Source organism: Actinoplanes sp. HUAS TT8, assembly GCF_051380535.1.
Lineage (GTDB): Bacteria > Actinomycetota > Actinomycetes > Mycobacteriales > Micromonosporaceae > Actinoplanes.
Window position 1 is genome coordinate 3,101,287 of the sequence record NZ_CP195646.1, and the last position, 224,855, is coordinate 3,326,141.

The 224,855-nt window shown below is 71.2% G+C and carries 219 protein-coding genes and 1 pseudogene (1 of these 220 running past the window's edge); 122 read left to right on the top strand and 98 right to left on the bottom strand.

All coding sequences use genetic code 11. The features are described 5' to 3' along the window. The first annotated feature begins 33 nt into the window (after positions 1-33). The 3 genes from ACSHV8_RS13760 (at position 34) to ACSHV8_RS13770 (ending at position 3,273) form a co-directional block, all read left to right on the top strand. Entirely contained in the window at positions 34-2,283 is a 2,250-nt protein-coding gene (locus ACSHV8_RS13760) for an FtsX-like permease family protein (protein WP_436532965.1), read from the top strand. Between the two features lie 118 nt (positions 2,284-2,401). Next, positions 2,402-2,959: a pyridoxamine 5'-phosphate oxidase family protein gene (locus ACSHV8_RS13765; protein WP_436532966.1), complete on the top strand. Its 558-nt coding sequence runs from the start codon at positions 2,402-2,404 to the stop codon at positions 2,957-2,959. 146 nt (positions 2,960-3,105) lie between these two features. Then, complete coding sequence (locus ACSHV8_RS13770) at positions 3,106-3,273, top strand: hypothetical protein (protein WP_436532968.1); 168 nt, start codon at positions 3,106-3,108, stop codon at positions 3,271-3,273. A 46-nt stretch (positions 3,274-3,319) separates the two neighbouring features. On the opposite strand, the gene ACSHV8_RS13775 is transcribed toward ACSHV8_RS13770, so the two are convergent. After that, entirely contained in the window at positions 3,320-3,922 is a 603-nt protein-coding gene (locus tag ACSHV8_RS13775; RefSeq protein ID WP_436532970.1) for a DUF998 domain-containing protein, read from the bottom strand. A gap of 117 nt (positions 3,923-4,039) precedes the next feature. On the opposite strand from ACSHV8_RS13775, the gene ACSHV8_RS13780 reads away from it, so the two are divergent. After that, positions 4,040-4,609: a DUF1349 domain-containing protein gene (locus ACSHV8_RS13780; protein ID WP_436532971.1), complete on the top strand. Its 570-nt coding sequence runs from the start codon at positions 4,040-4,042 to the stop codon at positions 4,607-4,609. A 24-nt stretch (positions 4,610-4,633) separates the two neighbouring features. Beyond that, complete coding sequence (locus tag ACSHV8_RS13785; protein ID WP_436532973.1) at positions 4,634-5,125, top strand: hypothetical protein; 492 nt, start codon at positions 4,634-4,636, stop codon at positions 5,123-5,125. Here the strand turns inward: ACSHV8_RS13785 and ACSHV8_RS13790 are convergent. After that, complete coding sequence (locus tag ACSHV8_RS13790; protein ID WP_436532975.1) at positions 5,097-6,446, bottom strand: sensor histidine kinase; 1,350 nt, start codon at positions 6,444-6,446, stop codon at positions 5,097-5,099. The genes ACSHV8_RS13785 and ACSHV8_RS13790 overlap by 29 nt on opposite strands. Before the next feature lie 135 nt (positions 6,447-6,581). Between ACSHV8_RS13790 and ACSHV8_RS13795 the strand changes: the two genes are divergently transcribed. Beyond that, positions 6,582-7,256, top strand: coding sequence for a response regulator transcription factor (locus ACSHV8_RS13795; protein WP_436536766.1), 675 nt, complete (start codon positions 6,582-6,584; stop codon positions 7,254-7,256). On the opposite strand, the gene ACSHV8_RS13800 is transcribed toward ACSHV8_RS13795, so the two are convergent. Further along, a complete protein-coding gene (locus ACSHV8_RS13800; protein WP_436532976.1) occupies positions 7,232-7,369 on the bottom strand; it encodes a hypothetical protein in 138 nt (45 codons plus the stop codon). The genes ACSHV8_RS13795 and ACSHV8_RS13800 overlap by 25 nt on opposite strands. Positions 7,370-7,511: 142 nt before the next feature. On the opposite strand from ACSHV8_RS13800, the gene ACSHV8_RS13805 reads away from it, so the two are divergent. Then, on the top strand, positions 7,512-8,096 hold the full coding sequence (locus ACSHV8_RS13805; protein WP_436532978.1) for a hypothetical protein: 585 nt from the start codon (positions 7,512-7,514) through the stop codon (positions 8,094-8,096). 49 nt (positions 8,097-8,145) lie between these two features. Here ACSHV8_RS13805 and ACSHV8_RS13810 read toward each other — a convergent pair whose 3' ends face one another. Both ACSHV8_RS13810 and ACSHV8_RS13815 read right to left on the bottom strand, forming a co-directional pair. After that, positions 8,146-9,240 (bottom strand): alpha/beta hydrolase, encoded by a 1,095-nt coding sequence (locus tag ACSHV8_RS13810; RefSeq protein ID WP_436532980.1) that lies wholly within the window; start codon positions 9,238-9,240, stop codon positions 8,146-8,148. Continuing rightward, complete coding sequence (locus ACSHV8_RS13815; protein WP_436532981.1) at positions 9,215-10,153, bottom strand: hypothetical protein; 939 nt, start codon at positions 10,151-10,153, stop codon at positions 9,215-9,217. The genes ACSHV8_RS13810 and ACSHV8_RS13815 overlap by 26 nt, the downstream gene beginning before the upstream one ends. 85 nt (positions 10,154-10,238) lie before the next feature. Here ACSHV8_RS13815 and ACSHV8_RS13820 point away from each other — a divergent pair, with 85 nt between their 5' ends. Genes ACSHV8_RS13820 through ACSHV8_RS13830 form a run of 3 tightly spaced genes read left to right on the top strand, consistent with a single transcriptional unit; the run spans position 10,239 to position 13,198 of the window. Further along, a complete protein-coding gene (locus tag ACSHV8_RS13820; RefSeq protein WP_436532983.1) occupies positions 10,239-11,945 on the top strand; it encodes a phosphatidylglycerol lysyltransferase domain-containing protein in 1,707 nt (568 codons plus the stop codon). Beyond that, positions 11,942-12,652, top strand: coding sequence for an SGNH/GDSL hydrolase family protein (locus tag ACSHV8_RS13825; RefSeq protein WP_436532985.1), 711 nt, complete (start codon positions 11,942-11,944; stop codon positions 12,650-12,652). Before ACSHV8_RS13820 ends, ACSHV8_RS13825 begins: the two co-directional genes overlap by 4 nt. 36 nt (positions 12,653-12,688) lie before the next feature. Next, entirely contained in the window at positions 12,689-13,198 is a 510-nt protein-coding gene (locus tag ACSHV8_RS13830; RefSeq protein ID WP_436532987.1) for a hypothetical protein, read from the top strand. A 7-nt stretch (positions 13,199-13,205) separates the two neighbouring features. On the opposite strand, the gene ACSHV8_RS13835 is transcribed toward ACSHV8_RS13830, so the two are convergent. Next, positions 13,206-14,516 carry an FUSC family protein gene (locus tag ACSHV8_RS13835; RefSeq protein ID WP_436532989.1) on the bottom strand — a complete coding sequence of 437 codons (1,311 nt, stop codon included), beginning with the start codon at positions 14,514-14,516 and terminating at the stop codon, positions 13,206-13,208. Between the two features lie 141 nt (positions 14,517-14,657). Then, the gene (locus tag ACSHV8_RS13840; protein ID WP_436532991.1) at positions 14,658-15,539 is read right to left on the bottom strand and encodes an SDR family oxidoreductase; all 882 of its coding nucleotides are present in this window, start codon (positions 15,537-15,539) and stop codon (positions 14,658-14,660) included. A gap of 85 nt (positions 15,540-15,624) precedes the next feature. On the opposite strand from ACSHV8_RS13840, the gene ACSHV8_RS13845 reads away from it, so the two are divergent. From ACSHV8_RS13845 to ACSHV8_RS13855, 3 genes are all read left to right on the top strand, one after another. Further along, positions 15,625-16,194, top strand: a complete 570-nt coding sequence (locus ACSHV8_RS13845; protein ID WP_436532993.1) for a TetR/AcrR family transcriptional regulator — start codon at positions 15,625-15,627, stop codon at positions 16,192-16,194. Positions 16,195-16,359: 165 nt separating this feature from the next. Next, positions 16,360-16,716 (top strand): GntR family transcriptional regulator, encoded by a 357-nt coding sequence (locus tag ACSHV8_RS13850; protein WP_436532995.1) that lies wholly within the window; start codon positions 16,360-16,362, stop codon positions 16,714-16,716. After that, positions 16,713-17,693, top strand: coding sequence for a hypothetical protein (locus ACSHV8_RS13855; protein WP_436532997.1), 981 nt, complete (start codon positions 16,713-16,715; stop codon positions 17,691-17,693). The genes ACSHV8_RS13850 and ACSHV8_RS13855 overlap by 4 nt, the downstream gene beginning before the upstream one ends. Before the next feature lie 211 nt (positions 17,694-17,904). On the opposite strand, the gene ACSHV8_RS13860 is transcribed toward ACSHV8_RS13855, so the two are convergent. Continuing rightward, positions 17,905-18,837 (bottom strand): hypothetical protein, encoded by a 933-nt coding sequence (locus tag ACSHV8_RS13860; protein WP_436532998.1) that lies wholly within the window; start codon positions 18,835-18,837, stop codon positions 17,905-17,907. A gap of 360 nt (positions 18,838-19,197) precedes the next feature. On the opposite strand from ACSHV8_RS13860, the gene ACSHV8_RS13865 reads away from it, so the two are divergent. From ACSHV8_RS13865 to ACSHV8_RS13880, 4 genes are all read left to right on the top strand, one after another. Beyond that, the gene (locus ACSHV8_RS13865) at positions 19,198-20,079 is read left to right on the top strand and encodes an META domain-containing protein (RefSeq protein ID WP_436533000.1); all 882 of its coding nucleotides are present in this window, start codon (positions 19,198-19,200) and stop codon (positions 20,077-20,079) included. 313 nt (positions 20,080-20,392) lie between these two features. Continuing rightward, on the top strand, positions 20,393-20,872 hold the full coding sequence (locus tag ACSHV8_RS13870) for a hypothetical protein (protein ID WP_436533002.1): 480 nt from the start codon (positions 20,393-20,395) through the stop codon (positions 20,870-20,872). Between the two features lie 38 nt (positions 20,873-20,910). Beyond that, positions 20,911-21,675 carry a hypothetical protein gene (locus tag ACSHV8_RS13875; protein WP_436533004.1) on the top strand — a complete coding sequence of 255 codons (765 nt, stop codon included), beginning with the start codon at positions 20,911-20,913 and terminating at the stop codon, positions 21,673-21,675. A 471-nt stretch (positions 21,676-22,146) separates the two neighbouring features. Further along, on the top strand, positions 22,147-22,701 hold the full coding sequence (locus tag ACSHV8_RS13880) for a hypothetical protein (protein WP_436533006.1): 555 nt from the start codon (positions 22,147-22,149) through the stop codon (positions 22,699-22,701). A 116-nt stretch (positions 22,702-22,817) separates the two neighbouring features. On the opposite strand, the gene ACSHV8_RS13885 is transcribed toward ACSHV8_RS13880, so the two are convergent. The 5 genes from ACSHV8_RS13885 to ACSHV8_RS13905 form a co-directional block, all read right to left on the bottom strand. Continuing rightward, complete coding sequence (locus tag ACSHV8_RS13885) at positions 22,818-23,792, bottom strand: hypothetical protein (protein ID WP_436533008.1); 975 nt, start codon at positions 23,790-23,792, stop codon at positions 22,818-22,820. 162 nt (positions 23,793-23,954) lie between these two features. Then, complete coding sequence (locus ACSHV8_RS13890) at positions 23,955-24,446, bottom strand: SRPBCC family protein (protein ID WP_436533010.1); 492 nt, start codon at positions 24,444-24,446, stop codon at positions 23,955-23,957. Beyond that, entirely contained in the window at positions 24,443-24,772 is a 330-nt protein-coding gene (locus tag ACSHV8_RS13895; RefSeq protein ID WP_436533012.1) for an ArsR/SmtB family transcription factor, read from the bottom strand. Before ACSHV8_RS13895 ends, ACSHV8_RS13890 begins: the two co-directional genes overlap by 4 nt. Positions 24,773-24,813: 41 nt before the next feature. After that, on the bottom strand, positions 24,814-26,475 hold the full coding sequence (locus ACSHV8_RS13900; RefSeq protein WP_436533014.1) for an aminotransferase class V-fold PLP-dependent enzyme: 1,662 nt from the start codon (positions 26,473-26,475) through the stop codon (positions 24,814-24,816). A 57-nt stretch (positions 26,476-26,532) separates the two neighbouring features. Next, entirely contained in the window at positions 26,533-29,829 is a 3,297-nt protein-coding gene (locus tag ACSHV8_RS13905; RefSeq protein ID WP_436533016.1) for an SCO7613 C-terminal domain-containing membrane protein, read from the bottom strand. A 107-nt stretch (positions 29,830-29,936) separates the two neighbouring features. Here ACSHV8_RS13905 and ACSHV8_RS13910 point away from each other — a divergent pair, with 107 nt between their 5' ends. Genes ACSHV8_RS13910 through ACSHV8_RS13930 form a run of 5 tightly spaced genes read left to right on the top strand, consistent with a single transcriptional unit; the run spans position 29,937 to position 34,963 of the window. Continuing rightward, positions 29,937-30,425 carry a DUF6069 family protein gene (locus ACSHV8_RS13910; RefSeq protein WP_436533018.1) on the top strand — a complete coding sequence of 163 codons (489 nt, stop codon included), beginning with the start codon at positions 29,937-29,939 and terminating at the stop codon, positions 30,423-30,425. Between the two features lie 8 nt (positions 30,426-30,433). Beyond that, the gene (locus tag ACSHV8_RS13915) at positions 30,434-33,067 is read left to right on the top strand and encodes a cation-translocating P-type ATPase (protein WP_436533019.1); all 2,634 of its coding nucleotides are present in this window, start codon (positions 30,434-30,436) and stop codon (positions 33,065-33,067) included. Further along, entirely contained in the window at positions 33,064-33,513 is a 450-nt protein-coding gene (locus ACSHV8_RS13920; RefSeq protein ID WP_436533021.1) for a hypothetical protein, read from the top strand. Before ACSHV8_RS13915 ends, ACSHV8_RS13920 begins: the two co-directional genes overlap by 4 nt. Continuing rightward, complete coding sequence (locus ACSHV8_RS13925) at positions 33,510-33,926, top strand: RDD family protein (protein ID WP_436533022.1); 417 nt, start codon at positions 33,510-33,512, stop codon at positions 33,924-33,926. Before ACSHV8_RS13920 ends, ACSHV8_RS13925 begins: the two co-directional genes overlap by 4 nt. A 5-nt stretch (positions 33,927-33,931) precedes the next feature. Continuing rightward, positions 33,932-34,963 carry a carboxylate-amine ligase gene (locus ACSHV8_RS13930; protein ID WP_436533024.1) on the top strand — a complete coding sequence of 344 codons (1,032 nt, stop codon included), beginning with the start codon at positions 33,932-33,934 and terminating at the stop codon, positions 34,961-34,963. 2 nt (positions 34,964-34,965) lie between these two features. Here the strand turns inward: ACSHV8_RS13930 and ACSHV8_RS13935 are convergent, their stop codons facing one another. The 12 genes from ACSHV8_RS13935 to ACSHV8_RS13990 all read right to left on the bottom strand — a co-directional run bounded on the left by ACSHV8_RS13935 (position 34,966) and on the right by ACSHV8_RS13990 (position 41,570). Next, a complete protein-coding gene (locus tag ACSHV8_RS13935; RefSeq protein ID WP_436533026.1) occupies positions 34,966-35,271 on the bottom strand; it encodes a hypothetical protein in 306 nt (101 codons plus the stop codon). Between the two features lie 48 nt (positions 35,272-35,319). Further along, a complete protein-coding gene (locus ACSHV8_RS13940) occupies positions 35,320-35,901 on the bottom strand; it encodes a dihydrofolate reductase family protein (protein ID WP_436533027.1) in 582 nt (193 codons plus the stop codon). A 72-nt stretch (positions 35,902-35,973) separates the two neighbouring features. Next, complete coding sequence (locus ACSHV8_RS13945; protein ID WP_436533029.1) at positions 35,974-36,816, bottom strand: helix-turn-helix domain-containing protein; 843 nt, start codon at positions 36,814-36,816, stop codon at positions 35,974-35,976. A gap of 34 nt (positions 36,817-36,850) precedes the next feature. Continuing rightward, a complete protein-coding gene (locus ACSHV8_RS13950; RefSeq protein ID WP_436533031.1) occupies positions 36,851-37,270 on the bottom strand; it encodes an ester cyclase in 420 nt (139 codons plus the stop codon). After that, positions 37,267-38,088, bottom strand: a complete 822-nt coding sequence (locus tag ACSHV8_RS13955) for a MerR family transcriptional regulator (protein ID WP_436533033.1) — start codon at positions 38,086-38,088, stop codon at positions 37,267-37,269. The genes ACSHV8_RS13950 and ACSHV8_RS13955 overlap by 4 nt, the downstream gene beginning before the upstream one ends. 98 nt (positions 38,089-38,186) lie before the next feature. Then, entirely contained in the window at positions 38,187-38,819 is a 633-nt protein-coding gene (locus ACSHV8_RS13960) for a hypothetical protein (protein ID WP_436533035.1), read from the bottom strand. An 81-nt stretch (positions 38,820-38,900) separates the two neighbouring features. Beyond that, on the bottom strand, positions 38,901-39,515 hold the full coding sequence (locus tag ACSHV8_RS13965) for an alpha/beta hydrolase (protein WP_436533037.1): 615 nt from the start codon (positions 39,513-39,515) through the stop codon (positions 38,901-38,903). Continuing rightward, a complete protein-coding gene (locus tag ACSHV8_RS13970) occupies positions 39,512-40,132 on the bottom strand; it encodes an SGNH/GDSL hydrolase family protein (protein ID WP_436533039.1) in 621 nt (206 codons plus the stop codon). Before ACSHV8_RS13970 ends, ACSHV8_RS13965 begins: the two co-directional genes overlap by 4 nt. A gap of 67 nt (positions 40,133-40,199) precedes the next feature. Continuing rightward, positions 40,200-40,484, bottom strand: a complete 285-nt coding sequence (locus ACSHV8_RS13975) for an SHOCT domain-containing protein (protein WP_436533041.1) — start codon at positions 40,482-40,484, stop codon at positions 40,200-40,202. 6 nt (positions 40,485-40,490) lie between these two features. Beyond that, the gene (locus tag ACSHV8_RS13980) at positions 40,491-40,934 is read right to left on the bottom strand and encodes a DUF6325 family protein (protein ID WP_436533043.1); all 444 of its coding nucleotides are present in this window, start codon (positions 40,932-40,934) and stop codon (positions 40,491-40,493) included. Next, positions 40,934-41,143 (bottom strand): hypothetical protein, encoded by a 210-nt coding sequence (locus ACSHV8_RS13985; protein ID WP_436533045.1) that lies wholly within the window; start codon positions 41,141-41,143, stop codon positions 40,934-40,936. The genes ACSHV8_RS13980 and ACSHV8_RS13985 overlap by 1 nt, the downstream gene beginning before the upstream one ends. A 10-nt stretch (positions 41,144-41,153) precedes the next feature. Beyond that, positions 41,154-41,570 carry a DUF6325 family protein gene (locus ACSHV8_RS13990; RefSeq protein WP_436533047.1) on the bottom strand — a complete coding sequence of 139 codons (417 nt, stop codon included), beginning with the start codon at positions 41,568-41,570 and terminating at the stop codon, positions 41,154-41,156. A gap of 126 nt (positions 41,571-41,696) precedes the next feature. On the opposite strand from ACSHV8_RS13990, the gene ACSHV8_RS13995 reads away from it, so the two are divergent. Beyond that, positions 41,697-43,034 (top strand): hypothetical protein, encoded by a 1,338-nt coding sequence (locus ACSHV8_RS13995; protein ID WP_436533049.1) that lies wholly within the window; start codon positions 41,697-41,699, stop codon positions 43,032-43,034. A 90-nt stretch (positions 43,035-43,124) separates the two neighbouring features. Here the strand turns inward: ACSHV8_RS13995 and ACSHV8_RS14000 are convergent, their stop codons facing one another. Continuing rightward, positions 43,125-43,754 (bottom strand): superoxide dismutase, encoded by a 630-nt coding sequence (locus tag ACSHV8_RS14000; protein WP_436533050.1) that lies wholly within the window; start codon positions 43,752-43,754, stop codon positions 43,125-43,127. Positions 43,755-44,095: 341 nt separating this feature from the next. Between ACSHV8_RS14000 and ACSHV8_RS14005 the strand changes: the two genes are divergently transcribed. The 3 genes from ACSHV8_RS14005 to ACSHV8_RS14015 are packed head-to-tail and all read left to right on the top strand — an operon-like array spanning position 44,096 to position 45,136. Further along, the gene (locus ACSHV8_RS14005) at positions 44,096-44,431 is read left to right on the top strand and encodes a hypothetical protein (RefSeq protein WP_436533052.1); all 336 of its coding nucleotides are present in this window, start codon (positions 44,096-44,098) and stop codon (positions 44,429-44,431) included. Further along, complete coding sequence (locus tag ACSHV8_RS14010; protein ID WP_436533053.1) at positions 44,428-44,886, top strand: MerR family transcriptional regulator; 459 nt, start codon at positions 44,428-44,430, stop codon at positions 44,884-44,886. The genes ACSHV8_RS14005 and ACSHV8_RS14010 overlap by 4 nt, the downstream gene beginning before the upstream one ends. Beyond that, positions 44,870-45,136, top strand: coding sequence for a hypothetical protein (locus tag ACSHV8_RS14015; RefSeq protein WP_436533055.1), 267 nt, complete (start codon positions 44,870-44,872; stop codon positions 45,134-45,136). Before ACSHV8_RS14010 ends, ACSHV8_RS14015 begins: the two co-directional genes overlap by 17 nt. A 124-nt stretch (positions 45,137-45,260) precedes the next feature. Here the strand turns inward: ACSHV8_RS14015 and ACSHV8_RS14020 are convergent, their stop codons facing one another. The 3 genes from ACSHV8_RS14020 to ACSHV8_RS14030 are packed head-to-tail and all read right to left on the bottom strand — an operon-like array spanning position 45,261 to position 47,093. Continuing rightward, a complete protein-coding gene (locus ACSHV8_RS14020) occupies positions 45,261-45,755 on the bottom strand; it encodes a DUF1269 domain-containing protein (RefSeq protein ID WP_436533057.1) in 495 nt (164 codons plus the stop codon). A 4-nt stretch (positions 45,756-45,759) separates the two neighbouring features. Further along, positions 45,760-46,875, bottom strand: coding sequence for an AI-2E family transporter (locus ACSHV8_RS14025; protein ID WP_436533059.1), 1,116 nt, complete (start codon positions 46,873-46,875; stop codon positions 45,760-45,762). After that, positions 46,872-47,093 carry a hypothetical protein gene (locus tag ACSHV8_RS14030; protein WP_436533061.1) on the bottom strand — a complete coding sequence of 74 codons (222 nt, stop codon included), beginning with the start codon at positions 47,091-47,093 and terminating at the stop codon, positions 46,872-46,874. The genes ACSHV8_RS14025 and ACSHV8_RS14030 overlap by 4 nt, the downstream gene beginning before the upstream one ends. Before the next feature lie 195 nt (positions 47,094-47,288). Between ACSHV8_RS14030 and ACSHV8_RS14035 the strand changes: the two genes are divergently transcribed. The 5 genes from ACSHV8_RS14035 to ACSHV8_RS14055 all read left to right on the top strand — a co-directional run bounded on the left by ACSHV8_RS14035 (position 47,289) and on the right by ACSHV8_RS14055 (position 55,884). Next, the gene (locus ACSHV8_RS14035; protein ID WP_436533063.1) at positions 47,289-47,783 is read left to right on the top strand and encodes a DUF1269 domain-containing protein; all 495 of its coding nucleotides are present in this window, start codon (positions 47,289-47,291) and stop codon (positions 47,781-47,783) included. 92 nt (positions 47,784-47,875) lie between these two features. Further along, positions 47,876-49,198, top strand: coding sequence for a SulP family inorganic anion transporter (locus ACSHV8_RS14040; protein ID WP_436533064.1), 1,323 nt, complete (start codon positions 47,876-47,878; stop codon positions 49,196-49,198). 24 nt (positions 49,199-49,222) lie between these two features. Further along, positions 49,223-51,814, top strand: coding sequence for an MGH1-like glycoside hydrolase domain-containing protein (locus tag ACSHV8_RS14045; protein ID WP_436533066.1), 2,592 nt, complete (start codon positions 49,223-49,225; stop codon positions 51,812-51,814). Beyond that, a complete protein-coding gene (locus ACSHV8_RS14050) occupies positions 51,811-53,157 on the top strand; it encodes an alpha-amylase (RefSeq protein WP_436533068.1) in 1,347 nt (448 codons plus the stop codon). Before ACSHV8_RS14045 ends, ACSHV8_RS14050 begins: the two co-directional genes overlap by 4 nt. A 114-nt stretch (positions 53,158-53,271) precedes the next feature. Next, entirely contained in the window at positions 53,272-55,884 is a 2,613-nt protein-coding gene (locus tag ACSHV8_RS14055; protein WP_436533070.1) for a LuxR C-terminal-related transcriptional regulator, read from the top strand. A 5-nt stretch (positions 55,885-55,889) separates the two neighbouring features. Here the strand turns inward: ACSHV8_RS14055 and ACSHV8_RS14060 are convergent, their stop codons facing one another. Next, positions 55,890-56,330 (bottom strand): DUF7144 family membrane protein, encoded by a 441-nt coding sequence (locus ACSHV8_RS14060; protein ID WP_436533072.1) that lies wholly within the window; start codon positions 56,328-56,330, stop codon positions 55,890-55,892. 253 nt (positions 56,331-56,583) lie between these two features. Between ACSHV8_RS14060 and ACSHV8_RS14065 the strand changes: the two genes are divergently transcribed. Next, on the top strand, positions 56,584-59,211 hold the full coding sequence (locus ACSHV8_RS14065; protein WP_436533074.1) for a LuxR C-terminal-related transcriptional regulator: 2,628 nt from the start codon (positions 56,584-56,586) through the stop codon (positions 59,209-59,211). Here the strand turns inward: ACSHV8_RS14065 and ACSHV8_RS14070 are convergent. Beyond that, complete coding sequence (locus ACSHV8_RS14070) at positions 59,183-60,013, bottom strand: YhjD/YihY/BrkB family envelope integrity protein (protein ID WP_436533076.1); 831 nt, start codon at positions 60,011-60,013, stop codon at positions 59,183-59,185. The two genes, ACSHV8_RS14065 and ACSHV8_RS14070, sit on opposite strands and share 29 nt — an antisense overlap. Positions 60,014-60,142: 129 nt before the next feature. Here ACSHV8_RS14070 and ACSHV8_RS14075 point away from each other — a divergent pair, with 129 nt between their 5' ends. The 9 genes from ACSHV8_RS14075 (at position 60,143) to ACSHV8_RS14115 (ending at position 69,920) form a co-directional block, all read left to right on the top strand. Next, positions 60,143-62,245: a hypothetical protein gene (locus ACSHV8_RS14075; RefSeq protein WP_436533078.1), complete on the top strand. Its 2,103-nt coding sequence runs from the start codon at positions 60,143-60,145 to the stop codon at positions 62,243-62,245. A 62-nt stretch (positions 62,246-62,307) separates the two neighbouring features. Continuing rightward, on the top strand, positions 62,308-63,222 hold the full coding sequence (locus ACSHV8_RS14080; RefSeq protein ID WP_436533080.1) for a hypothetical protein: 915 nt from the start codon (positions 62,308-62,310) through the stop codon (positions 63,220-63,222). 62 nt (positions 63,223-63,284) lie between these two features. Then, positions 63,285-63,617: a hypothetical protein gene (locus ACSHV8_RS14085; protein ID WP_436533082.1), complete on the top strand. Its 333-nt coding sequence runs from the start codon at positions 63,285-63,287 to the stop codon at positions 63,615-63,617. Positions 63,618-63,780: 163 nt separating this feature from the next. After that, entirely contained in the window at positions 63,781-64,617 is an 837-nt protein-coding gene (locus ACSHV8_RS14090; RefSeq protein WP_436533084.1) for a class II glutamine amidotransferase, read from the top strand. Beyond that, complete coding sequence (locus ACSHV8_RS14095) at positions 64,614-65,951, top strand: amino acid permease (RefSeq protein ID WP_436533086.1); 1,338 nt, start codon at positions 64,614-64,616, stop codon at positions 65,949-65,951. Before ACSHV8_RS14090 ends, ACSHV8_RS14095 begins: the two co-directional genes overlap by 4 nt. Before the next feature lie 12 nt (positions 65,952-65,963). Further along, positions 65,964-67,184, top strand: a complete 1,221-nt coding sequence (locus ACSHV8_RS14100) for an arginine deiminase (protein ID WP_436533088.1) — start codon at positions 65,964-65,966, stop codon at positions 67,182-67,184. Between the two features lie 43 nt (positions 67,185-67,227). Beyond that, positions 67,228-68,229 carry an ornithine carbamoyltransferase gene (argF, locus tag ACSHV8_RS14105; protein WP_436533090.1) on the top strand — a complete coding sequence of 334 codons (1,002 nt, stop codon included), beginning with the start codon at positions 67,228-67,230 and terminating at the stop codon, positions 68,227-68,229. Between the two features lie 3 nt (positions 68,230-68,232). Further along, positions 68,233-69,162 (top strand): carbamate kinase, encoded by a 930-nt coding sequence (arcC, locus tag ACSHV8_RS14110; RefSeq protein ID WP_436533092.1) that lies wholly within the window; start codon positions 68,233-68,235, stop codon positions 69,160-69,162. Further along, entirely contained in the window at positions 69,159-69,920 is a 762-nt protein-coding gene (locus tag ACSHV8_RS14115; RefSeq protein ID WP_436533094.1) for a metallophosphoesterase family protein, read from the top strand. The genes arcC and ACSHV8_RS14115 overlap by 4 nt, the downstream gene beginning before the upstream one ends. A 224-nt stretch (positions 69,921-70,144) precedes the next feature. Here ACSHV8_RS14115 and ACSHV8_RS14120 read toward each other — a convergent pair whose 3' ends face one another. From ACSHV8_RS14120 to ACSHV8_RS14135, 4 genes are all read right to left on the bottom strand, one after another. Continuing rightward, complete coding sequence (locus ACSHV8_RS14120) at positions 70,145-70,837, bottom strand: uridine kinase family protein (protein WP_436533096.1); 693 nt, start codon at positions 70,835-70,837, stop codon at positions 70,145-70,147. Between the two features lie 13 nt (positions 70,838-70,850). After that, on the bottom strand, positions 70,851-72,059 hold the full coding sequence (locus tag ACSHV8_RS14125) for an RNA polymerase sigma factor (RefSeq protein WP_436533098.1): 1,209 nt from the start codon (positions 72,057-72,059) through the stop codon (positions 70,851-70,853). Continuing rightward, entirely contained in the window at positions 72,059-72,430 is a 372-nt protein-coding gene (locus ACSHV8_RS14130) for a YciI family protein (protein WP_436533100.1), read from the bottom strand. The genes ACSHV8_RS14125 and ACSHV8_RS14130 overlap by 1 nt, the downstream gene beginning before the upstream one ends. 120 nt (positions 72,431-72,550) lie before the next feature. Next, positions 72,551-73,042, bottom strand: a complete 492-nt coding sequence (locus ACSHV8_RS14135) for a hypothetical protein (RefSeq protein ID WP_436533102.1) — start codon at positions 73,040-73,042, stop codon at positions 72,551-72,553. Positions 73,043-73,306: 264 nt separating this feature from the next. Here ACSHV8_RS14135 and ACSHV8_RS14140 point away from each other — a divergent pair, with 264 nt between their 5' ends. Together ACSHV8_RS14140 and ACSHV8_RS14145 are read left to right on the top strand one after the other, a co-directional pair. Further along, the gene (locus ACSHV8_RS14140; RefSeq protein ID WP_436533104.1) at positions 73,307-74,809 is read left to right on the top strand and encodes a hypothetical protein; all 1,503 of its coding nucleotides are present in this window, start codon (positions 73,307-73,309) and stop codon (positions 74,807-74,809) included. A gap of 84 nt (positions 74,810-74,893) precedes the next feature. After that, positions 74,894-75,430 carry an Rv1733c family protein gene (locus tag ACSHV8_RS14145; RefSeq protein ID WP_436533106.1) on the top strand — a complete coding sequence of 179 codons (537 nt, stop codon included), beginning with the start codon at positions 74,894-74,896 and terminating at the stop codon, positions 75,428-75,430. On the opposite strand, the gene ACSHV8_RS14150 is transcribed toward ACSHV8_RS14145, so the two are convergent. Genes ACSHV8_RS14150 through ACSHV8_RS14160 form a run of 3 tightly spaced genes read right to left on the bottom strand, consistent with a single transcriptional unit; the run spans position 75,424 to position 77,096 of the window. Next, positions 75,424-76,281, bottom strand: a complete 858-nt coding sequence (locus tag ACSHV8_RS14150) for a YihY/virulence factor BrkB family protein (RefSeq protein ID WP_436533108.1) — start codon at positions 76,279-76,281, stop codon at positions 75,424-75,426. The two genes, ACSHV8_RS14145 and ACSHV8_RS14150, sit on opposite strands and share 7 nt — an antisense overlap. Continuing rightward, on the bottom strand, positions 76,278-76,691 hold the full coding sequence (locus ACSHV8_RS14155; protein WP_436533110.1) for a DUF7144 family membrane protein: 414 nt from the start codon (positions 76,689-76,691) through the stop codon (positions 76,278-76,280). The genes ACSHV8_RS14150 and ACSHV8_RS14155 overlap by 4 nt, the downstream gene beginning before the upstream one ends. Positions 76,692-76,706: 15 nt before the next feature. Next, the gene (locus ACSHV8_RS14160) at positions 76,707-77,096 is read right to left on the bottom strand and encodes a hypothetical protein (protein WP_436533112.1); all 390 of its coding nucleotides are present in this window, start codon (positions 77,094-77,096) and stop codon (positions 76,707-76,709) included. Positions 77,097-77,201: 105 nt separating this feature from the next. Between ACSHV8_RS14160 and ACSHV8_RS14165 the strand changes: the two genes are divergently transcribed. After that, positions 77,202-77,744 carry a hypothetical protein gene (locus ACSHV8_RS14165; RefSeq protein ID WP_436533114.1) on the top strand — a complete coding sequence of 181 codons (543 nt, stop codon included), beginning with the start codon at positions 77,202-77,204 and terminating at the stop codon, positions 77,742-77,744. Positions 77,745-77,814: 70 nt separating this feature from the next. On the opposite strand, the gene ACSHV8_RS14170 is transcribed toward ACSHV8_RS14165, so the two are convergent. After that, positions 77,815-79,092, bottom strand: a complete 1,278-nt coding sequence (locus ACSHV8_RS14170; protein WP_436533115.1) for a diacylglycerol/lipid kinase family protein — start codon at positions 79,090-79,092, stop codon at positions 77,815-77,817. A 154-nt stretch (positions 79,093-79,246) separates the two neighbouring features. Between ACSHV8_RS14170 and ACSHV8_RS14175 the strand changes: the two genes are divergently transcribed. Genes ACSHV8_RS14175 through ACSHV8_RS14195 form a run of 5 tightly spaced genes read left to right on the top strand, consistent with a single transcriptional unit; the run spans position 79,247 to position 81,947 of the window. Next, positions 79,247-80,056 carry a M48 family metallopeptidase gene (locus ACSHV8_RS14175; protein WP_436533117.1) on the top strand — a complete coding sequence of 270 codons (810 nt, stop codon included), beginning with the start codon at positions 79,247-79,249 and terminating at the stop codon, positions 80,054-80,056. 10 nt (positions 80,057-80,066) lie between these two features. Then, on the top strand, positions 80,067-80,288 hold the full coding sequence (locus ACSHV8_RS14180; protein ID WP_436533119.1) for a hypothetical protein: 222 nt from the start codon (positions 80,067-80,069) through the stop codon (positions 80,286-80,288). Further along, a complete protein-coding gene (locus ACSHV8_RS14185) occupies positions 80,285-80,959 on the top strand; it encodes a potassium channel family protein (RefSeq protein WP_436533121.1) in 675 nt (224 codons plus the stop codon). The genes ACSHV8_RS14180 and ACSHV8_RS14185 overlap by 4 nt, the downstream gene beginning before the upstream one ends. Before the next feature lie 38 nt (positions 80,960-80,997). Beyond that, positions 80,998-81,429 carry a DUF7144 family membrane protein gene (locus ACSHV8_RS14190; protein ID WP_436533123.1) on the top strand — a complete coding sequence of 144 codons (432 nt, stop codon included), beginning with the start codon at positions 80,998-81,000 and terminating at the stop codon, positions 81,427-81,429. Further along, positions 81,426-81,947, top strand: a complete 522-nt coding sequence (locus tag ACSHV8_RS14195) for an HdeD family acid-resistance protein (protein WP_436533125.1) — start codon at positions 81,426-81,428, stop codon at positions 81,945-81,947. The genes ACSHV8_RS14190 and ACSHV8_RS14195 overlap by 4 nt, the downstream gene beginning before the upstream one ends. Positions 81,948-81,993: 46 nt before the next feature. On the opposite strand, the gene ACSHV8_RS14200 is transcribed toward ACSHV8_RS14195, so the two are convergent. The 8 genes from ACSHV8_RS14200 to ACSHV8_RS14235 form a co-directional block, all read right to left on the bottom strand. Then, positions 81,994-82,764, bottom strand: coding sequence for a DUF2927 domain-containing protein (locus ACSHV8_RS14200; protein WP_436533127.1), 771 nt, complete (start codon positions 82,762-82,764; stop codon positions 81,994-81,996). 133 nt (positions 82,765-82,897) lie between these two features. Then, the gene (locus ACSHV8_RS14205) at positions 82,898-83,257 is read right to left on the bottom strand and encodes a YybH family protein (protein ID WP_436533129.1); all 360 of its coding nucleotides are present in this window, start codon (positions 83,255-83,257) and stop codon (positions 82,898-82,900) included. Between the two features lie 52 nt (positions 83,258-83,309). Then, positions 83,310-84,647: a dipeptidase gene (locus ACSHV8_RS14210; RefSeq protein ID WP_436533130.1), complete on the bottom strand. Its 1,338-nt coding sequence runs from the start codon at positions 84,645-84,647 to the stop codon at positions 83,310-83,312. Position 84,648: 1 nt separating this feature from the next. Then, positions 84,649-85,047, bottom strand: a complete 399-nt coding sequence (locus tag ACSHV8_RS14215) for a hypothetical protein (protein WP_436533132.1) — start codon at positions 85,045-85,047, stop codon at positions 84,649-84,651. Continuing rightward, on the bottom strand, positions 85,044-86,474 hold the full coding sequence (locus ACSHV8_RS14220; protein ID WP_436533134.1) for an APC family permease: 1,431 nt from the start codon (positions 86,472-86,474) through the stop codon (positions 85,044-85,046). The genes ACSHV8_RS14215 and ACSHV8_RS14220 overlap by 4 nt, the downstream gene beginning before the upstream one ends. Beyond that, positions 86,471-86,911 carry a DUF2231 domain-containing protein gene (locus tag ACSHV8_RS14225; protein WP_436533136.1) on the bottom strand — a complete coding sequence of 147 codons (441 nt, stop codon included), beginning with the start codon at positions 86,909-86,911 and terminating at the stop codon, positions 86,471-86,473. Before ACSHV8_RS14225 ends, ACSHV8_RS14220 begins: the two co-directional genes overlap by 4 nt. 36 nt (positions 86,912-86,947) lie before the next feature. Next, a complete protein-coding gene (locus ACSHV8_RS14230) occupies positions 86,948-88,159 on the bottom strand; it encodes a threonine/serine ThrE exporter family protein (protein WP_436533138.1) in 1,212 nt (403 codons plus the stop codon). Next, positions 88,156-89,364 carry a threonine/serine ThrE exporter family protein gene (locus ACSHV8_RS14235; RefSeq protein WP_436533140.1) on the bottom strand — a complete coding sequence of 403 codons (1,209 nt, stop codon included), beginning with the start codon at positions 89,362-89,364 and terminating at the stop codon, positions 88,156-88,158. The genes ACSHV8_RS14230 and ACSHV8_RS14235 overlap by 4 nt, the downstream gene beginning before the upstream one ends. Before the next feature lie 133 nt (positions 89,365-89,497). Here ACSHV8_RS14235 and ACSHV8_RS14240 point away from each other — a divergent pair, with 133 nt between their 5' ends. The 5 genes from ACSHV8_RS14240 to ACSHV8_RS14260 all read left to right on the top strand — a co-directional run bounded on the left by ACSHV8_RS14240 (position 89,498) and on the right by ACSHV8_RS14260 (position 94,490). Next, a complete protein-coding gene (locus ACSHV8_RS14240; RefSeq protein ID WP_436533142.1) occupies positions 89,498-91,000 on the top strand; it encodes an MFS transporter in 1,503 nt (500 codons plus the stop codon). After that, positions 90,997-92,082: an aminopeptidase P family protein gene (locus ACSHV8_RS14245; protein WP_436533144.1), complete on the top strand. Its 1,086-nt coding sequence runs from the start codon at positions 90,997-90,999 to the stop codon at positions 92,080-92,082. The genes ACSHV8_RS14240 and ACSHV8_RS14245 overlap by 4 nt, the downstream gene beginning before the upstream one ends. Positions 92,083-92,218: 136 nt before the next feature. After that, complete coding sequence (locus ACSHV8_RS14250; RefSeq protein ID WP_436533146.1) at positions 92,219-93,157, top strand: hypothetical protein; 939 nt, start codon at positions 92,219-92,221, stop codon at positions 93,155-93,157. A gap of 49 nt (positions 93,158-93,206) precedes the next feature. Continuing rightward, positions 93,207-94,073: a hypothetical protein gene (locus tag ACSHV8_RS14255; protein WP_436533148.1), complete on the top strand. Its 867-nt coding sequence runs from the start codon at positions 93,207-93,209 to the stop codon at positions 94,071-94,073. 72 nt (positions 94,074-94,145) lie between these two features. After that, complete coding sequence (locus ACSHV8_RS14260; protein ID WP_436533150.1) at positions 94,146-94,490, top strand: STAS domain-containing protein; 345 nt, start codon at positions 94,146-94,148, stop codon at positions 94,488-94,490. 54 nt (positions 94,491-94,544) lie between these two features. Here the strand turns inward: ACSHV8_RS14260 and ACSHV8_RS14265 are convergent, their stop codons facing one another. From ACSHV8_RS14265 to ACSHV8_RS14280, 4 genes are all read right to left on the bottom strand, one after another. Next, complete coding sequence (locus tag ACSHV8_RS14265) at positions 94,545-96,224, bottom strand: metallophosphoesterase family protein (protein ID WP_436533152.1); 1,680 nt, start codon at positions 96,222-96,224, stop codon at positions 94,545-94,547. Between the two features lie 100 nt (positions 96,225-96,324). Beyond that, positions 96,325-97,785 (bottom strand): benzaldehyde dehydrogenase, encoded by a 1,461-nt coding sequence (locus tag ACSHV8_RS14270; protein ID WP_436533153.1) that lies wholly within the window; start codon positions 97,783-97,785, stop codon positions 96,325-96,327. 81 nt (positions 97,786-97,866) lie between these two features. Then, on the bottom strand, positions 97,867-101,070 hold the full coding sequence (locus ACSHV8_RS14275) for a tetratricopeptide repeat protein (RefSeq protein ID WP_436533155.1): 3,204 nt from the start codon (positions 101,068-101,070) through the stop codon (positions 97,867-97,869). Next, complete coding sequence (locus tag ACSHV8_RS14280) at positions 101,067-101,489, bottom strand: hypothetical protein (RefSeq protein ID WP_436533157.1); 423 nt, start codon at positions 101,487-101,489, stop codon at positions 101,067-101,069. The genes ACSHV8_RS14275 and ACSHV8_RS14280 overlap by 4 nt, the downstream gene beginning before the upstream one ends. A gap of 219 nt (positions 101,490-101,708) precedes the next feature. Here ACSHV8_RS14280 and ACSHV8_RS14285 point away from each other — a divergent pair, with 219 nt between their 5' ends. Genes ACSHV8_RS14285 through ACSHV8_RS14300 form a run of 4 tightly spaced genes read left to right on the top strand, consistent with a single transcriptional unit; the run spans position 101,709 to position 106,425 of the window. Next, positions 101,709-102,737: an autoinducer 2 ABC transporter substrate-binding protein gene (locus tag ACSHV8_RS14285; RefSeq protein WP_436533158.1), complete on the top strand. Its 1,029-nt coding sequence runs from the start codon at positions 101,709-101,711 to the stop codon at positions 102,735-102,737. A gap of 57 nt (positions 102,738-102,794) precedes the next feature. Continuing rightward, positions 102,795-104,333, top strand: a complete 1,539-nt coding sequence (locus ACSHV8_RS14290) for a sugar ABC transporter ATP-binding protein (protein ID WP_436533160.1) — start codon at positions 102,795-102,797, stop codon at positions 104,331-104,333. After that, entirely contained in the window at positions 104,330-105,349 is a 1,020-nt protein-coding gene (locus ACSHV8_RS14295; protein WP_436533162.1) for an ABC transporter permease, read from the top strand. The genes ACSHV8_RS14290 and ACSHV8_RS14295 overlap by 4 nt, the downstream gene beginning before the upstream one ends. Next, complete coding sequence (locus ACSHV8_RS14300; protein WP_436533164.1) at positions 105,346-106,425, top strand: ABC transporter permease; 1,080 nt, start codon at positions 105,346-105,348, stop codon at positions 106,423-106,425. Before ACSHV8_RS14295 ends, ACSHV8_RS14300 begins: the two co-directional genes overlap by 4 nt. A gap of 66 nt (positions 106,426-106,491) precedes the next feature. On the opposite strand, the gene ACSHV8_RS14305 is transcribed toward ACSHV8_RS14300, so the two are convergent. Beyond that, positions 106,492-107,235: a TetR/AcrR family transcriptional regulator gene (locus tag ACSHV8_RS14305; protein WP_436533166.1), complete on the bottom strand. Its 744-nt coding sequence runs from the start codon at positions 107,233-107,235 to the stop codon at positions 106,492-106,494. A gap of 125 nt (positions 107,236-107,360) precedes the next feature. Here ACSHV8_RS14305 and ACSHV8_RS14310 point away from each other — a divergent pair, with 125 nt between their 5' ends. Continuing rightward, positions 107,361-108,806, top strand: coding sequence for an MFS transporter (locus ACSHV8_RS14310; RefSeq protein WP_436533167.1), 1,446 nt, complete (start codon positions 107,361-107,363; stop codon positions 108,804-108,806). Here the strand turns inward: ACSHV8_RS14310 and ACSHV8_RS14315 are convergent. Beyond that, positions 108,779-109,333, bottom strand: coding sequence for an RNA polymerase sigma factor (locus tag ACSHV8_RS14315; protein WP_436533169.1), 555 nt, complete (start codon positions 109,331-109,333; stop codon positions 108,779-108,781). The two genes, ACSHV8_RS14310 and ACSHV8_RS14315, sit on opposite strands and share 28 nt — an antisense overlap. Before the next feature lie 38 nt (positions 109,334-109,371). Between ACSHV8_RS14315 and ACSHV8_RS14320 the strand changes: the two genes are divergently transcribed. After that, positions 109,372-110,736, top strand: coding sequence for a serine/threonine-protein kinase (locus tag ACSHV8_RS14320; RefSeq protein WP_436533170.1), 1,365 nt, complete (start codon positions 109,372-109,374; stop codon positions 110,734-110,736). Here ACSHV8_RS14320 and ACSHV8_RS14325 read toward each other — a convergent pair. Next, complete coding sequence (locus tag ACSHV8_RS14325) at positions 110,733-111,389, bottom strand: hypothetical protein (RefSeq protein ID WP_436533171.1); 657 nt, start codon at positions 111,387-111,389, stop codon at positions 110,733-110,735. The two genes, ACSHV8_RS14320 and ACSHV8_RS14325, sit on opposite strands and share 4 nt — an antisense overlap. Positions 111,390-111,650: 261 nt before the next feature. Here ACSHV8_RS14325 and ACSHV8_RS14330 point away from each other — a divergent pair, with 261 nt between their 5' ends. Together ACSHV8_RS14330 and ACSHV8_RS14335 are read left to right on the top strand one after the other, a co-directional pair. Beyond that, positions 111,651-111,854: a hypothetical protein gene (locus ACSHV8_RS14330; RefSeq protein WP_436533173.1), complete on the top strand. Its 204-nt coding sequence runs from the start codon at positions 111,651-111,653 to the stop codon at positions 111,852-111,854. Then, on the top strand, positions 111,821-114,565 hold the full coding sequence (locus ACSHV8_RS14335) for an ATP-binding protein (RefSeq protein ID WP_436533175.1): 2,745 nt from the start codon (positions 111,821-111,823) through the stop codon (positions 114,563-114,565). The genes ACSHV8_RS14330 and ACSHV8_RS14335 overlap by 34 nt, the downstream gene beginning before the upstream one ends. Before the next feature lie 33 nt (positions 114,566-114,598). Here ACSHV8_RS14335 and ACSHV8_RS14340 read toward each other — a convergent pair whose 3' ends face one another. Beyond that, on the bottom strand, positions 114,599-115,861 hold the full coding sequence (locus ACSHV8_RS14340) for a DUF1479 domain-containing protein (RefSeq protein WP_436533177.1): 1,263 nt from the start codon (positions 115,859-115,861) through the stop codon (positions 114,599-114,601). Between the two features lie 89 nt (positions 115,862-115,950). On the opposite strand from ACSHV8_RS14340, the gene ACSHV8_RS14345 reads away from it, so the two are divergent. Then, positions 115,951-117,027 (top strand): ROK family transcriptional regulator, encoded by a 1,077-nt coding sequence (locus ACSHV8_RS14345; RefSeq protein WP_436533178.1) that lies wholly within the window; start codon positions 115,951-115,953, stop codon positions 117,025-117,027. A 43-nt stretch (positions 117,028-117,070) separates the two neighbouring features. Beyond that, the gene (locus ACSHV8_RS14350) at positions 117,071-117,919 is read left to right on the top strand and encodes an NAD-dependent epimerase/dehydratase family protein (RefSeq protein WP_436533180.1); all 849 of its coding nucleotides are present in this window, start codon (positions 117,071-117,073) and stop codon (positions 117,917-117,919) included. 3 nt (positions 117,920-117,922) lie between these two features. On the opposite strand, the gene ACSHV8_RS14355 is transcribed toward ACSHV8_RS14350, so the two are convergent. After that, complete coding sequence (locus tag ACSHV8_RS14355; RefSeq protein WP_436533182.1) at positions 117,923-118,477, bottom strand: TetR/AcrR family transcriptional regulator; 555 nt, start codon at positions 118,475-118,477, stop codon at positions 117,923-117,925. A 73-nt stretch (positions 118,478-118,550) separates the two neighbouring features. Between ACSHV8_RS14355 and ACSHV8_RS14360 the strand changes: the two genes are divergently transcribed. Continuing rightward, entirely contained in the window at positions 118,551-119,468 is a 918-nt protein-coding gene (locus ACSHV8_RS14360; protein WP_436533184.1) for an alpha/beta hydrolase, read from the top strand. A gap of 7 nt (positions 119,469-119,475) precedes the next feature. Here ACSHV8_RS14360 and ACSHV8_RS14365 read toward each other — a convergent pair whose 3' ends face one another. Further along, positions 119,476-120,867, bottom strand: coding sequence for a hypothetical protein (locus ACSHV8_RS14365; RefSeq protein WP_436533185.1), 1,392 nt, complete (start codon positions 120,865-120,867; stop codon positions 119,476-119,478). Continuing rightward, entirely contained in the window at positions 120,846-121,883 is a 1,038-nt protein-coding gene (locus ACSHV8_RS14370; protein WP_436533187.1) for an NAD-dependent epimerase/dehydratase family protein, read from the bottom strand. The genes ACSHV8_RS14365 and ACSHV8_RS14370 overlap by 22 nt, the downstream gene beginning before the upstream one ends. Positions 121,884-122,015: 132 nt before the next feature. Here ACSHV8_RS14370 and ACSHV8_RS14375 point away from each other — a divergent pair, with 132 nt between their 5' ends. From ACSHV8_RS14375 to ACSHV8_RS14405, 7 genes are read left to right on the top strand one after another with little or no spacing between them, the layout of a single operon-like run. Further along, a complete protein-coding gene (locus ACSHV8_RS14375; RefSeq protein ID WP_436533189.1) occupies positions 122,016-122,675 on the top strand; it encodes a glycosyltransferase family 2 protein in 660 nt (219 codons plus the stop codon). Continuing rightward, positions 122,672-123,331, top strand: a complete 660-nt coding sequence (locus ACSHV8_RS14380; RefSeq protein WP_436533191.1) for a TIGR04282 family arsenosugar biosynthesis glycosyltransferase — start codon at positions 122,672-122,674, stop codon at positions 123,329-123,331. Before ACSHV8_RS14375 ends, ACSHV8_RS14380 begins: the two co-directional genes overlap by 4 nt. Next, entirely contained in the window at positions 123,328-124,008 is a 681-nt protein-coding gene (locus ACSHV8_RS14385) for a methyltransferase domain-containing protein (protein WP_436533193.1), read from the top strand. Before ACSHV8_RS14380 ends, ACSHV8_RS14385 begins: the two co-directional genes overlap by 4 nt. Then, entirely contained in the window at positions 123,981-125,237 is a 1,257-nt protein-coding gene (locus tag ACSHV8_RS14390; protein WP_436533195.1) for a molybdopterin-dependent oxidoreductase, read from the top strand. The genes ACSHV8_RS14385 and ACSHV8_RS14390 overlap by 28 nt, the downstream gene beginning before the upstream one ends. Next, complete coding sequence (locus ACSHV8_RS14395; RefSeq protein ID WP_436533197.1) at positions 125,234-125,641, top strand: hypothetical protein; 408 nt, start codon at positions 125,234-125,236, stop codon at positions 125,639-125,641. Before ACSHV8_RS14390 ends, ACSHV8_RS14395 begins: the two co-directional genes overlap by 4 nt. A gap of 9 nt (positions 125,642-125,650) precedes the next feature. Further along, positions 125,651-126,346, top strand: coding sequence for a response regulator transcription factor (locus ACSHV8_RS14400; RefSeq protein WP_436533199.1), 696 nt, complete (start codon positions 125,651-125,653; stop codon positions 126,344-126,346). Then, complete coding sequence (locus tag ACSHV8_RS14405) at positions 126,339-127,346, top strand: sensor histidine kinase (RefSeq protein WP_436533201.1); 1,008 nt, start codon at positions 126,339-126,341, stop codon at positions 127,344-127,346. Before ACSHV8_RS14400 ends, ACSHV8_RS14405 begins: the two co-directional genes overlap by 8 nt. Before the next feature lie 44 nt (positions 127,347-127,390). Here ACSHV8_RS14405 and ACSHV8_RS14410 read toward each other — a convergent pair whose 3' ends face one another. Further along, entirely contained in the window at positions 127,391-127,756 is a 366-nt protein-coding gene (locus tag ACSHV8_RS14410; protein WP_436533203.1) for a nuclear transport factor 2 family protein, read from the bottom strand. A gap of 236 nt (positions 127,757-127,992) precedes the next feature. Then, positions 127,993-128,694 (bottom strand): SDR family NAD(P)-dependent oxidoreductase, encoded by a 702-nt coding sequence (locus tag ACSHV8_RS14415; RefSeq protein WP_436533205.1) that lies wholly within the window; start codon positions 128,692-128,694, stop codon positions 127,993-127,995. Between the two features lie 125 nt (positions 128,695-128,819). Here ACSHV8_RS14415 and ACSHV8_RS14420 point away from each other — a divergent pair, with 125 nt between their 5' ends. Then, positions 128,820-129,734 carry a LysR family transcriptional regulator gene (locus ACSHV8_RS14420; RefSeq protein ID WP_436533206.1) on the top strand — a complete coding sequence of 305 codons (915 nt, stop codon included), beginning with the start codon at positions 128,820-128,822 and terminating at the stop codon, positions 129,732-129,734. Between the two features lie 4 nt (positions 129,735-129,738). Here the strand turns inward: ACSHV8_RS14420 and ACSHV8_RS14425 are convergent, their stop codons facing one another. Together ACSHV8_RS14425 and ACSHV8_RS14430 are read right to left on the bottom strand one after the other, a co-directional pair. Beyond that, complete coding sequence (locus ACSHV8_RS14425) at positions 129,739-130,485, bottom strand: hypothetical protein (RefSeq protein WP_436533208.1); 747 nt, start codon at positions 130,483-130,485, stop codon at positions 129,739-129,741. Then, complete coding sequence (locus tag ACSHV8_RS14430) at positions 130,482-131,039, bottom strand: RNA polymerase sigma factor (protein ID WP_436533210.1); 558 nt, start codon at positions 131,037-131,039, stop codon at positions 130,482-130,484. The genes ACSHV8_RS14425 and ACSHV8_RS14430 overlap by 4 nt, the downstream gene beginning before the upstream one ends. Positions 131,040-131,307: 268 nt before the next feature. Here ACSHV8_RS14430 and ACSHV8_RS14435 point away from each other — a divergent pair, with 268 nt between their 5' ends. Further along, positions 131,308-131,925 carry a hypothetical protein gene (locus tag ACSHV8_RS14435; RefSeq protein ID WP_436533212.1) on the top strand — a complete coding sequence of 206 codons (618 nt, stop codon included), beginning with the start codon at positions 131,308-131,310 and terminating at the stop codon, positions 131,923-131,925. 3 nt (positions 131,926-131,928) lie between these two features. Here the strand turns inward: ACSHV8_RS14435 and ACSHV8_RS14440 are convergent, their stop codons facing one another. Continuing rightward, positions 131,929-132,546, bottom strand: coding sequence for a pyridoxine/pyridoxamine 5'-phosphate oxidase (locus tag ACSHV8_RS14440; RefSeq protein WP_436533213.1), 618 nt, complete (start codon positions 132,544-132,546; stop codon positions 131,929-131,931). A gap of 119 nt (positions 132,547-132,665) precedes the next feature. Here ACSHV8_RS14440 and ACSHV8_RS14445 point away from each other — a divergent pair, with 119 nt between their 5' ends. The 4 genes from ACSHV8_RS14445 (at position 132,666) to ACSHV8_RS14460 (ending at position 140,604) form a co-directional block, all read left to right on the top strand. After that, positions 132,666-133,073, top strand: coding sequence for a YciI family protein (locus ACSHV8_RS14445; RefSeq protein WP_436533215.1), 408 nt, complete (start codon positions 132,666-132,668; stop codon positions 133,071-133,073). Beyond that, entirely contained in the window at positions 133,070-134,209 is a 1,140-nt protein-coding gene (locus tag ACSHV8_RS14450) for an RNA polymerase sigma factor (RefSeq protein WP_436533217.1), read from the top strand. The genes ACSHV8_RS14445 and ACSHV8_RS14450 overlap by 4 nt, the downstream gene beginning before the upstream one ends. Before the next feature lie 161 nt (positions 134,210-134,370). Next, the gene (locus ACSHV8_RS14455; RefSeq protein ID WP_436533219.1) at positions 134,371-135,579 is read left to right on the top strand and encodes an oxygenase MpaB family protein; all 1,209 of its coding nucleotides are present in this window, start codon (positions 134,371-134,373) and stop codon (positions 135,577-135,579) included. Between the two features lie 729 nt (positions 135,580-136,308). Further along, entirely contained in the window at positions 136,309-140,604 is a 4,296-nt protein-coding gene (locus tag ACSHV8_RS14460; RefSeq protein ID WP_436533221.1) for a PAS domain S-box protein, read from the top strand. A 323-nt stretch (positions 140,605-140,927) separates the two neighbouring features. Here the strand turns inward: ACSHV8_RS14460 and ACSHV8_RS14465 are convergent, their stop codons facing one another. Beyond that, positions 140,928-141,212, bottom strand: a complete 285-nt coding sequence (locus ACSHV8_RS14465; RefSeq protein ID WP_436533222.1) for a hypothetical protein — start codon at positions 141,210-141,212, stop codon at positions 140,928-140,930. A gap of 66 nt (positions 141,213-141,278) precedes the next feature. Further along, positions 141,279-142,262, bottom strand: a complete 984-nt coding sequence (locus ACSHV8_RS14470) for a hypothetical protein (protein ID WP_436533224.1) — start codon at positions 142,260-142,262, stop codon at positions 141,279-141,281. A 428-nt stretch (positions 142,263-142,690) separates the two neighbouring features. Here ACSHV8_RS14470 and ACSHV8_RS14475 point away from each other — a divergent pair, with 428 nt between their 5' ends. Further along, positions 142,691-143,209: an RICIN domain-containing protein gene (locus tag ACSHV8_RS14475; protein ID WP_436533226.1), complete on the top strand. Its 519-nt coding sequence runs from the start codon at positions 142,691-142,693 to the stop codon at positions 143,207-143,209. A gap of 2 nt (positions 143,210-143,211) precedes the next feature. On the opposite strand, the gene ACSHV8_RS14480 is transcribed toward ACSHV8_RS14475, so the two are convergent. The 3 genes from ACSHV8_RS14480 to ACSHV8_RS14490 form a co-directional block, all read right to left on the bottom strand. Further along, a complete protein-coding gene (locus ACSHV8_RS14480) occupies positions 143,212-144,375 on the bottom strand; it encodes a TetR/AcrR family transcriptional regulator (RefSeq protein ID WP_436533228.1) in 1,164 nt (387 codons plus the stop codon). Between the two features lie 100 nt (positions 144,376-144,475). Then, positions 144,476-144,673, bottom strand: a complete 198-nt coding sequence (locus tag ACSHV8_RS14485; protein ID WP_436536768.1) for a DUF397 domain-containing protein — start codon at positions 144,671-144,673, stop codon at positions 144,476-144,478. Between the two features lie 17 nt (positions 144,674-144,690). Further along, on the bottom strand, positions 144,691-145,575 hold the full coding sequence (locus ACSHV8_RS14490; RefSeq protein WP_436533229.1) for a helix-turn-helix domain-containing protein: 885 nt from the start codon (positions 145,573-145,575) through the stop codon (positions 144,691-144,693). Between the two features lie 451 nt (positions 145,576-146,026). On the opposite strand from ACSHV8_RS14490, the gene ACSHV8_RS14495 reads away from it, so the two are divergent. Next, positions 146,027-146,431, top strand: coding sequence for a hypothetical protein (locus ACSHV8_RS14495; protein ID WP_436533231.1), 405 nt, complete (start codon positions 146,027-146,029; stop codon positions 146,429-146,431). 9 nt (positions 146,432-146,440) lie between these two features. Next, complete coding sequence (locus ACSHV8_RS14500; protein ID WP_436533233.1) at positions 146,441-146,653, top strand: helix-turn-helix transcriptional regulator; 213 nt, start codon at positions 146,441-146,443, stop codon at positions 146,651-146,653. Between the two features lie 107 nt (positions 146,654-146,760). On the opposite strand, the gene ACSHV8_RS14505 is transcribed toward ACSHV8_RS14500, so the two are convergent. From ACSHV8_RS14505 to ACSHV8_RS14520, 4 genes are all read right to left on the bottom strand, one after another. Continuing rightward, on the bottom strand, positions 146,761-147,585 hold the full coding sequence (locus ACSHV8_RS14505) for an HNH endonuclease (RefSeq protein ID WP_436533235.1): 825 nt from the start codon (positions 147,583-147,585) through the stop codon (positions 146,761-146,763). Positions 147,586-147,812: 227 nt separating this feature from the next. After that, complete coding sequence (gene amaB, locus ACSHV8_RS14510; RefSeq protein WP_436533237.1) at positions 147,813-149,315, bottom strand: L-piperidine-6-carboxylate dehydrogenase; 1,503 nt, start codon at positions 149,313-149,315, stop codon at positions 147,813-147,815. Further along, the gene (hglS, locus tag ACSHV8_RS14515; protein WP_436533239.1) at positions 149,312-150,691 is read right to left on the bottom strand and encodes a 2-oxoadipate dioxygenase/decarboxylase; all 1,380 of its coding nucleotides are present in this window, start codon (positions 150,689-150,691) and stop codon (positions 149,312-149,314) included. Before hglS ends, amaB begins: the two co-directional genes overlap by 4 nt. Positions 150,692-150,705: 14 nt before the next feature. Then, a complete protein-coding gene (locus tag ACSHV8_RS14520; protein ID WP_436533240.1) occupies positions 150,706-151,842 on the bottom strand; it encodes an NAD(P)/FAD-dependent oxidoreductase in 1,137 nt (378 codons plus the stop codon). 83 nt (positions 151,843-151,925) lie between these two features. Between ACSHV8_RS14520 and ACSHV8_RS14525 the strand changes: the two genes are divergently transcribed. The 4 genes from ACSHV8_RS14525 to ACSHV8_RS14540 all read left to right on the top strand — a co-directional run bounded on the left by ACSHV8_RS14525 (position 151,926) and on the right by ACSHV8_RS14540 (position 155,721). Then, positions 151,926-152,834, top strand: a complete 909-nt coding sequence (locus ACSHV8_RS14525) for a LysR family transcriptional regulator (protein WP_436533242.1) — start codon at positions 151,926-151,928, stop codon at positions 152,832-152,834. Between the two features lie 65 nt (positions 152,835-152,899). After that, on the top strand, positions 152,900-154,774 hold the full coding sequence (locus ACSHV8_RS14530; protein WP_436533244.1) for a RiPP maturation radical SAM C-methyltransferase: 1,875 nt from the start codon (positions 152,900-152,902) through the stop codon (positions 154,772-154,774). A 4-nt stretch (positions 154,775-154,778) separates the two neighbouring features. Beyond that, the gene (locus ACSHV8_RS14535) at positions 154,779-155,522 is read left to right on the top strand and encodes a DUF5825 family protein (RefSeq protein ID WP_436533246.1); all 744 of its coding nucleotides are present in this window, start codon (positions 154,779-154,781) and stop codon (positions 155,520-155,522) included. A gap of 76 nt (positions 155,523-155,598) precedes the next feature. Further along, positions 155,599-155,721: a hypothetical protein gene (locus ACSHV8_RS14540; protein ID WP_436533248.1), complete on the top strand. Its 123-nt coding sequence runs from the start codon at positions 155,599-155,601 to the stop codon at positions 155,719-155,721. Positions 155,722-155,724: 3 nt separating this feature from the next. Here ACSHV8_RS14540 and ACSHV8_RS14545 read toward each other — a convergent pair whose 3' ends face one another. Together ACSHV8_RS14545 and ACSHV8_RS14550 are read right to left on the bottom strand one after the other, a co-directional pair. Beyond that, complete coding sequence (locus ACSHV8_RS14545) at positions 155,725-156,993, bottom strand: MFS transporter (protein ID WP_436533250.1); 1,269 nt, start codon at positions 156,991-156,993, stop codon at positions 155,725-155,727. Positions 156,994-157,050: 57 nt separating this feature from the next. Continuing rightward, on the bottom strand, positions 157,051-157,548 hold the full coding sequence (locus ACSHV8_RS14550) for a hypothetical protein (protein WP_436533252.1): 498 nt from the start codon (positions 157,546-157,548) through the stop codon (positions 157,051-157,053). Positions 157,549-157,583: 35 nt separating this feature from the next. On the opposite strand from ACSHV8_RS14550, the gene ACSHV8_RS14555 reads away from it, so the two are divergent. Further along, positions 157,584-158,348, top strand: coding sequence for a dienelactone hydrolase family protein (locus tag ACSHV8_RS14555; RefSeq protein ID WP_436533254.1), 765 nt, complete (start codon positions 157,584-157,586; stop codon positions 158,346-158,348). Positions 158,349-158,402: 54 nt separating this feature from the next. Here ACSHV8_RS14555 and ACSHV8_RS14560 read toward each other — a convergent pair whose 3' ends face one another. Then, entirely contained in the window at positions 158,403-158,975 is a 573-nt protein-coding gene (locus tag ACSHV8_RS14560; protein ID WP_436533256.1) for an NADPH-dependent FMN reductase, read from the bottom strand. A 60-nt stretch (positions 158,976-159,035) separates the two neighbouring features. Between ACSHV8_RS14560 and ACSHV8_RS14565 the strand changes: the two genes are divergently transcribed. Then, positions 159,036-159,320, top strand: coding sequence for an isocitrate/isopropylmalate family dehydrogenase (locus ACSHV8_RS14565; protein ID WP_436533258.1), 285 nt, complete (start codon positions 159,036-159,038; stop codon positions 159,318-159,320). Here the strand turns inward: ACSHV8_RS14565 and ACSHV8_RS14570 are convergent. After that, entirely contained in the window at positions 159,252-159,947 is a 696-nt protein-coding gene (locus ACSHV8_RS14570) for a VIT1/CCC1 transporter family protein (RefSeq protein WP_436533260.1), read from the bottom strand. The genes ACSHV8_RS14565 and ACSHV8_RS14570 overlap by 69 nt on opposite strands. A gap of 218 nt (positions 159,948-160,165) precedes the next feature. Between ACSHV8_RS14570 and ACSHV8_RS14575 the strand changes: the two genes are divergently transcribed. The 5 genes from ACSHV8_RS14575 to ACSHV8_RS14595 all read left to right on the top strand — a co-directional run bounded on the left by ACSHV8_RS14575 (position 160,166) and on the right by ACSHV8_RS14595 (position 165,529). Then, entirely contained in the window at positions 160,166-160,672 is a 507-nt protein-coding gene (locus ACSHV8_RS14575; RefSeq protein ID WP_436533262.1) for a hypothetical protein, read from the top strand. Between the two features lie 114 nt (positions 160,673-160,786). After that, positions 160,787-161,257: an RNA polymerase sigma factor gene (locus ACSHV8_RS14580; RefSeq protein WP_436533264.1), complete on the top strand. Its 471-nt coding sequence runs from the start codon at positions 160,787-160,789 to the stop codon at positions 161,255-161,257. Continuing rightward, a complete protein-coding gene (locus ACSHV8_RS14585) occupies positions 161,254-162,087 on the top strand; it encodes a hypothetical protein (protein ID WP_436533266.1) in 834 nt (277 codons plus the stop codon). The genes ACSHV8_RS14580 and ACSHV8_RS14585 overlap by 4 nt, the downstream gene beginning before the upstream one ends. Positions 162,088-162,096: 9 nt before the next feature. Continuing rightward, complete coding sequence (locus ACSHV8_RS14590) at positions 162,097-162,588, top strand: GNAT family N-acetyltransferase (RefSeq protein WP_436533268.1); 492 nt, start codon at positions 162,097-162,099, stop codon at positions 162,586-162,588. 94 nt (positions 162,589-162,682) lie between these two features. Continuing rightward, positions 162,683-165,529 carry a GH92 family glycosyl hydrolase gene (locus ACSHV8_RS14595; RefSeq protein ID WP_436533270.1) on the top strand — a complete coding sequence of 949 codons (2,847 nt, stop codon included), beginning with the start codon at positions 162,683-162,685 and terminating at the stop codon, positions 165,527-165,529. Between the two features lie 12 nt (positions 165,530-165,541). On the opposite strand, the gene ACSHV8_RS14600 is transcribed toward ACSHV8_RS14595, so the two are convergent. The 3 genes from ACSHV8_RS14600 to ACSHV8_RS14610 form a co-directional block, all read right to left on the bottom strand. Then, the gene (locus tag ACSHV8_RS14600) at positions 165,542-166,156 is read right to left on the bottom strand and encodes a TetR/AcrR family transcriptional regulator (RefSeq protein WP_436533272.1); all 615 of its coding nucleotides are present in this window, start codon (positions 166,154-166,156) and stop codon (positions 165,542-165,544) included. Beyond that, positions 166,149-166,979: an alpha/beta fold hydrolase gene (locus ACSHV8_RS14605; RefSeq protein ID WP_436533274.1), complete on the bottom strand. Its 831-nt coding sequence runs from the start codon at positions 166,977-166,979 to the stop codon at positions 166,149-166,151. The genes ACSHV8_RS14600 and ACSHV8_RS14605 overlap by 8 nt, the downstream gene beginning before the upstream one ends. A 151-nt stretch (positions 166,980-167,130) precedes the next feature. Continuing rightward, the gene (locus ACSHV8_RS14610) at positions 167,131-167,580 is read right to left on the bottom strand and encodes a MarR family winged helix-turn-helix transcriptional regulator (RefSeq protein ID WP_436533276.1); all 450 of its coding nucleotides are present in this window, start codon (positions 167,578-167,580) and stop codon (positions 167,131-167,133) included. 82 nt (positions 167,581-167,662) lie between these two features. On the opposite strand from ACSHV8_RS14610, the gene ACSHV8_RS14615 reads away from it, so the two are divergent. From ACSHV8_RS14615 to ACSHV8_RS14625, 3 genes are all read left to right on the top strand, one after another. Continuing rightward, the gene (locus ACSHV8_RS14615) at positions 167,663-168,760 is read left to right on the top strand and encodes an NAD(P)/FAD-dependent oxidoreductase (RefSeq protein ID WP_436533278.1); all 1,098 of its coding nucleotides are present in this window, start codon (positions 167,663-167,665) and stop codon (positions 168,758-168,760) included. Between the two features lie 59 nt (positions 168,761-168,819). After that, a complete protein-coding gene (locus ACSHV8_RS14620; RefSeq protein WP_436533280.1) occupies positions 168,820-169,698 on the top strand; it encodes a helix-turn-helix domain-containing protein in 879 nt (292 codons plus the stop codon). 66 nt (positions 169,699-169,764) lie between these two features. Continuing rightward, positions 169,765-170,655 (top strand): MBL fold metallo-hydrolase, encoded by an 891-nt coding sequence (locus ACSHV8_RS14625; RefSeq protein WP_436533281.1) that lies wholly within the window; start codon positions 169,765-169,767, stop codon positions 170,653-170,655. Positions 170,656-170,709: 54 nt separating this feature from the next. Here ACSHV8_RS14625 and ACSHV8_RS14630 read toward each other — a convergent pair whose 3' ends face one another. Both ACSHV8_RS14630 and ACSHV8_RS14635 read right to left on the bottom strand, forming a co-directional pair. Beyond that, positions 170,710-171,990 (bottom strand): ThuA domain-containing protein, encoded by a 1,281-nt coding sequence (locus tag ACSHV8_RS14630; protein WP_436533283.1) that lies wholly within the window; start codon positions 171,988-171,990, stop codon positions 170,710-170,712. A gap of 99 nt (positions 171,991-172,089) precedes the next feature. Then, entirely contained in the window at positions 172,090-173,373 is a 1,284-nt protein-coding gene (locus ACSHV8_RS14635; RefSeq protein ID WP_436533285.1) for an MFS transporter, read from the bottom strand. A gap of 96 nt (positions 173,374-173,469) precedes the next feature. Here ACSHV8_RS14635 and ACSHV8_RS14640 point away from each other — a divergent pair, with 96 nt between their 5' ends. Then, a complete protein-coding gene (locus tag ACSHV8_RS14640; protein ID WP_436533287.1) occupies positions 173,470-174,315 on the top strand; it encodes a LysR family transcriptional regulator in 846 nt (281 codons plus the stop codon). A gap of 72 nt (positions 174,316-174,387) precedes the next feature. Here the strand turns inward: ACSHV8_RS14640 and cspE are convergent, their stop codons facing one another. Continuing rightward, positions 174,388-174,591 (bottom strand): transcription antiterminator/RNA stability regulator CspE, encoded by a 204-nt coding sequence (gene cspE / locus ACSHV8_RS14645; RefSeq protein WP_436533289.1) that lies wholly within the window; start codon positions 174,589-174,591, stop codon positions 174,388-174,390. Between the two features lie 376 nt (positions 174,592-174,967). Here cspE and ACSHV8_RS14650 point away from each other — a divergent pair, with 376 nt between their 5' ends. After that, positions 174,968-175,288 (top strand): hypothetical protein, encoded by a 321-nt coding sequence (locus ACSHV8_RS14650; RefSeq protein WP_436533291.1) that lies wholly within the window; start codon positions 174,968-174,970, stop codon positions 175,286-175,288. Positions 175,289-175,325: 37 nt separating this feature from the next. Here the strand turns inward: ACSHV8_RS14650 and ACSHV8_RS14655 are convergent, their stop codons facing one another. Both ACSHV8_RS14655 and ACSHV8_RS14660 read right to left on the bottom strand, forming a co-directional pair. Beyond that, on the bottom strand, positions 175,326-176,597 hold the full coding sequence (locus tag ACSHV8_RS14655; RefSeq protein WP_436533292.1) for a class I SAM-dependent methyltransferase: 1,272 nt from the start codon (positions 176,595-176,597) through the stop codon (positions 175,326-175,328). A 125-nt stretch (positions 176,598-176,722) separates the two neighbouring features. Beyond that, a complete protein-coding gene (locus ACSHV8_RS14660) occupies positions 176,723-177,499 on the bottom strand; it encodes an inositol monophosphatase family protein (protein ID WP_436533294.1) in 777 nt (258 codons plus the stop codon). An 88-nt stretch (positions 177,500-177,587) separates the two neighbouring features. On the opposite strand from ACSHV8_RS14660, the gene ACSHV8_RS14665 reads away from it, so the two are divergent. From ACSHV8_RS14665 to ACSHV8_RS14675, 3 genes are all read left to right on the top strand, one after another. Further along, complete coding sequence (locus tag ACSHV8_RS14665; protein ID WP_436533296.1) at positions 177,588-178,643, top strand: DUF2855 family protein; 1,056 nt, start codon at positions 177,588-177,590, stop codon at positions 178,641-178,643. A 123-nt stretch (positions 178,644-178,766) separates the two neighbouring features. Further along, positions 178,767-180,413, top strand: a complete 1,647-nt coding sequence (locus ACSHV8_RS14670) for an MFS transporter (RefSeq protein WP_436533298.1) — start codon at positions 178,767-178,769, stop codon at positions 180,411-180,413. A 58-nt stretch (positions 180,414-180,471) separates the two neighbouring features. Then, positions 180,472-181,542 (top strand): lysylphosphatidylglycerol synthase transmembrane domain-containing protein, encoded by a 1,071-nt coding sequence (locus ACSHV8_RS14675; protein WP_436533300.1) that lies wholly within the window; start codon positions 180,472-180,474, stop codon positions 181,540-181,542. A gap of 606 nt (positions 181,543-182,148) precedes the next feature. On the opposite strand, the gene ACSHV8_RS14680 is transcribed toward ACSHV8_RS14675, so the two are convergent. Next, a complete protein-coding gene (locus ACSHV8_RS14680; protein ID WP_436533302.1) occupies positions 182,149-182,721 on the bottom strand; it encodes a YbhB/YbcL family Raf kinase inhibitor-like protein in 573 nt (190 codons plus the stop codon). Between the two features lie 49 nt (positions 182,722-182,770). Continuing rightward, complete coding sequence (locus ACSHV8_RS14685) at positions 182,771-183,196, bottom strand: MarR family winged helix-turn-helix transcriptional regulator (protein WP_436533304.1); 426 nt, start codon at positions 183,194-183,196, stop codon at positions 182,771-182,773. 45 nt (positions 183,197-183,241) lie between these two features. On the opposite strand from ACSHV8_RS14685, the gene ACSHV8_RS14690 reads away from it, so the two are divergent. After that, a complete protein-coding gene (locus ACSHV8_RS14690) occupies positions 183,242-184,072 on the top strand; it encodes a metallophosphoesterase (RefSeq protein ID WP_436533305.1) in 831 nt (276 codons plus the stop codon). A 2-nt stretch (positions 184,073-184,074) separates the two neighbouring features. Here ACSHV8_RS14690 and ACSHV8_RS14695 read toward each other — a convergent pair whose 3' ends face one another. Beyond that, entirely contained in the window at positions 184,075-185,448 is a 1,374-nt protein-coding gene (locus ACSHV8_RS14695; RefSeq protein WP_436533307.1) for a S1C family serine protease, read from the bottom strand. A gap of 190 nt (positions 185,449-185,638) precedes the next feature. On the opposite strand from ACSHV8_RS14695, the gene glnT reads away from it, so the two are divergent. The 7 genes and pseudogenes from glnT to ACSHV8_RS14730 form a co-directional block, all read left to right on the top strand. Next, the gene (gene glnT / locus ACSHV8_RS14700) at positions 185,639-186,955 is read left to right on the top strand and encodes a type III glutamate--ammonia ligase (protein ID WP_436533309.1); all 1,317 of its coding nucleotides are present in this window, start codon (positions 185,639-185,641) and stop codon (positions 186,953-186,955) included. 95 nt (positions 186,956-187,050) lie between these two features. After that, on the top strand, positions 187,051-187,815 hold the full coding sequence (locus tag ACSHV8_RS14705) for a hypothetical protein (RefSeq protein WP_436533311.1): 765 nt from the start codon (positions 187,051-187,053) through the stop codon (positions 187,813-187,815). After that, positions 187,803-188,471 carry a hypothetical protein gene (locus tag ACSHV8_RS14710; protein ID WP_436533313.1) on the top strand — a complete coding sequence of 223 codons (669 nt, stop codon included), beginning with the start codon at positions 187,803-187,805 and terminating at the stop codon, positions 188,469-188,471. Before ACSHV8_RS14705 ends, ACSHV8_RS14710 begins: the two co-directional genes overlap by 13 nt. Beyond that, positions 188,471-189,790, top strand: coding sequence for an FMN-binding glutamate synthase family protein (locus ACSHV8_RS14715; RefSeq protein ID WP_436533314.1), 1,320 nt, complete (start codon positions 188,471-188,473; stop codon positions 189,788-189,790). The genes ACSHV8_RS14710 and ACSHV8_RS14715 overlap by 1 nt, the downstream gene beginning before the upstream one ends. After that, positions 189,787-190,902, top strand: coding sequence for an FAD-dependent oxidoreductase (locus tag ACSHV8_RS14720; protein ID WP_436533316.1), 1,116 nt, complete (start codon positions 189,787-189,789; stop codon positions 190,900-190,902). Before ACSHV8_RS14715 ends, ACSHV8_RS14720 begins: the two co-directional genes overlap by 4 nt. Positions 190,903-190,936: 34 nt before the next feature. Beyond that, positions 190,937-191,593, top strand: coding sequence for a helix-turn-helix domain-containing protein (locus ACSHV8_RS14725; RefSeq protein ID WP_436533317.1), 657 nt, complete (start codon positions 190,937-190,939; stop codon positions 191,591-191,593). Between the two features lie 12 nt (positions 191,594-191,605). Further along, positions 191,606-191,824 (top strand): annotated as a pseudogene (locus tag ACSHV8_RS14730) (ammonium transporter); the annotation flags it as partial. Between the two features lie 242 nt (positions 191,825-192,066). On the opposite strand, the gene ACSHV8_RS14735 reads toward ACSHV8_RS14730, so the two are convergent. Together ACSHV8_RS14735 and ACSHV8_RS14740 are read right to left on the bottom strand one after the other, a co-directional pair. Then, complete coding sequence (locus ACSHV8_RS14735) at positions 192,067-193,257, bottom strand: hypothetical protein (RefSeq protein ID WP_436533319.1); 1,191 nt, start codon at positions 193,255-193,257, stop codon at positions 192,067-192,069. 93 nt (positions 193,258-193,350) lie between these two features. Next, complete coding sequence (locus tag ACSHV8_RS14740; protein ID WP_436533321.1) at positions 193,351-196,551, bottom strand: AAA family ATPase; 3,201 nt, start codon at positions 196,549-196,551, stop codon at positions 193,351-193,353. A 200-nt stretch (positions 196,552-196,751) separates the two neighbouring features. On the opposite strand from ACSHV8_RS14740, the gene ACSHV8_RS14745 reads away from it, so the two are divergent. The 10 genes from ACSHV8_RS14745 to ACSHV8_RS14790 all read left to right on the top strand — a co-directional run bounded on the left by ACSHV8_RS14745 (position 196,752) and on the right by ACSHV8_RS14790 (position 212,069). After that, positions 196,752-197,696: an ATP-binding cassette domain-containing protein gene (locus ACSHV8_RS14745; RefSeq protein ID WP_436536770.1), complete on the top strand. Its 945-nt coding sequence runs from the start codon at positions 196,752-196,754 to the stop codon at positions 197,694-197,696. Next, positions 197,693-198,466, top strand: coding sequence for an ABC transporter permease (locus tag ACSHV8_RS14750; RefSeq protein ID WP_436533323.1), 774 nt, complete (start codon positions 197,693-197,695; stop codon positions 198,464-198,466). The genes ACSHV8_RS14745 and ACSHV8_RS14750 overlap by 4 nt, the downstream gene beginning before the upstream one ends. A gap of 4 nt (positions 198,467-198,470) precedes the next feature. Next, the gene (locus tag ACSHV8_RS14755; protein WP_436533324.1) at positions 198,471-200,987 is read left to right on the top strand and encodes an AAA family ATPase; all 2,517 of its coding nucleotides are present in this window, start codon (positions 198,471-198,473) and stop codon (positions 200,985-200,987) included. Between the two features lie 118 nt (positions 200,988-201,105). Beyond that, on the top strand, positions 201,106-201,282 hold the full coding sequence (locus ACSHV8_RS14760) for a thiazolylpeptide-type bacteriocin (protein ID WP_436533326.1): 177 nt from the start codon (positions 201,106-201,108) through the stop codon (positions 201,280-201,282). A gap of 84 nt (positions 201,283-201,366) precedes the next feature. Next, a complete protein-coding gene (locus ACSHV8_RS14765) occupies positions 201,367-203,985 on the top strand; it encodes a lantibiotic dehydratase (RefSeq protein ID WP_436533328.1) in 2,619 nt (872 codons plus the stop codon). 7 nt (positions 203,986-203,992) lie between these two features. Continuing rightward, on the top strand, positions 203,993-205,084 hold the full coding sequence (locus ACSHV8_RS14770) for a hypothetical protein (RefSeq protein ID WP_436533330.1): 1,092 nt from the start codon (positions 203,993-203,995) through the stop codon (positions 205,082-205,084). Beyond that, complete coding sequence (locus tag ACSHV8_RS14775; protein ID WP_436533332.1) at positions 205,081-206,712, top strand: hypothetical protein; 1,632 nt, start codon at positions 205,081-205,083, stop codon at positions 206,710-206,712. The genes ACSHV8_RS14770 and ACSHV8_RS14775 overlap by 4 nt, the downstream gene beginning before the upstream one ends. After that, on the top strand, positions 206,705-208,606 hold the full coding sequence (locus ACSHV8_RS14780; RefSeq protein ID WP_436533334.1) for a YcaO-like family protein: 1,902 nt from the start codon (positions 206,705-206,707) through the stop codon (positions 208,604-208,606). The genes ACSHV8_RS14775 and ACSHV8_RS14780 overlap by 8 nt, the downstream gene beginning before the upstream one ends. Positions 208,607-208,642: 36 nt before the next feature. Next, positions 208,643-211,174 carry a nitroreductase family protein gene (locus tag ACSHV8_RS14785; protein WP_436533336.1) on the top strand — a complete coding sequence of 844 codons (2,532 nt, stop codon included), beginning with the start codon at positions 208,643-208,645 and terminating at the stop codon, positions 211,172-211,174. Further along, positions 211,140-212,069, top strand: a complete 930-nt coding sequence (locus tag ACSHV8_RS14790) for a thiopeptide-type bacteriocin biosynthesis protein (RefSeq protein WP_436533338.1) — start codon at positions 211,140-211,142, stop codon at positions 212,067-212,069. The genes ACSHV8_RS14785 and ACSHV8_RS14790 overlap by 35 nt, the downstream gene beginning before the upstream one ends. On the opposite strand, the gene ACSHV8_RS14795 is transcribed toward ACSHV8_RS14790, so the two are convergent. Both ACSHV8_RS14795 and ACSHV8_RS14800 read right to left on the bottom strand, forming a co-directional pair. Further along, the gene (locus ACSHV8_RS14795; protein WP_436533340.1) at positions 212,066-213,091 is read right to left on the bottom strand and encodes a hypothetical protein; all 1,026 of its coding nucleotides are present in this window, start codon (positions 213,089-213,091) and stop codon (positions 212,066-212,068) included. The two genes, ACSHV8_RS14790 and ACSHV8_RS14795, sit on opposite strands and share 4 nt — an antisense overlap. A gap of 30 nt (positions 213,092-213,121) precedes the next feature. After that, entirely contained in the window at positions 213,122-213,322 is a 201-nt protein-coding gene (locus ACSHV8_RS14800) for a DUF6150 family protein (RefSeq protein WP_436533341.1), read from the bottom strand. Between the two features lie 194 nt (positions 213,323-213,516). On the opposite strand from ACSHV8_RS14800, the gene ACSHV8_RS14805 reads away from it, so the two are divergent. After that, positions 213,517-214,518: a helix-turn-helix domain-containing protein gene (locus ACSHV8_RS14805; RefSeq protein WP_436533343.1), complete on the top strand. Its 1,002-nt coding sequence runs from the start codon at positions 213,517-213,519 to the stop codon at positions 214,516-214,518. Between the two features lie 53 nt (positions 214,519-214,571). On the opposite strand, the gene ACSHV8_RS14810 is transcribed toward ACSHV8_RS14805, so the two are convergent. After that, positions 214,572-215,207 (bottom strand): TetR/AcrR family transcriptional regulator, encoded by a 636-nt coding sequence (locus ACSHV8_RS14810; RefSeq protein WP_436533344.1) that lies wholly within the window; start codon positions 215,205-215,207, stop codon positions 214,572-214,574. A gap of 82 nt (positions 215,208-215,289) precedes the next feature. Between ACSHV8_RS14810 and ACSHV8_RS14815 the strand changes: the two genes are divergently transcribed. Further along, positions 215,290-216,372: an FAD-dependent oxidoreductase gene (locus ACSHV8_RS14815; protein ID WP_436533346.1), complete on the top strand. Its 1,083-nt coding sequence runs from the start codon at positions 215,290-215,292 to the stop codon at positions 216,370-216,372. A gap of 94 nt (positions 216,373-216,466) precedes the next feature. Next, on the top strand, positions 216,467-217,390 hold the full coding sequence (locus ACSHV8_RS14820) for a hypothetical protein (protein ID WP_436533348.1): 924 nt from the start codon (positions 216,467-216,469) through the stop codon (positions 217,388-217,390). Positions 217,391-217,684: 294 nt separating this feature from the next. Here ACSHV8_RS14820 and ACSHV8_RS14825 read toward each other — a convergent pair whose 3' ends face one another. The 3 genes from ACSHV8_RS14825 to ACSHV8_RS14835 all read right to left on the bottom strand — a co-directional run bounded on the left by ACSHV8_RS14825 (position 217,685) and on the right by ACSHV8_RS14835 (position 221,377). Next, positions 217,685-219,337 (bottom strand): MDR family MFS transporter, encoded by a 1,653-nt coding sequence (locus tag ACSHV8_RS14825; protein ID WP_436533350.1) that lies wholly within the window; start codon positions 219,335-219,337, stop codon positions 217,685-217,687. Then, positions 219,334-219,801, bottom strand: a complete 468-nt coding sequence (locus ACSHV8_RS14830) for a MarR family winged helix-turn-helix transcriptional regulator (RefSeq protein WP_436533352.1) — start codon at positions 219,799-219,801, stop codon at positions 219,334-219,336. Before ACSHV8_RS14830 ends, ACSHV8_RS14825 begins: the two co-directional genes overlap by 4 nt. A gap of 163 nt (positions 219,802-219,964) precedes the next feature. Continuing rightward, positions 219,965-221,377, bottom strand: a complete 1,413-nt coding sequence (locus ACSHV8_RS14835) for a diguanylate cyclase (RefSeq protein ID WP_436533354.1) — start codon at positions 221,375-221,377, stop codon at positions 219,965-219,967. Positions 221,378-221,502: 125 nt separating this feature from the next. Here ACSHV8_RS14835 and ACSHV8_RS14840 point away from each other — a divergent pair, with 125 nt between their 5' ends. Next, a complete protein-coding gene (locus ACSHV8_RS14840; RefSeq protein WP_436533356.1) occupies positions 221,503-222,063 on the top strand; it encodes a hypothetical protein in 561 nt (186 codons plus the stop codon). Here ACSHV8_RS14840 and ACSHV8_RS14845 read toward each other — a convergent pair whose 3' ends face one another. The 3 genes in view from ACSHV8_RS14845 to ACSHV8_RS14855 are tightly spaced (at most 35 nt apart) and all read right to left on the bottom strand, a layout consistent with a single transcriptional unit that may run on beyond the window. Continuing rightward, positions 222,064-223,242 (bottom strand): ABC transporter permease, encoded by a 1,179-nt coding sequence (locus ACSHV8_RS14845; RefSeq protein ID WP_436533358.1) that lies wholly within the window; start codon positions 223,240-223,242, stop codon positions 222,064-222,066. After that, a complete protein-coding gene (locus ACSHV8_RS14850) occupies positions 223,239-223,868 on the bottom strand; it encodes an ABC transporter ATP-binding protein (RefSeq protein ID WP_436536772.1) in 630 nt (209 codons plus the stop codon). The genes ACSHV8_RS14845 and ACSHV8_RS14850 overlap by 4 nt, the downstream gene beginning before the upstream one ends. A 35-nt stretch (positions 223,869-223,903) precedes the next feature. Beyond that, positions 223,904-224,855 carry the 3' portion of an HlyD family efflux transporter periplasmic adaptor subunit gene (locus ACSHV8_RS14855; protein ID WP_436533360.1) on the bottom strand. Its footprint extends 155 nt past the window's final position, so 952 of the gene's 1,107 nt are visible here — the last part of the coding sequence; the start codon falls outside the window, past its right edge — the gene reads right to left on this strand; the stop codon is at positions 223,904-223,906.

A 224,855-nucleotide genomic window follows, 5' to 3' on the forward strand; every position in this document is an offset into this window, starting at 1 on the left:
CGCCATGGTGAGGGACAAGCGGGTGAGGATCCGATGAGTCGCATCCTGGCCGAGCTCGGGCTGGGTGCCCGGCTGGCGTTCGCCGGTGGCCGGACGGGCCGGTGGCGCACGGCGATGGCGACCGCCGGGGTCGCGATCGGCGCGGCGGCGCTGCTGCTCGGCGCCTCGGTGCCGGTGATGCTCGACGCGCGGCACGTCCGGACGCAGGCCCGCGCGGACAGCAACGGCGGCACGGAGGTGGCGGCCGGGCGGACCCTGGTCATCGCGACGGTCGACTCGCAGTGGGGGCCCAACGCCGTGCGCGGACGGCTGATGTGGCCGGACACCCCGGACGCGCCGCTGCCACCCGGGGTGCCGGCCTTCCCGGCCGAGCATCACATGTACGTGTCACCGGCGCTGCGGGCGGCGCTGGCCGGGCCCGACGGGGACGTGCTGCGGCGGCAGATGCCGTACGAGATCGTCGGTGACATCTCGCCGCAGGGCTTGTCCGGCCCGCAGGAGTTCGCGTACTACGCCGGATATCAGCGGGTTCAGCACCTGTCCGGCGCGGGCGCGTGGCGGATCACCGGGTTCGGCCGCACGAGCGATGACGACACGCCGTCGACCAGCACCTATGCCATCATCGCGGCGCTGCTGGCGACCCTGCTGCTGCCGGTCGCGATCTTCATCGGGGCGGCGATGCGCTTCGGCGCCGACACCCGCGACCGGCGCCTGGCGGCGATCCGGCTGATCGGGGCCGACCGCCGGGCGGTGCTGCGCATCGCGCTCGGCGAGAGCCTGGTCCCGGCCGCTTCCGGGCTTGTCTCCGGTACGGGGTTGTACCTGCTTCTGCGCGCCCTGGCCGGGCAGTTCCGGCTGTTCGACGTCAGCGTCTACCCGGCCGACATCTACCCGGTGCCGGCGCTGGCCGCCCTGGTCGTGGTGACCGTCGTGGTGCTGGCGGCCGGGCTGACCCTGCTCGGTTTCCGCGGCGTCACCGTCGAGCCGCTGGGGGTGCTGCGCCAGGCGGCGGTCTGGCACGGGCGCCTCTGGTGGCGGCTGATTCCGCTGGTCCTGAGCCTGGCCCTGCTGTACCCGGCCATCCTGGGCGCGGCCGAACCGGGCCAGGAACGCACCGGCGCCGGGGTGGTCCTGCTGGTGATCGCGGTGATCCCGCTGCTGCCGTACCTGGTGCCCCTGGCCGCCCGGGTCCTGCCCGGCGGCCCGGCGTCGTGGCTGCTGGCCGCCCAGCAGTTGCGGCGCAACCCGGTGGCCTCGACCCGCGCGGTCACCGGCATCGTCGTCGCGGTCGCCGGGGCGGTCGCGCTGCACAGCCTCTTCGCCGCGGCGGCCGCACACCGGGCCACGCCGGACGATCCGGCTGATCCGGCCTTCGTCCTGCAGGCGCCCGGCGCCCGGACCGTCGAGCAGATGCGGCAGCGCACCGCCCTGTTCGAGCAGGTCAGCGACGTGCGGGCCGGCACCGTGGCCAAATACACGATCCACCCGTCGAAAATCGAGGCGCCGATCGGGTACGTGGTGGTCGGCGACTGCGTGGCGTTGCAGCAGATCGCCGCGGTCGACCGGTGCGCCGACGGCGACGTCTTCACCACCGGTGACGTCGGCCGGTCGGTGTCGCTGGACGGCGACGACCCGCTGACCGTGCCGGTGCGCCGGACGGCCCGGCCCGCCCGGCTGGTGGGCGTCGACGCGCAGGTCTCCGGGCCGAGCGTGCTGATGACACCCCGCGCCGCGCCGGCGGCGTTGTCCTCGGTCGAGCCGTGGTTCGTCGAGACGCGCATGTTCACCGCCGCGCGGCCGGCCGGCGTGGCGGGCCGGTTGCGGGGCCTGGCGGCCGAGGTCGATCCGCTGGCGCAGTTCACCGCGATCGCGCCGGAGGCCGACAAGTACGCGTCGTTGCGGACCGCGCTGGACGTCGGCTCGGCGCTGATCCTGCTGATGATGGGCATCGGCCTGCTGCTCGACGTCGCCGCCCGCCTGCACGAACGGCGCCGGCTGCTCGGCGTGCTCACCGCCGTCGGCGCCCGCCGCTCCACGGTGATCTGGTCGGTGCTGCTGCAGGCGGTCGTGCCGGTGCTGACCGGGCTGACCCTGGCCGCCGTGTTCGGGGCCGGGCTGGGGGTGCTGCTCATGCGCATGTCCGAGCTGCCGGTGGTCTTCGACCCGTCGGCGCTGCTCGGCCCGATCGGGGCCGGCGGGGCGCTGGTGCTGGTGGGCACGGCGGCCGTGCTGCTCCCGGCGGTCCGCCGCCTCACCCGGACCGAGGAACTGCGCTACGAATGAGGTCGCGCTCCGGCCCCCGGGCTCGCATTCGTGGTTCACAGGAGCATGTGATGGGCGGCGAACGCGACCAGGGCCGGGCGTACCCCAAACCGGTTGATCCTTCGGCGAGGATTGCCCTATGGGGAAAGTCTACGAAGGAATCGACGACCGCCTGCGCGAGTTCATCCTGGCCCAGCCGGTCTACTTCGTCGCCACCGCACCGAGCGGCGCCGGCGGGCACGTCAACGTCTCACCCAAGGGCGGCACCGGCACCCTGGCCGTGCTCGGCCCGCACTGGATCGCCTACCTCGACTACACCGGCAGCGGCGCCGAAACCATCGCCCACCTGCGCGACAACGGCCGCATCACGGTCATGATGTGCGCGTTTCAAGGACCACCGAAAATCCTTCGACTGTACGGGCGGGGCCGCGCCGTCCTGCCCGAGGACGCCCCCTTCGCCGAACTGGTGGCGGCGTTCCCCGTCGACCCGGCGCGCGGGCTGCGCTCGGTCATCGAGGTCGAGGTCGAGCGGGTCAGCGACGCCTGCGGCTATCAGGTCCCGCTGATGGACCACGTCGGCGACCGTGACCTGCTGGTGCGCTGGGCCGACCGCAAGAGCGACGACGAACTGGCGCAGTACCGCCGCACCCGCAACGCCCACAGCATCGACGACCTGCCGGCCCTCTCCGGTCCGTGACGCCTCTCCGGTCATTTCGATTCGAGGTGTCCCAGCGGGCCGACCGTCACCTCGTCCCACGCGCGGTCGTCCAGGCCGAGCACGCCGCGCAGATAGGCGGTGGTGACACCCTGCAGCAACACGACCCATACCCGTGCGAGAACACGATGATCGGCAGCGTCGTGCCGGTGATGGGCGCGGTCACCCGCACGGCCAGGTCGGTGCGCGCCGTCGGAAGTCTCTGCGCGGGCGGCGGAAAGCCCGGTTACGACGCCCGTCGGCTGGTCGCGCTGCTGATTTCCGGTCTTCTCATGACAAAGGCCCTCACCCGCTGACCGCGCGGTGGGGCCATTGTCATCTCTCGACCGGGCACGGGGATCGTTACCGTTCGAACCCGGGCGGCTTCGTAACAGAGACAGTTCCCCGTGCCCGCGGCGTCCAATCGCGAACGGCCAGACAAATCCACAAAAGATTTGTGGCGATCATGAGGCGTTCGGCCAGTCCCAGCCCGCCGACCGGAATCGACGGGCCGTCCATCACGTCCACCGTGTAGACCGCGAACACCACGGTCGTGACGACCGAGATCCACGCGATCGGGCGGGCCCGTGACAGCAGCACGGCGGCGGCCGGGAACGCGAGAACGGCGAACCAGGCGGCCACCCCGTGCACCGTCTCCGAGGTGGACGGGTGGGCCCACTGCCCGGGCGGATCGGCCGGGAACACGGCGGCGACCAGCAGTCCGGCCGTCCAGACGGCCAGCGCGGCCCGGCCGGTCCGGCTCGGCGCGGCCCGCAGCCGCCACAGCAGAATCGCCGAGGCGAGCCCCATGGCCAGGATCGCGAACGTGATGAGAAGACCGGCGTCGCCGTTCACGTAACGGCTGACCGGCTCGCCGATCGGGTCGTACTCCGGGGTCAGCAGATCGGCGAGAATGATGGCGAGCGCGGCGGCGCCCGACAGGACGGAAACAGCTTTCCGGGTCATCCGAGCTCCCTTTTCGCTGGGCACCCGAAATGCTAGGAGCGGCCGCCGCGCCCCGCGTCCTCCCGATGAAGACACCAAGACCTACATCATTGGATGTACGGCGATAGGCTCGGTCCCGTGCTGACCGACATGTCGTGGCTCAACGAGCCACAGGAATGGTCCCTGGACGAGGGTGTTCTCCACGCGGTCACCGAGTCCCGGACCGACTTCTGGCGACAGACCTTCTACGGCTGGACCACCGACAACGGCCATTTCTTCCACCGCTCGGTGACCGGTGACTTCACCGCCGAGGCCCTGGTGTCGGCCGAGCACACGACCCGGTTCGACCAGGCCGGCATGATGGTCCGCGCCGACGAGCGCAACTGGCTGAAGTCCGGCCTGGAGGTGACCTCCGGCATCGTGCAGGTCAGTACTGTCTGCACGCGCGACTTCTCCGACGTGTCGATGGTCCCGATCGCCGACTTCACCGGCGAACTCGCCATGCGGGTGACCCGCTTCGGCGAGGCGCTGACCGTCCACTGCCGCACCGGCGACCAGCCCTGGCAGCTGCTGCGCCTGGGCTACCTGGACCTGCCGGCCACCGTGGACGTCGGCGTCATGTGCTGCTCCCCGGAACGCGCCGGCCTCAAAGCCACCTTCCGCGATTTCCGACTCGTCCCTCCCATCTCCCGCGACGGCCTCGAATGACCTCGACGGTGCGATGATCGGCTGATGGTGCGCAAGCCGTCGGCGAACGTGCAGGGGGCGCTGGCCCTGCTGTCGCTGTTCTGGATGGTCGGGGCCGGTTTTCTGCTGGCGTCATGGCGCAGCGGGGTGGCCGAGCAGCGAGTTCGCGACGCGCCGGTCTGCTCCGGGGATCCGTTCACGAGCGCGCCCTGCCGGGTCACGCTCGATGCGACGATGGTGGCTCTGAGCAGCGGTTCGGCGCAGATGACGGTCGGCGGGCGCGACGTCACGGCGGTGGTCTCGCTGTCCGGGGAGATCGACGACGTGCGTGGGCGGCCGGTGCGGGTGACCCTCTACCGGGGCAAGGTCATCCATGTGGACGGTGATCGGCTGAACTTCGACACCGATGCCGCCCCGGCGACGCACCACACGAACTTCCGGAACTTCGGGCTGTTCTTCATCGTCGGGCCGGCCCTGATGATCGCCTTCACCCTGGTGTGGGAGAGCGTCAAGGAGCGGCGGGCAGCCGGACGGTGATCACGGCGCCGCCCAGCGGCGGGCCGTTGCGCAGCTCGACGGTGCCGTCGTGGCCGGTGACGATCGCTCGGACGATGGACAGGCCCAGTCCGGCGCCGCCGGTGGCCGAGCGGGCGGCGTCGCCGCGCACGAAGCGTTCGAACGCCGACTCCAGCAGGGCGGGCGGGAAGCCGGGGCCGTCGTCGGCCCACTGCAGCTGGACGTGGCCGCGGTCGGTGGTGACGGTGACGCGGGCCGTGGTGGCGCCGGCGCCCGCGCTGTTCGCGGCCAGGTTGCCCAGGACCTGCCGGAGGCGGTCGGTGTCGGCCTCGACGGGCGCCGGGTCGCCGTACGTCTCGATCGTGATGTTTTTGATCTTGGAAAGGATCGTGGCCTCGGACTGGGCCAATCCGGTCAGGTCGACCGGGCCGCGCAGCACGACGAGGGTGCCGGCGCGTTCGCGGGCGAGCAGCAGCAGGTCCTCGGCGAGCCGGCCCAGGCGGACCACCTGGCCCTGCGCGGCCAGCAGGGACTCGCGGACCTCGGCCGGGTCGTCGACCGCGGCCAGCGCCAGGTCGATCTCGCCGCGCAGGACCGCGATCGGGGTCCGCAGCTCGTGGCTGGCGTCGTCGACGAACGCGCGTTCCCGGTCGAAGGCCACCGACAGGCGCGACAGCATGCCGCTGAGCGTCGCCGCGAGCCGGGCGATCTCGTCGTCGCCGGGCACCGCGGGCAGCCGCCGGTCGGAGTCGAGGCTGGAGATCGCGGCGGCCTCGCGGGTCAGCACGTCGACCGGGCGCAGCGCCGCCCGCAGCAGCCGCCAGCCGAGCGCGGCCAAGGCGATGATCAGCACCGGGGTGGCCACCGCGAGCACCACGAACTGCCGGGTGCCGGCCCGATCGATGGCGGACAGCGGCAGCGCCACCGTGAGCACCTGGCCGGTGCCGCCGACCGGCCGCGACAGCAGCCGCACCGGCATCGGCGTGCCCGGTTCGCGCGGCGGCAGGCTGCCGTCGGTGAAGGTGCGCCCGTGCACGGTGCGGACCTGCTCGGGCGCCAGCAGCACCCGGTCGCGGATCGCCGCCGAGGTCGCCACCGGGGTGCCGTCGGCCGCATAAAGCTGGGCCATCGGATCGCCGTGGACCGCGCCCAGGTCGTGGGTGCGCACGCTGGCCACCAGGTCGTCGCTGCGCGCGGCCAGGTCCTGGTCGACCGCGGCGTCCAGCTGGTGATCCAGCGCGACGTAGAGCAGCGACAACGCCAGCAGCAGCACCGCCGACGTGCCGATCCCGAACAGCAGGGCCAGCCGGGCACGCAACGACGTCGGGATCAGCCTGCGCACGACACCTCCACGGTCCTCACGATGCTCTCATCATGCTCGGCCCACCATGACCGGATGACCGCTGACGACCGTGACCTGGCCCGCATCGGCGCCGCGGCACGGGCCGAGGGCTTCGCACGGCCCTATGCTGGCGCCGTGAGGGTGCTGGTGGTCGAGGACGATCCGGCCATGGCGGCCATGGTCGGGCGCGGGCTGCGCCGGGCCGGGTACGCGGTGGACACCGTCGGAACCGGCGCCGACGCGGTCTGGACGATCGTCGAGACCGATTTCGACGTGGTGATCCTGGACGCGATGATCCCCGCGCCGGACGGTTTCGAGGTGTGCCGCCAGATCCGGGAGAAGGGCCGCTGGGCGCCGGTGCTGATGCTCACCGCCCGCGACGGCCTGCACGACAAGGTCCGCGGTCTCGACGCCGGCGCCGACGACTACCTGACCAAGCCGTTCGCGTTCGAGGAACTGCTGGCCCGGGTCCGCGCGCTGACCCGCCGCGAGCCCGCGCAACGCCCGTCGGTGCTGCGCGTCGGTGACCTCACCCTGGACCCGGCGAGCCACACGGTGCGGCGCGGGAGCACGCCGATCCCGCTCTCGGCCAAGGAGTTCGCGCTGCTGCAGGAGCTGATGCGCCGAGCCGGTGAGACGCTGACGCGAACGTATCTGATCGAGCACGTCTGGGATTTCGCGTACGACGGCGGCTCCAACGTGGTCGACGTCTATGTCCGCTACCTGCGGGACAAGGTGGACCGCCCGTTCGAGCGCGACACCATCCGCACGATCCGCGGGGCCGGTTACCGGCTCGACCCGGACGCCTGAGGCTCGGGCACCCGGGCGGCCGGGAGCGCGCCGCGCACGGTCCGGCCCAGCGTCCGGTACAGGTGCCGGCCGTCGTCGGTGGCGGCCAGGATGCTGCAAAAGGCTGGCAACAAGCCCGGCATTGATCGCCGCGACCCCGGCGCCCGACATTCGACCCGATCGATTACTGTCTGCCCGGAAGATCGCCCGCCACCGTGGGTGAGTCATGTTCGGGGGCCCGCCGCAGACGGCGGAGCCGTGACTTTGCGAGGCATCGTGGGACTGCTCATCCGCCTGTTGATCCTGCCGTTCCGGTATCCGATCGCGGGGATCGTCATCGGGCTCGCCATCATCGGCGGGGTGCTCGCCACCGACTGGGACAGCGCGCCGACCTGCGGGGGCGACACCATGGCCCAGGGCGACATCTGTCACCGGCTCACCGACACCGACAACAGCCTGGACAAGACGTACGACGAGGCGAAGGCCGACAAGTCGCAGGCGCCCTACATCTGGGCCGGGCTGGGCGGGGTGCTGGTGCTCAGCGGCGCGGTGAGCTGGCCCATCCGGCGCCGCCGGGCCGCCGCTCGCGCCGCTGCCGCCCCCGGACCGACCGCCGGAACCCCGACCGCCGGAACCCCGACCGCCGGAACCCCGACCGCCGGAACCCCGACCGCCGGAACCCCGACCGCCGGAACCCCGACCGCCGGAACCCCGACCGCCGGAACCCCGACCGCCGGAACCCCGACCGCCGGAACCCCGACCGCCGGAACCCCGACCGCCGGAACCCCGACCGCCGGAACCCCGACCGCCGGAACCCCGACCGCCGAGACCCCGGCCACCGGGGCCACCGCCACGTCATGACCCGGGTGCCGCGCCGGCCCGGCCCCGGGAAGACGCAGCCGCATCCGCCTCACAGGTGCGGGGCGATGGCCAGCGGCGACACCGACCGGGACTGATCAGCCGCCGGCGGGGGAGCGGCCGGTCCCAGGGGCCGGCCCAGCTCGGTCGAGAGCCAGTCGAAGGCCGGCGCCTCCATCGCCTGCCAGGTCTGCGCGTTGTGACCCCCGCCGTCGATGTACGAGGTGGTCACCGACAGCGGAGCCCGCGCCGCCCGGGCCAGCGCATGGGTGTCGCGCAGCGGCAGGCCGTCGCTGCGGGCGCTGGCCAGGTAGAGCGCGACCGCCGGAACGGGCAGGTGCTTGAGCCGCCACAGGTCGTTGTACAGCGTGTTCTCGGTCCCGTTGCCGATCTTGATGCCGGGCGTGGCGTACCCGGACAGGCTGGCCGCGGCCGTGTACTGGCCCGGATGCCGCAGGGCCAGATCGGTCGCGCAATAGCCGCCGGCCGAGTAGCCGACCAGCCCCCACCCGGCGTCGGCGCGGAGGTGGAACCGGGTCCGGGCCCAGGCCGGAACGTCCTTGGTCAGGAACGTCTCGGCCTGGGCCCGGCCGGTCAGGTCGGTGCATTCGGTGTCGAGCAGCGGGTCCGGGGTCTGGTAGGGGAACAGCACGACGGTCGGCGCCATCCGCCCGGCCCCGATCTCGTGGTCGAGGATCTTGACCACGCTCAGCCGGTTGAACCAGGTCGTCGGCGAGCCCGGATAGCCGTGCAGCGCCTCGATGACCGGGTAACGGGTGTCGTCGCGGTAGCCCGGCGGCAGGTAGGCGTAGACGGTGAGCGTCAGATGGCTGGCCGCTCCGGCGACGCTCACCTTGAGCAGTTGCCCGCCGCCGGGGGTGGCCCGGGTCGCCGGGGCCGGGGCGCCGGCATCGGTGTCGTCGTCCTTACCGGCCAGGCTGGACCAGGTCGGATACACATCGGCCTGCCGGTTCGCCCACAGCAGCCCGGTCGCGGCGGTGCTGAGCAGGCACAGCATCGCGGTCACGACCCGCAGCACCACCCGCCGCCATCCGCGACCGCGATTCCAGAGCAGGCTCAGCGCGACGACGGCCAGCACCGCGACGATGATCGCCGTGATCTCAGTGCCGAGGCTGTCCAGAGACATTCTTTGCTCCCGTACGAGGTTCGGCCCGTTTCGGCCGGTGGTGGTGCTTGGCGGGTTGCGCCGGCAGCGAGGTGACCGCGGGCGCGGACGCGGCCAGCGGGGCCGGCGTCTGCTCGACGGCCCAGGTCAGTGCGGCCGGGCCGGTGCGGTCGTCGGCCGGCCCGGCGACGGCGATGCCGGCCGGCAGTGGCGGCCCGGCCGGGGGAGCGTGCCGCTGAGTCTTGATCGGGGCCGACGCGGTTCGCGGGGAGTTCCGCCCGATGGCGGGCAGGACGGCGATGGCCGGGTAGCGGCCGGGCGCGGCGACCACCACACGGCGGGCCAGGGTGGCGTCGGACGCGCCGGCGACCAACGCCCACCGCTTCCCGGTCACCCGCAGGTCGTGCGCCAGCGCCGCCGGAAGGTCCCGGGCCAGGGTGTTCACGCTGGTCGAGGCCGTGGTCCGGACGAACGCCACCACCGCTGAGTCCGGTGCCGCGGGTGTCCATCCGGCGCCGCGGTCCACGACCACCACGGCCGAGTACCGCCATTTCGGATGGTCGAGGTAGCCGGCCGGCACGACCACGACCGGCGGTTGCGCCAGGTGCCATCCGGTCCAGCCGGCCGGCTGCCACCGGAACGCCGGCCCGTTCGCCCGCAGCCACCCGTCCAGTTCCCCCGGTGTGACCGCGAACGTGGTCCCGCTGGTGTGCCCGGACTGCGACAGCGTCGCCCAGGTCGGGTAGAACCCCTCCGAGCGGTTCACCACGAGACCCACGCTGACCAGCACCAACACCTCGGTCAGCAGCAGGGCGCCGGAGCGCAGCACGACCCGGGCCCGTCCGCCCCGCCCCCACACGACGACGGTGGCGGCCGCGGCCAGCAGGGTGACCAGGACCGCCACGGCGATCAGCGGAATGCCGGTGAGGCTCATGGTGCCAGGGTGGCGGCCCGACCATGAGAGATCGGTGAGAGTCGCTCTCATCGTTCTCTCACCGACGGCGGCCTAGCCTGCGGCCATGACCGCAGCCTGGAAGTCCCGGCCGCCGCTGTCCCGGGCGGCGGTCGCCCGCCTGGTTCAGCTGGCCGGTGTGTTCGACGTGGTGACCGCCGTCTTCCCCGAGCAGCGGGAACGCATGGCGATGCTGGTGGAGTTCATGCCCGCCGCCGGCATCCTGTCGGCCCGGGCCGCCACCGCCGCGGCCGGCGTGACCCTGGTGTACCTGGGCAACGGGCTGCGCCGGGGCAAGCACCGGGCCTGGCAGCTCGCGGTCGCCCTGGCCGGCGCCGCGGTGCTGCTGCACGTGCTCAAGGGCCTCGACTTCGACGCCGCCGCGGTCTCGGCCGCCCTGCTGGCGATGCTGATCCTGGTCCGCGGCGGGTTCCGGGCGGTGCCCGACCCGCGCAGCCGCTGGCGGGCGTTCACCGCGTTCACCGGGTTCGCCGCCACCGGCTTCCTGCTCGGCCTGACCGAGATCGCGATCCGCGCCGATCACCTCATCGGCGCGCCCGGTGTCGTGCAGTGGGTCCTGCACGCGGCGCTCGGGCTGCTCGGCGTGACCGGGCCGGTGCGTTTCGCCCGGCCGTGGGCGGCCGACACGGTGAGCCTGACCACCGGCACGTTCGGGCTGCTGGCGGTGATCGTGGCCGCGGTGCTGCTGCTGCAGACCGCCGAGCGGCGCCCGGAACGTTCCCAGGCCGACGACGAACGGCTGCGTGAGCTGCTCGGACGTTACGGCGGCAACGACTCGCTGGGCTACTTCGCGCTGCGCGAGGACAAGGCACTGCTGTGGGCGCCCAACGGCAAGGCGGCGGTGGCCTACCGGGTGGTGCGCGGGGTGAGCCTGGCCGCCGGTGACCCGATCGGCGTGGAAGCGGCCTGGCCCGAGGCGATCGCGGTGTGGCTGGCCGACTGCGCGGTACACGGCTGGACCCCGGCGGTGCTGGGGTGCGGTCGCAGCGGCGGCACCGCGTACCGGCGGCACGGCCTGGACGTGATCGAACTGGGCGACGAGGCGGTCATCGACGTGGGCGCGTTCACGCTGCAGGGACGGCCGATGCGGGCGGTCCGGCAGGCCGTGAACCGGATGAGCCGGGCCGGTTATACCTGCACGGTCGTACGTCAGCGGGATTTATCGGCGGAGGAGATGGACGCGGTGCTGCGCGCGGCCGACGTGTTCCGCGACGGCCACGTCGAGCGCGGATTCTCCATGGCGCTGTCCCGGCTCGGCGACCCGCGCGACGGGGACTGCCTGCTGGTGCTGGCCCGCGACGACCAGCAGCGGTTGCGCGGGGTGCTGCAGTTCGTGCCGTGGGGCGCCGACGGGCTGTCGCTGGACCTGATGCGCGGCGACCGCAGCGCCGACAACGGGCTGACCGAACTGATGGTGGTCACCGCCATCGAGGCCGGCGCGTCGCTGGGGGTGCGCCGGGTGTCGCTGAACTTCGCGGTGCTGCGCTCGGTCTTCGCCCGCGCCGAGGAGCTGGGCGCCGGGCCGGTGCTGCGGCTCTGGCACCGGCTGCTGCGCCTGATGTCCGGGCTGTGGCAGATCGAGTCGCTCTACCGGGCCAACGCCAAGTATCTGCCCACCTGGCAGCCGCGCTACCTGTGCTTCCCGACCGCGCGGGACCTGCCGCGGATCGCGGTGGCGGCGCTGACCGCCGAGGCGTTCCTGCCGGCCGGACGGTCGGTACCGGCCGGCACCCCCACGACGGTGGCCGCTTGAGCGCGCGGGCCGTCCTGTTCCTCGCCGTGGTGTGCCTGACCGGGTTCGTGGCCTCGGCGCCGCCCTCGCCCGTGCGGGCCTCGGCGCCGCTGGTGGTCACCCTGGGCGATTCGGTTCCGGCGGGCACCGCTTGCGGTTGCACCCCATTTCCTGATCTGTACGGGCGGATGCTGGCGCCGCCGGCCCGATCGGTCGATCTGGCCGTGCCCGGTTACACCGCTGTGGACGTACAGAATCAGGTTTTTGATCCCGGGGTCCGGGCCTATCTCGACGCGGCGTCGGTGGTGATCGTGATGGCCGGGGCCAACGACATGGCCGAGGCGTTCAGCGACCGGGCCGACTACGCCGTGGCCGCCGCGAACGTGCGCACCACGGTGGCCGACATCGTCGCGGTGGTGCGGCAGGGACGCCGTACGCCGGTCCGGATCTTGATTCTCGGTTACTGGAACGTGGTCGAGGACGGCGCGGTCGGGCTCGCCGACTACGGGCCGGACGGGGTGCGGTCGGCCGACTCGGCCACCCGGTACGGCAACGCGGCCCTGCGCGCGGCGGCGGCCCAGAGCGGCGCCACCTACGTGAGCACGGTGCCGGCGTTCAAGGGCGCGGACCGGTCCCGGGACCCGACCGCACTGCTCGCGGCCGACGGCGACCACCCGAACGCGGCCGGGCACGAGGCGATCGCCGAGGCGGTCTACGCGGCCGGATGACGTGCTAACTTCTATTCTTCTGTAGAAGTTGGAGTCATGACCGCGACGCTCGGCGACATTCTGCTCGTCTTCCTGGCCGACGGTCCCGGAAGCGCGTACGAGCTGCGGCAACGCCACGCGCGGACGTTCGGGCCGGACCGCGCCGTCGACGTGCTCCGGGTGGTGGCGACCCTGACCCGCCAGGAACGGCTCGGGCACGTGCGCACCAGCGGGCGGCACGGGCCGCGGGCCTACACGCTGACCGAGGCCGGTGTGCTGCGCCAGCGCGCCTGGATCCGGGACGTGCCGGCCGACAGCGGCCCGCAGGACGTGCTCGACCGGGTGCTGCTGGCGATGGCCGCCACCGACCGCGCGACCTTCGACGCGGTGGTGGCCGCCGGCCTGGACGCGCTGGAGGCGCAGCGGGCCCGGCCCGGCTCGCGCAAGCGGGACGTGCTGTCGGCGCCGGACGCGCGGGCCGAGCTGGAGGCGATGATGGCGTCGTCGGCGATCCGGTGGGTGCGGCAGGTGTCCGGTCGCCGCCGCGAACGCGACATCGCCGCCTGACCCGCGTTCACCGTCCGGCTCGCGCCTTCTCCCACATCAGGCGGACCGCGGGCAGCACCTCGGAGACGGCCGGGATGCCCGGGCCGGGTTCGCGGACGCCGACGGTGAGCGCGGGCGCGGAGCGTTCCAGGGAGCCGGCCATCCGGTCGATGTCGGTGATGATCGAGCCGGTCAGCACCAGCACACCGGTGTCGTCGACCTCGGTGCGGACCGTGCGCAGTGTCCGGCGCCGGGCGTCGCGCAACGACTCCAGCAGCTCGTGCAGGGTGCCGGTCTCGGCCTCGGCCCGCGGGTCGGCCACCAGCGCGGCGTGCGCCGCGAAGGCCTCCGACGCGGTGCTCAGCACGTGACCGATCGGCTCGGGAACGGCGGCCGAGCGCGGCGTCGCGGTGGCGTCGAACATCGACCGCGCCACCGAGTTGACCTGCTGGGCGCCGTGATCCAGGGCACGCAGCGTCTGCTGCAGCGGCGTGACCCGGGTGACCGGGGTGCGCAGCGACCAGCGGGCCTGCCGCAGCAGCTCGTCGACCGCGGTCGAGGCGTCGTCCAGGTCGTCGGCCAGCTCGCGGGACCGGGCCAGCCACTCGGCGGCCTGCTCACGGCTGTAGCCGTCCCGCACCCCGGCGCCGAGCCGGTCGAGCAGCCGGGCGATCTCGGTCGAGAGCCGGGCCAGCTCCCAGCGGGCCCGCTGCACCGGAGTCATGCCGCCGACCAGCGGCGACAGGATCGCGCCGACGACGATACCCAGCGCGGTGGCGGCGATGCGCTGCCACACGAACGTCTCGGTGACCGCACTGCCGGCGACCAGGATGCCCAGCGAGGTGGCCGGGACCGAGACCGAGCTGTCGCCCAGGCGCAGCAGCCGCCCGGCGGCCAGCCCGCACGCCGTGATGACCGCGATCGACCACGGCGTGAGACCGAACGCGCCCCACACCACGACCGCCACCGCGAGCCCGGCCAAGGTGCCGAGCAGGCGCTGGGCGCCCTCCCGGACCGAGGCGTGCGAACTCATCTGCACCGACAGGGTGGCCGAGACCGCGGCGATCGCCGGGCCGGCCAGGTGCAGGGTGCCCGCCGCCGACCAGGCGATCCCGGCCGCGGCGGCGGTGACCAGCGCGGACCGGCCGACCGCGGGATCGATCCGGTTGCGGGCGGCCCGGGCCATCCGTCGTAGCCGGGCCGGGGTGTGCGGGCGCAGCCGGGCGAGGGCCGCCCGGCCGGCCGACTCCACGGCGGGCCGGACCGCGCGCGGCAGCAGGACGGCGACCAGGGCACAGGCGGAGAGACTGACGGCAACGACGGCGAGCGGGTGGGTCAAGGGAACTGCTTTCTGGGTCGTGGGCGGGCGCCTTACGACTAGAAAGCTAAAGCGAGGATTTGTCCGTATCCGGGATTTGGGCCGATTGTGATCGTCGTCGCGCCCGAACGGGTCAGCCCGCCCGGGCGCGACGGTCATCCGTCAGGGCTGGATGTTCTCCAGGTCGTCGAGCAGGCTCGGGTGCACCGGCTTCCAGCCCAGCGCCTCCCGGGTGTGCGCGCTGGACGCCGGCTGGTCGGCCGCGAAGATCGGCCCCAGCGGCCCGAACGTCTCCGGCGGCACCGACGACACCGGCAGGCCCAGGCGGCGGCCGATGACCGCGGCGATGTCGCGCACCGCGTCGCCCTCGTCGGCCACCGCGTGCCAGGCGGTCCCGGCCGGCGCCGACTCCAGGGCGAGCCGGAACAGCACGGCCGCGTCGAGCGCGTGCACGGCCGGCCAGCGCTGGGTGCCGTCGCCCGGATAGCCGGACACCCCGGTGCGCCGGGCGATCTGGGTCAGCAGCCCGGCGAATCCGCCGTCGCCGTTGTTGTGCACCGTGCGCGGCAGCCGGATCGAACTGCTGCGCACACCCTGGCCGGCCAGCGCGAGGATGGCGTTGACGGTGCGGCCGCGGCCACCGACCGGGCCGTCCACCGGCAGCGGGTCGGACTCGGTGGAGGCGCGGCCCGGCTCCCACGGCGTGCCGGAAACCGTCACGAGCGGGCGGTCGCTGCCGATGAGCTGCTCGCCCAGGGCGGTGAGCGCGGCGGTCTCCTCGGTGATCGCGCGGGTGAGCGCTTCCGGGCTGCTGAAGTCGTTGCTGAAGGCCAGGTGGATGACCCCGTCGGCCTGGGCCGCGCCGGCGCGGACGACCTCCAGGTCGGCCAGGCCGCCCCGGACGGTGGTGGCGCCGGCCGCCTCGGCGGATTTGGCGGAGGCGTCGGAACGGGCGAGCGCGAGAACGGTGTGACCGTTGGCGATCAGCTCGGCGACGGCGGCGGACCCGACCAGGCCGGTGCCGCCGGTGACGAAGACGTGCATGGCACTCTCCCCGAAGTGATGGGACTCTTGTCCCGTCACCGTACCAGAGCGATGGGACCATTGTCCCGTCACCTATGATGTGACCATGGCTCGATGGGAACCCGGCGCACGCGAACGACTCGTCCTGGCCGCCGTCGACCTGTTCACCGAGCAGGGCTACGACGCGACCACCGTGGCGCAGATCGCCGAGCGGGCCGGGGTCACCAAGAGCACGTTCTTCCGCCACTTCCCGGACAAGCGGGAGCTGCTGGTCGCCGGGCAGGAAACGCTGAGCGGCCTGCTGGCCGAGGGGATCGCCGAGGCGCCGGCCGACGCCGGTCCGCTGGAGGCGGTCGCGGCCGGCCTCGAACGGGCGTCGAGCGCGTTCGGCCCGATGAACCGCGATCTCGGCCCGCGCCTGAAGGCCGCCGTGGCCACCAGCACCGAGCTGCAGGAGCGCGACGCGCTCAAGAGTGTCAGCCTGGCCGCGGCCATGACCGCGGCACTGACCGCCCGTGGCGTCGCCGACTCGGTGGCGGCGCTGGCCGGGGAGCTGGGGGTGCTCGCGTTCAAGCGCGGCTACGCCGCCTGGTCCGAAAGTGATCGGGACGAGTTCGCTCCCTTCGCGCTGGCCGCACTGGCCGAGCTGCGAGCCGCGAGCGCATCGCTGGGATGAAATATTGACGACGATCGTCACTGACGGGTGTGGTGGCGACTCCATTGGGTTATCTTTTGGTCACCGGCGGCGCGGGCTGAGCTTGGCGGCCAGATGCCGTAGCCGCCGGTCCTAATTTTTTTCGCCTACTTGTTCTACTTCAACTAGAACAAGTAGAGTCGAAGCATGCTCTGGAGGATCGATCCGGCCGGCGACGAGCCGCTCTACGCGCAACTCGCCGCGCAGGTGCACCTGGCCGCCGCCCGCCACGAACTCGCCCCCGGCGACCGGCTGCCGGCCGCCCGCGAGCTGGCCGACTCGCTCGACCTCAACGTCCACACCGTCCTCAAGGCCTACCAGCAGCTGCGCGACGAAGGCCTGATCGAGCTGCGCCGCGGCCGGGGCGCCGTGGTCACCGGGCGCGCGGCCACCGACCTGTCCCCGGTCGAGCAGGCGCTGACCACCCTGGTCGGCGCCGCCCGCGCGGCCAACCTGTCCGTCGAGACCGTGACCGTGCTTCTCAAGGAGGCGATGAGCCGATGACCAACCACACCTGGCGACCGAAGGCCCGCACGGCGGCGCTGTGGTCCACCCTGGCCGCGCTCGCCCTGACCGCGGGGGCCTCCGCCGTCGTGCTGAGCTGGCGCGACGACCTGCCGGATCCACTCGCGACGCACTGGGGCGGGGCTTCCTCCGTACCCAATGAATTCATGTCCTTGACCTCGCTGTTGATCGTCGCCGCGCTGATGGTGATCGTCTGCTGCGGACTGTTCGGCGCGATCGCCTGGTTCTGGGGCGGCTCCGCGATGACACGGCGCCTGGTCGTTGCGTCGAACCTCTGGATCGGCAGCCTCGGCGCGGGCCTGCTGCTGCTCACGGCCGGCGCTCAGCGAGGCCTGTCCGATGCCACCCAGGCGACGGTACGGGGATGGGCCGTCGCCGCCGTGATCGTCGTCCCGCTGCTGCCCGCACTGCTGGCCGCCGTGCTCGTGCCCGCCGACCGGCCCGAACCGGTCACGACGCCGATCGCGGCGGACGCCCCACGCATCGGCCTGACCGACAATGAGCGCGCCGTGTGGATCCGCCACGCCGACGGCGGCCCCGGCCTGATCATCGGCGCCGTCGTCACCGTCGCGGTCGCGCTGCTCGCCGTCGGACTACGACAGTGGTGGCTGCTCGTCGTGCCGGTGCTGCTGGCCGCGCTGTTCGTGATGATGTTCGGCTTCTCGGTGCGGGTCGACGCGACCGGCCTGACCGTGCGCTCCCTGGTCGGCTGGCCCGGCACGCACGTGCCCGCCGACGAGGTCGAACGCGCCTCGGTCACCGAGGTCCACCCGGTCCGCCAGTTCGGCGGCTGGGGCTGGCGCGTCGGCCGCGGCGGCCGGATCGGCGTGGTCCTGCGCTCCGGCGCCGGCCTGCTCGTCGAACGCAGCGGCGGCCGCTCCTTCGTCGTCACCGTCGACGACGCCGCCACCGGCGCCGCCCTGCTCAACACCCTGGCCGACCGCGCCCGCCACTGATCACCAGCGCATGTCCTGAATCGGTGACGAGCGCTGGACTCGCCCGGGCGCTCGTCACCGCCCACTTATCGGGCGGGCCGGCTGCTCTCGCCCGAGTTGTTCACCGGGCGGCCGTAGCCTGCGCGCCATGGCCTTTTTGTCGACGCCGACTCGTTTCTGCGGTGATTCGCCGGGCTGGACGGTGTGTTCGAGATCATGACCAGTGCTGGCGCTATATTTCATACATGCCGGGCGGCAAAGTGACAGGCCCGGCGCCCGGCACTGCAGCCAGTACCGGGCTGCCATGGATGACGGCGTCATGAGGATGCTTCCATCCGACGTCGACGCTGACCGCGGCGGCAACATCGTTGGCCTCGTAGAAGTTCCACATTGCATCCGCGAACTCGTCGTCGTACGCGAGGACCCCGTGGTCGTTGTACCTGCAGTGTTCTTCCGGGCGGCCCGGAACCCCATGTGCAGCCATCCAGTCCCGTTCGATCGGCAGCGGGTCACCGGTCGTGTCCTGGGGATCGAATGTACTGTAGCGACGTACCGTGACGCCGTTCCTTGCGACCAGCCACGCGGTCCCGTTGTTGTACGCGCTGAAGGAGAACGCGTGCACCTCGCCGCAATCCGCGCTCAGCCGCTCGATGGTCGTTCGGGCTTCATCAGCACGATCGCCGAACGCGTCGCACCAGGGACCGACGACGGGTGTCCATCCGTTGATCTTCGGACCGACGTAGACAAGACCAGACTCGTCGTCCGAATCGATGATCTCCATGACGCTGTTGGCCATCTTGTAGGTCACAGGCCTTGGTGAGGTCAGCCCGAGCGAAGCCATAACCGCTGCCTGGTCGAAATCGCGAACGCACCACCAAGTCGTTTCGATCGACATGACAGGTGTGAGGAGATCGGTGTGCTGGCGAATCCGGATGAGGCGCTCGATCGTAGCCAGGTCCGTCGGATCCAGGCCCGATTCCCCTTCGAGATGCATGAGAGCATCAAGGGCGGCGGCCCGTAACCGGCCGGGGCCGTGTCGACGTATGTCCCGCAGCACCGTCGCAGCATTTGGCGCTTTCTCAATATTGCAGCGGATCTCCCAACGCCGGTGGAAATCATGTTCCATCGACAATAGGGCTAGCAACTCGTCCACTTCCGATGCCATCCGCGCACCTTACGGCACGAGAGAGCGCGCCCCGTTCGATCGTCCTCGTCTGCCGCACTGTGGGCGCCGCCGGACGGCGCTTTGCCGCGCACGGTGATCGGCCGCCTGTACGGTTCAGGCTTCCTGAACTGCAAAAGCTATTCGCGGCGCCGGCGGTACCGCGACGGTCAGCCCGCCTGAGACGACGCCAAGATCAACCGAACAGTGGAGCAGGAAGGGGCGATCGTCGTTCTAGGCTTCGAGCTTGTCTGCTTGCACGGCTGTGCTGTGGGTGCGGCAAGTTGATGAGGATCGCGACACCTGATCCGTCCAGGATTCGGCCTTGGGGGTCAGACATGTCGGAAGCGGGGTCGTCGCCCGATGAGCGTCGACATGCGTGACGTCCGGCGAACGGCGCTGGTGGCGGCCATGATCGCATCGGCAATCTTTGCTCTATCCGGGTCTGCGGAGTCAGCCTCGGTCGCGCCGTCGCCTTCCCTTTCTGGTCCGTTGGACCCGATCGCCTTGGTCGGCATGTGGACGCCAGTCGGTATTGGTGCAGAGCCCGCCTCGGTAGTGGATCTGACGTCGGAAGAACTCACGGTCTACCAAACCTGCGGCGAGTTGCAGGCTGCTTGGAAAGCCGATTCTCAGGGCCTGTTCATCGCCGATGTCATGAGCAGCACCGACGGATGCGACCTGGATACCCGCGTCGCCTGGCTGGACAGAGCCGCCGGCTACCGGGTCGACGGCCGTACCGTGGTGCTGGTCGACGTTGACGGTGCGACCGTCGCCTACCTGGTTGCCAGCGGAAAGCCGCCGCGACCCGACCGGGAATCCTTCGAGGTGACCGACGAGTTCCGCCGATCTTTCGCTCCACCTGCCGTGCTCCCCGCCGGTCTGACGCCGGTCGTCCGGCAGGATCTGCCGGGCCGATGGGTACCGGTCAGTGATGGACCGAGGCAGCCTGAGCAGCCACACCTGGAATTCGGCGGCGATGGCCGCTGGGCGGGCTCGGACGGGTGCAACGGATTCGGGGGTGGCTGGGTTTCGGGACCGGCGGGCACGCTGCTGGCCACGACCGGGTTTACGACCCTTGTGGGCTGTGACAACGTACCGGTTGACAGCTGGTTGTCGTCGACGCGGCGGGCCGGATTCGACGGCACGACCCTCGTACTACTCGATCAGAACGCCACGGAACTGGGGCGACTCCGTCGTGACGACAGCGGCCCGGACATCACCACCTCACCATCCGGTGACTGACCTGTCCACCCCACGCGGGCAAGGGCCAAGACGTAAACATATTCCGCCGCTGGCCCTGGCCGGTCAGATCCATGAGGCAGATTCACTCTCATGCCGATGAGAGTGCATCCCTTTTGCCGGTATGACCATTTTCTTAATGGGTACCGGTGTGCCGCAACCCATTGCTCGGCGGCCCGCCCGCTCCCGCCTAAGCGCGTAAAAATGGCGCGCCCTGCAATGGACTCGAAAAGCGCTCCTTCTTCACGACAAGCCATGCAGAGGAAGGCTTCTTAGCCGCCTGGATGATCGGACAACCACGCACTCCTTTCAGTCGATGGACATCCGCGCCATCGATCTTCATGATGACATTATGGGCAAGCGCCAGATTTTGATCCTGGCCGCGCTAGCTTCGGTTCTTCTGCTCGTGAGCTGCAACGATGAGGAGGTTCCGGGGGTAGGGGGCGCGCCGACGCCGAGAGCGGCCAGCGCCGGTGCGACCGAGATCCCAGGTGTGGTGGCGACTGCTACCCGCCCGCCCGACGAGATTCCTGGCGTCGAGGCGGCGCCAACCCAAGTGGGCACGACGTCCTCAAGCGCGTGCACGACACAGGCGAGATGCCTACTCAATAAGGCCATCGACACGGAGGCAGACGCCCTCGAAGCCGAAGGTGACATCAAGACAGAGGTCGAACTGCGGGAAGCCGCCAGGCAAGACATAGCCTCGGCCTTGGCTTTGCTGCGGAGCTATGAGTGGCGATCGTCGCGCGCCAGTGATCTTTACGCCCGTGCCCGAGAGGTGGAGGGCCTCGACTGACTACACCCGCGCCCGCACTAGCCAAGACCCTCGAGACAGTGGGTCTGGTCATCGCGCCGTTTGCGACGCTGACCGGGCTCTTATTCTACTTCGGCTGGGTACGCACGAATGCGATCTTCGGCTATTTCGGAATCGACTCAAACCTCCTTGCGTTCACGCCGCAGGACTACCTTCTGCGCAGCGTCGGTGTAGCCTTCCGGCCCTGCGCTGCGTTGCTGGGCCTGATCGCCGCAGGCTTGGTCGCCTTTGTCCTACTCCGCCGCATTGCGTCCCAACAGGCTGCTCTCATTGAGGTCGCGCTTGCTGGCGCGGTTTTCACGACGACTGGTGCCGCAGTGCTGTTCGGCTGGACCCAGGTTTCACAGCCAATCGCAGCAGCTATCTCTCTCATCGCCGGAGCCGTTCTTATTGAGTCCGCCGCCACCGTTTGGTCGGCCAAGACTTTCGCGGCGCTGCGTCGCGGGGCGGTCGCTGGCACCGTCACGATCAGCCTGTTCTGGTCCTTCGCTATCTATGCTCAGCAGACCGGCGAACGTGTGGCGCAATCCATCGCGAACACTCCGTCGAGCAGATCAACAGCCGTAGTCTTTAGTAAAGTAGACCTCGGACTAGCCGGCCCCGGTGTGACTATGACGAAAGCGGCGACGACGGCTGCATTTCCCTACCGGTATGACGGACTCCGGCTCTACATATATCGGGACAAGCGCTGGTTCTTGCTCCCCGTTGGATGGCGGCGAGACAATAGCGCTACCGCAATCATCCTCCCGGATAGTGGTGATATCCGGGTCGAACTGCGTCCTTGATAGAGCGCTGCCACAAAGCAACAAGGCGCGTGCGCTCTGTCACGGACTCTTGCGCCGAAGCCTAGTTCGGGCGAACATCCAGAATCCGATGACGTCCTCTTCTAGCCGCGAGTTATGTTAACCCGGCTGGGCGGGTTGTACGAGTGGTCTGGGCCTGCGGGTCGGGCGAGATGCGATCCATGAAGGGCTGCTCCGGCGCCAAAGTCAAGTAACGAACCAGTTAACTGTGTCGTCATGGCGTTATGTGTCGAGATCCACGTTCCGTATTCACCTGGCTGGCCGCGATTAATAGGTCCGCTCCGGGACTCCAGCTCCGGCGGGCGGAAACTACCTCATCTACCGCGATCCGGTCGTGTACTCCGCGTGACGGCGGGTCGAGTCAGCATGCCAACGGCTCTTCAGGTTCCACCTTCACGCCCCTGATGTACGGCCATCTGATGGATCGCAGTGCGTATCGCTACGCTGCGTGCTATGTCGGCACGAGATAACCAGGTGTTCGATGCGGTGGTTCGACGAATCGCTGCTGGCGACTATATCGACGAGGTGCCGAGCAATCGGCTAGCGCCGCTCCGGCCCGCACTGCCTGCTGCAGTCGCGGAGGCTGAGAAAATGGCTGGCCGGTCACTGCCATCGCTGCTGCGCCGGCTGTACTTAGAGGTCGGCAACGGCGGCTTTGGCCCCGGCTACGGGCTTCTCGGCCTCCGAGACGGGCACCGAATCGGCGGAATAAATGCGCTGACCGGGCTCAAGAGTGGCGTCCTCACGCTATGCGACTGGGGTTGTGGCATCAGCAGTGAGCTCGACCTTGCCGACGGCCAGATCTGGGGCTGCGATCCCAACCCGGCCCCGCACGGGGTCTCATCCGCTTTTCCCCAACACATGACGATCGTCGACTGGTTCGCTAAGTGGGTCGAGGGCACGCTCTACCAGCCGTGGCTCGTGCAGGATCTGACGACCGGCGAGTGGCGCGGTGCCACCGATACCGAGTACACAGAAATGGTGGAAGAGGCGTCCGGCCCCGGCTGACCGGATGACTGACGGTCAAACAGCGGACACGGCTCGACCACCCGACCGCACGCTCTCATGCCGCTGTCCGAGGCGTACGAGATATCCAGACCGCAAGATGGATCATGCCGTTTGTTCTAGCCGGTGCCGGCGAGGCGCTTGCTGCTGGCGTGCGCAGCGGCCAGGGTTGGTTCGGTTTGTAGTTGATCCAGTAGTACCCAGAGGCGTGAGGCGCGGTAGGGCGCCCCGTTGGGAACGGGGTCGGTGGGTGGGAGTTGCGGGCCGAGGTCGTAGACCGCGTGCGGGCGTGTTGTTTCCTGGGTGGCGAGTATGTCCGGCCAGCGGTTGAGCAGGCTCGGCAGAACTTCGGCCTTGATGACGCGATGGACTCGGCGTACTGCTCCTTGCCACCGGAACGCCATGAAGTTGGGCGGTTCTGTGGGCCAGCCGCCTGATCCGTAGGGGTGGAAGTACGCGTGGTCGTTGGTGACGAACTCGCGAAAAGTACGTTCGCCGCCGTCCCCGGGACGGTCGTCGCTGAGTACTACGCAGTATGTCCAGCTGTCAGCGATAGACCTCAACTGCATCACCTTCTGCAGGTAGGTAGTCAGTTCGTCGAGCCATGTCCGCTCCTGGCCGCGGCTGACAGGGCGGATGTCGCCTAGATCGGACAGCACATCACGCCAGCTCAGATGGGTCACGGGCACCCCATCCACCGTTGAGGGGGCCAGCACCTGGGCAAGCTCGATACTTGCTTGGGAGAGCGTGACGAGTGCGCCGGCGCCATGCGCGAGCACACGCGGCGCGTAGGTACGCAGTTGGCTTTCGGTAGGTAGGAGCCAGTCACGCTTCGCCTCGACGATCAGTAACGCTCGGGGCAGGGTGATCTCCAAGTCGGTGCGCCCGATCTCGCCACGCACTTCTAACGCGAGCGACGCCGCGCCAAGGTCTGCATCCGTAGCGGCAGGCCATACCCGGCGCACCACCGCCCCGAGCAGGGTCGGTGTTCTGGCGAGCGCGAAGCCGAGGGCTGCGGTCACGTCGTTCTCGTCAATGCCGAGAAGATCGAACACCGAGGAAACCGGTGTCCCGTGGCGTGTGAGGGCTGCCATCGGGTGAGCCTACGTGGAAATTGCCAAGTGAAGTCACCGCCGACGTCGTACGAAGGTAAGCGAGTCCTGCCCCCGGCCGGAGGCCGCCGCGATCGCCCTGCGCCGCGCCGGCGAGGCGGCCAAAGAGGTCGGCCGCGAGGCGTGGGCCCCGCGGGTGCGCGCCTACGTGAGCGCGCGGTAGGCCGGGGCCAGCTCCTGCCACCGCTCGCGCCACGGCGCGGGTGGCCGGCCGGCGACGTGGGCGGCGAGGTCCTCGACGTGCGCCTGCCACCCGGCGCCGTGGTGGAAGTAGGAGTCGGCGGGCAGCCCGCGCTCCTCCACGACCAGGCGCGTCTTGTCGCCCGCGGCGGTCAGCACCGCCTCGATGACGGTCTCGTCGGGGGTGCCGGGCTCCATCGTGGCCAGCAGCCGGTGCGGCGGCTCGCACACGTCGATGCGCCCCGGCCCGTCCCAGCCGCTGGTGAACCGGGCGTGGACGGTCCCGCCGAGGGTCAGGTCGCCGGTGACCTCGGCGAGCCAGCGGGCCAGCCGCACCGGGTCGGTGATGGCCGACCAGAGGTCGTCGATGCCGGTGTCGTAGAGATCTTCCATCCGGACGGCGCCGCGCCCGTCCGGCATCAGGTACAGGCTGCCGAGCAGATGAATCCCGGTCATCGGTCACCTTCGGGTTCGCTGGGGCGGGGGCGCGCGATCTCGGCGTGCAGGTCGATGAGCCGGCGCTGCCACAGTGTCCGGTAGCGGCCCAGCCACGCGTCGAGGTCGACGAGCGCTTCGGGCCGCAACGAGTACACCCGCCGCTGCGCCTCCTGCCGGACCTCGACCAGCCCGGCCTCGCGCAGCACCCGCAGGTGCCGCGAGACGCCCGGCCGGGCGATCGGCAGCAGGTCGGCCAGCTCGTTCACCGTCGCCGGCCGGTCGGCCAGCGCGTCGAGCACGACGCGCCGGCTCCGGTCGGTCAACGCATGCAACACCGCATCCACGACGCCAACGTACCCGATCGGTTACGTACCCGACAAGGTACCTAGGCCGGGCAGCCGTCCGGCAGCAGGAACCACCGCAGCTTCTCGAAACCCAGAGGCAGATTCAGGCGTACGCCGTCCTCCGGTTCCGTCCGCGCGGTCAGCAGCGCGCGGGCGTCCTCGAGGTAGCCGGCCAGCACGTCCTCACCCACGGTGGCCGTCGGCGCGGCCGGCATCGTGACCGTGCCGTCCGCGCCCAGCCGCAGATCGGCCAGCCGCACCGGCGGGGGAGTGTGCCGCACGTGCGTCCACCGGGCCGTACGCGGATCGAATCGGTAGTCCGGGAGCAGCCGCGCACCGTATCGCGCGACCAGCAGCACCGCCTCGATCAGGTAGTCGGCGACCGTGTCGGAGATGAAGTAGTTGAAGTTGAGCCGCGACCAGCCCGGCTTGATGCCCTCCCAGCCGTCCAGGATCTCGTCGCGGAACTCGCGGGAGTGCGCCTCGTCGATGCCGAGCAGCCGGTGCCCGTACGGCCCGGCGCACGAACAGCCGCTACGGGCCTGGATGCCGAACAGGTCGTTGAGCAGCGCGGCCACGTAGTTGTGGTGCAGGTACTTCTCGCCCGCCCGGACCTGGAAGGACACGATCGACAGACGGTCGGCCTCGACGTCACCGAGGATCTCGATGTGCTCCTCGGCCGTCCAGCGCTGCTTGGCCCGCTGCCACAGGGCGTGCTCGCGGGCGGTGATCACCTCGGTGCCGACGGCGTCCTTGACCGCGAAGACCAGCCCGGCCCGGATCGACTCGACGATGGCCGGGGTGCCGCCCTCCTCCCGCACCACCGGGTCCTCCAGGTAGCGGTGGCCGGTCGGGTCGACGTAGGCCACCGTCCCGCCGCCCGGGGTGACCGGCACCCGGTTGGTCATCAGCCGGCGGTCGACGACCAGCACGCCCGGGGTCTGCGGACCACCGGCGAACTTGTGCGGGGACAGGAAGACGGCGTCCTTGTCGGCCATCGAGATCGGCACGTACGGCCCGGCCGCCGCGTAGTCCCAGACCGAGAGCGCGCCGTGCTCGCGCAGCACGGCCGAGACCGCCGCCGTGTCGGTCAGGATGCCGGTCACGTTGGAGGCTGCCGAGAAGCTGCCGATCCGGACGGGCCGGTCCGCGTACGCGATGAGAGCCCCGCGCAGCGCGTCGAGGTCCACGTGCCCGGTGTGATCGGACTCGATCTCGACGACGTCGGCGATCGATTCCCGCCAGGGCAGCTCGTTGGAGTGGTGCTCGTACGGACCGACGAAGACCACCGGCCGCTGATCGCGCGGGATGTGCGTGCTCAGCCCGTACCGATCGTCGAGGTTTTCCGGAATGCGCAGTCCGAGCAGCCCGGCGAGCTTGGCCACGGCCGCCGTCGCCCCGGAACCGCAGAAGATCACCACGTGCTCCGGGCCGGCGCCGACCCCGCGGTGAATGATCTCGCGGGCCTCCTCGCGCAACGCCCCGGTCTGCGCCCCGGTCGCCGACGCCTCGGTGTGCGTGTTGGCGTACCGGTTGAGCACCTGTTCGCGGAGGAAGTCCTCGACGAAGTCGAGCGCCTGCCCGGAGGCCGTGTAGTCGGCGTACGTGATCCGCCGCGGACCGAACGGTCCGTCGAGCAGTTGTCCCGCCCCGACCAGTCCGTCGCGGATCCGCGCCAGCATGCCATCACCCGTGTCGCTCATGTCACCCATCCAACGCGCTCTGTTCCACGCAGTTCAATCGACCGAACCTGCCGTGGTTCAACTCATCCGGCCCACTGCGTCGCGCAATCTCAGCAGATCGCGGCGGCGCTGTTCGAGGGTGGTGGCGATCGCGACCAGCAGCAGGCCGCCGAGCGCCAGCGGAACCCAGCGCGGCACCAGGTCCCAGACCTGCGCCAATTCGTGCAGCGCGGTCAGCACCACCACGATGCCGCCGCAGATCACCGGGGCCTGCAGCCGCGCGAGCGCGCCGGCCACCAGCACCGCCAGCCCGGCCAGCCCGAGCAGCAGCCGGCGCGCGTACTGCGGGTCGCCGGCGCCGCTGTTCGCGATCACCGCCAGGGTCGGCAGGAAACCGGCGGCCAGCGCCGGACCGTACGCGGTCCACGACGGCAGCTCGGGCCGGCTGCGACGGGCCAGCCAACCGGCCGGCAGGGCGAGCGCGGCAGCCGGCGCGGTGTAGAGCTCGGCCGTGCCGACCTCGCGCGCGATCAGGAACAACCACCAGCCGAGCAGCGCCCCCGCGGCCGCGCCGAGGGCGTACCGGAAGCGGATCTTCGATGATTCGCCGGGGCGCACCGCGCGGACGGCCAGGACGACCGCCCACAGGGTGGCGATCAGCGCCGCCCGGCCCAGGCTGCCGGCCAGCAGCAGCGCGATGACCGCGGCGGTCTGCGCGACCGCGGTCACGGCGGGCGCCTCGCCGGGCCGGCGGCCGGCCAGGAACCATTCGAGCATCATGGCCAGGGCGGCGGTGGCGAGCACGGTGAGCGCTACGCCACCGGCTTCGAGATGAATCAGGTCGCTTGCCCCGAGGTACGCGACGACGACCAGTGACGCACAACCGCCGACCCAACCCGCGATGCGGCTCGGCACGTCCCGCGCGGCTGTGCCGATGACCGCCCCGGCGACTGCGACCAGCGCGAACGCGGCCAGCAAGGTGCCCGGCCGGGCCGTCGACGCGCCGACCCCGATCGCGGCGAGCAGCCCGAAAGCGGCCGCGAGCAGCGGATGGCGCCGGGTGAGGACGACCGCGACCAGGCCGGCGAGCCCGGCGGCGACCTGGGCCATCGGCACCGTCGGCCAGGGCGCGTGAGCCGCGGCCAGCGCGAGGGGGAGGGCCAGGGCCACCAGCGGGGCGGCCGTCCAGGCCGAGGTGAACAGCCGGGCGGCGACCGCGGCCATGAGCACCGCGGCCACGGTCGCCCAGGCCACCGGTGGCGTGCTCGACTCGTCGAAGGCGACCAGGGCCGCGAGGTCGGTGGCGGTCCAGGCGAGCAGGCCGGCCGTCAGCACGGCCGCGACGACCGGGGCGAGCAGATTCCTGCGCAGGACGGCGACCAGGATCAGGGAACCGCCCACGTACAGCTGGGCCGGATCGCCACCGGAATAGCTCCACAGGGGAGTGGCGGCGGCGAACAGCAGCGCGACCCCGGCGACCTGGGGTTCGTAGGCGCGGACCCGCCGGGCGGCCAGGCCCAGCAGGGCGGTCAGCCCGAACAGGGCCCGGACCTGCACGGCGACGGAGACATCCAGCGCGAACAGGCCGAGCCACACCGCGGGCGCGCACGCCAGCAGGCCGACGACCTGGGTCACTTCGCCGAGCGGGCCGGTACCGACGAGCAGGGCGGTGCCGACGCCGAGCACCGCGATCGCCGCGAACACACCGGCCGCGACCCCCGGATCGCCCAGCCCGGTGGCCGACGCGTGCACGGCGGCGGCCGCGGCGATCACGAGCGGGACCGCGCGAGGGATCCGTGAGCTGTGGAAGACGGCCACGACCAGGGCGAGCGCGGTGACGATCAGGCCGAGAACCGCCGCCGTCCACCAGCGCAGGCCGAAAACGGCCGGCATCAGGACGGCCACCGCGGCCAGGGCGGTCAACGCCAGCTCGACGCGGGTCCAGGCGGGCAGCAGGATCACGTAGGCCAGGAACACGGCGATCGTCGCCGGCAGCAGCGACTCGCCGGGCCCGGCGACGGTCGCCGCCAGTGGCGCTTCGAACAGCGGCTGAGCGGCCGTCATGCTGTTCAGCGCGGCGATCAGGGCGTTGGCCGCCACCCCGAGTGCGGGCACCGCCGCGACGCCGAGCGCCGCGATCCACGGCCCCTGCCCGACCGGCTCCGGAAGGCGTGCGGCCCGGAGGGCTTGAGCCGCCACGGCGACGACGAGGGCGACCGCGGACAGGCGCAACAGGGGCGCACCGGCGCCCCACTGCAGCAGCCAGCCGGCGGCGGCGACCGCGATCGCGACCGTGAGCAGGCCGGCGGTCCAGGTCTGGGCGATGCGGTGACCGGCCAGCACCGCACCGGCCGTCAGCACGGCGGCGAGCAGGACCAGGGCGCCACCGGCAGCGGCGGCGGAACTCGCCGTGCCGGCCACGGCCAGGGCGTTGACCGCCAGGAGCGCGGCCGCCAGGGCGGCGACGAAACCGCAGACGTACGCGACCAGCCCGGCCCCGGAGGTCCGGAACCGCAGCCGATGCAGGGCGGCGATGTTCACCGCGACCGTGCCGGTCAACGCCAGTGACGTGCCCGTCGCGTCGGCGTGCACGGCCAGGGGGATCACCGGCTGGACGATCAGCAGGGCGGCGATCTTCGGGCCGGGCAGCCCGACGAGCCGCCCGTATCCGAAGGCGATCGCCGAGGTCAGGGCGCCGACGATCGCGGCGTAGGTGGCCGGGCGCAGGGTGCTCACCCCGAGCAGGTCGACCGACCAGGCCGCATACCCGTCGAGCAGGATCATCAGCAGGCCGACGGCGGCCAGGGTTTCCGCGGCGCCGGTCAGGCTACGACGTACGGCAAAAGGTGGAACCGCAAGCACAGCCGCGGTCGCCGCGGCAAGAATCGTCGCCCGCCCGGCCACGCCCACTTGCGCCCAGGCGACGGCGGTGAAGACGGCCGCCGCGACGACGAGCAGCAGCCCACCCAGGGCAAAAAGAACATTTTGGGCAGTGAGCGTGGTCAGTCGCCGCTCGGGAGCCGCCGGGATCGAAGAAAACGCTGTGAACGGCTGAGCCGGCCCGAACGGCTGCGGCCCGAACGGCAATGGCGCGGCCGGCGGTGGCGCAACGGGCCGGGTGGCCGCGACCGCCGCCCGCACCCGCGCCGCCACCGCGTCCCGCCGCCCCCGCACCTCCCACACCGCGGCCTCAACTGTCGCCACCTCAGCCCGGGCGGCCCGCAACCGGCCGTCCAGCCCGGCCAGTTCCGCGTTCAGCCGGATCACCTCGACCGCGTCCGCCGAAGGCCCCCGGCCGCACCCCGGACACCCGTTGTCCGCCGATGCGAGCACCCCGCAGAACGGGCACGGATACGACACGGAAGGGCTGCTCATCGCGTCATCCTCGCCCACCCCCGCAAGAGTCATCCCGGCTGGATGAGGCGCCGGATCGCGGCGGCGGCGATTCTCGGCCCGGCACCTCACGTGAGCGAGGAGAAACCATGACCGCCGAATCCGTGAAACCGACAGTCAACGCCGGGAAACTCTGGGCCGGGGGTGGCGCCACCGCGGCCGTGGCGGCCCTCATCGCCGTCGCCGGGATCCTGCTCGGCCGCGGCATCTTCGACATCGACGTCCTCGCCCCGAAGGGCCAGGGCACCTGGGGCGACGCGAGCACCGGCTGGTACGCCCTGGGTGCCGCCCTGGCCGCGCTGACCGCCACCGGCCTGGTGCACGTGCTGATCCTGACCACGCCGCGCCCGATGCGGTTCTTCGGCTGGGTGGTCGCTCTGGCGACCGTGTCGGCGATGCTGGCGCCGTTCGTCACCGACGCCGGTCGCGGCTCGCAGTTCTACACGTCGGGGCTGAACATGATCCTGGGCATCGCGATCGGTTCGCTGCTGGCCGGTGTCGCCCGGTCGGCGACCCGCCTGGTGCGCACCGGCACCGGCCCGGCGTCGCCGCGCCCCTACCCGCAGCAGTACCGGTAGGCGCCCCGATGACGACGATCTTCCACACCCTCTCCGTACCGGAAGCCCTGAATGTCGAAAATGTCGATCGGCAACATGGCCTGAGCAGCGAGGAGGCCGAGAGCCGCCGCCAGAAGTACGGGCCCAACCGCTTCGCCCAGGCCACCAAGGAGCCGTGGTGGCGGGCGTTCGCCCGGCAGTACGCCGACCCGATGCAGATCGTGCTGCTCATCGCCGGCCTGGGCAGCCTCTACCCGCTGAAACAGTGGGGCACCGGGGTCATGCTGATCGCGCTGACCCTGCTCAACGCCGCACTCGGCCTGCACCAGGAAGGCAAGGCGGCCGCCGCGATCGACGCCCTGCAGAAGATGATGATCGTCAAGGCCAAGGTGCGCCGCGACGGCACGCTCACCGAACTGCCGGCCGAACAACTCGTGCCCGGCGACGTGGTGCAGATCGAGGCCGGCGACGTGGTCCCGGCCGACGGGCGGCTGCTGCGCGCGGCCACCCTGGAGATCGGCGAGTCGGCGCTGACCGGGGAGAGCCTGCCGGTCTCCAAGAGCGTCGAGCCGCTGGCCGAGGCCGACACCGATCTGGGCGACCGGTCGGACATGGCCTACATGAACACCAACGTCACCCGCGGCGCCGGGGAGCTGCTGGTCACCGCGACCGGGATGGCCACCGAGGTCGGCCGGATCTCCGGCCTGCTGCAGACCGAGAAGGACGCCGACACGCCGCTGACGCGGCAACTGGCCCGACTGACCAACCAGATTCTGTACGTCGCGGGCTTCGCGCTGCTGGCCTCGGTGCTGATCAACCTGGCCCGGGGCAACGAGTTCACCGTGGTCTTCACCGCCGCGGTCGCGTTCGCGGTCTCGGCCATCCCGACCGGGCTCCCGGCCGTGGTCACCACCATCCTGTCGCTCGGCACCCAGCTGCTGGCCAGGTCGAACGCCATTGTCAAGCGGCTGCGCTCGACCGAGACGCTCGGGTCCACGTCGGCCATCAACTCGGACAAGACCGGGACGCTGACGCTGAACCAGATGACCGCGACCGAGATGGCGATCCCCGGGCGACGGTACGTGATCTCGGGCGGCGGCTACGCGACCGAGGGCACGATCAAGCGGGTCGCGGGGGAGCCCGACGTGCCCCTGGAGGAGTACCTGCTGCCGATGATCCTGGCGTCGGACGCCGTGGTCAGCGACGGCACGCTGATCGGGGATCCGACCGAGGGCGCGCTGGTCGTGCTGGCCGAGAAGGGTGGGCTGGACGCCGCGGCGACGCGCGAGCGATACCCCCGGGTGGCCGAGTTGCCGTTCGACGCCACGTACAAAATGATGGCGTCCTTTCATGAGATGTCGGGCCGGACGCGCTGTTTCGTCAAGGGCGCTCCGGACCAGATCCTCGCCCGGTGCGCGGTGACTCCCGAGCAGCGCGACCGCTACCTGGCCGAAAACGATCGCCTGGCGAGCCAGGGCCTGCGGGTGATGGCCACCGCCCGGCGCGACGTCGACCATGTCGACGGCGACCTGCTCGACCTGCTCCAGGACCTCGAACCGCTCGCACTGGTCGGCATCGTCGACCCGCCGAGACCGCAGGCCAGGGACGCGATCGCGCAGGCCCACGCGGCCGGCATCGAGGTCCGCATGATCACCGGCGACCATGCGATCACCGCCGCCGCCATCGCCGGCAAGCTCGGCATCCGCGGCCGGGCCATCACCGGCGCCGAGTTCGGCGCGATGAGCGACGAACAGGCCGACCGGGAGATCGGCGGCATCGGCGTGATCGCCCGGGTCACCCCGGAACACAAGGTGCGCCTGGTCGAGGTGCTGCGCCGCAAGGGCCACATCGTGGCCATGACCGGCGACGGCGTCAACGACGCGCCCGCACTCAAGAGCGCCGACATCGGCATCGCGATGGGGATCACCGGCACCGAGGTGAGCAAGGAAGCCGCCGCGATGATCCTCACCGACGACGACTTCGCCACCATCGTCAAGGCCGTCGAGCTGGGCCGGGCCCTCTACGCCAACCTGAAGAAGTACATCTTCTTCCAGATGGGCGTGCTCGCCGCCATGATCGTCACGTTCCTGGCCGCGAGCATCGCCAACATCGCGGCCGGCGTGCCGTTCCTGCCGCTGCAGACGCTGTGGCTGAATTTCACCACCCAGGTGTTCCAGTCGGTCGGCCTCGGCTACGGCAACGCCGAACCCGACATCATGCGCCGCCGGCCCCGCCGCTCCGACGAACCGCTGCTCAGCAACCGCCTGCTCGGCTGGCTCGGCCTGCTCGGCGTCTTCATGGGCGCGGTCACGCTGCTGGTGCTCTGGTTCGCCGATCGCGACCATGACGTCGACGTCGCCCGGACCATGGGCCTGACCGCGTTCTCCCTGATGAACCTGGTCTTCTCGTGGACCGTGCGCAGCGACGTCCGCTCGGTGTTCAGCCTGGAGACGTTCAACGACCGGCGGTTCGTGATCACCAGCGGCATGTCGCTGGCCGCGATCGTGCTGGCCACCGAGATGGGCCTGTTCCAGCGCATGCTGGACACGGTCAGCCTCGACCTCGGACAGTGGGCGATCTGCCTGGTCGCCGCCCTCACCGTGGTCATCCCCACGGAGATCCGCAAGGCGGCGCTGCGGCGCCGGGCCGGAGGTTCCTCATGATTGCCCTGATCCAGCTCGGCGACGTCGCGATCGGCGCCGCGGTCCGCGCCGGCGAGAAGAGCGCCGACAAGCTGTCCGCTTTCCGCTCACGCTTCGATCAAGACACTTTGCGTACGGCCGCGGAAGTCTGGGCCCGCTGGACGGTCCTGGCCGAGCGGGGCGCCGCCGAGCGCGAACGCGGCAAACGCGGCGCCCAGCGGGCGGTCGACGCCGCCGTCGACCGGCTGGCCCACTCCGGCCTCGTCGAACGCCTCGTCGACGCCCAGCTCGAACGCGTGCTGTCCCTGCTGGAGAACGAACCCGACCGGGTCCGCGGCCTGATCCGCGGCCAGCGGGAGAGCATCGTCGGCGAGGCCGTCGGCCGGGTCCGCTCCGGCGCCGCGGCCGGGGACAGCGCCGTCGACCGGCTCACCCTGCGGATGTCGAGGCGCGGCGACCCGTCATGACCGGATACGCCGGGCTGGTCAGCCGGACCTTGGCGTACCTGATCGACACCCTCACCGTCGCCGCGCTGGCCGGCGCCGCCGTGACCGCCCTGGGCATGGTCGCCTCGGTCGTCGGCGCCGAGGCCCGCGAGGCGGCCCGCTGGGTCCTCTCGTCCTACCTGGTCCTGCTGCCGGCGGTGCTGGCCGCCTACTGCGCGCTGTTCTGGACCCTGGCCGGGCGCACCCCCGGCATGGCCGTACTCGGCGTCCGCGTGGTCCGCGCCGACGGCCGCCCGGTGCGGTGGGCCGCCGCCGTGGTCCGGGCGCTGCTGCTCGCGTACTTCCCGATCGGTGCCCTGTGGCTCATCGTCGACCGCCGCCACCAGGGACTGCCCGACAAGATCGCCATGACCGCCGTCATCCGGGAGGGGTGAGGCCGATGCTCACCATCGGTGTCGAAGAGGAATTCCTGCTGCTCGACCCGGACGGCGCGGTCTCGCCCACCGCGGCGTCGGTGGTCCGACACGCGCCGGGCCGGGTCAAACCGGAACTGATGTCCTATCAGGTGGAGACCGCCACCGCGGTCTGCGAGGACCTGCAGGATCTGCGCCGGGACCTCACCCGACTGCGGCTGATCGCCGCCGATGCGGCCGAGCAGACCGGATCCCGCCTGGTCGCGGCCGGGGTCGCGCCGCTGCCCGGCGGCCCGCGCGGCGCGCTCACCGAGGCCGACCGCTACCGGGAGCTGGCCCGGCGCTTCCCGGACGCGACACGCGCCGGCGAATGCGGTTGTCACGTGCACGTCGGCGTACCGGATCGGGAACTGGCCGCAGCCGTGCTGACCCGGCTGCGGCCATGGCTGCCGGCGCTGCTGGCACTCACGGTGAACTCGCCGTTCGCCGGTGGGGTGGACACCGGCTGGGCCAGCGCGCGCTACCCGGCCCAGCTGCGCTGGCCCACGTTCCGGCCGCCCGGGGTGTGGGCCAGCGCAGAACACTACGACCGCGCGGTGCGCGGGCACATCGACTCCGGCGCGGCACTGGACCCGGCCGGCGTCTGCTACCTGGCGCGGCTCTCGCCGCGATACCCGACCATCGAGGTACGGGTCGCCGACACCGGCCTCGACGTGGCCGACACCGTACTGCTCGCCGGCGTGGTCCGGGCCCTGGTGGCGGCCCTGCTGGACGACGTACGCCGAGGCGAGAAGATCGTGCCGGCGCCGGACACGCGGATCAGGGCCGACCTGGAACTGTCGGCGCGCGGGCGGCTGCCGGCGTCGCAGCGCCTGCCGGCCAAGGTGACCCCGTTCCTGCTCGCCGACACCGGCGAGGTCTACGCCGGCTTCGAACGCCTGCGCCGCGAAGGCACCGGCGCCGACCGCCAGCGGCGGTTGTGGGCACGGCACGGGCCGAGCAGCGCTTTCGTCCGGGAGCTGGCGCACGCGACGACCCCGCTGGCCGTGGCCTACTGAGGTCAGCTCTCGGACAGCAGACTCAGCATGGTGTCGATCCTCGCCTCGAGGACCGGGTCGAGCTCACCCTGGACGCGGACACTGACGACGCTGCTGCCGACCCCGCGGGCCAGCAAGACCACGACCGGAGGAGTCCCCTGCAGCGGATAACTGAACCAAAAAGTGGCGGACTCGTCGTCGGTGTCGTCGAGGGCGCCGACCAGAGCATCCTCGTCAGCCGCGTCGTACCGGTAGCCGATGTAACGGCTCAGGTGTTCGAGGAAGCGAACGACATTCCCCTCGAACACCCACCCACCTACCGTCGTCATGACGATCATTATGGATTCGCCCATCGGAATCGATCATCCGGTCTCCATCTATCGGCGCACCTTGAACCTGAGGTGCAGTACCCGCTCGCCCTGGATGACCACGTGGGGATCCTCCAGCAGATGCTGCCGGTCGACGCCGGCGAAGAAGCGCCGGCCCGACCCGAACACCACCGGCACCACATCCATCGCCACCTCGTCGACCAGCCCGGCGGCCAGGAACTGGCTGCCGACCTCGCCGGCGTTCACGGCGACATGCCGCGGCCCGGCCAACTGTTGGGCCTTGTCGGCGGCGGCCGCGATGCTGTCGACGAAATGGTACGAAGCTTCGGGATGCCAGCCCTCCGGCTTGGGCCGGTGGGACACCACGACCACATGGTCGCCCGCCGGCGGATGACCCTCCCAGCCGTTCACCAGATCGAACAGGCGCCGACCCATCACGATCACGCCGAGACCGTCCCAGATCTCACGGACGTAGAGCGCCGACGCACGGGAGACCCTGAAACTGCTGCCGCCGTCGGTGATCGGGTTGTCGCCGCTGAAGTACCACTCGTGCAGCGGCCCCACCTCATCGTTGTCGTCGGCGATGAAACCGTCCACCGACACGACGTCGTGCATGAACACGATGCCCACAGGCCCTCCTCGAATCTCCGCGCCCGGTCGCACCGATGCTGGCGTCCGGGGCCGGCGAAGGCTTGTAAAAAATCAAACAGCGGGCATGGGACCGGCATCCGGCGGGAACCCCGGCGCAGCCGGGAACCGGCGTCGCAGCGCCAGGTACTGCGACGGGGTGTGACCCGTGAAGTCCCTGAACTCCCGGATGAAGTGGGCCTGATCGAAGTAGCCCACCGCCGGGGCGAGCGTCGACCAGTCGACCGGACCGCGGGCGTCCACGGACAGGATCAACCGCGCAAACCGGTAGATCCGAGCCACCCGCTTCGGGGTGACCCCGACATACGACTTGAACTGCGTGGCCAGGTGAGTGCCGCTCACCCCGACGGCGTCGGTCAGCGCACCCACCGGCACCGCGCCGTGCAGACCCGCCAACCGGCTGCCCGCGTACCGGACCAGGTCGAGACCGCGCGACGGAGTCGCGGCCAGGCGCGACCGCAACTCCGTCTCCACGACCCGCAGCGTCTCGTCCGCACGGGCGGTGTCGCCCACCTGGTCGCGGATCCTGTCCCATGAGCGTCGCCAGACGGCGTCGACCGGCACCGCCCGGTCCCGCAGCTCCGCCGCCGGCACGTCCACGAACGGCGACATCCCCCACGGCTTGAAATGCACCCCGACCAGACGCACCCGGTCCGGATACCCGAGGAGGAACCGCCGGGTCCACAGACCCATGAACGACCCGTCGGCGAGCACCACCGGCGGCCCCGAGGCGGCCGAATCCCACAGCCGGACCGGTTCGCCCAGGTTGAGGAACAGATGGGCCGACGGCATCGGCGGGACGTTCATCCGGCGATGGCTCGGCACCCCGCTCAGGTAGTAGATGTCGTCGATGAACCGGTCGAGCGGCGGGGCGGGCACCCGGACTACGTACTCCATGAACCCCAGTCTGATCCGATCCCGTAGTGAATGGTCAGCCGAGCTGGCGGAACAGGGTGGCCATGTCGGAACAGATCCATTCCTCGGCGATGAGTCCGTCGGCGACCCGGTAGAACTCGTAGCTGACGTACTCGATCGCGTGGCCGGTCGGCGGGATGCCCAGGAACTCGCCGCGGTGGGTGCCGCGGAACCGCAGCCGGAGCGCGACCCGGTCGCCGGCGGCCACGATGTCCTCGATGTGCGCCCGCAGGTCCGGAAAGGCGTTCCGCATCATCTCGTAGCCCTCCCGCCACACCTGCTGCCCATGCCGGGGCTCGGGCAGCTCGGCCAGGTTCATGATCAGGTCGTGGGCGGTGAAGGCCATGCACTTGTCCACGTCGCCGGTGTTGAAAGTGGCGAAAGCGGCCCGCAACAGCTCGGTGTTCGTGGCCGGCGAGGTGATCTCGGACGTCATGGTGCGATCTCCTGTTCATTGTCGGAGCCATCGGCCGGGTACGGCCGTTTCAGCAGCTCAAGGGTGCGGCGGATGGCGGCCGCCTGGGCCGGGGCGAAATCCGTGTAGAACGCGGCGGCGAAACCCTCGTCCGCCTCCTCGAACGCGCCGTCCGGTATCCGGATCGCCCGCCGGGCCGACTCCGGGATGGACGCCACGATCTGCTGGGCGGCCACCTCCACCCGTGGATCGTCGACCGCCGCACCGGCCAGCTCGTCGAGAAGCGCGTAGACCGCATGAGCCTGCTCGATCGCCCCCGGATCGTCGGCCATGCCCTCAGCCATCAGATCGAGCCAATCGGCGCCGTGGGCGCCCGACACGGACTCCATCAGCGCCATCACTTCGCGGTCCTTCGCCGCCATCGCCGACTCCGGCCCGGGGGCGGCGTCGGCCATGCTGCTGAAGAGCGCGGCCAGCCCGGGGGAGACCGGGGCCTGCTCGGCCGGCACGCCCTCGTCCGCTTGCCGCAGCAGCTGCGCCAGGCGGACCCGGCGCCGGCGGATGTCGGCCTCCTGGCCGGCCAGATCGGCGTCGAGCTCGCGAAGTATGTCGGCCAGATCCCGGTCGGCATCACCGGCCAGGACGTCGCCGACCTCGGCCAGGCTCAGCCCCAGCTCGACGAGACGGCGCACACGGGCCAGCTCGACGGCGTCCCGCAGTGAGTAGTCCCGGTAGCCGTTCCCCCGGCGAGTGGGCTCGGGCAGCAGGCCGACCCGGTGGTAGTGCCGGATGGCCCGGGTGCTGATCCCGACCAGGTCAGCGAGTTCTCCGATCCGCATGCCTCCAGCAGACACCTTGACGCTACGACAAGGTCAACCCCGGTGGTCACCCGATTTGCTTTGCCGTGAGCTCACCTGTCGAGCCGCAATCCGCGTCGTCAACGCCCGGTGTATGAGGCGCCGGCCAGATTCTCCGCAATGGTGAACGATGTGCCGCATTCGGCGCAGGTGAGCCGACCGAACAGCTGAGCTATGGCTGTAGCTACTCGCTCTCGGCCGGCAGCGATGGCCTCGTCATGCAGACGCTGCGCGAGTTCGGAAGAGTGCGCTGGGGCGATGTCGGGATTCTCTTCCGCTATGTCCAGGAGGGTCTCCTCGTCGCATTCCGGGCATCGGACGTCGGCCTCGCCGTCGTTGAGGCGATCGAGTTCCTTGCCCCAGGTCTCGTCGCCCTCCAAGCCGAGGATCGCCTGGAGCAGGTAGACGAAGGCTCGATCGGTGGAGGCCGCCGGCAGGCGACCTGCTGCGAGAGCACGCAGGGCCGAGATTTCTTCGGCGTAGGTGACGCGGTCCTCGACGGTGGCGTCGGCGGTGATGAAGCCGGCCAGAGCCAATGGCGAGTCCAGCTGGTCACCGGCGAAACCGGCAGCGGTCGTAGCCAGCCAGGGCAGCAGAGCCGCACTGTCGGGATCGCAGGTGCCCTGGTGGCAGGCCTGTCCCCAGATGGTTTCCCAGGCCGGGGAGGCGGGGTCGGTCGCAGCCGCTCGCAGGACCTCTGAAGTGATCTGCACGTGGCGGAGCGTGACACATTTCAAGATCAGGCGCACCGGCTTCGGCCGCAGAGCATGTCGCGGTGGCCGTCGGTGCTGACGTCAGGCGAGCGCGAACGCGGCGACGGTCCGGACGAGCGCTTCGGTGTGGGGTGGGAACGCCGGGTGGGGCGGTTCCGGGCAGCCCGGCAACGCCACTGCCGTCGGCACGAGGCGCAGCAGGGCATCGACCGTACGGCGCTGGTGGAACGGATTCTCGGGGACCGACGGAAGCACGCCCACCGGCACAGCGACGGACGCGAGTTCGTCGTCGGTGACGCCACGCAGGGTCCCGCCGTTCAGCAGAGCGTCGAGGACGTCCGGTTCGGCGCCGAGTTGGGCCAGGCCGAGCCGGGTGCGGGTGTCGACCCGGGGATCGCCGGCCGTTGCGGGCCAGGCCAGGAGGAGCCGTTCGACGCGTTCCGGTGCGGCCAGGGCGAGACGGACGGCGGCCGAGCATCCGTTCGAGCCGGCGACCACCGTGACCGGGTGCTCGGGCAGCAGGGCGGCCAGGTGCTGCGCCTCGGCGGTCCAGCTCCGGGGCCGGCGCAGGCGGTCGGGGGCGAGCACGCCGACGCCGTGGCGTTGCAGGCCGGCGACGATGCCGGGCCGGTGCCAGAAGCGTTCGGCGTCCATCTCTTCCCAGAGTCCGCCGTGAACGAGCAGAACCGTGGTCATCGCAGCTGCAACGACCGGCAGATCGGCCGGATCGCGTCGGCGAGAGCCCGGTGGCCGTCGTCGTTGGGGTGAACACCGTCGTCGCACAGCAGGGCGTCGTTGCTGTCGATCGCCCGCCGGAAGGCGTCCACGTACCGCAGGCCCAGACGATCCGCGGCTTCGGCGATCCATCCGTTGATCAGGGTGCCGCGCTCGCTGAGTTCGATGTGAGCGTAGTAGGTGACGACGAGGACCGGTCGTCCCGGGAGGTCGTCGCGAAGCCGTGTCAGGTCGCGCTCGATGGCGCCGCGGATCTCGTCGGCGTGCTCGGCGAGCATCCTGATGTCGTTGGCCGCGAGGCAGACGATGACCGCGTCGGGTTCGAGGCGGATGGCGGCGTCGAGCAGTGTCGTGTCGGTGGCCGACGGTTCGTACCGGTCGACGGCGGCGCGTGGTCCGCGGCGGCGGAAGAAGCCCATGCCGTCGATCGAAAGGTTCACCTCGCGCCAGCCGAGTTCGTCGCTCAGCAGGCTGGACCATCTCGCTCGGGGGTGGGTCGTGCCCTTCCACCCGGTGACGATCGAGTCGCCGTAGAACACGACGGTGGGATGGTTCAGAGCTTGCGGGGAGCTGGGCACGCCGGATGCTATCAACGTGGCGTGTTGAGCCGATCCGACGTGTCGGGTCGACTCAACACCTGGGCCGTCACGTGTTGAGGATGCGGGATTTCTGGACCTCGAACTCGGCCTCGTTGAGCAGGCCCTGCGCCTTCAGCTCACCGAGTTGGCGCAACTGTTCGAGCTTGGCCGTCATCGGATCGGGCTCGGGCCCGGCGTCCACCTCCTCGACGTCCTGCTCGGCGTAGTACTGCTCGTCGGCGTTCTGCCGTGCCCACCGCCCGGCCTGCCGGCGCGACACCCGGTTCGACACGGCGGTGGCCGTGCCGGCGATCACCGCGGTCCGCGCGATTCCCCGCAGAAGTCCCGGCATCGCCGGTCACCTCCCGCTCGTGACGGTGGCCTCGGACGCGTCCAGTGCCCCGAGCAGCTCCTGCACCGGGATACGGCCCCCGGCCACCAGGTGTGCGCCGGAGCGCCGCAACGCCCGGGACAGCGGCGCCGCCCACAGGTTCTCGTAGACCAGCAGGATCGCCGCCGCGCCCGGCTCCAGGATCGCGCCGGCCTCGCGCAGGTCGTCCCCGCCGAGCATCCCGGACGCGGCGCCGTGGAACGCGCCGAGCCCGCTGAGCTCCAGTTCGCGGCCGTCCAGCGCGACCACCGTGCCGTCCGGGGACTTGCGGACGAACAACAGGTCCAGGACTCGTACGATCCGCCGGTCGACCAGATCCAGCAGCAGCGGCAGGGCGGTGCCGTTGAGGCTGCCGCGCGGGAACTCGATGCACAGGTAGTCGACCGGTCCCATCTCGTCGAGGCCGGTCATCACGCGCTCACCGGTTCGAGGCGGCGTTCCGCGGCGGCGGCCGGCGCGGTCACCGGCCGGCGGTGGCTCACCAGGGTTTCGATGCCCCAGGCGATCAGGGCACCCCCGGCCGCCGCGATCAGCGGCAGCACGACCAGGTAGCCGTAGTCCGGCCGCACCGGGTGACCCCGCAGAACGTCGTACGCGATGGCCGTCTTTCTCCTGCTCATGGATTACCTCTCAGCTCGTGGTGGTCAGCACTCGTCCATGGCCGGGCGCCCCGGGGATGTGGGTCAGGCCCACGATGATCCCGTCGGCGGCGGCGACCCGGCCGGCCAGTTCGTTCACCCAGCGGTGCTCCAGCAGCACCGCGAGGGCGTCGGTGTCCCGGTCGACGAGCCGGGCCACCTCGTCGAGGTCGGTGGCGGTGATCAGCCCGGTGGCGAGCCGGGCCCAGGCCAGATCGCCCGGCAGTCCCGGCAGGTCGCAGAGCTCCACCGTGCATGCCCCGCCGGCGGCATCGGTGCGCACCACCAGGACGTCGACGACGCGCATCTGCCCGGCCCGGGTCAGCCGGTCCAGGGTGGTCAGCACACCGTCGTTCAGCCGATCCGCGGGGAAGGACATGATCATGAGTTCCAGCGGCCCCAATGCCATGGCCACAGCGTGCTGGGCCTGATCGGGACCGACCTCATCCAGGCGGGGTGAAACCGGGGATGCCGGCGGTGTTCATCCGCGTCGGGTGACGCGCGGCCGGGGACCGGTCGGCCACTGTCGGAGGCCATGACCAGTCCCGCCGGCCCGCCGGCCGCCGCGCCCCCCTCGGATACCGACGAGCTGGTCCGGCTGCGGGCGGAGAACGCGGCCCTCCGGACCCGGCTGGCCCGGCGCCGCCCGATCAGTCGCACAGTCCGCGGCACGACCGCCGCCGTGCTCGCCGCCATCGCCGCGTTCGCCCTGGTCACCAGCGTGGTAGGACTGTGGGCGGCCCGCACCACTCTGAACACCGACCGCTGGGTCGCCACCGTCGCCCCACTCCCGCAGGACCCGAAGGTTTCCGCGGCCGTCGCCGACTACGCGACCACCCAGTTCTTCCAGGTCCTCGACGTCGAGCAGCGCCTGCGCACGGTCCTCCCGCAGCAGGCCGCGTTCATTGCCGGCCCGCTGACCGTCCAGATCCGCCAGCAGGTCCGCGCGGTCGTCACGAACGTCCTGCGCAGCGACCGCTTCCAGGGAATTTGGGTCGAGCTGAACCAGCGTCTGCACCAGCGGATCCTGACCGTCCTCGACGGCGACAGCAACCTCCTGCAGGCCCGCGACGACCACGTCGACATCGACCTGCTGCCCCTGATCAACCAGGCGTTGCGCCAGCTGAGCGACCAGCTGCCCACCCTGTTCGGCAAACAGATCAGCCTGCCCGACCTGAGCAGCGGCGCCATCCCGGCCAACCTGCGCGACCGCGTCCAGGAACAGCTCGGCGTCACCCTGCCGGCCAACTTCGCCCAGTTCACCGTCTACGACGCGGGTCGCCTGCGGGCCGCTCAGCGCGCCGTCGTCACCGCCAAGCGCGACCTCGCCCTGTTCATCGGCGCGACCATCGTCCTTTTGATTTCGGCGTACGTCGTATCGCCGTCCCGCCGAAGAACCACCGTCCAACTGGGCATGTGGCTGGTCCTGGCCTCGGTCGCGGTGACCGCGATCCTGCGCGCCGTCCGCCGCGAACTCCTCGCCCAGGTCCCGCCCGGCACCTATCGCGACGGCGTCGACGCGGCCATGACCAGCATCTTCAGCGTCCTGCGCGAGCGGGGCACACAGCTGCTCGTGCTCGGTGCGCTGCTGGCTTTCATCGCGTACCTCATAGGTCCTGGTCGTTTCCCGAAGTTGCTCCGAACCCAGCTGGTCCGGGCCACCCGGGTCGTCGCCACCCACGCCCCCGGCTGGATCGTCACCCATCGCGACCCGCTGCGCATCGCCGGTGCGGTGGTCGCCGCCGTCCTCGCGCTGATCCTGTCCTCCTGGACGTCCCTGCTGGTCGTCGCGATCCTGCTGGCAGTCTTCGAGGTGACGGTCACCCTGGTCGCGCGCGGAAATTCAGCAGCCGAGGCGCCGGCCGCGGAATAGCAGCGCCGGCTCCCGCCCGGGCGGGGGAGTGATGAGCGCCGGGCAGAACCGGCCCGGGGCCCGCGTCGTCGTGTCCCGGGCCGGTGGCGGTCACGGGGCGAGGATGATCGGGCTGCCGGCGGCGCGGGCCGCGTCGAACCGTCTGGTCACGTCGGCCCAGTCGACCAGATTCCAGAGGCGGTCGACGTAGTCCGGGCGCACGTTCTTGTACTGCAGGTAGTACGCGTGCTCCCAGGCGTCGAAGACCAGGATCGGCGTGGAGCCCTGCCCGACGTTGCCGTGATGGTCGTAGATCTGCTCGACGATGAGTCGCTGCGACAGCGGCTCCCAGGCCAGCACGCCCCAGCCGGAGCCCTGCACCCCCTTGGTGGCGGTGGACAGCTGCGCCGCGAACGCCTCGAACGAGCCGAAGTGTTCGGCGATCGCCGCGAACAGATCGCCGTCGGGGCGGTCGGCGCTGCTGCCGGGGCGCAGGTTGTTCCAGAAGATCGAGTGCAGGACGTGCCCGGACAGGTTGAACGCCAGGGTCTTCTCCAGACCGACCAGGGCCGAGTAGTCGCCCTTGTCGCGGGCCTCGGCGAGCTGGTCGAGGGTGTCGTTACTGCCCTTGACGTACGCGGCGTGATGCTTGCCGTGGTGCAGTTCGAGGATCTGGCCGCTCATCGCTGGTTCGAGCGCGCCGTAGTCGTAGGGCATGTCGGGAAGCGTGTAGATCGCCATGCCGCCCAGTATTGCTTATTGCCAAGAGTTGGCAACTACTGGATGATGACTTCTAGAGGCGGATGAGTTGCGTGGCCGTGACCCCTCCGTCTTGACAGCGAGAGGCGCTCCGGCCCGCGATGATCCACGCCGCCGGAGCGCCTTTCGACGTCCGGAGACCGGCTGGTTCACCCCGGCTAGGTGGACCCCGGCCACCGTGTCCAGGCCCGCAGACGATCTTCACCGGTCGGCTGCGCGAACAGTCGGCTCACACAACGGCGACCTGCACTCGATCACCGATGCCGGTGGATGACAGGCGCAGGCTTGCATCCGGTACCTGGGTACAGGCTTACCGTCGATGCATGACCGCCACTGACGACCAGGTGTGGGTGCCCGAGGCATGTACCTTGCCCACCGTTGACCGGCCGTTGCGGCTGGCTGAGTTCGATGACCTGTTCGCGACCGCGGTGCGCGGCCAGCAGCGGTTGTCGGCCACGACGCTGCGCTGGGACCTCGATCTCGCGGCCGAGGCCACGGCCCGGGACCTGACCGCCCGGGAGAGCAGTTGCTGTTCCTTCTTCTCGTTCGTCTTCCATCCCGCCGATGGGACGTTGCGGCTGGAGGTCGAGGTCCCGGCCGCGCACGTCGCGGTCCTCGACGCGCTGGCCGAGCGGGCCGCGGTCAGGCTCCGGCCGTGACCGGGTTGCGCAGTGGTCAGGTCGCTGATGCGGCCGGGGTGAATCTGCAGACGCTGCGTTACTACGAGCGTCGCGGCCTGCTGGCCGAGCCGGACCGCAGTCTCGGCGGGCACCGGCTCTACCCGCCCGAGGCGGTGACGGTGCTCAAGGTGATCAAGGCGGCGCAGCGGCTCGGGTTCACCCTGGACGAGGTCGCCGATCTGCTCGCGGCCGGCGGGCATCGGCACGGCCGTCCTGATACCGGGCTTCAGCGGCGGGCTCAGGAGAAACTCGCCGAGGTGGAGGCGAGGATCGCCGACCTGCAGGTGATCGCCGGGACATTGCGGGCCGCTGTCGTCGCGGGCTGCGACGACCTGGTCGCCTGCGCGGACCGTCCGTGCTGCCCGATTCCGTTCGCCACCATCGCGTCCACCGCGCCCGCAGCTGAAGGAGTGTCCGATGCCGGCTGTCGCTGACCGGTTGCGTCGCCTGTTGCCGTCCGGGCTGACCGGCCTGGCCGGGATCGCCTGCGCCGCCTGCTGCGTCCTGCCGATGCTGCCGGCCGCTGGAGTGCTGTCGGGCGCGGGCTGGGTGGCTGCCGGCCACTGGATGCCCGGCATTGCTGTCCTGCTCGCGGCCGCGGCCGGTGGTGCTTGGTGGTGGGCGTCGCGGCGACGCCACGATACCGGGTGCGCCGGTGGTGGCTGCGGCTGCGGAACGCGGTGACCGCGGCAACGGTGGCTGATGATCATCACCCGGGCTCGTCCTGCGCGCCGAGGATGAATGTGCGCGAGGACTTCGGCGGGCGGCTCGGTGTCCGGAGGTCCCAGCGGTGTGAGCGGGGAACGGTCTACATCCGGTGGTCGCCGAACGTGTCGAGGAGGATGTCGCGTTCGGCTTCGGTCAGGTTTGTTTCGATGAGGCGGCTGCCGAGGCCGTGGAAGCGTTCGCCCAGCCGGTCCAGGTTGCCGTCCGAGGTGACCAGGAACAGCGCCGACGTCCCCTCGGTGATCGTGGTCCGGATGCGTTCCAGCTGGTCGCGGGTGATGCCGGTGCCTTCGGTGGCCCGGGCCAGTGCGCCCACCCCGGCCCCGACGACGCCGCCGACGACCGGGACGAAGAACAGGCTGCCGAGCAGCACGCCCCAGAACGCGCCCCACCCGACGGCCCGCCGGTTCGTGTCGTGGCCGTGGTGGGACTCGGGTCGGGATGCGCCGGCCGGCCAGGTCAGGATTGCGTGGTCGACGATCGTCACGAGATTGTCCGCGGCGGCGTACTTGATGGTGGCGAAGGCCTGCTCGGCGCCCTTGGGGTCGTCGTACTTCCACACGGTGAAGGTCGTCATCCCGTCATGCTGTCGGCGTGTCCGGCTCGTGAGCCTCATCCCACGAGGACGAGAGCAGCACGTTCATCCAGCGGGTGCCCGGGTCGATGTCGACCAGCAGGCCTTTGGCGAGCAGGGTGAGCGGGATGGCCAGCAGCGCGCCGAGCCCGCCGAGCACCCACGCCCAGAAGATCAGGGCCAGGAACGAGACGGTCGCGGACAGGCCGACGGCGTCGCCGACCACCTTGGGCTGGATCACCGACTGGATGATGAAGTTGATCAGGCAGTACAGGGCGATGACGGTGAGCATCAGTTCCGGGCCGCCCTGCAGCAGGCCGAGCAGCGCCGGTGGGATCACGCCGACGACGAAGCCGATGTTCGGGATGTAGTTGGTGATGAACGACAGCAGCCCCCACAGCAGCGGCAGCGGCACGCCCAGGGCCCACAGCAGCAGGGTGTCGCCGACGGCCACGATCAGGCCGAACACCGTGCAGACGACCAGGTAGCGGCGGGTGCCCCGGGCGAACGAGCGCAGCGCGGCGACCACCTGCGGGCGTTCGCCGACGACGGCGGACAGCCGGGCCGGGAAACCGACTGCGTCTAGGCCCATGAACAGCAGCACCGCGAGCAGGAACAGCGCGTTGGACAGTACCCCGGCGATGCCACCGAACAGGGACCCGATCAGGTGCACGACCGAGTCGGCGTCGGCGCCGGCGAGCAGGGACCTGAGCTGCGCGGCGCTGATCCCGAGCGTGCCCAGGCCGCTGACCAGATCGTCGCGCAACGCGCTGAACTGCGCCTGGTACTGCGGCATCAGCTCGATCAGCCGGGCCACCGAGACACCCAGGGCAAGACCCAGAGCAATCAGGATCACATCGATCATCAGTACGGTGGCCACGGCCGCGACCCAGACCGGCAGGCCGCGCCGGCGCAGGCCCTCGGTGACCGGGCTGACCGTCACGACCAGCATCAGCGCCAGGAAGACCGGCCCGATCAGGTCGGCCACCCAGCGCAGCCCGGCCACGACGACGACCAGGCAGGCGAAACCCAGCAGCACCAGTACGCCCCGGGGCAGCACCGCCGCCGGGGACGGGTTGCGCAGCCGCAGCCCGCCCGGCCGGGTGTCCGGCCCGGATCTCACGGCGCGCCCGGTGCGGACGGCGAGGCCACCGAGGTCAGGCAGACCAGTTCGACCCCGGAGCGGTCGAGCCGGGTCAGCAGCCGTTGCAGGTCGTCCTCGGAGAGCCGCCCGCGGATCGTGCACTGCCGCGGCATGGTCCGGATCCGCAGGTCACCGAGCGTTCGCCGGAGCAGCGGGCCGAGGAAGCCGCGGACCCGGATCTCGTATCGCTCGTGCATGACCGGCTCCCGTCGTACGGAAATAGTGGTTTTTGTTTTCCGAGGTTCGCGGCCGGGGCCGTACGGCGGCATCGCCCCTCGGGGATGAACGGCCGTGAGCCGCGCCGCCGACCGGGAGTGAAGTCATCCTCGCGGAATGAGGATCGGCGCGACGGGACGTGGCTGACTGACGGCATCGAGCGGAAGGAGTACGTCATGGCAACACTGGTCGCCATCGGATACCCCGACGAGACCACGGCGACAGCGGCGTCGCTGGAGGCGAACCGGCTGGCCAAGGACCTGATCATCCAACCGGACGCGATCGCGGTGATCATCCGGGACCGGGAGGGCAAGTTCCACGTCACCACCAACCATCACGAGGTGGGCGGCGGCGCGACGTGGGGCATGTTCTGGGGTCTGCTGTTCGGGATGCTGTTCTTCATCCCGATCCTGGGCATGGCGGTCGGCGCCGGCCTGGGCGCGCTCACCGGCAAGATCGCCAAGGGGCAGATCAACAAGGAGTTCGAGGAACGGATCCGCGCCGAGCTGCAGCCGGGCACGTCAGCGCTGTTCATGGTCGTCGAGGCGGTCACCTCGGACAAGGCGGTCGAGTCGCTGAGCCGGTTCGGCGGCACGGTGCTCAAGTCGTCGCTGCCCAAGGAGACCGAGGAGGAGCTGCAGGAAGCTCTGCACGGGGCCGGCGCGCAGTAAGATCCGGCGATGACGAGTGGACGCCGCCCGGCCCTGCTGGGCGGCGTCTCCCGTCCCGGCCGCGACCTGATCGCCGGCCTGGTGCTGACCACATGACCCTGGCCGCGGTGGCCAAGCTGGGTTTCGTCGCCGACCTGCTGTCGCATCCGACGCAGCTCGGCTACATCAACGGCCTGGCCCTGACGATCCTGATCGGCCAGTTGCCCAAACTGTTCGGGTTCTCGGTCGAGGGTGACGGCCTGTTCGCCGAGGCGGCCGGGTTCGTCCGCGGTGTCGTGGACGGGGAGACCGTGCCGGCCGCGCTGGCCATCGGTGCCGGCGGGCTCCTACTCATCCTGCTTCTGCGGCGCTTTCTCCCGAAGATCCCGGGCATCCTGCTCGCCGTGGCCGGCGCGATCGCCGCGGTCACCGTGTTCGACCTGGACGTGCGCGTGGTCGGCACCCTGCCGCAGGGTTTCCCGCCGTTCACGCTGCCGCACGCCACCGACCTGGGCCTGCTCGCGGCGGGCGCGCTCGGCATCACCCTGGTCTCGGTGACCGACACGATCTCCACGGCGTCCACCTTCGCCGCCCGTTCCGGGCAGGAGGTCCGGGGCAACCGGGAGATGCTCGGCATCGGCGCGGCCAACATCGCGGCCGGGTTCTTCCAGGGCTTCCCGGTCAGCACCAGCGGCTCACGGACCGCGGTGGCCTTCCAGGCCGGCGCCCGCAGCCAGCTGACCGGCCTGGTCGGGGCCGCGGCGATCACCCTGATGCTGGTCTTCGCGCCCGGACTGCTGCGCAACCTGCCGCAGCCGATCCTGGCCGCGGTGGTGATCGCGGCGTCGCTGTCGCTGGCCGACGTGGCCGGCCTGCGCCGCCTGTGGCGCCAGCGCCGGATGGAGTTCGCCCTGGCCGCGGCCGCTTTCGTCGGGGTCGCGGTGGTCGGGGTGCTGCCCGGCATCGCGGTCGCGGTCGGCCTGTCGGTGCTCAACGTGTTCCGGCGCCTGTGGTGGCCGTACCGGACCGAGCTGGGCCGCCCGGCCGGCGTCAACGGCTACCACGACGTGCGCGTCTTCCCGGATGCCGCCCGGGTGCCCGGGATCGTGGTGTTCCGGTTCGACGCGCCGCTGATCTTCGCGAACGCCCGGACGTTCCGCGATGAGGTCCGGGCCCTCGCGCACGCCGCCGACAAGCCGCGCTACATAGTGATCGCCGCCGAGCCGGTGACCGACGTGGACACCACCGCCGCCGACATGCTCAAGGAACTCGACGAGGAGCTCAACGCGGCCGGCATCTCGCTGGTCATCGCCGGGATGAAGACGCCCGTGCGGGCGAAGGTGGACCGGTACCAGCTGACCCGCACGATCGACCCGGCGCACTTCTACCCGACGGTCGAGGACGCGGTTTCAGCCCTGCGGGAGGATGCCCGCTGAGCGGGGCCTGCCGAGCCTGACGGCATGACGAATGCCGAGCAGGGGCGTCTGCGGGACGCCGACACGGGCGCCGTGCACTGGCGGCGCTGGGGACCGTATCTGAGCGAACGCCAGTGGGGCACGGTCCGGGAGGACTACAGCCCGGGCGGTGACGCCTGGGGGTACCTGAGTCACGAGCAGGCCCGCTCGCGGGCCTACCGCTGGGGTGAGGACGGCATCGCCGGGTTCAGCGACGAGCGCCAGCAGTTGTGCCTGGCCGTGGCGTTGTGGAACGGGCGCGACCCGATCCTGAAGGAACGGTTCTTCGGGCTGACCAACGCCGAGGGCAACCACGGCGAGGACGTGAAGGAGTACTACTTCTACGTCGACGCGACGCCGACCCATTCGTACCTGCGGATGGTCTACAAGTATCCGCAGCGCGAGTTCCCCTACGAGGACCTGGTCGCCACCAACCGGGGGCGGGGGCGCGACGAGTTCGAGTACGAGCTGATGGACACCGGAGTCTTCGCCGAGGACCGGTACTTCGACGTGGTCGTGGAGTACGCCAAGGACGGCCCCGAACAGATCCTGACCAGGATCACCGTGCACAACCGGGGTCCCGAGGAGGCGGTGCTGCACGTGCTGCCGACCGTGTGGTTCCGGGCCACCGGCGGCGACGGGATGCTGCGGGCCTGGGAGCGTGGCGTGGTCCAGGCCGGGCACGACCGGCTCGGCGCGCGCTGGTGGACCTGCCTGGGCGACCCGCAGGTGCTGTTCACCGACAACGCGGACGGGCGCAAGGACGCGATCGGCCGCTACCTGATCCAGGGCGACAAGGAAGCCGTCAACGCCGGCGGGGCCGGGACGAAAGCGGCCGCCGTGGTGACGGTGACGATTCCGGCGGGCGGGTCCACCGCCGTACGGGCAAAGCTCAGTGACCAGCCGCCCACCGCGACCGACCAGGATGTTCGTTTCTTCGACGAGGTCGTCGAGGCGCGCCGCGCCGAGGCCGACGACTTCTACCGGGACCTGTTCGCGCCGGCCCTGCCCGATCCGGAGCGCCAGGTGGCCCGCCAGGCGCTGGCCGGCATGATCTGGTCAAAACAATTCTTCGCGTACGACGTGGAACAGTGGCTGTCCGAGCACGGCCGCGACCCGCTGGACGCTTCCGGCATCCGTAACGGCGAGTGGTTCCACCTGGACGCGCACGACATCATCTCGATGCCCGACACCTGGGAGTACCCGTGGTTCGCGGCCTGGGACCTGGCGTTCCAGGCGGTGGCGCTGAGCATGGTCGACCCGGCGTTCGCCAAGAGCCAGCTGGACCTGCTGCTGAGCCGGCGCTACCTGCACCCGAACGGGCAGATCCCGGCCTACGAGTGGAATTTCGGCGACGTCAACCCGCCGGTCCACGCGTGGGCCGCCTACCTGATCCACGAACTGGAGAAGGCCCGCACCGGCGTGGGCGACCACGACTGGCTCGAACGGATCTTCCACAAGCTGGCCAAGAATTTCACCTGGTGGGTCAACCGCAAGGACGTCGACGGGCGCAACGTGTTCCAGGGCGGCTTCCTCGGCCTGGACAACATCGGTGTCTTCGACCGCAGCGCGCCGCTGCCCACCGGCGGGCACCTGGACCAGGCCGACGGCACCGCCTGGATGGCCCTGTACTGCCAGAACATGCTGCAGATCGCGCTGGAACTCGCCGTTCAGGACCCGGTCTACGCCGAGCAGGCGCAGACGTACTTCGAGCACTTCGCCTACATCGCCACCGGCAGCCAGGCCATGTGGGACGAGGACGACGGCTTCTACTACGACGTGCTGCGGCTGCCCGACGGCTCGTCGCAGCGGCTGCGGGTGCGTTCCATGGTCGGTCTGCTGCCGCTGGCCGCGGCCACCGTCTACGACCCGGCGACCATCGCCCGGCATCCGCAGATGATGGCCGACGGGCAGGCGTTCCTGGCCCGCCACCGGTCGATCCGGCTCAGCGACGGGCACGGGAAGCTGCTGGCGCTCTTCGACGCCGACCGGTTGCGGCGCATCCTGGCGCGGATGCTCGACGAGGAGGAGTTCCTGAGTCCGTACGGCATCAGGTCGCTCTCGAAATTTCACGACGAGCACCCTTTCGAATTCACGGTCGGCGATCAGGTGTACGGCGTCTCGTACCGGCCCGCCGAATCGGACAGCGCCATGTTCGGGGGCAACTCGAACTGGCGTGGCCCGGTCTGGTTCCCGGTCAACGCCCTGATGATCCGGGCGCTGCTGAACCTGTACGTGGCCTACGGCGAGGATTTCACGGTCGAGTGCCCGACCGGGTCGGGCCGGCACATGACGCTGTTCGAGGTGGCCCGGGAGATCTCCGAGCGGCTGACCCGGATCTTTCTGCCGGACGCGCTCGGGCAACGCCCCTGCTACGGCGGGCAGCCGGTCTTCGCGGGCGAGCACTGGCGCGACCTGATCCTGTTCGCCGAGTACTTCCACGGCGACAACGGGGCCGGGCTCGGTGCGGCCCACCAGACCGGGTGGACCGGGCTCGTCGCGGTCTTCCCCAACCTGTTCGCCGGTCTCGACGGGCAGGACCTGCTGGCCGGCGGCATGACCGGCGTCTTCCACAAGTTCTCCGGGGAGCCGGCATGAGCCCGGTCGTGTACGAGATCGACACCTGGCCGTGGCTGGCCGGGCTCGGGGTGAAGTCCCTCGCCGACGTGCCTGGTGAGGTGTGGGACGGGGTGGCCGCGCCCGGCATCGACACGGTCTGGCTGATGGGTGTCTGGGAGCGCAGTCCGGCCGGCACGGCGATCTTCCGTGACCGGTTGCCCGCGACGCCGCCCGAGGAGATCGCCGGATCGCCCTACTGCATCCGGCAGTACCGCGCCGACGATCACCTCGGCGGACCCGAGGGACTGGCTCACGCCCGGGCCGAGCTGCGGAAACGGGGTGTCAAGCTGTTCCTCGACTACGTGCCCAACCACGTCGCACCCGACCATCGCGCGGTCGAGGAACACCCCGACTGGTTCGTGCGGGACAACGGTGTCGTCGTCAACGGCCGCGACCCGTTCTTCCCGCCCTGGCCCGACGTGCTGCAGCTGAACGCGTTCGCGCCGGGCATGCGCGACGCCACCGTCGAGGCGCTGTCGGCCATCGCCGATCAGTGCGACGGCATCCGCTGCGACATGGCCATGTTGCTGGTCAACGAGATCTTTTCGCGTACGTGGGGACACCTGGCCGGACCGGCCCCGGCCGAGGAGTTCTGGCCGTCCGTGATCGGCCGGCTGCGCGAGCGGCACCCGGACGTGGTCCTGGTGGCCGAGGCCTACTGGGACACCGAGTGGCTGTTGCAGCAGCACGGCTTCGACCACTGCTACGACAAGCGGCTCTACGACCGCCTGGTCCACGAGGACGCCGCATCGATCCGCGAGCACCTCGGTGCCGGGCGTGACTATCAGGACCGGCTGATCCGGTTCCTGGAGAACCACGACGAGCCGCGGGCGGCGGCCACCTTCGCGGCCGGGCGGGCGCGGGCGGCCGCGGTCGTGGTCGCCACGCTGCCCGGCGCGACGCTGTGGCACGACGGGCAGTTCGAGGGACGGCGTACCCATCTGCCGGTCTTTCTGGCGAGATATCCGGTAGAACCCTTTGATCATGGGCTGCACGACTTCTACCGCGCTGTAGTAGCAGCCGCGGCCGAGGTCCGGCAGGGACGGTGGCGGCTGCTGGCGACCGCCGGGTGGCCGGACAACCGGTCGCATCAGGACCTGCTCGCCTGGGCCTGGGACGACGCGGTCGTGGTGGTCAACTTCGCGGACCACCCGTCCCAGGGGCGGATCTTCCTGCCCTGGCCGGACCTGCCCGGCCGAGCCTGGCGGCTGACCGACCGACTCGACGGGCGGGTCTTCGAACGATCCGGCGCGGAGCTGGCCGACGCCGGACTGTTCATCGACCTACCTCCATGGGGAACGCATGTTCTAGTCAGTGAGTGACGGAGTCGGTACTGAAGGTCACGGATTATCCGATCCGGACGATGCGCGGGTCTGATAGCGCCGGGAGTCTGAACGAGGAGATCGAAATGGGGTCGGCTCTCGGAGGTATCAATCGTGTCCATCGATTTACTAGCGGACTCGCCCGACATATCCGCGTACGACGCGGACAGCTCGTTGCTCGCCTCGAAGTTCGCAGTACCGGCCGCGCCGCCGTTCATGGTGGCGCGACCGGCCCTGCTGGCCCGGTTGAGTGAGGGCGTCCGCGGCCCGGTCACCCTGGTGACCGGGCTCGCCGGCAGCGGAAAGACGCAGCTGCTGGCCTCGTGGGTGCGTGCGCGTACGGTGGACTGGCCGATCGCGTGGATCACCTGCGAGAACGGGGACGAGCCGGCGGCCAACCTGTGGTCGTACGTTCTGGAGGGCCTGCGCCGCGCCGGCGTGCCGGCCCCGGAACCGGCCGTCCCCGGCGCCGCCGCGAGCCGGGCGGTCCTCGCCCGGCTCGCGGCGATCATCGACCAGCAGCCCACCCCGGTGGTCCTGGTCCTGGACGGCGCCGCCCAGCTGCCCGGCCGGGAGTGGGCGGCCGGCCTGGAGTTCCTGCTCGCCCACGCGCACGGCCTGCGGGTCGTGCTGGCCGGGCGCTGGGATCCGCCGCTGCCGCTCTACCGGTACCGGCTGGCCGGCCAGCTGCGCGAGGTGCGCGGCGCCGACCTGGCGTTCAGCGCCGGCGAGACCGCCCGGCTGATGGAACTGCACGGTGTCCCGCTGGCCGGGCCGGACCTGTCCGCGCTGCTGGAACACACCGAGGGCTGGGCGGCCGGGATCCGGCTGTGCGCCTGCGCCATGCAGGGCAGCGCCGACCTGACCCGGATGGTCACCACGATCTCCGGCGACGAGTCGACGATCGCCGAGTACTTCATCGGCGAGGTGCTGCGGACCCAGAGCCCGGAGATCCGGCAGTTCCTGCTGGAGACCAGCGTGCTGGACACGTTCTCGGCCGACCTGGCCACCGCGGTCACCGGCCGGCCGGACGCACCGCGCCTGCTCGCGGAGCTGACCAGGGAGAACGCTTTCATCCAGCCGGTCGGCGACGGATCCGACCTCTACCGCTACCACCGGCTGTTCGCCGAACTGCTGCGCGCCCAACTGGCCTGGGTCGAACCGGACCGGGTGGTCGGGCTGCACCAGCGGGCCGCGCGCTGGCTCGGCGAGCACGGCCGGCTGGCCGACGCGATCGCGCACGCGGTCGTGGCCGGGGACTGGGGAACCGCGGCGACCATGGTGATCGAGGACTTCGCGGTCGGCCGGCTGATCGTCGAGGGCACCGCCGGGCGGCTCGGAGGACTGCTCGGCGGGCTCCCGGACCATCTGGACCTGCCCGAGGTGGTGATGGTGCGAGCGGCACTGGCCTACGGCGACGGCCACGCCGACGACGCCCGTGAACTGTTCGCCCTGGCCGGCAACCTGCTGGCGATCCAGGGCAGCGACTGCGGCGAAGGACTCACCCTGACCTGCTTCCTGATGCAGATGCTCCTGCTGACCGGCGGTCCGGAACCGGAACGGGCCCAGGAACTGGCCCCGGTCGCGCACGCGTTCCTGGCCGTGGCTCCGGCCCGCAAACTGGCCCGGCACCCCGAACTGCGGGCGTTGCTGCTGGCCGCCGAGGGGGCCGCCCGCAGCGCCTGCGGCGACGTGGACGGCGCGGTCGAGGTGCTGACCGAGGCCGCGGCCGTGACCCCGGCCGGCTGCGAGCGGGTCAAGGTGGACTGCCTGCGGACGACGGCGGTGCTGGAGGCGTACCGCGGACGCCTGACCCGGGCCGAGAGTGCGGCCCGGCAGGCCCTGGAGCTGGCCGCGCAGTGCGGCACCGACCGCGAGCACCGGCCGGCCGCGGCCGAGGTCGCGCTGGCCTGGGTCGCGCTCGAACGCTACGACATCGAGGCGGCCGACCGGCACCTGCGCGGACTGCACCTGGGCGAGGACCCGCTGGCCGCCTCCGCGTACGCGGTGGTCCGCTCCCGTCGCCTGCAGGTCCGCGGCGAACTGCGCGGCGCCATCGACGCGCTCGCCCCGCCCAGCCCGGCCGCACCGGCCTGGCTGCGCCGCGAGATCGACCTGGGCCGGGCCCGGCTGCTGCTCGGTGCCGGCCGGGCCGACGACGCCGCCGAACTGCTGGCCGGATACCCCGAGCCGCGCACGGCCGACGTCGCCGTCCTCGATGCCGGGTTGGCCCTGGTGCGGGGCGAGACGACCCGCGCCCACGAGGTGGCCCGCACGGTCGCCGACGCCGCCGGGGTGGCGGCGCCGGTGGCCCTGGACGCCTGGCTGCTGCTGGCCATGCTGGCGGCGAGCGCGGACGACGCGGCCGGCGCCCGGGAAGCGGTGCGCCGGGCGCTGCGGGTGGCCGGTCCGGAGAACATCCGCCGGCCGGTGCACCAGGTGTGGGGCGCGCTGCGGCGGGTGCTGCGTGACGACGAGAAACTGGCCGCGCTGGGTGGCGGGAACCAGCAGTCGGTGGCCGCGCCGGTCGTGGTCGAGGCGCTCAGCAAACGGGAGCTGGACGTGCTGCGCGGGATGGCTGAGATGCTGCCCACCGAGGAGATCGCCGCCTCGATGTACGTCTCGGTCAACACGGTCAAGACGCACGTACGCAGCATCCTGCGGAAACTGTCCGCGTCCCGGCGCAACGAGGCGGTGCGCCGGGCGCGGTCCCTCAATCTGATCTGACCCGGTCAGGGCCGGCGGATGTCCCGGCCGTGGGCGGCCAGGGCGAAGATGATCAGCACGTCCATGCCGAGCAGGATCGTGCACCAGAACGGTGACGCGGCCAGGAACACGAAGTGCATCAGGGCGCCGAGGAAAGCGATGAGGATCCCGATGATCCGGGCCCACAGCTGGCCGAGGAACACGCCGCCCCCGGCCGCGACGGCGAGCAGGCCGAGCACCAGGTGCACCCAGCCCCAGGCCGTGTAGTCCAGATCGACCGGCAACCCGGCCGCGGTGACCACGTAGTAGTCCTCGTTGACGAGGGCGACTACACCCTCGGTGAGCTGGAACACGCCCAGCGACAGCAGCATGACGCCGGCGAACACGACGATCCCCACCCACTCGGTGGCGGGCGGTGCGGGGGAGTCGGCGCCGGCAGGACGTTCACTCGCGTAACTGTTCGACATAGCTCTCAGCAGACGGCGTACGGCCACCCGGGCGCCTCCCACGGCAGGGGTGAACGTGCCTGAAACATGCAACTTGCACGGTAAATTGCACGACTCGTGCGAATACAGGGGGTTGCTCCGTGTGCACCCCCTGTGATTGCGTGTCGTGGTGGCCGAGCGATCTGTCACTGATTGTCACCACGCGTCCGGGGGCGGCGCTACGCAGCGGTGAACAGCCGCACTCATCTCGTGCTTTCCGGCGGTTGGAGGCGACATGCGTGACCATCGGGGCAACGGCCCCCCGACAGCGATAGCGTCGGCCCAGGTGGCCCGCCCGCGACTGCCACAGGGTGTGATCTGGCGGCCCCGGCTGGCCGAGGCCCTCGACGTCGGCGCCCGGCGCGCGGTGACCCTGGTCTGCGCCGGGCCGGGCTGGGGCAAGACCGCGTCGGTCTCCGCCTGGGCCGGGGCGCGGGCGATGAGCGGCCCGATCGCCTGGCTCGCCCTCGACGCCGGACACAACGAGCCGTACGTCTTCTGGTCCGATCTGATGCTCGCCCTGCGCACCAGCGGCGCCGTGCGCCCGGGCCAGATCGTCCCCGACCGGGGCCCGCTGCTCGGCGTGGACGGCCCGGCCTTCCTGCGCCGGCTCGGCTCCGGACTCGGCGGGTCGCCCGGCCCGGTCGTCATCGTCCTCGACGACCTGCAGGAGGTGACCGAACCGCGGGTGCTCGGCGCCCTGGCCGGACTGCTGCGCAACCCGCCCGAACGCCTGCGCCTGGTCCTGATCACCCGCACCACCCCGGAACTGCCGCTGCACCGGCTGCGCGCGGCCGGCGAACTCACCGACCTGCGCGCCACCGACCTGGCCTTCCGCACCGACGAGGCGGCCGAACTGCTCGCCCTGCTCGGTCGCCGGATGCCCGCCGCCGAACTGGCCGCCCTGGTCCGCACCACCGAGGGCTGGGGCGCCGGCCTGCGCCTGGCCCTGGACGCACCGCCCGGCGTCGACCCGGACGACGCCGCCGCCGACTACCTGACCCGCGAGGTGCTGGCCGTCCAACCGGCCCCGATCCGCGAGTTCCTGCTCTCGACCAGCCTGCCCGACCGGATCTCCGGCAGCCTGGCCGAGGCGCTGACCGGCCGCCGCAACGGCCTGCAGGTCCTGGAACAGCTGGAACACGCCAACCTCTTCCTCGACCGGGCCGGCACCAGCGGCTGGTTCCGCTACCACCGGCAGTTCCGGGCCACCCTGCGCCGGCTGCTCGGCCAGGAACAGATCGACAGCCCGGCCCGGCTGCACCTGCTCGCCGCCCAGTGGCACACCCGCGAGGGCAGCCCGCTCACCGCCCTGAACCACACCGTCGAGGCCGGCGACTGGGCCCTGGCCAGCCGCCTGGTCACCGACTACGGCATTCCGCTGTTCGTCTCCTCGGACCGGGCCGAACTGGCCCACCTGATCAAACGGATCCCGGCCGACCTGCAGCCGGAGACGGCTGAACTCGCCCTCTGCTCGGTGCTGTTCACCTACGCGATGGGCGACGTCGCCGGGGTCCAGCGACAACTCGGCCGGGTCCGGCGCCTGGCCCACGGCCGCGACGCCGACGCCCGCCGGTCGGTCGAGATCGCCCTCGACGTGCTCGACGCGACCATGGTGGCCCGCTGGCAGGGGAACATGCCGGTGCTCATCGACACCACCACCCGGGTCCTCAACCAGCTGGCCACACTGCGCTGGGACCAGGTGCCGGCCATGCCCCAGTACCGGGCCATCGCCCTGGCCAACAAGGGCCTCGGCCTGCTCTGGGCCGGCCGGCTCGACCACGCCGACCGCTACCTGTGGGCCGCCGCCACCGGCGCCCGGGCCGCCGGCACCCCGCTCATCGAGGTCAACGCGCTCGGCCACCTCGCCCTGCTCAGCGCCATCCAGGGCGCCCTGCGCGAGGCCGCCGAACACGCCAGCGCGGCGCTCGGGGTGGCCCGGCGCATCGACGCCGAGCACCGGCTCACGACGGCACCGGCGTACCTGGCCCAGGCCGTCATCGAACGCGAACAGGGCCGCGAGACCGAGGCCGAGGAGGCGATGCGCCGGGCCCTGCACGCCTCCGGCGACAACCCGGAAGCGGCGCTGACCGTCCTGACCGGGGTCCTGCGGGCCAACCTGCTGCTGGACCGCGGTGAACCGCGCACCGCCCGGGCCGTGCTGGACAAGGTGGCCGAGGAGGCCGGCCCGCAACTGGACGCGCCGATCCTGCGACGGATCCTCGTCCTCGCGCTCACCGACGCCGACCTGGCCCTGGACGAGCCGTGGCCGGTGCTCACCCGCTACGCCCACCAGGACGGACTCTTCCCGCAGGAACGGCTGCGACTGGCCCAGGCGTACCAGGCGGCCGGCCACCCGGCCCAGGCCGAAGAGGTCCTGGCCGTGGTCCGCGAAGGCCCGGACTCCATCTCCGCGGTCTCGGCCTGGCTGCTCACCGCCCTGGCGGCCGACGCCAACGGCCGCGGCGGACGCGCCGCCGAGGCGCTCGGACGGGCGCTGGCCGCCGCCGAACCGGACCGCATCCGGCGGCCGTTCCGCCGCTTCGACGCCGGCCGCATCCTCACCCTGGCCGAACGCCAGCAATGGCTGACCGAGCCGCGCGGCGCGGCCGGCGAAGGTGTCCTGGCCGAGATCACCGGCGAGATCCCGATCGGCGCCCCGCCGGCCGCCGGGCCGCTCAGCGAACGCGAATTCGACGTCCTGCAGTACCTGCCGACCGTGCTGACCGCCGGGGAGATCGCCGAGAACCTCGGCATCTCGGTGAACACGGTCAAGGCGCACATGCGCTCGATCTACCGCAAACTCGGCGCCGCCCGCCGCCGCGAAGCCGTCGTCATCGCCCGCCAGCTCGGTCACCTGTGACCATCGCGCCGATCACGGCCGACAGCAGCAGGCAGAAGGAGAGCACGTAGAGCCAGCCGATGTAGGTGAACGCCAGCCCGATCGTGCCGTACCGGTCGGTGCTGGACTGCAGCGCCCGGGGCAGATAGATCGCCCCGGCACCCCGGACCGCCACCATCATCAGCCCGAACGCCAACCCACCGGCCACCAGCGGCCCGCGCGGCGCCCCGGCACCCAGCAGCAGCCACGGCAACAGCACGGCCAGCGCGACGTCGGCGAACAGCGCCACCAGCACCCCCGACACCCGCGGCGCCGGCAACAACGAGGCCAGCCAGGCCAGCGCCCGTGCGGCCAGCAGGAACGCCACCAGGGCGACCACGGTCGCGACCTGCCGCCCGGTCGCCGCCGCCCCGGCCGGGCGCTGCTCGACCGTCCACACCACCCGGTAGCAGCGGACCAGGGCGCGGCTCAGCCCGGTCGCCGACAGGATCACGATCAAGCAGCCGACCAGGCCGAACGCGCTGCTGCGACTACCGGCCAGGGCCTCCTGCAGCAGTCGCTCGCTGGTGTCCGGCAGCCGCAGAAGCTCGGCCAGCCGCGCCCGGTAGGCCGGACCCAGCAGCGCCGCCAGCATGATCAGCAGCGGGAAGATCGACGTGAAGGACTGGGCGGCCAGGGTCATCGCCCGATCGAAGATCTGCACCCGGACCAGTTCGCCGGCGCCGTGCAGCAACCAGCGGCCCAGGCCGCTGCCCAGAACCAGGGCGGCCCGGGGCCGCAGCCATCGCGGCAACCGGTCCAGCGGGCCGACAGGCTCGGGCATCGCGGCCACCTCCCGGCCCAATCTCCGCCGCGCGGCTCCCGCTCACCCCACCCCAGGAGAGTGAAATCCCTTTCCCGTACGAGGGTGAGCCCGTTCCCCGGCCTGACGGGAACAGTCCACTCTGAACCGATGCCGCCCCACGACGACGCCTGGCTCGCCCGGCACCGCACACTTGTACTGGACCGGCAGCTCGAAGAAGCGCTCGCCGAGCCGGAGATCACCGCCTGGCTCGACGACGACCTCACCGCCGAGCGGCTGCGCACCGAGGTGCTGGCCCGCGCCGACGCCGAGATATTTCCGGCCGCGGCCCCGGAACTGGAAGCGTGGGCCGAGCTCGTCCGCAGCCCAGGGTCCTCGGCGCTTCGCATCACCGTGCGCCGGCGGGGGCGACTTCTCGCCAAGGCGACGCTGTGGTTGCTGGCGGCGTTTCATCTGGGATCGCCGGTCGTCGGCCTGGTCTGGGCATTGATCGTCGCCGACCCGGCCGTCGTGCTGCGCCGGGTCGGCGTGGTCGCCCTGTCCGGTCTGGCCGGGCTGGTGGTGGGGTCGGTGCTCAGCGTGATCGCGCGCCAGCGCGGCGAGGACTTCCGGATTACGACGGTGAACATAGGTGTCTTGTTCGCGTTTCTGCCCGCGTTCTGGCTCGGAGCCGGGTTCATCGGGGGACGCCTGGGGTCGGCGTTCCACATCGAGGCGCTCGAAGTCGCGCTTCCGGTGATGGGCTTCATCTACTCGATCATGGCCGGGCTGATCGCCGGGAACGTGCTCTACAACACCGAACCCGACGGCGGCTTGGCGAAGGCCGCGGACCGCGCGTCCGCGACCGAGCAGGCTGAATCACGGTGGGAGCGCCAACTCCGCGAGAACGGTCTGATGCCGTTCCTCCGCGCGGCGGTCACCGACGCCGTCGACTCCCGATACGCGCAGACCCTCCGGATCCGGGGCGGTGCGCCCGGCCTGCGCACCCATCGCGCCACCGACTATCACGTCGCCACCCCGGCCACCGAACGCCTGCTCGGCCTCCTCGACGACCTGGACGGCGGAAGCTTCGCGCTGGCCGGCGCCCGCGGTTCCGGCAAGACGATGCTGCTGCACGCGCTGCGCGACGGCCGCCACCGCACCGAAGACAGCCCCCGGGACCTGGTCGTGGTGGTCCCGGTCCCGGTCGAGTACGCCTCCCGGGACTTCGCCATCCACCTGTGTCTCGCGGTCTGCGAGGCCGCCGAGTCCTACTTCGCGCCCCACATGAAACGGTCGTGGCGAGCACCGGCGACCATCGTGCAGACGATGCAGAAGCAGCGTGACGAACTGCGATACCTGCAGTCCGGCTCGCGCGAGTGGTCGGGCAAAGTCGCGAAGGCCGGCGGGGAGGTCGCGTTCAAGAAGGCCGCGAGCCGGCAGGCGCTGCCCATGACGTACCCGGAAATCGTCTCCTTCTTCCACAAGATGCTCGGCCAGATCAGTCTCGAGCTCAAACACCTGGGTGATCCGCCGCCCAAACTGATCATCGGCATCGACGAGCTGGACCGGATCGGTTCGGCCGAGAGCGTCGAACGCTTCCTCAACGACATCAAGGGTGTCTTCGGCGAACCCGGCTGCCACTTCGTGGTCTCGGTCTCCGAGGATGCGCTGCGGGCGTTCGAGCTGGCCGGGCACGGGGTGCGCGACGTCTTCGACAGCACGTTCGACGAGATGATCCGGGTCGAGCACCTGACCTTCGCCAACGCCCGCGACCTGCTCGGCCGCCGGGTCGCCGGCCTGTCCGAGCAGTTCGCGGCACTCGCCTACTGCCTCGCCGGTGGCCTGCCCCGGCAGCTGATCCGCATCGCCCGGGAGATGACCCGGCACCACGACGGCTTCCTGCCCGACGTGACCCGCGCGCTGGTCCGCCAGCAGCTGGACCGGATCCGGCACGCGCACGCCACCGCCGAGGTCGCCCTGTTCCGCCTGCTCGACGACCCGCCGTCCGCATTGACCGCGCCGACACTGCTCGCCTACGCCGCCGACCTGCGCGCCACCCCGACCGGCAACGGGCCGGCCACCCACGTCGAATTCCTGGCCACCGTCGTGAGCGTCTTCGACGCCGGCCTCGACGCGGGCCGCACCAAGAACGCCGCGGCCGGGTTCGACGCCCTGGCCCGGGTCCGCCGCTACCTGGGCGCCGACGACGCGATTGCCGCCACCCTGCTCGACGGCGCCCGTCGTACCTGGGGACTTAATCCATGCGGGTGAATCGGCGTCGGAGAGGGAAGTCCGGCCGAGGACTGATCGGGTACCTAGGTATGGCTCTCGGCTTGGTGATGCTGCTGAGCGCAGTGTTCTTCTCGGTATTCCAGCGTCTGCAGCAGCCGGGCGATATGACCTCTCGTTTGGCCCTGATCATGTCCAACCCATCAATTCCCGGCGTCCGCGATATCGCGAACCGCGAGAGGGTCACCTTTGCCGGTGAATCGACAATAACGTTCCAGATTACCCTGAATTCCTTCGATCCGGCAAGCGGTCAACTGTCAGGAAATATCGGCGCTGTTGACGCCGCGGACAATACCCCCGAGGGGAAAAAGGTTCACCTCCGCCTGATTTCTCGATTCCGGCCGTCAACGATCGAGATTCCCCTCTCGAGGGGAATTTACGATTTGAATACCGTTCCGTTCGACCTTGAGGCGGAGGGAACCGCGCGTGTGTTCCCGTCGGACGTCTACGCCATCCAATATTACTGGTTGCTCGACGACGGACGGCAATCCGGAACCGGGGCGAACACTATTGTGATCGCCGGTGAGCGCTTGAGTGATTACGAGCTGCGCGCGGCTGTCGGCCGAGAATATTTGGACTTCCTGCTCCGGCGAAACCGCTACCAGCAGGGCTGGGTGTACACGATTGCGCTTTCGCCGCTTGTGCTCCTGCTGGGATTCGTCATTGCCTCCTCCCGGCCCCGAACCAACCCGGCTGAGGTCGCGATCGAGGCCGCCGTCGGCATCCTGGCCCTGCTGCCCCTGCGACAGGTGCTGGTCCCCGCCTATGTGAGCACTTTCAACACCGTCGACTACATTCTCGGCTTCGAGTTCGTGCTGTTCATCGCCTGGCTGTTGTTCGTCGTCACACGCCCGGCACCGCCTGAGCCGCCGGACCGGCTCCCGCGTGACCGTCCGAAGGAGCGTGATCCGCGGCCGGGCCAGCGCTGGCGGGAGTGGAAGCGGCAACTGGAGAGGTGACAGGCGCCCGCTCATGCCGCCGGGGTGAGGTGCGACCGTAGCCGGGCCGGGACCGTCAGGGGATGCGGGTCACGGCGCTGGTGGTCACGGCGATGCTCGGGGCGGCCGCGCTGGGAGTCACCATCGCGGTGCTGCCCGGGGTGCACGTGGACGGGCTCGGGGCGGCGTTCGGCGCGGCGTGGCTGGGCGCGGGCCTGATGAGCGTGGGGCTCTGGGTGGTCACGGCGGGACAGGACGGTGTGGTCACCCAGCATCTACTGCGGATCAACCGGCGGTTTCGGGCGAGCGTGCCGCGCACCGACGAGCCGGGGCTGCTGATCGTGCAGATCGACGGGCTGTCGGCGCCGCCGGCGCGCGGGGCGGTCGAGGCCGGGAACCTGCCCACGCTGGGTTGATGGCTGGCCGGCGTCGGACAGGCGCGGGCTGCTCGCCGCGGACGGGGTCAGCGTCGGCAACGTGATGCCCACGGCTACCTCCGCAAGCTCATCCCGCCGGGGTGAGCCCGCGCGGGCGACGGCCGAACACGATGACCCGCATCGACTTGATGAAGGAGCCGCGATGTGCCGGTGGCTGGCCTATTCGGGTACGCCGATCCGCCTCGATGAACTGCTCTATCGACCACGGTTCTCCCTGATCGATCAAAGCCTGCATTCCCGGTACGGCGTGGAGACCACCAACGGTGACGGCGTCGGTGTCGGCTGGTACCCGGTCGACGGCCCGGCCGACCCGGCCCTGTTCCGCGGGGTCGGCCCGGCCTGGAACGACGCCAACCTGCGCGAGATCGCCCGGTCCACGACGTCGCCGCTGTTCCTGGCCCACATCCGGGCCAGCACCGGCACCGCCGTGCAGCAGACCAACTGTCACCCGTTCCGCCACGAGAGCTGGCTGTGGGTGCACAACGGCTCGATCCGCGAGTTCCCCAAGCTCAAGCGGGACCTGCTGCTCGCCGTCGACCCGCGCCTGTTCGCGACGATCGAGGGGTCGACCGATTCCGAGGTGATGTTCCACCTGGCGCTCACGTTCGGGCTGCGGGACCGTCCGGTCGCCGCCGTCGAGCGCATGGCCGGCCTGGTCGAAGCGGTCGGCCGCGCCCACGGGGTGCCCGATCCGCTGCAGATGACCGTGGCCACCACCGACGGCGACCGGATCTGGGGCTTCCGCTACTCCAGCGAGGGGCACAGCCGGTCGCTCTACTACAGCACCGACACCACCGCGCTGCAGGCCCTCCACCCGGAGAACCGGCAGCTTCAGCGGCTGTCGGCCGAGACCCGGCTGGTCGTCTCGGAGCCGCTCGGCGAGCTGGCGGGGGCCTGGCAGCCGGTGCCCGAGTCCTCGTACGGCGTGATCCAAAAAGGCGCCGACGAGCTCGGCCGTTTCGAACCGGCCGAGCCGTGAACCGCTCGCTCGGACTCCCGCAGGCCACCGCCCTGATCCTCGGCACGATCATCGGGGTCGGGATCTTCAACCTGCCGTACTCCCTGGCCGGGATCGGCCCGATCAGCATCGTCGCGATGGCGCTGACCACGGTCGGCGCGCTCGCCCTGGCCCTGATGTTCGCCGTGCTCTCGCGGCGGCTGCCGGCCGACGGCGGCCCGTACGCGTACGCCCGCGCCGCGTTCGGCAACACGGTCGGCTTCGTCAATGCCTGGTCGTACTGGATCACCGCGTGGGCCGGCAACGCCGCCATCGTCACCGGCTGGGTCTTCTACGTCGAGCACTTCGTCAACAAGGACGGGGCCAAGGGCTGGTCCATCCTGATCGCGCTGGTCGGCCTCTGGGTCCCGGCCCTGGTCAACCTGACCGGTGTGAAGAACATGGGCGCGGTCCAGCTGTGGACGACCGTCATCAAGTTCATCCCGCTGCTGATCATGTCCACGATGGGGTTGTTCTTCATCAGCACGGCCAACTTCCATCCGGCCAACGTCAGCGGCGACAGCGACTGGCAGGCCATCGGCAGCGCCATGGCCATCTGCCTGTTCAGCTACCTGGGGGTGGAGTGCGCCGCGGTCGCCGCGGCCAAGGTCCGCGACCCGGCCCGCAACGTGCCCCGGGCCACCGTGCTGGGCACGCTCGGCAGCGCCGTGGTCTACCTGCTCTCGCTGATCGCGGTCTTCGGCATCGTGCCGCTGACCACCCTCGGTCAGGACAAGGCGTCGTACTCGGCCGCGGCGAACGTCATGGCCGGTGGCGGCACCTGGGCCGGCGACCTGACCGCGCTCGCGGTGATCGTCTCCGGTCTCGGCGCGCTCAACGGCTGGACGATGATCTGCGCCGAGATGCCCCTGGCCGCGGCCAAGGACGGCGTGTTCCCGGCACTGTTCGGCAAGCTGTCCGGGCGCGGGGTGCCGACCGCCGGGATCCTGTCGTCGACCGTGCTCGGCAGCCTGGCCATGACGGTCAGCTACATGGGGGCCAGCGGGGCCACCGTCTTCAACACCCTGGTCCTGATGACCGGGATAACCGCCGCCATCCCGTACGCGTTCTCGGCCCTGGCCCAGCTCCGATGGCGGGTCAAGGGCCGGCTCACCCGGGACGCGGTCATCGCCGTACTCAGCCTGATCTTCTCGATCCTGTTCGTCTGGTACTCGCGTAACACCGGGCACGACCACTGGTACGTGGTCTGGGGCCCGTTCCTGATGGCCGGCGCCGCGTTCCTGCTCGGCCTGCCGGTCTACCTGGCCGTCCGCAAACACATGACCGCGCCGCCGCCGGTCTCCGCCCACGAATGATCGGGGAGAACCATGCCTTTCCACGTCGATTCCGAGACCGGCCGGCTGCGGCAGGTGATCCTGCACCGCCCCGGTGTCGAACTGAGCCGGCTCACCCCGGACAACGTGCGCGACCTGCTCTTCGACGACATCCTGTGGGCCCGCCGGGCCCGCGAGGAGCACGACGCGTTCGCCGAGGTGCTGCGCGAACGCGGCATCACGGTGCACTACTTTGCCGAGCTGCTGGCCGACGTCCTGGACATCCCGCACGCCCGCGGCTGGGTCCTGGACCGGATCATCACCGACGACACGGTCGGGCCGACCCTGACCGGGCCGCTGCGCCGGCTGGCCGAACAGGCCGAGAGCGTGAAACTGGCCGAGTACCTGATCGGCGGCGTGCTCAAGCAGGAACTGGCCGGGTTCACCGTGAACAGCCTGCGCTGGGAACTGATGGGCGCCGACGACTTCGTGCTCACCCCGCTGCCCAACCACCTGTTCCAGCGGGACAACTCGGCCTGGATCTACGGCGGGGTCAGCGTCAACCCGATGGCCATGGCCGCCCGCCACCGCGAGTCGGTGCACAGCTCGGCCATCTACCGCTTCCACCCGATGTTCAGCCTGGCCGACTTCGACATGTGGTACGGCGCCGACGACCGGCCGCACCAACCGGCCACCCTGGAGGGCGGCGACATCCACGTGCTCGGCAACGGCGCGATCATGATCGGGCTGGGGGAGCGGTCCACCGCCATGGGCGTCGAGAACCTGGCCCGCAACCTGTTCCTGGCCAGCGCCGCCACCAAGGTCATCGCCATCGAGCTGCCGCACTCGCACGCCATGATGCACCTCGACACGGTGATGACCATGATCGACCGGGACACCTTCGTCCTCTACCCCTACCTGCGCGAGGCGCTGCGGTCGTGGACCGTGCGGCCCGGCGACGACGAGGACGGGCTCACCGTCGTCGGCAACGACGACCTGTTCGCCACGATCGCCGAGACCCTGGGCGTCGAAAAACTGCACATTCTGGAAACCGACGAGGACGTACGGGCGGCCCAGCGCGAACAGTGGGACGACGGCAACAACTTCCTCGCCGTCGAGCCCGGCGTGATCGTCGGCTACGAGCGCAACGTCACCACCAACACGTACCTGCGCCGCCACGGCATCGAGGTGATCACCATCGCGGGCAGCGAACTGGGCCGGGGCCGCGGCGGGCCGCGGTGCATGACCTGCCCGATCGAGCGCGACGCCGCCTGAGGTCGCCGCCCTTCACGCCCGTACGGGAAAAGGAGCTTTTGACGTGTCAGTGAACCTGCGCAACCGCAGCTTCCTCAAGGAACTCGACTTCACCCCCGACGAATGGCGCTTCCTGCTGCGGCTGGCCGCGCAGCTCAAGGCGGCCAAGTACACCGGCACCGAGGTGCCCCGGCTGACCGGCCGCAACATCGCGCTGATCTTCGAGAAGACGTCCACCCGCACCCGATGCGCGTTCGAGGTGGCCGCCCACGACCAGGGCGCGCACGTCACGTTCCTCGACCCGGGCAGCACCCAGCTCGGCCACAAGGAGTCGGTCAAGGACACCGCGCGCGTGCTCGGCCGCTTCTACGACGCCCTGGAGTACCGCGGTTTCGGCCAGGACAGCGTCGAAACCCTGGCCCGCCACGCCGGCGTGCCCGTCTGGAACGGCCTGACCGACGAATGGCACCCCACCCAGACCCTGTGCGACCTGCTGACCATGCGCGAGCACACGGTCAAGCACGACAACGAGGTGGCCTTCGCGTTCCTCGGCGACGCCCACAACAACATGGGCAACTCGCTGCTGATCGCCGGCGCCATGATGGGCATGGACGTGCGCATGGTCGCCCCCGAGTCCCGCTGGAACCCCGACGAGGTGATCAAGGCGGCCCGGGCGATCGCCGAGACCACCGGCGCCCGCATCACCCACACCGAGGACGTCGGCGACGGCGTGCGCGGCGCCGACTTCCTCTACACCGACGTGTGGCTGTCCATGGGCGAGCCGAAAGAGGCCTGGGACGAGCGGATCCGGCTGCTCAAGCCGTACCAGATCAACAGCGACGTGGTCCGCGCCGCGAACAACCCGGCGGTCAAGGTCATGCACTGCCTGCCGGCCTTCCACGACCGGCGCACCAAGGTCGGCGAGGAGATCTTCGAACACACCGGCCTGGACGCCCTGGAGATCACCGACGAGGTCTTCGAATCCCCGCAGTCCATCGTCTTCGACCAGGCCGAGAACCGCATGCACACGATCAAGGCGATCATGGTCGCCACCCTCGGAGTCTGAGGCATGCGCATCGTCATCGCGATCGGCGGCAACGCGCTGCTCGAACGCGGCCAGCGCCCCGACGCCGACGTCCAGCGGGCCAACGCCGTCCGCGCCGTCGACGCCCTGGCCCCGCTCGCCGCCGACCACGAGATCGTCATCACCCACGGCAACGGGCCGCAGGTCGGGATGCTCGCCCTGCAATCGGCCGCCGACCAGAGCCTGCACCGGCCGTACCCGTTCGACGTGCTCGGCGCCCAGACCCAGGGCATGATCGGCTACTGGCTGCTGCAGGCCCTGCAGAACGCGCTGCCCGGCCGGCAGGTCGCCGCCGTCCTCGACCAGACCCTGGTCTCGGCGGCCGACCCGGCCTTCACCAACCCGACCAAGTTCGTCGGCCCGGTCTATCAGGAGAAAACCGCGCGACAGTACGCCGATGACCGCGGCTGGGCGATCGCCGCCGACGGCACCGGATGGCGGCGCGTCGTCCCGTCCCCGCAGCCGCAACGCGTCGTCGAGACCCGCACCATCCGATCCCTGCTGTTCGACCGCACCGTCGTCGTCTGCGCCGGTGGCGGCGGCATCCCGGTCGTCCGCGACGAAGACGGGCGGCTGCGCGGCGTCGAAGCCGTCGTCGACAAGGACCTGGCCACCGCCGTCCTGGCCGAATCCCTCGACGCCGACGCGTTACTGCTGCTCACCGACGTGCCCGCGGTCCTGCGCGGCTACGGCGGCCCGTCACCGGCCCCGATCAGCCGCGCCACCCCGGCCGAACTGCGCCGCGAGAAATTCCCGGCCGGCTCCATGGGCCCCAAGGTCGAAGCGGTCTGCCGCTTCGTCGAACTCACCGGCGGCCTGGCCGCGATCGGCGCCCTCGACGACGCCGCCACGATCCTCGCCGGCAAAGCGGGAACGGTCGTCACCCCGGCGGGGGACTACCATCTGAGCCGGTGAACATCGCTCACCTTTCGGACCTCCATTTCGGTGTGCACAGCCCGGATGCCGTGTCGTCACTGATCGCCGACGTGGTCGCCGCCGCCCCCGACCTCACCGTGGTCACCGGGGATCTGACGATGCGGGCCCGCACAGGTGAGTTCCAGCAGGCCCGGGCATTCCTGGAGGAACTGCCCGGGCCGGTGCTGGTGGTGACCGGCAACCACGACCTGCCGTTGGACAGCCCGCTGCGGTTGTTCAAGCCGTACGACCGCTACCGGTCGTACATCTCGGCCGACCTCGACCCGGTGGTGCGCGTACCCGGCCTGACCGCGGTCGGGCTGCAGTCGATGCCGCGGTGGCGCTGGAAGGACGGTCTGGTCCGCCGCTCCCAGTTGTCCCTGGTCAGCTCCACTTTCGCGGCCGCTCCCGGCGGGGACCTGCGGCTGGTCGCGCTGCACCACCCGCCCTTCGGGCAGACCCTGATCAACGGCCCCAAACTCCTGCGCACCGGCGCCGACCTGCTGCTGGCCGGGCACACCCACCATCCCGACGTACGGACGATGGGCAGCACCGTGGTCGTCGTCGCCGGCACGTCGACCAGCCGTCGCACCCGCGGCACCCCCAGCTCCTGGAGCCGCATCACGGTCGCCGAGGGCATGGTCACGGTCATCGAACGCCACTTCATGCTCGACGGCTGGCGCACCGGCCGCCTCATCACCGTTCCTCACGCCGGTCGTCCTTCCGGCCCCGGCCCTGGCGACCGCCGACCAGGTTGATCACCGCGGCGGTGAGCCCGACCAGCGCGGTGGTCCTTCGCGAAAGGACACCGAGCGCACGGAGCGGGCACACATCGAATGTCGGACGTTGCTGGGGACCGGGTGGCGGGACGTCGAGGCAGGGGAGAGCCGACCGATCAGCGGGAGTAGCCGAGTTCCGGGCGCCGTTGCGCACTCTCGCCCGGCTTGATGAATCGACGCTGTTGGCCTTCCTCGACGAATGCCTACCGAAGCTCAGGGAACACAGCACGTCCGGGAGCTGAGGATGTGATGCCGGGCCGATCCGAAACGACCAGCTCGGTGTCGGGGTCGTGGTCGAGGGGCGCCGGGCCGGCCGCGATCAGCGTGGCCCGGGACCACGGCTGTTCGCGCAGCATGAACGGCAGCTCCTCCACCAGCCAGTTCGCCACGTGTTCCCGCTGCTCCGGTGAGTCGCCGTCGCGGGCGTTCAGCCGACGCTCCTGCTCGTCGAGGTCGCCCTGCAGGTAGATCGAGGCGTCCAACCATCGGGCCAGCGACGCCCGGATGACACCGGTGCCCTCGACCCAGACGAAGTCGAGGCCGGCGGGGACGGTGATCGAGCCGGGACGGTCGTGACCGATCCAGGCGGCCGGGCGGAAGTCGACCGCCCGGCCCCGGTGCAGCGGTTCCAGGATGTTCGCGGCGAGGACGTCACCCCAGTCGAAGTAGGCGTGATTCCAGGCCACGTCGTCGGTGTGCACGACGGCCGACCGGGGGACCGCCGCGCGAAGCCGTGAGGCCAGGGTCGACTTGCCCGAGCCGCCGCGGCCGTCGACGGCGATCACTCGTGGACGCCCGGACACGCCGGGAGAAGCCTCGCGCAGCTGCTGGACGGCGTCGCGCACGGTCACGACATGCCAGCCGGAGGCTTCGGGCTCGCCCGGATGTAGACGCATGGACCACCAGTCCCTAATCGAGCGCGGCCGCCTTGCCCAGCAGGACCGAGCGTTCACGCTGGTTGGCGCAGAGCCGCGCGGCCAGCTCCAACTCCGCCCGCGCCTCCGGGAGCCGTCCGAGGCGGGTGAGCAGCTCACCCCGTACCGTCGGAATCAAATGCGAACCGGGGAGCCGGTCGGAGGCGATGAGCTCGTCGACGATGGCCAATCCCTGGGCCGGGCCGGACGCCATGGCCACCGCGACCGCCCGGTTGAGGTCGACCACCGGCGACGGCGCGATCCGCCCGAGCGCCTCGTACAGCACCACGATCCGCTCCCAGTCGGTCTCGGAGACCGACGGCGCCGCGGCGTGGGTGGCGGCGATCGCCGCCTGCAGGCCGTAGGGGCCCAGGCCTCCCCGCGCCGACGCCTTGGCCAGCGCGGTCAGTCCGCGGCGGATCGCCGAGAGGTCCCACTTGCGCCGGTCCTGATCCTCCAGCAGGATCGGCCGGCCGTCCGGGCCGGTCCGCGCCGGGAATCGCGCCGCCGTCAGTTCGCAAAGGGCCAGCAATCCGTGCACTTCGGGTTCGTCCGGCTGGAGTGCGGCCAGGGTTCGGGCCAGGCGAATTGCCTCGTACGCGACGTCGGGCCGCACCAGCCGGTCGCCCGAGGTCGCCGTCGAGCCCTCGGTGAAGATCACGTAGAGGACGCTGAGCACACCGCCGAGGCGTTCCCGGCGCTCGTCGGCCGGGGGCAGTTCGAACGGGATCCCGGCCGCGGCGATGGTTTTCTTGCCGCGGGTGATGCGGGCCTGCACGGTCGGCACCGGCACCAGGAACGCGCGGGCGATCTCCTCGGTCGTCAGACCACCGACCACGCGCAGCGTCAGCGCGACCCGGGACTCGGGGGAGAGCACCGGATGGCAGCTGATGAACATCAGCGCCAGGACGTCGTCGATCTCCTCGTCGGGCGCGGAGGCCGGGACGTCGGCGGACAGCAGGGCGTACTTGTCCTGCAGGACGGCCCGCCGCCGGATCGTGTCGATGGCCCGGCGCCGGGCGGTGGCCATCAGCCAGCCGCCCGGGTTCGCCGGCGGCGTGTCGGCCCAGGAGACCAGCGCCTCGGCCACCGCCTCCTGCGCCGCGTCCTCGGCCAGCCCGAAGTCGCCGGTGAACCGGGTCAGCGCGGCGACGATCCGCGCCGACTCGATCCGCCAGACGGCCTCGATCTCGGCCGGACCCATCAGCGGACCTGCGGCGGGGCCTCGTCCTCGCCGACCACGCGCCGGACCTCGATCTGGGAGCCGGGCGCGGCCGGGACCCGCTTGGCCCACTCGACCGCCTCCTCCTTCGAGGCGACGTCGATCAGGAAGTAGCCGCCGAACAGTTCCCGGGTCTCCCCGTACGGCCCGTCGGTGACCACCGGCGCCGGGCCGCCGAACGAGACCACGACGCTGTTCTCCGGAAGGTCCAGGCCCTCGGCCTCGACGTAGACACCGGCCTTGAACAGGTCCTCGATGAACTGGCGGGTGGTGGCCATCATCTCCTCGACGTTCGCCATCATGGCCGCGTTCGACTCGTCGGTACCCCGCATGATCAGCATGTACTTCGACATCGCAAACTCCTCGTCCGCCGGGCCGCCTCTCGGCCTTCGCACCCTAACGTCGAACGAGCTTTCCGCGGATCGACACCACCCCAAAAAAATCTTTCCGCCGTACGTCTTCACAGGTCAAGCTCAGTGCAGCAGGGTTTTGAGCAGGATCAGGGCGGCGCCGAACGTTCCGGCCACCACCGTCGAGACGAGGCGTTCGCGGGTGGTCAGCCGGCCGCCCGCGCCGATGCGCCAGCCGGCCGCGCACAGCAGCAGCGTGCTGCACGCCAGCGACACGATCTCGGCGGTGAGCAGCCGCGCGCCGGCCGCCCGGATCACGATCAGGACCAGCAGCGGCAGTACGGACGCGGTGACGATCTCCCAGCCGCTGGTCAGCTGTTCCCGCACCACGTGCCAGGCCGGCCGGTGCCCTTCGTGGATCCGCTCGGCCACGATCCGCGCGTAGCGCTCGGCGACCCAGTACACGGTCAGCGTCACCAGGACGGCCAGGACTTCCCGCCACGCCGCCACCGCGTGCGCCGTCACCAGGACGGCCGCTCCCACGATGATCCCGTAGATGCCCGAGGCGGTGGCCTCTTCGGTCTCGTGGGTGAGGCGGATTCGCGCACGGCTCATGGCGCACAGCGTCATCGAAGCCTCCGCCCGAACCTTCACACTGCCGGGATGATTTCCGACAGTTCATTCTGATCAACAAGACTTCCGCGAATGTGACCTCGCCTGGATGATCGAAGTTGGGCGATCTGGGAGGTGGGGCATGCACCGCACTCAGCGCGTTGCGGTGGCAACGGTCTGACGGCTGCACTGCTGGCTTTGACCGGAAACGTTGCGACCGGAAATCTTCCGGAATCGTGGCAACCCTGGCTTTGGGTGGCGTGGCCCGTGACCATTATTTTGATCATCTCTGCTGTGATCATGGAAGTCCGGAAATCGCGGGTGGAGGGGCTCCAAGTGTCGACTGGTTCCTTTAACGACAGCGAGGCCATCAAGTTGTTGGCCGGTGCGGATGTCGGGACGCGGATGAGTGGCGTGCAGCATCTCGCCCGATCTTCTGCCATTGAGAGGGGTGATCCGCAGTGGTACGTAAAAGTTATCTGTCAATATTTGCGTCGTCCCTACGATCCTGTGCATGCGCCTCCCGGCGAGCGTGATGTCCGTGTCGCTCTTATTGAACTTCTCGCCGAGCATCTGCAGTACGACGCGATTCACAGCTGGTCCGAATATGACATCGACCTCACGGGTGCGACGTTGGACGCGGGGGTGCTGGATGGCGCGGTTCTAAGGGGTAGCGAGGTTCGCCTTAGTAGTTGCCGTTTTGTCGGGGGCGGCTTCTCTTGGATGTCTGCGATATTTGTCGATTGCATCATCGACTGTTCTTCCCTTGAGCTCTGCGACGGCGACCTTTTGTCGTTCGCCGGTAGTAGCTTTGTCCGGACCAAGGTTGCTCTGCCGGGCCTGGTTGTGTCAGGCGGAACTTTGGACCTCAACGAGATTAAGACAGAGGAGAGTCAATTCGATTTTGTCGGTATGGTTATGACCGCCGGTGCGATCAATGTAGTTAAGGCCCAAATAGGTCGTTGGTCCACCTTTGGGCGTAGGGACGAGCAGGCCGGCCGCAGAGGATGGGCTCTTGATCTTCGTGAGTCGGAACTTAGGGGCGGGACGATCTCTTTTTCGGGGACACGATTAATGGATCAAGAAAGGGGTCGGAAAAAGAGGCTTGAGAGTGAACTGACGATGAGGTGGCAAGCTGCGGCGTTCAGTTATTCGCAGCTCCTAGGAACGCAAATATCTTTTGAGGACTGCCGCCTCGTTCTGGTCGAAATCACCTTTCAGGGTGCGACGATAGAGGGCTCACAGATATCATTTAGGCGGACTGATTTTCGAGGGTCGACCGTTAATTTTGTCGAATCAGTGATCGCTGACGGTTCGATCTCTTTCCGCGCATGCTGGATCAGGCAGGCTGTCCATCCGGAAAAATATCATGTTCCTGGGTTCCTGAAAAATCTGCTAGCATTGACAGAGGAGGAGCAGGCGCAGCACTATTACCACCACCTTGGTATTCCTCAAGTGTCGGCAGTGAGTTTCGCGGTTGCCATGCTCAGGGGTGGGTCAATTGATTTCGATTCGATCGAGACGGACTCAGGAATAGTCGTAGATTTCAATCATGCCACAGTGACTGGAACGGCTGTGCGATTTACCGACGGCCAATGGTCTTATAGCCTCATAATTCTTTGGCACCTTTACTTCGAGTCCGGCCCCGGAAGTTTTACCGGAAGCTCTTGCACACCGTGTGTGCTCCTCAGCGGTAACATGACCAAAGAGGAGCGTCGGCGAGTCGACTTGGAGAACGCGATCTACTTCGCTGTCCGCGATACACACTGAGTCGAACTGGCACAGCCCGCGCGTTCAGCCAATCATCCGGAGCGGGTGGCGACGATCTGGGTGGGCAGCCCGAATGCTGGCGGCATGTTCAGGCGACGGGAGCGCAACCGGCTGCGCCGCACCTCGGACCGGGTGGAGAGTTTGCTCGTGTTTCTGCTGGTCCTCACGTTTCTGGCTGCGGCGCCGCTGCTGGCCTGGGAGGCCGGGCAGGCGAGTTACCGGTCGGATCAGCGGGCGCGGCAGTGGGAACGGGAGAACCTGTTCCCGGTGGAGGCCGTGCTGGCCGAGACCGCCACGGCCGACACGGTCAAGGCCGTCTGGAGGGCGCCGGACGGATCCGCGGAGAACGGTCTGGTGCAGGCCACGATCGGGGATCCGGCCGGGAAGCGGGTGCCGATCTGGGTGAACCGGGCCGGTGTCCTGCAGTCGCCGCCGTCGAATCATTCGCCGGGGGCGCAGGCGGTGACGATCGGGATCGCCGTGCTGTTGTGCCTGGCCGCCGGGTTCGTCGGCCTGCTCCGGTTGGTCCGGGCGGTGATCGACCGCCGCCGCGATCGGGCCTGGACCCGGGAGTGGCGGGAGGTCGGCCCGATCTGGAGCCGTGACAGCGGACGTTACTGACTGCCGATCCGTTCCTGTTCCGCTCGCAGCAGCGCGTACGCGCGCAGGTCGGCCGTCGTGGGCCGGTTGTTGTCCAGGGCCCGGGGCCACAGCCGGGCCCACCGGACCGCGGCCACCTCGGCCGCCAGCACCAGGACGTTGCTGAGCAGGTAGAGCAGCGTGAACACGGCGGCCACCCCGGCGAATCCGCCGTAGACCGGCCCGGCCTGCCGGATCAGGCCGGGCAGCACCGACGAGCCGAGCGCGCGCAGCAGGGTGACCGCGGCCGCGCCGATCAGGGCGGCCGGCCAGAGGGCCCGCAGCGGCGCCGGCCGGTCCAGCAGCAGCCACGCGACCAGCAGCAGGACGGTGAACGCGGTGACGAACGCGCCCGCCGGGGGCAGCAGCGCGGCGGTGACCACACCGGTGAGCAGGACGGCCAGCCCGGCCGGCACGCGCAGCGCCCACGAGAGCAGCCCGGAGCGGCGTCGATGCGGGACGGCGGCCAGGTGGTTGAGCGTCGCGTAGGCCGACATCACCACCCCGCAGGCGGTGTACGCGAGCCCGGCCAGCCCGACGATCAGGGCGGCCGAGAAGGCCGGCAGGCCGGCGACGGCCGCGTCCACGTCGGCCCGCAGCGCCACCGGCACGATCGCCGCGACCACCTCCTGGCGCAGCTCGGGACGGGTGGTCAGGGCGCGCGAGATCACGGCCACGCCCAGCAGCAGGGCCGGGAACAGGCTGAGGAACCCGTAGTAGGTGATCAGTGCGGCCTCGCGGGGCCCGCCGTCGTCGAGGTATTTGCGCAGCACGGCCCAGAGGAATCCGGGCGTCCGGTGCCGGCGCTGCCAGTCGTCGAGGCGGCCGATCACGACCCGTACGCGTCGGCGACCTCGCCGCCGTGGGCCACGACCGACCACGCGATCAGCCCGGACAGCACGATGCCGATCACCGACCAGATCGGGTAGACGCCCAGGAACACGAAGTTGACCAGGGCGGCCAGCACGGCCAGGCCGGTCGCGACCGCGCGGGCCCAGTCCAGGCCACGGATCAGGGCCGGGCCGGCGATCAGCGCGACCACGCCGACCACGAGGTGCAGCCAGCCGAGGGCGGCCGGGGACAGGTCGGTCAGCTGGTCGGCCCGGTCGCCGGCCAGGAACTCGGGGCGCAGCAGTGCGACCAGGCCGAGGCTCAGGTGCAGGGCGCCGAGCAGGACCAGCAGGATCCCGCCGAACAGCACCCAGGCGACCCAGCCGGTGGCCCGGCTCCGCTCGATCTCCATCGCGCTCGTCCTCTCTCAGCAGGTCGACAGCATGGCGTTGTGCAGGGTGTTCGCGGTCGTGCGGACGTCGGCCACCGATGCCCGTACGGCGGCAAGGGTGTTGATGTCGGGGTTTTGCCGGGCGACGCGCAGGTCGGTGCCGAGCTGGTCGGTCGCGACCTGCAACGCGTCGGCCTGAGCGCCGAACTGCGCCTTGGCGTCGGTGTGGAGCGCGGTCAACTCGTCGCGCAGCTGGGTCAGGTACGGCCGCAGCGCGGACAGCCCGTTGTCGGAGACGTTGACGTCACGGATGTGGTCCACAGTGTTGCGCACCGCGTCCCAGCTGTCGCAGACCGGCGGCCGGGCGGCCGGCGCGGCCGTGCAACCGGACAGGAGCAGGACCAGAACGACCAGGTAGCGCTTCATGGCGCCAGCGTCGCGCGGCCCGCGGTGATCGGTCCTCACCCGTGCCGGATGAGGCGGCTGCCGCCCGCCCCGACCCAGGATCGGAGGTGACGAAAGGGGCATCACATGGCTATCGGACCCGTCCAGCTGATCGTGCTCGGTTTCCGCCATCCGGACTTTCACGGCGAGGTCATCGCCGAGCTGGAACGCCTGCGGCAGACCGACACGGTCCGCGTGATCGACGCGCTCGCCGTCTACAAGGACGAGAACGGCGCGATGGAGGTCGAGCACCTGAGCAACCTGACCCGGGAGGAGGCGATCGAGCTCGGCAGCAAGATCGGTGCCCTGGTCGGCCTGGGCATCGAGGGCGAGACCGGGATGGAGGCGGGTGCCGCGATCGGGGCGGCCGCCGCCGACGCCGCCGGGAAGGTCGCCGTCTTCGAGGACGCGCAGGCCTGGGACGTGCTGGCCGAGATCCCGAACGACAGTGCGTCGGCGCTCATCCTGATCGAGCATCACTGGGCGGTGCCGCTGCGCGACGCGATCGCCCGGGCCGGCGGCTACCGGGTCTCGGACGGCTTCATCAGCCCCTTCGACCTGATCGGTATCGGTCTGCTGAACGCCGACGAGGCCGAGCAACTGCACGACCTGGAAACCGCCGGAGCCTGACGAGAGGAGTCCACCATGTTCGGATCACGCAGGGTCGCCCGTCGCACGGGCCGCCGTACCGCCCGCCGCGTCACCCGGCGTGTCGCCCGCCGGCGTTGACCGACCGGATCCCGCGGCGGCTGGTGAAGGCCAGCCGCCGCAGCCGTCCCCAGTCCAGGTGCGGGGGAGCGGCCGGAACCCCGGGTCGCTGCCGGGGGACACGCACTCTCAAAGCCTCAGGACAAATTCTCAGATGTACGGGCGTGGGCAGCACCAGCGATTCGCCGTCCACGCCGACCGGGATGTCCGCGCCGCCCGCGTCCACGATCGCCTCGCGGGCCGTGGTGACGGTCAGCCCGCGCCGATGGTGCACGGCGATGGCCAGCACACCGAGCTCGCCGCGGTCCAGGGCGGGCCGGCGCCCGGTGTCCGTCCGGTACGCGTTGTTGCTGATCAGCACCGCCTGCGGCCCGTCCAGGGTGCGGTCGCCGACGGTCAGGCGCAGCGGCGACGGACTGTTCAGCACGTCCGGCAGCAGATCGAGCGCGGTGCTCAGCTTGGCGTCCCGGTAGGCCGGGCTGCGTACCACGGCCGCGTACGCGCCGAACGACGCGTTGTTCACGAACGTCCGGTCGCCGATCAGCCCCAGGTCGATCCGCAGCTCCTCGCCGTCGGTGAGCGCGTCCAGGCCGGCCGCCGGGTCGTCGCGGTCCAGGCCCAGATCCAGGGCGAAGTGGTTGCGGGTGCCGGCGGCCAGGACCAGGAACGGGACGTCGTGCTCGGCCGCGATCCCGGCGACCAGGGCCTGGGTGCCGTCGCCGCCGGCCACACCGAGCAGGTCGGCACCGTCCAGCACGGCCTGCCGGGCGACCGCGGCCACGTCCACGCCCGGACCGTCCAGCAGGAACACCTCGGCGCCGAGGGCCCGCGCCCGCTCGTCCAGGCCGAACCGGCCGACCCGGCCACCGCCGGAGCGCGGATTCATGATCAGGAACGGTCGCTCGGGGGCCGGGGTCAGGACCGTCGCCGGTGGCCGGGCCACCGCCAGGGCGCGGCGGCCGGCGGTGACCGCGGCCGTCCAGAGCAGACCGAACGAGACGACCACACCGATCAGGTTCGCGCGCGCGTAGAGAACGGCCACCACCAGCGGGGTCAGCACCACGACGGTGCCGGCGGCCCAGCGCGGCAGACCCCGGTGGGTGAGGAACCACCAGGCCGCGACCAGGGTGAGCGCGCTGCCCAGGGCGGCGGTGAGCAGCAGCGCGAGGCTGGCGGCGAGGCCGGCGACGGCCAGGACCAGGGCGGTCGCGGCAGTCGCGGCGGCGAACGCGAGGCGGGCCATCCAGGGGCGTCCATCGCCGGTCGTCACGGTGCTCCGTCCGTACGTCGGAAATCGTGGTGGTGATCTTCCCTTGAACGGCGGGGACCGGCCTCACTCGGGCGGGATGAGGTGGCGCGGCGGCCCAGCGCGGATCGTCGGCAACAGCCGCGGCACCGGTCCGCGGGACAGGAAGGAGGACACCGTGTCGAAACGGTTGCGGCACCCGGCCGAGCTGCCGTTCTACGTGTTCATGGTGGTGCTCAACCTGATCATCATCGGACTGATCGTGCGGGCCGCGGTCACCCTGCCCTATCTGCCGCAACGGCTGGAGAGCACCGGCTGGGCGACCGCCGTGCGCAGCGCGTTCATCGGACTGCTGCTGCTCGTGCCCGCCCTGGTGGTGATCCGCGAGACCCAGCGCGCCTCGGTGCGCGGCACCGCGGTCGAACTCAACCCGCACCAGTACGGCGAGCTCTACAAGACCGCCGACGACTTCGCGCACCGCCTCGGACTGCCCCGGCGGCCGACGATCTACCTGGCCAACGGCAACGGCACGCTCAACGCGTTCGCCGCCCAGGCCACCGGACACGACTACGTGGTGCTCTCCAACGAGCTGTTCGCCAACCTGCAGCAGAACAATCGGGAGGGGCTGCGGTTCATTCTCGGACACGAACTCGGGCACATCCGGCTGCACCACGTTGCACTGTGGTACCAGCTGTCGGTCGCCTACTCGGAACGGATCCCGGTGCTCGGGCCGACCCTGTCGCGGCTGCGGGAGTACTCGTGCGACCGGCACGGCGCCCACCTGTGCCCGTCCGGCGCGTCCGGGCTGGTCCTGCTCACATCCGGCCGGCACACCGAGCACACCACCGACATGGCGCAGCTGATCCGGCAGGGCCGGGCGCTGCGCGGCTTCTGGGTCGAACTGGCCCAGCTGCCGCAGTCCCATCCGTTCACCGTGCGGCGCATCGAGCGGCTGGTCCGGCTCGGCCTGCTGCAGCCCGTCGACTAGGAGGTGCACCATGCCGGACGCGACCTACCAGGTCCGGGTCTCCGGGGTGATCCCCGACGAACTGCTCGACGAACTGCGCGACCTGACCGTCAGCGTGGAACCGCCCGAGACCGTCCTGCACGGCAACCTGCCCGACCAGTCGGCGGTGGTCGGCCTGATCTCACGCATCCACGGGCTGGGCCTGCGGCTGATCGAGGTCCGCCGGCTACCCGTGGACGCATCCGAAGAATGAGAACCCGCTTCGGGTACGGCGTCGTGCTGCTCCTGATCGTCGGAACCTACCTGCTGGCGCTGCTCGCCTCCCGCCGCTGGACGGTCACCGTCCTGCTCGCCGTGCAGACCGTCACCGTCTGGCAGTCGCTGCGGGTCGCCCGCGCCCGCCCCGGGCTGCGGCTGGCCGGCGCGCTCGTCTTCGGACTGGCGGTGGCCGCGGCGGTGCTCAGCTTCCTGGACGTCGGCCCGCTCACCGCGATCGCGTTCTCCGCGGCCAGCGCCCTGTACCTGCTGGCGCCCCTGGCCATCGTGCGCGACCTCGGCCGCCGCGACCGGGTCGACGCGCAGACCATGCTCGGGGCGCTCGCCGCGTACCTGCTGATCGGGATGGCCTTCGGGTTCGCCTACGCCTGCGTGGCGCAACTGCAGCCCGGACCGCTCTTCGGCGACCGCGGCGACCCGACGCTGTCCGAAGCGCTGTTCTTCAGCTTCGTCACCGTCACCACCACCGGGTACGGCGATCTGGTCCCGGCCGGCAACCCGGCCCAGACGATCGCCGTGTTCGAGGCCCTCACCGGCCAGCTCTTCCTGGTCACGGCCGTCGCCAAGGTGGTCGAGAACTGGCGTCCCGGCAACTGGGCCCGGGGCTCATCCACCGGGGATGACGCGATCGGCCCGGCCCCGCGATGACCATCGTGAACCCGTTCCCTTACCTAAGGAGACCCGACATGTCCGAAGAGGCGCCCTACCTGCCGCCCACTGCCGCCCGCGAACCCACCGCCTGGGTCGGTGCGGTCGTCTTCGCCGGCGTGATGCTCCTGCTCACCGGCGGCTTCCAGGCAATCGAAGGGTTCGTCGCGCTGTTCAAGGACGACTACTACGTGACCACCCGCAACGGCCTGGTCCTCACCCTCGACTACACCAGCTGGGGCTGGACGCACCTGCTGCTCGGCACGCTCGCCGTACTCACCGGCATCGGCGTGTTCCTCGGCCAGATGTGGGCCCGGGTCGTCGGCATCATCGTCGCCGTGCTCAGCGCGTTCGCCAACATGCTGTTCCTGCCCGCCTACCCGGTCTGGTGCACCATCGTCATCGCCACCGACGTGCTGGTCATCTACGCCCTCGCCGTCCACGGCCGCGAGGTCCGGGGGTATCGGTGAACCGCGGCTCCGGCTGGATCAGCCTGGCCGCCGGCGTGGCCGCCCTGATTCTCGGCATCGTCGCGTTCGCCTGGCCGGCGGCGACCCTGCAGGTCGTCGGCGTCCTGTTCGGCCTCAACCTGCTGATCCTCGGCGTCGTCCGCGCCGGGCAGTTCCTGTTCGTCCCGGACGCCCCGGTGACCGCGCGCATCCTCGGCGTCGTCTTCGGTGTCCTGGTCGGTCTGCTCGGCATCCTCTGCCTGCGCAACGTCGCCGGCTCCCTCAAACTGCTGCTGGTCGTCGTCGCGCTCGGCTGGCTGCTGGACGGGCTGGCCGAGATCTTCACCTCGGTCGGCTCCACCGGCGGCGGATGGCGGATCGCCCTCGGCCTGGTCGCGGTCCTGGCCTCGATCGCCGTCCTGGTCTGGCCCGGCCTCGGCCTGGCCACGTTCATCCTGTTCGGCGCGACGACACTGTGCTTCGTCGGGCTCGGCGGCATCATCGTCGGCATCGCCGGGCTCCGCTCCCACCCGGCCTGACCTGCGGCCCGGGGCTCCGCCACGATGCGGAGCCCCGGGCCGCGGCTCATCTGATCGTCACCGCCGCGGTGACCGCCCTCTTGTCGTCACCCGGGGAGAGCGCGTCGTCGTACAGCAGCCGGATGACTTCCTCGTCGATCGCGTCGTACTTCGTCACGGCCGGCGAGTAGCTGTTGTAGAAGATGCTGCTCGGATACATCGTGGAATCCTTCAGCAGACCCATGCCCCTGGTCAGCGCCTGGCGGATCAGGTGACACCGCACGGTCGGGCTGATGCCGGTCGAACGGACCAGGACGGTGGCGCTGGTGATGGCGTGCAGGTCCGACCAGAAGATGTAGGCGTAGCTGTCGTTGCCGGCCACGTAATGCGGCTCGATCTTCTTGAACTCCGACAACGGCGCGAAATGCATCTCGATGTCGGCGTCGCTCTTGGTGAGCTTCAGGTCGGTGGTGGCGGTGAGCTTGTTCAGATCCGAGACGACCGTGTTCAGACAGCTCAGGCTCTTCGCGTCACCGCCGTGGACGCGGACCGTGACGGTGGGCTCGGTCCACTTGGTGACCACCGAATAGGTGTCGCCGTACTGGGAGCCGAACGCGACGGCGAAGAAATAGGCGAGCCCGGCCCGGCTGATGACCGGCGCGGTCGGGGAGGGCCGCCCCATGAGCCGCCGCGCCGCCGTGCCGGCTTCCACGGAAGGTCCGGCGGTCGTCGGCGCGGCTGCCACCGGCGCGCGGGGCGTCGGCGTCTCGCAGGCGGCCAGGGCGACCGGCGCGAGCACCAGCATCGTCAGGACACGGGCGGCAGCCGAACGATTCACGCAGACCTCCGGAATCCGGCTGCGCACGATGGACCGCGGTGCCGGGCGCCGAGATCGTAAACCGCGCCGGCCCCCGCTGTCCGACCCGCCGGACGCCCGGCTGCAACAGACCGACGGCCCGGCTCGCGTGAGGTCAGCGGCTCAGGTGCTCGTGCTGCATCTGCCAGGAGCCGTCCCGTTTGACCAGGACGTTCGTGCCGCGGCCCCGACCGGCGGCCGGCTTGCCGTCGACGCGGCCGGACCAGCGGAATCGGTACCGGCACACGGCCAGGTCGTCGGTGACGGCGATCCACTCCAGGTCGTGGATCTCGTAGACCTCGTCCTGGATCGCGGCGAAGGTGCGTTCGATCGCCGCTTTGATCGCCGTGATGCCGTGGTGGGAGCCGTCGGTGAACCAGTACGTCGCGTCCGGCGCGATCAGCGGCGCCAGCCGCGCGAGGTCGCGGGCGTTGGTGGCCTGCTCGTAGCCGCGCACGAACGACGTGGGATCCATCGTGGAGATGCTAACGGGCCCGGCACTGGGATGCCGGGCCCGCCGATGACGATCAGCGCTGGTAGTGCTGGAGGAACAGTGCCTCGGCGTGGGCCAGGCGGGCGATCTCGGTCGGGTCCACGCTCTCGTTCGGTGCGTGGATCGCGGCGAGCGGCTCCTCCACTCCCATCAGGATGATCTCCGCGGACGGATAGGTTTCCGCGAACACGTTGCACAGCGGGATCGAGCCGCCCTGTCCGAGGGTGGTCATCTCGCGGCCGTAGGCTTCCCGCATCGCCGCGGAGAGGGCCTGGTAGGCCGGTCCGCCGGTGCGGGCCGAGAACGGCTGGCCGAGTGCCTCCGGCCGGACCGAGACCCGGACGCCCCAGGGTGCGGCCGCGTGCAGCTGGGCGGTCAGCGCGTCCTGCGCTTTCACCGCGTCCGTGCCGGGTGGGACGCGCAGGTTGAGCCGGGCCCGGGCCTGCGGCTGGATGGCCGCGGCGGATCCGACGACCGGCGGGCAGTCGATGCCGAGGACGGTGACGGCCGGGCGGGCCCAGATCATGTCCGAGACCGATCCGTCGCCGAGGAGGCCGGCCTCGTCGATGAGGCCGGCGTCGGCGCGGAACTGGGCCGGCGGATAGGGCGCCCCGAGCCAGGTCTGTTCGTTCTCCAGGCCGGCGATCGTGGTGTTCCCGGCCCGGTCCCGCAACGATGCCAGGATCTGGATGAGCGCGGCCAGGGCGTCCGGGGCCGCCCCGCCGAACATCCCGGAGTGCAGTTCCCCGCCGAGCGCGGTCACGGTGACGACCACGTTGACCAGGCCGCGCAGCGACACCGTGGCCGCGGGTGCTCCGACCGCGGCGTTGCCGGTGTCACAGACCAGGATGGCGTCGGCCCGCAGCAGGTCCGGGTTGCGGGTCACGAAGTCTTCGAGGCCGCCCGTGCCCTGCTCCTCGGAACCTTCCACGATCAACTTCAGATTCACCGGTACGTCGTCACCCAGCGCCCGCAGAGCGGTCAGGTGCATGACGATGTTGCCCTTGCAGTCGGCCGCGCCCCGCCCGTACCAGCGCCCGCCCACCGGCGTGAGCTGGAACGGCGGCGTCCGCCAGGCTTTGTCGTCCAACGGGGGCTGCACGTCGTAGTGGGCGTAGAGCAGCACGGTCGGTGCGTCCGGGGCGGCTACCCGCCGTACGCCGAAAACCGCCTGACTGCCGTCGGCCGTGAGGTGCAGGCCCAGGTCGGTGAAGCCGACCTGGGCAAAATTGTTGACCACCCACGTGGCTGCCCGCTCGCACTCGGCCGGCGGGAACTGGCGCGGATCGGCGACCGAGCGGATCGCGACCAGGTCGGCCAGGTCGGCGCGGGCCCGGGGCATGAGTTCGTCGATGTGTGCGCGAAGGTCCATGTCAGGCGTCCTTCAGGTCGGCGATGACGTCCTGGAAGGCGTCGATGTACTGCGGGCAGTAGACCTTGATGATCAGCAGTTGGCCCTGCAGGAGTTTGTTGTCGGCGAGCACCGGCCGTTGCCCGGGCCCGGCCGCGCCGTTCGTGATCATCCCGTAGAGGATGCCGCGGCGCAGGGCGTCGTCGGGGTTGTAGCAGACCGCGCCGCCGTCGTCGCCGAGGACCCGGACGATGCTGTCCTTGTAGGGCACCCGCAGCCCGGCCGCCGACAGAGCGGTCTGCAGTTGGTCAGCTTTGGCGTTGGCCTGCTCGGTCTCCTTCTTGCCGTGGTAGGAGACCAGCGCGACCCCGGCGAGCAGCAGGAACACGGCTCCGACGACGACGTACACCCAGCGGTTCACGCGGCGGCCTCCTTCCAGGACGGCTTGCGGAATCGGTAGAACAGGTACGGGACGAGCAGCCCCAGCCCGAGCGCGCCCCCGGCCACGATCGCCAGGTAGGTGCCGACGTTGCCGCCGCCGAACTGCGACGACGGGACGAACCCGATCAGCAGCGCGGCCAGGGACGCGGCGAAACCGATCCCGCACAGCCCGGTCAGCATCGGCGCCCGGTAGCCGCGCGGATGGTCGGGCTGGGTGCGGCGCAGGCGCACGGCGGCCACGAACATCAGCAGGTACATGATCAGGTAGACCTGCGTGGTGATCACCGAGAAGATCCAGTACACGCTGGAGACGTCGGGGATGAACGCGTACGCCAGAGCGATCACCGTGGTGACGAGACCCTGTGTGACCAGGATGTTCTGCTGCACGCCGTGCTTGTTGAGCCGTTGCAGGAACGGCGGCAGGTAGCCTTCGCGGCGCGAGATCAGCAGCAGTCCGCGCGACGGTCCGGCCAGCCAGGTCAGCATGCCGCCGAGCGACGCCGCGACCAGCATGATCCCGAGGATCGGGGTGAGCCACTGCGAGTCGAACGCGGCGAACACGGCGTCGAACGCCTGCATCACGCCGGCGGTCAGCGACAGCTCCTCGGCCGGCACGATCCAGCTGATGGCCAGCGCGGGCAGGATGAAGATGAGCAGGACCAGGCCCATGGCCAGGAACATCGCCCGCGGGAACTCCTTGCCCGGCTTGCGCAGGGACGAGACGTGCACCGCGTTCATCTCCATGCCCGAGTAGGACAGGAAGTTGTTGACGATCAGTACCAGGCTGGACAGTCCGGCCCAGGCCGGCAGCAGGTGATCGGCGGTCATCGGCGCGGCCGACTCGTTGCCCTGGCCCAGGAACGCGATGCCGAGGATGACCAGCAGCGCGCCCGGCACGAGGGTGCCGATGATCAGGCCGCCGCTGGCCAGGCCGGCGACGCCGCTGGTGCCGCGGGACGACACCCAGACGCCGGCCCAGTAACAGACCATGATCACGATGGCGGTCCACAGGCCGCTGGAGGCCAGGTCCGGGTTGATCACGTACGCGAGGGTGCTGGCCACGAAGCCGAGCAGGCTCGGGTAGTAGAAGATGGTCATGGCGAACTGGCACCAGACCGCCAGGAAACCCATCGGCTTGGACAGGCCCTGGCTGACCCAGTTGAAGACGCCGCCGTCCCAGCCGGAGGCCAGTTCGGCCGAGACCAGCGCGGTCGGCAGCAGGAACACGACGGCCGGCACGATGTAGAGGAAGATGCTGGCCAGCCCGTAGACGGCCATGGTCGGTGACGGGCGCAGGCTGGCCACCGAGCTGGTGGTCATCAGGGCCAGGGCCACCCACGAGATGTACTTCAGGGTTTGCGCGGTTTTCGGTGGCGAGCTCGCCTGGTCTTCCGCTTCTGCGCTCACGCCGCCTCCCTTCGGGTAGGGATGAGTCCGGCCGAATCATCGGCAGAGCTGGATATCGGCCGTCTCATCCCTGCGGAATGGTTCGGGTCCAGCCGCCCGCCGCACCACGACGCGGCCAGCGCCACGGCGAATCCGAGCAGCTCCAGCAGCAGCAGGCTCGGATCGGCGACGCGGTCGCCGGAGCGCACCCGGATCAGGGCCAGGACCGCGAAGTGGAACAGCACCCCCAGGTCGAGCAGCAGGATCGTCACCCGCGGCCGGCCGACGACCGCGCCGAAGACGCCGCCGGCCAGTCCCGCGAGAACGTTCCAGTAGGCCAGCGTGCCGATGATCGCGGGCGCCCCGAGCATCGTGGCCAGGTCCAGGATGATCGCCACGGCGAACAGGCCGAGTGGGAACATCAGCAGCACGGGCTGCACCGGGTTGCGGCTCTGCATGGCTTCCGAGGGTGCGACCGATCAAGATCAAGAGCGTCATCCCGTACGGATGAACCGCCCGGCCGCCGCGGCCCCGACCAGCATGCCCACGGCGATCGCGACCAGTAACGACACCATGTCGGCGACCCCGGTGACGCCCTGCACGGGGTGCCCGCCGATCCAGCTCTCCAGCCCGCGCAGCCCGTGCGACCCGGGCGTGAGCACGTAGAACGCGCCCAGGTAGAGCACGTAGGCCGGTGGCCGCCCGGGCCGGCGCCCGAGCCGCAGCGCCACCGTCATCATCACGAACGCGCCCAGGAACGTGCCGGCCGGATCGCCCAGCACCCGCGTCCCGGCCTCGGTCACCGCCGCGGTCAGCAGGATCAGTCCCAGGGCCCACGGGAAGTCCCGCAGCGCCATCGAGAACGTCAGCATCACCCCGAGCGCGAACAGCACCCAGCCGCCCCACACGGCGACCGGCCCGAGGGTGCCGGGCACGGTCACGTCGAACAGCGCGCTGCGCGGCAGCCGCAGCACCACGGTCGCCATCAGCGCCCCGAACGCGAGCACGAGCAGCACGACCGTGCTGTAGACGAGCCGGGCCGCGCCCGCGGTCATCCGGTTCGCGGCCAGCTCCAGGGCGGCGGCGCTGATCGCGTCGCCCGGGATGAAGTAGAACAGCGCCGGGATGATCAGCTGGATCGGCCCGCCGGTGATCAGGCCGTGCCGGTCCAGCCCGAGCACGACCACCGAGACCAGCAGCGACGCCACGAACGGTTCGATCAGGACGAGCCGCCGGTGCCCGCCGCCGGCGACCACGAGCAGGCCGATCAGCAGCCCGGTCAGCGCCGACACGCCGACCTGCTGCCAGGTCGCCTGCACCGAGACGCCGAAGCCGACGGTGAACGCCACCAGCCCGAGCACCTGCCACGGCCGTGACCAGCGCGGCGGCAGCGCCCGGATCGCGGCCAGCCGCTCGGCCGCCTCGGCCGGGGGCAGGCCGTCGCCGATCCGCAGCAGCAGCTGTTTGACCCGGGTGACCTGGTGCAACGGCGGCACGCCGGGTTCGCGGGTGAACGACAGGGTGCGGTCGCCGACCGTCAGCAGGGCCGCGTCGGCCAGGAACGTCGCCTCGACCCGATGGCCGTAGTGCCGGCCCAGGTCCTCGACGATCGCCTCGCACCGCACGGTCCCCTCGAAGCTGGAGGCGAGCAGCCACTCGGTGAGCGGCCCGAGCAGCTCCAGCAGCCCTTTCTCGGTGGTGCTCATCGGGCCACCGCCCGGAACAGCGGGTGCCCGCAGAGCACACCGAGCGCGATCGACACCATCGAGGCGGTCGCACCGATCAGGTCCTCCGAGCCGCGGACGGTGTCCTGGCCCAGATACTCGGTCACCCCGATCAGGGTCAGCACGCCGGGCACCAGCAGCCAGAACCCGGGCAGGAAGGAGACCAGCGCGGGCGGGCCGGACGGGAACCGCTCCACCGTGTACGCGACCAGGGTCAGCACCAGCGCGCCGATGAACCCGCTCAGGTAGCCGCCGAGCACCAGGTTGCCCAGGTACTGGCTGAGCCATCCGGAATAGAGCACCAGCAGCAGCCACCCCAGCGAGCGTCGTGGACCGGCCAGCAGCAGGTAGTTGCCGATACCGACCACGAGAGGGCCGAGCCAGGGCGCCCACCAGCCGACCGTGTTCGGGACGTAGTCCTCGGCGGCCGGTGCGGGCACGCCGACGACGTGGGCGGCGCCGATGATGCCGAACGCCAGCAGCAGCAGCTGCAGGGCTCCGGCGACCAGACGACTGGAGCCGGTGATCATCTCGTACGCGGAGAGCTCGACGACGCCCATGGTCAGCATCGCCCCGGGCAGGAACGTCACCAGCGGCGCGACCATCGCGCGCAGGTCGGCGTCGGCCCAGCCGGTGCCGGCCAGCAGGAACGTCGCGCCGGAGACGGTGAACGCGGCCACCACCGGCATGATCATCTGAGCGCTGACCCACCGGGCGCCGGCCAGCCGCATCATCCCGACCACCACCCCGAACAGCACCGCGAGCAGGATGTCGGCCCAGGTCGGAGCCAGGATCAGGCAGATGCCGCCGATCAGCACGGCGTGCCCGAGCGTGCGGATCACCGGACCGAACCGCGGAGGCATCTGCACCGCGGCCAGGACCTGCTCGCTGCCGGCCGCGGGGGAGACCTCGCCCCGCTCGGCGGCGCGCAACACGTCGTACACCAAAGCGGTTTGATCCAACCGCAACCCGCCGCGGAGCTGGCGCGTCGGTTCCAGGGTGACCGGTTGCCCGGGTTCCAGGGACACCACCAGGTAGGTGGGCAGCACGCTGACCCGCGCCCGCGGCGCGCCGTAGGCGGCCGCGACCTTCAGCAGGTGCTCCTCGATCTGATTGACCGCCTCCCCGGCCGCGGTGAGCGCGCTGCCCAGATAGAGCAGGAACTGTTGCAGCTCTCGCTCGTCCATGCCGAGGAAGGTAGGCGGACCGGGCGGCCCGGCGATTCATCCGGCGCGAGCGATGCTCGATCGGCCCGCCGCCGAGAGGCTGACCGCATCCGGTTCGCATCCGGTTCTTCGCATCCGGTTCGAGGAGGGGCAGATGGCGGCGACCGATTCACCGGCCCAGGCCGATCGCACGGCAGGACTCGGCGTGCTGCTCGCGGCCTGCGTGTCCGCGCTGGTGGTGAACGCCAACACGTCCGCGGTGACGATCCTGCTCCCGGCGATCAGCCAGGACGTCGGCGCCTCGGTCGACACCCTGCAGTGGGCGGTGACCGGCTACATGCTGGTCGGCGCCGCGGTCATCGTCACCTCGGGCGCGCTCGGCGACGTCTTCGGCCGCCGCCGGATCTTCCTGCTCGGCCTGCTGCTGTTCGTGCTCTCCTGCGCGCTCATCGCGCTCTCGTCGTCGGCCGGCGGGATCATCGCCGGCCGGATGATCCAGGGCGCGGCCGGCTCCACCATCCTGGCCTGCGGCATGAGCCTGCTCTCGGTCGACTCGGCCGGCACCGGGCAGATGAGGGCGATCACGATGTGGGGCGCGGCGTCGGCCATCGGCGCCGCGGCCGGCCCGCTGATCGGCGGCGTCCTGGTCGGATCGACCGGCTGGCCCGGCCTGTTCTGGATCGACGCGGCGGTCGCGGTGCTCTGCGTGCCGCTCACCTGGTTGAAGGTCAAGGAGTCGCGCGACCCGGACCGGCCCCGCGAGATCGACCTGCTCGGCACCGTGCTCGTCGCCGTCGCGCTGGTCCCGCTGGTCCTCGCGCTCAGCGAGAGCGGCAGCTGGGGCTGGCTGTCCTTCCCGACCATCGCCTGCCTGGTCCTGTCCGTGCTCGGCGGCCTCGGCTTCGTCCAGGCCGAACGTCACGCGACCGCGCCCCTGGTCGACCTGAGCCTGCTGCGCAACCGCGTCCTGGTCGGCTCGACCATCGCGATCCTGCTGGTGGCCGGCGTCATCAACGCGCTGATGTACCTGCTCAGCCTCTACTTCCAGAACCCCGACGGCTTCGGCATGACCGCGCTGCAGGCCGGCCTGGCCACGCTGCCCGCGGCGGCCGCGATGATCGTGGTCACGCCGGTCATCACCCCACTCGCGGTCAGGATCGGGCCACGGTACGCCGTAGCGATCGGATTCGGACTGGCCACCGCCGGGTTCACGGCCCTGGTCTTCGTCTCACCGTCCTGGGCGTACACCGCCTTCGTCCTCCCGCTGATCGTCCTGTCGGTCGGGCTCGGCCTGGCCAACGGCCCCGCGTCGTCGGCCTCGACCAGCGCCGTCGACCAGGACCAGGTCGGCCAGGCGTCGGGCATCTCCAACATGGCCCGGTACGTCGGCGGATCACTCGCGGTCGCCGCCGCGGCCACCGTCTCCACCGCGGTCACCGACGGCCGCACCACGTCCGGCGCACCGGCCGCCGACGCGCTCACCGCCGGACTGGCCGGCGGCGCGCTGCTGCTGGCACTGATGTCGGCCGGCGGAGTCGCATTGGCCCTGCTGCTGCGCCGGCAACGCGGCGAGCCGGCCACCGCCGTGCACCTGGCCGCCGCCGCGGCGGCCACCAGCCACACCATCCCGACCCGGCCCACCGGAGGCACCCGATGAAACACTTTCTGCGGCGGATGGAACGCGCGGTCGCGCAGGCCACGTCGGCCGGCCTGACCGGGCTGCTGGTGACGCCCGGACCCGACCTGACCTACTTCACCGGCTACCGGCCGACGGCGATCACCGAGCGGATCACGATGCTGGTGCTCGACGCCGACCACGATCCGCACCTGATCCTGCCCGTGCTGGAGCGCGGCGACGCCGGCGGCGTGCCCTTGGCGATCACGGACTGGAGCGACGGGACCGATCCGTACGCGGCCGTGGCCCGTCTGCTCGACCCGACCGGACGCTACGCGATCTCCGACTCGGCCTGGGCGATGCACCTGCTCGGACTCCAGCAGGCGTTGCCGGGGTCGTCCTACACGTCGATGACCGGCACACTTCCCATGCTGCGGGCGGTCAAGGACACCGACGAGGTGGAACGGCTCGCGGCCGCCGGGAAAGCCGCTGACGCGGCCTATCACGAGATTCTTTCCGTACGGTTCGAGGGGCGCAGCGAACGCGCGGTCGGCACCGACCTGGCCGCCCTCCTGACCGCGCACGGGCACTCGCAGGTCGACTTCACGGTGGTGGGGTCCGGGCCCAACGGGGCGAACCCGCACCACGAGATGGGGGAGCGGGTCATCCGGCGCGGCGACATGGTCGTGCTCGACTTCGGCGGGCTGAAGGACGGCTACGGGTCGGACACCACCCGGACCGTGCACGTCGGCCCGCCCACCCCGGACGAGCAGGACGTCTTCGCGGTCGTGCTACGCGCCCAGCAGGCCGGGTTCGAGGCGGTGCGGCCCGGGGTGCCGTGCCAGGAGATCGACCGGGCCGCGCGGCGGGTCATCGAGCAGGCCGGGTACGGCGAGTACTTCATCCACCGGACCGGGCACGGGATCGGACTGACCACGCACGAACCGCCGTACCTGGTGGAAGGGGAGCAGCAGGTCCTCGTACCCGGAATGTGCTTCTCGATCGAACCCGGCATCTATCTGCCCGGCCGGTTCGGGGTGCGGATCGAGGACATCGTCACCGTGACCGAGACGGGCGGGCGGCGGCTCAACAACACCAGCCGTGACCTGCACGTGGTCGCCTGAGCATTTCACCGCAGTGGGTACGCCGGGGCCGATGGGGGTCGGTCGCCGGCGGGTGCGGGGCGCCGGCCGTAGAGGTTCGCCACCAGTGTCCGGCCGGCGCCCCGCCTTCAAAACTTCTCCTGAGGGGTGGAAATCGATGGACGCTCGGCGACGGCCGGCAGCAGTGCTCCTGATCGCCGGCCTGCTCCTGGCCGTTGCGGCTTGCAGCGGGGACGGGGCGCCGCAGGGGTTGCCGTCCGACCGGCCCTCCGTGGAACGCACCGTGGACCGGACCACCCAGCCGACACCTACCGACGACGAGACCACGCGGACGTCGAAGCCCGATCCGACACCCACCGAGGATGAGACCACGAAGACGTCGCAGCCCGAGCCGACGCGCACCCGCGAAACGCGGACGGTGGAGCCGACCAAGGAGCCGGCCAAAGAGCCGACGAAGACGCAGGCGACCGCCGAGGAACCGGTCGCGGCGGCTACCACGTCCACTTCGGCGGCTGTCGTGCCGGCGTCGGAGGACGGTGGCGGCGGGCTCGGCGCCTGGGGCTGGCTGCTGCTGATCGGGCTGTTCACCGGCCTGGTCGCGCTGCTGATGGCCAACCGCAGCGGCAAGGTCGCCGGGTGGGACGCCGAGGCCCGCGGCCTGGCCGGCGAGACCCGGACCGTGCTCGGCGTGCGCCTCCCGCCGATCCTGACCACAGCCGCCGCGGCGCAGCGAGGTCTGGCCTGGCCGCCGGTCCGCGACGACCTGACCTCCCTGGAAGCGCGCTGGGCGGCCCTGCTGGAGACCACCCCGGACGGCGAACGCCAGGCCTACGCGAGCCAGGTCGCCGGAATCCTCCGCGACCTGGTCAACGCCGTCGACGCCGAGAACGAGGCCCTGGCCGCCGGCCGCGACTGGCGGTTGCTGCGTCCCCGGCTGGACGCGATCGTCGCCGCCCTGGCCGCGGCCCTCGAACCGGCCGCGCCGGTCGCCGCGCCCGTTGCGGCCGTCGACCCCGGCGAGACATTCGATCAGTACGGCGATCCGGTCGATCCGTATCCCGACGATTCCGACCCGAACCCGTTCCGTCCGGCCTGACGAACCCGTACGTCGGAAGGATCTTGTAAATTGCCACCGTGAAGCGCCGATGAGACCTACCCTGAGCAGCCATTATGGCGGGAAATGGCGCTTTGTCCTGGCTGTCGCGGTCGCGGCCTCGATGGTGTCGGCCGGCTGCGCGGACGCGGACCGGGAAGCCGCGCCGAGCGACCCGCCGGAACGACTGCTGACCGACGGCGTGCCGGGTTGCCTGCGCGGATCGGAGCGCCCGGTGGTGACCACGACGACGCCGGACCTCACGGCGGTCTTTCCCGGCGCCACCGAAGCCACCTTCGAGCTGCGGGCGCTGAACGCCTCGGACGATCCGGTCAAGGGCGTGACGCCGGTGGCCGCCGACGGTGTCGCGATGTTCGACGTGCAGGATCCCGGCCTGGCGCCGGGGGAGTCGTACCGGTGGCGCGCGACCGGCGCCGCCTGGGTCGAAACCGGCTGGTCACAGTGGTGCGAGTTCACGGTGGCGGCCGATCTCACCGACCTGAGCGCGGCGACCGACATCGATGCGGTGCGGGAGCTCGGCGTCGACCCCGGCCGTCGATACACGGTCACGCTCACGGCGGCGGAGAAGCGGTCGCTGCTGGAGATCTTCCCGGAGGCGGAAGCGTTCGCCGCCGAGAACCCGACCAGCTGGTCCGGCGGGTCCGAGGACGAATCACGCGAACGCCTGCGGCGGATCACCGCGGACGTGCGAGCGCAGGCCGGCCTCAGCATCGTCCTGACCGGCGACGACTGGGCCTCGACGACGTCCGAGATCGCCGGTGCCGCCTCCGCCCGCGACGAAACGCACGCCGAAGAGCCCGAGGGCACGCCGGACGGCACCGAGTACTGGAAGCTGCTCGACCGGATCTCGGCGGGACTCGGCGGGCCCGCCCACCCGAACCTGCACTACGGCCGCTGAGACGCGCACGTTCGGAGGAACTATCCGCCGCGCCGTCGGGGTGAGACGACCGCCCGGACATACTGCTGGTAAATGGATAAAGTGCCGGACCACTACTTCACGATCCACACCAACGAGGTCGAACCCGACAGCGACGGCCGACCGACGTGCCGGATCGGCCTCGCCGGCTCCTTCGACATCGGATCCCGGCTCGAACTGCGCGCGGCGCTGCTGGCCGCGGCCGAGACCGGCGCCCGGATCGTGGTCGACCTCAACCGGGTCCGGTTCATCGACTCGGAGGCGCTGAGCGCCCTGATCGCCGGGTACCTGGCCGCCGAGCGCGCCGCCGTGTCGTTCCGCCTGACCGGCGCCATCGGCATTGTCAAGCGGGTGATCACCGTCATCGGCCTCGACCACCTGATGGAGACACCGGCGTGACCGGCCCGGTACCGGCGATCCTGATCGGACGGACCGCCGGTACCCGGGGCGCCGTCAGACGACCGCGGTGTCCACCTTCGTCGGGGCGAGGACGATCGGTTCGCTGATCAGGTGGGCGTGCAGCCGGTCCTCCGGCACCAGCCACGACGAGTGCGCCTCGCCGTCGGGCGCCGTCCGCCACCGGCGCACCACCCGCCGTACCCCCAAGGGGTAGATCGTCAGCGTCCCGTCAGCCGCCACATGCATCCGCAGGAACGACTTGGAATCGATGATCCCCTGCGCCGAGAACAGTTCGTTCAGGTTCACCCCGAATCGGGCCCCGAACAGCAGATACACCGCCACCAGTTCGGTCGCCGCGAACCCGGACACCACCCCGTAGACGACCAGTGTCGCGATCAGTGACCACGGCCATCGCCAGTCGTGCAGCGGTAGTTCCCACCACGCCCAGGTCAGCAGCGCGGCCAGCCCGAGTTGGGCGACGCCGTGCAGCAACCCGAGGATCTGCCGCCGGGTCCGCCCCAGTTCGGAGTCGCTGAGGTGCGCGAACGCATAGGTCCCGGCCATCACGGTCGCGACCAGGATGAACAGTGGCACGAGGGCGAATTTCTGCAGCGGGCTGCCGAAGCCGCTGCTGATCACGCCACCGACGGCGAGGACGATGGCGGTGTGCACGGCGCCGATCATCGCGATGAAGCTCGGGTTGTGTTTGGGGAGACGACCAAAAATGCTTGCGGCGTACGTCTGTGACAGTCGCTTGCTCGGAAACCGCGACTCAAGGGTGTACGTCTCCCGCGGCGACGTGCTCTGCAGCGGCGCCGGCGGCACCTGGATGGTCTCCGGCAGCTGATGTGTCGGGTAGAGGTAGGCCCCGCCACCCCCGCACGTGATCAGCTCCCGATCGGGGCCGCTGTAGCGCGCGTAGTGATGCCAGTCGCCGGACAGCATGAGACGCACGTTCGCCCCGGTCGGGGTCACGACCGTACGCACGAAGTAGTCGAGTGATTCGTAGACCACCGGCCGTTCGGCGCCCTGCACCCACGTCGGGCTGGCCGACGCGACGATCACCTTGGTGTCCGCGGTGAAACCTTCCGCGACCCGCTTGAAATACTCCAGCTGCGGGTCGTCGATGTAGGTCGACGCCTGGTCGTCCAGGGCGAGCAGCCACCACCCGCCGGGCAGCTCCACCGCGAAATAGGAGCGGTTCTGCGGAAGATGCCAACCCCCGATCTCGGTACGGCGGGTGCCGGTGAACAACCGCAGGAACGCGGTGAGCCCGTCGTACCAGTCGTGGTTACCGGGCAGCGCGTACATCCGCGGGGTTTCCTGCCCCTCGGGCACCGACGGCAGCGCCGCCCGGTACGGCCCGATCAGCCGATCCTCGTAGCGTTCCGTGCTCGGCGTCGGGTAGACCTCGTCGCCGCCGAGCACCAGCGCCCGCCCGCGCGGCAGCACGTGGTCACCGACCGTGAGCTGCGGCTGCGCCAGCAGGTAGGCGACCGAGTAGGTGGCGTCGAACCCGTCACCGAGGTCGGCCGCGAAGTCGATCCAGGCGTCACCGTCCGGCCCGACCTCCCGGTCCACCTCGTCGGGAAATGATCCCTGCAGTTCCCGCTTGTCCAGGTAGCTGCCCTGGATCGAGGCGAGCGCCACCCGCAGCCCGGTCCCGGCCAGCTGCACCGGCGACAGCCAGGCCACCGGCTTGGCCGGTGTGAACCCGAGCTGCGCCGGTGTCATGTCCCGGGGCCGGTGCGGGGGTATTGATGCTTCGTTCTCGGACTCGTTGGCCATTGTCGTTCCTCCCGGAGTGCCGGGAGGAGGTTAAGTCATCCCGGCCTCAGAAGGGATACGTGGGCGCCTGGCCGCGGACGGTCACCCACCGGGTCTCGGTGAACGCGTCCACGTTGGCCCCGGCCCCGCCGAACCGTGAACCCGTCCCGGACGCCGCGACCCCACCGAACGGCGCGTTGGCCTCGTCGTTCACGGTCTGGTCGTTGATGTGCACGATCCCGGTCGGCAGCCGCTCGGCCAGGGCCAGCCCGCGCATCACGTCCCGGGTGACGATGCCCAGCGACAGCCCGTACTCGCTGTCGGCGGCCAGCCGCGCCGCGTCGTCGGTGCCGGCGAACCGCGCGACCGGCGCGACCGGCCCGAAGATCTCCTGCGCGAACGCGGGCGTCTCCGGCGTCGCGTCGGCCAGCACCGTCGCCCCGTAGAACAGGTCCTCGTACGTGCCGCCGGCGGCCAGCCGCGCCCCGGCCGCGGTGCTGGCCTCGACCAGCGCGTGAATCTTGTCCCGCTGCCCGGCGTCGATCACCGGCCCGAGCGCCACCTGGTCCCGCGCCGGATCGCCGACCGGCAGTTTCGCCGCCTTGGCGGCCAGCCGCTCCACGAAGTCGTCATAAATGCTTTCGTGTACGAGGTGACGCCCGGTCGTCATGCAGATCTGCCCCTGGTGGAAGAAGCCACCCCACGCGGCCAGGTTCACCGCCTCGTCGACGTCGGCGTCGTCGAGCACGATCAGCGCCGAGTTCCCGCCGAGCTCCAGATGGGCCCGCTTGAGGTGCTTGCCGGCCAGCTCACCGACGCGACGGCCGGCCGCGGTCGACCCGGTGAACGAGATCACCCGGATCAGCGGGTGCGTCACGATGGCCTCACCCACGTCGGCGCCCCCGGGCAGCACCTGCAGCAGCCCGGCCGGGAGCCCGGCCTCCTCGAAGATCCGGGCCATGGTGACGCCGCCGGTCACCGCCGTACGCGGATCGGGTTTGAGAACGACCGCGTTGCCCAGCGCCAACGCCGGTGCCACCGAACGGATGCCGAGAATGATCGGCACGTTGAACGGCGAGATCACGCCGACCACCCCGACCGGCTCCCGGCGCGCCATCGACAGGCGCGGCTGCTCACTCGGCAGCAGTTCCCCGTACGGCCGCCCGGGCAGCCCGGACGCCTCGTAACACTCCTGCTCGGCGACGTGCACCGCGAACCCCGCCATGCCGGGCACGGCACCCACCTCGCGAATGTTCCACCAGGCCACGTCGTCGGCGTGCTGCGCCCACAACGCCCCGGCCCGGCGCAGCACCGCCGCCCGCTCGGTGTGCGGGGTCGCCGCCCACGCGCGCTGGGCCTGCGCAGCGCTCTCGGCGGCCCGGGCCACATCGTCCGGCCCGGCGATCCCGACGCGGCCGAGCGCCTGCCCGGTCGCCGGTTCGACCACGTCCCGCGCCCCACCCGAGCCGGCCACCCACGAGCCACCGACGTAGATCTTGCCCTGCCAGTCCGACGAGTCCAGAAACACCGTGACGTCCTTCCACCGGAGTCGAGTGGGCCGACTGTAAGGCTAATGTTTCCGGCTCATCAACAGTGTGAACGCAGGTGCTCAGCTCCGGTTTTTGATCGAGACCGCGTCGAGCTGTTGCCGGAGACTGTTCGCTTCGGCGCGGCGCCCGAGTTTGTCCAGCACGTCGGCCAGGGTTCGGTGCGCCGAGAGCGCCTGGACGGCGAACTCCTGCGGCTGACGGGCGACCAACGAGCCGTAGAGCCGGGTCGCTTCGGCGATCGCGTCCAGGGCTGCGGGCAGGTTGCGCTCCACCTCGACGCACAGGGTGGCGTACATCCACAACGACAGGGCCAGGCCGGGTTGGCCGGTGTCCGGGTCCGCCTCGGCCAGCCGCCGCCGGACGATGGTGGCCTCCTCGGACGCGGCCAGGGCCTGCTCGGGCCGGCCCAGCGCGACCAGGCAGGTGATGAGGTTGATCAACGATTGAGCGAGGGCGGGCAGATGGACGTGCGGATTCGTCGTGACGAGCCGCCGGTAGATGACGGCCGCGCCCTCGGTACAGGCCAGCGCCTGCTCATGGCGGCCCAGCTGGGACAGGCAGGCGCCGAGGTTGACCGACGACGCCGCGAACAGGGGTAGGTAGGTGTCCGGGTCGGCGTCGGCCAGCCGGCGTCCGACGGTCACGGCTTCTTCGGCCGGGGCCAGGGCCCATTCGGGGCGGCCGACCTGGGACAGGTGGGCGCCGAGGTTGGTCAGCGAGTCGGCCAGGCCGGGAAGGTGGGCGCCGGGGTTCGTCTCGGCCAGCCGGCGTCCGATGGTCACGGCTTCCTCGGCCGGGGCCAGAGCCTGGTCGGGGCGGCCCAGTTCGGACAGGTAGGCGCCGAGGTTGTTCAACGAGTCGGCCAGGCCGGTCAGGTGGACGTCGGGATTGGTCTCGGCCAGCCGCCGCCGGATGGTCACGGCTTCCTCGGCCGGGGCCAGGGCCTGGTCGGGGCGTCCGAGCTCGGACAGGTAGGCGCCGAGGTTGTACAGCGAGGCGGCGAGGTCGGGCAGGTAGACCTCCGGGTTCGCCTCGGCCAGCCGCCGATAGGTGACGGCGGCGGCCCGGACCGGCGCCAGCGCCTGTTCGTGCTGGCCCAACCCGGACAGGCAGTTGCTGACCGTGGTCAATGATCTGGCGAGGTCGGGCAGGTAGGTGTCGGGGTTCGTCTCGGCCAGCCGGCGCCAGATGGTCACGGCTTCCTCGGCCGGGGCCAGGGCCTGCTTCGGTCGTCCCAGCTCGGCCAGGCAGCCGCCGAGGTTGTTCAACGACGCCGCGAGGTCGGGCCGGTGGACGTCGGGGTTCGTCCCGGCCAGCTGCCGCCGGATGGTCACGGCTTCTTCGGCCGGGGCCAGGGCCTGTTCGTGGCGGCCCAGCCGGGCCAGGAGCGCACCGAGATTGTTCATCGACGCGCCGAGGTGCGGCAGGTAGGTGTCCGGGTCCGCCGCGGCCAGCCGGCGAAAGACGACGGCAGCCTCCTGAACCGGGGCGATGGCCTGTTCGCGGCGGCCCGACTCGGACAGGCGCAGCCCGAGGTCGTTCAAGGAGACGGCGAGGTCGGGCCGGTGGGTGTCGGGATTCTCCTCGGCCAGCCGGCGCCGGATGGCCAGGGCCTTCTCGGCCGCGGCCAGGGCCTGTTCCCGGCGGCCGGCCCGGGCCAGGCGGAAGACCTGGCCGGCGTGCAGACGGGCTTGTTCGGCCGGGTCGGTGGTGTGGGCGAGGCGGTGTTCGGTCAGCACGCCGGTGATGGCGGCCGCGGCGATGTCGAGATCGATGTGCCGGTCGGCGGGCAGCAGCGGTTCGAGGGCTTCCAGAATCGTGGGGTCGATGCCGGGGATGCCGGTCAGCCGGGTCAGGGCGGCCCCGCCCGCGGCGATCGCCAACTGGGGACGGGTGCGGATGATCGGATACAGCACGTCGGAGGCGAGGTGCGGCCACCGGCGGGCGGCCTCGACGAGCACGGTGATCGCGGTCGGCGTCCATGTCGGCGTCGAGTCGCCGGTGGTGAGCAGCCCGGTGATGGCCACGGGGGTCCAGTCGCGCTCCAGGTCGACGACGCCCTGGTGGCCGTGGCCAGGGGTGGACAGGGCGATCAGGTCCTCGCCGAGCCGGTCGGGGTGCAGCGGTTCGAACACGGTGCGCGTGTCGGCCGGTGGGTAGCAGGTGGCGTGGTCGTCGATGATCTGATCGGCGCCGATGTCGGGGGTGAGGGCTCCGGCATCGGCCAAGGCCTGGCGGGCCTCGTCGCGCGGCTGGACACCGGTCAGGGTCGCGGCGACCACCGTCCGGTGCATCACCGTGGGTGGGCTCGGCATCGGTAACTCGGTGCGGGTGTGCAGGTGATACCAGTACGCCATCTCGCGCCGCAGCAGATACGCCGACACCGTGGCGGCCCGGGTGGGTGGGGTCTCGCCGTGCCGGGTCGCGTCCACGGTGGCCAGCGCCGCCATGTGTACGGCCAGGACCTGCCCGAACCCGTCCCCGGTGAGGTCCGGCACCGGCCAGCCGGTCGGATGGTCGAAGCCGAGCGCGGTGGCGAACCGGGCCGCGGCGGCGACGAACAGGCCCGCCCGGTCGTCGTCGCTGTCCGCGGCCAGGGCCGGCAGCGCCCGTTGGTCGACCTCGACGCCGAGGTCGCTGTCGGCGCGGTCGGCCAGCGCCGGCCACCAGTAGCCGTCCGAGCGGGCCAGCATCAGCACCCGCACCCGGGTTCCCGCCCGCGCGTGCAGATCTCGTAGCTGGGTGAGCAGGGCCAGCAGGGCCGACGCGGGCCACCGGTCGGCGTAGTCCACCACCGCGAGAACCGCACCACCGGCCAGCTCGACGGTCGAGACCGCGGTGGACCCGGCGACCGGGGTGGGGGTGTGGGTCACCTGCCACACCGCCCAGCCCGCGGTCGCGCAGTGACCGCTGACCTGCCCGGCGAGGCGGGTCTTGCCCTGGCCACCCGTGCCGTGGACCAGCATTGCGGCGACCGGTTCGTCACTGCTGACCCAGGCGGCCAGCTCGTCCAGGGTGTGGTCCCGGCCGGTGAACGGCACGATCTGGTGACGGGCCAGCAACAGCCGGCTCGGCTGGGCCCGCGCTCGGGCCACGCTGACCGGCACGGGGGAGTCGTCGGCGGGGGTGATCCGGTACGGCGGCCGGTCCAGGCTGACCGTCACGTCGCCGCCGACACCGGTGATCTGGATGATGTCGCCGAAGACCACGCTGCCGGTCACCGTCTGCCGCACGCCCGGGCGCGGGATCCACGAGCGGGTCATCGGTCGACCTCGACGTCGCCGCCGACCTGATCGATCTGGTCGACCGAGCCCGACACCCGCGATCGGTCCACCGACTGCCCGCCATCGGTACCGCCGCCGTCACCGATCGCGGCGGGAGCGACGGGCGGCGCCGCTGCCCGGCCGGCCGAGCCGATCCGGACGCTGCCGTCGACCCCGCGGACCTGCCGCACCCCGCCGCCGACGCTCGTGCCGGTGACCGACTGCCCACCCCGCCCCGGATCCGATCGGCCTTCGATCAGGGCCAGCACACTGACTGCCAGCCCGGCCATCGCCACCACCGCCGACAGCACACTGGCCCACTTGTCCGCATCGTCCAAGGTCTGCACGGCCAGGAACCCGACCACCCCGGCCACCAGCAGCACCCCGCCCGCGGCAATCCACCATCCCTGTCGCGTCATCACACCATCGTCGGCTGCGACCACCAGAACGGCATCACCCGAAAGAAGGCCCGCGGCGACGGCGGTCGGTGAAAGGTTTTAAGGGGCAAGATCAACTGAGGGCAGTGACTGTTGACACTCCCGCCACCACGACGTAACGTGAGCGCATTCACAGCGTGAAACGTTTCAGAGCAGCTGGCAAGGCCCTCCGCTTCCACCCTTTTCACCCTTGAGGAATCCATGCGCGCCAATGTGAAGATCGCCGTCGCCATGGCGACCGCCGCGACTCTCGCCCTCACCGGTTGCACGAAGAAGAACGACAACGACACCTCGTCCGGCAGCACGGGCGGCGCGAAGACGTACAAGATCGCGTTTGTTCCGAAGTTGCAGGGTGTTCCGTATTTCGAGGCGATGAACGCGGGCGGTAAGGCCGCGGCGGCCGCTCTCGGCAACGTCGAGTGGCTGTATCAGGGGCCGACGCAGGCCGATGCGGCGGCGCAGGCCGACATCGTGCGCTCGTACATTCAGCAGAAGGTCGACACGCTGATCGTCGCGCCCAACGACCCGGATTCGATGGCTCCGCTGCTGCAGCAGGCCAAGGACGCCGGTATCCACGTCGCCACCGCCGACACGGATGCCCCGAGCAGCGTGCGGGAGGTGTTCGTCAACCAGGCCACGGCCGAGGGCATCGGCCAGGGCCTCACCGACTCCTTGCTCACCGCCATGGGCGGCAAGGGCAAGTACGCCATCGTCTCCTGCGGCCAGACCGCCGAGAACCTCAACGCGTGGATCAAGGTCCAGCAGGAGTACACGAAGACGAAGTACCCGGACGCGCAGATCGTCGATGTCGTCTACGCCGGTGAGGATCAGGCGAAGGCCACCCAGATGGCGACCGACCTGATGAACGCGCACCCGGATCTGACCGGTCTGGTCGGTGAGTGCACGTCGTCCGCGCCCGGGGTGGCGCAGGCGGTGAAGGACGCGGGCAAGATCGGCAAGGTTTTCACGGTCGGTCTGGGTACGCCGCAGTCGATGAAGCCGTACCTGACCGACAAGTCGTCGACCGCCGCGATCCTGTGGGACGTGCAGAACCTGGGTTATCTGACCGCGTGGGCCGGTGCCCAGATCGCCGAGGGCAAGCAGTTCCAGGCGACCAACAACGTCAGTGACAAGCTGAGCGCGGTCACCTACGACGCGACGAGCAAGATGCTGCTGCTCGGCCCGGCGCTGGCGATCACCGACCAGAACGTCGACCAGTTCAACTACTGATGCCGCCCGCCGGGGCTGCGTAGGATGCAGCCCCGGCCGAACGGAAGAGCTAGCAGAGTGGCAGAAGAAGACGAATCCCCGCGGTTGCGACTGACCGGAATCTCGAAGCGGTTCGGTGCGGTCCGGGCGATCCGCCAGGCCGACCTGACGGTACGACCCGGGCAGGTGCACGCCCTGGTCGGCGAGAACGGCGCCGGCAAGTCGACGATGATCAAAATCGTCTCGGGGGTGGAGACCGCCGACACCGGCACCGTCGAGTTCGACGGCACCGAGGTCGCGATCCGGTCGACCACCGACGCACTGGCCCTCGGCATCGCCACCGTCTACCAGGAGCCACAGCTGTTCGCCGAGCTCACGGTGGCCGAGAACATCTTCCTCGGCCGCGAGCTGAAGAAGCGCGGCCGGGTCGACTGGGCCGCCCAGAACGCCAAGGTCGTCGAACTGCTCGACCTGCTCGGGCTGCCCGCGCACGTCGCCACCGCCCCGGTCGGCACGCTCTCGATCGCCGGGCAGCAGCAGATCTCCATCGCCAAGGCCCTGGCCGGCGACGCCCGCGTGCTGATCCTCGACGAACCCTCGGCCATCCTCACCGACGCCGAGATCGAGGTGCTCTTCGACGTCGTCCGCCGTCTGACCAGCTCCGGCGTCTCGGTCATCTACATCTCGCATCGACTGGACGAGTTGTTCCGGATCGCCGACGAGGTCACGGTGATGAGAGACGGAAAAACAATTGGCACGTACGGCATCAGCGACCTGACCGTCCGCAAGATCGCCGAACTCATGGTCGGCGGCATCCTCTCCGACGAGCGCCCCCACCGGACGGTCCCCGACGGCCCGCCGATCCTGGAGCTCAGCGGACTGTGCCGCACCGGCCGGTTCCACGACGTGGACGTGACCGTCCGCAAGGGTGAGATCGTCGCCCTCTACGGCCTGGTCGGCTCGGGTGTCTCGGAGATCGCCGCCTGCGTCTACGGCATCGACCGCGCCACCGCCGGCGACCTGCGACTGCGTGGTGCCGCGGTGAACCCCCGTTCGCCCCGCGACGCCCAGAAGCTCGGGATCGCCCTGCTGCCGGCCAACCGCAAGGCCGAGGGCATGTTCGGCTTCCAGTCGATCGCGTTCAACATCTCCGCCGGCCACCTGCGCCGACTGTCCCGCTTCGGCGCCTTCTTGGACCGCGGGAAGGAACGCGAGGTCGCGCTCGGCCTGATCAAGCGCCTGGCCGTGAAGACCCCGCACGAGCGGCAGCCGATCAGCGCCATGTCCGGCGGCAACGCCCAGAAGGTGGTCCTCGCCCGCCAGCTGGTGGAACGCCCCGAGGTGCTGATCCTGGCCGAGCCCACCCAGGGCGTCGACGTCGGCGCCAAGGAGGAGATCCACCGCATCATCACCGAGCTGGCCGACGAGGGCACCGCCGTCCTGGTGGTCACCTCCGACCTGCCCGAGGCGCTGCGCATCGCCGACCGCATCCAGGTGGTCCGCGGCGGCACCACGACGGCCGAGTTCGGCCCGGACGCCACCCAGGTCGAACTGCTCGCGGCGGCGGCCGGCTCCGAGGACGCCATCGAAGAACCCGTTGAGGAGAAGGTCGGATGACGACCACCGCTGTGCGGCCGCCGGCCGCGACCGACCCGCCGAAACCGCGCGGCCGGGTGCTGCCCGCCCCGGTGTCCGGCCAGGAACTGGTCCTGGTCGCGGTGATCGTCCTGCTCTGGATCGGGCTGGCCCTGACCACCCCGGCCTTCCTGACCGCCGGTTCGCTGCAGCCGCTGCTGGTCGCGACCGCGCCGATCGCGCTGGTCGGCGTCGGCATGACGATCATCATCATCACCGGCGGCATCGACGTCTCGGTCGGCGCCGGGATGATGGTCTGCTCCGTGCTGACCGCGAAATCCCTGGTCGACTCCGGCGTGAACCTGGGCGTCGCCGTGCTGATCTCGGTTGTCGCCGGCGCGGTGCTCGGCCTGGTCAACGGCGTGCTCATCGCCTACGGCCGGGTGCACGCCATCATCATCACGTTCGGCACGGCCAACCTGTTCACCTTCCTGGGCCTGCGCATCTTCGGCTCGACCACGGTCAACGGCATCCCCGGCACCCTGGCCTTCTTCGGCCGCGGCGCCGAGGGCCGCACCCTGGGGATCCCGCACGCCTTCCTGATCACGGTCGTCATCACCGCGGCGGTCTGGTGGTACCTGCGGCACACGGCCGGCGGGCGGCATTTCTTCGCCATCGGCGGCGACCCGATCGCGGCCCGGCTCGCGGGCGTCCGCGTGCAGAGACGAGTGCTCATCGCGTACGTGATCACGGGTTTGCTCGTCGGTCTTGCCTCTTGTTTCGTGATCGCCCAGGGCACGTCCACGCTGGATCAGTCGGTCGGCTCGGGCAAGGAGCTCGCGGTGATCGCGGCCGTCGTCATCGGCGGCACGTCGATCATGGGCGGGCGCGGTTCGGTGCTCGGGACGCTGCTCGGCGCGCTGCTCGTGCAGTCGGTGAGCTCCGGCGTCACCCAGCTCGGCTGGAAATCCCAGCTGTCCGACCTGTTCGTCGGCGTGTTCATCATCGTCGCGGTGGGCGCCGACCTGCTGCGTGCCCGCGCCCGGAGGACCCGATGACCATCGTCGAAACCCAGCCGGCAACGCCGGTCGAGACCCGCGAGTCGTTCGGCGCCCGCGCCCTGCGCATCCTGCTGACCCAGCGGATCGCGCTGCTCGCGGTACTGATCGTCGCCGTCGTGGTCACGTTCTTCATCCAGGACGCCGGCGGTTACCTGACCGCGCCCTACGACTTCGACTACATGTCGGCGTCACTGATCAACGCGGTTCCCCTGGCCATGCTCGGGCTGGCCGAGCTTTTCGTCATCCTTTCGGGCCGGGGCGGCATCGATCTCTCCGTGGGTGCGATCGTCTCTCTGGCCGGGATGATCTTCGGCTTCGCGTACGGCGAGTGGGGCTGGCCCCTCTGGGCGGCCATCATCCTGACCGCTGTGTTCGGTGCGCTGCTCGGCGCCGTGAACGGGTTCCTCGTCTCCTACGTCGGATTCCCCGCACTGATCGCGACCCTGGCCACGTTCTACGCCTACAAGTCGATCGCCATCGTCATCAACAACCAGTCCCCGATCAGCACCAAGCCGGTCCAGGATTTGTACTCGATCACCAAATCTGTCGAACTCCCGCTGTTCGGGCAGTACATCCCGAACGTGCCGCTCGGGATCTTCACGTTTCTGCTGCCCACGGTCGTTGCGGTGTGGCTTTTGCTGACTCGCACGGCTTACGGGCGGCGGCTGTATGCGATCGGCACCAACGATGTCGCCGGACGCTGGGCCGGCCTTCCGGTCCGCGACACGCGTTTGAAGGCGTACGTCTACGCGGGTTTGATCTCGGGTCTTGTCGCTGTGGTGACGGTCGGCCAATTTGCCTCGGCCCGCCCGGACGCGGGTGTCTCGGGCAACGGCATGGCACTGCCCGCGATCACCATCGCCGTGCTCGGCGGCGTCGCGATCACCGGCGGCATCGGACGCGTGGCCGGCGTGGTCCTGGCGACGCTGCTGATCGTGTGGCTCAACGCCGGGATCCTGCTCGCCTTCATCGGCAACGAGGGCTCGCAGTATCAGCTGCTCGCACTCGGTGCGGTCCTGGTCTTTGCCGCGCTGCTGAACGGCCTGACGAACAGGCGCTACGGCGCTCGATGAGGTAGCCCGGTCATGCTCGTCATGACCGGGCATTCTCGCGCTGTAAATCGTTTCATGGACCCCCGATCAGGACGGCTCGGCCTGGGAGTGGGGGAGACCGTCGATCATCAGGTTGACGGTGAACAGGAAACGGTCGGTGGTCGTGCCGGCGGTCAGCTCGGCCGCGTACCGCTTGGTCTGCGGAAAGGTTTCCGGCAGCGCGGCGAAGCGCTGCAGCATCTCGTCGCGCCCGACCACCCAGCCGTCCTCGTTGCGGCTGATCCGGCTGTTCGCGACCGACACCTCCAGGCTGTGCGCGTTGACGTAGAGCGTCAGTGAGTCGACCGCCCAGGCCGCGACCTGCGGTGGCACACCCCCGGCGAGCACGATGGCGAGCATCCCCTCACTGACCCTCAGGGTGTCGAGGTTCGACGGCGCGGCGGCGAACGCGGCCTGCGAGATGCCCGGATAGCGCAAATACTGATCGCGCAGCCGGGTGCAGACGCCGACGAGCTGTTCCCGCCAGCGCGCCGGGTCGGGCTCGGGCAGCTCGATCTCCGCGCTGAGCCGCCCGATCAGCAGCTCGTCCAGGTCTTCCTTGTTGACCACGTGCGCGTAGAGCGACGACGGCCCGGTCTCCAGCGCGACCGCGAGCCGGCGCATGGTCAGAGCCGCGTACCCCTCGGTCTCGATGATCCCGAACGCGGTGCTGACGATCGCGTCGACGGTGATCGGCTTCTTGCGCCCGCCGGACGGGCCGCGCCGGACCGCGGGCGGGTTCGGATCGGCCTGGTGCCGCGCGGCGCGCCGTTCCTGCGGAGTCGGAGACATGCCCGCAGTTTAGCGGATCTTACGAACGGTGTTCTAGTTCACTCGGAACACCGTTCTTCTTGATACGAACGCTGTACCGGAGTAGAACGGTGTTCGTATCCACTGACCTCGCGAAAGGAGCGCCAATGAGCGCCCCATCCCTCCGGGCCGCCTGGGTGGCCCTGGCCGGACTCTCGGCCGTCTTCCTCTTCGAGATGCTCGACAACTCGATCCTCAACGTCGCCCTGCCCACCATCGGCCGCGAACTGCACGCCTCCACCGTCGACCTGCAGTGGGTGACCGGGGCGTACGCGGTCGTCTTCGGCGGCCTGATGCTGGTCTTCGGCGCGATCGCCGACCGGTACGGCCGCCGCCGCGTCATGCTCGTCGGCCTGGCCCTGCTGGCCGTGACCAGCCTGGCCACCGCGTTCGTCAGCACCGCCGGGCAGCTGATCGCCGTCCGCGCGCTGATGGGCGTCGCCGCGGCGATGACCACGCCCGGCTCGGCCGCGCTGGCCTTCCGGCTCTTCGACGACGACGGCCTGCGCGTCCGCGCGATGACCTTCATCTCGACGATCGGCCTGGTCGGCCTCGCCGTCGGCCCGACCACCGGCGGCCTCGTCCTGGCCATCGCCCCCTGGCAGGTGCTGCTGCTGGTCAACGTTCCGGTCGCCGTCCTGGCCATGGTCTGCATCCGATTCGGCATCGACGCCGACGACCCGGCCGGGCTGCACCGCGACCCGATCGACGGGCTCGGCGCGGCGCTCGGCACGACGACGATCGTGCTCGCCCTGATCGCCCCGACCATGTTCCTGAACGAGGGCGCCGGCACCTGGCTGCCCTGGGCGGTCACGGTCGCGGCGGTGGCCGCGGCGATCGCCTTCGTCGCCCGGGAACGCTCGGCCCGGTTCCCGCTGCTCGACCTCAAACTCGTCGCCCGCCCGCTGGTCTCCAGCGGCCTGGCCTACAAGGCGGCCGCCGGACTGGCCATCGCCGGCCTCGGCTACCTGGTCACGCTGCAGCTGCAGCTCGACTGGGGCTGGAGCCCGGCCCGCGCCGCCATCGGCCTGCTGCCGCAGGTCGTCGTGCTGATCGCCGGGGGCGCGTTCGTGAACCCGTTCGTGCAGCGCGTCGGCCTCGACCGGGCCGCCTGGCTCAGCGCCGCCGCCATCGTCTCCGGCCTGGCCGTCTACGGCCTGCTGAGCCGCTTCGGCTACGTCTGGGTCGCGCTCGCCCTGATCCTGGTCGCCGCCGGCATGCGCGTGGTCGGCGCCGTCGCCGTCGTGAACGTCCTGCGCGGCCTGCCCGGCAACCGCACCACCATCGGCGCCGCCCTGGTCGACACCTCGTCCGAGGTCACCTCCGGCGCCGGCATCGCGGTGACCGGCACCATCCTGGCCGCCATGTTCACCGGCACCATCACGTCCCCGAACTGGACCGCACACCAGTCGGCCCAGTTCGAACAGGCCGTCACCGTCGCCGGCCTGGCCCTGACCGCGATGGCCGCCGCCCTGGTCGGATGGGCCCTGCTGCGCTCCCGGACCGCCCCGGTCGCGGAGCCCGCCTACGCCAGCGCCTCGTCCAGGGACTGACGCAGGTGCTGACGGGCGCGGAACACCTGGGAACGGGCCGCGCCGACCGTGATGGACAGCTGGGCCGCGATCTCCTCGTAGTCCAGCTCGCTCAGATCGCGCAGCACCAGCGCCGTCGCCAGGCCCGGACGCTCGGCCTCCAGACGTTCCAGCGCGTCCAGCAGCATCAGGCGCGAACCGGCGATCACGCTGGTGGTGCGCGGGTCCGGCCGATCGGCGGGCAGCTCGGCGCCGGTGCTCTCGGCCGCCCGACGCTTCAGCGAACGGTAGGTCTGGCGCGCGCAGTTCGCGACGACGACGTACAGCCACGTGGCGAACGTGGAATCACCGTTGAACCGGGTGATGTTCCGCGCGACCTGCAGCAACGCGTCCTGACAGGCCTCCTCGGCATCCTGGCGGCACGGCAGGATCCGGCCGCAGCGCCGCAACGTGTCCGGTCCGATCCGGACCAGCAGGGTGTCGAGCGCGCCCCGATCACCGCCCGCCGCCGCCGTGGCCAGCGCCTCGACCTCCACATTGAACGCCATGCACCCCTCTTCCCCCGTGATCGACTTATAGTACGGCCGTGGCGGTGCCTGAACTGATCGGCAGATATCGCGTCGGGCGGCGCCTGGGCTCCGGCGCGTTCGCCACCGTGTGGTTCGCCGACGACGACGAACTGAGCAGCCCGGTCGCGGTGAAAGTCCTGGCCGAGAATTGGACCCACCAGCTCGACGTGCGGGCCCGGTTCACCGAGGAGGGCCGGATCATGCGCCGGGCCGAGTCGGATCGCCTCGTCCGGGTGCTCGACGTGGGCGAACTGCCGGACGGGCGGCCCTACCTGGTCATGACGTATGCGTCGGGCGGCACCCTGGCCGAACGCCTGGAGGACGGCCCGCTGCCGGTCGGTGAAGCGCTGCGCGTCGCCGTGGAAGCCGCCCGCGGCGTCACCGTCCTGCACGAGCTCGGCATCGTGCACCGCGACCTGAAACCGTCCAACGTGTTCTTCCACGAGAACCGGGTGCTCGTCGGCGACCTCGGACTGGCCAAAGCCCTCACGCACGGGTCCGGCTTCACCGTCGTCGCCGGATCACCCGGCTACATGGCCCCGGAACAGGCGCTGCTCGGCAGCGGCCTCGACGAGCGCACCGACGTGTACGCGCTCGGCGCGCTCACCTACCACATGCTCACCGGGCGGACACCCACGCTGCCCGCCTCCATCCAGGCCGTACCCGCGGCCGCCGCCCAGCCGGTGACCCGCCCGTCGAAGCTACGACCCGGCCTTCCACCCGCGGTCGACGCCGTGGTGATGCGGGCCCTCGCCGCGGCGCCGGCCCGCCGGTGGCCGACCGCGGCGGCGTTCGCCGACGCCCTGGACGCGGCCCGCACCGCACCCGAACCGCGCCGGCGGCCCGCCCACGGGCGGCGGCTGGCGGTCACTGCCGCGCTGAGCACGCTGCTGCTGGCCGCGGTGGCCTCGTTCGACGACGCACCCACCTGGACCCGCGTGAGCGACACCACCGGCCAGGTCTCGGTGTGGGTGCCGGCCGTCTGGGCCGAACAGGTCCGCGGCACCGGCTGGAACCCGGCGACCCTGAGCCTGCCCGGCGGTCACGCGCCCGGCCTGGTCGTCGGCACCGACCTGAGCGCCTGGGAGGACCCGGCCAACCCGGTCCCCGGAGTCTTCGCCGGCCTGAGCCCGGCCCTGCGCGGCACCGCACCCGCGCTGCCCGACCACTCCACGTGCGTCCGCCGGCCCGACCCGCACCCGGACCTGGGCAACCGCACCGCTGTCGTGCAGCGCTGGACCGGGTGCGGCGGCACCGGCATCTCCTTCACCGAAGCCCTGATCACGCCGGCGACCGGCGACTACGGGCTGTACGTGCAGATCCGGCAGGTCGGCGACACCGACCACACCGAGGCCATCCTGCGGGAAGTACGGACGAGTTAGGCCCGCACCCAGCCGGTGGGCTCGAACCGGTAGCGGCGCACCTGCGTGCCACCGTCCGCCTTACGGACCGTCGCCACGATCGTCTCGCTCTCCACCCGGTACGAGACGAACGTCATCCGCTTGCCCGGGCCCGGCGGCGGGTCCGCCTTGATGACACCGCCGGCCGCGGCCCAGACCTTTCCTCCGGTCAGGTGGGCCGGCACGAGCATCTGGTCGTACGCGTCGGAGCCGCACTCCACGAGCAGCAGCGCATCCTCGACCACCGGCGCGTCGGCCGGCTCCTCGGCCAGGTATTCGGCGTAGAACGGCTTCGCGCCGCCGGGCAACATCGTGCACGTGTTGGCGCCGTTCGTCGCCTTGCCGTTCTTGAACCGCATCTCGCCGTAGTTCGCGAGGTCGCTGAACGTGACGTTGTCCCAGTCGGTCTTACGCACCCCGCCCGCGGACGTCGTGGTGGTCGCCGCCGAGGGCTTGGCCGAGACGGACGCACTCGGCGACGGCGACGCCGGTGCCGACGGCGGAACGGAGGTCACGACGGGCGACGGCCGGCCGGCCGGAGCCGCGTCGCCGGCAACACTCTGCGGGCCGGACTCGGTGCAGGCGGTCAGCGCGGTCACCGTCAGGGCGACGGCGGCCAGGGGCAAGATACGCATGGTGGGTTTCCTATCAGCACAGGCGAGCTTTCTCTGTCCCCCTGTTCGATGCCGATCTCCGGTCCGCCATTCCAGGGAATTCACGAGATTCTTTGTCAGCAACCGGACAGCTGGCCGGCGGCTCCTAGGTATGCCTAGGCGCCGACTCAGGCCTACCTAGGCCCCTCTGAGCTGCGAAGATACGCAACAGCGTCTGATGTGTCCGGGGCTCTGTCGTTCGAGGATTGATGTATCAGCGAACGAACGACAGGGAGTCACACCATGTTGATGCATCCGGAACTCATGATGAACCTGGCCGACGAGCGCCGCCGGGAACTGATCGCCGAGGCGGATCGGGAGCGGCTGCTGGCTGCCGCTCAGACGGCGCGGCGGGCGCGGCGGGGACGGAAATCGGAGGCGGTGCGGGGGCAGCCCACCGGTAACCTGGCCTCGTGCGAATCGTCCGTGGCGGTGCCAGTTCGGTGATGGTCGGGCGGGATGGCGAGCTGCGCCGTTTGGCGCGGCTCGCTGCCGCGCGTGAGCCGGCCGTGGCGATCATCGCGGGGGAGCCCGGGATCGGGAAGACCCGCCTGGTGCAGGAGTTGCTGGCGACGCTGCCGGCCGGGACCGTGGTGCTGGTGGGTCAGGCCGAGCCGGGTTCGCTGTCCCGGCCGTACGAGGTGCTGCTCGATGCGATCGACCACCGTGACGAGGTCGACGAGGAGCAGTTGACCGCGTTGGCCGATCCGAGGCGCAGCCCGGTGGAGCGGCTGCACACCGGCCTGGCGATCGTGAACGAGCTGATCGGCGACGCCCCGGCCGTCATCGTGTTCGAGGATCTGCACTGGGCCGACTCGGAGAGTGCCGCCCTGTTCGAGCGCATCGCCGACCAGCACGGTCCGAGATTGCTCATCGGGACGTACCGGCCGGACGAGGTGACCCGCCGCCGTCCGGTGGCCGGGCTGCTGGCGCAGCTGGAACGGCGGCACGCGGTCACGCACGTACGTCTCAATCGTCTTTCTCCTGCGCAGACCGCGGCTTTGCTCGCGGCCGCGACCGGTGCCCCGGCTCCCTTGCGGGCCGCGACGGCGTTGCACCATCGCACCGGTGGCAACCCGTTCTTCCTGGAGGAGTTGCTGCGCGCGCTGCCCGGTTTCGATCTGGAGGAGCTGGTCGATCAGCCGTTGCCGTGGAGCCTGGCCGACGTGTTGCGCCGCCAGGTCGACGATCTTGATCCGGTCAGTCACCGGATTGTCGAGGCGGCGACCGTGCTCGGGCATCGCATCCCGTTCGATCTGCTCTCGGCGGTGACCGGCGCCGGGGAGGACGAGTTGATCACCGTCCTGCGTGACCTGGTGACGCGCGGGGTGCTGGTGGAGTCCGGGGATGACGAGTTCGCGTTCCGGCACGCGCTGGTGCGGGAGGCGATCGCCGGGCAGATGCTCGGCCGGCAGCGCCGCCGGTTGCACGAGACCGCGCTGGACGTGCTGTTGAGCAGTGGCGCGTCGGATCCGGCGATGGTGGCGCATCATGCGCGCGGCGCCGGGCGGTATGAGGATCTGATCGCCGCCGCCCGTAGTGGTGCCGCGCTGTACCTGTCGATCGGCTCCGCCTATCAGGCGTTGCAGCTGGCCGAGATGGGTCTGGACGAGGCACCGGACGACACCGAGCTGCTCGGGGCCGCGGCCCGCGCGGCGTGGCTGGCCGGCCTGCTCGACGACGGTCTGCGGTACGGGCGTCGCTGGCGTGACCTGGCGGTCGACGCGGCCGACCGCGCCGAGTCGCTGTATCTGCTGGTCCGCTGCGCGTGGGAGTCCCGCGAGACCGGTGAGATGGTGGCGTTGACCCACGACATCGAGACGCTGGTGGAGCAGCTTCCGCCCGGCGCCGCCCAGGCGCGGGCGATGACCGCGGTCGCCCAGTCGGCCTATCTGCGCGACGACCTGGAGGGCGCGCTCACCTGGGCCGACCGGGCGCTGGCGCTGACCGAGGATTTCAACCTTCCCGGTGTCCGTCTGGCCGCCCTGCTCGAACGTGGTTCGATCCTCAGCGAGCGCCCGCAGACCGCCGCGGCCGGTAACAGGATTCTGTCCGCGCTGGTCGGTGAGGCCGAGGCGGCGGGCGAGTGGGTGCTGGCCGCCCGCGCGCTGAACCGTCTGGTCAACGGCGAGCCGCCGGCGTCACCGGCCGAGCACGCCGAGACCTTGGAGCGGATGCGCGTCGACGCGGAGCGGGCCGGTTTCGAGTCCCTGGCCGTGGCTTCCTACTTCCAGGGCCGGGCCCGGCTCGCGCTGCGCGGCGGTGACCTGCGCGCGGCCATCGCCGCGCTGGAGGAGGGCCGCGAGCAGGACCGGGGCTATCAGCGCCGGGGCCGGTGGGCCGACTATCACGGGGTGTTCCTGGCCGGGCTCTACCTGGAGGCCGGCGAACTGGACCGGGCCGAGCAGGTGATCACCGACCTGGCCGCGGTGCCGGACAACCCGCCGACGGTGATTCCGGGGCTCGCTTTTCACCTGGCCTGCCGCCGGCACGACCTGGCGCGGGCCGAGGAACTTCTGGCCGAGTTCATCACCGCGCTGGACTCGCAGCCGTGGCGCAGCGGCGAGCAGGCCAACGACCTGATCTCGGCCGCGCTGGAGGTCGGGCTGCCCGGGCCCCGGCTCGATGCGATGGCCGCCGAACTGCTCAACGACAGCGACGTCTGGGACGCCTACCGGACGCTGTTCCACGCCCAGCTGGCCGAGGCGCACGGGCGGCACGCCGAGGCGCTGGGCGACTACCTGTCCATCGTCGACACGCACATCCTGGGCCCGGCGCCCCGCGGCACCGCCCGGGTCGGCGCCGCCCGCTGCCTGCTCGCCGCCGACCGGCGGGCCGAGGCGACCGTGCAGGCCGACGCGGCCGCGTCGCTGCTGTGCCAGTGGGACGGCTGGCGTGTCGCCCAGCTCGACCAGGTCCGCGCCCGGCTGGGTCTGGCCCCGGCCGATGCGGGGCCGGCCGTGACCGGTACGGCCGCGCTGACGCCCCGCGAGCGGGAGGTGGCGGTGCTGATCAGCGACGGGCTGACCAACACCGAGCTGGCCCGGCGGCTCTACATCTCACCCAAGACGGCGGCCGTGCACGTCTCCAACATCCTGCGCAAGCTGGGCGTCTCCTCCCGCACCGAGGTGGGTGAGCTGGTCGCCCGCCGGTCATGAAACAGCGCCGGCACCTCCGAGAAGCGAAAGTCCTCACTGAAGGCCGAGGCCGCGACGACCGATCTCGTTCAGGTCGGCGGGCCGGAAACGGTTCGGCCAGGAGCGCTCGTAGTGTTCGGCCGGAAAATCACTCGGGCTTTCGCCCGACAGGAAGGCTTCCCGTACGGACGCGGCATAGCGCTCGTTGCGCGGGCACCACGGCGCGGCCGGAATGTACATGACGTTGCCCCAGCCTTTCTGGGCCTCCACCGGCGCCACGCTGTGGATCATGTCGCAGTGCCACCACACCGAGTCGCCGGCCCGCACGTCCGGAATGCCGGACAGCGCGTCCATCAGCGGCGCGTGCCATTTGTGCCCGGCCGGGAACACCTGGTTCACGGTCACCCCGCACATGTCGTCGTCCGGCACGTCGGGCAGCAGCGGGCGCAGCATCAGATACGCCATCGCCTCCGGGATCGGCACCGTGTGCAGCACACCCTGGTCGTGATCCATGTCGGACAGCGCGGTCCAGCCCTGGAACGTACGGAACGCCGAGCACATGGTCGAGCCCGGGTACTGCGGCCCGTCCGTGCGGTGCGCCGCGTCCCACGGGTCGTACTGTTCCACGCTGCCGTCGAACAGGTGCCGGAACGCCTGCTGGTAGGCGCTGGTCATCCACAGGTCGAGCGTGCCCGGGTCGAGGTGCGTGCCCAGCCCGGCCGAGTCGGCACCCTCGGGCCGGCGGCGGATCCGGTCCGGGTACAGGGAGTCGCGGCTCGGATCGAACCACTGAACACCGTCGGACTCGTGCTTCCACCGGCTGTTCAGGAACGCCTGCACGGTGGCCATCCGCTCGCTCTGACGAGCCTGCATCTGCGCCGGTGACCAGTAGATCGGATAGATCTCGGGCTTCGAGCCGACACTGCCGAAGAAGTCGTCACCGGGGCCGCGGTAGTTCTCGAAGAAGCGGTTGCCCTCGACGTAGTCGACGATCCCGGCATCCCATTCCAGGGCCTGCCCACGGTCGAAGTGTCCGCGAACGATCAGGCAGCCGCGGCGCTGCAGCCGGGCCAGTTGCTCGGCCGGCACCGTGCCCGCCTCGATGTCGGCGTAGTCGATCTCCGGCCAGACCGTCTCGCCGCGGCGCCGGGCCGCCACGATGTCGTCGACCGCCGACTGCACGCGCTGCTCGACGACCGCGAAGACCTCCTCCACGGTGCGGCCGGACGCGGCGATGCGGGCCCGCAGAGCGGCTTTGACCTCGCGGGTGGCGGCGCGCAGATCGGCCGGCTGCTCTTCCCAGTGGGGGAGTTCCATGGCGATTCCTTTCAAGTCAAACCCCTTTACTTGTACGACCATAGGGGCGCGAACCTTTTCCAGGCAAGGGTCTTGACTAGAATCGGCACGTGGACACCGCCAAGCCGTCACAGGACCTCGTCCGGTCACTCACCGACGAGCACGTGCTCCGCGCGCTGACCCGCCACCGGCGCCTGACCCGGGCCGAACTGGCCGTCGAGATCGGCATCTCCAAGCCCACGGCCGGCGAGAGCGTGCGCCGCCTGACCGAGCGTGGCCTGGTCACCGACACCGGCGAGCGCACACCGGGCGGGCGCGGCCGGGGCCGCGTCGGGTCGTACTACGCGCTCGCCCCGTCCGTCGGCGTCGCCCTGGCCGTGACGATCGCACCGTCCGGCATCGTCGCCGAGGGCCTGAACGTCTACGGCGACGGCGTCGCCTCGGTGGCCCGGCCGGGCGAGCCCAGCCGGGTCGGCGAGACCCTGATCGAGGCCGTCGCGGGCGTGCGCGACGCGGTGGACCAGCCGATCCGGCTCGCCGTGGTCAGCGCGGCCGACCCGGTCGACCGGGTCACCGGGCGTCTGGTGCAACTGCCCGACTCGCCGTTCCTGGTCGGCGCGCTCGACCCGGTGGAGATCCTTTCGGCGTACGTCGACGGCCCGGTCGTCGTCGACAACGACGTGAACTGGGCCGCCGCCGCCGAGGGCCAGGACGACTTCGCGTACCTGTTCCTGGGCGAGGGGCTCGGCGCGGCCGTCGTCGACGACGGTGGCATCCGGCGCGGCTCCAGCGGGCTGACCGGGGAGATCGCGCACCTGCTGACGGTCGGGCCGCAGGGGCGGGCGATCCCGTTCATCGAGCTCTTCGGCGAGCTGGGACTGCGCCGACCCGGCACCACGGCCATCGACGCCGAGCGGCTGATCGCGAGTCCCACCGCCGTACGGGAAATGATCGGAACCGCCGTAGGCGGCGTGATCGCCGCCGTCATCGCCCTGGCCGACCCCGGGGAGATCGTCGTCGGCGGCTCCTGGGGACCGTCGCTGATCAGCGAGATCGTCGCCGCCACGGCGCGCATGCCCCGGCAGGTGCCGGTGCGCGCCACCACCCGGACCGGCTCCCCGGCGTCGGCCGGCGTGCGCGCCGAGGCCCTGCGGAGACTGCGGGCCTCACTGACCGCCCGCGGGTGAGTCGCATAAGGTGGAGATCCGATCTTGAGCGTGGGGACGTGACATGGCGCGCATCGCGGTGACCGGTGGCAGCGGCAAGCTGGGACGCTTCGTCGTGCAGGAGCTTTCCGACCACGGGTACGAGGTGGTGAACCTCGACCTGGTCGCGCCGCGGGAGCCGCTGTGCCCGTTCACCCGGGTGGATCTGACCGATTACGGCCAGGTCGTCGAGGCGCTGACCGCGATCGACAGCCGCTACACCGGCGTCGACGCCGTCGTGCACCTGGCCGCGATCCCCGGCCCGGGTGTGGTGCCGAACGCGGCGACCTTCGCCAACAACATCACGGCCAGCTACAACGTGTTCGCGGCGGCCCGCGCGGCCGGCATCGACCGGGTGGTCTGGGCGTCCAGCGAGACCCTGCTCGGGCTGCCGTTCGACACCCCGCCGCCGTACCTGCCGGTCGACGAGGAGTACGCGGCGCGTCCGGAGACGTCGTACTCGCTGGCCAAGCACCTCGACGAGCAGATGGCGGCCCAGTTCTGCCGGTGGAACCCGGAGCTGACCATGGTCGGGCTGCGGTTCTCCAACGTGATGGAGCCGTCCGACTACGCGGCCTTCCCGTCGTTCGACGCCGACCCCCGGCAGCGTATCTGGAACCTGTGGGGCTACATCGACGGCCGCGACGGCGCGCAGGCGGTCCGGCTCGCCCTCGACTACGACCGCAAGGGTGTCGAGATCTTCGTCATCGCCAACGCGGACACGGTGATGAGCCGGCGGACGGCCGACCTGGCCGCGGAGTACTTCCCGGACATCCCGGTCACCCGGGAGCTGGGCGAGCACGAGACGCTGCTCTCCATCGACAAGGCCCGCCGCCTGCTCGGCTACGACCCCCAGCACACCTGGCGCGGCTGACGCTCAGCCGGGCGGCTCGTCGAAAACGGTCAGGACCATCGTGACCAGGGCGTCCACGTCGTCGTCGGCCATCGGCCGGCCGGTCATGCCCAGCCGGTGCAGCAGCGTGCCGACCACCACGTCGATGAAGAACAGCACCCGCTGCTCGGACTCGTTCAGCACCTCCTGGAAGGCCAGGCGGTAGGGATCCTGCAGCCGGGTCGACAGGACCTGGCGCAGCTCCGGGTCGTTGACCGCGTCGGTGAACACCCCGGCGAAGGCCGCGCCGATCCCCGGCTCGCCGATCTTCGCGGCGATCCAGCGGGTCGCGGCGGCCAGCACCTCTGCCCGCCCGGCACCGGTCATCGGCGCCGGGCCGAGCGCGTCGATCAGACATGCCGTGATCAGGGCACCCTTGGTCGGCCAGCGCCGGTAGATCGTGGTCTTGGCGATCCCGGCCTCGGCCGCGATGCGATCCACCGTGGCCCGTGTGTAACCGAGCGCGTCGACCGTTTTCAGCGTGGCCGCGAAAACCGCGTCGTCGATTCCGGAGCGGGGACGGCCGGGCGATCGGTGCATGGCCCCACCCTATCGAGTTATGCTACTTCTAGTATCGATACTTCAAGTAGCGTAACTCGATCGGGGAGGCTCCATGAGCGTGCGAGTGCTGAAGGCCCTGCGGAAAGAACCGGACTGGGCGACCATGTCCGACGCCGAGCTGACCACCCTGCAGGAGTCCGAGAACCGCCGCCGAGCCCTGCCCGCGGCCCGGCTGATCAGCGGTTTCCCGGCCCGCAACGTCACCATCGGATGGGAGCGGATCGACCTGCCCGGGCGCACGCTGCCGGTGCGCGTCTACCGGCCGGCCGGGGCGAGCGGCCGACTCCCGCTCGTGGTGCACGTGCACGGCGGCGGGTTCGTCGGCACCGCCGTGCAGTGCGACTGGATCAGCAGCCACGTCGCCGCGCGGCTGCATGCCCTGGTCGTGTCGGTCGAGCATCGGCTGGTCGGGCCGGGAGTGCCGCTGTCGGCGGCGGTCGACGACGGGTGGGAGGTGCTCCGGCGTACCTCCGCGGGGGAGGTTGATGCCGACCGGGTGGCGGTCTTCGGCGAGAGCGCCGGAGCGTTGGTGGCCGCCACGGCCGCGATCCGGGCCCGCGACGCCGGACTCCCGCTGCGGGCCCAGGTGCTGGTCAACCCGTGCGTCGACCTGACCGAGACCGCGCTCGACTATCCGTCCATGCGCGAGTTCGCCGACAGCCCGATGCTGACCGTGCCGCAGATGACCTTCTTCCGCCGCCTGGCGGTTTCCGATCAAAAGACAATTTCCCCACTGTACGTCGATGACCACGCCCGCCTCGCGCCCGCGCTGGTCGTGGTGCCGACCGCCGACCCGGTGGCCGATCAGGGACGCGCCTACGCGCAGCGGCTCCGTGCGGCGGGCACGCCCGTGACCGTTACCGAGCATCGCGGGGCGCCGCACGCGTTCCTCAGCCTGCCGCACCTGGTTCCGCAGGCCCGGGCGGCCCGGGCCGAGATCATCGGCTTCCTGCGGGAGCAGCTTCGCTGAGCCGGGCTCACCAGCTGGTCAGGATCAGGTGGTTCACCACCAGGGCGGTGGCCGCCTGCAGCCACAGCCAGCGGCGTCGGTCGGCGGCCGGCAGCAGGGCCGCGGCGGCCGGGAGCCAGATCGCGAACGGCAGCCAGATCCGCTCGACCTCGGCCTTGCTCAAGCCGGAGAGATCGGCCGCGACGACTCCGGCGAGCGCGCCGAGACACAGCAGCACCGGGGGAGCGAGATCGATGGAGAGGCGCATGGACGGGCGGTGCAGGCGCACGCCTGCGGGAAGCCGGGTGATGGCCCGTCGGAGGATCGGGGCGGCGGCCGGGCCCGCGCTGATGGTGAACGCGGCGAGGTTGCCCCAGACCCAGTAGGTGTAGGAGCGGGCGCTGGCCAGGCCCTGGTAGTAACGGATCTTGACCAGGCGATATCCCTCCCACCAGTTGAATCCGAGCCCGCTCATCGTGGCCACCACGGCGGCCGCTCCGGCGGCGGCCCAGAGCAGCATCGGCCACCGGCGGGTGCGGGCCGCGACGACCACCGCGGCCCCGGGCAGGACCAGAAGGATCAAGCCGTAGGAGAGGTACGCGCAGGCGGCCAGCCCGGCGCCGCCGAGTGTGGCGCACCACCACGACGGCCGGGTCAGGCCGACCGCGAGCAACGCCAGGGAGGTGGCGGCAACGCCGGTGAACAGGCCGTCGGCCGACACCCCGACCCAGACCGCGCCCGGGAACAACACCAGGAACGGCAGCGCGGCGCGGGCCGCGGGCTCGTCGCCCAGCGCCCGCAACGTCACCGCGACCGCGGCCGTCGCCGCGCAACCGACCAGGATGCAGAGGGTTCCGGCCCAGCCGCCGCCGTGCAGGCCGAGACGGTCGAGGCCGACGAAGACCAGCAGAACGCCGGGCGGATGACCGGACACGTGCGTGGTCCAGTTGTCCGGCGAGCCCAGCAGGATGTGGTCGGTGAACCCGCGCAGCATCGCGTGGACGTCGGTGACGTGCGGGACCTCGGTCAGATACTCGAACGGCGTGGTCAGCCGGCCGGCGACGCCCCGCTGCCAGCCGTCGATCAGGGCCAGCGCGAACGTCCACGCCACCGACGCCACCCACCCGGTGAGCAGCAACCGGCGCCAGGACAGTCGCTCGGCCAGGGCCGGGCCCCAGCGGATCACGGCGACGGCGATCAGCACCGCGAACGGGGTGCCCGGACCGACGTGCGGCATCACGTGCCCGAACAGGGGAGCGGCCGGCGCGTGCACCGGATGACCGGCCCAGCCCAGTGCCGCGCCGACGAGAACCGCGGCGCCCACCAGGGCAAACGCCGCCACTGCGGCCCACCGGTCGGGTGCCGGCCGGGCGGTGACGCGGTCCGGCCGGTCGTGGGTCAGCCGCGGAGCGGGGCGCATGCGAACTCCTTCAGGCCCTCGGCCGGCGTGACCGCGGCGTGGAAGTCCAGTTCGGCGGCGGCGCGGGCCGGGGACGCGACCACGTGCCGCACGTCGCCGAGCCGGAACCGGCCGGTCACCACCGGCCGCGGGCCGCCGACCGTGTCGGCCAGGGCGCCGGCCACCTCACCGATGGTGATCGGATGACCGGACGCGACGTTGTAGGCGCGGAAACCGGCGTCGGCGGACAGCGCCGCCACGTTGGCCGCGGCCACGTCACCGACGTGCACGAAGTCGCGGCGCTGGGCGCCGTCCTCGAAGACCTGCGGCGCACGGCCGGCCTCCAGCGACGACCGGAAGATCGCCGCGACCCCGCTGTACGGGGTGTCGCGCGGCATCCCCGGCCCGTACACGTTGTGGTACCGCAGCGCCGCCACGCTCGCCCCGCACTCCCGGGCCCAGATCGCGGCCAGATGCTCCTGGGCCACCTTGGTCGCCGCGTACACGCTGCGCGGATCCAGCGGCGCGTCCTCGGTGACCAGATCCGTGGTCAACGGCCGGCCGCACACCGGGCACGGCGGCTCGAACCGGCCCGCCTCCAGATCGCCGGGCGTGCGCGGCGCCGGGCGGACCGGGCCGTGCCGGTCACACCGGTACGCGCCCTCCCCGTACACCACCATCGAACTGGCCAGCACCAGCCGCTTCACCCCGGCCTCGGCCATCGCGGCGAGCAGCACCGCCGTGCCCAGGTCGTTGCAGCCGACGTACTCGGGCAGGTCACCCGGCCCGGCGCCGAGCCCGACCAGCGCCGCCTGGTGCAGCACCGCGTCGACCCCGCGCAGCGCCACCTTGACGGCGTCCGCGTCCCGCACGTCGGCCTGATGCAGGTGCACCCCGTCGGGCACCTGTAAGGGTTCGTTGTGCGCGGCCGGATGCGCACTGTCCAGCACGGACACGTCATGGTCGGCCGCCAGCAGCGCGGCGGTGATGTGCGAGCCGATGAACCCGGCACCGCCGGTCACGAGGATATGCGTCACGACGGCGACCGTAGGCCCGATGACACCCGGGCACAGCGGCCCGGGCCGATCCGTCAGCGGTTCGTAAGAACCGTGCGCCACGTCCGTACTTCGTAAGATTTGCCGCCTCTGACCAGCGATAACTTTCGGCCCATGACAGATGTGGTGTTGCCCTGCCTGAACGAGGCCGCGGCGCTGCCGGACCTCCTGGCCCGGATGCCGGCCGGCTACCGGGCGATCGTGGCCGACAACGGCTCGACCGACGGATCACGCGAGGTGGCCCGCTCGTTCGGGGCCCGGGTGGTCACGGTGGAGCAGCGCGGCTACGGCGCGGCCGTGCACGCCGGGCTGCTCGCCGCCGACCCGGCCGACGGCGTGGTGTGCGTGATGGACGCCGACGGCTCGTTCGACCCGGCGCAGCTGCCGCGGCTGGCCGACCCGGTCCGCGCCGGCCACGTCGACCTGGCCTGCGGGCGGCGCCGGCCCACCGGTTCCGGCGCCTGGCCGCTGCACGCGCGGCTCGGCAACGCGGTGCTGGCCCGCCGGATCCGCCGCGAGACCGGCGTCGCCGTGCACGACATCGCGCCGATCCGGGCCGCCCGCCGGGACGCGCTGCTCGGGCTCGGCCTGCGCGACCGCCGCTTCGGCTACCCCTTGGAGCTGCTGTTGGCGGCCGCCCGGGACGGCTGGCGCATCGCCGAGCTCGACGTCGCCTACCACCCGCGGGCGGCCGGAACCCGGTCGAAGGTCACCGGCACGGTCCGCGGCACGCTGCGGGCCGTCGCCGACATGCGGGCGGTGCTGGCCCGATGATCCAGCTGCTGGTCATGGCCAAGGCCCCGGTGCCGGGCCGGGTCAAGACGCGCCTCTGCCCACCGTGCACGCCCGGCGAGGCGGCGGCGATCGCGGCGGCCGCCCTCGAGGACACTCTCGATGTCGCGACGCAGATTTCCGCAGTACGGCGGGTGCTGGTCATCGACGGCGACTACGCCGCACCGCCCGGCGGGTGGGAGCGCGTCCCGCAACGTGGGGTCGGGCTGGGGGAGCGGCTGGCGCACGCGTTCGCCGATACCGCGCTGCCCGGCGTGCCCAGCCTGCTGATCGGCATGGACACCCCGCAGGTCACCGCCGACCTGCTGACCGCGGCGGCCGTGACCCTGCGCCGTGACGGCGCGGTGCTCGGCCCGGCCGACGACGGCGGCTGGTGGGCCCTCGGACTGACCGATCCGGCCGACGCCGAGGTGCTGCCGCACGTCCCGATGTCGCGTGCCGACACCGGCAAGCGGACCGTCGCGGCCCTGCGCCGGCGCGGCACCCGGCCGACGTTCCTGCCCGGCCTGCGGGACGTGGACACCGCAGTCGACGCAATCACGGTCGCGGCCCTGTGCAAATCCGGTCACCGCTTCCCGACGATCGTCGCCGACCTGCTTCCGGCGGCCGGCCCTGTGATGACGGGGAGTCCCGCATGACCGCGCCCACCGTCTTCTGCCCGCCGAACCAGCGGGCCGCCCTGGACGCGTTCGACCGCGCCCTGCACCGCGCGGCCACCGGCGCGGGGAGCCCGCTGATCCTGCGTGACGCCGAGGGCCGGGAGCATCGGGCCGACGCCGCCGACTGGTACCGCGCCCACCGTCCCGGCGACGACGGCCTGCTCGACCGCTGCACCGGGGCGACGCTCGACGTCGGTTGCGGTCCCGGCCGGCTCACCGCCGCCCTGCTGTGGCGGGGCCGGTCGGCGCTGGGCATCGATGTGAGCGCGGCCGCGGTCGGCCTGGCCCGCGCCCGTGGAGCGTCCGCGCTGCGGCGGGACGTCTTCGGCCCGCTTCCCGGGCTCGGTCGTTGGGAACATCTGCTGCTCGCCGACGGCAACATCGGCATCGGCGGCGATCCGGTCGCGCTGCTGCGGCGTTGCCGCGACCTGGTCGCCCGCGACGGTCTGGTGCATGTCGAGGTGGAACCGCCGGGATCCGGTTCCTGGGCCGGAGCGGCCACGCTGCACACCGCCGACGGCTACGCGGGCGCGCCGCTGCGCTGGGCCCGGGTGGCGGCCGACGACCTGCCGACACCCGCCCGCGCCGCCGGCCTGATCATCCGCCGGACCTGGACCGAGGAGGGCCGATGGTTCGCCACCCTGTCGGCCGGATGAGGCCGGGCCGCATCTGGGCCTGGTTGACCGAACCGCTGCCGGTGCCGCCGGAGGGTCTGCGGCGGGGGCCGCTCCGGCCGGACGCGTTCGGGTCGCCGCTGCGGTCGGCCCGGCTGACCAGCCAACTCGGGGTCGCGCTGGGAGTCGCGTTCGGGATCTGTTTCCTCACCGGGCTGTACAGCCACGTCCTGCAGCACCCGCCGGCATGGTTGTGGCTGCCGACCCGCCCGGCCGGGCTCTACCGCTTCACGCAGGGCCTGCACGTGGCGACCGGTCTGGCCACCGTGCCGCTGCTGGGCGCGAAACTCTGGTCGGTCTATCCGCGCCTGTTCACCTGGCCGCCGGTGCGCAGCCTGATCCACGCGGCCGAGCGCCTGACGGTGGCCGCCCTGGTCGGAGCCGCCCTGTTCCAGGTGATCAGCGGCGTCCTGAACATCGCCCACTGGTACGGCCCGATGCCGTTCTTCTTCACCGACGCCCACTACTGGGTCGCCTGGATAGCGATCGGCGCCCTGGTCAGCCACATCGGCGTGCAGCTGCCGGTGGTCAAGGACGCGCTGCGCCGCCGGGGGAAGGGTGAGCCCGGAAGCGGCCTGGTCGACGGCGTGTCCGAAAACGGTCGGGAGGCGGCCGGCGGGCGCCGTGAGTTCCTGCTGGCCGTGGCTGTTGCCGCCGGGGTGATCACCCTTGCCACGCTCGGCCAGACCGTGCGGTCGCTCTCACCGCTCGCCCTGCTCGGGCCGCGCCGACCGGGGACCGGGCCGCAGGGCCTGCCGGTGAACCGGACCGCGGCCTCGGCCGGAGTGCGGGACGCCGTGCTCGACCCCGCCTACCGGCTCACCGTGACCGGTCTCGGTCGCAGCGTCGAGCTGAGTCTGGCCGACCTGGCGGCCCTCCCGCAGCACACGACGGTCCTGCCGATCGCGTGTGTCGAGGGCTGGAGCTCGGTCGGCACCTGGACCGGCGTACGCCTCAGGGATCTTCTGTCCTTGATCGGGGCCGACCCCGAAACGTGCACCGCGGAGATCGAATCCCTGCAGGCCGGTGGCCGTTATCGGACATCCACCGTCGGTGATCCGGCCGACGACCGCACCCTGATCGCGTTGCGCCTCGGCGGCGAGCCGCTCGCCCTGGACCACGGCTTCCCGGCCCGCCTGATCGCCCCCAACCGGCCCGGCGTGCTGCAGACCAAGTGGGTCGGCCGGATCACCGTGCGGGGTGCGTCGTGAGACGTCCGCTCATCGCCGCCGGCTTACTGATTTTCGCGTACGGCCTCCTCGGCGCGATCCTCGACACCGACGTCAACCTGGTCGGAGTCGTCGTGTTCGGTGCCGCCCTGCTCGTGCTGCACGACGGTGTCTTCCTTCCGCTGGTCGGGGCCGCGGGCGCGCTGCTGCGCCGGTTCGTCCCGTCGGGCTGGCAGCCCGCTGTCCGGATCGTGGCGGTCACCGCCGTCGCCGTGACCGTGGTCGCGCTGCCGCTGGTGCTGGGTTTCGGTCGGGACGCCGGCAATCCGACGGTGCTGCCCCGCGCGTACGGGAAAGGCCTGATCTTGATTTTGATCGTGACGACCGTGACCGTGCCGGCCGGCCGTAAGGGGTTGGAAAGACTTCGGCGGCGCAAACGTCGGTAACCTGCGGTGATGAGCCATCGGGTGCTGGTCGTCGACGACGACCCGACCGTCAGCGACGTCGTGCGTCGCTACCTCGAACAGGACGGCTGCCGCGTGCGGCTGGTCGCCGACGGTCTGGCCGCGCTCGCCGCGGTCGACGCCGAACGCCCCGACCTGGTCGTCCTCGACCTGATGCTCGGCGGCCTGGACGGTATCGAGGTGTGCCGCCGGCTGCAGCGTGACCAGCCCGGACTGCCCGTCGTCATGCTGACCGCGCTCGGCGAGGAGAGCGATCGGGTGCTCGGGCTCGAGGTCGGCGCCGACGACTACGTGACCAAACCGTTCAGCCCACGCGAACTGACCCTGCGAGTACGGTCGGTGCTGCGCCGCACCTCACCGGTCGCCCCGCCGCGCCCGGCGCTGCTGCGCGACGGCGACCTGGTCGCCGACACCGGCCGGCGCACCGCGGAACTCGGCGGCCGGGTCCTGGCGCTGACCGTTCGCGAATTCGACCTGCTGGAATTCCTGCTGAAGCACCCGGCCCGGGCGTTCTCCCGGGCCGAACTGCTCGACAAGGTGTGGGGCTGGCAGTTCGGCGACCAGTCGACCGTCACCGTGCACGTGCGCCGGCTGCGGGAGAAGATCGAGGCCGACCCGGCGGCGCCGACCCGCCTGGTCACCGTGTGGGGCGTCGGCTACCGCTGGGAGCCGTCCGCCGATGCGTGACATCCTGCTGATCGGGCTCTACTCACTCGCCGCCGGGACCGCGGTCGGCCTGCTCGGCGCGGCGGTCCTGCGACTGCTGCGCGGCCGGTCGATCACCGTGCACGTCTGCGTGCTGCTGGCCATCACCGTCACCGCGGTCGTCGCCGGGGTCGTCACCGTCGCCCGCGCGATGTTCCTGTCCAGCCACGACATGAAAGTCGTCCTGCTCACCGTCGTCGCGTCGGCCGTGGTCAGCCTCGGACTCGGCATCGTCTTCGGCCGCCGGCTCGCGGCCGCCGCGATGTGGGCGGCCGAGGCCCGCGACCGGGAACGCCGCATGGAGGCCGGCCGCCGCGACCTGGTCGCCTGGGTGTCGCACGACCTGCGCACACCCCTGGCCGGGCTACGGGCGATGACCGAGGCCCTGCAGGACGGCGTGGTCACCGACCCGGCCACCGTGACCGAATACCACCGCCGGATCGGCGCCGAGACCGACCGGATGACCGGACTCGTCGACGACCTGTTCGAACTGTCCCGCATCCACGCCGGCGCCCTGCGACTGACCCCGACCGTGCTGCCGCTGGCCGACGTGGTCTCCGACGCGGTCGCCGCCGTGACCCCGCTCGCCGTCGGCCGCGGCATCCGGGTGGTCGCCGCCGCCGACGGCTGGCCGATCGTCACCGGCGGCGCCGCCGAACTCAACCGGATCGTCAGCAACCTGCTGACCAACTCGGTGCGGTACACACCGGCCAACGGGGTGATCCAGATCGAGGCGGGTGGGGACACGCGCGAGGTGTGGTTCGCTGTCTCCGACAGTTGCGGCGGCATCCCCGAGGAGGATCTGCCCCGTCTGTTCGACGTCGCTTTCCGGGGTACGCGATCCCGCACCCCTGGCGGCGACGCCGGCGGTGGCCTCGGCCTGGCCATCGTGCGCGGCCTGGTCGAAGCCCACGGCGGCCAGGTCCGAGCCGGCAACATCGCCGGCGGCTGCCGCTTCGAGGTCCGCCTGCCGGCCGCATAGACCCGCCGGCGAGCTCCGCGGCCCGGAGTGTGCCGCGGCCCGGGTCAGGCCGCGTCGATGCGTGGGGAGACGTGGTAGTGGGCGACCAGGCCGTTGCGGACGACGACGGTCAGGCTGACCGAGGCCGGCGGGCGGTCCTCGACGAAGCTGAAGTCGGCGGCGATCCAGCCCAGTGTCACGTCGTCCGCGAGCTGCCGGGCCTCGACGATGCGGTAGTCGACGGTCATGCCCAGCGGCTGGGCGGCGTAGTAGTCGGCCACGCCCTGGCGGCCCACGCTGTACGGGTGCAGGCCCTGGAAGACGGCGTCCTCGCTGAACAGGGCGGCCACACCGGTGAAGTCGTGCGCGGCGATCGCCTGCTGCCAGGCGTCGAGTACGTCGCTCAGGGTGGTGGCGGAGGAGACGGTCATCGGAAACTCCTGACGAGTGGTTCGGGTGTGGACGGGTTTGTTGCTCTGACCGTGACCACCCACGGACGTCGCCCTTCCGGGTTTCGCGTTCTGGCCGCGCCAGCGGCCTGCGAAGCCCGGAAGGGTCCCCGCGGGAGCGACGATCTGGACCACGGCGGAGATAGGAAATGAAAGTTGGTGATCCTGGATCCGGTCGCGACCCGGGGGAGGGGCCGCGACCGGATCCGTCGGCTCGGTCAGTGGCCCGCGCTCTGGCCGCCGTCGACGTGGAGGATCTCGCCGGTGACGAACTTGGCGTTCTCCAGGTAGAGGATGGCGTCGGTGATCTCGTCGGTCTCGCCGAGGCGGTTGATCGGGTGCAGCGCGGCCAGGAACTCGTGGGTCTCGGCCGGGTGCATCGGGGTGCGGATGATGCCGGGGGAGACCGCGTTGAAGCGGACGCCGCGGCTCGCGTATTCGGTGGCCAGGGCCTTCGTGGCCGCGTTGAGGCCGCCCTTGGTCAGCGACGCGAACGACGACGGGACGCTGCTCAGCGCGTGCTCGGCCAGCGTGGTGGTGATGCTGACGACGTGGCCGCCGCCCTGGGTGAGCATCGCGGCGACGGCGGGCTGGGTGATGCTGACGAAGCCGCGCAGGTTGACGCCGGTGACCGCGTCGTAGTCGTCGGCCGTGTAGTCGGTGAACGGCTTCGCGACGAAGATCCCGGCGTTGTTGATGACGGTGTCGATGCGACCGAAAGTGGTCAGGCCGGCCTCGATGACGCGGGCGCCCACCGCCGGATCGGCGATGTCGCCGGGCACCACGAGGATGCCGGGGTCGTCCGAGGGCCGGATGGTGCGCGAGGTGGCGACCACGTTCCAGCCGAGCTTGCGGTAGGCGGCGACGGTGGCGGCGCCGATGCCCTGCGAGGCCCCGGTGACGACGACGACGTTCGACATTTCTTGCTCCCTTGGTGGGCGGGGAAAACCTTCTGGCAAGACCATCCCTCGGGTACGGGGTGACCGGCACGATCGGCTTTCTCCCGGCTGAGAGGCTGCGCCTATCAGGGGCTTACGCTGGGGCGATGGAGCTACGTCAGCTGCGGTACTTCGTCGCGGTGGCCGAGGAGCTGAGCTATGCGCGGGCGGCCGAGCGGCTGCGGATCGCCGGCCCGTCGCTGTCGCAGCAGATCAAGGCGCTGGAGCGGGATCTCGGCACCCGCCTGTTCGACCGTGATCGCCGCACGGTGGCGCTGACCCCGGCCGGGTCGCTGTTGCTGCCGCGCGTCAAGGTTCTGCTCGACCAGGCCGACGACCTGCGGCGTACGGCGATGGGCCTGTCCGCCTCGGGCCCGGTCCGGCTGGGCTATGTCAGTTGGCGTCCCGCGAGCCTGGAGGAGCTGACCGCCGGCACCGCGCAGCTGATCGTGGACGCGTGGGTGCTGCCGTCGCACGCGCAGGCCGCGCGGGTCGTCGACGGCGGGCTCGACCTGGCGATCTGCTGGGTGCCGGTGTCGGTCCTGGCCGAGGAGAAACTGGAGGCCCGGCTGCTCGGCGCCGACCGGCTGTACGCGCTGAGCACCGGTTCGGACGCCGCTCCGGTCCGCGCCCGGGACACGACCGTGCTGATCGACGCCGACGAGAGCAGCTGGTCGTCGTGGAACCGGTGGGCGCTGGCGATGGCCGCCGAGACCGGCGCCCGGGTCGAGCACGTGTCCGAGGGCGGCTCGACCGGGCAGGCCTACTACCACCATGTGCGCCGGCTCGGGCGGCCGGTGGTCAACAACCCGAAGAGCCAGACCGCCCCGGTCCCGCCGGACCTGACCGCGCGCCCGATCCGGCATCCGGCTCCCTATTGGACCTGGTCACTGGTGTCCCGCGGGGACGAGCCGCGGCCGGTGGTGCGGGCCGTCGTCGAGGCGCTGACCCGGTCGGTGGACCGGCACTGCCTGGACGACCCGGATGCGTGGCTGCCCCCGGAGGACCCGCACCACCGGTGACGGGTCAGCCGTGGCTGGGCTCGGCGTCGTGGATCACCGTGCCGTCGCGCAGGGTCAGGTCATAGGTGAGGAAGTCGACGGGCTGACCGTTCTTCTTCTCGAACGCCGGGCCGGGCCACCAGACGACGTAGCGCCCGTCGGTGACGGTGGCCTGGGCGGTCAGCTTCTTGGCGTGGACGGTCACCCCGGTGACGTCGGCGCCGACCACCCCCTCGGTGACCGAGGCCCCGCCGAAGTCGGCGAGGGACCCGTCGGTGAACCTGCGCGCGGGCGGGAACTGCGACCCGCCCGCACTTGCGGCGCCCCACGTCACGTGGTCGACGTCATCGCTGCCCGGGACATTGTGAGCGAAGCAGGAGCCGACCATGTCGGCGCTTCGGTAGAGCAGGACGGCGTACTCGCCGCGCCGCTCGGCCAGTGCGACCCGCGCTTGGGTCCGGTCGAACCGGCCCATGGACAATCCGTCCAGGCACTTCGAGCCGATCCGGGTGAGCTCGTCGGGGTTCAGCGGGCTGGGCACCGACGTCCACGAACCGTAGGCCGAGCTGCCGGTTCCGGGGAGCACCACCAGGGCGCCGGCGATGGCGGCCACCACGGCAGCCGCCGCGACGGCAAGTCGCCTGTAGCGGAGATGCCCGGAAACCTCAGTGGCGACGATCCGGTCCAGAACAGTCATGGCGTGCCGCTGCTGCTCGTCGGTGATCGGCTCGGCGGCATCCAGGGACCGCAGAGACGTTTCGAGATCGTTCATGACGGGCTCTCCAGGGTGTCGAGGCCGACCACGGCCAGCGTGTCGTTGTCCAGGTGGCGCCGCAGAGCCCGCCGCGCCCGCAGCAGCCGCAGCCGGTAGGTGGCCGCGCCGATGCCGAGGACCATCGCCGCCTGCGACGACGTGAGCTGCTCGAACACGGTCAGCGCGAGGGTCTCCTGCTCCCCGTCGCTGAGTCGTCCCCACGCGGCGGCGAGGTCGAGCCGCTGCGCGGTGCCGTCCTCCTCGGAGGTCACCGTGAAGTCGAGCGGGGTGGTGTACCCGGCGATCCGGACGGCGAGAGCGTCCTGCCGCCCCAACCCGCGGCGGGTGTTGAGCAGGCAGTTCCGGGCGATCCCGAACAGCCACGCCCACAGGTCGTCACCGCGGCTCGGCGCCTCCTCCAGCCGGCGCCAGGCCACCAGGAACGCGTCGGCCGCGACGTCCTCGGCATGGCTGGGATGCACGCGACGCTGGGCGAAGCGCAGCATCTCGGGATAGGTGTCGGCGAACAGCGATCGGAAGCGTTGCTCCCGGTCCGGTTTCAAGGTCCTCACACCTGGTTCCTGTCCGGCACAATGGCGGCTGTTACGTCGATGAATGATTCGCGGGGGAGCGAGCCATCACTGAACGCATCGATCTTGTCGTGCCGGTCGACCTGGTGACGTGGCGACGTCCTCCTGTACCGGCAGGTCTGGCGCTCCGGGGGCGGTCGGCGTTGGGCCTGACTGGTATTCTCAAGATCAACTGAGGAGGCGGGTCATCCCCGAGATCACCGATCTTGTCATCCCGGCCGCGCTGGTGCCTGGCCTGGACATTCCGCCGTTGGCGGTCACCGACGGCACCGCCGACCCGGTCTGGACCGACGTGCCGATCGGAACGGTGAACCTCCGCCGGCGGCCCAAGCTGCGCCTTCCCCTGGATCGGCGAGCCGCCCGGGCCGCCCGGCGCTACGCGATGTTGACCCCGTGGGTCACGCCGGTCCTTCCCCTGCTCTGGCTCGGCTGGGTGTTCACGGGCCGCCTGTCCGATGTGTCGCCGAACGTCCTGACGACGGTATTCGCGGTGATCGGCCTGCTCGGTGTTGGCTGGTCCCTGTCGAACCGCCGGTTGCCCGTGCGACTGCTGTCCCGCGACCCCTCCGGTGACCTGCGCCTTCGCGACGTCCCGGTCGGGGTCGCCGAGAAGTGGGTCGCCCGGAATCCCGGCGTGGCCGCCACCACCGAGCCGGTTCCGCTGCGCTACCCCGACCGTTACTACACCCGCCTGTCGATCGGCCTGGTCGTGGCCTCGATCGTCCTCGGGGTGGTCCTGCTGACCGACGGCCGGCAGGACTTCTTCCTGCTCTACCCCCTGGCCCCGGTTCTGTTCGTGATCGGTGTCCTCATCCGCCTGAAGACCCAGCGCCCCAAGACCGAACCCCGCTGGACCCTGTTCTCCTGACCCTCAGGGCCAGAGCAGTTCCCGCTCCCACCCGGCGTTCCCGCGCGAATACCGCAACCGGGTGTGTTTGCGCTGCTCATCGCCCTGCCAGAACTCGACCTGGCCGGGTTCGAGGGTGTAGAGGGTCCACTCCGGAACAACGACGTCCGGATCGAGCGCGACCGCCCCGGCCCGCTCGTCGAGGGGCTGACTCTGGCGCCCCAGCGCCGCCTCGGCCCGCGACGCCATCGGCCGCGCCAGGAAGTCGGCCGCACTCTCGCTCGCCGACGCCGTCCGTGCCACCCCGCGCACCCGGACCTGCCGCGCCTGCGCCGGCCAGTAGAACGTCATCGCCGCCACCGGACGTCGCCCCAGCTCACGCCCCTTCGGGCTGTCCCCGTGCACCGCGAACTGCCAGCCCGACTCGTCGACATTCTTGACGATCAAAATCCTTGCCGACGGTACGTCGTCAACCCCGACCGTCGACAGCGTGGCCGCATGCGGTTCCCGCACCCCCGCCTGCACGGCCTCCACCAGCCACGTCACGAACAGCTCGTCGGGCCGCTCCGGAGCGCCGGCCGGGTCGAACTTCGGCAGGTCACCGGCGAACACCGGCAAGCCGCGCAGATAGTCACGGATCATGGGGCGACGCTAAACCCGTACCTCCGGGTGTGGGTCAAGAAAAAATGTCGGGGAAAGATGTCGAGAACCCGCGGGCCGCTCCGTCCCCGGGACGAAGGTCAACGAGAATGGAGCACATCATGGCGAAGTACCTGCTGCTCAAGCACTACCGCGGCGCTCCGGCCCCGGTCAACGACGTCACCATGGACAAGTGGACGCCGGAGGAGTTCAACGCCCACATCCGATACATGAACGACTTCGCGAAGAAGCTGGTCGAGACCGGCGAGTTCGTCGGCGAGCAGGCCCTGGCCCCGGAGGGGACCTGGGTGTCCTACGACGGCCCGGGCCGCCCGCCGGTGACCGACGGCCCGTTCGCCGAGACCAAGGACCTGATCGCCGGCTGGATGATCATCGACGTGGACAGCTACGAGCGCGCCCTGGAACTGGCCGGCGAGCTCTCCGCGGCCCCCGGCGCCGGCGGCCGGCCGATCCACGAGTGGCTGGAGCTGCGTCCGTTCCTGACCGCGCCGCCCACCATCGGCGAGTGAACTTCCGCGAGCTCACGCCCGGCGTGATCGGGATCCTCGTCCGCCGCGGAGCTGACTTCGCGGCGGCCGAGGACGCCGTCCAGGAGGCGTTGATCGAAGCGGTCCGGGCCTGGCCCGGCGAGCCGCCCCGCGACCCCCGGGGCTGGCTGGTCACGGTGGCCTGGCGCAAGTTCCTGGACGCGGCCCGGGCCGACACCGCCCGGCGCCGGCGCGAGGACCTGGTCGACCAGGAGCCGCCGCCCGGCCCGGCGCCCGGCGCCGACGACACCCTGCAGCTGTACTTCCTGTGCGCGCACCCGTCGCTGACCCCGTCGTCGGCGGTCGCGCTCACACTGCGGGCCGTCGGCGGACTGACCACCCGGCAGATCGCCGACGCCTACCTGGTGCCCGAGGCGACCATGGCCCAGCGGATCAGCCGGGCCAAACGGACCGTGTCCGACGTGCGCTTCGACCAGCCCGGCGACGTCGCGACCGTGCTGCGCGTGCTGTACCTGGTGTTCAACGAGGGCTACTCGGGCGACGTCGACCTGGCGGCCGAGGCGATCCGGCTGACCCGGCAGCTGGTGACCGTGATCGATCACCCGGAGGTGGCCGGGCTGCTCGCGCTCATGCTGTTGCACCACGCCCGCCGCGCGTCCCGGACCGCGCCCGACGGCAGCCTGGTGCCCCTGGCCGAGCAGGACCGCGGCGGCTGGGACACGACGATGATCGCCGAGGGCGTCGGCATCCTGCAGGCCGCGCTGGCCCGCGACCGGCTGGGCGAGTTCCAGGCCCAGGCCGCCGTCGCCGCCCTGCACGCCGACGCGCCGACCGCGGACGAGACCGATTGGGTGCAGATCCTTGAGTGGTACGACGAACTCGCGTGCCTGACCGACAGCCCGGTGGTCCGCCTCAACCGCGCGGTCGCCCTCGGCGAGGCCGACGGCCCCCGCGCCGGCCTGGCCGAACTGGCAAAACTCGACACGACGCTGCCGCGCCACACGGCGGTCGAGGCGTACCTGCACGAGAAGGCCGGCGACCTGGACACGGCCGCACACCTCTACGCCGAGGCCGCGCGCAAGGCCGGCAACGTTCGCGAGCGTGACCACCTCACCCGGCAGGCGGCCCGGCTCAACAGCCGTCAGCGCAGGTCGTGACCGCGGGTCGAGTTCGCGGAAGACGGTGCCGGGCCAGAACTCGATTTATCCATGAACTTCGACCCTTGCCGACTCGCCCGGGCCCGTCTATGTTAATGAAAAATCACAGACCGGCTCTCTCCGAAACATGTATGTATCGGGCCCGGGAAGTAGGTAAGCGAATGAAGAATCTCAGCAGGAGGCGTGTCCTCACACTAGGTGCCGCGCTGGGCGTGGCCGCCGCCGCCGACCCCTCGGCGGCGTGGGCATGGTCCTCCAAGGACTCGATCGCCGCGACGGACACGGTCACCGACCCGTGGAGCGTCTGGGACGACGCCACCGACCCGCTCGTCGCCTCCCTCCTCGACAACGGCCAGATCCCGGCCGTCAACACCGCGTTCGACTCGTGGGTCAACAACGGTGACGCGCTGCCCGCCGGGCTGCCGGGCGAACTCGTCACCTACCTCCAGCAGGTCAACACGCTGCCCTCCTGGGCCGACCCGGTGAAGCTGGAACGGGCCGCCCAGTTCAACAAGCGCATGAGCATGTACCTGTTCCTGCTCTACGGCCTCGGCAGCGGCATCATGAGCACGGTCATCCCGCGCGAGGCCCGCAACGTGTACTACTCGGCCGGCGGCGCCGACATGCAGTCACGGGCGGCCAAAACCTTCACCTACGGGTACGACCTGAGCGCGCTCGACGCGTTCAAACCGACCGGCCACTTCGTGGTCACGTCCAACAAGACCCGCCTGACCCACGCCGCCGTACGCCACCTGCTGCCCCGGTCGGCGGCCTGGCGGGCGGTCACCAACGACCAGGACTTCATCCCGATCAGCAACGGCGACATCCTGGTCACCTTCCACAGCCTCGGAACGTACGTGTACGGCAAACTGACGTCCTGGGGCATCAAGATCTCCACCGCCGAGTCCGACGCGTTCCTGCACATGTGGCAGGTCGCCCTGCACCTGCTCGGCGTCCGCGACGACTTCATCCCGGCCAGCTGGGCGGCGGCGAAACAGCAGTCCGCGTACGTGCTGACGCCGATCATGGCCTCCACCCCGGAAGGCATCAACCTGGCCGACGTACTGCTCGGGCTGGTCTCCCAGGTGGACCTCGGCGTGACACAGGGCTTCCAGCGGGAGTTCGCCCGCTACGTGCTCAGCGACAAGATCGGCGACTGGCTGAAGCTGCCCCGCGATTACGCGTCCCGGGCGTTGATCGAGGTGGGCTGGCCGGCGTACGTGGCGTTCCGCGAGGGGCTGTCCCCGATCATCCCGACCGGGTTCTCCCTGTTCGACCAGTTCGTACGCGGCCTGGCCATGCTGTTCCTGAACAACGGCACCTCCACGACCTACACGCCGATCACCATCCCGACCGGCAACCGCCCCTGAAATGGTGAGGCCTGCACCGTGGCCCCTTGACCCATTTACTCCGTATCAAGTGGTCATTGTCGCCCGGAGGGCAGCGTGATGGCATCACGCTGCCCTCCGGGAATGGCGCACCACCCGAGAGTTCGGCGGTAGACAGCCCGCCAGCCGATAGAGGTCGGCGGCGTCGCGCCAGCCGCCAGGTCGTGCGTGACCGCGGAGAATTCCTCGATATCGGTGTCCGGAATCGCCTGCGGCACAGCGGCCGTGGAGGGGAATGCGTATCGGCCGAGGAGTTCCTTTTCGTGGCCGGTGAACAGCAGTTCGGGGATTCCCGAGGCGGCGAGGGACGTCGATGTGCCAGGCGCCTCCGTGTGTCACGTCCGCCGGCGCCTCGAGGTCGAATCCGGGCAGGCCCATCTCGATGGCGGTGAGGCTGCGCACGTCCTCGGGGTGTGTGGTGGCCATGCGGTAGACGGCCGCTCCTCTGATGCCCTGCCCCGGCGAGGTGCCGGGGTGGATCACCCGCGACCTCGACGGTTCCGCCTGAGCAAACGCCACCGGATGTGGATGTCGGGTGGCGGCGGGTGGCAATGTGGTAGCGGGCCTCAGGCCGTCGCTCTTGTCGCCGAATATGGGCCCATGGTGAGTCCGTTGTTCGGCGAGGCGTCATGGGTCGCTTCAGGGTTGCATGATCCGGTTCGGCTTCGGATTCTGCGGGCTACCGGTTTGCTGGAGGAGCACTGCAGCGCGGTGCTGGATCGGCTGACGCGTCTGGCCGGCCGGTTGGTGAACGCGCCGGTGGCGCTGGTCTCGATGGTGGAGGAGGAGCGGCAGGTATTCCCCAGTGCGGTGGGCCTGCCGGAGCCGTGGGCCAGTCGTGGTGAGACGCCGCTGTCGCATTCGTTCTGCCAGCATGTCGTCGCCGCCGATGCACCCCTGATTGTGAGTGACGCTCGTACCGATCATCGGGTGTGCGGCAATCTCGCGATCAAAGATCTCGGGGTGGCAGCCTACGCCGGATTTCCGTTGCGAGCTCCGCAGGGTCAGCCGCTCGGATCGTTCTGTGTCATTGACGTCCAGCCTCGGCAGTGGTCGGCCGACGAACTGGCGATTGTCGAGGATCTGGCCGCCGCGATCGAGGCCGAGATCGCTATGCGGTTGTCCCACGCGAAGTTGATGACCGAGTCGCGGCGGCGGCAAGCGGTGCTGAACGCCGCCGCCGATGCGTTCGTCACCGTCGATGGTCAGGGCATAGTAAGCAGCTGGAACTCCTCGGCTGAGACATTGTTCGGCTGGGACGAGTGCGAGGCACTGGGCCACGTTCTGACAGATCTGATCATTCCGGACCGGTTGCGTGCAGAGCACGCCGCGGGGTTGCGTTCGTGGCTGCCGGGGCAACGGCTGGAACAGGTCGCGGTCGATCGTGAGGGCCGGGAGTTCCCGGTCGAGATGAGTCTGCAGGCGCAGGTGGAGCAGGACGGCACGCTCTTTCACGCGTTCCTGCACGACGTGAGTGTCCGGAAGGCGCGGGAGAAGGAGATCGCCGACAGCGAGGTCCGGTTCCGGTCGTTGTTCGAGTCGTCCCCGATCGGGATGGCCCTGGTCGGGCTCGACGGGGTGTGGCTGCGGGTGAACCCGGCGATGGCCGGCATCACCGGCTACGGCGGTGAAGAGTTGCTCGCGATGGACTTCCAGTCCATCACTCATCCGGACGACTTGGACCGGGATCTGGAACTCGTCGAGCAACTGCTGGCCGGAGAGATCCCGGACTATCGGATGCACAAGCGCTACCTGCGCAAGGGCGGCACAGCGGTGTGGTGCCTGCTCTCAGTGACGCTGGTCCGCGACGAAACCGGCACGCCACAGCACTTTCTGGCGCAGGTCGTCGAGGTCGACGCGGAACGCCGCAGCCAGGAACTACTGGACGTAACCTTTGCCTCGTCGCCCGACCTGCACCTGCTCACCACTCCGGAGGGTGTGGTGGTGCGCGCGAACACCGCCTGGCAGGACGTGATGGGCTGGACCGAGGACGAACTGGTCGGCAGTGACGCCACCGCGCTGATCCACCCGGACGACCGGGCGGCCACGCTCTCGGGCGTCGCCGCGGCGACCTCGGGGCCGGCATCGGACCGCTCGGTGACCGTGGTGAACCGCTATCGGACCAAAACCGGCGATTACCGATGGCTGCAGTGGCATGGTGCCGCCCTACCCGGACAAGGACTGCTGATCGCCAGCGGCCGGGACATCACCGACGCACGGGCGGTGCAAGAGGCCCTACGGCGTAGCGAGGAACAATCCCGGGTGGCGTTCGATGCCAGCCCGCTGGGCATGGTCATCGCCGACGACAACGGCCGGTTCGTGCGGGTGAACCCGGCTTTCGCGCGGATGATCGACCTGCCCGTCGAAGATCTGCTCGGCCGTGACTATCGCGACTTCACCCATCCCGAAGACCTGGCCGCCAGCCGCCGCGAGGTGGCCCGCATCGTCCAGGACCAGCAGGTCGTCGGCGAACTGGAGAAGCGGTTCCTGCGCGACGACGGCACGGTCGTCTGGGCGCGGGTGACGATCACCGCGATCACCGGCCCGGACGGCCAGACACAACGCCTGGTGCAGGCGGAGGACATCACGGTCCGCAAGGACGCCGAGGAGCGGGCCGGCCGGGAGAGCGAACGGCTGCGCAGCACCATCGCCATCCAACGGGAGGTGGCTGCGGCGGCTGCCGACCGTGACAGGACGCTGCAGTTGGTGGCGGAACGAGCGACGGCTGCGCTGCCGGCCGCGGAAGGCGCCATCATCGGCCTGCTCGACGGGACGGAACTGTACGCGGCGGCGACCGCCGGCGTCCTGACCGCCCACCGCGACGTGCGGGTGAGCATCACCGGGTCACTGGCCGGTCAGGTCGTCACCACCGGCACGACGCTGCGCTGCGATGACATCGAGACCGACAGCCGGGTCGCCCGGGACAGCAGCCTGGCCGCCGCCGTCCGATCAATGATCGTGGCGCCGCTGTTCGCCGACGGTCAGGTCTTCGGCACCCTCGGCGTGTCGAGTTCTGCGGCCAACGCGTTCGACGACGCCGACACCGAGCAACTCACGCTGCTCGCCGACGCGCTCACCGGCGCATTGCGGCACGCCGACGACACCGCTCACCGGGCGCGGCTGCTGCAGCGAGCCAACGAGGCGGTGGCCGCGTTGGAGATCAGCGAGGCCCGCTTCCGGTCAGCGTTCGACAACAGCCCGCTCGGCATGGTCCTGACCGACATCCGAGCCGCCAACGTCGGCGTCGTCCTGCAGGCCAACGCCGCCATGGCGACGATCACCGGCTACCCCACCGATCGGCTCACCGGGATGCGCGTCCACGACTTCCACCACCCGGAGGACCACCCGGCCACCGACCAGGCACTCGACGATCTGCAGCACGCCGGCATCGACACGCTCACCTCAGCCAAACGCTACCGGCATGCTGACGGGCACACCGTCTGGGTGCAACTGCACGCGGCCGTGATCCGCGACGACCAAGGCGCCCCGCTGTACCTGATCACCCAGGTCCAGGACGTCACCACCCAGCGGCAGATCGAACAGCAGCTGCACCAGCGCGCCCAACTGCTGGATCTCACCCAGGACGCGGTGATCGTCCGCGACCTCGACGGGCACATCATCTATTGGAACCCCGCCGCGGAGCACATCTACGGTTGGGCGCCGGAAATCGCGGCCGGGCACGACCTCGACCGGCTACTCGGCACCATCTGGACCGGTGACGTCACCCGCTCGGCGATCGACGAGGAACTGCATGCCCACGGCGCCTGGGCCGGCGAACTGGAACACCGCCGGGCCGACGGCCGTCGGGTCAGCATCCTGTCGCGCAAGGCTCTGCAACGCGACCCCGAGGGCAACCCGGTAGCGATCCTGTCGATCAACACCGACATCTCGGCTCGCCGCCACGCTGAACAAGCCCTCCAGGACAGCGAGCGGCGTTTCCGCTCCCAGTTCGCGCATTCCGCGGTCGGGCAGGTCATCCGCGGCGCCGACGACCGCATCCAGGAGGTGAACCCGGCCTTCGCGGCCATGCTCGGATACTCGCCCGAGCAACTGGTAGGAACCAAGGTCGGCGAACACATCGCGCCGCAGGACCATCAGGCCAGAATCCGCGCACTGGCCACCCTGTTCGCCGGTCAGGCCGACTCCTACCAGCAGGAATGTCAGCTGATCCGAGCCGACGGCGGCCACCTGGAGGTACACACCACCGTCTCGGCGATCCGGGACGAGACCGGCCACCCGGAACGCTTCGTCGGCCTGTTCCAGGACATCAGCGACCGCAAAGCCGCCGAGATCGCCCGCGACGCCGCCATCGCCGACCTTGCTGACCGCAACAGCCAGCTCGAGGATGCCAACCGGCTCAAGCAGGACCTGATGGGCATGCTCGGCCACGAGATCGGCAATCCGCTGTGCTCCATCCTCGGCTACACCGAGATCTTCACCGACTGCTGGGACGACCTTCCCGCCGATCGGCAGAAGAAGATGCTGCAGGCGATCGACCGCAACGCGCACCTGATCAACGGCATCCTGGGTGAGGTCCTCACCCTGGTAACCCTCGATGCGGGCGCGATCACCGCAACACCCGAGACCGTCAACCTCCGCGACCACCTCGAGATCGCCGTGGCCAACACGAACAGCACCACCACGACAGTCGACTGTTCCGCTGACCTGACCGCCGGCGTGCAACCCGGGCATCTCGCTCAGATTCTCACCAACCTGCTGTCCAATGCCCGCAAATACGGGGGCGGCGCCACCATGATCAGTGCCACCAGTAACGGCACCAGCACGAGAATCGCCGTCCAGGACGCTGGTCCAGGAGTTCCGGCCCAACTGCGCCCACACCTGTTCGAACGCTTCAGCCGCGCCCAGAACACAGCCACAACGGTGAAGGGCACCGGCCTGGGGCTTTACATCGTCCGCGAACTCGCCCGGGCCAACAACGGCGACATCCACTACGAACAAGCCCCGCAACAGGGATCCATTTTCATCCTCACCCTCCCCGTTTCATGACGGGGCACCGCGGAGGCGGCGTGCTGATCAACGTCGCGGAACGGTTCGTCGAGGCGATCTTGCGCCGTCGTCGCCTATGGGGGCGATCCGAAGACTATTGATCGTCCTCGCACCCGGCCGCGCTGTGCCCTACAGAGGCTCAGCTCTGACCGCGAATGTCGACCTCCACGCAGAATCGGAACGGTCTGGCCGCGTAGCGTGGGTGAGCGGTTGGAGCCGGCTTGCCGAGTTTTTTTCACCTCGGCAAGCGCTTTGATCACGGACCCAACGCCTGAGTTCCTGCGGCGCCCGTCATTCGGCAGCGCACAGTTTGCCCGGCACGGTCACGGACCCTCATTGACCCCTACGGCGCCCGGTCGGGGAAAGCGCCGCCGCCAGAGGGCGAAGCCACCCGACAGCACCGCGGTCGCGGCTGCGCCCGCCGCGGCGGTGAGCAGGCCGCCGGCGATGGTGTCGACCGTGGTCGCCGGCGTCGCGGCCGTCCCGACCTTGCCCATGGCCAGCACGTTGTCGGCCACGTCGACGGCCTCGGTGCCGACCGAGCTCAGCTGGTGATGGCCGGTCCCCGGCGAGAGCTCCAGCAGCCGGGCGGAATCGACCTGGTTCATGCTGGTCAGCTGGTAGCGGCTGTCCTCGTCGTCGAACAGTGTCGTGGCGGCGTCACTGGTGGGTGCTTACGCGACCGCCACCGGCCGCCCGGAGGGCCACCAGCCGAGCACCCGCACTGCGTACGCCCCGTCGACCTGATACCGCGGTCCCACGGCTGCCCCGGTCGTCGCCGCGAGGGTCGTCACGGTCCAGCGCACCGGGTAGTCGCCGCAGGAGGGGCAGTGTTCTCCCGACACCACGAGCAGCCCCTGCCCGTCGCGGGTCCAGCTGCCCTTGCCCGCCAGCCGCGCGCCGTCCGGCAACGGTACGGCGGTGGTGCGACCGCCGGCGACGGTGACGATGACGACCTGACCGGAAGCCTGGTACGCCAGGCGTGTGCCGTCCGGCGAGAACGCGACCGTCCAGCCGTCCAGCGCCGCGGCGTCCGGGAGAACCGCGACCTCGGTGATCGCGCCGCTGGCGACGTCGAGCAGGTTCAGCGTGGTGGCGGACCCGTTCGCCGTTGACGGGTAGGGCCCGTCGCCGCCGGTCGCGCGGCTGGTCACGGCGAGCCGGGCACCGTCCGGCGACCAGGCCTGCGCCGCAAGTTCCCGGTGCTGCCAGGCCTGCGGGTACACCGTCCATCGGCCGGTCGCGATGTCGAGGATCCCGTCACCGGAGGCCAGGCGGCGGCCGTCCGGCGACAGCACGGCCCCGAACCCGGCGGCCCCGGCATTGTTGACGAACACCCGGTAGTCTCCCGAGTCCGCGCCGATCACCGCGCCGTACCAGTGAGAGCCGTCCGCGTACCACGTGTTGCCGCTGATCAGGACGGCCGCCGCGGTCACCGGATGTTTCGTCTCGTCGGCACTGCGGATACCCGGCACCCCCACCGTTGCCGGCAGGTTCACCGCCCGTGCCGCCACCACGGCCGCCGGTGTCCCGGGATGCCATCCGAAGAGACCACTGGTGAATCCGGCGAGCGTGAGGACCACGAGCACCACCGCCAGCATCGCGCTGATGACCGATATCCGAACCGGCCAGTTCGGCCGCGTATGCCCCGACGTCATGGGTGGTTGATCCTCCGGTGTCAATTTGCTGGGAAACGTCAGCTCAATGGCGGGATTCGGCCGGGACGTCATGATCACCGCCGTTTGGACCTGGTGATCCGTTTCTTACCAACACCTGCTTTCCGTACGCGGCGGCCGTACCGCTCGAAATCGGGGGCAATCCGCGTGAGCTGATCATGATCCATGCAGGGCACGGTAGGCGATGTCAAATCCCGGCGTGCCCTTCGTAGGTAGCTCCCGTGCTCCTACCCGCAACCTGGGTATCGCCGGCCGCAAAGTTGGGCAACAATCGCCCATCTCCTGAGGCGACCGGCAAACCTAATCTCCTACCCATGAAGTCAGCAATGCCACTTCGTGGCGTTCCTTTCGCGAAGGCAGTTCCGCTGGCCAAATCCGACGCGGACAACCGCGAGCGAAGGGAAACCATCGTGCCCAGAAACAGATTTCTCGCCGTCGCCACCGCGCTGGCCGCCCTCATGGCCACACTGTTCGTGGCGAGCCCGGCGTCCGCCGCCGACCTCAACTGGCGCCACTTCGTCGGCGTCGCCAGCAACCGGTGTCTCGACGTCGACACCAACACCAACTTCAAGGTCCAACTCTGGAGCTGCGACAGCGGCAGCGACGAATCGTGGGGCGTGAGCTTCGTCGGCACCCTGCCCGACGGCGAGGGTTTCTACAACATCGTCAACCGCCGTACCAACTCCTGCCTCACCCCGAACGGTTTCAGCACGGCCGTCAGCACCCCGGTCGTCATGAACTCGTGCAACCTCTCGGTCACTCAGTTGTGGTATTTCCCGGTCAAGACCGGACCGGTGCAGACGATCGTCAACGTCTGGTCGGGCCTGTGCCTGGACGCTCGCAACAACGGAACCGGCAACGGCACCATCGTGCAGATCTACACCTGCAACAGCACCACCGCGCAGCAATGGCGGGACGTCGACGTGTGACGCTAGATCGTCAACGCGCCGGTGACCAGCGCGGTCACCGCATCACGATGACCGGGCGTGTCCTCCCAGCGGAGGGCCCGCCCGGCCTCCACCACCACCCCGAACCCGGCGTGTGTCAGCAGCCGCGCCTGCCGTGGATCCAGATCCGGCCGCGCCGTCCGCAACTGCTGCTCCCACACCGCGATGTGCTCCCGCTGCGCCAGGATCAACGGCCGCTGCAGGTCGGCCGGCAGCCCGGCGATCTCGGCTTCGGCCACGCTGGTCAGCGCGTTGTGTTCGAAGCTGTAGGCCACATACGCCGCGGCCAGCGCGATCACCGCCTCACGCGGATCGCCCGCCTGATGCAGACTCCGATCCACCGCCTGCGCCAGCAGCCCGGCCGCCTGCAGACACGCTGCGGCCAGAATGTCGACCTTCCCGGGGTAGTGCCGGTAGATCGCCGACGGCGCCAACCCCACCGCCTGCGCGATCTGCACGTTCGTCACGTTCGCGAACCCGTCCCGCGCGAACAGCGGAATCGCCGCCGCCAGGATCTCCGCCCGTCGCGTCCGCGGCACCGGTTGTGCCGGCAGCTCAACAGATTCCGCACTCCCGGCCGCCGCCCCCGGATCGACCGTGATCACACCGAGCGCGGACGCCAGCAACAACTCCTCGATCCGCCGCTGCGCGATCGACGTGTGATGCATGGTCACCGAGCCGATCGCCCCGAGCGCCGCCACCGCCCGTAACCCGTCGTCCTCCCGCGGATGCTCCCGCTGAACCATTTCGGACACGCGGCTGATGACCTGCCCGAACTTCGTCCGCAGTTTCCGCCGGTCGTCCTGCTCCAGGTAGCGGGCCTCCCACCGGTACAGCCCGCCCGACGATCGATGCGCCACGGTCACCCGGATGATCGCGGTCAGCACGTCATCGAGGGTCGAGTCCGCCGCCGATTCGTCGACCACCGCCGCCAGCCGGTCCACCATGACGTCGGCACACTCGGCGAACAACGCGTACTTGTTCGGGAAATGCCGGTACAGAGCGGCGGCGCTGATGCCCACGGCGGCGGCGATCTCCTCCATGGACGCCGCGTGGTAGCCCCGCTCGCTGAAGACCTGGCCGGCCGCCTCGACGATGAGTTGCTTGCGGTTGCGGGGCCGGGTGGCCGCGGTCGACTCGGCGGTCATGAGAGGTAGTCAATCACAGACCACCAGGCAGGACGCTGGTCCCTCATGCGGTGAGGCCCGGGCCGCTTCGGCCCAGGCTCCCACCTTTCCCGTACGGCGTTCAGCCCGGCAAGTCGAATTCGCCCCGCTTGACCCCGTCGAGGAAGTCCTCCCACTCACCGCGCGTGAACATCAGCGTCCCGCCATCCCGGTCCTTGGTGTCCCGAACAGCCACAACGTCGGCAAGATTGCCCGCCACCTCAACGCAGTCGCCCTGAGCGCTGCTGCGCGTGCTCTTGTGCCAAACAGCGCCGGTCAAGCTATGCACGTCCATGATCATCCCTCTACTTGGCTGTGCAGGATCGAAGTGATCATTTCATTCGATTCTTGCGCGCTCAAGGCTAGATCGTCCAGCTCCGACCATGCCCGGTTGAATACCTCGATTTCACTCGGACGGTCGAGATAGAGTGCCCCGGTTATGCCTTCGGAATAGACGGTGGTCGGTTCGGATTCGTCGGGAAAGTCGAGGATGGTGAAGCCGCCGCCAACCGAGGCTTGATGCAGCCCCTTGGAGTTCGGCAATATGCGAATTGTGATATTGGGCTGTTCATTCGCTTTCAAGAGATGAACGAGCTGTTGATGCATGGCGCCGCTTGTTGCGGTCTCGATCAAGAGTGCTGCCTGCGAGATGACGAAATCGGTTGCCGGAGCCTCTGGGAACTGGCGTGTCAACAAGCTTTGTCGGACCTGCCTGAGCTTGATCCTTCGCTCGAGTTCTTCTTCGGTCCGATCAGGTCCGAAGGTTCGGAACAGGTCTTCCATGTAAGCGAGTGATTGGAGAAGTCCTGGGATAAGGATGGGCTCGAACTTGCGGATCTTGTTCGAGGCGCTCTCCAGGCCCAGGTAAAGATCGAACCAGTCCGGCAGTTCGACGCCGTAGGTGAACCACCATCCTTTGGTCTTGGTTTCCTTCGCCAGGCTCATCAGATCTTCGGTGTACTTGGCGTCGGCGCCGTAGAAATCGCACAGCAGGCGGACGTCCGGCGCGCGCACGGGTCCCGCACCCTTCTCGATACGCCAGATTTTTTGCGTCGAGCAGTCCAGATAGGCGGCGGCCTGCTCGATCGTGATCTTTTTCGGTTTCGCGTTCTCGCGAAGCGCCTTCAAGAACCGGCCGAGCTGGCGGCGCGGCACTGTCGACCCGGTCTGTTCGGACTCCACCCGAGGCCCTCCTTCCAGGAGATACGGCTTACCTAACATCGGCCATGGAATGGTCTCCACCTCCGCCATGGAAGGTTTACCGTGTGATCTTGAAAATTTCCAGCCCCCTGGGCCTACTTTTGCACGGCGGAACGTTGCGCCAGCCCACGAGACCGCGGAAACATCCGTTGCGAGATGACCGACGGTGGATTGCCGGAGGGAATTTCTTCGACACGGCGGCCGGTTGAAGGTTGGCCCCTCGGGCCGGCCGCCGTGTGTCCTCGAATAGTTCCGCGGAGGTGACCGTGCATGTTTGTTTCCGCATTGATCGGGGCCGCGTTCGTCATTCTGGCCGGCGGCTACCTGGCCGGCCTACGGCTGGGCCGGGTCAGCGCCCGCTGGTGCACCGGCTGCGGCCGCGACCGCGAATGCCTGGTCTGCGACCGCGGCTTGATCTTGGAAAGGAGGGTTCATGATCCGGCAAAGCGAGCTACGCGCCGCCCTGAACGCGATCGGGATTGACGCCGAGGTCCAGGTCCGCCTGGCCGGCGTACCCATGGAGATCATCGGTGTCCGCCTCGACGACCTGCGCGGCGTCATCATCCTGGCCCTGGACGAGGACCAGTCCCACGAGGCAACCCGCCGCTTCCTCACCCTCGCCGCCACCCAGACCACCCCGCCCCACCCGACCCCCGAACGCCCCCGAACCGCCGCCGAGTGCGTCCAAACCGTCGGCCCTGCTCCGCTTCACACCGTCCGGCCGACGGAATCCGCTGGTAGTGGGACCCGAGAGGCTGGCGACCGCGACGGGTTCGGGGCGCAGGAGCACGCCGTCCGGCGCAACGCGCGCGGCCACTTCGAGCTCCTGCACGAGTAGGCCCGGACGATGGACACGCAGTTCACGGCCACAAGACCGGATGTCGACGGCCCTTGCATGATGGGCGCCGCCGAGATCAGCCGCCGGCTCGGCCTCAGCCGCCAACGCATCCAGCAGCTGGCCGAGCGTGACGACTTCCCCAAGCCGTACCAGCTACTCGCGATGGGCCGCATCTGGCTGGAACCGGAAATCGAAACCTGGATCCGCGACCACCGCGATTGACTCCCGCCTCCGCACCGCGGATGCCGGTTGAGAAGGAGGCCCGGCCTGGGCCACGCCCCAACGGCATTGCCAGGGTCCGGGCCTCTTTCATTACGAGGCGTAATGCGTCAGTCGTCTTTGGCCATGGCGTGGGCGAAGTACGAGTTCGGGCCGTAGCCGCCGTCGTAGTCCTCCGGCCCGCCACCTTCGTCGTCGTCATACTCATAGTCGTCGAGGACGGCATCCCACATGTCCGCCCACGACTGTCCTGGAAAGTCGGCGAGCGTGTATCCGTGCTCGGCGAGTTCCTCCAGCAGGCGGGCGCGGCGTTCCTTCCGTAGATTCCGCCACGCGTCGGCCCACCCGTTCTCGTCGTCGCACAAAAGGCGCGGTTCGTCGGGCGTTACTCGTTCGCGTTCGAGCCGCCGGGCGTAGGCGACGCGTTCCGGTGGCGCGGGGACCATCCGCGCGCCGGTTTTCCGGTGGTGGCACGCGACGCACAGCAACTGCAGGTTGTCCAGGGCCGACGAGTCCCCGGCGATGTGGTCGATCTCGGCACCCGGCTCACCACAGATGCGGCATCGCCGCTGATCCCGCCGCCACACCTCAGCTCGAAGGCCATCGGACAGTTGCCGGGCCCGCTTGGCGTAGCCGCCACTTAGGAGATGGGCGATCTTCGTGTTCAGAACGAGCCGGACGTCCGGTTCTTCGATTCGGCCGTCACGGGTGACGCGCCGCCAGTACCTCACGGTCTCCGCGGTCTGACTGCACAACTCTGAGCAGAACAGCCCCTCGATCTGCGGGGGCAGCGAGTTGAGGCAGTTCGCGCAGTGATCCGGGTCGAAACGGGGGCCTGACTCGCCGGAGGCGTGACGCCGGGCCGTGGAGTAAGACTCACCGGTGGCGGCCATCCGGGCGCGGGCATCGTCCTTTGCACGCCGATTCTTGGTCATGCCATGTCCATCCTGGGCCGAACCCCACGACTCCGACCGCGACATCTCACGGCACGTGAAGACAGCGATCGCACGAGTCGAAGACCCTTGTCCGGCGTGCCGGCTCATCGTGGGTGAGACCGGCATGGAGGCGGGCAGGTGCGGCTGCCGTGGACACAGCATAGCGCCGCGAAACCGGCCCGCCCAACCTGGTCAGACGGGTGCCCGGGCCTGCAGGGCCCCGGCGATCAGAGGAAGCTGACGTTCTGGGCCAGGGACAACGTGCTGGAGTAGTTGATCGTGTTGGTGGCCCGCCGCATGTAGGCGCGCCACGCGTCCGAGCCGGATTCGCGCCCGCCGCCGGTTTCCTTCTCGCCGCCGAAGGCGCCGCCGATCTCCGCGCCGGACGTGCCGATGTTGACGTTGGCGATGCCGCAGTCGGAGCCGTCGGCGGCCAGGAATCTTTCGGCTTCCTGCATGTCGCGGGTGAAGATCGAGGACGACAATCCTTGGGGTACGTCGTTGTGCAGCGCCACGGCCTCGTCGAACGTGTCGTAGGTGAGCACGTACAGGATCGGGGCGAACGTCTCCTCCCGCACGATCGGAGTCTGTTTCGGCATTCGCACGATGGCCGGTTCGACGTACGCGCCGCCGGTTTTTTCGATTCTGCGTCCGCCGGCGATGACTTTGCCGCCCTCGGCCTGGGCCCGGTCCAGCGCGGCCGTCATCGACGCTGCCGCGGCGTCGGTGATCAGCGGGCCGACCAGGGTGGATTCGTCGAACGGGTTGCCGATGGGCAGGCGGCCGTAGACCGCGGCGAGTTTGTCGACGAGGGTGTCGGCGATGTCGCGGTGCACGATCAGGCGGCGCAGGGTGGTGCAGCGCTGCCCGGCGGTGCCGGCCGCCGCGAACACGATGCCCTGGAGGGCCAGTTCCAGGTCGGCGGTGGGGGTGACGACGGCCGCGTTGTTGCCGCCGAGTTCGAGCAGGACCCGGCCGAAGCGGGCGGCGACGCGCGGGCCGACCTCGCGGCCCATCCGGGTGGAGCCGGTCGCGCTGACCAGGCTGACCCGCGGGTCGTCGACGAGCAGTTCACCGGCCTCGCGCCCGGCCAGCAGCAGCCGGTGCAGTTCGGGCGGGGCGCCGACGGCGGCGATGGCCCGGTCGAGCAGGTGGCTGGTGGCCAGCGAGACCAGGGGAGTGAGCTCGCTGGGCTTCCACACCACCGCGTTTCCGCAGACCAGCGCCAGTGCGGTGTTCCAGGACCAGACCGCGGCCGGGAAGTTGAACGCCGAGATGACGCCGACGACGCCGAGCGGATGCCACGTCTCGGCCAGCCGGTGCCCGGGCCGTTCGGACGCGATCGTCTTGCCGTAGAGCTGGCGGGACAGACCGACCGCGAACTCGCAGATGTCGATCATTTCCTGCACTTCGCCGAGCGCCTCCGAGCGGATCTTTCCGACCTCGATGGTGATCAGATCGGCCAGATCTGATTTGTGTACGCGAAGCAGCTCCCCGAGCGTGCGCACGAGGTCACCCCGCACCGGCGCCGGTGTGGTGCGCCAGACCCGGAACGCCTCCGCGGCCTCGCCGATCGCCCGAGTCCCCTCCTCGGCGGTGGTGGCCCGCAGGCCGAGCAGGTTCTCGCCGGTGATCGGGGAGCGGGCGTACAGATCGGTCCCGTCCGGGACGGCGACGCCGACCCGGCTGAGACTGTTCCCGGCCCGCTCGCGCAGCTGGTCGGTGTTCATGAGACCTCCGGTGTGCCGAGTTGCGTGGTGATCTTGGTGACCGATGCCGCCTGCTGGGCCGCGTAGAGCGCGAACGGGTCGTGGATGTCGCGGCCGACCGCCCCGGCCAGCCAGTCCTGGTCGTAGGCGACCGCCTCCTGGCTGGTGTCGCGGGTGCCCTCGGCGCTGAGGTTGGACTGGAAGATCCCGGCGGCCGAGCGCGGCAGGAAGTCCTCGTACACGATCGGCGTCGCCGTCACCCAGCCCTGCTCGACCAGTTCCGGCAGGGTGCCCGGCGGCGGGCCGCCGGGCCGCGCCGGGCTGACCGCGTACGAGAAATAGGCGAGGTCGGCCTCGCGCAGACCGGCCTCGGTGTCCGGCAGGCCTTTGGCCCACACGTCGGCCGCGACCTCGGCGCGCACACCCCCGGACGCGGCCAGCCGGCGGTCGACCTCGACCAGCAGTGTGTCGTAGCGGGCCCGCCCGGCCGGGGTCAGCGCGACCCCGCGGGCCTCCACCTCGCCGAACCGGACCCGCAGCGACCCGGTGCCGACCGTCCCGTCCGGCTCGCGCATGATCCGGGCCTCGGCCAGCGCGCGGAACGAGGTCTGCCGCAGCAGCACGTCCGGCCCGTGCCACTTCGGCGGGCCCTGGATCTCGTCGATCATGGCGATGCCGCGGTCGGTCATCCGCCGGTACAGCTCGTCGATGTCCAGCACGCGCGGGGTGAGGTGGTTGATGTGGGTGCTGCGGACCCCGCCGATGTCGGCGGCGACGGCCGAGACCTTCTCCAGCTCGGCGTACCAGGCCCGGTCGACCGGCTCGCCGGACAGTTCGAACGCCTGCACGGCCAGGCGCAGGAAGTTGTCCGCGTCCGGCTCGTCCAGGCCGCCGTCGCGCTCGGCCCGGTCGGCCAGTTCCAGCAGTTCCGGGCCGAACAGCTGCCGCCCGGCCAGGAACGTCTCCAGCCGGGCCCGCAGTTCCGGGGTGAAGAACCGCGGGTCGGCCGGCGTCAGCATCGAGGTGAAGACGCGGAATGGGTTGCGCGCCAGCTCGTCCGCGTCGATCGGCCGGAACGCGGTGGAGATCACCGGCACCGAGCTGCTCGCCGCGTCGCGCAGGTCGTAGAACCCGACCGGGTGCATGCCGAGCGCGCCGAAGACCCGGGCGACCTGACCGAGTTCGATCGGGGTGCCGACCCGGATGGCGCCGTGCCGTTCCGCGGTGATCCGGCCGATCGAGCCGAGGCGCTGCGCGCCGGCGCCGTCGCGCTCGACGACATCGCGGTTGACCTGCTCGGAGACCTCGACCAGGGTCGTGTAGGCGGGCACCTCGTGCCCGTACATGGTGGAGAGCTCCTGGGCGAACCTCGCCCGCAGCCGCCATTGCGGAACCATCGCTCTACTCCTGCTCAGACTATGTGGGACTCGGGGCGCCCGGCCGCGCCGGCGACGAAACGCTCCGCGGTCAGCGGGCCGACGTCGACCACCGGCGGCCGGTCCAGATAAAGATCCCGGATCACCTCGCCGACCGCGGGCGCTTGCAGGAAACCGTGCCCGGAGAAACCGGTCGCGTACAGGAAGTTCCCGGCCCGGCCGATCAGCGCGTTGTGGTCCGGCGTCACCTCGTAGAGCCCGGCCCAGCCGTTGCGCAGCCCGACGTCGATCAACGACGGCGCGCGCACCCCGATGGCCGCGCCCAGCCGGGGCAGCCAGTCGTCGTCGTAGTTCAGCTGGAACCCCGGCGCCTGTTCCGGGTCGGACATGCCCATCAGCAGGCCGGGGCCCTCGCGGTGGAAGTAGAAGGTGCTGGCGAAGTCGATGGTGAACGGCACCACCCCGGCCAGCCCGGGCATCGGCTCGGTGAAGATGATCTGCCGCCGCAACGGCGTGACCGGCAGCGGCACCCCGGCCAGGTCGCCCAGCGCGGCCGACCAGGCGCCGGCCGCGCAGACCACGGCACCCGCGCGGATCGTGCCCCGGTCGGTGGTGACGGTCCCGGCGTCTCTGTCGATCCCGGTCACCGTGACCCCGGTGAGCAGGGTGGCGCCGTACCTGCGGGCGGCGCGGGCGTAGCCCAGGACCACCGACTCGGGCGTGCAGTGCCCGTCGTCCGGGGACCAGGCGGCGGCGAGCAGCCCGTCGGTCTCGATCAGCGGGGAGAGCCGTTTCGCCTCGGCGACGTCGATCATCCGGCTGGTGATCCCGAGCTCGTTCTGCAACTGGACGTCCCGCTCGAACGACGCCACGTCCTCGGGGGTGGAGAGCAGGAACAGGTAGCCGACCCGGTGCAGGTCGATCTCCTGGCCCGGGCGCTGCCCGAAATCGGCGAACGCGTGCAGACTGCGCGCGCCGAGCTCGATGTTGATGCGGTCGGAGAACTGGGCGCGTACGCCGCCGGCGGCCTTGCAGGTCGACCCGGCGCCCAGCTCGTCGCGCTCCAGGAGCACGACGTCGCGGACACCGGCCTCGGCCAGGTGGAACGCGATGCTGGCGCCGATCGCGCCGCCACCGATCACGACCACGTCAGCGGAGCTGGGGACGGTCATACGCCCATCATGAAGTCCACTTTTCGTTCAGGTCCATTCTCAATCCGTACGCTCAAATGTTTAATTTCTTTGAAAGGTCGGGGGTGAGCGTGGACTGGTCGAGCGTGCAGCTGCGGTCGCTGGTCGAGCTGCGCCGGCGCGGCACCGTGACGGCGGTCGCGGCCGCCCTCGGATACACCCCCGGCGCGATATCGCAGCAGCTCAGCGCCCTCGAACGGGCGGCCGGAGTGGCGTTGCTGCGGCGGGTCGGGCGACGGGTGGAGCTGACCGAGGCCGGGCTGGCGCTGGTCGAGCACGCCGAGCAGATCCTGGAGATCGAGGCGGCGGCGACGGCCGCGCTGGAACGCAGCACCGGCACGGTCGCGGGGGAGTTGCAGGTGGCGCTGTTCGCGACGGCGGCGGCCGACATCCTGCCGGTCATGCTGGCCCGGGTGCGGCAGCGGCATCCCGGGCTGGTCGTGCGCAGCCGCGAGATCGTCGTCGACGACGCCTACGACGCGGTCTCCTCCGGCAGCGCCGACCTGGCGATCGGCCTGGAGTATCCGGACGTGCCGATCCGCCGCGACCCGTCACTGCGGGTGGTTCGCCTGTATCGCGAACGGTTCTCGCTGGCGGTGCCGACCGGGTCGATGCCGGACGCCGAGCGGGTCAGTCTGGCCGAGACCGGTCCGCCGCTGGGCTGGATCCTGCCGCCCGAGAACACCGACTACGGGCAGGCGATCCGGGTCGCGTGCCGCCGCGCCGGGATCGAACCGCGGCTACGGCACGAGGTCAACGACACGGCCGCGTCCCTCGCGCTGGTCGAGGCCGGTCTCGGGGTGAGCACGGTGACCGGGCTGATGCTGCGGCTGCGGCCGTCCCGCTTCGACGTGCTGCCGCTGGCCGAGACGTTCGAACGGCACATCGCGGCGGTGTTCCGCAGCTCGGCCGAGCATCGGCCGAGTGTGGCCGCCCTGGTCCGGGTTCTGCGCGATCTGGCCCCGGACGCCTGATCGTCCATATTGCTCGGTGTCGGACGCATTCGATAGTCTTCGGTCGATCTTCGGGAAGGAGTCGCTTGCGCGTCGCTCTGGTCAACATGCCCTGGCCGACCCTGTCCTGGCCGAACCTGGCGATCTCACTGCTGGACACCGTGCTCACCGGCCTCGGCCATCAGGTCACCCAGCTGTACGAGAACCTGACCTTCGCGGAGCACGTGCTGCGGGCCACCGGCGGCGAGGTGACCCCGGACGACTACCTGATGATCGCCGAGAACGGCCACGAGCACGGCGCCGGCGAATGGGTGTTCACGTCGTCGCTGTACCGGCCCGGCTGGCGGCTCGACGAGTACACCGCCCGGCTGCGCGAGGACGGGTTTCCGCTGGTCGACCAGGTGATCCGGCTGCACGGGCTGGCGCCCGCCTACATCGCCGCGGCGGCCGACCGGGTGCTGGCCGGCGACCCCGACCTGGTCGGGCTGACCACCACGTTCGCGCAGACCGTGCCCATCCTCGCCCTCGCCGCCGAGCTCAAACGCCGCCGGCCCGGCCTGCCGATCGTGGCCGGCGGCGCGAACTGCGACGACGTCATGGGTGTCGCGCTGCACCGCAACTTCCCGATCCTCGACTACGTCGTGCAGGGCGAGGGCGAACGGCCGCTGACCGAACTGATGGCGGCGCTCGCGGGGGAGCGGGAGCTGAGCACGGTGACCGGGCTCTGCTGGCGCGACGAGCGCGGTACGACAGTCGTCAACCCGCTGGGGCCGGGCATGACGGCCGGGGACCGGCTGCCGGTCGCGCACGTCCGGCCGTACTTCGACATCGTTTCCGAGGGTTTGATCCGGTCCTGGATGGACGTGCCCTACATGCGCCTGGAGACGTCGCGGGGCTGCTGGTGGGGTGAGAAGCGGCAGTGCACGTTCTGCGGGCTGAACGCGGCGACCATCGGCTATCGCACCAAACCACCCGAGCGCGCCTGGGCCGAGATCGAGCGAGCCGTCACCGAGTTCGGCGTGCTGGACATCGCGCTGACCGACAACATCCTGGACCCGGCCTACTTCGACACGCTGCTGCCGCGGCTCGCCGCCACCGACTGGGACCTGCGGATCTTCTACGAGGTCAAGTCCAATCTGCGCCCCGACCAGATGCGGATCCTGGCCGCGGCCGGGGTCACCGAGGTGCAGCCGGGCATCGAGAGCCTGGCCTCGGGCCCGCTGGCGTTGATGGACAAGGGCGCGACCGGCGCCGCCCAGGTCAGGGCGCTGCGGCTGTTCCGGGAGCACGGCATCTTCCCCTCGTGGAACTATCTGTTCGGATTCCCGGGCGAGGACTGGGCGCGGGACTACCGGCCGGTGGTCGAGCAGATCGCGGCACTGGTGCACCTGCCGCCGCCGCGCACCGTGCAGCGGATCACCCTGGAACGCTTCGCGCCGCTGTTCGAACGGCCGGAACTCGGCATCGACGACCCGCGGGCCGCCGCCGAGTGGTACGCGATGATCTTCGACCTGCCCGCGGCCGAGTTGACCGACCTCGCCTATTTCTTCCGGTACGAACCCAAGGGCATCACCGACGAGCAGGCGGCGGAACTGTCGGCGGCGGTCGAGAACTGGCAGCGGGCGTACGAGCACTCGACCCTCACCTATCGGACGGCCGGACAGGACCTGCAGATCTGCGACCGTCGTGTGGGCAGGTTCGGCGGCGATTTCGTGCTGTCCGGGTGGGAGGCGGTCGTCTACCTGAGCCTGGAACGGCACCTCACCGTGTCCGGCCTGGCCGCGGCGCTGCGGGCCGGCGACCACCCGGCCGAGACGGATCGGCTGCTCGCCCTGCTGACCCGATGGCAGCAGCTCGGCCTGGTCTACCGGGACGGGGACGGCTGGGTCGCGCTCGCGCTGCCGGCCGACCCGCGGATCACCAACGGCTGGCGGGACCGCGGTGACCTCGTCGCCGGGTGAACGCGTGCCGCTGCCGCTGGTCGCGACGCCGTACCGGCTGCCCCGGACCGCGGGTGCGGGCCGGGTGGTGGCGCCGTCACTGCCGCTCAACGATCCCGAATCGCTGATCGCCGCGCTGGGCCGGTTCGGGCCGGTCACCGTGGCATCGCACCGGATCTCGATCGCCTGTCCGCCCGACCGGCTCGGCGCTCTGGCTCAGGAGGTCATTCGAGGACCCGCCATCGAGGTACGGATCGACGTGCCCCCGCCCGCGGAGAGCGGACCGGCCGCCGTGGCCGCACTCGCCGTGGCCGGCGTCGACCGCCTGGTGGTGTCCGAGCCGGTCGGAGCGGCCACCGCCGACTGGATCGAACTGGCCAAGGCCGCACTCACCCACGGCCTGCCACTGCACTGGACCGGAACCGCCGGGCCGGAATTCGCGCACCTCGTGCCCGCCCGGACCGACCTCGAAGGGCGCCGCCGCTGGCGGTACGGCCTGCTGACCTGGCGGCGCGGCCCCGGCTTCGTGCTGGTCGACGACCGCCGGGACAGCGAGGACCGGCGCAGCCTGGTCATCGACAGTCCACCGCTGGTCGAAGCGTTCGGCCCGGAACTGGACCGGCCGGCCGCGGGCACCGCAGGCACCGATCCGCTGCTCGCCGAGCTGGCCGGGGTGGGGCTGGTGACCTCCGGGCCGGTCGCGGTCTGGTTGCCGTACCGGATGCTGCGCCTGCCGGTCGCGCCGCCCGACCGGTTCGAGGATTCATGATCTTGGATCGGACGTCTATAGTGGACGAAATTTCGGCGGTGTCGGCGGTCTCGCAAGCCGCACAGAGGGAGCGCACGTGAACACTGCTCAGCAGAAGCCGGCCGAGTCGGCCAAGCCCGAGCCGCGCAAGCCGGTCATCCGCAGCGTGACCCACATCGTGACCAAGCGCCGGGCTGTTCTGGACTTCTTCTGGTCCTGAATCTCACCGGGCCGGGTCGTCGCCGGCGGCGCGGCTGTTCGCGATCGAGATGCTCCGCAGCGACGGCGAGCAGATCGCCCACGCCACGGCGGCCACCTGGATCGCGCCGCCGACCAGCAGCAGCGGGCGGGGCCCGGCCCACCCGGCCGCCGAGCCGACGATCGCGTAGGTCACCGGCATCAGCCCGACCACCGAGAACGACACCAGGCTGCCCACCCGGCCCAGCATGGACCGGTCGCTGACCGCCTGCATCATGCCGATCGCCGAGCTGCCGGCCACCGTGAGGAACAGGCCCATCGCGCCCAGGACGGCCACCAGCGCCGGCAGTGGCAGGGCCAGACCGGCAGCGACCGTGAGCAGTGCCTGGCCGGCCGTCATGGTGATCATCAACGGTGCGCCGCCCGCGCCCGGGATCAGGCCGAACCCGAGCAGCGCCGCCCCGGCGGTGGCCCCGGCCCCGATCGCCCCCAGCATCAGGCCCAGGTTCCCGGCACCCCATCCCTGGGCGTGGGCCAGCAGCGGCAGGCCGACGTTGACGGGACCGGCGAAACCGGCGTTGACCAGGACGGTGAACAGCAGTAGCCGGGCCAGCGGGCGGTTGTCCCGCGCGTACCGCAGCCCTGCGCGCAACTCCTCCACGAAGCTCGGACCGTCCGCGGACCGGGACGGCGGCGCGATCGGCACCACCCGCAGCGCCAGGACCGAGACCAGGAAGGTCGCCGCGTTGGCGGCGAACACCCAGCCCGCACCGAACCCGATCAGGGCGCCGCTGGCCGGTGGCCCGATGAACTGCGCGAACCGCAGCGCCAGGGTGCGCAACCCGTTCCCGGCCGGCAGCGCCTCGGGCGGCAGCAGGTGGGGCAGCATGGTGGTCAGGGCCGGCTGGAACACCGCGTCCACCGCACCGAAAATGATCACGACGACGAACAGGCCGGGCAGCCCGATCGTCCCGGAGAACGCGGCCACCGCGGCGAACGCCATCACGACCGCGCGCAGCACGTCGCTGCCGAGCATGACGCGCCGGCCGCCGAACCGGTCGGCGATCACCCCGCCGCCCAGCATCAGCGCCGCCCGGGGCACGGCGGCCGCGGCCAGCAGCACGCCGACCGTGCCGGCCGACGCGCCCAGCCGCAGCGCGGTCCACGGCAGGGCCAGGAAGTAGAGCTGGTCGCCGATCAGGGAGACGAAGTGGCCGGCCAGGAACGTGCGGAAGGCGGGCTGCCGCAGAGGGGTGGCCTGAAATCCGACTCCCGCCCGCCCCGTCACTCGCACCCCTCCACCCTATCGACGAATGTCAGTCTATTCGACGATCTCCAGCGTCATCGCGAGTCACGCGCAGTGGTCGGCCGGTGTTCCGGCGATCCGGGTCAGCTTGACGGTGGCGAGTTCGGTGGACTTCGCGGCCAGCGCGTTCACATCGGCGTCCTGGCCGGAGCCGGCGGCGTCCTGCGCCGTGACCAGGTCGACCGCGAGCAGACTGACCTGGTAGTGCTGGCCGGCCGAGTCATCGCCGTTGCCGAAGAACTGGACTCCCCGCCACGACGACAAGGTTGACGGATCGCCGAAATTCTCAACAAATTGGACGTACGCGGTGGGGTCGTTGTTGTCGATGTTCTTCATCGCCAGCACCAGCGTCTTGCCGTCGGCGAGCGTCGCCGTGCCGGTGAAGCGGGCGCACTGCTGCACCTCGGCGCCGTCGGCCGGCGTGCTGATCGCCCCGGCCGTGGTCACCGGCGACGCGGCGACCTCGGGGCTGCTCGTGGTGCAGGCGGCCAGCAGGACCGGGAGCAGGGCGGCCACCGCGAGCGGGTACGGGATCCTCGTCACGATCACCAGACCTTAGTCCCAGTAGCGTGGTCCGCATGAGTGAGCTGTCCGCACTGCATCAGGAACTCGTCGACACGGTGCCGGCCGGGGCCGGCGCCAGAATCGAGACAACCACCATCGCGTACGGCCATGACGGGCAACCCCTGGAGGGCTACGCGGCCCACGACACCGCGATCACCGAGCGCAAACCGGCCGTGATCGTCGTGCACGACTGGTCGGGGCTGCGCGAGTACCCGAAGGCGCGGGCGCAGATGCTGGCCCGGCTCGGCTACTACGCGTTCGCGGCCGACATCTACGGCACGGGCCGCCGCTTCGAGACCGAGCAGGACTGTGAGACCGAGGCGCGCAAGTACTACGGGAACCTGCCGCTGCTGCGCGCCCGCGTCCAGGCCGCCTACGACCTGGTCGCCAAGGACCCGGCGGTCGACCCGGAACGGATCGCGGTGATCGGCTACTGCTTCGGCGGCTCGGCCGCGCTCGAATTCGCCCGCGACGGCGCCGCCCTGCGCGGCACGGTGTCGTTCCACGGCCGCCTGATCGTCCACGAGCCGGCCGAGGTCGCCGCGATCACCGGGTCGGTGCTGGTGCTCACCGGCGGGGCCGACCCGGTCGTGCCGGACTCGGCGATCGCCGCGTTCCAGGACGAGCTGCGCGGCCGGGAGGACCTGGACTGGCAGGTGAACGTCTACTCGGGGGCGCCGCACGCGTACAGCCTGCCGGGCACACCGTTCCACCACCCGGTCGCCGACAAGCGCAGCTGGCGCGACCTGGTCGCGTTCCTGGAGGAAGTCTTCGCCTGACCGGGCCGCCCTTTGCCGGGCCGGCGAGCTGGGAGGCCCGCCGGCCCGGGCGGCTCAGGACTCGCGCAGGACGCTCAGGGCGTTGGTGAGCTTGAGGACCTCGTCGAGCATGACCTTGGCCGACGCCTCGACCTGGGCCGACGGGACGAACTCGCCCTGCTCGTCCAGGAACTGGGTGAACATCGGGACCGAGACCGCCTCGATGACCGGCATGATCTTCAGCGAGGAGAGGACCGGCTTGAGAGCGGTCGCGGCGCGCAGACCGGCCGACACGCCACCGTAGGAGACCAGGCCGGCCGGCTTGTGGTTCCACTCGGAGTACAGGTGGTCGAGCGCGTTCTTCAGCGAGGCCGGGAACGAGTGGTTGTACTCCGGCGTCACGAACACGAACGCGTCGGCGCGCTTGACGGTCGCGCTCCAGTCCCGGGTGTGCTGGTGCTTGTACTGCCCCAGCCGGGGGTGGTTCGGCTCGTCGAACATCGGGAGGGCCACCTCGGCGAGGTCGACCAGCTCGACGGTGAACCCGCCGTGGGCCTCGGCGACACGCTGGACCCACTGGGCGACCGCGTGACCCTTGCGGCCGTCACGCGTGCTGGCGGTGATGATCTGCAGTACCGGACTCGACATGCTTGCCCTTTCAACTGTTCCTGTCGCAACTAATCTAGCGCGGGGGCGATCATGGATGGCATGAGCAGCCCGTACACCCTCGGTGTCCTGCACGGCGACGGCATCGGGCCGGAGATCGTCCCGGCCGCCGTGCGCGTGATCGACGACGCTATGCGCATTCTGTCCCGGCCGCCGATCGACTGGGTCGAGTTGCCGATGGGCGCGTCGGCGATCGCGTCACACGGGGCGGCGCTGCCCGAAGGGACCCTCGACACCCTGGCTGTGATGGACGCCATGTCAGCCGACGAGGGTGCCGACGGCGTAGGTCACCGCCATCGCGACCGCGCCCCCGACCACCAGGCGTAGCACCGCACGCGCCGCCCGGGCCCCGCCCAGCCGGGCACTCAGGAAGCCGGTCGCGGCCAGGGCGGCGATCACCACCAGGAACGTCACCGGCACCCGGACACCCGGCGGCGGGAGCAGGATCGCGGCCAGCGGCAGCGCCGAACCGGTGGTGAACGCGACCGCCGACGCAACCGCGGCCTGCCACGGGCTGGTCAGCTCGCCCGGCGTCAGGTGCAGCTCGACGTCGGCGTGCGCGGCGAACGCGTCCTTCTCGGTCAGCTCCAGCGCCACCTGCCGGGCGGTCGCGGGGGACAGGCCCTTCGCCTCGTACAGTTCGGTGAGCTCCTCGAACTCCTGCTCCGGGAAGTCGGCCAGCTCGCGGCGCTCCTTGTCGAGCAGGGCCCGTTCGGTGTCGCGCTGGCTGCTGACCGACACGTACTCGCCCAGGGCCATCGAGACAGCGCCGGCGACCAGACCGGCCAGGCCCGCGGTCAGCAGCGGACCGGTCGAGGTGGTCGCGCCGGCCACCCCGACGACCAGGCCGGCGGTGGAGACGATGCCGTCGTTGGCGCCGAGAACACCCGCGCGCAGCCAGTTCAGCCGCCCGGCCACCGACTCGTCGTGCGGCTCGTTCGGATGCGTGACCATGGGAACTCCTCGATGCCGTAGCTGCCCGATCTTGGCATTCTTCAGTACGCGGTGACGGGCGCCGCTATTCCACCACCGGGCCGGGCCGAGCCGCCAGGATCGCCGAACGAGGCTGCCGGCGGTCTGGTCCGTCCGCTCTGATCACGTGGTAGCTCGTCGGCGGCGCACACCGAAGTCTCCGGGTTGCCGTCCCGGCCATCGCTCTTGATCATGGGTCGATGGGAATCGACCTGGAACTGGCCGACTGCGCCGCCGCGAAGGAAAGGCTGGCCGCGTGCGAGGCGGCCGGGCCGCTGTGCCCGCACGAACCGGACTGCGAGGCGAAGGTCTACCGGAGCCTGGCCAGGGCGGCCGACGACCGGCCCGGCGAGGTGTCCCCGTCGGAGTTCCGCTACCGGCACTTCGCCGACATCAACCAGAACATGCGCCTGCTCGGGATGGGTTACGCGGCCGAACCCGAGGACTCCGGCGACGAACCGGAGCCGGAGTTCGCCGGTCTGGGCTGGCGAACCGACACGCCACGGGGGAGGCGCGGGATTGCGGCGTTCAAACTGGAGTCGAACGACCGGTGGTTCGTGAGCCGTCGCGAGATCGACGAGGCGCTGACCGCCTACGCGGAGGCACCCGCGGAGACGCGGGCGACGCTGGAGACCGACGAGAAGTGGGCCAGTTGGATCCGATGGCTCACGGTGGCCCGTGACCACGGCGGCTTCGAAGCGGAGTAGGCGCAGAAACTTCGGGCCCTCGGCAACCTCCGGACCGCCGGCTGTCGTCCTAGTCATGTGCGAGGTGGGGGAGGTTCGTTGAAGGCTGCTGAGCAGGCCAGATTTACGGAGATCGTGAACGCGCGCCTGACCTGGTTGCGGCGGCTGGCGCTGGCGGTCTGCGGCGACTGGCATCGGGCCGATGACCTGGTCCAGGACGTCCTGGTCCGGCTCTACAAGGTCTGGCCGTTGCGGGACGAGGGGGCGATCGACGCCTGGTTGCGGACGACGCTGATCCGCCGGTGGACGGACGAGACCAGGAGCGCGTGGCGGCGCCGGGAGCGGCCGACGGATGCCGTCCCCGAGTTCGCGGACTCGCACGCGGGCCCGGACGACGACCCGAACATCCTCAACGCCCTGGCCAAGTTGTCGCCCCGGCGGCGGGCCTGCCTCGTGCTGCGTTTTCTGGAGGACCTTCCGGTAACCGAGACGGCCTCGATCATGAATGTCTCGGAGGGGACCGTCAAAAGCCTGACATCCCGAGCGTTAGAGGATCTTCGTCAATTGATGGGGGCGGAACATGTCGTGCGGGACGGCCGATCATGAATGAGCAATGGGCCCACGAGCAGATGCAGACGATCGTCTCCGAGACACCGCCCACGCCGTTTTCGCTGGAATCGGTCGTGCAACGGGGCGAAACCGCGCGACGCCGCCGGAAGCTGATGAGGGCGGCCGGGGTGGCCGCGGTCGCGGTGTCCCTTCTGGCCGTGGTTTCGATACCCGTCCTGGCGGACAGGTCGCACCCACCGGACACCAAGGTCGCCGGTTCCATACCGGCGAAATTGACCGTCAGCTGTGCCGGCAGCACGCCCACGATCGACGGCACCACGGTCGCCGCGTCGCCGGACGGTGTGCACTTCGCGGCGTCGGCGAGCAGCAGCGACACGTCCGTGGCCTACCTTTTCGACCCGGCCACGTCGGGCAGCGGATGGTTCGGGCCGCCCGGGCCGGCGGGAACCAACGCGGTGCTCTCATCGCAGAGCCGGGAGATCGTGTGGGACATTCCACCCGGGCCGGTCGACGTGTCCTGCGTGAAAGGAGACGCCGATTCTCCGAAGATCCGAATTCTTGTCGTCGATCCGCAGGGGTACTACCGCTCGGGGGACATCCGGAAGCTCGGCTGCACGAGCACGGCCCTGATGAGTTTGAAAGGTCCCGCCTCGGCCGGTGCACCCACTGTCGACGGCGTGATCCAGAAACTGGCGACGCAGAACAAGGTGGCCGGATCGCTGTCCTACGAGCGGATCCCGATGGGGTATGTGGAGACGCGACAGCAATTGTATGTGCTGCGGGTCGACGGCAAGAATTGGCGAATTCTGCTGGTCCAGCCGGTAGGGCAGGGTTATTCGGCCGACACCTATGGGCTCTGCCGGTAGGGTCGGCTGGTGCCTGATCTGATGCGGCTGGAGGCCGGTCACGCGGCGGCGGTCCTGGCCTTCGAGGTGGCGAACCGGGCCTACTTCGCCGCCGCGGTCTCGGATCGCGGCGACGACTACTTCGAGGAGTTCGCCGAGCGGCACCGCGGTCTGCTGGCCGAGCAGGACGCCGGGGTCTGCGCGTTCTACGTGCTGCTCGACGACGATGTGGTGCTCGGCCGGTTCAATCTGTTCGACATCGCCGACGGCACGGCGGTGCTCGGCTACCGGGTCGCCGAGCAGGTCACCGGCCGGGGCGTGGCCACCGCCACCGTCCGGGAGCTGTGCCGCCGGGCGGGGGCCGAGTACGGGCTGCGCACCCTGCGGGCGGCCGCCGCCGACGACAACGTCGCGTCCCGGAAAGTGCTGGTCAAGGCCGGTTTCGTGCCGGTCGGACCGGCCGACCCGGGCCACCTCGGGGGCAAGCCGGGCACCTGGTTCGAACGCGACCTGCTGGTCTAGCCGGCCGCGCGGCGGGCGGTTGACACATTGAGATCAGTCGAATAAACCTTGTTTCCAATGGCGACTGACATCGATGTCACCGTGGAGGCAGCGCGTGCTCAGATCTCGTACCGTCGCAGTGTTTCTGGGGGTTGCCCTCAGTGTTCCGATCGGCGCCGCCGCAGCTCAGGCCGCGCCCGCGACCCTCGTCGGCGATCCGGCGGCCTATGTCGACCCGTTCATCGGGACGACCAATCTCGGCAACACCTATCCGGGTGCGGTGACGCCGTTCGGCATGCTCGCGTGGAGTCCGCAGACCTCGCGCGGCACCCAGATCTCGACGCCCGCGCCGGGCGGGTATCAGTACACGGCGACCCGGATCCGCGGTTTCAGCCTGACCCATCTCAGCGGGGTGGGCTGTTCGGGCGGCAGCGGTGACATCCCGATCATGCCGCAGGTCGGTGACGTCACCACCTCGCCGACCGCGGACGCCACCGACGCGACCTTCGCCAGCACGTTCGCGCACGCCAACGAGGCGGCCCGGCCCGGCTACTACTCGGTGCGGCTGGACAGCGGGGCGGGGGCCGAGCTGACGGCGACGCCGCGGACCGGCTCGGGGCGGTTCACGTTCCCGGCCGACAAGGCGGCCAGCCTGCTGTTCCGTACGTCGATGTCGGAGACCGGCAGTGAAGCCGCGACCGTGCATCTCGATCCGGCGACGCGGACCGTGACCGGTTCGGTCAGTGCCGGGAACTTCTGCGGGCCGCAGAGCACGGACAACAGCCACGCCTACTACACGCTGCACTTCGTCGCCGTGCTCGACCAGCCGTTCGCGGCGACCGGCACCTGGACCGACGCGACGCTCACGCCGGGCGGCACGGACGCGAGCGGCGGCAGTGGCTACAGCACGGTGGGACGGCCGGTGGCCGGCAAGGGGTCGGGCGGGTACGTGACGTTCGCGCCCGGCACGACCAGCGTCGGCATGCGCGTCGGTATCTCGTACGTAAGCGTTGATGGTGCTCGTAAAAATCTCACGAAAGAGAGTGGGAAACGCGGGTTCGATCAGATCGCCGCGGCGGCGCGCGCCGCGTGGACGAGCCGGTTGAGGAAAATCGCGATCGGGGGCGGGACCGAGGCGCAGCGGCGCACGTTCTACACCGCGCTCTATCACGCGCAGCTCGAACCGACGTTGACCAGTGACGTCGACGGGAAGTACATGGGGGCCGACGGGACGGCTCATTCCGTACGCGGAAAGCAGCGATCCCAGTACGGGACGTTCTCCGGATGGGACGTCTATCGCGCGCAGGTCCAACTGCTGACACTTCTCGATCCGGGAATGGCCAGTGATTTCGCGCAGTCGCTCTACAACTACGCCACTCAGCGCGACGGCGAATGGGATCGGTGGCTGCTGATCCACGGCAAGACGGCGGTCATGTCCGGTGACCCGGCCGCGGCCGCGGTCGCCGCCATGCATGCGTTCGGCGCTCGCGATTTCGACGTCAAGGGCGCATTCCGTTCCCTGGTACGGGCGGCAACCGTCCCGACCGAGAACGACTCCAGCGACGCCGGTTGCAACGTGGAGTGTGTCGGTCAGCGGCCCGCGCTCGACAAGTATCTGCAGCTCGGGTACGTGCCGGCCGACGACTGCCACTGCTGGGGTGGCGCCGCGGAAACCCTGGAGGACGCGGCCGCCGATTACGGGCTGTCCCGGCTGGCCGCATCGCTCGGTGACCGCGCGAACGAGAAGAAGTTCCTGGACCGGTCGCTGAACTGGCGCAACGTCTACGACCCGGCGGCCAAGGCGGATCCGGGCCTGGAGCACAACATCCGCGAGCAGATCGCGACGATCACCGCGAGCGGCGAGAACGGGACGGCCGAGGGCAAGGCCAAGGCGTTCGACGGCGACCGGGGCACGAAGTGGCTCACGTTCGCCACCACCGGCTGGATCCAGGCGCAGCTCAAGCAGGCGCAGACCGTCACGTCGTACGCTCTGACCTCGGGAAATGACGAGCCGGGACGCGACCCGAAGGACTGGCAGCTGCTCGGCAGCAACGACGGCACGACCTGGTCGGTCGTCGACGAGCGGGCCGGTCAGACGTTCGCCCAGCGTGGACAGACCGTGGAGTTCACGGTCGCCGAGCCGAAGCCGTACCTGTACTACCGCCTCAACGTCACCGCCAACGGTGGCGAGGACATCGTGCAGCTCGGCGAGCTCGAACTGGCCGACCCGGCGGTGGCGACACCGAACCCGCCCGACGGCCCGTTCGTCGGCTGGATGCGCGACCGCTACGCCGACGGCACGTGGGCGCCCGGTTTCAGCCCGTCGACCGGGACCGGTTTCGTCGAGGGCAGCAGCGCCCAGTACACCTGGATGGTCTACTCCGACGTGCTCGGGCTGGCGAAGGCGATGGGCGGGACGGCCAAGGCGGCCGAGCGGCTGGACGCGTTCTTCCGCAAGCCCGACGGCACGTTCGACCTGACCGCGGCCAGCAGCACCCGGTTCGACGCGACCAACGAGCCGGACATCCAGACGCCGTACCTCTACAACTATTTCGGGCAGGCCTACAAGACCCAGGAGACGGTTCGCGCGATCATCGACGGCCGGTGGAGTGACGGCACCGGTGGCATCCCCGGCAACGACGACGCCGGGACGATGAGCGCCTGGTACGTCTTCTCCGCGCTGGGCCTCTACCCGACCGTCCCGACCCGGGCCGAACTGGCCCTGACCACGCCGCTGTTCCCGCGGGCGGTCGTGCACCTGGCCGGTGGGCGGTCACTGACGATCGACGCGCCGGGCGACGGGCTCTACGTGCAGGGCCTGCGGTTCGACGGCAAGCCGCGCACCAAGGCCTGGCTGCCGGCGTCGGCGATCCACGACGGCGGTCACCTCAGTTACACGCGGTCGGCTGCACCCAGCCTGACCTGGGGCTCCCGGCCCGGGGACGCCCCTCCGCAGAACTGAGCCGCCGGTCGGTCACCGGCCAGTCGCGTGGAACTGGCGACTGGCCGGGCCGGCCTCCGGATCGGTGGGGCCGTTACGCAGACCGGCGATGACGGTGTCGATCAGGAAGGCGTAGCTGCGGTCGACGTCGCGGGGCAACCCGAACCCGCCGGCCGCCTCGATCGTCGCGAAACCGTGCAGACTGGTCCGCAACACCCGGGCGGCGTCGACCGCGTGCGTCCCGCGCAGCTCGAAACCGGCCAGGACGTCGTACATCAGCTGCATGACCTCGTTGCTCAGCCGCGCGTGCTCCTCGTCGCCCTCCTCGGGCGCGCGGACGACCGACGCGTACTGACCGGGATGATCAAGGGCCCAGCGACGGTACGCCTCGGCGAACGCGCGAACCGCGTCCGGCCCGGACTGACCCACCGCGGCCCGCGACCCCGCGTCCCGGAAATCGCGCATCGCCCGCAGCGTGATCCCGCGCCGCAGCGCCTCCAGGGAGTCGACGTGCTTGTACAGCGACGGCGTCCGCACCCCCAGCCGCTCGGCCAGCAGACCCATGGTCAGCTTGTCGAAGCCGACCTCGTCGGCCAGCGCGGCCCCGGCCTCGATGACCGCGCTCGGGGCCAGGCCGGCCCTAGGCACGGGCGGTCGCCTGCAGGAACGTGAGCATCAGGGCCACCGTTTCGTCGGGGAACTGGGCGTGCATGTAGTGCCCGGCGCCATCGATCATCTCAAGCCGGGCCAGGCCGGCGGGCATCGCGGTCACGATCGCCGCACCCTCGGCCTGCGGGTCGGCCCAGTCCGGGTCCAGAGTGCCCTCGACGATCAGAACCGGACAGCGCACGTTGCCCAACTGGGCCCCGGCGTCGGCCGGCGAGGTCTGCGTCATCTTCTGCAGCGCCTTCATCCGGCCCGGCTCACGCAGCATCGCATCGACCGCGGCCAGGTCGGTGTCCCAGTCGGCCGGCTTGCGGCCCGGGTAGGCCACGTCCAGGTAGCCCTTCCAGGACGACAGGCTTCCGAGCATGGTCCCGACCATTTTCAGCATGCCCTTGCGGTAGCGCGCGTTCCCCAGATCACCCAGGCTGAACGACTGCGCGCGGGTGAACGGCGCGAGCTCGACGACCCCGGAGATCAGCTCGGGGGCCTGGGCGGCCGCGATCGTCGCCGCGCCGCCGGAGATCGAGTGGCCGACCAGCACGGCCGGTCCCCCGAGGTGACGGATCAGAGCAAGAAGATCACCCGCGATATCCGTACGGGAGTAGGCCGGCCACTGCGCACTGGACTCACCGGCGCCGCGGATGTCGGTGACGGCCACCCGATACCCGGCCGCGACCAGCCGCGGGGCGACGAACCGGTACGCGCTGCGGCTGTTGCCGATGCCCGGGGCGAGCACGACCAGGGGGCCTTCGCCGCTCACCTCGTACGCGATGGTCCCACCGTCGACGTTCAGAAACTCGGTCATGTCAGCTCTCCTCGCTCGGCTACTTCCGTTAGCTCATAAGCTAATCCAGTTAGCTTTACTCGTCAAGCCACCCCGACGTGACCGCCGTAACCCAGCCGATCCCGGTCGCCCGATCGTCGTGCCGGCCCACGCATGATGCGCGTGGCGGAAGTTAGTCGTTCCGGGTTTCGAGGCGCTCGACCGTCTGCCGGCTCCACGCTCCGATGGTTTCGGCCTGCTCGGGGGTGAGCGTCGCGAAGAACAGGCGGCGGATGTTCTCGCCGTGGCCGTCGATGGCGTTCGCCGCCGCCTCGCGGCCCGTGGCGGTCAGTTCGATGCCGATCCGGCGGCTGCTGGATTCGGCCGTGGTGGGTTCGACCAGGCCGCGGTTCTCCATCCGGGTGAGCTGGTGCGATACCCGGCTCTTGTCCCAGCCGAGCGATGCGGCCAGTTCGCCGACCCGCATCCGCCCTTCGGGCGCCTGGTGCAACGTGACCAGCACGCTGAATTCGGCCTTGGTGATGCCGTAGTCGCGTTGCAGGCAGCGGTCCAGTTCGAGCACGAGCAGGCGTTGCGCCTGCATCCAGGTGTGCCAGAGCTCCCATTCGTCCGGTTGCAGCATGCCGGAATCCTACCGCAGGAGTTGTCACGTCAACTCATCGCGACCTAGAGTTGTCATGACAACTTCTAGGTCGGAGGCAGAGATGAAACCTGCGGTGCTGGTCATCGGCGGCGGATACGGCGGGACGCTGGTCGCCAAGTCCCTGGACGCGGAGGCCGACGTCACGCTGGTCGACCCGCGGGAGGCGTTCGTCAACGCGGCCGCGTCGCTGCGCGCGCTGACCCGGCCGGACTGGGCGCCGAACGCGTTCTTCGCCTACGACACGCTGCTCGCCCGGGGACGGGTGATCCGCGACCGGGCGATCTCGGCCGACCCGGGCGGCGTGACGCTGGCGTCGGGCGGGCGGGTCGAGGCCGACTACCTGGTGCTGGCCACCGGCTCCGGCCACAGCTATCCGGCGAAGCCGCACCCGGAGTCGACGAGCGTGGCCCGGCAACTGGCCGACCTGCACGCGACCCACAAGGAACTGGCCGGGTCCGGCCGCGTGCTGATCCTGGGCGCCGGGCCGGTCGGGCTGGAGCTGGCCGGGGAGATCAAGGACGTCTGGCCCGACCAGTCGGTGATCGTCGTCGACCGGGGCTTCGAGTTGCTGCCCGGTTTCCTGCCCGAGGTGCGCGAGAGCCTGCACCGGCAGCTGGACGCGCTCGGTGTCGAGCTGCGACTGGGCACCGGGTTGACCGCGCCGCCGCCGGTCGAGCCCGGCCGGGCCGGTCGTTTCGCGGTCACCACCGATCGGGGCGAGACGATCGAGGCCGACATCTGGTTCCGCGCTTTCGGGGTTCAGGTCAACACCGGCTACCTCGCCGACGGGCGGCTCACGACGCTGACCGGGCGGGCGACGGTGCCGGTCGACGAGCGCCTCAACGTCCGGGGCTACCGGCACGTCTACGCGATCGGGGACATCATCGCGCACGCCGATCCCAAGATGGCCTCGTACGCGATGACTCAGGCCGAGGTCGTGGTGCGCAACCTGCGAGCGCAGCTGGCCGGGACCGAGCCGGACGCCGAGCACGCCGCGACCGGCGACCGGCGGATCCTGCTGCCGCTCGGGACCCGGGCCGGCGTCGGTCAGCTGCCCACGCCGGACGGGGTCGTGGCCGCCCCGGTGGAGACGGTTCAGCAGCGCAAGGGCGCCGATCTGTTCACCGCCCGGTTCGCCGGCCGGTTCGGGCGGGACTGACCTCTGCCTACCCATGGCAGGGTGTGGCTGGGTGCGCGGGACGTGCCGATACTCGATTCGTGGACAGCAAGAGGCATCTCGGTGAGTTTCTGCGAACCCGGCGCTCGCAGGTGCGGCCGGAGGACGTGGGGCTGGCCGAGTACGGCGACCGGCGGCGGGTCAGCGGGCTGCGGCGGGAAGAGCTCGCGCTGCTGGCCGGGGTGAGCGCCTCCTACTACGCCCGGCTCGAACAGGGATATTCGCTGAACGCGTCGCCCGAGGTGCTCGACGCGATCGCCCGGGCGCTGCGGCTCAACGACGCCGAGCGGCGGCACCTGCACGACCTCGCGGCCGGGACCCGGGCCCGGCCGGCGGTGCGGCGGGCGGCGCCCGAGCGGATGACCGGGGAGCTGGAGCAACTGGTCGAGGCGATGGGGGAGGCGCCGGTGGTGGTGCTCGGCCGGCACAGTGACGTGCTGGCCTGGAACCGGACCGGGCACGCGCTGTTCGCCGGGCACCTCGACCGGGCCGCGCCGGATCAGGTGCGGCACCGGCCCAACATGGCGCGGCTGGTCTTTCTCGATGCACACACCCGTGAGCTGTACGCGGACTGGCCGGCCAAGGCCCGGGCGGTCGTCGGGACGCTGCGGGTGGCGGCCGGGCGCTACCCGGACGACGTGGCGCTGTCCGGCCTGGTCGGGGAGTTGACGGTCCGCAGTGCGGAGTTCACCGACATGTGGGCCGCGCACCGGGTCAAGGCCGGTGGGGACGCGACCTACGAGATGCGGCATCCGCTGGTCGGGGCGATGACGGTCACGCAGCAGGCGCTGCTGACCGAGCAGGGGCACACGGTGGTGATCGCGACGACCGCGCCCGGGTCGCCATCACGGGCGGCCATGGCGTTGCTGGCGCACGGTGCGGCTTTCGCGGAACCGGCGCGCTCCGTCCGTACCGAATAGGCATTTTTTATTTTTATTCGGCAATGCGTGCGGTGATGCCGTGCGCCCAAAAAACGGAGAATTAAATTGTACGAGATCAAGCTGGGCGATGTCTCGGTGAGCCGCGTCGAGGAGATGCACGGGCCGGTGATGCCGACCGGGGCGTTCTTCCCGACCCTGCCCGGCGAGGCCTGGCAGCGGCACGCGGCCGAACTCGAACCGGACCACCTGGTCGGGGACATGGTGCACACGGCGATGCAGAGTTGGGTGCTGCGCAGCGAGGGCCGGACCATTCTGATCGACACCGCGATCGGGAACGACAAGTCGCGGCCGGCGGTGCCGTCCTGGGATCACCTGAACCTCGACTACCTGGGCAATCTGGCCCGGGCCGGGGTGCATCCGGAGGATGTCGACGTGGTCGTCAACACGCATCTGCACCTCGATCACATCGGCTGGAACACCCGGCTGGTCGACGGGGAATGGGTGCCGACGTTCCCCAATGCCACCTATCTGATGCCGCGGGCCGATTTCGACTACTGGAATCCGGAGAATCACCCGGGACTCGAAGGGCACGTCAATCAGAATGCGTTCGAGGACAGCGTCGCGCCGGTGTATGCGGCCGGGAAGGTGCATTTGTGGGAGGGACACCACGACATCGACGCGAACCTGCGGCTGGAGGCGGCTCCGGGGCACACTCCGGGAGCCAGTGTGATCAAACTGGTGTCCGGAAGTGATCGGGCGCTGTTCGCCGGCGACCTGATCCACACGCCGCTGCAACTGGAGCAGCTGGGGCACAACAGCTGCTTCTGCGAGGACCCGGTGGCGGCCGTGCGCAGTCGTCGTGAGCTGTTGGGCTGGGCGGCCGACAGCAACGCCCTGGTCCTGCCGGCCCACCTGAGCGGGCCCGGCGCGTTGGAGATCTCGCGGCGCGGGGACGCGTTCGCGATCGAGGGCTGGGCGCCCTTCGACCGTCTCTGATCGGTGAGGCCGGCCGGCGGTCCGGAGTGGATCCGGGCCGCCGGCCGGGGACCGTCACTGCAGGCGGAAGCTCTGGGCCGCCGTGCCGTTGCAGGTGTACTGGACCAGCTGAACACTGTCGGACGTGCTCGCGGCCGGGACGTCCAGGCACTTGCCGCTGTTGCGGTTGACGAGGTGGTAGTAGCCGCCGCTCTCGGCGACCGGCTGCCACTGCTGGTTGTTGCCGCCGCCGTACGTCCAAGTCTGGATCTTGGCATTGTCGGCGGTGGAAACGTCGGTCACGTCGAGCGCCTGGGCCGCGTTGCCGCGCTGGTTGATGCGCACGTAACCGCCGCTGGTGGTGGCGAACTGGTACTGCTGCGCGGTCGAACCGTTGCAGGTGTACTGCTGGATCGCGGTGCCGCTGACCGTCCCGGCGGAACGGGCGTCGAGGCACTTGGCGCTGTTCTTGTTGATCACCTGGTACCAGGCGGCCGGGTCGATCGGGCCGGTCGTGGGCGGCGGCGTGGTCGTGGTCTGCCCGCCGAGCCACTGCAGGCCCTGGATCAGCCACTGGTTCTGCTGCGCGCTCTCGAACGTCGACGACGTCCGCGTGTTGGTGTCGTAGTTCATGCCGTTGTGCCCGAAGTTGGCGTACAGCATCTTGTAGTTCTTGTTGGTCCACATGATCGGGTAGAACCCGCTGCGCCACTGCTGGTTCGGGTCGCTGCCGACCGGGAACGTGGACGCGTCGAGCGAGGCCAGGATGTCGATGTTCGCGTTCTGGCGCAGGTCGTTGCTCCAGGAGTACCACTCACTGACCGACGACTGGATGGTCGCGGGCAGCCCGGCGGTGGACGGGTGGTTGCGATCCTCGATCTTCAGGGTCTCGGCGGTCGGTCCCCAGGTGTTGGAGACGAAGTTCCCGGAGCCCAGGAACGTGTTGTAGTACCAGCTCCACGAGTTCGCGTCGGTGGTGAACGCGCTCACGTGGAAGCCCAGGAAACCGCCGCCGTTCTGCATGTAGGTCTGGAACGCGGCCCGGCGCTCGGCCGGCGGCCCGTCGTCCAGGAACATGACCACCTGGACGCCGGCCAGGCCACTGGCACTCAGTCGGCTCCAGTCGGTGGTGGCTTCCCAGGTGAAACCGTACTGGGCGCCGGCCTTCGGGAACCAGTCCTTGGCCTCCTTGTCGAAGTCGATGTGCGCGGCGTCCCAGGTGCCGTTGTAGAAGGCGAGCACCTTGAACGGGGTGGCGGCGACCGCCTCGGTCGTGCGCACGGCGAGACCGGCCGCGACGACGGTGAGCAGGGCGATCGTCGCCACCAGGGCGCGTTTGAGCAGCTTTCTGGCCACGTGGATACCTCGGGGACGAAGGAGCGGGGGAGAGCGGCGCGCGTGGCGTACATCCTCAGGTATCAATGTGGTGACCCGCAAGGTTAACAGTCCTAATTGTTAAAACATCTTCCTAAAGTACGTGGCGGAGCCCGCGCTGACCGCGGTGGCGAGCAGCAGCGCCAGGGCGGTTCCGGAACCGGCTCGGCTGTGGACTCCTGCTTGCAGGAGTGCGCCCATCGCGGCCACGCCGGCCGTGGCGCCGCCCTGGCGGACCGCGTTGAGCAGGCCACCGGCCGTGCCCGCGGTCCCGGGCGGCGCGGCGGTGAGCACGGCGGCGACGACCGGGGGCAGGACCAGTGAGACACCGGAACCGGAGACGAACAGCCCGGCGGTCAGCACCGCGTAGCCGGCGTCGGACCAGACCGCGGCGGCGAGGATCATGCTGCCGATCGACAGCATGAACAGTCCGGCCAGGATCGGCGGGCGTGGGCCGAAGCGGCTCACCAGGCGGCCGGTCACGGGCGGGCCGAGGACGAACGGGACGGTCAGCGGCAGCAGGACCAGGCCGGTGCCGGAGGCGGTCAGGTGATGTTCGCTGCGCAGCAGCAGCGGAAGTACGAACAAAGTGCCGTTGAGCGCGAAGTTGACGGCCGCGCCCGCGACCAGGCCGGCCAGGACCTGCTGGCGAGGTCGGGCGAAATGACGGAGTCGGGCGAACGCGGTCGCCGCGACGGTCGAAATGGCGGCGTGCAGCCACGACCCCGCCCCGGCAGCGATCAGCGCGTCGGTTCCGGCCGCCAGCGCCAGCGCCAGGATGGCCTGCGCGGGCCAGTCGATCCGCCGATCGCCGGCCGGACAGCGCACCGCCGGACCCGCGACCAGGGCGAGCACGAGGACGGTGATCGGCACGTTGACCACGAACACGGCCCGCCAGCCGGCCAGGTCGACGAGCACCCCGCCGACGACCGGACCCACGGCCACGGCCGCGCCGCTGATCGCCGCCCACAGGCCGACCGCCCGGGTCCGGGCACCCGGCTCGGGGTGGAGCCGTGCGATCAGCGCGAGGGACGCGGGCACGCACGCGGCGGCCGCGGCGCCCAGCGCCATCCGCAGGATCACCAGCACCGGCAGGCTCGGCGCGGACGCCGACAGCAGGGACAACGCCCCGAAAGCGGCGACACCGGCGCGGAACGCACGATGTGCGCCGTACCGGTCGGCGACCGCGCCGCCGGCCGGCAGCAGCGCGCCGAACATCACGGTGTAACCGGTGGTCGCCCACTGCAGCCCGGTGACCGACGCGTGCAGGCCGGCGGCCAGGTCGGGTTCGGCGACGGCCAGGACGGTCATGTCGAGCAGGACTATGAAATACCCGAAAGAGATACCCAGGAGCGGTTTTGTCACGCCGGGACTGTCGCCGGGCCGGGCCGTACGGCTCCACCGGAGCGACCGTATCGGCGTTCGGAAATACCGAACGCCCGGGGCCGGTTGTCCCTCGGCGTGGAACTTCGTCACCTGCGGGTCTTCGACGCCGTCGTCCGCGACGGCACGGTCACCGACGCGGCCACTGCATTGGGGATGGCGCCGTCGAGTGTGTCCGAGCAGATCCGGGCGCTGGAACGCTCGCTCGGGGTGGACCTGTTCGAGCGCCGGGCCCGCGGGATGCGGCTGACCGGGGACGGGGAACGCCTGGTCGGCTGGGCGCGTCAGCTGCTCGACCTGGCCGAGCGGGCCCGGCGAGACATGGCCGGGGCCCGGGACGGGGTGCGCCTCGGCGCGCTGGAGACGCTGGTGGCCACGTCCGTACCGGAAATCCTGAAACGTCTGGGGGAGCGCCGGCCGGACCTGAAGGTGGACGTCCGATCCGCCGCCGACCGGTCGGCGCTGCTCACCGACGTGGAGGCCGGACGGCTCGACGCCGCGCTGCTGCTCGACACCGGGGCCGCGCTGGGTGGTCTCGGCTTCCGGCCGCCGCCGGCGTCACTGGCGTTCCTCGACCTGGACCCGGTGCCGCTCGCCCTGGTCGCCCGGCCCGGTCAAAGCCTGGATGGGCAGCGGTTGCTGCTCAACGCACCGAACTGCTCGTTCGCGCTGGCCGCGGGGCGAATCTTCAGCCCCGGCACCGAGCGGATCTTTCTCGGCTCGGTCGCGACCGTGCGCGCCTGGGCCGAGCAGGGACTGGGCGTCGCGCTGCTGCCCGAATACGCGGTCACCGCCGCGGTCGAGGCCGGAAACCTGGCCCGGCTGGGCGATCCGCTGCCTCCGCTGAGCGTGCGACTGGTGTGGCGGGAGGACAAAGAATCGCGTCCTGAGGTGCGCGATCTTCTCTACGCGATCAGCGCCTGAAAGCTATTTCGAGAAACGCCGAAACGGCGGCCCGCCGAAACCAGTCGGGCCGCCGTGGCGTGAAACGGTGGATCAGAGAGCGCGGATGTTCTCCGCCTGCGGGCCCTTCTGGCCCTGCGTGATTTCGAACTCCACGCGCTGGTTCTCGTCGAGGCTGCGGAAGCCGCTCGAGGAGATCGCGGAGAAGTGGGCGAAGACGTCGGGGCCGCCGTCGTCCTGGCTGATGAAACCGAAGCCCTTGTCAGCGTTGAACCACTTGACGGTACCGGTAACCATGTCTGCTCCTTCGCAGGCAGTTCGAAGTCCACACCGTGCGGACCCCGCGCGCCGCCGCGTTGATCATCCCGCGTCGAACCGACACGACAAACGAAAAAGCGCCCAGCGGGTTCAGATGACCCATCAGGCGCCGAAAACGTCTACGGAAATCAAAACTGCAACGCGATTGAACCTAGCACAGAAAATCCCGGCCGTTGCGCATTTCGGCGCGGCGACCGCCGTCACAAGGTTTCCCGGATATTGAGCGCCGCTGAACAACGGCATCTCTGGATGGGGCGGGTAGTGTGGACCGGGGCCTTGCGGCACCATGACGACGAGAACCCTCCGGTTTGCGGTCAGGCGTCAGGCACCACCGAGACCAGAGGAGCACGACCTCGTGTCAATCCAGCCCACCCTGCGCGAACCCACCCAGAACCTCCGCGACCGCGGGGCCGCGAATTTCCACGCCGCACTCGGGCGTGTCCTGGCCGCCGGGCTCGAGGACGCCCTGGCCGCCGGCGATCACGACCGGGCCATCAACCTGATCAACCGGGGCTTCGCCGAGGGCACCCCGCAGATCGGCTGCGAGCTGCTGTGCCGGGCCATCGACGTGGTCGGCGCGGCGCGGACGTGGACGGTGCAGCTCGCACCCCTGTCCCACCTGCGTCAGCGGTCGACCGGCAGCGCGAGCGCCGACCAGCCGGCCTCACCGAACTGAGCCTCGTCGGCATCAGGTCGGCGCGGCCGGCCCTCGGTCAGCCCAGGAAACCGGTGCGGGTCGGCGGCATGCCGCTGGTCCCGTCCCGGTGCGTCTTCACGGCGAGCACCTGGTTGACCCCGATCCGGGCCTGCTCGAACGCGAGCGCCGACGCCGCCATGTAGAGCCGCCACACCCGGGCCCGCCCCGGCGTGGTCAGACGCATTGCGGTTGCCCAGTCCGATTCCAGGTTCGCGACCCACTCGCGCAGCGTGCGGGCGTAGTGCTCGCGCAGCGCGTGCACGTCGCGGACCTCGAAGCCGGCCTCCTCCAGCAGCGTCACGGTGGTGCCGATCGGCGCCAGTTCACCGTCCGGGAACACGTACGCGTCGATGAAACTGCGCTGCTGCGGGCCCGTCCCGGTGACCGGGTGCAGGGCCGAGATCTGGTGGTTGAGCAGCCGGCCGCCGGGCTTGAGCTGGCGGTGCAGGATCCCCGCGTACTCCCGGTACGGCCCGGTGCCGACGTGCTCGGCCATGCCGACGCTGGAGATCGCGTCGAACGGCCCGTCGTCCAGGTCACGGTAGTCCTGCACGCGGATCTCGACCTGGTGGCTGAGCCCGGCCGCGGCGACCTGCTTGCGGGCGAAGTCGGCCTGCTCGGTGGAGAGCGTGATGCCGAGGACCTGCACCCCGTACTCCTGGGCGGCGTGCAGGGCCAGGCTGCCCCACCCGCACCCGACGTCGAGCAGCCGCATGCCGGGGCGCAGCTCCAGCTTGCGGCAGATCAGGTCGAGCTTGTCGCGCTGGGCGTCGGCCAGCCCGTACGCCGGATCGTCGGACGTCCAGTAGGCGCACGAGTAGACCATGCTCTCGCCGAGCACGATCCGGTAGAAGTCGTTGCCGACGTCGTAGTGGTGACCGATCGCCTGCCGGTCCCGGCTCCTGCTGTGCCGGGTCCCGGCGACCGTCATCTCCTCCGGCGGCGGTTTCGGCTGGCTGCCGATGATCCCCAGCCGCAGCGCCTCGCCGGCCGCGGCCCGCAAGGGCAGGCCGGACGTGCCGGCCGGACGCCAGAGCAGCGGCGCGAGCCGGGCGAGGACGTCGTAGAGGTCGCCCTCCACGTCGATCTCGCCGGAGACGTACGCGCGGGCCAGGCCGAGCTGGTTGGGCTGCCACATCAGCCGGCGCAGCGCCCGCCGATGCCTGACGATCACGAGCGGTGAGTCGGCGGGACCGGCCTCGGAGCCGTCCCAGGCGCGAAGCCGTACCGGCATGGGGGTCTGCAGCAGGGTCTCGAGCAGATTCTTGAGCCTGTCAGCGGTGGGCATGGTGACCTCCCGGGGGTGACGCTTGCCGTGGTGGATGTGGGCAACCACCACGGCCGATCTCCGAGTCACTATCCGCCTGCGCCGGCCAGTTACATAAGGCCCTTTTGTATTTTGTGGCCCGCGACTCAGGCGCTGCCGCGAATCCGTTCCGACAGGTCGGGCCAGAGCTGCGGCGCCGCGCCGATCGTCAGCTCGGTGGTGAACTCCGGGCCGTGGCCGCCCAGGACGACGCCGGCCTCGCGGGCGATCAGCGCCCCGGCCGCGATGTCCCACAGGAACGTGTCCAGGGCGAAGCCGCCGTCCAGGCGCCCGGCCGCCTGGTAGACCAGGTTCAGCGCGGCCGGCACCCGGCGGATGTCCCCGACCAGCGGGAGCAGGTCACGCACGACCCGGGCGGCCCGTTCCTTGGTCTTCGGGTTCGGCTGGAAGCTCACCCCGACCAGCGCCTTGTTCAGGGGCTCACCGGTCGGCCGGGCCAGCGGCACGCCGTTCAGGAACGCGCCCCCGCCGTCGATCGCGCTGAACGTCTCCCCGGCCACCGGCTCGTGCACGACCGCCAGCCGCGGCTGGTCCTCGTGGTGCAGGGCGACGCAGACCGACCACGGCCCGGTGCGGCTGATGTAGTTGCGGGTGCCGTCGAGCGGATCCACGATCCACGTCCAGCCGCTCGTGCCCTCCCGGCCGTGACCCTCCTCGGCCTGCACCGCGTCGTCCGGCCACTGCGCGCGGATGGCGTCGACGATGAGGCGTTCGCTCTCGATGTCGACGTCCGAGACGACGTCGTTGACGTGGGCCTTGGGGGCGCCGACCCGGAGGGTGTCGCGGCGTTCGAGCTGCAGCCGGCCGGCCCGTTCGGTCAGGGCGGCGACCAGGTCACGGGCCGCGAGAAGATCTCGTTCCATTCACGGACAGTATCCGACCGGCGAACTGTGTAATTTTGCACTCTCAGTGCACTTGTGTGGATTGACCAGGATGTTTAGCGTCGTGGCCATGCCTCGCTCATGGACGGTCGCGGTTGCTCGCGACGATCTCGCACAGATGACGTACGCCGAGGGCGACGTGCCCGCCGTGACCGACGGCGAGGTCCTGCTGCGCGTCGACCGGGTCGGGCTGACCGCGAACAACGTCACCTACGCGGTGCTCGGCGACGCCATGCGCTACTGGGAGTTCTTCCCGTCCGGGTCGCCCGAGCGGGGCCTCGCGCCGCTGTGGGGGTTCGCCGACGTGGTCGCCTCGACCGTGCCCGAGGTTGCCGTCGGCCTGCGCGTCTACGGCTACCTGCCGCCCGCGAGCCACCTGGTCGTGCGGCCCGAACGGGTCGACGAGTCCGGATTCCGGGACGGCTCCGCCCACCGCGCCGAGCTGCCGTCGCCCTACAACGTGTACCGCGCCACCACCGGCGACCCGGCCTACCGCAAGGACCAGGAGGACCTGCTGATCCTGTTCCGGCCGCTGTTCTACACCTCGTTCATGCTGGCCGACCAGGTCGCCGACAACGACTTCTACGGCACCCGGACGCTGATCATCTCGTCCGCGTCGAGCAAGACGGCGTACGCGGCGGCGGCCGAACTGCGCGACCAGGGTGTGCGCCTGATCGGGCTCACCTCGCACGGCAACGTCGAGTTCACCCGCTCGCTCGGCTGCTACGACGAGGTCCGCACCTACGACGAGATCGACTCGCTCGACCTCGTCCCGAGCGTGTACCTCGACCTGTCCGGCTCCCCGCAGGTCCGCGCCGCCCTGCGCGAGCGTCTCGGCGATTACCTGGTCCGCGACATCGCGGTCGGGCTCACCGGCCAGGTCCCCAACGCCGGCGCCGCCGGTGAGGTGTTCTTCGCCCCGGTCCAGATGCGCAAGCGCCGCCACGACTGGGGGCGCGACGGCCTGGAGGAGCGTTTCACCGCCGCCTGGCAGCGTTTCGCCACGGTCGTCGACGGCTGGCTGGACGTTCAGGTCGGCCACGGGCCCGACGAGCTGCAGAGGGTATGGCTCGAAGTTCTCGGCGGCCGGGTGCCGCCGCGAGTGGGTCACGTCGTTCAGCTCTGAAGGCCGGTCCCATCTGGGTGACCACTTTCAGCCTCGGGAAATGTTACGGTCTGCCGCCGGGCGGTCCGCTGGTCCGCCGGCGGGGAATCGGACGAACGGATCTGAGACGACCCGATGGCACTTATGGACCGCGTTGACGCAGGCCCGCGCGTCGTGCTGCCCCGCTGGGCGGGGCGGCCCGACGTGGTGGCCGGGCTGCTCGCCGGCGCGCTCAGCCTGATGTGGGGATTCTGGCTGGCCCGCGACGCCGGCGACCTGGCCGCCCAGTACGCGTGGACGTCGTTCGTCCGCCACCACCCCGGATCGGCCTACAACCTGTCCTGGTACGGCGGCATGCACCCGGCCTCGTACAGCGTCCTGTCGCCGTACCTGATGGCCTGGCTCGGTGTCCGCACCACGGGCGTGCTGGCCTGCACGGGCACGGCGACCCTGGCCGGTTACATCCTGCTGCGGTCCGGGATATCCCGGCCGCTGCTGCCGGCGCTGTGGCTGTCCGTGGCGGTCTGGGGCAACCTGGCCGCCGGTCGGGTCACGTACCTCATCGGCCTGGTCTTTGCCCTGTTGGCGGCCATCTGTCTGCTCAGCGGATCCGGTCGCCACCGTCCCTGGCCGGTCGCGGCGGCGGTGCTCGGCACGATCGCCACCCTGTGCAGCCCGGTCGCCGGCCTGTTCATCGAGGTGCTGGCCGCGGCCATGTTCCTGACCGGCCGGCGCCGCCACGCCCTCTGGATCGGGTCCGGCCCGCCGGTGGTCGTCGGCACGACGTCGATGCTGTTCCCGTTCTCCGGCGTGCAACCCTTCCCGTGGTACGCCGCGCTGGTCACGGTCGGTGCGGCGGTCGCCGTGGCCGTGCTCACCCCCGACACCTGGCGCACGGTGCGGGCCGGCGCCTGGGTCTACGCGGTCGGCGTCACGCTGTGCTGGGTGCTCCCGACCCCCATCGGCAGCAACGTCGAACGCCTCGCGGTGCTGCTCAGCGCCGCGTTCCTGATCTGCGCCGCCGCGATCGGGCAACCCCTGAGATCAAAGACGATTGCGACGTACGTCATAGCCACCGCCCTCGCCGCCTGGACCGTCATCCAGCCGCTGGTCGACTACGCCCGCACCTCCTCCTCGGCCCCGGCCACCGTCGACGAGGCCCAGCCGCTGGTCACCGCGCTGCAACGGCTGAACGCGGAGCAGGGCCGGGTCGAGGTCGTGCCGCTGCGCACGCACTGGGAGGCGGTGAGCCTCGCCCCGCACGTCAACCTGGCCCGCGGCTGGAACCGGCAGACCGACGTGCACCGCAACCCGCTGTTCTACGACGGCACGCTGACCGCGGACTCGTACCGGCAGTGGCTGCACAACTGGAGCGTCGGCTTCGTCGTCCTGCCGACCGCCGAGCCGGACAACGCCGGGATCGCCGAAGCGCGGATCATCACGGCCGGACAGACCTGGCTGCCGCTGGTCTGGAGTGATGCGAACTGGCGGGTCTACCAGGTCGAGGGGACCGACCCGCTCGCCTCGACCCCGGCGACCGTCACCTACGCCGGACCGGCCGCGGTCACCGTGCACCTGCCCGAGGCCGGCACGACCCTGCTGCGGATCGCCTGGTCACCGTGGCTGACCGTGCACGGGGTAGGAGCCCGGGCGGCCTGCCTGACCCAGAAGGGGTCGTGGACCGAACTGGTCGCCCAGGCCGCCGGGACGTACACGGTCGAGGCGCGATACACCCTCGACCGCGGCACGCCCTGCCCGGAACGCACACTGTCGTCCCACCGGCGGCAGTGAGACCGCGGCGTTACGCCGGAATTGTCAACCCTGGTCGGTCCTGACCGACATTGAGAGCATGACCGTGACCAGCCGCCCCGCCGACACGGTCGACGGCGCCCGCCCGGCCCGGCGACACCCGGCCCGCCGCTGGATCCGGCGCCTCGCGATCACCGCGATCGTCGTCGCGTTCGCCGTCGAACTGGTCATCGGCTGGCCGTCCCTCTCCTCGGCACTGTCCCAGCTGCGAGCCCCGCACGCCGGCTGGCTCGCCGCGGCGGTCGTCGCCGAACTGGCCGCGATGGGCGCGTACGGCCGCATGCAGCACTTCCTGCTCTCCTCGGCCGGGCTGCGGGTGCCGATCTACCGCAACGTCGCGCTCGCCTACGCCGCCCACTCGCTCAACGAGACACTGCCCGGCGGGCCGGCGTTCTCCACCCAGTTCAACTTCCAGCAGATGCGCCGATTCGGGGCCACCCCGGCCGTCGCCACCTGGTGCATCGCGCTCTCCGGCATCCTCTCGACCACGGCCCTGGCCCTGGTCACCGCCGTCGGAGCCCTCGCCTCGAACGGCGAACCGAACTGGCTCGGACTGGCCGGCCTCACCGTCGTCACCGTGCTCATCATGTTCGGCGTGCAGCGCGTCACCCGGCGCCCGCAGATGCTCGAACCGGCCGTCCGGGCCGTACTGACCCGCGTCAACCGGGTCCGCCGCCGCCCGGCCGAACAGGGCCTCGACCGGGTGCGCGGCTTCATCGGCCAGCTCGGCGCGGCCCGCCTCACCGCCGGCTACGGCGCCGCCGCGGCGATCGCCGCCATCCTCAACTGGGCCTTCGACGCCGTCTGCCTGTGGCTGTGCCTGCGCGCGGTCACCGGCGGCCCGATCGACTCCACGCAGGTGCTGCTGGCGTTCTGCGCCGGCATGGCCGCCGGGACGATCACCATCATCCCGGGCGGCCTCGGCATCATCGACAGCGCCCTGATCCTCGGCCTGGTCACCGGCGGCGTCGACACCCCCACGGCCATCGCCGCCGTGGTCCTCTACCGCATCATCAGCTTCGGCTTCATCATCGGCGCCGGCTGGATCAGCTGGCTGATCATGCGCCGCCGCCACCGCGCCTACCTCGCCACCCTCCCCACCACGGACTAACCCCACGCCCCCGGCCCACCCGCCCAACGCCACCCAGGCCCAGCCGCCCAACGCCGTCTCGGCCCAGCCGCCCAACGCCGCCCGGCCCAGCCGCCCGCCGCCGTCTCGGCCCAGCCCCGGTGTCGCGCCCCGTCTAGCCGCCCGGTGTCGCCCCCGTCTAGCCGCCCGGCGTCGCGCCGGTTCCAGCTGTCCCGCGCCGAGGCAGGCGGGCGGCCCGGCATTCGTCGGCCGCTATCCGCGTTGCCGCTCCTCTGGCGGCCTCGCCCGGCTGGCGCTGACGGTCGTCATCAGGCCTGCGCTCAGCCCCCAGCACCAGCCGCCCACCCTCAGCTGGTGCTGATGGCTGTTCCCAGGCCGGCAGGTAGCCGTCAGTGCCAGCCGGCTGGGCTCGGCTGGTGGTGAGGGTCGCGGCGGGGCCGATTTGCAGCCGTCAGCACCAGCCGCCCACCCTCAGCTGGTGTTGACGGCTGTTCCGGGGCCGGCCAGCAGCCGTCAGCGCCAGCTGCGCGCGCTCAGCTGGTGCTGGCGGCTGTTTTCGGGCTGGCTGGCAGCCGTGGGGGCCAGCTGGCTGGGCTTGGCTGGTGGTGGGGGCTGGGGGAGTGGGGGTCAGCAGGTTCGGGTGCCGGTGAGGGTGGCGGAGGCGAGGACGTGGCCGGCGAGGGCTGGGGGGAGCTGGGTGGGGTTGGGGATCCGGGTGAGGTCGATCGGGGTGTCGAGGGCGTAGAGGTGGAAGCGGTAGCGGTGGGGGCCGTGACCGGGCAGGGGGCGGGGGCCGACGTACTTGGCGATTCCCCGCAGGGCGGGGAGGAAGCGGAAGGACGGGTCCTTCGGGGTCAGGGCGCCCTCGGGCAGGCCGTCGGCGTTCGGGGTGAAGGCGACGATGGTGTGGATGCCGGGTTTGGGGCCCAGTGGGACGTCCAGGTCTTCGAAGATCAGGACCAGGTCTTTCGTGCCTTCGGGCAGTTCGCTCCAGGTGAGGGCCGGCGAGGTGTCGCTGCCGATGAAGATGCCGCAGTGTTTGGCGGGGATGACTTCGCCGTCGCGGAAGGCGGGGGAGGAGAGGGTGAAGTGGTTAGGAGTGGCCAGGCCGGGGGCGTTGGCGAGGCTCGCCGACTCGTCCGGGCGGCGGTTGCGCAGCGCCCGGCCAAGTGGGAACAGGAGAATTTCGACGGGGTGCATGGCGCTCCAGGGCAGGATCGGTCGAGCGGACAGGACTTGGTAGGTCGGGCTAGGAGTCGGCTATGCGGAGCAGCAGGGCGGCAACCCGGGCGATGTCGTCCCGCTCGGCCGGGGTCAGCTCGGCGAGGCGCCCGTTCAGCCAGTCGCGCCGGTGCCGGCGGGATGCGGTGACTGCCGCTTGCCCGGTCTCGGTCAGGGTGAACAGGACCTTGCGCCGGTCGGCGGTGTCCCGGGACTTGGTCACGTAGGCGAGCTGTTCGAGCCGCCGCACGGTTTGGCTCATCGACCCGAGCGTGACTTTCGCCGCTTCGGCCAGGTCGCTCAGGCTCATCGGCCCCCGCTTGTCGATGACGATCATGACGAGCAGGGCCGCGTCCGGGACTTCGCCCTCGACCCGTTCGGAGCGGAACCGGCTGTAGAGGCGCACCACCGCCCGCCGCAGGTCGGCGCCGACCTCCTCCGCGTTCTCGCTCATAGTTACTTAGTATAACTACGGAATCAGAGCGATAGCGTGCGGGGCATGCGGCTACTACATCTCTCCGACACGCACCTGACCCGCGAGGCCGAACCGAACCCGTACGGCATCGATCCCGCCGAGTCGCTGCGGCGGATCCTGCGGGACTGTTCCGAGCTGCCCGGCGTCGACGCGATCCTGGTCTCCGGGGACGTGGCCGACGACGGCACTCCCGAGGCGTACGCGCAAGCCTTTGAATTGATCGGTAACCGCGAGGTGCCCGCCTTCTTCACCACCGGAAATCACGACGAGCGCGGGGCGTTCGCGGCGGTTCTCGGCTGCGGGCACCCGAAACCGGTCGCCGAGTTCGACGGGCCGGAGCGGGCCGCGGTCAGCCTGATCGAGGGATATCGCCTGGTCACGCTGGATTCGTTGATCCCCGGCAAGACGTACGGCCGGATCTCCGCCCGGCAACTCGACTGGCTGCGCGAGATCCTGACCGAGCCCGCGCCCGAGGGGACCGTGGTGGCGTTCCACCATCCGCCGGTGATCGTTCCCGGTCACCGGGTGCAGGAGTGGGCCGGGCTGCGCAACGGCGACGAACTGGCCGCCGTACTGACCGGGACCGACGTGCGGCTGATCCTCTGCGGGCACTTCCACCTGCAGTTGTTCGGGATGTTCGCGGGCGCGCCGCTGTGGGTCACGCCCGGCGTGGTCAACCGGATCGACCTGACCGGGACGCCGGGCGTCGACCGGTTCGTCAAGGGCGCGTCGGCGACCCTGATCGACCTCGGCGGTCCGCACTCCCCGGTCCTGCACACGCTGCACGCGCGGGATCCGGAGATGGGGCGGACCGCCTACGAGGTCGACTTCCGGGAGGTGTCCCTGTCGGACTGAGGTCAGCCGACCGGGCCGGTGGCCAGCTTGGCCGTCGCGGTGTGCGACTGGCCGTTGACGTCGGTCCAGGCCAGCTTGACCTTGTCGCCGGGGTGGTAGTGGTCGAGCAGGTTGGTCAGGTCGGTGGCCGAGGCGACCGCGCTGCCGGCGACCGCGGTGATCACGTCACCCCGGGTCAGGCCGGCCGATTCGGCCGGGGAGCCCTGGACCACCCCGAGAACCGCCGGGCCGCTGACGCCCTGGCCGCGCTCACTGCTGGTCACCTCGACGCCGAGGTACGCCGTGGAGCCGAGGTGGATGCTGCTGGACGACTGCCCGGCGCGGATCTTGTCGGCGATCGCGGTGGCGTCCGCGATCGGGATCGCGTAGCCGTCGCCGCCGGCCGCCTGGTACGAGAAACCGGTCGACGCGGCCGTGTCCACCCCGATCACCTGACCGGAAGTGGTCAGCAGCGGGCCACCCGAGTCGCCGGCCTCGATGTCGGCGTTGACCTCGATCAGGCCGGTCAGCTTCTCGGACGCGCCGGTCGACTCGTCCGAGGCGGTGATCGACTGGCCGAGCGCGGCGACCGCCCCGCCGACCGCGCTCGGGGTGCCGCCGGTGCCGCCCGCGTTGCCGATCGCCACGACCGGGTCGCCCTGCCTGACCGCCGAGGTCGCCAGGGTCGCCGTGGTCAGGCCGGACGCGCCGGAGAGCCGTAGCACCGCGATGTCGTGCGAGCGGTCGTAGCCGATCACGGCGGCCCGGTAGTCCTTGTGGTTGCCGATGTCGGTGACGGTGATGCTGGTCGCACCGGCGACGACGTGGTTGTTGGTCAGGATGATGCCGTCCGAGGCGATCACGATGCCGGTGCCGGCCGCCTCCGCGTTCTGCGCGCCGAGCACGGTGGTGATGTCGACCAGCGCCGGGTCGACCTTGGCGGCGACCGCCGAGACCTGCGCCTGCGTGGCACCGCCGGCGGTCGTGCCACCGCCGGTGCCGGACCCCGAGCCGGTGCCCGAGTTCGGATCCGTGTTCGGGTCGGTGTTCGGATCGGTGCCGCCGAACTGCGATCCGTTCCCCGTCCCGGGGTTGAACGGCAGGTACGGCGAGGTGGCGCTGGACTGCGCCACGGGCGTCGGCTTCAGCGACCACCCGGCCGCGAAACCCCCGGCCGCGGTGATCGCCAGCACCGCCAGCCCGCCGCCGATCAGGGCGGTCATCCGCCCGTTGCGCCGCCGCGCCGGCTCCGGCGGGGGCGGCCACCCGGGCTGGGCCGGCCACTGGCCCGCCCCGGCCCACTGCCCCGGCTGACTCCATCCGGTGTTGACCGGCCAGTGCTGCTGCTGGGGCGCCCACGCCCCGTGCGTTTCCGGACCCTGCTCAGGAATGGTCACCGGATTCTCCTCCCGGCCGGTATCGATCTATCACCGTTTTATGTACTCCCGGAATCTGGAAGTCGGCTGACCGAACCCTGTGGATCCCCGGGGGGTTTCCGTAACGGCCCGTGCCCTTCCCCGTAACAGAGACCCGGTTCACTCTTGTGAAACATAGTTTCTTGTGAAGAATCATCTCTGGGGAGGTCACGTGTCACAGGCATCCGAGCTCGCACAACTCGCGGAGGCGGCGAACGTCCGCTTCATCCTGGCGCTCTTCGTCGACCTGCGCGGCAAGCCGTGCGCCAAGCTGGTCCCGGTCGAGGCCGTGGAGACGCTGGCCGGCGAGGGCGTCGGATTCGCCGGGTACGCCGTGGGCGCCATCGGCCAGCAGCCGCGCGACCCGGACCTGATGGCCATCCCCGACCCGGCCTCGTTCACCCCGGTCCCGTTCCTCAAGCCGGGCCTGGCCGTCGTGCACTGCGACCCGCACGTCAACGGTGAGCCGTGGCGGTTCGCGCCGCGCGTGATCCTCAAGGCGATGCTGGCCCGCGCGGCCGAGGCCGGGTTCGCCCCCTGGGTCGGCGCCGAGGTGGAGTATTTCCTTCTCGAGCGCGACGGCCAGGGCGGTCTGCGACCGGCCGACACGCACGACACGGCCGCCCAGCCCTGCTACGACGCGCGCGGCGTGACCCGGATGTACGAGCACCTGACCGCGATCTCCACCGCGATGAACGAGCTCGGCTGGGGCAACTACGCCAACGACCACGAGGACGGCAACGGCCAGTTCGAGCAGAACTTCGCCTACGCCGACGCGCTGACCACCGCCGACCGGGTGATCACCCTGCGCTACCTGCTGACCATGCTGGCCGAGCGGCGCGGCATGACGGCCACGTTCATGCCGAAACCGTTCGCCGACCGGACCGGCAACGGCCTGCACCTGCACATGTCGCTGACCGCGAATGATCAGCGGGTCTTCCCGGCCGACGGCGACGACCGCGGCCTCGGGCTGTCGCCGACGGCCTACGCCTTCGTGGCCGGCGTCCTCGAACACGCGTGCGCGTTGCAGGCGCTGCTGGCGCCGACGGTCAACTCGTACAAGCGGACCGGAGCGGTCGCCACCACGTCCGGCGCGTCCTGGTCGCCGAGGTTCGCCACCTACGGTGGCAACGACCGGACCCATTACGTACGGGTTCCCGACGACCAGCGGGTCGAGCTGCGCGGCGGCGACGGCTCGGCCAACCCGTACCTGGCCATCGCCGGCGCCCTCGGCGCGGGCCTGGACGGCATCGCCCGCTCGCTCGACCCCGGCCGGCCCGGCGCGGGGGAGTCCAAGGGCGATCCGCTGCCGCAGACCCTGCTCGACGCGATCGGTGCGTTCGAGGCCGACGACCTGCTCACCGGGGTGCTGGACGCCGCCGGTCCCGGGGTCGCGGCCTACTTCGCCCAGCTCAAGCGGGACGAGTTCTTCGCCTGGCACAGCGCCGTGTCGCCGTGGGAGATCGACCAGTACCTCCAGGCCTTCTGAAAGGGGTCACCATGTGCGGAATTGTGGGCCTGCACCTGAGAAATTCGGACTTATACCCTCGTCTCGGCGTCCTCCTCGCCGGAATGTTGGGTGAAATGTCGGAAAGAGGCGCTGATTCAGCGGGTGTCGCCATCTACGGCGATCCGGTGTGGTCACCGCCCGGCCACGCGACGGTGACCGTCCTGGGCAGCATCCCGGAGGAGATCAATGCCACCGTCATCGATCTCGGGGACATCAAGGTCGTGCACGCGCCGATGTCGGTCGAGGATCTGCTCGCCCAGCTGCCGGGCGCGCTGATCGCCGGGTTCGGTGAACAACTGACCGTCCTCAAGGGCGTCGGCCACCCCCGCGACCTGGCCACCACGTTCGGCCTCGCCCAGGCCCAGGGCTGGCAGGGCGTCGGGCACACCCGGATGGCGACCGAGTCGGCGGTGACCCCGAGCGGGGCTCACCCGTACGCGGTCGGTCCTGATCAATGCCTGGTGCACAACGGCTCGTTCGCCAACCACGCGACGATCCGCCGCCACCTGAAGGCCCGCGGCGTCGTCTTCGACAGTGAGAACGACACCGAGGTCGGCGCCCGCTTCGTCGCCCGGGCGCTGGCCGACGGGCAGGACGTCGAGTCGGCGCTGAAAAGCCTGTGCGCCGAGTTCGACGGCTTCTACACGCTGCTCGTGTCGAACCGGGACTCGTTCGCCGTGGTGCGCGACGCGATCGCCTGCAAGCCGGCCGTCATCGCCGAGCACGACGACTGGGTGGCGATGGCCTCGGAGTACCGCGCACTCGTCGGCCTGCCCGGCATCGATCAGGCCCGCATCTTCGAACCCGAGCCGGAACGGATCTACGTATGGACACGCTGACCTTCGACCTGGCCAAGGACGAGCGGGTCAACCGCGCCCTGCACCGGCTGCCGCAGGGCCGGGTGACGCTGGAGAACCCGAACGGCAGGCACAGCGTCGCGGCCGGACTGAGGACGCCGCTGCAGGTGACCATCACCGGACACTGCGGCTACTACGCGGCCGGGATGAACCAGCTGGCCGACGTGGTCGTCGAGGGCAACGCCGGGGTCGGCGTCGCCGAGAACATGATGAGCGGCTCGGTCCGGGTCAACGGCAACGCGTCCCAGTCGGCCGGCGCCACCGCCCACGGCGGCCTGCTCGTGATCAGCGGCGACGCCGCCGCCCGCTGCGGGATCTCCATGAAGGGCGCGGACATCGTGGTCGGCGGCAGCATCGGCCACATGAGCGCGTTCATGGCCCAGGCCGGGCGCCTGGTCGTGCGCGGCGACGCCGGCGAGGCCCTCGGCGACTCGATCTACGAGGCCCGGATCTACGTACGCGGAAAGGTCGCGTCGCTCGGGGCCGACTGCATCGCCAAGGACATGCGCGCCGAACACCACGCCGAGCTGCGGGATCTCCTCGACCGAGCGGGCTGGCCGGACGACGACACCGGCGACTACACCCGGTACGGATCGGCCCGGCAGCTCTACCACTTCCACGCGGGGAACGAATACTGATGAGCCACCTTCGCGAATCGGCCACCTTCGACCGGGCGACCATCCACGCCATCCAGCGCGCGGCCGCCACCGGCGTCTACGACATCCGCGGCTGGGGCGCCAAGCGGCCGCTCCCGCACTTCGACGACCTGCTGTTCCTCGGCGCCAGCATGTCCCGCTACCCCCTGGAGGGCTACCGGGAGGCGTGCGGCACGGACGTCGTGCTCGGCGGTCGCCACGCCGAGTATCCGCTGCACCTGGACATCCCGGTGACGATCGCCGGGATGAGCTTCGGGGCGCTGTCGGCGCAGGCCAAGGAGGCGCTCGGGCGCGGCGCGTCCGAGGTCGGGACCAGCACCACGACCGGCGACGGCGGGATGACGCCGGAGGAGCGCGGCCAGTCCAAGCACCTCGTCTACCAGTACCTGCCGTCGCGCTACGGCATGAACCCGGACGACCTGCGCCGGGCCGACGCCATCGAGATCGTTCTCGGACAGGGCGCCAAGCCCGGCGGCGGCGGGATGCTGCTCGGCCAGAAGATCAACGCGCGTGTCGCCGCGATGCGCACCCTGCCGCAGGGCATCGACCAGCGCAGCGCCTGCCGGCATCCGGACTGGACCGGGCCGGACGACCTGACCATCAAGATCCAGGAGCTGCGGGAGATCACCGACCACGAGAAGCCGATCTACGTGAAGGTCGGCGCGACCCGCACCTACTACGACGTCAAACTGGCCGTGCACGCCGGCGCCGACGTCGTCGTGGTCGACGGCATGCAGGGCGGGACGGCGGCCACCCAGGACGTCTTCATCGAACACGTCGGCATCCCCACGCTCGCCGCCCTGCCGCAGGCCGTGCGGGCGTTGCAGGAGCTCGGCGTGCACCGGCAGGGCCCGACCGGCGTGCAGCTGATCGTCTCCGGCGGCATCCGGACCGGCGCCGACGTGGCCAAGGCCCTCGCGCTCGGCGCCGACGCGGTCGCCATCGGGACGGCCGCGCTGATCGCGCTCGGCGACAACGACCCCCGGTACAGTGCCGAATATGAGGCGCTCGGCTCGGCCGCCGGCTTCTACGACGACTTCCAGGACGGGCGCGACCCGGCCGGCATCACCACGCAGGACCCCGAACTCGCGGCCCGGCTCGACCCGGTCGAGGGCGGCCGGCGCCTCGCCAACTACCTGCGGGTTCTCACCATGGAGGCGCAGACCATCGCCCGCGCCTGCGGAAAGTCGCACGTCACCCACCTCGAACCCGAGGACCTGGTCGCGGTGACCATCGAGGCCGCCGCGATGGCTCGGGTGCCCCTGGCCGGCACCGACTGGATCCCCGGGACCGGGCGGTGACCAGGTCCTACGCCGTCGTCGGGGCTGGGCTGGCCGGCGCCGCGACGGCGTGGCGGCTGGTCCAGCACGGCGCTGACGTGACGATTCTGGAGCGGGCTGCGCCCGCCAACCCGCAAGGTTCGTCGCACGGCTCGGCCCGGATCTTCCGTTACGCCTATCCCGACCCCTTTTATGTACGGATGGTGGGCGCGGCCCGCGAGCAGTGGACCGAACTGGAGGAAGCCGCCGGGGTGTCGCTGCTGCGGCCGACCGGCGCGCTCGACTTCGGAGCGGTCCGCGACCCCGCCGGCCTCGCATCGGTCCTGGCAACCGCCGGTGTCGACCACGAGGTCCTGTCCGTGGAGGCCGCGCGGGAACGCTGGCCGGGCATCCACGCCGACGGGTCGGTGCTCTGGCATCCGTCGGCCGGAGTGATCGACGCCGCCATGGCGGTGCACGCGATGACGGCCCTGGCCCTCGCGGGCGGCGCCACGATCAAGCCGGGCTGGACCGTGTCGCGGATCTTCTCGACGCCCGAGGGCGTGTCGATCCGGTCGGCCGACGGCGACGAGCTGACCGTGGATCACGTCGTGGTCGCCGCCGGTGGGTGGCTGCCCGAGCTGGCCGGGGACCTGCCGTTCGCGCTGCCGGCGCTGCGGATCCGCAAGGAGCAGGCGTTTCATTTCCCGTACCGGGAACCGGGTGACTGGCCGACGTTCGTGCACAAGAGCGCCGAGATCTCCATCTACGGGCTGCCCGGGGGACGGGACGCGGGGGAGCGCGGGCACAAGGTGGCCGAGTACAACGGCGGATCCGAGATCGGGTCGGCCCGGGACAACGACGGTGTCGTGGACGCCGGGAAACGGGCGCGGCTCGTCGGGTACGTGGAGCGCTTCCTGCCCGGACTGATTCCTTCGCCGTACGCGGAGACGACGTGCGTGTTCACGGTGACGCCGACCGAGGACTTCGTCATCGACACGATCGGACCGTTCACGGTGGCGTCGCCCTGCTCGGGGCACGGGGCGAAGTTCGCGCCGCTGCTGGGTTCGATCATCGCCGACTCCGCGCTCGGGCGCGCCGTTCCCGCCGGGCGATTCCGGGTGGGCTCCCGCCGTACGGCGCAAGGGTCTTGATGGTCTTGATCTTCGGAGAATCTAGGGTGGCCTGATGACCGACAGTCCCCTGCTCCGCAACGACACCGGAACCGCGCGCGAGCGGGCCGCCGACGAGCCGCTCGGCGGGCTCGACCTGGAGGCGGCGATCGGGCGCAACGTGCGTGAGCTGCGCACCCAGCACGGGCTGACGGTCGCCGAGCTGGCCCTGCGGATCGGCATCTCCAAGGCGATGCTCTCCAAGATCGAGAACGCCCAGACGTCGTGCAGCCTGGGCACCCTGGCCGCGCTCGCGGACGGGCTGAACGTGCCGGTGACCAGCCTGTTCCGCGGCGCCGACAAGGAACGGCCGTCGTCGTTCGTCCCGGCCGGCGGCGGCACCGCGATCGTCCGCGACGGCTCCCAGGCCGGGCACGAGTACCAGCTGCTCGGCACGCTGCGCGGTGAACACCGGCGCCTGGAGTGCCTGCACGTGACGCTGACCGTCAAGAGCGAGACGTATCCGCTGTTCCAGCACCCCGGCACCGAGTTCATCTACATGCTGGAGGGGACCATGGACTACGCGCACGGGCGGTCGGTGCACCGGCTCACGCCCGGCGACTCGCTGCAGATGGACGGCGAGGGCGCGCACGGCCCGGCCGACCTGGTCGAACTCCCGATCCGCTTCCTGTCGGTGATCGCCTTCCCGGACACGGTCGCGCCGCACCGCTGACATCCGGGTGCAGCGGTCATCACCACCGCGCTGATCGCCGGCGCGATCTCCGACCGTGTCCGATTCGGGCCATGGCTGCTCTTCTCCGGGCTGTGGGCCGGTCTCGTCTACTTCCCGGTGGCGCACTGGGTGTTCGCGTTCGACGCGCCGGACGGCAGCGTCGTCGGCGGCTGGATCGCCAACAAGCTCGGGCACGGGACGACCCTGGGCGCGATGTCCGGGGCGATCGCCGGGCTCGTCCCGAGAAAGAGGCGGCCGGGATCGACATCACCGAACACGCCGAGATCGCGTACGACCTGGAGGGCACGCCGCACATGCCCGGCACCGCGCCGACCCCGGAGGCGGTCGTCGCCTCGGCCGAACGCCTCACCGCGACGGCCGCGTCGAACTGACGCCCACCCCGGGCAGCCTCGGCCGGGGCTGCCCGGGACGCCGATGGTCGTGTGCTGGTCTCGATCCCGTGAGCGGGCCGGTCAGCCGCGGTGGACGAGGTGGGTGGTGCCGAAGACCGGGCTCGGGCTCGGCTTCGTGCCACCCGGGTCGGCCGTCCAGCCGGCCGCCCACAGCTGACCGGTGGCCCGGTCGCCGGTCACCGCTTCGAGGGCCGAGGCCAGCTCACCCATCGGCACCGGCGAGGACGGCGGTACCGTGGCCTCGGCGGTGAACGTCGTGCCGTCCCAGTGCTCGGCGTAATCGGTGTCGGCCACGGCGGTCTGGGCCGCGTACCCGATGATCCAGACGTCGGACGGCGAGAACGCCACCACACCGGTGAACTCGGTACCGCCCCCGGTCGTCGGCATGACCTTCCACGCCCCGCCGGACAGGCGCAACGTGACCGGCCGGCAGATCTCGATGCCGCCGCCGGTCCGGCAGGCCTCGCCGACCGCCCAGACCTCGTCCCGCCCGGCCGCCGACACACTCTCCAGGGTGACCTTCTCGCCGTCGGCGCCCGCCTCCGGCAGCGGCACCGACAGCCAGCGCGACCCGTCGAAGTGCAGAGCGAGCGCGGCCTCGGAGCCGTCGGTGCGCAGTTGCGACCCGACCGCCCAGACATCGGTGCCCGACGTGGCATTAACGGCTTCCAGGTCCATCGACTGGGCGTCGGACGGCGCCGGGAACCGGGTCCACTTCCCGCCGCCCCAGTGGGCGAGCAGGGCCTGCGGCGGTTTCGCCCCGGCGGTCACCGTGCCGACCGCCCAGCCGTCCCCGGTGGACACCATGTCCACGTCGTTCAGCGTCGCGACCGTGCCGGTGACCTGCAGGCCGGGGGCGGACACGGCCGTCCAGGCGCGGCCGTCGAAGTGCATCGTCACCGGGGCCGGGCCGCCGTCGCCGCCGACCGCCCACACGTCGTCGGCCGCGGCGCCGTCGACGCCGAACAGGTCGACCGGGGTGGTGGCCGGCACCGGCACCGGCGACCAGGTCAGGCCGTCGAAGTGCGCGGAGATCGGATGGGTGGACGCATCCCACCAGGACCCGACCGCCCACACGTCGGTCGCCGACCGGGCCGACACGTCGTGCAGGCCGGCCCCGGTCGCGGCGGCCGGCTTCAGGGTGACCGGGTCGGCCGTCCACTTGCCGGTGAGCGTCGCGGCGGCCGGCGTGGCCGGGGCGAGCGCGACCGCGATCACCACGACGACCGTGCCGGGAAGACGAATTCGCATGGCAGCTCCTTCACTAGCGTCGTTGCCGTCAGTAAGCATGGGTGGGCGGGGCGCGTGGGTGGCGGTATGCGGGTACGTAGCTTTGCGCGCGGCCTACCCAAATTCGGCGGCGACCATCCGGGCCAGCAGCTTGCGGTCGGCCCGACCGGTCTTGGTCAGCAGGCTGGCGACGTGCTTCTCCACGGTGCGCGGGGACAGGTACAGGGCCTTGGCGATCGCGGCGTTGCTCAGACCCCGCCCGACCAGCAGCAGCACCTCGTACTCGCGGACGGTGACGCCGAGCTCCCGGACCGCCGGCGGAACCGTCTCGGTGCCCCGGCGGTGCTGCGGGACCGGCGCGCCCAGCTCCCGCAGCGCCCGGCGGCAGGCCCGCGCCACCTCCGGCGCCCGCGCGTGGAAGAAGGTCTGAGCGGTGCGCAGCCACCCGCCGGGATCCCCCCAGCGGTCGGCGACCGCCTCCGGGGCGACCAGCCGCAGGCCCAGGTGCCGGGCCAGCGGATAGGGCCGCGACAGCCCGCGGAACTCGTCCATGGCCCGCTCGGCCTCGGCCACCCGGCCGGCCCGGCCGTGCAGCACGGCCCGGGCCAGCGGCAGGAACTGCCGGTTCCAGCCGGCCTGGACCTGCGCGGTGCCGGCCAGCGCGTCGCACTCGTCCGGCCCGGCCCGCCCGGCCAGCACCGACAGCAACAGGTCGGGGCCGTGGATGAGCGACAGGTAGGAGGCCGGGCGGGACGACTCGACCGCGACCGCGGCGGCGATGTCGGCCTCGGCACCGTCCCGGTCCTCGTGCAGCAGCCGGCCGAAGGCGAGCCCGAAGCCGCGCACCGCCGAGGCGAAGTCGTCCCGTTCACCGCCCAGCTCACGGAACCGGACGGTGAGGGCGTCGACGCCCTCACCGTCACCGCGATGCGCGGCCGCGACCAGCCGCATCCCGACCGCCAGCAGCCGGGTGTGCGTGAGCCGCAGCCGGCCCGCGACCTGCTCGCAGTGCTCGGCGGCCCGGTCGGCGTCGTCGTACTCACCGCGGCAGATCCGCAGCACGGCCAGCTCCAGCTCGATGTCGAGGGCGGTCACCATCGCCCCGCTGTCGGCCGCCAGGGCCAGGACCCGGGTCAGCGGCTCGGCGTCGGCGGCCCGGATCCCGGCGTGCGCGGCGATCTGATAGGACAGCCGGATCCGGTCGCTGACCAGGCCGTTCTCCTCGCTGACGGCCAGACCGCGGGCGTACAGGTCGTCGGCCTGGGCCAGGTCGCGCAGCCGGGCGCAGCGGCCGAGGATCTCCAGCGCGGTGCACGCCACCTCGGGCAGCCCGTTGTGCCGGGCCGCGTCCAGGGCCCGCTCGGCCAGCCGTTCGGTGACACGCTGCCGGTCCTCGGTGGGGTTGCCGAAGGTGAGCCGGGCCTCGATGACGTCGACGTGGGCGCCGGCCACCGGGTCGGGATGCGGGCCCAGCAGCCGGCGCAACTCCCGGACCTCGAGCAGGCCGCGCTCCCAGTGGCCGGCCGCCGCGGCGACCCGGCACAGCCGCAGGTGCACGCCGGCCCGGGGCTTGTCCCGGTTCAGGCGCTCGCCCAGCTCGTAGGCGTCGGTGACCCGCCCGGCCAGCGCGTACGCGTCCACCAGGGACTCGCCGATCGACGCCAGCGGCCCGTCGGCGACGTCGTCCTCGCCCAGCTCCAGCGCCCGTTCCAGCAGCGCGATGCCGGTCGCGACAGCCCCCTCGGTCAGCGCCTGGCGTCCGGCCGGCCCGAGCATCTCGGCCGCCCGGCGCGGCTCACCGGCGGTGGCCCACAACTCACCGGCCAGCCGCTCGCGGCCGGGGACGGGCGCGGACGCCTCGACGGCCTCGGCCAGGCTGCGCGACAGGGCCGTGAGCTCCATCGGAAGCAGCTGGGCGCGTAACGCCTCGGCGGTCAGGACGTGCCGGAACGCGTACGTCGAAGAATCGTCCCCGGGCCCGATGAGCTGCGCCTCGATCGCCTCACGCAGGCTCGACGGCAACTCCGGCCCGCCCAGGCCGACCGCGGCGCCGGCGACGGTGACCGGGAACTGCCGGCCCAGCAGGGCGGCCGCGTTCAGCAGGGCCTGGGTGCGGCGGGTCAGCAGCCGGACCCGGCCGGTCAGCGTGGCGGCCAGACTGACCGGCAGCTGGGTCGGCAGGTCGGCGGCGAGCTCCCAGCCGTCGCCGGAGCGCAGCAGCACCCGGTCGCCGACCATCCCCGCGAGCAGCTCCTCGACGTGCAGCGGGACACCGTCGGCGCTGGCCAGCAGCCGGTCGACGACCGGGCCGGGCAGCTGATCGGCCGGGATGCCGAGGCAGGCGGCGGCCATCCGGCGGACCGCGTCGTCGTCCAGGCGGGCCAGCGGGACCGCCCCCGCGGTGTGCCGGCGGCGGGCGGCGTGGGCGAGGTCGAGGGCCGGGCTGGGGCCGGTGCGGACCGTCCCCAGCAGCAGGATCGGTTCCCGGCCGACGTTGTCGATCAGATAGTCGAGCACGGAGAGCGTGTCCGGGTCGGCCTCGTGCAGGTCCTCCAGGACGAACAGGCAGCCGTGCGGCCGGCCGAGCGTCATCACCAGCCGCAGCACCGCCTCGGCCAGCACGACCAGCGAGTCGTCGGGGCCGCCGAGCCGTTCCTGCCACCACTCGGGCACGAACCGCGACAGCGCCCGCCGGTACGGCAGCAGGGTGGGATCGTCCGGGACGCCGTCGCGACGGATCTCGGCGAGCAGGGCCTCGGCCAGCGGCCGGAACTGCATGGCCGGGGAGACCGCGCGGCCGCGCAGCACCCGCAGGCCGGACCCGGCCGCGACCCGGGCGGCCTCGGCGGCCAGGCGGGTCTTGCCCATGCCGGCGTCGCCGATCAGGAACAGGGCGCCGCCCGACCCGCGGGCCGCCGCCCCGATCGCCGTGGCGACCGTGTCCAGTTCGTCGTCGCGCCCGACCAGTGCCGGGCCGCCGAGCTGGACACCGCCGCCCGGTGGCCCGGGCACGGCCCGGGACCGCTCCTCGACCCGGTCGCGGGCGGTGGCCAGGGGGCGCAGTTCGGCCGGCTCGGCGCCGAGCAGCTGGATCAGGCTGTCGAACCGGTCGATCGGCGGCAGCGTGCGGCCGGTCAGGTACTCTCCGATGACGGCGTGCGACCAGCCGGTCCGGCCGGCCAGCTCGCGATAGGTGATCTCCTTGGTGCCGCGCCGGCGGGCCTCGCGCCGGCGCAGGTCGCGCAGCAGCCGGGCGAGTTCGGCCGGGGTGCTGACACGGTTGACGACCTCCGGGTCGGCGGGCTGTTCGAGCACCGTCCCTCTTCCCTGTACCTGTGGTCCGGCGGACGTTTCGCAGCCTAGGTGCCCTAAGTGGACGAATAGGTCTGCGATCCGACAGGTGCGCGTGTATCCGTGCGCCGCTGTCCGGGCCTGTCCGGGACGGCCGGTTCCGGGGCCGGGCCGCTGACACGGTGATGCCCATGTCAGTGCAGCCCTTCGGAGGCGAAGTCATGATCATCGACGTACGCGGTCTGCGTAAGTCGTTCGGAACCGGCGAGAACGCCGTCGCGGCGGTGCGCGGGGTCGATCTGGAGGTGAAGTCCGGCGAGATCTTCGGCTTCCTGGGCCCGAACGGGGCCGGCAAGACCACCACGATGCGGATCCTGGCGACGCTGCTGCCCCCGGACGACGGCAGCGTGTTCGTCGCCGGCGCCGACCTGCGGCGCCGGCCCGACGTGGTGCGCCGGCACCTCGGGTACGTCGCCCAGGGCGGCAGCACCTGGTACGAGGTCACCGCCCGGGAGGAACTGGTGATGCAGGCCCGCCTGCACGGCCACTCCCGGGCCGAGGCGCAGCGGCGGGCGCGCACCGAGATCGCGGCGTTCGAGCTGGACGACTTCGCCGACCGCCGGTGCAAGACGTACTCGGGGGGCCAGCGCCGCCGGGTCGACGTCGCGCTGGGCGTCATCCACCGGCCCGCCCTGCTCGTCCTCGACGAACCGACCACCGGGCTGGACCCGCAGAGCCGGGCCCGGATGTGGGACGAGATCCGGCGGCTGCGCGACGAGGGCATGACCGTCTTCCTCAGCACCCACTACCTGGAGGAGGCCGACGCCCTCTGCGACCGGATCGCCATCATCGACCACGGCCGCATCGTCTGCGAGGGCTCACCGGAGGCCCTGCGGCGCGAGGTGTCCGGCGACGTGGTGACCATCGGCCTCGACGGCTCGCCCGAGCCGGCCGTCCGGGCGCTGCGGGCCGAACCGTACGTCCACCGCATAGATCCGCCCGACCCGGACGGTCTGCGCGTGCACGTGCACTCCGAGACCAACGTGGTGCTGCGCATCGTGCGCGCGCTGGACCACGCCGGGGTCGAGCCGCGCTCGGTCGACCTGCGCCGGCCCAGCCTGGACGACGTGTTTCTGGCCCGTACCGGCCGCAAGTTGCGTGAGTCATGAGCGGCCCGGCGAAGCTGGCCCGCGACTGCTGGCTGATCCTCGACCGGCAACTGCTGCTGCTGCGCCGCGGGCCGGTGTGGCTGATCCTCGGCGTCGTGCAACCGCTGCTCTACCTGCTGCTGTTCGGGCCGCTGATGAAGAGCGCGCTGCGGCTGCCGACGACCGCCCAGGCCTACCAGACGTTCGTGCCCGGCCTGCTGGTCATGCTCGCCATCTACGGCACCCTGTTCGCGGGCTTCGGACTGATCGGCGAACAGCGCGCCGGGGTCGTCGAACGCACCATGCTCACCCCGGTGAGCCGGACGGCCATGGTGATCGGCCGCAGCCTGCGCGAGGTCGTTTCGCTGCTGGCCCAGAGCACGATCATCGTGGCCCTCGCGGTGGCCTTCGGGCTGCGGATCCGCCCGCTCGACCTCGCCGTGGTCTACCTGCTGCTGACCTTCGCGGCCCTGCTGATGTCCACGCTGTCCTACGCGGTGGCGCTGCGCTCGGCCGGCGAGGAGACGATGGGTCAGCTGCTCAACGCCATCACCCAGCCGCTGCTGCTGCTCTCCGGCATCCTGTTGCCGATCACCGCCGCGACCGCGCCCGGCTGGCTGGTCGCGGTGTCCCGGGCCAACCCGATGAGCTGGATCGTCGAGGCGGTACGGGCGCTGTTCGGCGGCGACCACCGGGCCGCCGTGGTGTGGTGGGCGATCCTGGCCGAGGCCGTCCTGACCGCTGCCGCCCTGGCCTGGACCGTCCGCATCCTCGGCCGCCGGGTCCGGTGAACCCGTGACCGAGCTGCTGGAACGAGACACCGCCGTGGCCCGGCTGTCCGCGATGACCGGACCCGGCCCCGGCCGGTTCGCACTGGTGACCGGCCCGGCCGGCATCGGGCGCAGCACCCTGATCCGGCACGTCGCCGAACGGCACGCGGGCTCGGCGGACGTGGTCGTCGGCCTGTGCGATCCGCTCGGGCAGGCCCGCGACCTGGGTCCGCTGTTCGACATCGCGCCCCGGCTCGGCGGGGGGCTGGCCGGGGCGCTGCGCTCCGGTGAGCGTGACGCCGAGATCTTCGCCGCGTTCCTGGACCGGCTGGCCCGGCCCGACCGTCCCCTGGTGGTGGTCTTCGAGGACGTGCAGTGGGCCGACCGTGCCCTGCTCGACCTGCTCGCCTACGTCAGCCGCCGGCTCGACCGGATCACCGCGCTGATCGTGCTCACCTACCGGGACGACGAACTGGCACCGGACCATCCGCTGCACACCGTGCTGGCCGGCCTGCCGTCCACCGGGGTCGCCCGGCTCGCCCTGGCCCCGCTGTCCGCGGCCGCGGTGACAACCCTGGCCGGGGCCGCCGCCGGGCCCCGCCTGCACGCGCTGACCGGTGGGAATCCGCTGCTGGTGACCGAGATGCTGGCCGCCGGGCCGGGCACCGGGGTGCCGGGCCGGGTGCAGGCGCTGGTCCGGGCCCGGCTGGCCGCGCTCAGCGCACCGGCCCGGGACCTGGTCACGCTGGTGTCCACCGATCCGGCCGGAGCCGAGGGGCGGGTGCTGGCCGCGGCCGGCCCGGACGAGCCGGCCGCGCTGGCCGAAGGCCTGTCCTGCGGGCTGCTGGAACAGGACGGCGAGAGCGTACGGTTCCGCCACGAACTGCTGCGCCGCGCGGCGCTCGGCACGGTTGCGCCGCTGGTCCGGACCGACGCGCACCGCCGGCTGCTGCGCGCCTCGGTCGTGGCCGGCGCGACCGACCCCGCCCGGCTCGTGCGGCACGCGGCCGGATGCGACGACGCCGAGGCCGTGCTGCGGCACGCGCCCCGGGCGGCCCGGCGGGCGGCCTCGTCCGGCGACCCGGGCGCCGCCGCCGACCACTGCGACCTGCTGCTGCGCTACGCCGACCGGCTCGACCCGGCCGCGCGGGCCGACGCCTGGGAAGCCCTCGCCGAGTACGCGTTCGCCTCCGGCGACCCGGCCCGGGCCGTGCCCGCCCGCCAGGCCGCGCTGGCCCTGCGGGAGCGGGCCGGTGACCTGACCGGCATCGGCGCGAACCTGCGCCACCTGTCCCGGCTGCACCGGTGGCTGGGCCGTCCCGACGACGCGGCCGCGGTCGCCGGGGCCGCCGTCGAGGTGCTGGCCACCGTGGATCCCGGCCCCGAGCGGGTGCTCGCCCACGCCGCCCGGTCGGCCGCGCACCGGGATGCGGACCGTCCCGGTCCGGCGGTCGCCTGCGCCCTGACGGCGGTGCGGCTGGCCGAGGGGATCGGCGACCAGGCCGCGCTCGCGTCCGCACTGATCGATCTCGGTCAGGCCCGGCCGGCCGACGACGGGGATGCCGACCTCGAACGGGCCTTCGCGCTCGCCCGGCAGCACGACCTGGGCGAGATCGCCGCCCGGGCCGCGGTCGGGCTGGCCGCGAACCGCGTCGACCACCGGCTCCCGGCCGACCTGGATCGGCTGCTCGGACTCGTGGACGACAACGGCTGGTGGCACCTGCGGCGACGGGTCACGGTGCTGCGCGGATGGTCCCGGCTGCACGCCGGGGACTGGGCCGGGGCCGAGGACGATGCGCACGTGGCGCTCGACCCGGACGGCCCGCTGGCGACCTCGGCCCGGATCCTGCTCCTGCGCATCCGGGCCCGGCGCGGCGACCCCGGCACCACCGAGCTGCCGGTGACCCCGGGCGCCGCCGAGGCCCAGGCCGAACAGGCCTGGCTGGCCGGGCGGACCCTGCCGGTGGCCCGGCTGGCCACCGCGTACGGGTCGGCCCGGGCCGCCCGGCATCCGTGGCGGGCCGGTGAACTGGCCCGATGGCTGCGCCGGGCCGGCGCCCGACCGCTGGTCGAGGACTGGTACGCCGAGCCGTACCGGCTGCTGCTGGCCGGGGAATGGCAGCGGGCGGCCGACGCCTGGGCGGCCCTCGGCTGCCCCTACGAGCAGGCCGACGCGCTGGCCGCGGGCGGCGCCGACGACTCCTGCCTGCGGGCGCTGGAGATCTTCGACCGGCTCGGCGCGGACGCGGCCGCCCGCAAACTGCGGCGCCGGCTGCGGCACCGCACCGGGCTGCGGGTACCGCGCGGGCCCCGCCCGGCCACCGTGGCCAACCCGCAGCGGCTCACCGAGCGGCAGATGGAGGTGCTGCGGATGGTCGCCGGCGGGCTGACCAACGCCGACATCGCCGAACGGCTGACCCTGTCCGTACGCACCGTGGACCACCACGTCGCGGCCGTCCTGGACAAGCTCGCGGTGGACACCCGCCGGCAGGCCACGGCCGTCGCCCACCGGCTCGGCATCGTTGCCGCGACCACCGGCTGACCAGCGCCGAGATGGGTGCCGGACCGTCCAATGTAGGCAATTGTCACCGATGGCGGCGGCCCCACCGGCGGGCAGAGTGAAGGACAGAAGCACACAGCACGGGAGGAGGGAAAGAATCATGGAGAACGTCAACCTGGACGAGAAGCTCGACCAGCTCGACCTGGACGACCTGGACCTGAGCGAGCTGAACGTGACCTCGCTGCGGGACACGGTCGGCCTGCCGGAGACGGCGGCGTCCACCGGCACCGGCAACAACTACTGCAGCGCCAGCGGATCCTGCGGAAAGCAGACCTGATCCGAACCGCCGCATCCCATGGGGCGCCGCCGAGCTCACCGGCTCGGCGGCGCCCGCCACCCGAGCCCGGTCCGGAGGAAGCAGATGTCATCATCGACGATGAGCGCGGCGACCGCCCCGGCGTGGACCGGGCAGCGCGTCGAGGTCGCGCCGTATGCCCTGATCCGCCTCTCCGGCCTGCCCAGCCCGACGGCCCCGGCCGCCGCCCGGCGCTTCGGCGAGCTGGCCGAGGCACTGATCGCCCGGGAACGTGACCTCCGCGCCCTCGCCGAGTCGCTCGGGCAGCGATTGCACGACAGCCGCGACCAGCACGAACTGCGTTTCCACCGCTCGGTGGTGCTGCCACTGCGCCGGGACGTGCACAACGGCCGCCGACCGGCCCCGGCCCTGCGCGCTGCCCTCGGCGACCTGCCCGACCGGCTGCCCGGGCTGGACACCTGGCTGCACCTCGCCGACCAGCGGGAACTCCTGCGGCAGCGGCTCGCCGACCACACCGCCGCCGCGCTGGCCGCCGAACGGGCCGTCCTGGCCGGGTTGTGCGCGGCCGAGCCGCTGCGCCGGGCCGTCGCGCTGTCCAGCGCCGCCCTGCTGTCCGGCCTGGACCGGGCCGCGGCGGCCGGCAGCACCCCGGACGCGCGGGCCCGCAAGGCCGAACCCAAGATCCTCCGGTACGCCCTGCGCGCCACCACCAAGACCAGCCCGTGGTCGTGGTTCACCACGGTGGGCTGGGGCGTCTGGGACGAGCACGACGACGTTCTGGACCAGACCCCGGCCCACCCGAGCACGGCGGTCAACCGGGTCCTCACCGCCGCCCTGGACAAGGCACTGCTGGCCCGGCCGGAGATCCGCGGGCGGCTGACGTTCCGGCTGGCCCCGGCCCTCACCGTCGCCGGACAGGAGATCGGCTTCCGGCGCGACGACCCGTCCATCAGTACGATCGTGCTGGTCCACGAACAGCAGGTCCGTCTGCCCCGTACCCGCGCGCTCGACCTGGTGATCGCCGAGGTGCGCGCGGCCGGGCCGGCCGGTCGCACCGCCGGACAGCTGGCCGCCGCGCTCGCCGGCCGGCTGACCGGATCCGATCGCGGTGCCGCGGCGCTCACGTTCGTCGACCGCCTGGTGACCGAGCAGATGCTGGTGCCGATCCCACCGGCCGACCCGCAGACCGCCGACCCACTGCCCGCCGTCTCCGCACTGCTGGCCGACGCCGGGTACCCGAGCCTGACCGAGACCCTGGCGACGATCCGGAGCGCCGGCGCCGAGTTCGCCGACCTGCCCTCGGACCGGAGACCGGGAGCGCTGCGGGACCTGAACACGGCCTGGACCAGCGTTTTCAGCCACGTCGGGGCGGCACCGCCGGAGGTTCCGGCGATCCGCGAGGACGTCACCTTCCCCCACCCGCGCCGCCTGGGCCGCCGGGCCGGCCGCGACCTGCGCGACGACCTGGTCCGCCTCGCGCCGCTGGTGGAGCTCTTCGATATCGGCCCGGTGCTGCGCTCCCTGCTGCGCCGCCGGGTCGTCGACCGGTACGGTCCCGGCGGCCGCTGCCCGGTGACCGAGGTCGTCGCCGACGGCAGCCGGCTCTGGTCGGCCGCCGCCGGCATCGAACCGGACGGCACCCTCGGACCGGCCGACGACGACTGGCCACTGCCGCCCGAGCTGCGGGAACTCGCCGAGCTCCGGCGCGTGATCACTTCCGCGGCCCGCACCGGGCCCCGCCGCGACGACGAGGTCCGGTTGACCGACACGCTGCTCGACCGGGCGGCCGCGGCGCTGCCGGAGTGGCTGCTGCACCGGCCCGGATCGCACTCGTTCTTCGTGCAGCCGTACGAGATCACCGGCGGGACGACCGGCTGGTGCCTCAACCGGATCGGCGACGGCTGGGGCCGCTACACCAGCCGTTTCCTGACCGCCCTGGACCCGCGTCTGGCCGGCGCGGTTACCGACCAGGTCCGGCGGCACAGCGCGGCGACGCCGGTGCAGTACCGGCCGGTGTCGGCGTTCAACGCCAACCTGCACCCAATGCTGACCGCCGAGGAGGCCGGCGAGGACCCGGCCTGGTCGTCACTGCCGATCGAGGACCTGGAACTGGTCCACGAGCCGGAGAACAACGCGCTGCGGCTGCGGGTCGCGGCCACCGGCCGGCCGATCGACCTGCTCTACCTCGGCTTCCTGCTGCAGCCCGGACTGCCGGACCGGGCCGCGCCGCTCTACCTGGACCTGGGCGGCAGCAATGCCGTACTCGGGCATCTCGCCCCGACCGAACCGGTCGAGGTGGACGGCCGGATCGTGCACCGCCGGTCCCGGCTCGGCTACCGCGACCTGACCCTGGTCCGCGGCAGCTGGCTGCTCGACGCGGCAACCGTCGCCGCGCTGCGCGACGACCTGCTGCGCGACGGCGACGTGCCGGTCGCCGCGGCCGCGCGCTGGGCCGCCGCCCTGAACCTGCCCCGGGCCGTGTTCGTCTCCGGCGCCGGCGGTGACCTGCTCACCGACCCGCAGGCGTTGCGGGCCTACTTCCAGGACCCGAAACCCCAGTTCTTCGACCTGGGCAGTGCCCTGCACCTGCGCTGCCTGGCCAAGACACTCGGCCAGTTCACCGGCGGGATCCGGCTGGAGGAGGCGCTGCCCGTGCCCGGCACCGGGCCGACCGGCCGGCGGGCGGCCGAATTCGTCGTCGAGACCTACCGGACGAGGAGGTGAGACGACGATGACCGACACGGTTCGCGACGTCGTCTGCCACTACTACGACCCCGTCAAAGCACCGCTGCTGCGCGGGGCCGTGCTGCCCGGGCTGCGCGCCGTCGTACCCGAAGCGGTGTCGGCGCACCTGGAACGCGGCTGGCGGCACGGACCGCACCTGCGGATCCGGCTCAGCGGCCCGGCCCGGCCGGTCGAGACGGCCGCGGACCGCCTGGCCGGACGGGTCCGCGCGTATCTGTCCGAGCATCCGTCGCGGACCCGGCTGAGCGAAGAGGACCTGCTCACGGCCTCGATCGCGGCCGGGCGGGCCGAGCTGGTGGCGCCGCCCTACGAACCGTTCCGGCCGGACAACACCGTCCTGGTCGTGGCCTCGGACCCGTCCCCGGTCCGGGCGCTCGTGCTCGCCGCCGGGACCGACGCCGTCGAGGCCACCCTGGACCGGACCGCCGAGGACGGCGACGACCCGGCCGCCCGGGTCCGGGCCGCCGTCGTCGCGCTCACCGCGGTCGCGGCCGGCGGGCCGTGGGGGCTGCGCGGGAACTACCTGTCGTATCTGTCGCACGTCGAGGCCTACCTCTGGCACGAGGATCCGGACGGGCGGATCCGCGCCCTGCACGACCGGGTCTGGCGCCGGCAGGCCGACCCGGTCACCGCACTGGTGAGCCGGCTCGGCGGCCTCGGACCCGACCCGGCCGGCGCCCCCGGCCCGGCCGAGGCGGGCTGGCACGACTGGGGCGTGCGGGCCCGGCGCGCCGCCACCGCCGCCCGCGACCGCGGCGACCTGCGGTCCACGACCGGCGAGGACCTGGCCCGCCGCGCGCTCGCCCTCGACGCACCGGCCCTGCGCCGCTGGCACGACCCGGGCACGGTGAGCGACTTCCACCGGAGCATCGGACTGCGCGAACGGGACCCGGGGGAGCAGCGGCTCTTCGACGTCGAACGGTTCTGCGCCAACATGCTCTACCTGCTGCTGGCCGTCTGCGACATCACCCCGGCCGAGCGCTACCTGGCGTCCGCGCTGGTCTGCGCGGCGACCGAACGGATCACCGGCCGGACCTGGCGGGACGTGGCCGGTCCGGACCCGCGGAGCCGGCGGTGACCGGCACCGTGCTGCGCCTGCGCCACGCCGTGCAGGCCTCGCCGACGGCGGCCGGCCTGCACGTGCGCGGCTGGATGAACGCGTTCACCGCCGACGGCGGCGCCGACCTGTGGCGGCTGTGGCAGCGCCTCGAACCGGCCCTGCGCAGCGGCATCGCCGTGGACCGGCTCGACCGGCTGACCACCCGCCCGCGGACCCGCGTGGTCCTGCGCGCGCTGATCGACGCCCTGCGCGAGCACGACATGACCCTGGACCTGCAGCCGGCCCTGGCCTACGCCCACCAACCGGCGCCCCCGGCGGTCGCCGCCTGGCTGGAACAGCTCACCGCCGACCCGGCCGCGGCCTGGCACCGCCTGGCCGGCCGGACGGTGACCGTGACCGGCACCGGCCCGGTCGCCGACGCGGCCGTCGCCGCGCTCACCGCCACCGGCCTGCCGGTGACCGTGCGGCCGGACACCGAGGACACCCGGATGGTCGGCGTCACCGCCGGCCGGCACGTCACCGTCGTGGCCGGCCTCGGCGACGGGGCCGGGTTCGTGACCGAGCCGACCCCGGTCGCGGACGCCGCCCAGCTCGCCGCCCGGATCGCCGGGCGACTGAAACTGATCACCGCGCGCCGGGTGCCGGCCGGGCCGATGCCGGCGATCCTCGGCGCCGCCGCCGCGCACCGGCTGATCTGCCACTCGGCCGGCCTGAACGATCCGGCCCGCTCCCGGACCAGCCCCGACGAGACCGGGCCGGACCCGTGGTCGATGGTCCTGGTGGCCCGGTCCGAACCGCTGACCACCGGATTCCACCCGTGGCTGGCCGGCGGCGGGGTCCCGGCCGGCGCCGCCGACACCCTCGAGGACGCGCTGCACCGGCTCGACGCGCTGTGCGACCCGGAACTCGGCATGCTGCCCGCGGCCGAGACGGGCACGCTGCCGCAGGTGCCGATGTCGCTGGCCCGGTCCGGCGCCGAGGTGGGCCTCGGCGTCACCCTGGGCGCGGCCCGGCTGGACGCCACCCTGCGGGCGGCCGAACGCCGGCTCGACCCGTCCGGCACCGGCCGGCTGGCCGTCGGCGCCGACACCACCCAGGCCGAAGGCATCCTGCTGCGCCGGGAACTGCTCGACCGGACACCGGCCGGGCCGGCCCGCAACGACCCGTCGTGGGAAACGCATCCGACCGCCCGGCGCTGGCTGCGGACCGTACGGGATCGCTTCGGGGTTGACGTGGAGTGCGTGGTGGCCCCAATCGTGCCCGGCGTCTGGACCGCGACCGTCACCGACCGGCGCGACGTGCTCGGCCGCGCGGTCGAGGCCACCCCCGGCGACGCGGCCGCCTTCGCCCTCCTGCACGCCGTCGCGGCCGCCCAGACCGACCTGCCCTCGGCGGCGACCGGGCCGTTGACCTGCTGCGGAGCGGTCGCCCCGGCCCGCCCGTTCGCCGACGCGGACTGGATGAGCGGTCCGTGGACCTGGCCCGGCACCCGCCCGGCCGAGCGGGAGCTGCAACGCGCCCTGCGCCGCCTGATCGCCCCCGAACGGCACCCCCGGCCGGTGACCCGGCGCCACGCCGGTGACCTCGGCGACGCCCTGCACGCGGCCGGTTTCGTGATCCGGCGGACGAGAGGCCACCATGACTGAGGACACGATGCTGGCGGTCGCGCTGCGGGCCGCCCTGGGATCCCGGCTCAACGCCCAGGTGTGCACCGGCGACCCGGCCGTCTTCGAGCGCGGCCGGCCCGCCGTGATCGTCCTGCCCGACTGGACCCCGCGCTCGCTGGCCCGCCTGGGCGATCGGGCCGTGGCCGCCGGGACCACCCTGGTCACCGTCCGGCACGACGGTGCGGTCACCCTGCTCGGGCCGGTGATGGGCCCGGGGCTGGACGGCTGCCTGGCCTGCGCCGAGGACGCCCGCCGGGCCGCGCTCGACCTGCCCGGCGAGCCGGCCGGGCTGACGTTCGGCGGGGCGCCCGCACCGGTGTCCACCCCGGTGATCGTCGAACTGATCGTCGAGGCGCTGCGCGCACCCGCGGCGGCCGCCCGGACCATGTGGATGGTCCGGGCCGGCGACGCCACCGTCTCGGTCCACCGGCCGGGCCACGGGCCGCACTGCGCGGCCGGTGGCCCCCCGCCGGACGAGGCTGCCGGGGCCGGATTCCGCCCCCGGCCCCGGCCCGTACCCGGCCCCGAGCTGCGCCAGCCCAACCCGCGCACCGGCGTCGACCGGCTGCGGGCGGCGCTCGTCGACCGGGTCCTGGGGCCGGTCGTGGCGCTCGACCCGATCGACGGGATGCCGCTGCCGCTGGCGACCGCCACCATCCTGGCCGGCGCCGGCCGCGAGTCCGGCCACGGCCGCGGTGTCACCCCCGACCAGGCCGAACGGGTCGCGCTGCTGGAAGCCGTGGAACGGCGGCTGGCCATGCGCCCGCACCGGCGCCGGACCGTGCTGCGGGCCGCGTTCGACGAGCTCGGGCCCGACCGGGCGCTCGACCCGGCCGCCACCGGCCTGCCCGATCCGGTCTACGACCACCACCCGGCCTCGCTGGTCACGCCGTACCGGCCGGAACTGCCCACCACTTGGGTGCACGGCTGGTCGATGACCCGGCGGCAGACCCTGGCCGTGCCCGAGCACATGGCCTACTACGGCATCGCCGCGACCCCGGCCGCGCCGCACTTCGTCGACCCCAACTCCAACGGGTGCGGACTGGGCAACAGCCTGGAAGAGGCGATCCTGTACGGGCTGTGCGAGGTGCTCGAACGCGACGCGTTCCTGATGGCCTGGTACGCGACCACCCCGTTGCCGCGGGTGGCCGTGCCGGCCGGCGACCCGATCACCCCGCACCTGCTCGACCGGCTCGACGAGCTCGACTACGAGCTGCGGTTCTTCTCGGCCACCAACGATCTCGCCCTGCCCGTCGTCATCGCCCTGGCGACGCAGCGCGACCCGGACTCGCCGGCGCCGCACGCCTACTTCGCCGCGGCCGCCCACCCGGACCCGCGGGCCGCGATCCGGGCCGCCGCGGTCGAGATCGCGGTCGGGGTGTACGCCGCCGCCGGCCTCACCGGGCGCCACCCGCGGCGCCTGGGCCGGGAACGGGCGCTGCGCATGCTGGCCGACCCGGCCGAGGTCCGCGACATCGACGACCACGTCGCCCTGCACGCCGTCCCCGAGGCCCGCACCCGGTACGAGTTCCTGCTGCACGACGAGCAGCCCCGGCCGTGGACGCGGGTGTGGCCGGGCGCCGGCGACCCGGGCCGCGACGTCACCGACGTGCTGACCGGCGTCGTCGACCGGCTGGCGGCCGAGGGGCTGGACACCGTCGTCGTCGACCAGACCGACCCGGGCCTGCGCGACCGTCTCGGCCTGCACGCGGCCCGGGTGATCGTGCCGGGCACGCTGCCGATGACGTTCGGGCACGTCCACCGGCGGACCCGCGGCCTGCCCCGGCTGCTGGAGGTGCCGCACCGCCTGGGCCGGGCGCCGGCCGTCCTCGACCACGACCGGCTCGCCCTGCACCCGCACCCGTTCCCCTGACCGGGCCCGCCCACCGAACCAGCCCGTGGAGTGACCATGTCCGACATCACCAGACCGATCCTCGACTGGCGGCCGCTGCTGCGCCGCGACGCCGTCCTGCACCGGGTGGACGCCGGCGCGACCCTGCGTACCGAGCGGGAGCAGGCCCGGCTGGCCGGCGCGGCCGCCTACCCGCTGCTCACCCGGCTGCGGGCCGGGCTCACCGGGGAGCGGACGGTGCGCCAGATCTGCGCCGGACTCGGCCCGGCCGAGGCCGGCACGGTGACCGGTCTGGTCGCCGAACTGGCCGGGCGCGGCCTGGTCGTCGACGTGGGCGACGCGGCCGCGGCGCGGTGGCCGGCGCAGCGCAACTACCTGGCGCACCTGGTGCCGGACCCGGGGGAGCGCGTCCGCTGGTGGCACGGCGCTTCCGTCCTGCTTCAGGGCAACGGCATCAGCCTGTACGCGGCGGCGACCGCGCTGCTGGCCAACGGCGCCGGACGGCTGACCGTCGTCCCGGACGACGACGACTGGCCGTACCGGGACGCGCTGGCGGCATCGCAGGTCCGCATCGGGGCCACCCCGAACCTCTGGGCCGACCTGGTCGTGCACTGCGCCGACAAGGCTGAGCCGGCCGCGCTGACACCGCTGATCCGGGCGGCCCGCACGGGCGGCCCACCCCTGCTCGCGCTCGCCATGACCGGCGGCTGGGCCGTGCTCGGGCCGCTGACCGGCGCGGACGGGCCGGGCTGCTGGTGGTGCGTCCACGAGCGGCTGGCCCGGAGCGGCGAGGTGGGCGCGGCCGGGACGCCGACGCCGCTGGTCGCCCGGATGCTCGGCGGTGCGGTCGCGTTCGCCGCGTTCCGGCTGCTCACCGGGGCGGATCGGGACGAACCCCGGACCGCCACGGTGCAGCGGCTGCGGACGCTGCGTGCGGCCCGGATCGACGTCGGCGGCGGGTGTGCGGTGTGCGCCCCGGACCGCCCGCGACGGCCGGCGTCACCCTGGCCGCCGCCCGAGGCCGCGCCGGTGATCCGGGACGTGGAGAGCCGGCCCGGCGAGTCGTCGGGCGACGTCGGCCAGTACGCGGCGGCCGCCCACCGGCTCGTCGACCGGGCCCTGGCCCCGGAGGACTACGTCACGGACTGGGGCGACCGGCCGCCGCTGTTCCCGACCTATCCGGGAGCGCCGCTGCGGGTGCTGCCCGACCCGGCGGACCCGGCCGAGCGGCCGTTCCCGGCGTCGACGGGCGCGGTGCTCACGCCGTACACAAGCGAGATCTTGATCTGGATGTTGCGGCGGGCCTACGGTCCGCTCGCGCGCAATCTGCGGGTCGACTACAACCACGACGGCGGGGCGCGGACCGGCTATCCGAGTGCGCTGTGGCGGCGGGGCACGGCCAGTGGTGGCGGGCTGTATCCGCTGCAGGTCTACTGGGTGGCCGGCGGGCGCGGGATCCGTCACTACGCGCCGGGTCAGCACGCGTTCGAGGAACTGGCCCGTGGTGACGCCGCGGAGCGGATCCGCGCGGCCGTGGGGTCGGCCGAGGGCTCCCACTTCCTGCTGATCAGCCTGCGGTTCTGGCGCAACGCGTTCAAGTACGCCGATCTCGGCTACCACATCGGCACCCTGGACCTGGGCGCCCTGCTGGGCAGTCTGGGCCTGCTCGCGGCCGGTGTGAGCCGGCCCTTCGAGGCGCTGCTGGACTTCGACGACGCCGCCCTGAACGACGCGCTCGGGCTGGACCCGGCCGAGGAGAGTGTCCTCGCGGTCGTGCCGCTGCCGTGGTCGGACGACGAGCCGCCGGTCGAGGTGCCGGCCGACCGGCCGCGCATCGCGCCGGCCGAGGCCTCCCGCACGGTCCTGCGGTTCGCCTGGAGCGCCCGCGTGCACCGGACGATCATGGCGGCGCGGCTGACCGGTTCTGCCCATCACTCCCCGGCGCGGGTCGGCCCGGCGGAGACCGGCCGGCCGCCCGTCGCGCTGCCCGAGCCGGCCGTCGACCCCGCCCCGGCCGGGACGCTGCTGGGGCGGCGCCGGTCGAGCTCGGGCGCGATGGTGGCGATCCCGGCGCTGCCGATGGCGACGCTCGGGGCGGTACTGCGGTGGACCGAGCGGGCGAACCCCGACCGGGGTCGCCTGACCCGGCTGTCGGTCCTGGTCAATCATGTGGACGGGCTCGAACCGGGCGGCTACCGGTACGACCCGGACGGCCATCGGCTGCACCCGGCGCTCACCGACCCGGGACCGGGATGGGCGGCCCACCTCGAACGGATCGGGCGGCGGGTCGCGAACTACACCCTGGAACAGGCGTCGGCGGTGCTGGTCGTCTCCGGGCGCGCGGACGCGGTGCTGGCCGAGCACGGGCCGCGAGGGTATCGGCTGCTCAACGCCGAGGTCGGGGCCGTGGTGCAGGCCGGTTACCTGGCCGCCGCGGCCGCCGGGATCGGCGCCGGGGCCGTGCTCAACCTGGACCATCCGTACGTCGACGGGATCCTGGAATTCGACGGTGGCGAACGGGCCGTTCTCTGCCTGCTGATCGGCGGTGAGCACGATGAGGACGCCGCCTTCGAGCACACGCTCGGCTGACCGCGGCTGGATCAGCGTCCACGTCTTCCACGCGCCCGACGAGGACCCGCTGCTGATCGGCTGCGTGGCGCCGCTGGTCCGGCGGTTGCGGGAGCAGCGGCTGATCGATCGGGCGTTCTTCGTGCGCTACTGGGTGGAAGGGCCGCACGTGCGGCTGCGGCTGCGACCGGCCGCGCGGATTCCGGCGGCCGAGGTCGAGGAACCGATGCATGCCGCACTGACGGCGTTCCTGGACCGGCATCCCGCGCCCGCCGCGGCCGACCGTCCGGCGGCGGAGCTGCTGCGGCGGACCTTCGAGGCCGAGTACGGCCCGGCGGCATGGCACGACACGTACGGCCGGAGCGGGGTGATGCCGATGAGCCCACCCAACACGTACCGGCCGGTGCCCTACGAACCGGAATACGACAGGTACGGCGGGCCGGCCGGCATCGAGCTGGCCGAATGGCACTTCGACACCTCCACCGAGGTCGTCCTGCACCTGCTGAGCGCGCGACGCCCGGACCGGCGGGCCCGGCTGGGGCTGTCCGCGCAGCTCGGACTCGCGCTCTGCCTGGCCATGCTCGGCGACGCCGGCCGGACGGCGGTGTTCCTGGGCCGCTACCGGGACTTCTGGGAAGAGTTCAGCGGGGCCGGGCCGGCGCTGCGGGCCGCGTATCGCGACGACCAGGCGGCGACGCTGCGCCCGGTGGTCGAGCGGGTCCTGGCCGCGTCCCGGGAGGCGGCGCCGGTCTCGGCCTGGGTGCGGCACTGCCGGCTGCTGCGGGAACGGGCTGTCACGATCGGCGACGCCGCCATGCTGACACACTCCTACCTGCACATGACCAACAACCGGCTGGGCGTGACCGTCGCCGAGGAGGCCTACCTCGCCCATCTGATGCTGGACGCGCTGAGTTAATGCGGCTCCTCTCGCACGGTGAGGAGATACGGGCTGTCCCAGTTGCTGGTGGCCGTGAGGTTCAGCCGTCGGCGCGGTTCACCGTCCGGCTTGTAGTAGCAATGCTGACTCATCGCCGCGCCCACCTTGACCACCGAGACGGCCGGGAACGGGTCACAACGCAGCGACGGCCCGCCGTAGATGTGCGAGACGTTCAGCCGGGCGGTCTCCCGGGTGACGATCACCTCGTTCGCGGCGATCCGGTATTTCACCGAGGCGAGCGGCAGGTTGTCGCCCACGGGGGAGACCGAGGTGATCTCGACCTCGAAGGTGGCCCGCGCGCCGTCGTACTCGACCCAGCACGGGAACCTCTGCACGACCTTGATGACCCAGTCGTCACCCTGGGTGCAGCCACTCGACATCGGCGCGGATCGCTGAGCGGCGGCGAGCACCCCCTTTTCCAGCTCGTACCGCCGGTCGGGGATGAAATGGTTGATGGCCGGGGTGGGCGTCCAGGCCGGAGTCGGAGCCGGGCCCGGAGCGGGCGGCGCGGTCACGGGTTCGCCGGCCTCGCGGTACGGGTCGTGGTGGCCGAGGTAGCGCACGAACCACGTCGCCGCGCCGCCGCACAGCACCACTACGAGCGGCAGCACGAGCCAGGTGGCCGCCGGTATGCGGTTCTCGGTCGCTCGGCGGCGCCGGCTCTCCGCGGCGAGGAGCCCGGCCGCCACGGCGATCCCCAACGCGCCCAGGGCCACCCAGATCGCCCAGTCGACCCCCAAGGCCCAGGCGACGGCGCCGGCGACCACGGCCAGGGCGACCGGCGTGGCAGCGATCCGGTAGGCCCGCCGGTCCTGTTCCGGGAACACCCGGTACAGCGCGGTCAGACAGCCGATCGCGATGAGTTCGGCGATGGCCACCATGAAGACGTAGGTGGCGACCTCGGCCCCGGTCCGCCAGGACCGGACGAACATGAGCAGACAGAAGCTGACCATCAGCCCGGCCACGGCCACGGCCCAGCCCACTCCGAGTTTTTCTGCCACCGGTCGGTTTCCTCCCGTTCGCGGAGCCGGTCAGCGGGCCAGGTACTCCTCGCTCTCGATGTAGACGCGTTTGTCGGCGAGGCTCGGCTCGCTCACCTTGAGCACCTTCTTGTCGGCGTAACGCGACTCGGACACCACGTAGACGGACTCGTCGGCCAGGCCTCGTTCGCTGACGACGTAGACCGTCCAGTCAGCCATGTACCGTTCGCTGACGAAGAACACCTTCGGCATCTCCACTCCTAACGCATCGATCAGCTTCGTGCAATGGGCACATGCCGGGGTCCCGGGGAATCCACTCAGGCCGGTCGATTTCAGTATCCGGTGCCGTTGTCGCGACCGCCTTAGCGTCCGGTGCACAGTCCTACGCGACGAGCGCACTGCCGAGGAATGCCGCCGGAGGCGACAATGGGGATGGGAGGACATCTATGCGGACGATCTTCGACAGCAGTGCGATCCCGGTACCCGATCGGCTGGAAGCCTTCCGCAGCATGGTCGACACCTGGACGATCTCGACCGAGATCTACAGTCCGCAAGCCTCGGCCTTCACCGCCCGGTTCGGCGCGATGTCGCTCGGAACGGTGCAGGTGACCGCGCTGTCGTACACGTCGCTGAAGAGCAGTCGACCGGCCCGGCTGATCCGGCGCTCCGATCCGGAGTACTACCAGGTCGGCTTCATCCACGCCGGCGGGCAGGGCATCGATCAGCACGACCGGCGCGCGGTGCTGCGACCGGGCGACCTCGTCATCTACGACAGCTCCCATCCGTTCGAGGCGTCCGCCATCGGCGAGACGTCGCCGGCGGAATCAGTCGTGCTCCATTTTCCGCGGCACCTGCTGCCGCTGCCCGGCGCTCAGGTGGCCCGGCTCTGCGCGCGGCCGCTGCCCGGCACCAGCGGACTCGGCGGACTGCTCCGACAGTTCGTCGGCACCCTGATCGAGCAGCACGACCGGCAACCGCAGCCCACCGAGCGCGACCTGTGCCGCCTCGGCGACATCACCATCGATCTGGCCACCGCGGTCATGGCCCACCACCTCGACCAGCGGCACCCGCCGCTGCACTCGCCCTCACGCGTGCTCTACCTGCGCGTCCTCTCCTACATCGAGCAGAACCTGCAGCGCCCGGGCCTCGGACCCGCCGGTGTCGCCGACGCCCACCGGATCTCGCTCCGCTACCTGCACCGGATCTTCCAGCAGCATCATGGCTCGACCGTCAACGCGCACATCCGCACCCGGCGCCTCGAAGGCGCCCGCCGCGATCTCATCGACCCGCGGCTCGGCCACCGCACGATCGCGTCCATCGCGGCCCGCTGGGGATTCCCCCGCCCGGCGGACTTCACCCGCGCATTCCAGAAACACACCGGCCGCACACCGCGCGACTACCGCCACCCGCCCCCGGACCCGGCGGCCGGGCCGGCGGCATCGAACTGATCCGGCCGTCGTGGTCTCGCGGGTTCAGCGCGAATCGCCGGGCCGTGGCCAGATCAGGTGGCGTCGTCGAGGCCGATGTGGCGGGCCAGCAACGCCATCTGGTCGGCGAAATGCTCGACGAATTCCGGCGATCGGGGATCGGCGCCGCACAGGCCCTCGATGACGTGCGGCAACGTGGTCGTCGCCATGCACGCGGCCATCAGCATGATCTGCAGGCACACCGGGTCCAGTTCGGCCGGAAGTGTCCCGGCCTCCTGACGGGCCCGTAATTGCGTGACCGTGCTGCCGAGCATCTCGGTGCGCGTGTCCCGATCGGGGTCGTCCTCCGGGCCCGACCATTGCAGGCCGCTCCACGCGAACATCCGCACACTGTCCGGATTGCGGACGGTCTCCATCGCGTAATTGCGCAATTGTTCGGGAAGTGTCATTCCGGGCGGAGCCAATTCCTCGCGGCGCTGGGCCCACTGCTCGGACATGGCCCGGTAAAGGCCCTCCTTGCCGCCGAAATAATAGGACACCAGCTGCTGATTCACCCCCGCCCGGGACGCGATCGCCCGGGTCCGCGCGCCGGCGAAACCGTGCTCGGCGAACTCGGCGGCGGCCGCTTCCAGAATTTTCTGCCGGGTGCGCTCGGGGTCGCGCTGCCGCTCCTGCGGCGATGGTGACCTGCGCGGACGTGGTGATGTCACGACGCGATCATACGCCCGGCTGAGACAATCAAGTAATCATCTGATTGACAGTGGCATGCACACGGTTGATACCGTGCCGGGCATGACACGAGTACTGATCAGCGGGGCCGGCCTCGGCGGTCTCGCCCTCGCCCAGGCACTGCACCGGGGCGGCGTCGACGTCGCCGTCTACGAGCGGGACCCGACCCCGGCGACCCGCAACCAGGGCTATCGGCTGCACATCGACGCGAACGGGAACGCCGCCCTGCGCGCCTGCCTCCCGCCCGCGGTCCTCGACCTGGTCCGCGACACCAGCGGCGTCAACGGGGACCTGGTCGCGACCTACGGGCAGCGGCTCGAACGGTATTTCGCACAGGAGTTCCCCGGCATTCCGGAGAGCGAGATCAGCAATGTGGACCGGGACACCTTCCGCCGCGGATTACTGACCGGGGTGGAGGATCGGGTGGTGTTCGGGCGCACGATCACCGGTTATCGGATCGCCGATTCGGGACGCGTCCGCATCGAATTCGCCGAGGGGGGCACCGACGAGGGGGATCTGCTCGTGGGGGCGGACGGGGTCGGTTCCGCCGTACGCGGGCAATTGATTCCCGGTTTTGGTCCTCGCGATCTCGGCCTGCGCTGTATCTACGGCCGGATGCCGATCGACGCCGGGACCGAACCGCTCATTCCGGCCGAGTTCGACCGCGGATTCTCCTGGGTCGCCGGCGACAACGGCATCGGCGTCGGATTCGCCCCGGTCCGCTACCGTCACCGACCCGGCGGATATCTGATGATCGCGCTCGTCACCACCCCGGAAAGAATCGGCCCCGACCTGCACGGAACCGTCATCGAGGCGACGAGCAGCTGGGACCCCAGAATCAAAACCATTATCGGGTACGGCGACAGCACCTCATTCTTCCCGATCACCATCCGCGCGAGCGACCGCATCGATCCGTGGCAATCGGGCCCGGTCACGTTGCTCGGCGACGCGATCCACACCATGCCGCCGGCCGGGGGAGTGGGCGCCAACACCGCCCTGCAGGACGCCGCCACCCTCGCCGCCGAACTGCTGTCCGACAAGGATCTGCCCGGCGCCGTCGCCGCCTACGAGCGCGTCATGCTCCCGCGCGGCTTCGACACGGTCGAGAACTCGGTCCGCATGCTCGGTCAGATGGCCGGCCGATAAGGCGTGCGGGGGTTGATCTCCATCGCTATGGTGATCATCGATCGATGAGCCGGGGGCGACCGACCCGGCACGGGGAATCGAACAGGAGATCACCATGCGCACCATCCTGCGCTCGGGCGCTGTCGCGCTCGCGGCCGGAACCCTGCTCCTGGGCAGCGGAGTCGCTGCTCAGGCGGCAGCACCGGCCAGCACCGTGAGTGTCAGCGTCAACCGCCTGATCCTCAAGCCCGGAGAGTTCGGCCACACCGGCAGCATCCGGATCGTCATCAAGAACCGCACGACCGAGGTCTACGACCAGGGCGTCACGATCACCGAGCCGATCGCCCAGACGTTCGACCAGTTCACCGGCACCGGACCGTGCGCGGGCGGAGGCACGGGGCCTACCCCGGCTGCCGTCGGCTGCATGCTCGCCGAGCCGCTCCAGCCCGGCGCGAACGCCGTGATCACGGTCAGCTTCCGGTCGCCGGCCAAGCCCCAGGCGTTCCCGCAGATCGCCCCGGACCAGGGCAAGGTCGAGGTCGGCAGCGCGTCCGCGCAGTTCGACGCGGTGTTCCGGGCGACCGGCGGTGGCCTGGCCAACCCGGTCCCGTACGTGCAGGACACCACGTCCAAGCTCGTCGTGACCGCCGGCGACGCGACCCTGACCCGTCAGGAGGACGGCACCTACCGTGGCGTCACCACGGTGACCGTCCGCAACGACGGCGATGCCGCGCACGACGGCCTCGCCGGCAACATCTCGGCGCCGGCCGGGCTCAGCGGCTGGCCGGAGAACCTGCCCGACAACGTGTGCTTCCCCAGCGCGCCCACCGTGCCCGGTGGCGTCGCGGTGGACTGCCAGGTGACCGGCGGCCAGCTGGCCGAAGGGCAGGAGCGGACGTTCCAGTGGGCGTTCAACGCGTCCGAGGACGCCGTGCCGGGCCTGCTCGGCAGCGCCACCACGCGGGTGGATCTCGGCCACGGTCCGACCCAGACCGACGGCGCGAACACGGCGACCTTCACCATCACGGTCGCTGAGTAGTAACACCTGATCCGACGCGGCCGGCCCCGATCGACATGATCGGGGCCGGCCGTTCTCGGTTCAGCGGTGGATCGGGCGGCGGGAGGCCGGACGTGAGGTGCCCGGGTGCTGGCGGCGGAGGGTTCGCGGGCGGCGCACCGGCCGGGCCGGGTGATGCCGTGCGGCCCGGGCCGACGATGAGGCCGAAACTGACCGGCGGCGTCCGGGGCCAGTTGAGCAGGGCGGCAACGCCCCGGCCAGCCCCAGGGCCGGGCGCAGGCGGGCCGGCCGATGAGAGTGGGCAGGGAGCAGAGGTCAGCGCCGCGTAGCCGTGTTCTCGTCGTCCCGCGCAATGTCCACCTGATCCACCGAGGGCGCCCCGTCGATCGCGTCCGCCGCCACCGCCACGGCTTTGACCTCGGCCGGCAGGTCGAGGCTGTCCCGCAGCATCACCGGCCGCATGGCCACCGCCGCGACGATCCCGACGATCCCGATGACCGCCGAGATCAGGAAGATGTGCCCGGTGGCGTCCCCGTACGCGGCCCGGATGATGTGCACGATCGGCTCCGGCAGCGCACTCAGGTTGAGCGCGCTGGTGCCGCCCCCGCTGCCCGAGGCGGGCACGCCGGCCGCGGCCAGGTCGTGGGTGATCTGGTCGGTGACCCGCCGGGCCAGGACGGCGCCGAGCACCGAGACGCCGATGGTCCCGCCGAGCGACCGGAAGAACGCCACGGTCGAGCTGGCCGCGCCGATGTCCTTGAGGGCCACGGTGTTCTGCACCGCGAGGACCAGGTTCTGCATGGTCATGCCGACGCCGGCGCCGACCAGGAACATGCCGATCCCGACGAACCACAGCGCGGTCCGGTGATCGATGGTGGACAGCACCGCGAATCCGGCGACGAGAACAACGGCACCGGCGATGATGTACGGCTTGATCCGGCCCGTCCTGGTGATCAGGCGTCCGGAGACGACCGAGGTGACGAGCACGCCGGCCATCAGCGGAATGGTCAGCAGGCCGGCCTCGGTCGGGCTGTAGCCGCGGCCGATCTGGAAGTACTGGCCGAGGAAGACCGCGCCGCCGAACATGGCCATGCCGACCGCGAGGCTGGCCAGGATGGCCAGTGCGGTGTTGCGTTCGCGGATGATCGGCAGCGGCACGATCGGCTCGGCCGCCCGCGACTCGACCAGCACGGCCAGGCCGAGCAGCACGACGGATCCGCCGACCATGGCGAGGGTCGGCCAGGAGATCCAGGCGAACGAGCTGTCCACGAACGAGATCCAGACCAGCAGCACGCTGACGCCGGCGGCGATCAGGGTCGCGCCCAGGTAGTCGATCTTCACGTCGTCGCGGCGGACCGTCGGCAGGCGCAGCGTGGCCTGCAGCAGGGCCAGGGCGATGACGGCGACCGGGACGCCGACGAAGAAGCACCAGCGCCAGCCCAGCCAGCTGGTGTCCACGATCAGGCCGCCCAGCAGCGGGCCACCGACCGTGGCCAGGGCCATCACGCCACCGAGGTAGCCGTTGTAGCGTCCGCGCTCGCGGGGCGGGATCATCGCGGCGATCGCGACCTGGACCAGGGCCTGCAGGCCACCGACGCCGATGCCCTGGAACGCGCGGGCGGCGATCAGCTCACCCGCGTTCTGTGAGGCGCCGGCCACCGCCGATCCGATCACGAAGATGACGATCGAGATCTGGATCAGGGCTTTCTTGTTGAACAGGTCGGCCAGCTTGCCCCAGATCGGGGTGGTGGCGGTCGCGGTCAGCAGGGTGGCGGTGACGACCCAGGTGTACTGGGTCTGCGACCCGTTCAGGGCTCCGATGATCTTCGGCAGCGCGGTGGAGACGACCGTGCTGCTCAGCATGGCGACGAACAGCACCAGGAGCAGGCCGCTGAGGGCCTCCAGGGTCTGCCGGTGTGTCTTCGCCTCGCTCGCCGCGGTTGCCGCCGGTGGGGTGGGTGCGCTCATGGCGCGGCCTCCGTGGTCTCGTGAAGGGTCAGTGCGGTGTGGATGTCGGCGACGAGACGGTCGATGCCGTGCTGCAGCGCGGTGATCTCGTCCTGGCTCCAGCCGTCGAGGGCCTGGTTGACGATCTGCCCGTACCACCGCAGGGCGTCGCTGAGCGCGGCCCGCCCGGCGGCGGTGACCACCAGGGCCGTCGCGCGGCCGTCGTGCGGGTCGGCCTCGCGGGCCAGCAGGCCCTGGGTGACCAGGGCGGCGACGGCGCGGCTGACGGTGGACGGGTCGAGCCCGGCCTGCGCGGCCAGGTCACGGCTGCGGCAGCCGCTGGGCATCCGGTCGATCTCGGCCAGGATGCCGAGCAGGCCGGTGGGGATGGCCGGCTGCGCCGCGGATCGATGCTGCTTGAGCTGGCGGATGGCCTTGAGCAGATCGTGCAGGCGCATGCCGATCTCGGGCGGTGCGCCGTGCACGGGCGGAACCTTCCTGGCCGGTCAATGCTTGCTACCGCCAAGTATCGGCACAGGCTTGCTCACAGGGCAAGTTTTCTCACAGGGAAACTTTGATAACAAGACGGCGACCGTCGGGAAAAGGCCAAAACCCTAAAATCCGATAAAACGATTAGGGTACGGGCGGTCAGGCGGCGACCGCGACGCGATCGCGGCCCGCGTTCTTGGCCTGGTAGAGCAGCTGGTCGGCGAGCAGCGGCAGCCGTGCCGGGTCGGCCACGTCGGTCGGCGTGCAGGCCACCCCGACCGAGATCGTCACCGTGATGGCCTGATCGGCGGCGACCGGGATCGGCGTGGCCCGGATCGCGGTGTGCACGCGCGCCGCCACCGTCCGGGCCTCCTCCGGGCTGGTGTGCGGCAGCAGCACGGCGAACTCCTCCCCGCCGTACCGGGCCACGACGTCCTGCTGCCGGATCGCGCCGCGCAGACGCTCCCCGACCTCGCGCAGCACCCGGTCGCCCCCGTCATGCCCGTACGTGTCGTTGACGAGTTTGAAATGGTCGATGTCGAGCAGGATCACGGCGTGGTCCCGGCTGCCGGCGTGGGCGAGCGCGTCCTGGAAGTAGCGCCGGGTCCGCAACCCGGTCAGCCCGTCGGTCGTGGCCATCCGGCGCATGTCCCCGACCAGTCCGGCCAGCCGCCCGATGACCAGCAGGAACAGCACGCCGCAGGTGGCGCAGATGAGCGGGATGTGCAGGGTCGCGCCGCGCACGAACTGCACCAGCAGCGTGGCCGGGGCGAGCAGGGAGGCCAGCGCCAGCGTGGTGAGCCGGAAGTTGCCCATGTCCGGGGTCGGCACCGCGCTCGGCGCGTCCAGTTCCCGCATCGACGGGTGCATGCAGGTCAGGCCTACGACCAGGGGCGAGATGGTCCAGAGCACGACGGACAGCGCGTGCCAGCGGGTGCTGCCGGCGAGGGTGTCGAGGGTGCTGATGGTGTCCGGGACCACGGTCAGCGCGAGGTAGCCGGTGAGGCTGTAGACGGCGACCGACTTGCGCCCGGTGTCCAGCAGCAGCCGCGCGCCGAACGCGGCCAGCAGCAGGTCGCCGAGCGGGTAGGCGGCGGCGATCAGGCGAGTGGTGAGCCCGACGCCGGTGCCGCCGACGATCGGGTCGATCAGGAAGATCCACCAGAACAGCCCGGCCGAGACGGTGATGATGGCGGCGTCGATCAGGCCGGGCAGGTCCCGGCCCGGGTTGCGCCGCCGCACGATCAGCAGCAGGGTCAGCGCCCCGCCGGTGGACACGCCGAGGAAGCAGGCGTCGGCGACGGTGGCCGGATGACCGGCCAGGACACCGGCCGGGAGCAGACTGCCGACCACCGCCAGGGTCAGGCAGCCGGCCATCATCCAGGGCCAGCGCGAACCGGGCCGGTGCAGGCGGATACCCCACAGCACGGCGACCAGACCGGCCGCGACCGCCACCGCCGACACCGCGCCCATCACGGCCTCCGGGGCGCCCAGCACGGTCGCCACCACACACGTGAGGGTGATCACCGCGGAGACGGCGACATAACGGGTCCACGGGGAGTTGACTCGCATGATCCTTCCGGGGGCCGCTGGCACGTAATACAACAATCGGCGCCCGTACCGGAAAGCTGACCACTTCCAAACGACTGCTCGGAAGGCTTCCTCCTCGACCCGTAACGCGACGAGGAGAAGATTTGATGCGCAGAACGTCAGTGCTGGTGGTGGCCGTGCTCGCCCTGTCCGCGTGCAGCTCGCCCCCGGAGAGCGCCGCCCCCGAGGTGGCGACCCTGGTCAGCCCGTCGGCGGCCGCACCGTCGTCGGCGGCGTCACCGCAGTCGCAGCGACCGCGGGAGCGCCTGGACACCACGTCGGACGAGTACCTGGCCATGCTCGCGCCCTACAACAAGTGCATGGCCGAGCACGGCGGCGTCTCGAAGTCGGACCTGGCCAAGGGCGCGGTCGCCAAGCCGGCCTCGGAGCAGCAGCAGGCCAAGTTCGACGAGGCCAACCGGATCTGCGAACCGCAGTACTTCCCGCTCCCGCCGTGGGAGAAGGACCCGGCCAACCCCGACGCGAAGGACTTCGCCCGGGACGTCGTCAAGTGCCTGAAAGGCAAAGGCGTCAAGTACGTCGAGGTCAGCGACGACGGCATCAGCATCGCGCTGGGCGGCGACGACAACGACCCGAAGTCCATCTCGTTGGGCATGGACCTGATCCCCGGCTGCGAACGCAGCACCGCCGCCCAGCACAAGAAGTAGTCACACGCCGGCCAGGGCCCGCGTCGGGGTCAGCCGGGCCGCACGGACGCACGGGTAGACCCCGGCCAGCACGCCGATGACGATGGCCCCGCCGACTCCCAGCGCCGCTGACTGCGCCGGGAGCACGAGGGGCCATCGTTGCCAGCTCGCGTACCCGACCGTGGCGGCTACGCCCAGGGCGGTGCCGAGCACCCCACCGGCGGCGGCCAGCACCACCGACTCGGTCAGGAACTGGCCCCGGATCTGCCCGCGGGTGGCGCCCAGCGCGCGGCGCAGGCCGATCTCCGAGCGGCGTTCCAGGACCGAGACGACCATCGTGTTGGCCACCCCGATGCCGCCGATGACCAGCGCCACCCCGGCCAGGGCCAGGAACAGCACCGAGAAGCTGCTCTCGGTGGCGCGTTTGGCCGCCAGGGCGTCGGACGGACGGGTGACCATGACCGCGCCCGGCCGCTCGGGGGAGATCGTCTCGGCCAGCACCCCGCGTACGTCCTCGATCCGGTCCTCGTCGGCCTGCACGTACAGGACCGTGGGATGCCCGTCGAAGCCGAGCTCGGACCGGGCGACCGGCCAGCCGACCAGCACCGACCGGTCGATGTCGGGGGTCAGCGGGGTGGTGGCCAGGATGCCGACGACGGTGAACCCGCGGTCGGCGATCATGATCCGCGGGGCCGGGGCGCCGGGCGGCAGGTCGGTGACGCCGAGCCGGTCGGCCGCGACCGAACCGAGGACGACGGCCGGGAAGTTCTCGGTGGCCGGGGTCAGCCACCGGCCGGCCCGGACGCGCGCGTTGATCGTGGGGAGCAGGTCGAGACGGGCGGCCAGGGTGGTCAGTCCGGAACCGTTGCCCGCTTCGAGACGGTCGTTACGACGTACCGGGGAATGGGTGTTGGCGACCGCGCTCCCGGCCGTCACCGGGCCGATCCGGCGGACCATCTCGACCGCGGACTCCGGGAGCGGCGCCGGCGGGTTCAGGTCGGGCAGGGCCACCGCCTGCAGGGTGTTGGTGCCCAGCGCGCTCAGCCGGGCGACCAGGGCGGCCTGGCTGGAGGCGGGGATGCCGGTGACGACGATCATCGTGGCGATGCCGATCGCGATGCCCAGCGCCGACAGCGCGGCGCGGGCGGGCCGGGTCCGCAGGCCGATCAGGCCCAGGTCGAGCAGGTCGAGGGGGCTCATCGGACCAGCCGCCCGTCGCGGATCTCGATCCGGCGGGGCAGCGACGCCGCGATGTCGCGGTCGTGGGTGATCAGGGCGATGGTGCTGCCCTCCTCGTTGAGACGTCGGAGCAGTGCGAGCACGGCCTGGCCGTTGGCGGTGTCCAGGGCGCCGGTCGGCTCGTCGGCCAGGATCAGCGACGGGCGGTTGACCAGGGCGCGGGCGATGGCCACGCGTTGACGTTCGCCGCCCGAGAGTTCCTGCGGGCGGTGGCCGGCGCGGTGGCTCAGACCGACCCGGGCCAGGGATTCCAGGGCCCGCGGGCGGCGGTGGCGGCGGGGGACCCCGGCGTAGAGCAGCCCGGTGGCGACGTTCTCGGTCGCGGTCAGGCCGTCGCTCAGGTGGAACTGCTGGAAGACGAAACCGATCTCGTGGGCCCGCAGCGCCGAGAGTCGGCGGTCGCTCAGCGTGGCCACGTCCCGGCCGTTGATCAGGACCGTGCCGGTGGTCGGGCGGTCCAGGGTGCCGATGATGTTGAGCAGGGTCGACTTCCCGGAGCCGGACGGGCCGACCACGGCCACCAGTTCGCCGCGGGCGATGTCCAGGTTCACCCCGGTCAGAGCGTTGACGCCACCCGGATAGGACATTCCCGCATTGCGTACGGACAGGACCGGCACCGTCGTCACGACGCCACCACCACGGTCATGCCCTCGGTCAGCCCGTCGCCGGTGAGTTCGACGAACCCGTCGGCGAACAGACCGGTCTTCACCGCGATCAGCCCGGCCGGGCCCTGGACCGCGTAGCCGCCCTCGCTCAGCGCGACGAGCGCCTCGATCGGCGCGGCCAGGACGTTCTTCGCGGTCCGGCCGGTGATGTTGACGGCGACGTCGCCCGCGTCGAGCCGGTCGATCGTCTTCGGGTCGTCGACCGTGACCGAGACCGTCAGCTTCGGTTCGGTCTCGCCGTCCGCTGTGGCCAGAGCGCGGCCGACGGCGAGGATCCGGGCTTTGACGGTACGGTCGTCCGGCAGGGTCACGGTGACCTTGTCGCCCTGCCGCAGCGCCCCGGCCTGCTCCAGCGCCGCGGCGACGGTGATCACCTTGCGGGTCGGGGTGACCGACATCAGCGGGACGTTCGCCGGGGAACCGGGCTGCACGGCGATCGTGTCGACCCGGACCGCCCCGGCCAGCACCTCCACGTCACCGACGGCGATCGCCCCGGTCGGCGGGAGCCCGGTGTGCTCCTGCCACTTCTTGATCGCCTTGACCAGGTCGGGCGTCAGGACGCTCTCGCCGTCCTTGGCTGCCTTGGGACGCGCCCCGACGTGGTAGCCGAGCGCCTTCAGGTTGTCGGCGATGATCCTGACGTCGCGACCGGCCAGGTCGGCGCCGGTGATCGCGCGGTACAGCGGCATCGACCCGTAGAACAGCGGCACCGGCTTGTCGTCGGCCCGGAACAGCTGCTGTCCGCGCTTGATCGTCGCCCCGACCGCTGGTAGCCACGTCACCGTTCCCGCGTTGTGCCCGTCGAGCGGCCGGGCCGTCCCGAACCCGATGCTGCCGTCCAGTTTCTTGGTCGTCGACAGGTTCCGCCGTTCCAGCGTCACGGTCTCGACCTGGGCGCTCTCCTGAGCC

Excerpts from the sequence above, each read along its gene's own strand:
- ACSHV8_RS13760 (WP_436532965.1), top strand. The coding sequence starts at position 34 with ATGAGTCGCATCCTGGCCGAGCTCGGGCTGGGTGCCCGGCTGGCGTTC.
- ACSHV8_RS13765 (WP_436532966.1), top strand. The coding sequence starts at position 2,402 with ATGGGGAAAGTCTACGAAGGAATCGACGACCGCCTGCGCGAGTTCATC.
- ACSHV8_RS13770 (WP_436532968.1), top strand. The coding sequence starts at position 3,106 with ATGATCGGCAGCGTCGTGCCGGTGATGGGCGCGGTCACCCGCACGGCC.
- ACSHV8_RS13775 (WP_436532970.1), bottom strand. The coding sequence starts at position 3,922 with ATGACCCGGAAAGCTGTTTCCGTCCTGTCGGGCGCCGCCGCGCTCGCC.
- ACSHV8_RS13785 (WP_436532973.1), top strand. The coding sequence starts at position 4,634 with ATGGTGCGCAAGCCGTCGGCGAACGTGCAGGGGGCGCTGGCCCTGCTG.
- ACSHV8_RS13810 (WP_436532980.1), bottom strand. The coding sequence starts at position 9,240 with ATGTCTCTGGACAGCCTCGGCACTGAGATCACGGCGATCATCGTCGCG.
- ACSHV8_RS13815 (WP_436532981.1), bottom strand. The coding sequence starts at position 10,153 with ATGAGCCTCACCGGCATTCCGCTGATCGCCGTGGCGGTCCTGGTCACC.
- ACSHV8_RS13820 (WP_436532983.1), top strand. The coding sequence starts at position 10,239 with ATGACCGCAGCCTGGAAGTCCCGGCCGCCGCTGTCCCGGGCGGCGGTC.
- ACSHV8_RS13830 (WP_436532987.1), top strand. The coding sequence starts at position 12,689 with ATGACCGCGACGCTCGGCGACATTCTGCTCGTCTTCCTGGCCGACGGT.
- ACSHV8_RS13840 (WP_436532991.1), bottom strand. The coding sequence starts at position 15,539 with ATGCACGTCTTCGTCACCGGCGGCACCGGCCTGGTCGGGTCCGCCGCC.
- ACSHV8_RS13845 (WP_436532993.1), top strand. The coding sequence starts at position 15,625 with ATGGCTCGATGGGAACCCGGCGCACGCGAACGACTCGTCCTGGCCGCC.
- ACSHV8_RS13850 (WP_436532995.1), top strand. The coding sequence starts at position 16,360 with ATGCTCTGGAGGATCGATCCGGCCGGCGACGAGCCGCTCTACGCGCAA.
- ACSHV8_RS13855 (WP_436532997.1), top strand. The coding sequence starts at position 16,713 with ATGACCAACCACACCTGGCGACCGAAGGCCCGCACGGCGGCGCTGTGG.
- ACSHV8_RS13860 (WP_436532998.1), bottom strand. The coding sequence starts at position 18,837 with ATGGCATCGGAAGTGGACGAGTTGCTAGCCCTATTGTCGATGGAACAT.
- ACSHV8_RS13865 (WP_436533000.1), top strand. The coding sequence starts at position 19,198 with ATGAGCGTCGACATGCGTGACGTCCGGCGAACGGCGCTGGTGGCGGCC.
- ACSHV8_RS13870 (WP_436533002.1), top strand. The coding sequence starts at position 20,393 with ATGGACATCCGCGCCATCGATCTTCATGATGACATTATGGGCAAGCGC.
- ACSHV8_RS13880 (WP_436533006.1), top strand. The coding sequence starts at position 22,147 with ATGTCGGCACGAGATAACCAGGTGTTCGATGCGGTGGTTCGACGAATC.
- ACSHV8_RS13885 (WP_436533008.1), bottom strand. The coding sequence starts at position 23,792 with ATGGCAGCCCTCACACGCCACGGGACACCGGTTTCCTCGGTGTTCGAT.
- ACSHV8_RS13890 (WP_436533010.1), bottom strand. The coding sequence starts at position 24,446 with ATGACCGGGATTCATCTGCTCGGCAGCCTGTACCTGATGCCGGACGGG.
- ACSHV8_RS13900 (WP_436533014.1), bottom strand. The coding sequence starts at position 26,475 with ATGAGCGACACGGGTGATGGCATGCTGGCGCGGATCCGCGACGGACTG.
- ACSHV8_RS13905 (WP_436533016.1), bottom strand. The coding sequence starts at position 29,829 with ATGAGCAGCCCTTCCGTGTCGTATCCGTGCCCGTTCTGCGGGGTGCTC.
- ACSHV8_RS13910 (WP_436533018.1), top strand. The coding sequence starts at position 29,937 with ATGACCGCCGAATCCGTGAAACCGACAGTCAACGCCGGGAAACTCTGG.
- ACSHV8_RS13915 (WP_436533019.1), top strand. The coding sequence starts at position 30,434 with ATGACGACGATCTTCCACACCCTCTCCGTACCGGAAGCCCTGAATGTC.
- ACSHV8_RS13920 (WP_436533021.1), top strand. The coding sequence starts at position 33,064 with ATGATTGCCCTGATCCAGCTCGGCGACGTCGCGATCGGCGCCGCGGTC.
- ACSHV8_RS13925 (WP_436533022.1), top strand. The coding sequence starts at position 33,510 with ATGACCGGATACGCCGGGCTGGTCAGCCGGACCTTGGCGTACCTGATC.
- ACSHV8_RS13930 (WP_436533024.1), top strand. The coding sequence starts at position 33,932 with ATGCTCACCATCGGTGTCGAAGAGGAATTCCTGCTGCTCGACCCGGAC.
- ACSHV8_RS13935 (WP_436533026.1), bottom strand. The coding sequence starts at position 35,271 with ATGACGACGGTAGGTGGGTGGGTGTTCGAGGGGAATGTCGTTCGCTTC.
- ACSHV8_RS13945 (WP_436533029.1), bottom strand. The coding sequence starts at position 36,816 with ATGGAGTACGTAGTCCGGGTGCCCGCCCCGCCGCTCGACCGGTTCATC.
- ACSHV8_RS13950 (WP_436533031.1), bottom strand. The coding sequence starts at position 37,270 with ATGACGTCCGAGATCACCTCGCCGGCCACGAACACCGAGCTGTTGCGG.
- ACSHV8_RS13955 (WP_436533033.1), bottom strand. The coding sequence starts at position 38,088 with ATGCGGATCGGAGAACTCGCTGACCTGGTCGGGATCAGCACCCGGGCC.
- ACSHV8_RS13965 (WP_436533037.1), bottom strand. The coding sequence starts at position 39,515 with ATGACCACGGTTCTGCTCGTTCACGGCGGACTCTGGGAAGAGATGGAC.
- ACSHV8_RS13975 (WP_436533041.1), bottom strand. The coding sequence starts at position 40,484 with ATGCCGGGACTTCTGCGGGGAATCGCGCGGACCGCGGTGATCGCCGGC.
- ACSHV8_RS13980 (WP_436533043.1), bottom strand. The coding sequence starts at position 40,934 with ATGACCGGCCTCGACGAGATGGGACCGGTCGACTACCTGTGCATCGAG.
- ACSHV8_RS13985 (WP_436533045.1), bottom strand. The coding sequence starts at position 41,143 with ATGAGCAGGAGAAAGACGGCCATCGCGTACGACGTTCTGCGGGGTCAC.
- ACSHV8_RS13990 (WP_436533047.1), bottom strand. The coding sequence starts at position 41,570 with ATGGCATTGGGGCCGCTGGAACTCATGATCATGTCCTTCCCCGCGGAT.
- ACSHV8_RS13995 (WP_436533049.1), top strand. The coding sequence starts at position 41,697 with ATGACCAGTCCCGCCGGCCCGCCGGCCGCCGCGCCCCCCTCGGATACC.
- ACSHV8_RS14000 (WP_436533050.1), bottom strand. The coding sequence starts at position 43,754 with ATGGCGATCTACACGCTTCCCGACATGCCCTACGACTACGGCGCGCTC.
- ACSHV8_RS14005 (WP_436533052.1), top strand. The coding sequence starts at position 44,096 with ATGACCGCCACTGACGACCAGGTGTGGGTGCCCGAGGCATGTACCTTG.
- ACSHV8_RS14015 (WP_436533055.1), top strand. The coding sequence starts at position 44,870 with ATGCCGGCTGTCGCTGACCGGTTGCGTCGCCTGTTGCCGTCCGGGCTG.
- ACSHV8_RS14020 (WP_436533057.1), bottom strand. The coding sequence starts at position 45,755 with ATGACGACCTTCACCGTGTGGAAGTACGACGACCCCAAGGGCGCCGAG.
- ACSHV8_RS14030 (WP_436533061.1), bottom strand. The coding sequence starts at position 47,093 with ATGCACGAGCGATACGAGATCCGGGTCCGCGGCTTCCTCGGCCCGCTG.
- ACSHV8_RS14035 (WP_436533063.1), top strand. The coding sequence starts at position 47,289 with ATGGCAACACTGGTCGCCATCGGATACCCCGACGAGACCACGGCGACA.
- ACSHV8_RS14040 (WP_436533064.1), top strand. The coding sequence starts at position 47,876 with ATGACCCTGGCCGCGGTGGCCAAGCTGGGTTTCGTCGCCGACCTGCTG.
- ACSHV8_RS14045 (WP_436533066.1), top strand. The coding sequence starts at position 49,223 with ATGACGAATGCCGAGCAGGGGCGTCTGCGGGACGCCGACACGGGCGCC.
- ACSHV8_RS14050 (WP_436533068.1), top strand. The coding sequence starts at position 51,811 with ATGAGCCCGGTCGTGTACGAGATCGACACCTGGCCGTGGCTGGCCGGG.
- ACSHV8_RS14060 (WP_436533072.1), bottom strand. The coding sequence starts at position 56,330 with ATGTCGAACAGTTACGCGAGTGAACGTCCTGCCGGCGCCGACTCCCCC.
- ACSHV8_RS14065 (WP_436533074.1), top strand. The coding sequence starts at position 56,584 with ATGCGTGACCATCGGGGCAACGGCCCCCCGACAGCGATAGCGTCGGCC.
- ACSHV8_RS14070 (WP_436533076.1), bottom strand. The coding sequence starts at position 60,013 with ATGCCCGAGCCTGTCGGCCCGCTGGACCGGTTGCCGCGATGGCTGCGG.
- ACSHV8_RS14075 (WP_436533078.1), top strand. The coding sequence starts at position 60,143 with ATGCCGCCCCACGACGACGCCTGGCTCGCCCGGCACCGCACACTTGTA.
- ACSHV8_RS14085 (WP_436533082.1), top strand. The coding sequence starts at position 63,285 with ATGCGGGTCACGGCGCTGGTGGTCACGGCGATGCTCGGGGCGGCCGCG.
- ACSHV8_RS14090 (WP_436533084.1), top strand. The coding sequence starts at position 63,781 with ATGTGCCGGTGGCTGGCCTATTCGGGTACGCCGATCCGCCTCGATGAA.
- ACSHV8_RS14100 (WP_436533088.1), top strand. The coding sequence starts at position 65,964 with ATGCCTTTCCACGTCGATTCCGAGACCGGCCGGCTGCGGCAGGTGATC.
- arcC (WP_436533092.1), top strand. The coding sequence starts at position 68,233 with ATGCGCATCGTCATCGCGATCGGCGGCAACGCGCTGCTCGAACGCGGC.
- ACSHV8_RS14120 (WP_436533096.1), bottom strand. The coding sequence starts at position 70,837 with ATGCGTCTACATCCGGGCGAGCCCGAAGCCTCCGGCTGGCATGTCGTG.
- ACSHV8_RS14125 (WP_436533098.1), bottom strand. The coding sequence starts at position 72,059 with ATGGGTCCGGCCGAGATCGAGGCCGTCTGGCGGATCGAGTCGGCGCGG.
- ACSHV8_RS14130 (WP_436533100.1), bottom strand. The coding sequence starts at position 72,430 with ATGTCGAAGTACATGCTGATCATGCGGGGTACCGACGAGTCGAACGCG.
- ACSHV8_RS14135 (WP_436533102.1), bottom strand. The coding sequence starts at position 73,042 with ATGAGCCGTGCGCGAATCCGCCTCACCCACGAGACCGAAGAGGCCACC.
- ACSHV8_RS14145 (WP_436533106.1), top strand. The coding sequence starts at position 74,894 with ATGTTCAGGCGACGGGAGCGCAACCGGCTGCGCCGCACCTCGGACCGG.
- ACSHV8_RS14155 (WP_436533110.1), bottom strand. The coding sequence starts at position 76,691 with ATGGAGATCGAGCGGAGCCGGGCCACCGGCTGGGTCGCCTGGGTGCTG.
- ACSHV8_RS14160 (WP_436533112.1), bottom strand. The coding sequence starts at position 77,096 with ATGAAGCGCTACCTGGTCGTTCTGGTCCTGCTCCTGTCCGGTTGCACG.
- ACSHV8_RS14165 (WP_436533114.1), top strand. The coding sequence starts at position 77,202 with ATGGCTATCGGACCCGTCCAGCTGATCGTGCTCGGTTTCCGCCATCCG.
- ACSHV8_RS14180 (WP_436533119.1), top strand. The coding sequence starts at position 80,067 with ATGCCGGACGCGACCTACCAGGTCCGGGTCTCCGGGGTGATCCCCGAC.
- ACSHV8_RS14185 (WP_436533121.1), top strand. The coding sequence starts at position 80,285 with ATGAGAACCCGCTTCGGGTACGGCGTCGTGCTGCTCCTGATCGTCGGA.
- ACSHV8_RS14190 (WP_436533123.1), top strand. The coding sequence starts at position 80,998 with ATGTCCGAAGAGGCGCCCTACCTGCCGCCCACTGCCGCCCGCGAACCC.
- ACSHV8_RS14205 (WP_436533129.1), bottom strand. The coding sequence starts at position 83,257 with ATGGATCCCACGTCGTTCGTGCGCGGCTACGAGCAGGCCACCAACGCC.
- ACSHV8_RS14210 (WP_436533130.1), bottom strand. The coding sequence starts at position 84,647 with ATGGACCTTCGCGCACACATCGACGAACTCATGCCCCGGGCCCGCGCC.
- ACSHV8_RS14225 (WP_436533136.1), bottom strand. The coding sequence starts at position 86,911 with ATGCAGAGCCGCAACCCGGTGCAGCCCGTGCTGCTGATGTTCCCACTC.
- ACSHV8_RS14230 (WP_436533138.1), bottom strand. The coding sequence starts at position 88,159 with ATGAGCACCACCGAGAAAGGGCTGCTGGAGCTGCTCGGGCCGCTCACC.
- ACSHV8_RS14235 (WP_436533140.1), bottom strand. The coding sequence starts at position 89,364 with ATGGACGAGCGAGAGCTGCAACAGTTCCTGCTCTATCTGGGCAGCGCG.
- ACSHV8_RS14240 (WP_436533142.1), top strand. The coding sequence starts at position 89,498 with ATGGCGGCGACCGATTCACCGGCCCAGGCCGATCGCACGGCAGGACTC.
- ACSHV8_RS14245 (WP_436533144.1), top strand. The coding sequence starts at position 90,997 with ATGAAACACTTTCTGCGGCGGATGGAACGCGCGGTCGCGCAGGCCACG.
- ACSHV8_RS14250 (WP_436533146.1), top strand. The coding sequence starts at position 92,219 with ATGGACGCTCGGCGACGGCCGGCAGCAGTGCTCCTGATCGCCGGCCTG.
- ACSHV8_RS14255 (WP_436533148.1), top strand. The coding sequence starts at position 93,207 with ATGAGACCTACCCTGAGCAGCCATTATGGCGGGAAATGGCGCTTTGTC.
- ACSHV8_RS14260 (WP_436533150.1), top strand. The coding sequence starts at position 94,146 with ATGGATAAAGTGCCGGACCACTACTTCACGATCCACACCAACGAGGTC.
- ACSHV8_RS14265 (WP_436533152.1), bottom strand. The coding sequence starts at position 96,224 with ATGACACCGGCGCAGCTCGGGTTCACACCGGCCAAGCCGGTGGCCTGG.
- ACSHV8_RS14275 (WP_436533155.1), bottom strand. The coding sequence starts at position 101,070 with ATGACCCGCTCGTGGATCCCGCGCCCGGGCGTGCGGCAGACGGTGACC.
- ACSHV8_RS14280 (WP_436533157.1), bottom strand. The coding sequence starts at position 101,489 with ATGACGCGACAGGGATGGTGGATTGCCGCGGGCGGGGTGCTGCTGGTG.
- ACSHV8_RS14285 (WP_436533158.1), top strand. The coding sequence starts at position 101,709 with ATGCGCGCCAATGTGAAGATCGCCGTCGCCATGGCGACCGCCGCGACT.
- ACSHV8_RS14295 (WP_436533162.1), top strand. The coding sequence starts at position 104,330 with ATGACGACCACCGCTGTGCGGCCGCCGGCCGCGACCGACCCGCCGAAA.
- ACSHV8_RS14300 (WP_436533164.1), top strand. The coding sequence starts at position 105,346 with ATGACCATCGTCGAAACCCAGCCGGCAACGCCGGTCGAGACCCGCGAG.
- ACSHV8_RS14305 (WP_436533166.1), bottom strand. The coding sequence starts at position 107,235 with ATGTCTCCGACTCCGCAGGAACGGCGCGCCGCGCGGCACCAGGCCGAT.
- ACSHV8_RS14310 (WP_436533167.1), top strand. The coding sequence starts at position 107,361 with ATGAGCGCCCCATCCCTCCGGGCCGCCTGGGTGGCCCTGGCCGGACTC.
- ACSHV8_RS14315 (WP_436533169.1), bottom strand. The coding sequence starts at position 109,333 with ATGGCGTTCAATGTGGAGGTCGAGGCGCTGGCCACGGCGGCGGCGGGC.
- ACSHV8_RS14325 (WP_436533171.1), bottom strand. The coding sequence starts at position 111,389 with ATGCGTATCTTGCCCCTGGCCGCCGTCGCCCTGACGGTGACCGCGCTG.
- ACSHV8_RS14330 (WP_436533173.1), top strand. The coding sequence starts at position 111,651 with ATGTTGATGCATCCGGAACTCATGATGAACCTGGCCGACGAGCGCCGC.
- ACSHV8_RS14340 (WP_436533177.1), bottom strand. The coding sequence starts at position 115,861 with ATGGAACTCCCCCACTGGGAAGAGCAGCCGGCCGATCTGCGCGCCGCC.
- ACSHV8_RS14350 (WP_436533180.1), top strand. The coding sequence starts at position 117,071 with ATGGCGCGCATCGCGGTGACCGGTGGCAGCGGCAAGCTGGGACGCTTC.
- ACSHV8_RS14355 (WP_436533182.1), bottom strand. The coding sequence starts at position 118,477 with ATGCACCGATCGCCCGGCCGTCCCCGCTCCGGAATCGACGACGCGGTT.
- ACSHV8_RS14360 (WP_436533184.1), top strand. The coding sequence starts at position 118,551 with ATGAGCGTGCGAGTGCTGAAGGCCCTGCGGAAAGAACCGGACTGGGCG.
- ACSHV8_RS14365 (WP_436533185.1), bottom strand. The coding sequence starts at position 120,867 with ATGCGCCCCGCTCCGCGGCTGACCCACGACCGGCCGGACCGCGTCACC.
- ACSHV8_RS14375 (WP_436533189.1), top strand. The coding sequence starts at position 122,016 with ATGACAGATGTGGTGTTGCCCTGCCTGAACGAGGCCGCGGCGCTGCCG.
- ACSHV8_RS14380 (WP_436533191.1), top strand. The coding sequence starts at position 122,672 with ATGATCCAGCTGCTGGTCATGGCCAAGGCCCCGGTGCCGGGCCGGGTC.
- ACSHV8_RS14385 (WP_436533193.1), top strand. The coding sequence starts at position 123,328 with ATGACCGCGCCCACCGTCTTCTGCCCGCCGAACCAGCGGGCCGCCCTG.
- ACSHV8_RS14390 (WP_436533195.1), top strand. The coding sequence starts at position 123,981 with ATGGTTCGCCACCCTGTCGGCCGGATGAGGCCGGGCCGCATCTGGGCC.
- ACSHV8_RS14400 (WP_436533199.1), top strand. The coding sequence starts at position 125,651 with ATGAGCCATCGGGTGCTGGTCGTCGACGACGACCCGACCGTCAGCGAC.
- ACSHV8_RS14405 (WP_436533201.1), top strand. The coding sequence starts at position 126,339 with ATGCGTGACATCCTGCTGATCGGGCTCTACTCACTCGCCGCCGGGACC.
- ACSHV8_RS14410 (WP_436533203.1), bottom strand. The coding sequence starts at position 127,756 with ATGACCGTCTCCTCCGCCACCACCCTGAGCGACGTACTCGACGCCTGG.
- ACSHV8_RS14415 (WP_436533205.1), bottom strand. The coding sequence starts at position 128,694 with ATGTCGAACGTCGTCGTCGTCACCGGGGCCTCGCAGGGCATCGGCGCC.
- ACSHV8_RS14420 (WP_436533206.1), top strand. The coding sequence starts at position 128,820 with ATGGAGCTACGTCAGCTGCGGTACTTCGTCGCGGTGGCCGAGGAGCTG.
- ACSHV8_RS14425 (WP_436533208.1), bottom strand. The coding sequence starts at position 130,485 with ATGAACGATCTCGAAACGTCTCTGCGGTCCCTGGATGCCGCCGAGCCG.
- ACSHV8_RS14440 (WP_436533213.1), bottom strand. The coding sequence starts at position 132,546 with ATGATCCGTGACTATCTGCGCGGCTTGCCGGTGTTCGCCGGTGACCTG.
- ACSHV8_RS14445 (WP_436533215.1), top strand. The coding sequence starts at position 132,666 with ATGGCGAAGTACCTGCTGCTCAAGCACTACCGCGGCGCTCCGGCCCCG.
- ACSHV8_RS14455 (WP_436533219.1), top strand. The coding sequence starts at position 134,371 with ATGAAGAATCTCAGCAGGAGGCGTGTCCTCACACTAGGTGCCGCGCTG.
- ACSHV8_RS14465 (WP_436533222.1), bottom strand. The coding sequence starts at position 141,212 with ATGAACCAGGTCGATTCCGCCCGGCTGCTGGAGCTCTCGCCGGGGACC.
- ACSHV8_RS14470 (WP_436533224.1), bottom strand. The coding sequence starts at position 142,262 with ATGACGTCGGGGCATACGCGGCCGAACTGGCCGGTTCGGATATCGGTC.
- ACSHV8_RS14480 (WP_436533228.1), bottom strand. The coding sequence starts at position 144,375 with ATGACCGCCGAGTCGACCGCGGCCACCCGGCCCCGCAACCGCAAGCAA.
- ACSHV8_RS14495 (WP_436533231.1), top strand. The coding sequence starts at position 146,027 with ATGATCCGGCAAAGCGAGCTACGCGCCGCCCTGAACGCGATCGGGATT.
- ACSHV8_RS14500 (WP_436533233.1), top strand. The coding sequence starts at position 146,441 with ATGGACACGCAGTTCACGGCCACAAGACCGGATGTCGACGGCCCTTGC.
- ACSHV8_RS14505 (WP_436533235.1), bottom strand. The coding sequence starts at position 147,585 with ATGACCAAGAATCGGCGTGCAAAGGACGATGCCCGCGCCCGGATGGCC.
- amaB (WP_436533237.1), bottom strand. The coding sequence starts at position 149,315 with ATGAACACCGACCAGCTGCGCGAGCGGGCCGGGAACAGTCTCAGCCGG.
- hglS (WP_436533239.1), bottom strand. The coding sequence starts at position 150,691 with ATGGTTCCGCAATGGCGGCTGCGGGCGAGGTTCGCCCAGGAGCTCTCC.
- ACSHV8_RS14520 (WP_436533240.1), bottom strand. The coding sequence starts at position 151,842 with ATGACCGTCCCCAGCTCCGCTGACGTGGTCGTGATCGGTGGCGGCGCG.
- ACSHV8_RS14555 (WP_436533254.1), top strand. The coding sequence starts at position 157,584 with ATGAGTGAGCTGTCCGCACTGCATCAGGAACTCGTCGACACGGTGCCG.
- ACSHV8_RS14560 (WP_436533256.1), bottom strand. The coding sequence starts at position 158,975 with ATGTCGAGTCCGGTACTGCAGATCATCACCGCCAGCACGCGTGACGGC.
- ACSHV8_RS14565 (WP_436533258.1), top strand. The coding sequence starts at position 159,036 with ATGAGCAGCCCGTACACCCTCGGTGTCCTGCACGGCGACGGCATCGGG.
- ACSHV8_RS14570 (WP_436533260.1), bottom strand. The coding sequence starts at position 159,947 with ATGGTCACGCATCCGAACGAGCCGCACGACGAGTCGGTGGCCGGGCGG.
- ACSHV8_RS14575 (WP_436533262.1), top strand. The coding sequence starts at position 160,166 with ATGGGAATCGACCTGGAACTGGCCGACTGCGCCGCCGCGAAGGAAAGG.
- ACSHV8_RS14585 (WP_436533266.1), top strand. The coding sequence starts at position 161,254 with ATGAATGAGCAATGGGCCCACGAGCAGATGCAGACGATCGTCTCCGAG.
- ACSHV8_RS14605 (WP_436533274.1), bottom strand. The coding sequence starts at position 166,979 with ATGACCGAGTTTCTGAACGTCGACGGTGGGACCATCGCGTACGAGGTG.
- ACSHV8_RS14610 (WP_436533276.1), bottom strand. The coding sequence starts at position 167,580 with ATGCTGCAACCGGACGAATGGGAGCTCTGGCACACCTGGATGCAGGCG.
- ACSHV8_RS14615 (WP_436533278.1), top strand. The coding sequence starts at position 167,663 with ATGAAACCTGCGGTGCTGGTCATCGGCGGCGGATACGGCGGGACGCTG.
- cspE (WP_436533289.1), bottom strand. The coding sequence starts at position 174,591 with ATGGTTACCGGTACCGTCAAGTGGTTCAACGCTGACAAGGGCTTCGGT.
- ACSHV8_RS14655 (WP_436533292.1), bottom strand. The coding sequence starts at position 176,597 with ATGCCCACCGCTGACAGGCTCAAGAATCTGCTCGAGACCCTGCTGCAG.
- ACSHV8_RS14660 (WP_436533294.1), bottom strand. The coding sequence starts at position 177,499 with ATGGAACGAGATCTTCTCGCGGCCCGTGACCTGGTCGCCGCCCTGACC.
- ACSHV8_RS14665 (WP_436533296.1), top strand. The coding sequence starts at position 177,588 with ATGCCTCGCTCATGGACGGTCGCGGTTGCTCGCGACGATCTCGCACAG.
- ACSHV8_RS14670 (WP_436533298.1), top strand. The coding sequence starts at position 178,767 with ATGGACCGCGTTGACGCAGGCCCGCGCGTCGTGCTGCCCCGCTGGGCG.
- ACSHV8_RS14675 (WP_436533300.1), top strand. The coding sequence starts at position 180,472 with ATGACCGTGACCAGCCGCCCCGCCGACACGGTCGACGGCGCCCGCCCG.
- ACSHV8_RS14680 (WP_436533302.1), bottom strand. The coding sequence starts at position 182,721 with ATGCACCCCGTCGAAATTCTCCTGTTCCCACTTGGCCGGGCGCTGCGC.
- ACSHV8_RS14685 (WP_436533304.1), bottom strand. The coding sequence starts at position 183,196 with ATGAGCGAGAACGCGGAGGAGGTCGGCGCCGACCTGCGGCGGGCGGTG.
- ACSHV8_RS14690 (WP_436533305.1), top strand. The coding sequence starts at position 183,242 with ATGCGGCTACTACATCTCTCCGACACGCACCTGACCCGCGAGGCCGAA.
- ACSHV8_RS14705 (WP_436533311.1), top strand. The coding sequence starts at position 187,051 with ATGTCGGAAAGAGGCGCTGATTCAGCGGGTGTCGCCATCTACGGCGAT.
- ACSHV8_RS14710 (WP_436533313.1), top strand. The coding sequence starts at position 187,803 with ATGGACACGCTGACCTTCGACCTGGCCAAGGACGAGCGGGTCAACCGC.
- ACSHV8_RS14715 (WP_436533314.1), top strand. The coding sequence starts at position 188,471 with ATGAGCCACCTTCGCGAATCGGCCACCTTCGACCGGGCGACCATCCAC.
- ACSHV8_RS14725 (WP_436533317.1), top strand. The coding sequence starts at position 190,937 with ATGACCGACAGTCCCCTGCTCCGCAACGACACCGGAACCGCGCGCGAG.
- ACSHV8_RS14735 (WP_436533319.1), bottom strand. The coding sequence starts at position 193,257 with ATGCGAATTCGTCTTCCCGGCACGGTCGTCGTGGTGATCGCGGTCGCG.
- ACSHV8_RS14750 (WP_436533323.1), top strand. The coding sequence starts at position 197,693 with ATGAGCGGCCCGGCGAAGCTGGCCCGCGACTGCTGGCTGATCCTCGAC.
- ACSHV8_RS14760 (WP_436533326.1), top strand. The coding sequence starts at position 201,106 with ATGGAGAACGTCAACCTGGACGAGAAGCTCGACCAGCTCGACCTGGAC.
- ACSHV8_RS14765 (WP_436533328.1), top strand. The coding sequence starts at position 201,367 with ATGTCATCATCGACGATGAGCGCGGCGACCGCCCCGGCGTGGACCGGG.
- ACSHV8_RS14770 (WP_436533330.1), top strand. The coding sequence starts at position 203,993 with ATGACCGACACGGTTCGCGACGTCGTCTGCCACTACTACGACCCCGTC.
- ACSHV8_RS14780 (WP_436533334.1), top strand. The coding sequence starts at position 206,705 with ATGACTGAGGACACGATGCTGGCGGTCGCGCTGCGGGCCGCCCTGGGA.
- ACSHV8_RS14785 (WP_436533336.1), top strand. The coding sequence starts at position 208,643 with ATGTCCGACATCACCAGACCGATCCTCGACTGGCGGCCGCTGCTGCGC.
- ACSHV8_RS14790 (WP_436533338.1), top strand. The coding sequence starts at position 211,140 with ATGAGGACGCCGCCTTCGAGCACACGCTCGGCTGACCGCGGCTGGATC.
- ACSHV8_RS14800 (WP_436533341.1), bottom strand. The coding sequence starts at position 213,322 with ATGCCGAAGGTGTTCTTCGTCAGCGAACGGTACATGGCTGACTGGACG.
- ACSHV8_RS14805 (WP_436533343.1), top strand. The coding sequence starts at position 213,517 with ATGCGGACGATCTTCGACAGCAGTGCGATCCCGGTACCCGATCGGCTG.
- ACSHV8_RS14815 (WP_436533346.1), top strand. The coding sequence starts at position 215,290 with ATGACACGAGTACTGATCAGCGGGGCCGGCCTCGGCGGTCTCGCCCTC.
- ACSHV8_RS14820 (WP_436533348.1), top strand. The coding sequence starts at position 216,467 with ATGCGCACCATCCTGCGCTCGGGCGCTGTCGCGCTCGCGGCCGGAACC.
- ACSHV8_RS14825 (WP_436533350.1), bottom strand. The coding sequence starts at position 219,337 with ATGAGCGCACCCACCCCACCGGCGGCAACCGCGGCGAGCGAGGCGAAG.
- ACSHV8_RS14835 (WP_436533354.1), bottom strand. The coding sequence starts at position 221,377 with ATGCGAGTCAACTCCCCGTGGACCCGTTATGTCGCCGTCTCCGCGGTG.
- ACSHV8_RS14840 (WP_436533356.1), top strand. The coding sequence starts at position 221,503 with ATGCGCAGAACGTCAGTGCTGGTGGTGGCCGTGCTCGCCCTGTCCGCG.
- ACSHV8_RS14845 (WP_436533358.1), bottom strand. The coding sequence starts at position 223,242 with ATGAGCCCCCTCGACCTGCTCGACCTGGGCCTGATCGGCCTGCGGACC.
- ACSHV8_RS14850 (WP_436536772.1), bottom strand. The coding sequence starts at position 223,868 with ATGTCCTATCCGGGTGGCGTCAACGCTCTGACCGGGGTGAACCTGGAC.